The sequence below is a fragment of the Rhodococcus koreensis genome (genome assembly GCF_900105905.1).
GTDB lineage: Bacteria > Actinomycetota > Actinomycetes > Mycobacteriales > Mycobacteriaceae > Rhodococcus_F > Rhodococcus_F koreensis.
In genome coordinates this window covers 7,835,172-8,064,419 of record NZ_FNSV01000005.1, presented here as the reverse complement: position 1 = coordinate 8,064,419, position 229,248 = coordinate 7,835,172, and the positions used below count along the sequence as shown (strand labels likewise).

Genomic DNA, 229,248 nt, shown 5'->3' with positions numbered 1-229,248 from the left:
CGGGCGGAGGCGAGGTCGTCCGCCTCGAGGTGCGCGGCCATTCTCGACCCGGTCCGTCCCAGGGACGTTCCGCCGAGCACCGCCCACGCTGCGACGGCGGTCGCGGCTGCCTCGCCGGCCCAGCCCCCGCGCCGCGCCACCCGCGCCGCGGCGACCCCCAGACCCGCCGCTCCACCGACCAGGACGGCAACGTGCACGATTCCGGCCGGCCGGGAGTCGCGGTACGTCGCCTTCTCCAATGCCATTGCGGTGCGGCCGAATCCGGCCACGGGATGCCATCGGGCGGGGTCGGCGAACGCGCGGTCGGCGGCGAAGCCGAGGAGCAGGCCTGCGGCGCGCGCGGTGGCGGGACGGGAGGTTCGATGCACGCCGCTATTTGTATCAACTAACGTTGCAGGCGATGTAAAGGAGCGTCCCATGAGTGCCGCGATCGACGAGTACCTGGCAGGCAAGGACCCGGACGCCACCGAGCGCCTGCTGCAGTTCCGTGACCTCGTTCTGGCCTGCGGCGAGGTGGACGAGCGCGTCCACCGGACCGAGGTCGCGTGGGCTCGGGCCCGCGTCTTCGCTGCCGCGTTCATCTATTCGTCGCGGCTCGAGATCGCCCTCGACCTGCGCCGCCGCGTCCATCACCCGCAGTTGCGGGAGGCGTTTCCCACCACGAAGACGGTGATCACGCACCGGTTGACGATCACCTCCGACGATCAGCTCGACGACACCCTGGCCGAGCTCCTCGCGGAGGCCTACGACACGGTGGGTCCGGGCACGCGCACCCGGTAGAGGCCGTCCGGGCCGGACGGACACGTTCCGGTCGGAATGTCTGATTCCTGAAACTCTCCTGAGGAACTCGCCAAGCGCCCTTTCGTGCGCCTACCATGGTATTTGCCGCCTCGTTCCCCCCATTCAGGGGCGGCGCACGGCCCCGCCCCGCTCACATCTTCGGTGCTGACTCAACACACCCACGTGGCCCGGCGGGGTTCTGCGCGTCCGGTGGGGAATTTCAGTGAGCCATTGGAATCGGCGACTGGGCCTGAGACGATCGAAGGGTGTCCAGCGACGTGACGAAGCTCGGCGACGACGAACTGCTCGCGCTTCTCGCCGAGCAGCGAGCGCTGCTCGGCGAGTCGATCGCGAATGATTACGGCTGCGGAACGGTGCGCACCGTCACCAGCCGGATCGCCGAATTCGAGGCCGAACTCGATCGCCGCGGATCGACGGCCTCGCGAGACGGCACCTGACCGACTACCGGGAGGGGCGGCTCGTGGCCGGCGCAGCCCAGACGCCGGCCACTCCCCCGCCGTCCTCGTAACGGTCGATCTTCACGATGCCGGCCCCGGGCTCGGTGGGCCGGTGCGTCTCGTTGACAGCCTGGAAGTCTGATTCGAAGGTTCTGTCGCTCGACGTGCCGTTGCGCAGCGTCACCTTGTACCTGGACATATCAGGAATATGCCACTGCAGGCGAAGCTCCGGGCGATGAACAGGTTAACTCCACGAAACCAGTCGGAGCACCGCAGCCGAACTGAAATGACACAAATCTGTGTTATTTCAGTCAGGACTGCTACCTTCGGTGCTGTGCCGTCCGACACACAGCTGATCTTCGCCGACCACGTCGGCCGCTTCTACGCCCGCCAGTACGGCTTCCCTCCGATGGCAGGACGTCTGCTGGGGTACCTGTTCGTATGCGACCCGCCGCAGCAGACGATCGACGAGCTGGGCGAAGCCCTCCTGGCGAGCCGGAGCGCCGTCACCGGCGCGGTCAAACTGCTCGAGGGCTATCGGATGGCGCGGCGCACCCGCGTGGCCGGTGAACGGGTGGACCGGGTGAGCCTGGACCCGGCGAGTCAGCAACCGCAGAACTTCGATTCCGCCCTCCACCGCGAGCACGCGGCACTGTTCCGGGAGGGGCTGGCGTTGCTGGCCGACGCCCCACCCGAACGCCGCGCTCCGCTCGAGGAGATGATCGCGCTGGCCGAGTTCCTCAGCGAGCGACTGCCTGAGTTGCGGGACGAATGGCACACACGCCGCGATGAGCTCCGAGCCCGGCGAACCAGCACAGTCGATCGAGAAGGGGACGTGCATCATGACTGAATCCGACCTGTCCGCTCTGCGCGAGCGAGCCGCGAACGGCGACGCGACGGCGGTCGACATCCTGATCGAACTCGCCGGCGAGCGGGGTGACATGGCCGAACTCCGGCGCCTCGCCGAGGGCGGCAGCTCCGACGCGGCCGACCAGCTCATCGAAGTCGCCACCGAACTGGGCGACCTGGACGAACTCCGGCGACTCGCCGACAGCGGAAACATCACCGCCGCCGAGCAGCTCGCGGAACTCACCGACGACTGACACCGGCGAAACGAGAAAGCCCCGACCGCGCACGAGCGCAGATCGGGGCCTTGCCTGACGGTGGGCGCGGAGGGTTTCGAACCCCCGACCGCTGGTGTGTAAAACCAGAGCTCTACCACTGAGCTACACGCCCGAACATCCGGCGAGAACCTCGCCGGATGCGCATCAGGACTCTAGCGTGGCGAGCGCTTTCTCCCAAGCTCCCTGGTCACGGGCCTCTCCGGGCCCGTTCATCTCGGCGAACCGGATGATGCCTTCCTTGTCGATGACGAAGGTGCCGCGGTTCGCGAAGCCCAGCTTGTCGTTGAAGACGCCGTACTGCTGCGCGACCGCGCCGTGCGGCCAGAAGTCGGCGAGCAGCGGGAAGGTGTATCCCTGTTCGGCGGACCAGATCTTGTGGGTCGGCGACGCACCGACGGAGAGGGCGAGGATCGCCGTCTCGTCGTTCTCGAACTTCGGCAGTTCGTCGCGAACCTTGCAGAGCTCACCCTGGCACGTTCCGGTGAACGCGAGCGGGTAGAACACGAGCAGGACGTTCTTCTTTCCGCGGTAATCGGAAAGCGTCACCTCCTGGTTGTTCTGGTCCTTGAGGGTGAAATCGGGGGCGGTGGTGCCCACCTCGAGCGGCATGACGTGATTCCTTCGGTGAGTGAACGGGAAACGTGAGACTGTTCAGCGCTTGTTCGCGGGACGCGACTTCGGCTGAACCAGACGGCTTCCCGACCAGTCTCCGAGATTTGCCGCCGACGTCTGGGTGAGACCGGCTGTGGGCGCGGACTCGGCGATCTCGCTGGGCTCCACGTGACCGGGCTGACCGGTCTTGGGGGTGAGGACCCACACGAATCCATCGTCGGCCAGGGGCCCGATGGCATCCATGAGGGCGTCGACGAGGTCTCCGTCTTCGTCGCGCCACCACAGCAGCACGACGTCGATGACCTCGTCGGAATCCTCGTCCAGCAGTTCTCCACCGATGGTGTCCTCGACCGCGGCACGCAGGTCGTCGTCGGTGTCCTCGTCCCAGCCCAGTTCCTGTACCGCCATGTCGGCAGTGATCCCGAGTTTCTGAGCGTAGTTTTGGGCGTCCGCCGCGGCGACCACGGTGGGGTCCTCCTTTTGTTGACGGTGCTCGGATACCCGAACACCTGCCGGATGAAGATCAATTAGGTGAAAGCGAACATGCTCGAACGCTTTCGCGCAAGCCGACCACGCGAATTTTTCTGAGAATGTAGTGATGCGTGGTCATCGACCGAGCCTACGGTGCGGGAGTCACGATGTGGGGCAGGCTGCCCGAATCGAGTCGCTGAGCTCGTCTCCGCGGCTCGCGAGAGTGTTCAGAATGTCTCCGCGTTGCCCGCTGTCGACGGCCGCAGCGAGTTCGCGATAGTTGTTCGCGTAATCGGTGAGGAGTCCGGTCAAGTCGGGGGGAAGTGCGGGCGTGGCGGCGTTCGCACCGTCCGCGGCCGACCGGAGTGCCGCCGCCGCGGCACTCGCTTTCGCGCCGGTGTCCGCGGCTTCGGCGTTGGCGGCATCGATGAACGTGTTGTAGGTATCGATCGTGTCGCCGGCCCGGGTCACGAACATCGTGCACTGCTCCACGAGCGCCTCCCGCTCGGCCGCGGCCTCCTGCGAGGACGACGCGGCCACCGACGAGGACGTCGCTTCGGCGGCGTACTCGGCGGCCTGGGAATCGTTCTGCTGCGCGGTTCCCTCGATATCGCCCCCACATCCGGCGATGACGCCGGCGCCGACGATCGCCGCGGCGGCAGCACTCAGCAGCCCCCAGCGGCGCGACGACGTGCGCATTCGTCTCCCCCACGTTTTCGACGACATCGATAAATTCAACATTCGCCCCCGGATCTGCGCAAACGCTACCGAAGAGTAACCCGAGCACGGTGTGCCGACCGCGCCGCAATGGGGAAAGATGAGGGTGCGCCATATTCATAAAGGAGATGGATCGGGCCTAACAAGGCCGCGATCGCATGGAGAGGACGCCACACCGCGCGTCCCACCACAATGAGGAGCAACGTTGTCAGACCTGATCCAGGGACCCGCGTCTCAACCGGATTCCGCCACACCCGGCGCCGGAGCGGCCCAACCTTCCAACCCCAGTGCGACCCCGGGCTCCGACGGACGCGTGCGCGTCATCCGTGAGGGTGTTGCGTCGTATCTGCCGGATATCGATCCGGATGAGACCACGGAGTGGTTGGAATCGTTCGATGGTTTGTTGGACCGGTCCGGTCCGACTCGTGCCCGGTATCTGATGTTGCGGATGCTCGAGCGGGCCGGGGAGAAGCACGTCGCTCTGCCGGCGTTGACGTCGACCGATTATGTGAACACCATCCCGACGGAGAACGAGCCGTGGTTCCCCGGCGACGAGGAGGTCGAGCGCCGGTACCGGGCGTTCATCCGGTGGAACGCGGCGGTGATGGTGACCCGCGCGCAGCGCCCCGGGGTGGGTGTCGGTGGCCACATCTCCACCTACGCCTCCTCCGCCGCGCTGTACGAGGTGGGGTTCAACCACTTCTTCCGCGGCAAGGACCATCCCGGCGGTGGCGATCAGATCTTCATCCAGGGCCACGCCTCCCCCGGCATCTACGCGCGCGCGTTTTTGGAGGGGCGGATCCCGGCGGAGCGGATGGACGGGTTCCGGCAGGAACACTCGCACACCGACTCCGGCGGCGGGTTGCCGTCGTACCCGCACCCGCGGTTGCTGCCCGATTTCTGGGAGTTCCCGACGGTGTCGATGGGGTTGGGCCCGATGAACGCCATCTACCAGGCGAGGTTCAACCATTACCTGCACGACCGCGGCATCAAGGACACCGCCGACCAGCACGTGTGGGCGTTCCTGGGTGACGGGGAGATGGACGAACCCGAATCCCGCGGCCTCGCGCACGTCGCGGCCACCGAGGGCCTCGACAATTTGACGTTCGTGGTGAACTGCAACCTGCAGCGCCTCGACGGCCCGGTCCGCGGCAACGGCAAGATCATCCAGGAGTTGGAGTCGTTCTTCCGCGGCGCCGGCTGGAACGTGATCAAGGTGGTCTGGGGCCGCGAGTGGGACGCGCTGCTGCACGCGGACCGGGACGGCGCCCTGGTCAATTTGATGAACGTCACCCCGGACGGCGACTACCAGACGTACAAGGCGAACGACGGCGGGTATGTGCGGGAGCACTTCTTCGGCCGGGACCCGCGGACGAAGGAGCTGGTCGCGAACCTCTCCGATCAGGACATCTGGAACCTCAAACGCGGCGGCCACGACTACCGCAAGATCTACGCCGCGTACGCGGCGGCGATGGCGCACAAGGGTCAGCCGACGGTGATCCTGGCGCACACCATCAAGGGCTACACGTTGGGTAAGCATTTCGAGGGCCGCAACGCCACCCACCAGATGAAGAAGCTGACCCTCGACGATCTGAAGAATTTCCGGGACCTGCAGCGGATCCCGATCTCCGACGCCGAGTTGGAGAAGAACCCGAAGATGCCGCCGTACTACCACCCCGGCCCCGATGCCCCGGAGATCCAGTACATGCTGGACCGCCGCAAGGCGCTGGGCGGGTTCCTGCCGCAGCGGCGGACCACGGCGGCGCCGTTGCCGCAGCCGGCGGACTCCACCTACGACGTGGTCCGCAAGGGTTCCGGTAAGCAGCAGGTCGCGACCACCATGGCGTTGGTGCGGATCATGAAGGAGCTGTTGCGGGACAAGGAGATCGGGAAGCGGATCGTGCCGATCATCCCGGACGAGGCCCGCACCTTCGGGATGGACTCCTGGTTCCCGTCGCTCAAGATCTACAACCGTAACGGGCAGCTGTACACGGCGGTGGATGCGGAGCTGATGCTGGCGTACAAGGAGTCCGAGATCGGGCAGATCCTGCACGAGGGCATCAACGAGGCCGGCTCGACGGCCTCGTTCACCGCGGTCGGCACCTCCTACGCCACGCACGGTGAGCCGATGATCCCGCTGTACATCTTCTACTCGATGTTCGGGTTCCAGCGCACCGGCGACGGCCTGTGGGCGGCCGCCGATCAGATGGCCCGCGGGTTCGTGCTCGGTGCCACCGCCGGCCGCACCACCCTGACCGGGGAAGGGTTGCAGCACGCCGACGGGCACTCGCTGCTGCTGGCCTCGACCAACCCGGCGGCGGTGGCCTACGATCCGGCGTTCTCCTACGAGATCGCGCACATCGTCAAGGACGGGCTGCGCCGGATGTACGGCGGCACCGACGGGGTGGACGGGTTCGGTGGCGAGGACATCTTCTACTACATCACCCTCTACAACGAGCCCTACACCCAGCCCGCCGAACCCGCCGACCTGAACGTCGACGGCCTGCTCAAGGGCCTGTACCTGTTCAAGAAGTCCGAGGCCTCGGGCCCGAAGGCGCAGATCCTGGTCTCCGGTGTCACCATGCCCGAGGGGCTGCGGGCCCAACAGCTGCTCGCCGACGAGTGGGGTGTGGCCGCCGACGTGTGGTCGGTCACCTCCTGGGGTGAACTGCGCCGCGACGGCATCGAATCCGAACGCCAGGCCCTGCGGGACCCGGGCACCGACGCCCCGCTGCCCTACGTCACCCAGGCGCTGTCGGATGCTGCCGGCCCGTTCGTGGCGGCCTCGGACTGGATGCGCGCCGTCGCCGACCAGATCCGCCAGTGGGTCCCCGGCTCGTACACCACCCTCGGCACCGACGGGTTCGGGTTCTCCGACACCCGCCCCGCCGCCCGCCGGTACTTCAACGTCGACGCCGAATCCATCGTCGTCGCCGTCCTGTCCGCCCTCGCCGGCGAAGGCACCCTCGACCGCTCCAAGGCCGTCGAAGCCGCCACGAAGTACCGCATCGACGACGTCCGCGCCGCCGCCGTCTCCTACACGGATACCGGAAGCGCGTAACGCCGCCATCCTCACCCACCGCCGCCCGTGTGTCCGTCGGACAACACGGGCGGCGGTGCGCGTAGGTTCTTGACTATGGTCGAGCAGAGTCCGTTGGTCTCCCGCAGACGACAAACCCGGGATCCGTTGCCCGACGCACTGTTGCGTCGCGTCAAACAGTTCTCCGGGCGCCTCTCGACCGAGGCCGTCACGACGATGCAGGATCAACTGCCGTTCTTCGACGACCTCGACGCCGCTCAGCGTTCCAACGTGCAGTTGCTGGTCCAGACCGCGGTGGTCAACTTCCTCGAATGGCTGAAGAACCCGGACAGTGACATCCGGTTCAGTCTGGACGCGTTCCAGGTGATTCCGCAGGATCTGGCACGCAGGCTCACTCTCAGCCAGACGGTGGACATGGTGCGGGTGGCGATGGAGTTCTTCGAGCAGTGGCTCCCGGCGCTCGCCCGTAACGACCAGCAGCTGATCGCGCTCACCGAGGCCGTGCTGCGGTACGGCCGCGAACTGGGTTTCGCAGCTGCCTCCGTGTATGCGAGTGCTGCGGAGTCCCGCGGCGCCTGGGACACGCGGCTCGAGGCCCTCGTGGTCGACGCCGTGGTCCGCGGCGACACCGGGTCCGACATGTTGTCGCGGGCGGCGACCCTCAACTGGGATGCCACCGCTCCCGCCACCGTCATCGTCGGCACACCCCCCGAGGACGAACGGGTCTCCGTCGTCGGCACGGTCCACACCATCGCGCAGAGGCACGGCCGCGCCGCGCTCGCGGTCGTGCAGGGTTCGCGGCTGGTGATGGTCGTAAGCGGCGAGCTGCAGGAGGGGTCGGGGCACTCGAGTTTCATGACCGACCTGCTCGGCAAGTTCTCGGACGAGCCCGTGATCATCGGACCGACCACGCCGACACTCGGCGCGGCTCACTTCAGTGCCGTCGAGGCGCTTGCCGCGATGCAGGCGGTCGCCGGGTGGCGGGGCGCCCCCCGGCCCGTCCACGCGGCCGAGTTGCTACCGGAGCGCGCACTGCTCGGAGACAACGCCGCAGTCACCGCTCTCAACGACCATCTGGTCGCTCCGCTGGCGGCCGCCGGAGGTGTTCTCACCGACACTCTGGACGCGTATCTCGACTGTGGAGGTGCGGTTGAGACTTGCGCCCGGCAGCTGTTTGTTCATCCAAATACTGTGCGGTATCGACTCAAGAGAATCGCCGAAGTCACCGGGCGCGATCCGACGAATCCACGGGATGCGTATGTGCTCAGAGTGGCCGCTACCGTGGGTCGATTGACACATTCCCATAACGAACCCATATCACGTTTAACACCAGTCACACCCTTCCCATTCGGAGAAGCAGGGCTGTAACGAACGTCTGTCCAGATTCGATGCGAGGACCCCACGTGCAATTTTGTGGGAACCCAACAAATCCGCCGACAAAGGTTCATCCGCAACGACATCTCGCGGTACGCCGTTGACGGTGTTCTCTTGAAGAGTGATTTCGTTGCTCGCCCCGGGTCAGGGCTCTCAGACTCCCGGCATGCTCATCCCTTGGTTGGAGCTGCCGGGTTCTCATGACCGTGTCGCACTGTGGTCGAAGGCTGCCGGCCTCGACCTCGTCCGCCTCGGTACCACCGCGACCGCGGAGGAGATCACCGACACGTCGGTGACTCAGCCTCTCGTCGTGGCCGCCGCGATCCTCGCCTTCGAGGAACTCGACGCGCGTGGCCTGATTCCCGCAGACACCATCGCGGCCGGGCACTCCGTCGGTGAACTCGCCGCAGCGGCAGTCGCCGGAGTCCTCTCCGCCGACGACGCCGTCGCCCTCGCCGCCGTCCGCGGCGCGGAGATGGCCAAGGCCTGCGCACTCGAACCGACCGGGATGTCCGCGCTCCTCGGGGGCGACGAGGCCGAGGTGCTCGCCCGACTCGACGAACTGGGCCTCGAACCGGCCAACCGCAACGCCGCGGGCCAGATCGTCGCGGCAGGCCTGCTGTCGGCGCTCGAGGAACTCGCAGCCAACCCGCCGGAGAAGGCTCGGGTGCGTGCACTGCCCGTCGCGGGCGCGTTCCACACCCGGTTCATGGCTCCCGCGCAGGAGGCCGTCACCGAGGCTGCGTCCAAGATCACACCGGGTGAACCCACCCGCACTCTGCTCTCCAACGCCGACGGCGCACCGGTCGCATCCGGAGCCGACGCACTGACTAAGCTGGCCGCGCAGGTAACCCGACCTGTGCGTTGGGACCTGTGTACCGCAAGCCTGCGGACCGCTCAGGTCTCGGCGATTGCGGAACTTCCACCAGCCGGAACCCTGGTCGGTATCGCCAAGCGTGAAATGCGCGGCACGCCGACTCTGGCACTCAAGACCCCGGGGGATATCTCCGCGCTAGCCGAACTGACAGAACTCGGCTAGTTTGCTGCGCGCACCTCGGTGCGTGCAGGGCCCGCAGGCGCGGCCGATGGGGACGTGCCTGCACAACTCCAGATACATCTACACCGAATCAGAAGGGAGCCACTCAGTGGCCGCCACCCAGGAAGACATCATCGCCGGACTCGCGGAGATCATCGAGGAGGTCACCGGTATTGAGCCGTCCGAGGTGACCATCGAAAAGTCTTTCGTCGACGACCTCGACATCGACTCCCTCTCCATGGTTGAGATCGCCGTCCAGACCGAGGACAAGTACGGCGTGAAGATCCCCGACGAGGATCTCGCCGGACTGCGCACCGTCGGTGACGCCGTGTCGTACATCCAGAAGCTCGAAGCAGAAGGTGGCGCCGACGCGGAGGCCGTGAAGGCCAAGCTCGAAGCTGCCAAGAACGACGAGGAGTGAGCTCAGCCGTGACTTCCGCCTCGACCAACGGGAGACAGTTCCCCAACATCGTCGTCACCAGCCTCGCGGCTACGACGTCGATCGCTGGTGACGTGGATGCCACGTGGAAAGGCCTGTTGGCCGGCGAGAGCGGCATCGACACCATCCAGGAAGCGTTCGTCACGGAGAACGACCTTCCGGTGACGATCGGCGGCAAGCTGAAGGTGTCGCCCGACGAGTCCTTGTCCCGGGTCGAGATCCGCCGGATGAGTTTCGTCGAGCGGCTGGCGCTCGTCCTGGGCCGTCAGGTCTGGGAGAACGCCGGCAGCCCGGAGGTCGACAAGGATCGCCTCGGCGTCGTGATCGGCACCGGACTCGGCGGCGGCGAAGCTCTGATCGACGCCGTCGAGAAGATGAAGGCCGGTGGCTACCGCAAGGTGTCGCCGTTCGCCGTCCAGATGGTGATGCCCAACGGTCCGTCGGCCACCGTCGGACTCGAACTGGGGGCTCGCGCCGGAGTGATCACTCCCGTGTCGGCCTGCTCCTCGGGTTCCGAGGCCATCGCCCATGCGTACCGCATGCTGGTGATGGGCGACGCCGACATCATCGTCGCCGGTGGTGTGGAGGGTTACCTCGACGCCGTGCCGATCGCGAGCTTCGCGATGATGCGTGCGCTGAGCACCCGCAACGACGATCCGAAGGCGGCTTCACGGCCGTTCGACAAGGATCGCGACGGCTTCGTGTTCGGTGAGGCCGGAGCGATGATGGTCCTCGAGACCGAGGAGCACGCCAAGGCTCGCGGTGCCACCATCCACGCCCGCCTGTTGGGCGCGGGGATCACCTCCGACGGGTTCCACATCGTCGCTCCCGATCCCTCGGGTTCGGGCGCTGCGCGGGCCATGACGAGGGCGATCGAGACTGCTGGATTGACGAAGAAGGACATCCAGCACATCAACGCGCACGCCACGGCTACGCCGATCGGTGACACCGCCGAGGCGAACGCCATCAAGGCTGCCGTCGGCAACCATGCTGCGGTGTACGCACCGAAGTCCGCGTTGGGGCACTCGATCGGCGCCGTCGGTGCGCTCGAGGCGGTGCTCACGGTCCTGAGTCTGCGTGACGGAGTCATTCCGCCCACGCTGAATCTCGAGAATCAGGATCCAGAGATCGACCTGGATGTCGTCAAGGGCGAAGCCCGTTACGGCGAGATCGATTTCGCGATCAACAACTCGTTTGGTTTCGGTGGGCACAACGTCGCGCTCGCCTTCGGCCGGGCCTGACAGCCGGTCCTGCTAGATCGCGGGTGGAGACCCCTTCGCTGAAGGGGTCTCCACCCATCGACAGCCCACGAGGGGCCCGCTACAGAGGAGGACGCGATGACAATCCTGGCACCCGCGACGAAGTCCGATGCGTCGATCGATCCGCGCGATCCCCTTGCGCGCCTGGAGAAGCTGTTCGACGCCGGGACGGTCGTCCCGCTCCATCCGCGTGACAAGTCCGGTGTGCTGGCCGCGTCCGGCAACATCGACGGTGTCCGCACCATCGCCTACTGCTCCGATGCCACCGTCATGGGCGGCGCCATGGGTGTCGAGGGCTGCAAGCACATCGTGACGGCGATCGATACCGCCCTCGCCGAAGATGCCCCCATCGTCGGGCTCTGGCACTCGGGTGGCGCGCGTCTCGCCGAGGGCGTCGAGGCCCTGCACGCCGTCGGACTGGTCTTCGAGGCCATGGTCCGCGCGTCCGGCCGCGTCCCACAGATTTCCGTCGTCCTCGGCTTCGCGGCCGGTGGTGCGGCATACGGTCCCGCGTTGACCGACGTCGTCATCATGGCGCCCGAGGCCCGCGTGTTCGTCACCGGACCCGACGTGGTCCGCAGCGTCACCGGCGAGCAGGTCGACATGGTGTCGCTCGGCGGCCCCGACACGCACACGAAGAAGTCGGGTGTGGCGCACATCGCCGCCCACGACGAGGGTGACGCTCTGCACCGGGCACGCCGCCTGGTGTCCATGTTCTGCGAGCAGGGCGAGTTCGATCAGGCCGCGGCCGCGCACGGCGACACCGATCTGCGCGCGCTCATGCCGGAGTCGGCGAAGCGCGCCTACGACGTCCGCCCGATCGTTCACGAACTTCTCGACAACGTCGAGGGTGAGTCGAGTTTCGAGGAACTGCAGGGCAATTACGCCCGCAGCATCGTCACCGGGCTCGGACGCCTCGGTGGCCGCACCGTCGGTGTCATCGCCAACAACCCGCTCCGCCTGGGTGGGTGCCTGAACTCGGAGAGCGCCGAGAAGTCGGCTCGCTTCGTCCGGCTGTGCAACGCGTTCGGCATCCCGCTGGTCGTGGTCGTGGACGTTCCGGGATACCTCCCCGGTGTGAGCATGGAATGGGAAGGCGTCGTGCGCCGCGGAGCCAAGCTGCTCCACGCGTTCGCCGAAGCCACCGTGCCCCGGGTGACGGTCGTGACCCGCAAGATCTACGGCGGCGCCTACATCGCCATGAACTCCCGCGCTCTCGGCGCCACCGCCGTCTACGCGTGGCCCGACGCCGAGGTCGCAGTCATGGGCGCGAAGGCGGCCGTGGGCATCCTGCACAAGCGGGCCCTGGCCGCGGCGCCGGAAGAAGAGCGGGAGGCCCTGCACGAGCGACTGGCCGTCGAGCACGAGAGCATCGCCGGCGGCGTCGACCGTGCCGTCGCGATCGGTGTGGTGGACGAGGAGATCGACCCGGCCAAGACGCGCAGTGTCGTCACCGCGGCCCTCGCCGCCGCCCCCTCCACCCGCGGCGACCACAAGAACATCCCGCTGTGATCTGAGCATTGATCGAGAGAAGGCCCCCACCGGCGGTGGGGGCCTTTTCGCGTCCGTGTGCGGGTGTCAGCCGACGTCGCGGCGCAGCCAGGTGACCTCGGCGCCTTCGCCGCCGCTGCGGAACGGCTCGAGCGCCTCGTCCCAGGCGGTTCCGAGGGCGTAGTCCAGTTCGGTGGCGATGTCACCGCCGGCCTCCATCAGTGCCCGCAGACGCATCTCCCCCACGACGACATCGCCGTTCGCGCTGGTGGATCCGTGCCACAGACCCATGCCGGGCACGTGGCTGAACCGTTCGCCGTCCACGCCCTCGCTGGCGTCCTCGGTGACCTCGAAGCGCAGCATCGGCCAGGCGCGGAGCGCATTGACCAACCGCGAGGCGGTGCCGACGGGCCCCACCCAATTGGTGGTCGCGCGCAGGACGCCGTTGGAGGCCGGCTGCGAGGTCCATTTCAGGTTCGCTCGGCAGTCGAGGGTCGCGGTCAGCGCCCATTCGATATGGGGGCACAACGCGGCGGGCGACGAGTGGATGTAGACAACACCAGCCGTCACGTCCGCGAACTGATTCAATGCGCGCACTCGAGCCTCCTGCTTCGACGAGGGACGTCTTCCCCAACGGCCTCAGTCGGTGTGTGCAGCACGCTCGGTTGACCAGTGTGCCCTGTGATGCCTGTGTTGCGCCAGTGATTCGAGCAATCGGTGTGTCATCGCCTTTCGCGTTCCGAGAGAATACCGTCGCTCAGCTCGGTCCACACGGGCTTGGCCCAGTCGCCGAAGTCCCGGTCCGTCAACGCGACGCACGCCAGCCCCGCGGCCGGGTCGACCCAGAGGAACGTGCCGGACTGCCCGAAGTGGCCGAACGTCCGCGGCGAGTTGCCCGTTCCGGTCCAGTGCGGGCTCTTGGCCGACCGGATCTCGAATCCCAGACCCCAGTCGTTGGGGCGCTGAGAGCCGTATCCGGGCAGGATTCCGTCCAGTCCGGGGAATTGCACCGAAGTGGCATCTGCGAACGTCTGAGGCGAAATGAGCGCCGGGCGGAACAGTTCGGCGGTGAAGCGGCCGAGATCTCCCGCCGACGCCTGCGCTCCGTGGCCGGCGGGCCCGACCAGAGCGGACGCGTCCATCGACAGCGGAGCGAACACGGATTCCGCCACGTAGTCGGCGAAGTCGATCGACGTCTCGGCGGTGAGGAAGTCGGCGAGCACCTCGTAGCCTGCACTCGAGTAGATCCGCTTGCGCCCCGGCGTCGTCTGCACCCGGTTCGCGTCGAAGGCGAGACCCGACGCGTGCGCCAGGAGATGACGCACCGTCGAGCCCTCGGGGCCTGCGGACTGGTCGAGTTCGACGGCCCCCTCCTCGGTGGCCACCAGGACTGCGTACGCGCACAGCAGTTTGGTCACCGAGGCCAGCGGGAAGACGCGCTGCTGGTCGCCGTACTCGCCGATCACCCCTTCGTCTCGCGACAGGACCACCGCCGCAGCGTTGTCCACGGGCCATCGGGCGATCTGATCGAGACTCTGCACCCGGTCAGACTACGAGAGCCGCCACCGGTCGGCTGCAGCGAGCCGCACCCGCCTGCAGCGGCGAGCCGTCACCAGTCGGCTTCGGTGTACCGGATGACGCCGCGAATGTTCTTGCCGTCGAGCATGTCCTGGTACCCGTCGTTGACCCCTTCGAGGCTGTAGGTGCGGGTGATCATGTCGTCGAGGTTCAACTGCCCCGACTTGTACATGGCCAGTAGGTTCGGGATCTCGACCCGGGCGTTGCCGCCGCCGAAGATGGTGCCCTTCAGGTCCTTCTGCAGCATCGAGAAGAGGAACAGGTTCAACTTGACGTCCATGTCGGTCATCGCGCCCATCGCGGTGACGACGCACGTGCCGAATTTGCTGGTGAGCAGCAGGGCTTCCTCGACGTATTCGCCGTGCATCTCCCCGACCGTGATGATCGTCTTCTGCGCCATCAGCCCGTTGGTGAGTGCGATGATCGGTTCGATCGCGGCGGCGGCGCTCTCGAACGCGTGGGTGGCCCCGAACTTCAGCGCCTGTTCCCGCTTCCACGGCACCGGGTCGATGGCGAAGATCTGACGCGCCCCGGACGCCACCGCGCCCTGCAGCGCGCTCATGCCGACGCCGCCGACACCCATGATGACGACGGATTCGCCCGGCTTCACCTCCGCCATCCGCGTCGCCGAACCCCACCCGGTGGGCACGCCGCAGCCGACGAGAGCGGCGACGTCGAAGGGAATGTCCTTGTCGATCTTCACGACCGACGTCTCGTGCACGACCATGTAGGGCGAGAACGTCCCGAGCAGGCACATGGGGATGACGTTCTCGCCGCGCGCGTGGATGCGGAACGTGCCGTCGCTGATCGCGAGCCCGCTCAGGAGCCCCATGCCGAGGTCGCAGAGATTCTGATGTCCCGCCGAGCACGCCGGACAGCGTCCACAGGCGGGAACGAAGGAGAGCACCACGTGGTCGCCGACTTCGAGATCCTTCACCTCCGGCCCCAGCTTGGTGATGACGCCGGACCCTTCGTGGCCGCCCATCACCGGGAAGGACGCCATGGGCATCGAACCGGTGACGATGTGGTGGTCGGAGTGGCACATTCCGGCGGCTTCCATGCGAATCTGCACCTCGCCCGCAACCGGATCGCCGATCTCGATCTCCTCGACCGACCACGGCTCGTTCAGGCCCCACAGGATCGCACCCTTGGTCTTCATGTGACTCCCAACCCTTCGTTCATGTCTGCGCATCTGCTGATGTGACGATAGACACAAACCGGCCGAATTGGAACACGTTCTACCGAATCGGGTCCGGGAATCCGAAACTGTTACCCCGACACGTCGTGGAGGTGATGGATCGGGTCGTGGACGAAATACCTGGCGAGCGTCTCCACCGTGAAGGAGGCGCCGTCGCTCCGCCGCCCGGTCCGCGACCGGAGTTGCGGGTCGACGGCCTCGAAGCCGTCCGCCACCGCGACGCCTGCCGCACGCAGTTCGGCGTCCACGACGGCCGGATCCTGCTCGTTGTATCGCTCGGCGATCGCGGTCTCGTCCTGGTCCCAGTTCGGGAACAGGGGGTCCGTCTGCTCGAGGATGAGCCGGAGCCGGACGTCGAAGATCCGGAACACGTCGCGAACGTGCGCCGCGTATTCGAGGGCCGACCACGTCTGCTCGTCCGGCCGGACCGTCACGTCGGTACGGGTGAGGACCGGCGACCAGGCGTCCGCGTTGGCCCGGACCAGAGCGGGAATGTCCTCGTACCGGGTTGCCGCCGAGTCGAACCCGCAGTCGGGGCACGCCCGGTCGAGGACCCAGGTCCAGTTCTTCGTGTCGGGAGTGATCGCCATGCCGGTCATCGTAGAGCGCCGGGCGAATGCCGCTCGCTCAGAGTTTGTACCCGATCGTCCGCAGCAACGCCTTGCGGTCGGCGATGTCGGCGCTGGTCTCCACACCGGCAGGAGGCTGCCCGTCGATCACACCGGCGATGCCCCGGCCGAGTTCCGTCTCGGCCACGATGATTTCGACGGGGTTGGCGGTGGCGCAGAAGATGCCGCACACCTCCGGCACCTGCTTCAGCGTGTTCAGCACGTTCACCGGATAGCCGTCCTCCAGAAACACGAAGAACGAGTGGCCCGCGCCGACGGCGACGGCGTTGCGCGTGGCCAACTCGACGAGACGGTCGTCGTTGCCGGAGCAGCGCACGAGGCGAGGCCCCGACGCCTCGCAGAACGCGACACCGAACCGGAGGTGCGGACTCACCCCCACCAGCGCCTCGTGCACATCCTCGACGGTCTTGATGAAGTGGGACTGCCCGACGATCACGTTCATGTCGTCGGGCTTGTCGATTGCCACGATCTGCAGGTCCACGATGGCCTCCTCGGGTGACTTTCAGTCTGCTCCGCGCCGGCACCGAGAACAACGACGCGGCACGTGCTGCGCCCTCGGTCAGGCGCCGATGTGGGCGGCGAATTTCGACCGGCCGGGGCCGGTGAGGTCGCCGAGTACGTCACGGCGCCCGGCCATCGCCATCAGCAGCGCTTCTCCGCTTCCACTCACCTGCGGTCCCCGGCCGTAGGACCAGTCGAGATCTGTCGCCACCAGCTTCACCCCGCGGGCTCGCCAGGCGCCGCGGATCAGCGGAGCGAACCGCGCGAAGTCCAGCGCCACTCGCAGCCGCCGCGGGGGGATGGTCCGGGGAATCGCAAGGGGCCGCCGGATGTCCTGTTGATGGATCATGCCGTCGACGAGGGCGATCCTCCCACCGAAACCGGCTGGCAGACCGCTGGGTTCGGCGTGAATGCGCATCAACTCGAGCAGCTGCCCGGGGGTGCGGTCCACGAGGTCGTCGACCCCGAGCTCGTTGACCCGGTCCTGCAGGAACCAGCCCTTCGCGAACCGTACGGCCAGACTGCGAAAGTCGAGCTCGTCGTAGCTGATCACGTGCGCGACCACGTCCCGGACCCGCCACCGCTCGCACAGGCTCGGCGACTCCCACTGCTGCGGGGACAGCCCGGCGAGCAGTTCGGCAAATTCTTCCCGTTCCTCGCGCGCCAACTCCATGGTCTTCACACTGCCCGCATCCGGGCCGACTCGAGAAGGCCGGACCGACCGGGGAAGAGGGTGGGGCGGGCGGGGCTCGAACCCGCGACCAATGGATTATGAGTCCACGGCTCTAACCGACTGAGCTACCGCCCCATCACCGCACTACTCGCTGTCGCGGCCTGCCGATGTTACCGTGCGCCCGCCGCGGGCGCGTAGCCGGGACGAGCCCGTCCCGACAGCGCTTTTCGTGGTCGACGCCTACTCGTCCTGGGCATCGCGGCGTTCTTCGTCGCTCGCGGGTTCGCGTTGTTCGACCGAGGTGACCGTCGCCGGGTCGTCGGCGACGAGTTCGTATCGTCGCCCGTACGTTTCGACGAGGGCCTGGATCGCCGCGACCACCGGGACCGACACCAGCGCGCCGACCGGGCCGAACAGCGAGGCGCCCACGATCACCGATCCGAACGCGACCGCGGGGTGGATCGAGACCGTCGCGGACGTGATGCGCGGGTGCAGCACGTAGTTCTCGATCTGCTGGTAGACGGTGCCGAAGACGATCACCCACACGCCGTCCATGGGCTGGGACGCCGCGGCGATGATCGCGGGGAGGGCGATCGCGAGGTAGGTGCCCAGGGTGGGGACGAACTGCGAGACGATGCCGGTCCACAGTGCCAGCGGCAGCCAGTAGGGCACGCCGATCACCACGAGGAAGATGCCGGTGGCGACCGAGCTGATGGCGGCGAGGATGAGCCGCGACACGACGTAGCCGCCGGCCTTCTCGACCGAGATCTCCCAGACCACCGAGATGACCCGCTGTTGCCGCGCCGGAAACCAGCTGGAGATGGTCCGGCGAAGAGCCGGTCCCTGGGCGGACATGTAGAACACGAACAGCAGCAGCGTCAGCATCTGGAAGACGACGCCGAGCAACGAGGACAACACGCCCAGCACTCCGGGCGTGAATCGCTCGGCGAGGTCCCGGACGGTCTCGGGGGTGAGACGGATCAGGTCCTCACCGGTCGCGAAGTCGGTATCGAACACACGATTGGACCAGTCGGTGACGGAGGACAGCGCGCCCGGCAGCGCTTTGAGAAGCTGGGCGAGCTGCTGGGCGAGCAGTGTCCCGAAGACCGCCAGGAATGCGATGGCGAAGACCAACAGTGCCAGCAGCACCAGCCCGGTGGCGAGGCCGCGCCGCAGTCCCCGGCGCTCGAGCCAGTCGACGACCGGTTCGAGGGTGATGCTGAACAGCCACGCGAGAAACAACAGTCCCAGGAATCCGCGCAGGTTGACGAACAGCCACCCCGACAACTGGTAGGCGGCGACGGCCAGCAGGACGTACAGGATCGAGGGCAGCAACCACCGTGGGGCATCGCTCGTGCCGAAACGCCCGCCCGGCCCCGTCGGTGCTGTCTCGCCGCCGTCCTCGCCCTCGCTCATCGCACACCCCGCGGTCGCTTGCTGCCGATACAGCGGGAATGTACTCGCCCGGGACGCGCACCGATCCGAATTGGCCGGGCGCAGCAGAAAACCCCGCCCGGATGAACCGGACGGGGTTTCGATGCTCCCCCGGCTGGACTCGAACCAGCAACCGTCCGATTAACAGTCGGAAGCTCTGCCAATTGAGCTACAGGGGATTATTCTGCTGTGCTTCGCCGTTCCCGGCGATGCGAGAGAAACTGTAGCGCATAGCCCCACCCCAGTACCAAATCGCCTGCCTGTCGATGCATCAGGCAGGATGGGGAAGGTCGTTGTGCGTCGGGAGGAAGCGGGAATGATGCGGTTGTTGATCGGTATCGCTGCTGGGTACGTGCTGGGTACGCGAGCAGGACGTGCGCGCTACGAACAGATCAGCCGGGCCACCAAGGCCGTGGCCACCAGTCCGGCCACGAAGAAGGTGTTGCAGATGTCACGCCAGAAGCTGTCCGACTCGCTGAACACCCAGCCGAAGCTCGAGCCCATGAAGCCGCTCGACGAGGACACGACCATCCTGGTCCCGCAGGACCAGCTCAAGAAGAAGTAGCCGACGACGGCCGGTTCAGCCGGCCATGCCGTCCCGGTTGGTGTCGCCGATCGCCTGATCGAGCAGGCTCCGGCGGTACTGCTCCAGGGCGACGAGGTCGCCGAGCAGCGAGTGGAACTCGTCCGACGCCGTCGCCGGTGAGATGCGCTGCAGCTTGGACTTCAGTTCCGCCACCTGCTCCCCCACCCACACCTCCTGCAGGCGTGCAATGACGCCGGAGATGTATCGCGGGACGGTGTCGTCCTCGGCGGGCAGCGGTTCGACGGCGAGTTCCGACACCAGGGACGCCGCGGTGACGTCCTCGACTCCCCGGCTGACCGCGTCGACCCACTCGCCGCCGCCGAGGCCCGCGCTGGCGCCGCCTGCCGCGATCATCGACTCGCGGATCACGACGTACGTCGCATGCGTGAACGTCTCCACCGGCAGCGAGTCGAACACGGTCCCCGCGATGGCCGGGTACTGCAACGCACCCTTCAGCGCCTCGCGCTGCGCCCACAGCGTCGGATCGTTCGGGCGGGGCCGGGACAGGCCGACCGGCAACTGAGGGGCGTCCTGGTTCTCGTCCCGGGTCGCCTTCTTCTTGGGGGGCGCGGACACCGACCCGCGGGTGGACGCCCGCTTGCGTGCCTCGTCCCGCACCCGTTGCCGGACCGCGGCGATGTCGTCCCAGCCCACCCAGCCGGACAACTGGACGGCGTAGCTGTCACGCAGCGTCGCTTCCTTGATCTGGGCGACCACCGGCACCGTGCGCCGCAGCGCCTCGACCCGGCCCTCCGCGGTCTCGAGGTCGTGCTCGGTGAGGATCGACTTGACCACGAACTCGAACATCGGGGTGCGACGCGCCACCAGGTCGCGGACGGCGGCGTCGCCGGACTTCTGCCGCAGTTCGCACGGGTCCATGCCCTCGGGCGCCACGGCGACGAACGTCTGCCCGGCCATCTTCTGGTCACCCTCGAACGCCTTCATCGCCGCGGCCTGGCCTGCGGCGTCCCCGTCGAACGTGTAGATGATCTCGCCGCGAAAGTAGCTGTCGTCCATCAGCAGTCGCCGCAGCATCGAGAGGTGGTCCTCACCGAACGCGGTGCCGCAGGCGGCGACGGCGGTCTTGACCCCGGCCAGGTGCATCGCCATGACGTCGGTGTATCCCTCGACCACCACCGCCTGATGCCCCTTGGCGATGTCCCGCTTGGCGAGGTCGAGCCCGAACAGCACCTGAGACTTTTTGTACAGCACGGTTTCCGGAGTGTTGACGTATTTGCCGGGCATGGTGTCGTCGTCGAACAACTTGCGGGCGCCGAACCCGATGACGTCGCCGGACAGGTTCCGGATGGGCCAGAGCAGGCGGCGGTGGAAGCGGTCGATGTGACCACGCCGCCCGGCCTTCGACAGGCCCGCGGCCTCGAGTTCCTTGACGTCGAAACCCTTGCCCAGCAGATGCTTCGTGAGGATGTCCCAGCCGTCGGGTGCATACCCGCACCCGAACTGCTGCGCGGCCTGCGCGTCGAAGTTCCGTTCCGTCAGGTAGTCGCGGGCCGCCTGCGCGTCGGGTTCCTGCAGGCGCGCCGAGTAGAACTCCTGCGCGGCCGCGTTGGCCGCGACCAGCCGGGAGCGGGTGCCGCGGTCGCGCTGCACCGACGTGCCGCCGCCCTCGTACGAGATGGTGTAGCTCAGCCGGTCGGCGAGTTGCTCGACGGCCTCGACGAAACTGATGTGGTCGATCTTCTGGAGGAAGGAGTAGACGTCGCCGCCCTCGCCGCACCCGAAGCAGTGATAGTGCCCGTGGTTGGGGCGGACGTGGAACGACGGCGACTTCTCGTCGTGGAACGGGCACAGCCCCTTCATGGAGTCGCCGCCCGCGCGCTTGAGGGAGACGTACTCCCCCACGATGTCCTCGATCCGTGTGCGCTCGCGAATGGCCGCAACGTCACGATCAGGGATTCTGCCAGCCACGCCCGACAGTCTAGGCGCTCCGCCGCGGCCCGAACTTCCGCCTCGGGGTCAGCAGTTCGACGGGGCGGGAATCCCGGCGAATCGGTCGCCGAGGTAGCCGAACGCGGGGCCGGCACCGAGCATGGTGGCGGTGCCGTGGTCGGCGCCCGGGATCACGTCGAACTGCACGCGCGCGCCCTGTGAGCAGTACCGGGCGACGGTGTTCTGCACCGGCCCGATGGCGACGAGGGGGTCCGCGCTGCCGTGCCAGACGAACATCGGCGTCCTCGGGACTCCCGGATACAGTTCGACGCTGTTCTCGTCCATCACCGCGCGACCGGACGGGTCGGCGAGGATGCCGGGACCGTTGGTCAGGTCGGGCAGCGACTTCCCCGCACCGGCGCCGAGGATCGAATCGGTGCACATGTTGCTCATCTGCGCCCGCAGGGCGAGTCCGTCGCCGTTGAGGCCGTCCCCGAGCGGTGACCGCGTCGGGTATTCACGCTCGAGCCCGATGGCGGCCGCGAAACCCAGGCCGAACGCCTGCGAGCGCGTGCTGCCCAGACGGTCGGCCAGTTCGCCGATGTTGACAGGGGTGCCGCCCTCGGCGGCGCCCACGATGTTCAGTTCCGGCGCGTAGGTGGGTGCGAGCGCAGCGGCCCAGTTGGTCGCCATGGCGCCACCCGAGTAGCCGGCCAGCCCGACCGGACTGCCACCGAGTCCCGCTTCCGGGAGCCGCTGCGCGGCGCGGACGCCGTCGAGGACGAGCCGGCCGCCGAGTTTCGCGGCCCCGTATGCGCTGGTCGGTCCGAGATGGTCGGGGACGGCGACCGCCCAGCCCCGCGCGAGCAGGGCGTTGAGGGCCGGGGCCTCCTGGAGTCCGCCGGTGAACAGCTGATGCGACGGGGCACACTCGAGCCCGAGCGCGTTGACGAACGGCTGATACGACACCAGCGGCCGGTTCGCGGGAGTGCCGCGGGGCACCAGCACCGTGGTGACGGCGGCGATGGGCGCGCCTGCGGAGTTGGTCGACTTGTACTTGACCTGCCAGGCGTCGGCGGTGGGGAAACCGGTGGCGGCGACCTTGCGGCTCGCCAGCACGTCACCGTCGGCGCGTGCCCCGACGTCGGCGGGTGCACCGTAGAACGGGTCGGGGTCCGCGAACGGGTACACGGGTGCGGCCTGTGCCGCGGGTGGGGCCAGCAGGGCGGCGCCGACCGCCACCGCCAGCGCTGCGGACGTCGAACCGATGATCTTGCGCACTGCAGACTTCATCCGGTCTCCCTGACCATTGGGTGCAAGCTGTCTGTAGTCCTATTCGGAGCACCGCGGCGGGCGGATTGGTCCGACTTCGACGCTCGTCAGCCCCAGCTCGCCTGGGCCCCGAGACTGGACTTGTCGACGCGTTCGAGCCTGCTCTCGGTGTAGGAGGCGATCTGGTCGACGACGACCCGGACCCGTGCCGGGTCGTCGGCCGCGGCGTTCCAGGCCGGAACCAGGATCGGGTCGAGCCCGTCGGGTGCGGTCGCGAGCAGCCATTCGGCGACGCGGTGCACGCGGTCCCGCTGCCGTTCCTGCCGCGCCCGGTGGCCGGCATCGGACATCACGAAGTTCAGTGCGAACGTCTTGAGCAGCGCCACCTCGGACGCGACCACCGGCGGGACCACCAGATCGGCGTCGTACCGGGCGACCGGCTTGTCGCCGTGGACGTCGCGGGTCCCGATGATCGCGGCGGTCGCGAACCGGCCCACCAGTTCGCTGGTGAGGTTCTTCAAGGCGACCGAACTGGTGAGCGTGCCGTCGTAGCTGCCCACCCCGACGACGACCGGCAGAAGGCTCAGCCGTTTCGCGGCCTCGACGAGTTCCTCGACGTCGAGTCCCGCGAACTCCGCGGCGCCGAACTCGGCGAGCGCCCGCTGGTCCACCGGATCGGCCAGCGCACGCAGGTCGATGCGCCCGTCGATCACCCCGTCCTCGACGTCGTGCACGGAGTAGGCGACGTCGTCGGCCCAGTCCATGACCTGCGCCTCGAGACACTGGTGACCGTCCGGGGCACCCTCGCGGATCCACGCGAGCACCTCGGCGTCGTCGTCGTAGGCCCCGAACTTCGCGCCCGGGCGCGGCCGGATCCACGGGTACTTGATCGCCGCGTCCAGCGACGCCCGGGTCAGGTTGAGCCCGGCGCTACGTCCGTCGGGGTAGAGCACCTTCGGTTCGAGGTTTGTCAGGATGCGCAGATTCTGGGCGTTGCCCTCGAACCCGCCGCAGCTTTCCGCGACCTCGTCGAGGGCCTTCTCGCCGTTGTGACCGTACGGCGGGTGACCGATGTCGTGTGCGAGGCCGGCGAGGTCGACCAGATCGGGATCGCAGCCGAGACCGTCGGCGATCCCGCGGCCGATCTGTGCCACCTCGATCGAGTGCGTCAACCGCGTTCGCGGGGTGTCCCCGTCCCGGGGGCCCACCACCTGGGTCTTGTCGGCGAGCCTGCGCAGCGCCGCCGAATGCTGGACGCGCGCGCGGTCACGGGAGAAGACGGACCGGTGCTGGGCGGCCGCGATCTGGCTCCCCGGGATCCCGGCCCGTTTCGGTGCCTCGCGGACCCGCCGGGCGACGTCGTGCGCGGAGTACACCTCGCCGAGGGGTGTCGTGTGTGGAGTCATCGAAACGCCTACTGTCCCGCCGTGTAGGGGAAGTCCGCCGAGAAGTGGGTGAGCTGATACCAGATCAACGCCCCTGTCTCCCGGGCGATTCCGTGCAACTGCGATTCGCGGGTGAACACCGCGGGCCCCTGCCGGGTGGGCGCCGTCCACGCCTCGAGGCCGGCGTCGCGGGCCATCGTCCGGGTCCGCAGCGAATGCCACGGGTCGCTGACGAGGACCGCCGAATCGATGCCCTGCGCACCCATCGCCTCACTCACCGCCTCGATGCTGAGCAGGGTGTCGGACCCCTCCTCGACGGCGGTGATGCTGTCGGCGGGGACACCGCGCGAGACCAGGTAGTTCTTCCCGGACGCCGCCTCGGTGTACTCGTCGCCCTCCTGCTTGCCGCCCACCGTGATGACCTCCGGGGCCACCCCGCGCTCGTACAGCTTGTACGCCTGCTCGAGCCTGGCCTCGAACACGGACGACGGCGTTCCCGAGTACTGGGCGGCGCCGAGCACCACGATCGCGTCGGCCGTCGACGTGTCGTCGATCCGCGCGACCTGCCACACCCGGACCGCGGTGCCGAACACCAGGGCCGCCGCGAGGAGAACGACGCCGGCGATGATCCGGCGGGTCCACCGGGCCAGCGTGCCTGCGAACCCCAGACGCGCAGGACGGCGCGGGAGGTCGTGACGTTCACGGCTCGGTGCAGAATTCACTCCCTGATTCTGCCAGCTGTCGCCGAACTGTCCCGATGACGACTCGCCACACCCGATAGATTTGCTGCCATGCCACTCGCACCGCGCCTCGAGCAGACGCCGTCGTCCCACCCCAGACTCCCCTTCCCCGGCACCCGGCGGTTCGCCGCCCTCGGCGCCGTCTCCGCACTCCTGACGCTCGTGGCGATCCTGTTCTCCCCCGCGATCGCGTCGGCGGACGCACCGTTCCGTCTGCCCGGCCAGATCACGGACACCGTCGGGGTGCTCGACGCGGACCAGCAGAGCGACGTCCAGGCCGCGATCGATCAGCTCTACGACGATCACAAGGTGCGGTTGTGGGTGGTCTACGTTCCCGACTTCAACGGTCTCGGCGCCGGACCGTGGGCGGATCAGACGGCGCAGGCGTCGTCCCTCGGCGATCGTGACGCACTGCTCGCGGTCGCGACGGTCGACCGTGAGTACGCCCTCATCGCACCGGACGGTCTGTCCGAGATCACCAGCGACGAAGCCGAGTCGATCCGGGTGGACGCGGTGGAACCCGCCCTGCGCGAGGAGGACTGGGCCGGCGCCGCGATTGCCGCGGCGGGCGGGCTCGGCGACGCGATGAGTCCGGGCGGCGGTATGTCGGTGCGCACACTGCTGATCGGCGGCGGCGTGGTCGTCGTGGGCGCGGGCGGGGTCGTGCTGTATTCGCGGAAGAAGAAGCACGACCGGTCCCGGGCCGGCGTCGAGGCGGCGCGCAGCATCAGCCCCGAGGACACGGCCGCCCTGACGGCGCTGCCGTTGCCGACCCTCGACGAGCGCGCCAAGGAGGTGCTCGTCGAGACGGACGACGCGCTGCGCACGAGCCAGGAGGAACTCGAACTGGCCCGCGGCGAATTCGGCGAGCAGGCCACCGCCGCGTTCACGGCGGCGTTCGACACGGCGAAGTCCACCCTCGCGGCGGCGTTCACCGTGCGTCAGCGGCTCGACGACGCGATCCCCGAGACCCCGCAGCAGCAGCGGGAGATGCTCATCGACATCATCACCTCGTGCGGGCGCGCGGACCGCGAACTCAACGAGAAGGTCCAGGAGTTCGACGGTTTGCGGGACCTGCTGATCAACGCCCCCGACCGGCTCGACGCGCTCACCCGCGACATGGTTGCGCTGACCGTGCGCATCCCCGACTCCACCCGGACCCTCGCCACCCTGCAGACCGAATTCCCGGCCGCCGCACTCGCTTCCGTCGCCCACAACGTGACGATGGCGGAGGAACGGCTCGCGTACGCCGAGAAGGCCGTAACGGAGGGCCGGGACGCCGTCGCCCTGCCACCGGGCAAGCAGGGACCGGCGGTGTCGGCGATCCGCGGCGCCGAGGGCGCCCTCGAACAGGCCCGGATCCTGCTCGACGCCGTCGATCACGCCGCGGAGGACATCCGGCACGCCATCGCCACGCTGCCTGCCGCGATCACCGACGTGGAGGCGGGGATCGCGGCCGCGGCCCAGTTCACCGAGCAGGGTGGGGACCGGCTCGCGGCGGCGCGCACCGCGGCCGAGGCCGCGCTGGCGGCGGCCCGGACCGCCGCGGACACCGACCCGCTCGGCAGCTTCACCCAGATCGTGAAGGCCGACGCGGAACTCGACGCGGTCCTCGCCGAGGCGCAGGAATCACGGCAGCAGGCCGAGCGTGCACAGCAGCGTCTCGAGCAGGACCTCGTGGCCGCGCAGTCGCAGGTCACGGCAGCATCGGACTTCATCGGCACCCGCCGCGGCGCGGTGGGAGCGGAGGCCAGGACCCGCCTGACGGAGGCACAGCGGCACCTGGCGGAGGCCCAGCAGTTGCGCACCACCGACGCCTCCCGCGCGCTGCAGCACGCCCAGGCCGCCGCGAGCCTGGCCGCCGACGCGCTGCGGCTGGCGCAGAACGACGTGAGCCGCTGGGAGTCCCGTCAGCGCCCCGGGCCCGGTGCCGGCGGCGGGAATGCCACCGGCGCGATCCTCGGGGGCATCCTGATCGACAGCATCCTGCGCGGCGGATTCAGCGGCGGCGGCAACTGGGGTAGCCGCGGCTCCGGCGGCGGCCGCGGCAGCGGTCCCCGTTCGTTCGGCGGGCCGAGCAGTTCGGGCCGGATCAGCGGGGGCGGCCGATTCTGACGTCCTCCCGAGCATTCGTCGCACTCGCCTGCGTCGCGGCCACCTGCTGCGGCGTCCTGCCGGGCTGCGCGGGCGGGCGAGACGCCGGGGACGAGCCGGCGATCCCGCTGTCGGCGGAGGCGTACCGCAGCCGCGAGGACGACGCGGCGGGCGGCCGGATCCACGTGCGGATCGCGAATACCGGCGGCGCGCCCGTCACCGTGACATCCGTGGCGCTGGACAGCCCGGGCTTCGAGGCGGCGCCCGAAACCGGGCGGGTCGTCGAACTCGGCCCCGGCAACCGGATCGACGTCGAGGCCGAGTACGGCACCGTCCGCTGCGACACCCGACCGGAACCGGCGTACGCCGTGATCGGGGTCACCGGTCAGGGCGCGTCGCCCGTGCGGGTGCCGCTCGCCACCCCGTACGACGTCCTCGGCCGCATCCACGACGGAGATTGCGCCGCAGAGGAACTGGCGCGGGCCGTCCCGGTGACACTGATCCCGGCGGCGACGCCGCCGGAGCCGGCAGCGCCCCTCCCCGCTCAGCTCCTCGTGAGCCGGGGAACAGCGTCGGGTGACGTCCGGGTCGACGAAATCGGCGGCAGCGTCCTGTACGCCCTGCGCGGGGCGCTGCCCGCCACCATGCGGGCGGACGAGGACCGGCTGAGCATCGACATCACGATCGACGCGGCACGCTGCGACCCGCACGCACTCGCGGAATCGAAGAAGCCCTTCGTCTTTCCGCTGTGGATCGCGGTCGGCTCCTCGGCACCGGAATACTCGCGTATCCCGGTGTCCGAGGAAAACCGGCGAATCCTGACGAACTATCTGACCACCACCTGCGACGCGCGCAGGTGACCGCGGATCAGGAACCGATGAGGCGCTGCGCCAGGTAGCCCTCTACCTGGTCGAGCGCGACCCGCTCCTGGGCCATGGAGTCGCGTTCACGCACGGTCACGGCGTGATCCTCGAGGGTGTCGAAGTCCACGGTGATGCAGAACGGCGTGCCGATCTCGTCCTGACGGCGGTAGCGGCGGCCGATCGCGCCTGCGTCGTCGAACTCGACGTTCCAGTGCTGGCGGAGCGTCGCGGCGAGATCCTTCGCCTTCGGCGTCAGGTCCGCGTTACGCGACAGCGGCAGCACCGCGGCCTTCACCGGGGCGAGACGACGGTCCAGACGCAGCACGGTGCGCTTGTCGACGCCGCCCTTCGCGTTCGGCGCCTCGTCCTCGGTGTACGCGTCGACGAGGAACGCCATCAGCGAACGCGTGAGACCGGCTGCCGGCTCGATGACGTACGGCGTGTACCGCTCGCCGGAGGCCTGGTCGTAGTAGTTGAGATCGGTGCCCGAGTGCGTCGAGTGCGTCGACAGGTCGAAGTCGGTGCGGTTGGCCACACCCTCGAGCTCGCCCCATTCGCTGCCCTGGAAGTGGAAGCGGTACTCGATGTCGACGGTGCGCTTGGAGTAGTGCGACAGCTTGTCCTGCGCGTGCTCGTACAGCCGCAGGTTGTCCTTGTTGATACCCAGACCGGTGTACCAGTCCATGCGGTAGTCGATCCAGTACTGGTGCCACTCTTCGTCCTCGCCGGGCTTGACGAAGAATTCCATCTCCATCTGCTCGAACTCGCGGGTGCGGAAGATGAAGTTGCCGGGGGTGATCTCGTTGCGGAAGCTCTTGCCGATCTGGCCGATGCCGAACGGCGGCTTCTTGCGCGACGTGGTGAGCACGTTCGCGAAGTTCACGAAGATGCCCTGCGCGGTCTCCGGGCGGAGGTAGTGCATGCCCTCTTCGCTCTCGACCGGGCCGAGGTACGTCTTGAGCATCATGTTGAAGTCGCGGGGTTCGGTCCACTGGCCGACCGTGCCGCAGTCGGGGCAGCCCACGACGTCCATCTGGACGTCGTCCGGGTTGTCGAGGCCCTTCTTCTCCGCATACGCCTCCTGCAGGTGGTCCTGACGGTGACGCTTGTGACAGTTCAGGCACTCGACGAGGGGGTCGTTGAACACGCCGACGTGGCCGGACGCCACCCACACCTCGCGCGGCAGGATGACCGAGGAGTCGAGGCCGACGACGTCCTCGCGGCTGGTGACCATGTTGCGCCACCACTGCTTCTTGATGTTCTCCTTGAGCTCGACACCCAAGGGGCCGTAGTCCCAGGCCGACTTCGTGCCTCCGTAGATCTCACCGCACGGGTAGACCAGGCCACGACGCTTGGCGAGATTGACGACGGTTTCGACTTTGGACTTCGGTGCCACTCGGGTGCTCTCCATCTGGGTAATAGATGCATGGTTCACGTGCGCTTTTCGGATCCCAGCCTATCTGTCCGATCACGGTCGGTTCACCCCGCCGGTTGACATGCGTATTCGTGCATATCAAAATGGAATCGATTTGCAATAAGATGGGGTGTTCCTCCCGGGGCCGACGGCCACGCGGCCACGGTCCCGTCCACTGTCCGGCACACCGAAGGAGATCACTGGTGAGCGTCGTCGATCCCGGGGATCTGCATCCGTTCGAGGCGGCCCCGCATCCGTTCGAGGCCGCTCCCCCGGCTCCCGTGCCGTCGAAGGAGACGCTGACGGCGGCCGGGGACATCCTGCGTGCCCTCGCCGCCCCCGTCCGCATCGCGATCGTCCTCCAACTCCGCGAATCGGAACGGTGCGTGCACGAACTCGTCGGAGCGCTCGGCGTCACACAACCACTGATCAGCCAGCATCTTCGCGTGCTCAAGGCCGCGGGCGTCGTGCGCGGCGAACGCACCGGACGTGAGGTCCTCTACCGCCTGGTGGACGACCACCTCGCCCACATCGTCGTGGACGCCGTCGCGCACGCCGAGGAAGGATGAACGCCTTGACCCAGAACACCGGCCAGCGCAAGCCCGTCGTCGTGGGAGTCCGCGCCACCAAGCAGCGCAGCGCCATCTCCGCACTCCTCGACGACATCGAGGAGTTCCGGTCGGCGCAGGAACTGCACGACGAACTCCGCAAGCGCGGCGAGGGCATCGGGCTGACAACCGTCTACCGCACCCTGCAGACGCTCGCCGACGCCGGCACCGTCGACGTCCTGCGCACCGACACCGGCGAATCGGTGTACCGGCGCTGCTCGTCCGGACACCACCACCACCTGGTCTGCCGCGCGTGCGGCTACACCGTCGAGGTCGAAGGGCCGACCGTCGAGCAGTGGTCGCAGTCGATCGCCGACGCCCACGGTTTCTCCGACGTCAGCCACACCATCGAGATCTTCGGTCTCTGCAAGGACTGCAACGCGCCGCGGTGAACGTCAGGGGATCAGCCCCTGCCGGGCGGTGTCCGCGCCGCTCAGCACGAGGAGCAGCATCGTGGTCAGCGCCTCGTCCACGAGTCCGGCGGCGGGGAACGTGTAACGCAGGATGACGTCCGCGAGCCTGCCGTGACCGAACACCGCGATCGAACCGAACTGCAATGCGCCGTTGCGCTCCGCGACCTTCTTGTGCAGCGCGGCGCTGACCGGACGATCCCAGGCCAGGACGCACGTCATCGACAGCACGTCGAGGCCGTCGGTGAGAGTCATCGCACTGATCGAGCACAGCGCCCCGGCGTATTCGAAGCTCAGCGAGCCGTCCTCGGCCCGGGCGACGGTGGCGAAATGCTCCAGTGCGTCCGCTGCCCGCCCGAGCAGTGCGGGCGCCCCGTCGACGGTCATTTGACGCCACCGAACCGGCGGTCACGCGACGCGTATTCGACGCACGCCGCCCACAGGTCGCGGCGGTCGAAATCGGGAAACAGCTTCTCCTGATACACCATCTCGGCGTAGGCCGACTGCCAGATCAGGAAGTTGGACGTGCGCTGCTCGCCGGACGGCCGGAGGAACAGGTCGACGTCCGGCATGTCCGGCTCGTCGAGATAGCGGGCGACGGTCGCCTCGGTGATCTTCTCCGGGTCGAGCTGACCCGCCGCGACCCGCCTGCCGATCTCCTTCGCCGCGTCGGCGATCTCCGCGCGACCGCCGTAGTTGACGCACATGGTCAGGTTCATGACCGTGTTGTGCTTCGTCAACTCCTCGGCGATCTCGAGTTCCTTGATGACGCTGCGCCACAGCTTGGGCCTGCGACCCGCCCACCGCACCCGCACCCCCATCTCGTGCATCTCGTCACGGCGACGACGGATCACGTCGCGGTTGAAGCCCATCAGGAAGCGCACCTCCTCGGGGCTGCGTTTCCAGTTCTCGGTGGAGAACGCGTACGCCGACAACCACTCGACGCCCATCTCGATGCACCCGCAGACGGCGTCCATCAACACGGCCTCGCCGCGTTCGTGGCCCGCGGTCCGAGGCAGTCCCCGCTCCTGCGCCCAACGGCCGTTGCCGTCCATCACCAGCGCGATGTGCCGGGGCACGAGTTCGGGTTGCAGGCCCGGCGGGCGGGCGCCCGAGGGATGCGGGTCCGGCGGCCGGATCTGGCGCTCGGCCCCGGAATTATGCGGAGCTCGGGGTTCGCGTCGTCGAATCACGGTCCCCATCCTGCCTGACCGAATCCTCCGCCCCTACCGCCGCATGCGGTCGTGCGCGTTCGATCAGCGGGAGAGTGCGGAGTTGCCGTTCGAGGTGCCACTGCAGATGCGCCGCGACCAGACCGCTGGCCTGCCCCCACAACGACTCGGGCACCTGCTCGGTGCTCGCCCAGTCGCCGCGGAACAGGGCGTCCATCAGGTCGAGGACACCCGGGGACGGGGTGGCGGCGCCCGGCGGCCGGCACTGGACGCACACCGCTCCCCCGGCGGCCACGTGGAATGCCCGGTGCGGGCCGGGTGCGCTGCACCGCGCGCAGTCGTCGAGGGCCGGCGCCCACCCCGCAAAACCCATGGCCCGCAACAGGAAGGCGTCGAGGATGAGCTCGCACGGCCGGTGGTGTTCCGCGACGGCCCGAAGCGCCCCGACCGTCAGGCGGTGCAGCTGCAGCGCCGGGGCCCGTTCCTCGCCGGCGAGCCGCTCGGCGGTCTCGAGGATCGCGCACGCCGTGGTGTACCGGGAGTAGTCGTCGACGATGTCGGTCGCGAACGCGTCGACCGTCTGGACCTGGGTGACGATGTCGAGGTTGCGGCCCGGGTAGAGCTGCACGTCGATGTGCGCGAACGGCTCGAGGCGGGCGCCGAACTTGGACTTCGTGCGGCGCACCCCCTTGGCGACCGCGCGCACCAGACCGTGCTGCCGGGTGAGGAGTGTAACGATACGGTCGGCCTCGCCCAGCTTGTGCTGGCGCAGGACCACCGCATTGTCTCGATACAACCTCACCGGTCCAGTCTCCCACGCCCGGGCGGCCACATTCCGCAGGCCGAGCCGCATGCGACGGTCAGGGCTCGCTGCGCCCGTCGCGCACGGCGTCGACGACGTCGCGGACCCCGTCGACGACGAGTTGCGGCTGCTCGATGTTGATGTTGTGGCCGCTGTTCGTGTTCGTGACATGTTCGGCACCCGGTACGAGCTGGGCCAGATCCTCCTGCGCCTTCGGCTGCACGGCGTCGAGGGCCGGGCCGTAGCCGGGATCGATGTCGGCGGGGAGGCTTCCGTTCGCGACGCCCTCCGCGATCTGCGGCGCCACCGAGCGGTCGGCGGAGAGTACGACGAGCGGCTGGGGCCGGATCGGTTCGGCGGCGCGGATCTCGTCGAAGCTGCGGACGAAGTCGACGCGCTCGAGATCCGGGTACTCGTCGAGACTGTCCTGCGGCGGTTCGTTGAGGCGCAGGAACTCCTGGAACTGCTCCGGGGGCAGGAGTGTCTGCAACTCCTCCGACTGCGCGTCGATCAGCACCAGGCCCGCCACCTCGTCGGGATGGGTACCGGCGAAGAGTCTCGCGATCTGACCGCCGTAGGAGTGGGCGGCCAGAACATAGGGACCGGGCCCGGCTGCATCCGTGGCGCCCAGCAGCGACTGGAGGTCGGCGACCGCGTCGCTGGTGGTGATCGGCTGCCGGACCGGGTCGCTGCGGCTCACTGCATCCCCGCCCAGCACGACTCCCGGCCGATCGTACGAGCAGACTCGCGTGAACTCGGCGACTCCGTCGAAGGCCGAGGTGCTCGCCGGATCAGCCGTCATCGTCCACTGATCGGCACCGAACCGGAGACCGGACACGAACACGACGGTCGGCGTGCCCGTGCCCGCACACTCGAGATAGATGTTCCGGCCCCCGCCGATGTCGACGGTGCCGGCGAATTCCTCGCTCGTGTTGCCGTCGTCGCCCGTTCCGCACGCGGCGACGAGCACCACGACCCCCAGCGTGGGGAGCCATCCCGACAACCGCGGCCACCTCGGCACGAAACACCTCGAAACCCGTCCGGAAACGCGGACCGCTTCCGGATGATCCGTACCCCGTGCTCCCCGGATCAAACCCGGGCAGCCCACATCAGCTGAAACGCTGCTCGAGGTGCACCGTCACCTCGACGCCGGCCGCGTCCTTGCCGATGAGCTTGCACAGTGCGATCTTCAGGGGAAGCCAGTGCGGACCCTCGCCCGAGGGCATCAGGGTGGCATTGAACGGGTGGCCGTCGATCGTCCCGCCGACCTTCACCGGCCGCCTCGTTCCGAGGAGTTCGGCGGAGTCCGGCACGGTCACGTACGTCGCGAATGCCCCGTCCTTCTGGATCGGCGCCGTAAAGGTGTGCGCGAGCGGTTGCGGGGTCTTCGGTGCGGGCATTCGTGGCTCCTCCGGTCGAGTGTGATGCTGCGGTCGAAGGTAAGACTCCCGGACCGGGCCCGAATCATCGGTCGTGAGCGGGATCACGGTCACACCTGGAACCGGTACCCCATTCCGGCCTCGGTGATGAGGTGACGCGGGTGCGACGGGTCGTCCTCGAGTTTGCGCCGCAACTGCGCCAGATACACCCGCAGGTAATGGGTCTCGGTGGCGTACGCCGGACCCCACACCTCCCGCAGCAGTTCCTTCTGGCCCACCAGCTTGCCCTTGTTGCGCACGAGCATCTCGAGCATCCCCCACTCCGTCGGCGTCAGGTGCACCTCGGCGCCCGCCCGCCGCACCGTCTTCGCAGCCAGGTCGACCGTGAACGAATCCGTCTCCACCACAGGCTCGCTCGTGTCGACGGCCGTCGTCGCCCGGCGGGCCGCGGCCCGCACCCGGGCCAGGAACTCGTCCATCCCGAACGGCTTGGTGACGTAGTCGTCGGCGCCCGCGTCGAGGGCTTCCACCTTGTCCGCGGAATCGGTGCGCGCCGACAGCACGATCACCGGCGCCGGGCACCACCCGCGCAGGCCCGCGAGCACCTCCGTGCCGTCCATGTCGGGCAACCCGAGGTCGAGCACGATCACGTCGGGCGGTCGCTCGGCCGCGGCGCGCAGTGCTGCAGCCCCGGATGCGGCGGTCACCACGTCGTATCCGCGCACACTGAGATTGATTCGCAGGGCGCGGAGAATCTGCGGTTCGTCGTCGACGACGAGGATTCTCGTCATGGGTGCTCCCCTCCCGCCCCGGCCAGTTCCACCACCATCGTCAGACCACCACCGGGGGTGTCGGTGGCGCTGATGGTGCCGCCCATCGCGTCGACGAATCCGCGGACGACGGAGAGCCCGAGCCCGACTCCCGTGGTCGTGTCGCGGTCCCCCAGCCGCTGGAACGGGGCGAACATCTCCTCCGCCCGGCCCCGCGGAATTCCCGGGCCCGTGTCGGCGACGGTGACGACGGCACGGTCTCCCACCGCCGCGGCACCGACCCTGATCACGGAGTCCTCACCGTAGCGGAGCGCGTTGTCGATCAGATTCGCGAGCACCCGCTCGAGCAGGCCCGAATCCGCCATCGCCGCGACCGTTCCGACGTCGACCTCGACCCGTTCGCGGGCCCGTGTCCCGGTCCGGCCGCCGATTCCCAGCCCCACCAGCGCCCGGTGCACCACCTCGTCGAGGTACACGGGCCGCAGCGTCGGGGTCACCACTCCCGCCGCGAGCCGGGACGAGTCGAGCAGGTTGCCGACGAGAGAGGTCAGGACGTCAGCCGATTCCTCGATGGTCGCCAGCAGTTCGGCGGTGTCCTCCGGGGAGAAGTCGACGTCGTCGCTGCGCAGGCTGGACGCAGCGGCCTTGACCGCGGCGAGCGGCGTCCGGAGATCGTGGCTGACGGCGGACAGCAGCGACCGCCGCAGCCGGTCGGCCTCGGCCAGCGCCTGCGCCTGCCCCGCCTCCTGCGCGAGTTCCGTCTGGCGGATCATGCCCACGGCCTGATTCGCGACGGCGAGCAGCACGCGGCGGTCCCGGGCGTGCAGTTCGCTGCCGCGGAGGGCGAGCGCGTACTCCCCTTCCCCCACCTCGCAGACCGTGTCGGCGTCGTCGACGCTCGCCGGTGGATGCGGCCCGACCGACCCGACGAGACCGCGGTCCCGGTGCAGGACGCTCACGGACTCCTGACCGTACGTCTCGCGCACCTTCTCGAGCAGCGTGCCGAGATCGGCCCCCCGCAGCACCGATCCGGCGAACAGCGCCAGCAACTCGGCCTCCTGCGACGCCCGCCTGGCCTCCCGTGAACGCTTGGCGGCCGCGTCGACCAGGACCGCGACGGCGACGGCGACCACGAGCAGCACGACCGTGGTGATGAAGTTGTCCGGCTCGGCGATGGTGAAGCTCCGCACCGGCGGCGTGAAGAAGTAGTTGAGGAACAGACCCGAGATCAGCGCGGAGAACGCTGCGGGGGCGACACCGCCGAGCAGCGAGACGAGCAGCACCACGATGAAGAACAGGGCGCCCTCGCCGACCAGCCCGAGCCAGCGGTCGACGGCGCTCATCACCACGGTCGCCACCGACGGCACGAGGACCGCGGCGATCCAGGCGATCATCGTGCGGGACCGCGATCCCACCGGCGACAACCGCCTCAGCCGGTGGGATTCGCCGTGGGTGACCATGTGCACGTCGATCGACCCCGACTGGTGCAGCACGCTCGCACCGATTCCCTCGTCGAAGATCCGCGCCCACCGTGAGCGTCTCGACGTGCCCAGCACCAGCTGGGTGGCGTTCGCGGTCCGGGCGAAGTCGAGGAGTGTGGTCGGGACGTCGTCGCCGACGACGCTGTGCAGGCTCGCCCCGATACTCGCGGCGAGCGTCCGCACCTTGCCCATCTCCGGGGCCGACACGCCGGCGAGGCCGTCGCCGCGCACCACGTGCACGACGATCAGCTCGGCGCTGGACCTCGACGCGATCCGCCCTGCCCGCCGGACGAGTGTCTCCGATTCCGGTCCGCCCGTCACCGCGACCACCACCCGTTCCCGGGCCTCCCACGTGTCGGTGATCTTGTTCTCCGCACGATATTTCGCGAGTGCGGCGTCGACCTGATCGGCGACCCACAGCAAGGCCAGTTCGCGCAGCGCGGTGAGGTTTCCTTTCCGGAAGTAGTTGCTCAGTGCGGCGTCGACCTTCTCTGCGGCGTAGATGTTGCCGTGGGACAGCCTGCGGCGCAGCGCTTCCGGGGTGATGTCCACCAGCTCCACCTGGGTGGCGGCGCGCACCACCTCGTCGGGGACCGTCTCCTGCTGCACCACCCCGGTGATCCGCTGGACCACGTCGTTGAGGCTTTCGAGATGCTGGACGTTGAGCGTCGAGAGGACGTCGATGCCCGCGCCGAGCAGAATCTCCACGTCCTGCCAGCGTTTCTCGTGGACACTGCCCGGCGTGTTCGTGTGCGCGAGTTCGTCCACGAGCACCAACGCCGGCCTGCGGGCCAGCACCGCCTCGACGTCCAGCTCGCGGCCGAGCGTGCCGCGGTAGGCGATGACCTTCGGCGGAATCAGTTCGAGGTCACCGAGTTGCGCCGCCGTGCGGTCGCGGCCGTGGGTTTCCACCACGGCCGCGACGACGTCGCACCCCCGTTCGCGGCGGCGGTGCGCCTCGCCGAGCATCGCGAACGTCTTGCCGACACCCGGTGCGGCGCCGAGATAGATGCGCAGTTCGCCGCGCCGGCGTTCGCCTACGGGTCCGGTACCACTCACCTCGCCATCATCCACCAGCTGTCGGGGCGGTGCACCGAGGAACGGTCAGGCCGAGGGCGAGATTCAGTTCGAGGACGTTCACCCGCTGCTCCCCGAGGAACCCGAGTTGCCGTCCCTCGGTGTTCTCGTCGACCAGCTGCCGGACGCGGCTCTCGCTCAGGCCGTTCACGTGTGCGACCCTCGGCACCTGCAACGCGGCGTACGCGGGGCTGATGTGCGGATCGATGCCGGAACCCGATCCGGTGACCGCGTCCGCCGGCACGGACTCGGGTTGCACCCCCTCGCGGGCGGCGATCGCGTTCCGGCGCTGGGTGACGAACGCCGCCAGGATCTCGCTGCTCGGTCCCTGGTTGGTGGGCAAGGCGGTGGCGGGGTCGCCCGGTGCGAACGGATCCTGTGCGGCGACCGACCCGGTGACCCGGTTGTGGAAGAACGGGTCCGGGTCCCCTGCCGGCACCTGCGGGTCGACACCGACCCACCGGCTCCCGACGACGCACCCGGTGGTGTCGCGGACCGGCGAACCCTCCGCCGCGCCGGCGCCGATCCGGCTCACCCCCCACACCGCGGCGGGGTAGAGCACGCCGAGAACGGCGGTGAGTGCGAGCAGGACGAGGAGTCCGGCCCAGGTCTGCCGGAGCAGTCCGATGAGAAAACGCATGCGAAGTCACCCAATTCCGGGAATGAGACGGACGACGAGGTCGATGAGCCAGATACCGGCGAACGGTGTGATCACGCCGCCGAGGCCGTAGATCAGCAGGTTGCGGCCCAGCAGTTTCGACGCCGACGACGGCCGATAGCGAACACCTTTCAGCGACAACGGGATCAGCGCCACGATCACGACGGCGTTGAAGATCACCGCCGAGAGGATGGCCGATTCCGGGGTGGCCAGACGCATGATGTTCAGCGTGTCCAGCTGCGGATAGATGACGCTGAACAGCGCGGGGAGGATGGCGAAGTACTTGGCCAGGTCGTTGGCGAGGGAGAACGTGGTCAGCGCACCTCGGGTGATGAGCAGCTGCTTGCCGATCTCCACCACCTCGATGAGCTTGGTGGGATCGGAATCGAGATCCACCATGTTCCCGGCTTCCTTCGCCGCGGACGTGCCGGTGTTCATCGCGACCCCGACGTCCGCCTGGGCCAGGGCCGGGGCGTCGTTGGTGCCGTCACCGGTCATCGCGACCAGCCGGCCGCCCTCCTGTTCCTTGCGGATCAGCGCGAGTTTGTCCTCGGGTGTCGCCTCCGCCATGAAGTCGTCGACACCGGCCTCGGCCGCGATGGCCTTGGCGGTGAGCGGATTATCGCCGGTGATCATCACCGTGCGGATTCCCATCGCCCGCAGTTCCGCGAACCGCTCGGCGATGCCCGGCTTCACCACGTCCGACAGCGCGATCACACCCAGCACCGTCGGCGCATCCGCGTGGATCGAGGCCACCACGAGGGGTGTTCCGCCGGCCTGCGCGATCTCGTTCACCGCGCCGGTGACCGCGGGCGAGGTGTGTCCGCCGAGCGAATGCACCCAGTTCAGCACCGCGTCGCCGGCGCCCTTGCGGATGCGGGTGCCGTCGATGTCGAGCCCGCTCATCCGGGTCTGCGCGGTGAACGGCACGAACTCCGCTGCCCTCTCGGCCTCGGACGGCGCGGGGTCCAACCCGAAGTCCCGGGCGCACAGGTCCACGATGCTGCGCCCCTCGGGAGTGCCGTCCGCGAGGCTGGACAGCCGTGCCGCCGTTGCCAGCTCGCTCGCGGACACTCCCGGTGCGGGATGCAGGGCGGTGGCCTGCCGGTTGCCGAACGTGATGGTGCCGGTCTTGTCCATCAGCAGGGTGTCGATATCGCCGGCGGCCTCCACCGCCCGCCCCGACATCGCCAGGACGTTCCGCTGCACCAGCCGGTCCATCCCGGCGATCCCGATGGCCGACAGCAGGGCGCCGATCGTGGTGGGGATCAGACACACCAGCAGCGCGATCAGTTTGATCGGGTCCTGTTCCTGCCCCGCGTACAGACCCATCGGGCCGATCGCGACGACGGTCAGCAGGAAGACGATCGTCAGCGACGCCAGCAGGATGTTCAGCGCGATCTCATTCGGCGTCTTCTGCCGCGCCGCCCCCTCCACGAGGGCGATCATCCGGTCCACGAACGACTGCCCGGGGGCCGCGGTGACGCGGACGACGATCCGGTCGGACAGCACGGTCGTGCCGCCGGTGACGGCGCACCGGTCACCGCCGGATTCGCGGACGACGGGCGCGGACTCGCCGGTGATCGCCGATTCGTCCACGGTGGCGATGCCCTCGACGACGTCGCCGTCGCCCGGGATCACCTCACCGTCGACGACGACCACGCGGTCGCCGACGACGAGGTCGGTGCCCGGCACCGATTCCAGAGCGCCGCTCGCCGTGATCCTGTGGGCGACCGTGTCCTGCTTCACCTTCCGCAGGCTCGCCGCCTGCGCCTTGCCCCGCCCCTCCGCGACCGACTCGGCGAGGTTCGCGAACAGCACGGTGAACCACAGCCACGCGGTGACCGCCCAGGAGAACACCGACGGGTCGGCGATGGCCATGACGGTGGTGACGACGGAACCGACGAACACCACGAACATCACCGGGTTACGGGCGAGGTGCCGGGGGTCGAGTTTGCGCAGCGCGCCCGGCAACGCCGTCACCAGCTGGGCGGGACTGAAGATCCCGGCCTTGACGGGCGCCGGGGCGTGGCCGCCCTCGGGCGGCGTCGTCGGCTCGGTCGCCGGACGACTGGTCACGTTCACACTCACTGCAGGGCCTCCGCGATCGGTCCCAGCGCGAGGGCCGGGAAGAATGTCAACGCCGCCACGAGCACGACGGTGCCGGTGAGCAGCCCGGTGAACATCGGACCCGCCGTCGGCAGGGTTCCGGCGCCCGGGGCCGTCTTCTTCTGCGACGCCAGGGATCCGGCGAGCGCGAGGACGAAGATGATCGGCAGGAACCGGCCGAACAGCATGCACACGCCGAGCGCGGTCTGGAACCAGTCGCTCGTGACCGTCAGCCCGCCGAACGCGCTGCCGTTGTTGTTCGACGCCGACGCGAACGCGTACAGCACCTCCGAGAATCCGTGGATCGATCCGGGACTGCCGGGGTCGCCGCTGTTGCCCTGGTAACCGGTGGTCGAGGACAGGATCACGGTGATGCCCGTTCCGATCAGGACCAGCGCGGGCATCACCAGCACCGACAGCGCGGCGAGGGTGATCTCCCGTTGCCGCAGTTTCTTGCCCAGGTACTCGGGTGTGCGGCCGACGAGGAGTCCACCGACGAAGACGGCGATGAGGGCGAGGACGAGAATGCCGTAGAGCCCGGTGCCCACACCGCCGGGCGCGATCTCCCCGAGCAGCATGTTCAGCAACACGGCTCCGCCACCGAGCGGCGACAGGCTGTCGTGGGCGGAATTCACCGCGCCCGTGGACGTTCCCGTGGTACTCACGGCGAACAGTGCGGTGCCCGGAATGCCGAAGCGGACTTCCTTGCCTTCCATCATCGCGCCTGCCGCGGAGGCCGCGACGCCGCGTCGTCCCGATTCGGCGGCCAGGGTGACGGCGAGCAGTGAACCCCACAGGATGCCCATCACAGCGAGCAGGGTCAGGCCCTGGCGGTGCCCGGACACCGCGCTCGCTCGGTCGTGAGGATCGCCGACCATGGTGCCGAACGTGCGGGTGAGGGACACCGGGATCAGCAGGATCGCGAGGATCTCGACGATGTTGCTGACCGGGGTGGGGTTTTCGAACGGGTGTGCCGAGTTCGCGGCGAGGATGCCGCCGCCGTTGGTGCCGAGTTCCTTGATCGCCTCCTGCGAGGCGACGGGCGCCAGGGCGTTGGTGACGGCATTGCCGTCCAGGCCGGTGGATTCGAATCCCGTGTGGAATGACTGGATCACGCCCTGGCTCAACAGAATCAACGCGATGACGAAGGAGAACGGCAGCAGAATCCGCAGACTGCCGCGGGTGAGGTCCACCCAGAAGTTTCCGATCTCACCGCCGCGGGCCACGCGGACGAACCCGCGGATCAGCGCGACCGCGACGGCCATGCCGACCGCCGCGGACACGAAGTTCTGCACGGCGAGTCCGACCGGCTGGGTCAGGTTGCTCATCGTGGTCTCGGGGGCGTAGGACTGCCAGTTGGTGTTGGTCACGAACGACACGGCCGTGTTGAACGCGACCGCGGGGCTGACCCCGGTCAGGTCGCCGGACAGCGGCAGCACACCCTGAATGCGTTGCAGAACATACAGGAAGAGCACGCCGGCCATCGAGAAGCCCAGCACGCTGCCTGCGTAGCCGTACCAGGTCTGCTCCGTGTGGGGGTTGATGCGGCACAGGCGGTACAGCACGGATTCGACCCGCAGGTGGCGGCGCGATTCGTAGACGCGGGCCATGTAGTCGCCCACCGGCACGTACAGCACCGCGAGGACCGCGATCACGAACGCGATCTGCAGGCCGGCCGCGAGGGCGGGCGTCATCAGAACCGCTCCGGGTCGATGAGCGCCACCAGCAGATACACGACGAGCGCCGCCGCGATCGCGACGAGGGCGACAGCAAGTATTCCGGCGCCGGTCATTTCACGCGTCCGGTCTGCAGGGCACGGAGAACGAGCGCGCAACAGGCGAACCCGCCGAGGACGAGCGCTACGTAGGCCACGTCGGCCATGTGAGGATCCCTCTTCGTACTGATCCTGCGGTTCAGCGCAGGCATGACACCCCACGGTTGCGGGGTGTCATGCCAGCATCGCGCCGGATCCGGGCGACAGAGGCCTCGCTGACGAAGCGCTTACGGGACGTCCAGGGCTCTTGACGCTTTCCTTACGCGGTCCGGGTCAGCCGCGACACGGACGCGGGCAGGGGTGTGCCGGTCGCCACCCACGGCGCCGGGACGGGGGCACCGGCGACCGACCGCACAGGGACGACGCCGGCCCACGCACTGCTCGCTTCGGCGGGTTCGCCCGGCGGCGCGTCCCGCACCTTGACGGTCCACTGCCCCGGGTTGATCGGGAGGGCGAGGGCCAGCGTCGCGGCGAGTTCCTTGCGACGGTGTCCCCGGACCTCGCTGCTGCGTCCGGGGATCAGCACGTCCGACAGCGCGTCGAGGGCGCCGGCGGATTCGTCCGCGTCCAGCGTCACGAGGTTGCCGCGGACCACCGCGGAACGGTAGTTGGCGGACGAGTCGAACAGCGTGTCCGCGACGACGATTCCGTCGAGCAGCGCGACGCACAGCACCGCGGGGGCGCCTGCCGCGACCTGCCGCAGCGCGCCGGCCCCGGTGGAACCGTGCAGCAGGATCCTGTCGCCGTCGCGGGCGTAGAGCATCGGCACGGCCCAGGGCAGGCTGTCGACGACGGTGGCGAGGGTGCCCATCGGCGCGGCGTCGAGGACGGCGTCGAGCTGCGCACGTTCGGTTCGGGCACGGTCCGGGTATCTCCTGATCTTGTCCACGAGACCATCCTCACCCCCCATGTGGTTCAGGCTCCAGATCCACAATTGAAAATATCGGCAGACCAGTATTGTGGGTTCATGCCCCGGATCAGCCCCGAGCTGCACCTGACGTTGCGGCTCCCCGACACCGACGCACCGCTTCGGCACCGCATCGCGGAGTCGATCCTCGACGAGATCCGAGGCGGCCGTCTGCGGCCCGGCGATCCGCTGCCCTCCACGCGGGCCCTCGCCGGCCACCTGACGGTCGCGCGGGCGTCGGTGGTCGACGCGTACGACGAACTCTGCTCGTCCGGATACGCGAACGCCCGCGCCGGTTCCGGCACCCGGATCGCACCGGGCGCCGACGTGGCGGCCCGCGCGCACGTCGCCCCGCACGCGATCACGCACACGTCGGAGCGGGCGTCGCAGGCCGCTGCCGCGACACCGGAGGCGCGGTGGGACCTCACCCCGGGCCACCCCGACCCCGGCCTGATCTCGACCACCGACTGGCGCCGGGCGTGGCGGTCGGCCGCGGCCGCCACGGTGACGTCCGACGTTCCCGGCCCCGACGGGCACCCGGAGTTGCGGCGCGCCCTCGCGGGGCATCTGCGCCGCACCCGGGGCATCGCGGCGCGGCCCGACGAACTCGTGATCGTTCCCGGAGTGGGCTCCGCGCTCCGGACTCTCGTCGCCGCGGCCCGGCTGAGCGGCCGCGACGTGGTGTTCGAGGAGCCCGGCTACAGCCGGGCCCGCCTGGTCCTCGAGGCCGCGGGCGCGCGGACACGCTGCGTGCCCGTGGACGAGGACGGCCTCGATCCCGCACTGCTGCGCGGCATGGACGCGGCGGCCTACTGCACGCCGGCCCACCAGTATCCGATGGGCGCCCGGATGCCGGTGGGCCGCAGGGCCCGGCTCGTCGCCGACGCCGCGGCGTCCGGGACGCTGATCATCGAGGACGACTACGACGGCGAGTTCCGCTACGACGTGTCGGCGTTGCCCGCCCTGCGCAGCATCGACCGCGGGTCCGACTACGTGGCCTACCTGGGCACGGCGTCGAAGATCCTCACTCCCGCGGTCCGGGTGGCGTGGGTTATCGCCCCCGCGGCGCTGCGGCCGGGGATCGTCCGGGCGCTGGACACGACCGGCGAGTCCTGCTGTGCGATCACGGCCCTCGCGCTGGCGCATTTCATCGACTCGGGTGCGTTGTCGCGGCACCTCGCCCGCGCCTCCCGCACGTACGCGGCCCGCCGGTCGGCGTTCGTCGCCGCACTGCAGCAGCAGCTGTCCGCGGTCGGCACGGACGGCGTCGCGGTCGCCGGCATCGAGGCCGGTCTCCATGTCGTCCTGACACTGCCGCGCTCGGTCGACGACGTCGCCCTCGCGGCGGAACTGCAGGACCACGGGGTGACGGTGCCGAGCCTCGCCGACTACCGCACCACGCCGAGCGGACCCCGGGGACTGGTCTGCGGGTACGCCCGACTGCCCGAGTCCGCGGCCCGCGGGGCCGCCGGGGTGATCGGGGAGGTGGTCCGCAGGCACCTCCGCTGATACTGTTCGTTCGAACGAACAGTCACGGGGAGGGGCGAGATGAGCACGGGACAACTGGGCAGCGAACAGCGGCGTGAAGAGGAAGGCGACCGGTCACCGGGACTCGTCGAACAGGTGAAAGCCCTGGCCTCCGGCGACACCACGTCGGTCGCGGCCACCCGCGCCGCCCTCGACCGCATCGATGCCAGCCAGCCGACGCTCAACGCGTTCAAGGTGGTCCGCCGGAACAAGGCCCTCGCCGAGGCCGCGGAGGCCGACCGCCGGATCGCCGCCGGTGAACGCCTCCCGCTCCTCGGAGTCCCGATCGCCGTCAAGGACGACGTCGACGTGGCCGGGGAGCCCACCGCGTTCGGCTGCCCGGGCGACTTCCCGCCCGCGGCGCGGGACTCCGAGATGGTGCGGCGACTGCGCGCGGCCGGTGCCGTCGTCGTCGGCAAGACCAACAGTCCCGAACTGGGGCAGTGGCCGCTCACCGGCGGACCCGCCTTCGGTCACACCCGCAATCCGTGGAACGGCGACCACACCCCGGGCGGGTCGTCCGGGGGCGCTGCGGCGGCCGTGTCCGCCGGCCTCGTGTCCGCCGCGATCGGTTCCGACGGCGCCGGTTCCATCCGCATCCCCGCCGCGTGGACCAACCTCGTCGGGATCAAGCCGCAACGCGGCCGCATCTCCACCTGGCCTGCCGCCGAGGCGTTCTACGGTCTCACAGTCAACGGACCGCTGGCCCGGACTGTCGCCGACGCGGCCCTGCTCCTCGATATCGCGGCGGGACCTCATGAGGGCGACATCCACACACCGCCGCCGGTCACCGTCAGCGACGCCGTCGGCCGCGACCCCGGGCCGCTGCGCGTCGCGCTGTCCCTCCGGATCCCGTTCACCGCCACCCCCACCACGCTGCACCCCGAGGTGCGCCGGGGTGTCGCGCGGATCGCCGAGGCACTGCGCAGGCTCGGGCACCGCGTCGTGGTGGACGACCCCGACTACGGGATCATGTTCGGTCTCGGCTTCCTCCCCCGGTCGATGGTCGGCATCGACGACTGGATGCGGAAGGTCCCCGACCCGTCCCTCGTCGACCCCCGCACGAAGGGCAACGCCCGGACCGGGCGGCTGTTGCGCGGGGCCCCGCTCCGGTCCGCCCGGGCGGCCGAGCCGAGAATGCGGCGACGCGTCGGTGCGATCTTCGACGAGTACGACCTCGTCCTCGCCCCCACCACCGCCACTCCCCCGCCGAGGGTCGAGGAGATCGACGGCATCGGTTCGTGGGCCACGGACAAGGTGATCACCGCGGTCTGCCCGTACGCGTGGCCGTGGAACGTGCTGGGCTGGCCGAGCGTGAGCGTCCCGGCCGGGTTCACGTCCGGAAACCTGCCGATCGGCGCCCAGCTGATGGGGCACGACAACGCGGAGCCGCTCCTGGTTTCCGTTGCGGCCCAGCTCGAGTCGGTGCTCCGGTGGGACCTGGAACGTCCCGGGAAGTGGTGGTGAGGGTGGCTTCGACGGACGTCCGTGACCGCATCCTCGCGGCGGCGCTGCACATCGTCGGCACGGAAGGCATTCCCGGCGTGACCAATCGGCGGATCGCGGCGCAGGCCGGGGTGTCGCTCGGCTCCATCACGTACCACTTCCCCACGCAGACGGACCTGCTGCGCGCCGCGCTGTCGGGGTTCGTGACGGAGGAGACGCAGCGGCTGTCGGAGCTGGCGGAGGGATACCGCGACAAGGGGCTGAGCTTCGAGGACGTCGCCGCACTGACCGAGAAGGTCGCGAAGGATCTGGCGTTCTCCGCGGAGCGGATCGCCCCGTTCGAGCTGTACATCCAGGCGGGCCGCGATCACGAACTCCGTCAGGCCGCCGCCGAATGTTTCGCCGCGTACGACGAATTGACGGTGACGATTCTCACCGCCCTCGGCGTCCCCGATGCGGAGTCCGTCGCCCCCACGGTGGTGGCGACCATCGCCGGCCTGCAACTGCGCAGACTCGCCACCGGAAGCGACGGGGAGCACGACTTCGCGGCGTCGGTGCTGCTTCTCCTGCGGGCCGCCGGCCCCGTGCGTGGTTGACGGGTCCCTGGACTCGTCAACCACGCACGGGCGGCGGAGCCGCCTAGAACCCCAGCCTGCCGAGCTGTTTCGGGTCGCGCTGCCAGTCCTTGGCGACCTTCACGTGCAGTTCGAGGAAGATCTTGGTGCCGAGCAGTTTCTCGATCTGCAGCCGCGCCTTGGTCCCCACCTCGCGGAGGCGGGCGCCGCCCTTGCCGATCACGATGCCCTTCTGCGACGGCCGCTCGACGTACAGCAGCGCGTGCACATCGAGCAGTTCGCCCTGCTTCTCGGTGCGTCCCTCGCGGGGGATGATCTCTTCGATGACCACGGCCAGGGAGTGCGGCAGTTCGTCGCCGAGGCCCTCGAGAGCGGCCTCGCGAATGAGTTCGGCCATCAGCGTCTCTTCGGGTTCGTCGGTGAGTTCGCCGTCCGGGTAGAACGCCGGGCCCTCCTCCATCTTCGACGCGAGGACGTCGACCAGCACCTCCACCTGCTCACCGGAGGCGGCGGACACCGGCACGACGTCCGTCTCCGGCCCGAGGAGCTTGGAGACGGCGAGCAACTGCTGCCCGACCATGTCCTTGCTGACCTTGTCGATCTTCGTGACGATGCCGACGAGCGTGGTCTTCGGCGCGATCTGCCGGACCTGCTGCACGATCCACCGGTCGCCGGGGCCGATCTTCTCGTCCGCCGGGATGCACAGGCAGATCACGTCGACCTCGGAGTAGGTGTCGCGCACGAGGTCGTTGAGGCGCTGGCCGAGGAGCGTCCGGGGACGGTGCAGCCCCGGGGTGTCGACGAGGATCAGCTGTGCGTGGTCGCGGTGCACGATGCCGCGGATGGTGTGCCGGGTGGTCTGCGGCCGCGAGGACGTGATCGCGATCTTGCTGCCCACCAGCGCGTTGGTCAGGGTGGACTTGCCCGTGTTGGGCCGTCCGACGAAACAGACGAATCCGGAACGGAATTCGGGTTTACTCATGTTGCTCCTCGATCACGGATCCATCGGTTCGCGCGAAGACGACGGCCGCCTGCGCACTGACTTCGTGTAGCGCGGCGATGCCCGGGTCGTCCGGGTCCCCGCCGATCACGGCTGCCGCCTCGAAACCCTCGGCACCACTCGACACCGCCGCCGCGACGGCCGCCTGCAGCGCGGTCAGCGACAGCGCCGTCAACGCGACCGCGCCGGCAGAGTAGGTGCGGCCGTCGAGATCGCGGACGGCGGCGCCCTGACCACTTCCGGTGCGGCCGAACGCTCCTCGCGCGAGCACGATCAGTTTCGCGTCCTCGGCGTCCAGTTCAGTCATCGTCGCCCTCCCGTTCACGGTCGTTGACGTCGTCGTCCTCGTCGATCGGTGCGCGTTGCACGAAGACCGTGCTGATCCGCACCCGCCCGCGCACGTCGGGCGAACCCTCACCGCGGAGGACGAGACCGTGCGAGACGACCTCCGATCCCGGGAGCGGCACCCTGCCGAGTTCGTATCCGATGAGCCCACCGACTGTTTCGACCTCGTCGTTCTCCACCTCGATGCCGAACAGGTCACCGAGATCCTCGATCGGCAGCCGCGCGGACACCCGGTACATGCCGTCGCCGAGGTCCTCGACCGGCGGGGTCTCGTCCTGGTCGTACTCGTCGGCGATCTCCCCGACGATCTCCTCGATGACGTCCTCGATGGTGACCAGGCCTGCGATGCCGCCGTATTCGTCGACCAGCACGGCCATGTGGTTGCGGTCGCGCTGCATCTCGGCGAGCAGGCTGTCGAGCGGTTTGGAATCGGGCACGAAGACGGCGGGCCGCATCACGTCGCCGACGAGGACACTGCGTCCGCCGTCGCGGGAGTGGTACGTCTGCTGCACGAGGTCCTTGAGGTAGACCACCCCGAGGACGTCGTCGACGTTCTCCCCGATCACGGGAATCCGCGAATGTCCGCTGCGGACGGCCAGCGACGTCGCCTGCCCGGCGCTCTTGTCGCTTTCGATCCACACCATCTCGGTGCGCGGCACCATCACCTCGCGGGCGGAGGTGTCGCCGAGTTCGAAGACGGACTGGATCATCCGGCGTTCCTCGTCGGCCACCACGCCCCGTTCCTGCGCCATGTCGACGAGTTCGCGCAGTTCGATCTCGGAGGCGAAGGGGCCGTTGCGGAATCCCTTGCCCGGGGTGATCGCGTTGCCGATCAGGATGAGCAGGCGGCTGATCGGACCGAGCAGGGTTCCGATGACCTGCAGCGGGAACGACGTGATCAACGCGATCGTGTAGGCGTGCTGGCGGCCGAGCGTCCGCGGGCCGACCCCGATCACCACGTAGTCGACGAGCACCATGATGACGGCGGTAAACGTCAGCGCCCACACGGGTTCGAGGAGATCGGACAGGCCTCCGACGAGCACCACCGTCGCCGTGATCTCACACAGGATGCGCAGCAGCACCATGAGATTCACGTACCGGGGACGATCCGACAGGATGCGGAGCACCCGGGTGGCGCCGGGGCGATCCTCCTTCGCCATCTCCTCGATGCGCGCGGACGAGATCGTGTTGAGTGCGGAATCGACGGCGGCGAAGACACCACCGAGAGGGACGAGGACGATCGCGAGGACGATCAGCGCGATGGCGCTACTCACAGAAGACCCTTCACGTGGCGGTTACTGATCCGGGGCGTCGAAGAACCCGGCCTTGCCGAGCAGCTTCTGGTCCCGGGCAGCGAGCGCGGCGTCGCGTTCGGCCCTGCGCAGATCCTCGTACCAGTCGTCGAGCAACTGGTTCTGCAGGCCGAACATCTCCTTCTCCTCCTCCGGTTCGGCGTGGTCGTAGCCGAGGAGGTGCAGCACACCGTGCACGGTGAGCAGAGCGAGTTCGTGGGCCAGCGGATGACCGGCCTTGTCGGCCTGGTCCGCGGCGAAGGACGGGCACAGCACGATGTCGCCGAGCATCGACGGTCCCGGCTCGGGTGAATCCGGGCGGCCGCCTGGCTCGAGCTCGTCCATCGGGAACGACATCACGTCGGTGGGACCGGGCAGGTCCATCCACCGCATGTGGAGGTCGGCCATGGTGGCCGAGTCCACGAGGACCATCGACAACTCGGCCGCGGGGTGCACGTCCATCCTCGCGATCACGAAGCGGGCAACGCTGATCAGCTCCTCTTCGGAGACGTCCATGCCCGATTCGTTCGAGACTTCGATGCTCATGTGTGTCGCTTCCTCCTGGTTCCGGCGACACTCACCCTACCGTCGTGGAGAACGCGAGTGCGCCGCTCTCCGCTGTGCGCGGTTCCCGAGCTCGACCTTGCCGTCCCGGTCCGCCTCGAAACGCTCGTACGCGTCGACGATGTCGGACACCAGCCGGTGCCGGACCACGTCGCTGCTGTTGAGTTCGGCGAAATAGATGTCGTCGATGTCACCGAGGATCTCGGTGGCTGCGCGGAGCCCGGACCGGGCGCCGCCCGGAAGGTCCACCTGGGTGACGTCGCCGGTGACGACGACCTTGGAACCGAAGCCCAGCCGGGTGAGGAACATCTTCATCTGCTCGGCGGTGGTGTTCTGCGCCTCGTCGAGGATGATGAACGCGTCGTTGAGCGTGCGGCCGCGCATGTACGCGAGCGGCGCCACCTCGATGACACCCGACTGCATCAGCTTCGGGATGGCCTCGGGGTCCATCATGTCGTGCAGGGCGTCGTGCAACGGCCGCAGGTACGGATCGATCTTCTCGTGCAGCGTGCCGGGCAGGAACCCGAGCCGCTCCCCCGCCTCGACCGCGGGGCGGGTGAGGATGATCCGCGACACCTGCTTGGTCTGCAGGGCCTGCACCGCCTTCGCCATGGCGAGGTAGGTCTTGCCGGTGCCCGCGGGCCCGATACCGAACACGATGGTGTTGGCGTCGATCGCGTCGACGTACCGCTTCTGGTTCAGCGTCTTCGGCCGGATCGTCTTGCCGCGACGCGACAGGATGTCGAGGGTGAGGACCTCGGCGGGCGATTCGCTCAGGCCCTGCGTGAGCATGCCGACCGTGCGGCGCACCGCGTCGGGGGTCAGCGGCTGCCCGCGACCGACGATGGCGCCCAGTTCGGCGATGACCCGCTCGGCGAGCGCGACGTCGCCGGGCCGTCCCGTCAACGTGACGGCGTTGCCGCGTACATGGATATCTGCGTCCAGGACCCGTTCGAGAGCGCGCAGATTCTCGTCGGAAGAACCGAGGAGAGGCGGGACCGTTTCGGGTGGGAGATCGATACTCGAACGCACGGTGCGTTCCGCCGGACGCGTGGCGCCGAACGTCTCGCCGTTCTGGTCTTGTTCGCTCACGTGAGGGATATGGCCTTCTTCCCGGTTCCTGGTCGGTCACGACGGTCGTCGCGATGAGGGAAGTCTATCGCTCGCAGGTCACAGCGCCCACCCGATTACGCGACGCCGTCACCGATCCAGGACGGCCGGATTCTCGCGCAGCCACCGCCGCGCCTCGTCCACGACGCGGGTCCCCTCGGCAGGCGTCAACCCCAGCACCGCGAGGTACGCGACGGCGAACGACTCGCCCGAATCCTGCACCTCGCCGGAATTCGCCTGGTCCAGCAGGGTGATCGTCATCGCTTCCGCGAGGTCGGGACGCTCCGGTTGCCGCGCCTCGTCCCCCATGGCGGCGACGAGGGCGGCGGACGCCTCGTCGGCGATGCCCTCGACGAGCGCCTCGCGGCTGGGGAAATGCGCGTAGACGGTGCGGCGCACGACTCCGGCGGTGCGCACGACGTCGTCTCCCAGGCCGGTCTGATCGGTGGACTCGCACCGGGCATCGGCGCGCTGGTCGTGGCACTCGTCCTGCCCGGTCGCACGGTCACACCCGAATCCGGGGACCGCAGTTCAGAACTCGCCGTCACCGGACAGTAGGGCGTCCCGCGAGATCTTCCAGCATTCGGTCTCGGGATTCAGGAACGCGTAGTGGTCTTCTCCCTCGACGATGTGCAGCGCGACCGGATCGCCTGCCGCCCGCGCCGCCTCGCCGTACCGGACGCTCACCTTCGCCGGGACCTGTGCGTCCTCCGTGCCGTGGATGCACACCACCGGCACCCCGGTGGGGATGCGGTGCAGCGGGGATGCGGCGCGGTACCGATCCGGGTCCTCGTCGAACGGCACCCCGAGGAGATCCTCGATGTATCCGATCCGCCTGCCGCGTTCCCCCGCGGAGGCGAGGTCGAGGGCGCCGGCCTGCGACACGACCTTCTCCGGCCGGACCACCGTCTGCCGCTGACCGGCCAGCCACACCGCGAGTTGCCCGCCCGCCGAGTGACCGACAACCCGGACCTTCGACAGGTCGAACGGGACCGCCGACCACTCGGCGACCGGACCGGCGATCGCGTCGAGCGCGGCGAGAACGTCTGCGGACATCTCGTCCCACCGGCCGCCCGCGCCAAGCCTGCGGTATTCGATGTTCCAGACCGCGACACCGTGGCGCGCCAGGTCGACCGCGAAACTCGTGCCCAGGTTCAGGTGGTATTTCCCGCTCCAGAAACCGCCGTGGACGACCATCACCACCGGCACCGGGGTCGACACCGGTTCCTCGGGCGGATAGAAGTGCCCGAACTGCTGCGGTTCGGTTCCGTAGGCGATGCGAATGCGGTCCACGGACAGTCAGGCTAGCGGGGCCGCGCCCCAGCGGTCGGTGAGGACGCCGATGGCGCCCAGCGCGACGGCCGCGGCGGTCGAGGTCCGCAGGACGTGCGGACCGAGCAGCACGGCCACGGCGCCCGCCTCGGTCAGCGCGGTGATCTCCTCCTCGGAGATACCGCCCTCGGGACCGACGACGAGCACGATCTCGGCGGCCGCGCGCAGCGGAAGCTCGGCGAGGCCCTGCGCCGCCGCCTCGTGCAGCACGGCGACGACTCCGCCCCGGCCGACCACTTCGCGGACGACGGCGAGCATTCCCGCGGTGCGGTGCAGTTCCGACACCTCGGGCACGATCGCCCGCCGGGACTGTTTGGCGGCGGCGAGAGCGGCGCTACGCCAGCGAGCGACACCCTTCGCGACCTTCGGGCCCTCCCACCGCGCCACGCACCGCGACGACTGCCACGGCACGATCGCGTCGACCCCCGCCTCGGTGGCCAGCTCGACCGCCAGCTCGGACCGCTCCGCCTTCGGAAGCGCCTGCACCACGGTCACACTCGGCGACGGCGCCGTCACCTGACGCCGTTCGTGGACGGTGAGTTCGAGCCGGTCCTTCCCGGCCGCCGTCACCTCGGTGTCGGCGAGACCACCCCGGCCGTCGGCCAGCACGATCCGCTCCCCGACACCGATCCGGCGCACCGTCGCGGCATGCCTGCCCTCGGGGCCGTCCAGGACGGCGGTGCTCCCCACCTCGGGCAGCGGGTCGAGGAAGAAGACCGTCGCCGCCATGATCAGCGACCGCTGAACGCTTCACGCAGGCGCGAGAACAATCCGCCGCTGTGCTGGGACTGGGTGGAGACGACCTCGGCGACGTCGCGGTCGCGCAGGTCCTTGAGTTCGCGGAGAATCTTCGTCTCCTTGTGGTCGAGGCGCGACGGCACCACGACCTCGAGGTGCGCGTGCACGTCGCCGCGGATGCCGGACCGCAGCTTCGGCATGCCGTGCCCGCGCAGGACCGTCACCGACCCCGGCTGGGTGCCCGGCTCGATGGTGATCTCCTTGGGACCGTCGATGATCGTGTCGATAGTCACGGTCGTGCCGAGGGCGGCGTCGATCATCGGAACCCGGATCGTGCAGTGCAGGTCTTCGCCGTCGCGCACGAACACCTCGTGCGCCTGCTCGACCACCTCGACGTACAGGTCGCCCGCGGGTCCGCCGCCGGGGCCGACCTCGCCCTGCGCGGCGAGCCGGATCCGCATGCCGCCCGCGACGCCGGCGGGCACCTTCACCGTGATGTCGCGGCGGGCGCGCACCCGGCCGTCGCCGCCGCACTTGTGGCACGGGTCGGGAATCGTCTCGCCCGCGCCGCGGCAGGTGGGACACGGCCGGGACGTCATGACCTGACCGAGGAACGAACGCTGCACGGACTGGACCTCGCCCGCGCCGCCACACGTCTCACAGCGCACCGGCGTGGAATCGCCGTTGGTGCCCGAACCGGTGCAGCTGTCGCACAGGATCGCCGTCTCGACGGTGACGTGCTTGCTGACGCCGGTCGCGCACTCCGCCAACGTCAGCTTGGTGCGCAGCAGTGAATCGGCGCCCGGCTGGACGCGGCCGCGCGGCCCGCGGCCCGCACCGCCTCCGCCGCCGAAGAACGCTTCGAACACGTCGCCGAGGCCACCACCGAAACCGCCGCCGAAGCCGGCACCGCCTCCGCCGCCGCCCGAGGACAGGGGGTCGCCGCCGAGATCGACGATGCGGCGCTTCTCCGGGTCCGACAGCACCTCGTAGGCCGTCGAGATGTCCCGGAACCGGGCCTGCGCCGCCTCGTCGGGGTTCACGTCGGGATGCAGTTCCCTCGCAAGCTTGCGGTACGCGCGCTTGAGCTCCTGATCGGTCGCCTTCTGATCGACGCCGAGCGTTGCGTAGTAATCCCGTGCCACGTTGAGTCTCTCGTCCTTCTCTACTTCGTTATCTCGCCACTGGTCCGTGCGCGCTGTCCACGCGCGGCGCTGTCGCCGGGCCGGCCGTCACCGCTCGGCGAGCACCTGGCCGATGTATCTCGCAACGGCTGCCACCGACGCGATTGTTCCCGGATAGTCCATCCGGGTAGGTCCGAGCACGCCCATTCCGCCGAGCACGGTGCCCGCCGCACCGTAGCCGGTCGAGATGACGGAGGTGCCGCGCATCTGCTCCACCTGGGTTTCCTCGCCGATCCGCACCGTCACCGTGCCCGCGTCCTGGGTGGCGGCCAGCAGCTTGAGCACCACCACCTGCTCCTCGAGCGCCTCGAGGACCGCGCGCAGCGAACCGGGGAATCCGCTGATTCCCGTGAAATCGGCCGCGTTGCGGGTCAGGTTCGCGGTGCCGCCGAGGACCAGCCGCTCCTCGGGATGCTCGACGAGCGTTTCCACCAGCACGGTGGCCGACCGGATCACGGCGTCGCGCAGATCTTCGGGGGCCTCGTCGGCCAGCTCCGACACGGCGATGGACGCCGCCGCGAGCCGTTTGCCGTCGAGGGCGCCGCCGAGCAGTCCGCGCAGCCGCGCCAGGTCCTCGTCGTCGAGGACGTCGCCGAGTTCGACGATCCGCTGATCCACTCGGCCCGAGTCGGTGATGAGCACCAGCAGCAGCCGCGCGGGGGTCAGCGCGACCACCTCGAGGTGGCGGACGGACGACGCCGAGAGTGTGGGATATTGCACAACCGCGACCTGGCGTGTGAGTTGCGCGAGCAGGCGCACACCGCGCCGGAGGACGTCGTCCAGGTCGACCCCGGACTCGAGGAAATCGAGGATCGCGCGGCGTTCCGCCGTCGACAGCGGCTTCACGTCGGCGATGCGGTCGACGAACTGCCGGTAACCCTTGTCGGTGGGGACACGGCCCGAACTCGTGTGCGGCTGGGCGATGTAGCCCTCGCTCTCGAGGAACGCCATGTCGTTGCGCACCGTCGCACTGGAAACACCCAGATTGTGCCGCTCGACCAGCGCCTTCGATCCCACCGGCTCCTGGGTCGAGACGTAGTCGGCGACGATGGCGCGGAGAACCTCGAACCGTCTGTCGTCCGTACTCGACATCGCCGTCCACCTCCAGTTCTCGATCGTCACGAGCAGCGACGTCACCGAACCTTCGTTCGGGTCGGCCGTCACATCCCCTGAGCTACGCGCAGATGCACGTGCGTCTCGGCTCGGTCCAGTCTAATCGTCGCGTCGCCGATACCGGTTCAGGCCTTACTGTGGTGGGCGGAGACGAGCAGAGGCAACCACCACGGGCGGATGACGAGGCGATGATTTTCAAAGGTGTCATGGACGGCAAGCCGTACCCGGACCACGGGTTGTCGCTGCGCGACTGGTCCAAGATCCCGCCGCGGCAGGTGCGGCTCGACGAGATCGTCACCACGACCAAGGTTCTCGAACTCGACCGGCTGCTGTCGGAGGACTCGACGTTCTACGGCGACCTGTTCCCGCACGCGGTGCAGTGGCACGGGGTGCTCTACCTCGAGGACGGATTGCACCGGGCGGTGCGCTCGGCGCTGCGGAACCGCGTCGTGCTCCACGCCCGCGTGTTCGACTACGACGAGATGCCCGGCATCGTCACGGCCTGAGACGGCCGCGCAGTCGGCCGCTGCACGTCAGCGCAGGACCGTCCGGACCACGGCGTCGGCGAGGAGCCGTCCGCGGTCGGTCAGCACCAGGTGCTCCCCCGCACGCACCAGCAGTCCGTCGGCGACCACCCTCTCGGCCGCGCGCCGCTCGGCGTCGTCCAGTTCCGCCACGGGAAGTCCCGTGCGCAGCCGCGCCGTCAGCATCACCCGCTCGACGTGGACGTCCTCGTCCGTCAACTGCTCGCTGCCCCCGACCGGCAGGCTTCCCGCCGCCAGCTGGTCCGCGTAGCGCGCCGGGTGCTTGACGTTCCACCAGCGCACACCGCCGACGTGGCTGTGCGCGCCCGGCCCGGCGCCCCACCAGTCGCCGCCGTCCCAATAGCCCAGGTTGTGCTGGCAGGCCGCGTCCTCGCGCGCCCAGTTCGACACCTCGTACCAGGTCAGGCCCGCCTCGGCGAGCCGGGCGTCGATCCGCTCGTACCGCGACGCGAGCACGTCGTCGTCGGGCGCGGGCAGTTCCCCGCGGCGCACCTTCCGCGCCAGGGCGGTGCCGTCCTCGACGATCAGCGCGTACGCGGACACGTGGTCCACGCCCGCGGACAGCACCGCGTCCAGCGACAGGTCGAGGTCCTCGTCGCGCTCCCCCGGCGTCCCGTAGATGAGGTCGAGATTGACGTGCCCGAACCCGGCGGCCCGCGCCTCCAGCGCCGCCGCCACCGCCCGCCCCGGCGTGTGGGTGCGGTCGAGGACCTTCAGCACGTGCTGCGCCGCCGACTGCATGCCCAGCGAGATCCGCGTGAATCCGCCCGCGAGCAACCGTTCGAAGAACTCCGGCGACGTGGACTCCGGATTCGACTCGGTGGTCACCTCGGCGCCGTCCGCGAGCCCGAAACTCGAGCGGACCGCACCGAGGACGTCCGCCAGGCCGTCACCGCCGAGCAGGGACGGCGTGCCGCCGCCGACGAAGACCGTGTCGACGGCCGGGGCGCCCGTCATCTGCGCCGCCAGGTCGAGTTCGCGGCGCAACCCCTCCATCCACGACTGCGGCGACGCCGACGTCCCCAGCTCACCGGCCGTGTACGTGTTGAAATCGCAGTATCCGCAGCGTGTGGCACAGAAAGGCACGTGCACGTAGATCCCGAACGGGCGCCTCCCCACACCGATGAGGGCACTCTCGGGCAACGCGAATGCCGCCGCCTCGCCGCGACCGACCGTGGAAGTACTCAATCCGCTCACCCCACCAGTGTCCATGGTCGGCTCGCCTCCGGTATCGATGGTCGGCTCGCCTCCGGTATCGATGGTCGGCTCGCCTCCGTGACCACCCGACCGTCGCGCGCCCCTCGTCGTGATATTTCCCGCAAAAATGGTGGAAATCGGTGCCCGGCTCTGCGTGAGCGATCTGACGTGGCACAATGGTCGACATGACCGGACCCGGAGTGCGACTTGTGGCGCGTCGTCACGTCGATCTCAAGCGTGTCTGCAGCTGTTGTTGTCTGCCCTGTCTCGCGCAGTAATTCAGCCTGTCAGCCCGTTCATCTTTCTTCTCGACTTCCGGCCGGATTCGAATGCCCCGAGCGAGGATCAGCCCTCCTCCTCGGCCTCAGCCGGTGCATCGTGAGATTCAGGAGTGCTCCATGACGTCGACCACCGACGCCTCCCCCGCTGCCGCCCAGGCAGCACCCGCGCGCACGCGCACGGCGAAGCCGGCCCGGCGACGTGCCGAAGGCCAGTGGGCCCTCGGCTACCGCGAGCCCCTCAATGCCAACGAGCAGGCCAAGAAGGACGACAACCCGCTCAACGTCCGGGCCCGCATCGAGAACATCTACTCGAAGCAGGGCTTCGACAGCATCGACAAGGGCGACCTGCGGGGCCGCATGCGCTGGTGGGGTCTCTACACCCAGCGCGAGCAGGGTTACGACGGCACCTTCACCGGTGACGAGAACATCGACCTGCTCGAAGCCAGGTACTTCATGATGCGGGTCCGCTGCGACGCCGGCGCCCTGAACGTCGAGCAGTTGCGCACCATCGCCGGGATCTCCACCGAGTTCGCCCGCGACACCGCCGACCTCTCGGACCGCGAGAACGTCCAGTACCACTGGATCGAGGTCGAGAACGTCCCGGAGATCTGGAAGCGTCTCGAGGGCGTCGGTCTCAAGACCACGGAAGCGTGCGGCGACTGCCCCCGCGTCGTCCTCGGTTCACCGCTGGCAGGCGAATCGCTGTCCGAGGTCCTCGATCCGACGCCCGCGATCGACGAGATCGTGCGCCGCTACATCGGCAAGCCCGAGTACTCCAACCTGCCGCGCAAGTTCAAGACCGCGATCTCCGGCCAGCAGGACGTGGTGCACGAGATCAACGACGTCGCGTTCGTCGGCGTCAACCATCCCGAGCACGGTCCCGGCCTCGACCTGTGGGTCGGCGGCGGCCTGTCCACCAACCCGATGCTCGCGCAGCGCGTCGGCGTCTGGGTGCCGCTCGACGAGGTTCCCGACGTGTGGGAAGCCGTCGTGTCGATCTTCCGCGACTACGGCTACCGCCGGCTGCGGAACAAGGCGCGCCTGAAGTTCCTGGTGAAGGACTGGGGCATCGAGCGGTTCCGCGAGGTCCTCGAGACCGAGTACCTGAAGCGCAAGCTCATCGACGGCCCCGCACCGGAGAAGCCCACCCGGCCGATCGACCACGTCGGTGTGCAGAAGACCCGCAACGGCCTCAACGCCGTCGGTGTCGCCCCCATCGCCGGTCGTGTGTCGGGCACGATCCTGGCCAAGGTCGCGGACGCCGCCGAGCGTGCGGGCAGCGACAAGATCCGTTTCACGCCGTACCAGAAGCTGATCATCCTCGACGTCGCCGACGACAAGCTCGAGCAGCTGATCGCCGACCTGGACGAGGTGGGTCTGCCCGCACGTCCGTCGCACTGGCGCAAGAACCTGATGGCGTGCTCGGGCATCGAGTTCTGCAAGCTGTCGTTCGCGGAGACGCGGAAGCGCTCGCAGGTGCTCGTTCCCGAGCTCGAGCAGCGGCTGGCCGACATCAACGCGCAGCTCGACGTGCCGATCACGATCAACATCAACGGCTGCCCCAACTCCTGCGCCCGCTCGCAGGTCGCGGACATCGGGTTCAAGGGAATGCTCGTCGACGACGGCGACGGCAACCAGGTGGAGGGCTTCCAGGTCCACCTCGGCGGCAGCCTCGGATTCGATTCGGCTTTCGGCCGGAAGCTTCGCCAGCACAAGGTCACCAGCGCCGAACTCGGTGACTACATCGATCGCGTCGTCCGCCACTTCGTGAAGCACCGCAACGAGGGTGAACGCTTCGCGGAATGGGTCGTGCGCGCAGACGAAGGAGACTTGCGTTGAATCTCGCGACAGCCACACAGGACGACCTTCGGCTCCTTGCCGCGCAGGGGGCGGCAAGTCTCGAAGGCGCCTCCGCGCGGGAGTTGCTGCAGTGGACCGAGGAGACGTTCGGAAGCGACTACATCGTCGCCTCGAACATGCAGGACGGCGTCCTGGTCCACCTCGCCGCCCAGGTTCATCCCGGCGTGGACGTGCTGTTCCTCGACACCGGTTATCACTTCGCGGAGACCATCGGCACCCGTGACGCCGTCGAGCAGGTGTACGGCGTCAACATCATCAACGCGCGCGCCGAGGCGAGCGTCGCCGAACAGGACGCGGCGGAGGGCAAGGACCTGTTCGCCCGCGAACCCAACCGGTGCTGCGCACTGCGGAAGGTCGCCCCGCTGAAGAAGACGCTCGCCGGCTACAAGGCGTGGGTCACCGGCATCCGCCGGGTCGAGGCCCCCACCCGCGCCAACGCCCCCCTGATCTCGTTCGACGACGCGTTCGGTCTGGTGAAGATCAATCCGATCGCCGCGTGGTCCGACGAAGACATGCAGTCCTACATCGGCGAGCACTCGATTCTGGTGAATCCTCTCGTCGACGAGGGCTATCCGTCCATCGGGTGCGCTCCGTGCACCAGCAAGCCAGCCCCCGGCAGCGATCCGCGCAGCGGTCGCTGGGCCGGTCAGGCCAAGACAGAATGCGGGTTGCACGCCTCATGACCATCGACATCTCCACTTCCCTCGCAGAAGCCGCCGCCCGGCCGCAGTTGGACGGGACGCAGTTCGACACGCTCGATGCGCTGGAGTCGGAAGCGATCCACATCTTCCGTGAGGTCGCGGGCGAGTTCGAACGCCCCGTGATCCTGTTCTCCGGCGGCAAGGACTCCACGGTGCTGCTGCACCTGGCGATCAAGGCGTTCTGGCCGGCGCCGCTGCCGTTCGCGCTGCTGCACGTCGACACGGGTCACAACCTGCAGGAAGTCCTCGACTTCCGCGATCACGTCGTCGCCAAGTACAACCTGCGCCTGCACGTGGCGAAGGTCGAGGACTACCTGGCCGACGGCCGGCTCACCGAGCGTCCCGACGGGATCCGGAACCCGCTGCAGACGGTTCCCCTGCTCGACGCGATCTCCGAGAACCGTTTCGACGCGGTCTTCGGTGGCGCTCGCCGCGACGAGGAGCGGGCCCGGGCCAAGGAACGCATCTTCTCGCTGCGCAACAGTTTCGGCCAGTGGGATCCGAAGAAGCAGCGCCCCGAACTGTGGAACCTGTACAACGGCAAGCACTCCCCCGGTGAGCAGGTCCGCGTCTTCCCGCTCAGCAACTTCACCGAACTCGACATCTGGCGGTACATCGCCCGCGACAACGTCGAACTGGCCAGCATCTACTACGCGCATCAGCGCCAGGTGTACCAGCGCGACGGCATGTGGATGACGCCCGGCGTGTGGGGCGGACCGTCCGAGGGTGAAGACCTGCAGACGCTGTCGGTGCGGTACCGCACCGTCGGCGACGGGTCCACCACCGGCGCAGTTCTTTCCGAGGCAGGCGACAACGAGGCGATCCTCGCCGAGGTCGCAGCGTCCCGGCTGACCGAGCGCGGCGCAACCCGCGGCGACGACCGAGTTTCCGAAGCGGCCATGGAAGACCGCAAGCGAGAGGGCTATTTCTGATCATGAGCGACCTTCTGAGGCTTGCCACCGCCGGCAGTGTGGACGACGGCAAGTCGACCCTCGTCGGCCGTCTGCTGTACGACACGAAATCGGTTCTCGCCGACCAGATCGACGCCGTCACCCGGGCGTCGGTGGACAAGGGACTGTCCACCCCCGACCTGTCGCTGCTGGTCGACGGCCTGCGCGCGGAGCGTGAGCAGGGCATCACGATCGACGTGGCGTACCGGTACTTCGCGACGCCCCGCCGCTCGTTCGTCCTCGCCGACACTCCCGGGCACGTGCAGTACACCCGGAACACGGTGTCGGGTGCGTCCACCGCGCAGCTGGTGATCCTGCTGGTCGACGCGCGCAAGGGTGTCATCTCGCAGACGCGCAAGCACGCTGCGGTTCTGGCGCTGCTCGGCGTCCCCAAGCTGGTGCTGGCCGTCAACAAGATCGACCTCGTCGAGGACCCGGCCACCGTGTTCGCGACCATCTCGGCGGAGTTCAACTCGCTGACCAGTTCCCTCGGCTGGGCGTCCGAGGACGTCGTCGAGATCCCGGTGTCGGCCCTGCGCGGCGACAATGTCGCGGTGCGTTCGGAGAACACCCCGTACTACGACGGCCCCACCCTCATCGAGCACCTCGAGTCGGTGCCGGTCGACGCCGAACCCCACCGGGTCGGTCTCCGGTTCCCCGTCCAGTACGTGATCCGTCCGCGGACCGCCGAGTTCCCCGACTACCGCGGGTACGCCGGACAGGTCGCCGCGGGTGAGGTGACCCCGGGCGACGAGGTCGTGATCCTGCCGTCGGGTGTCCGCACCACGGTCACGCGCATCGACACGGCTGACGGCGAACTCGACAGCGCGCACGCCGGCCGCAGCGTCACTCTCGTGCTCGCCGACGACGTCGACGTCTCCCGCGGCGACGTCATCGCCTCTCCCGCCGACGCCCCGGAGCCGCTCGGCGAGTTCGACGCGACCGTCTGCTGGCTGGCCGAGAAGCCGCTGCGTCCCGGTGCCCGCCTGCTGCTCAAGCACGGCACCCGCACCACGCAGGCCATCGTGGGCACGCTCGTCGAGCGTTTCAACGAGCAGGAGCTCACGTCGGAGGCCGCCCCGGAGTCGCTGGAGCTCAACGAGATCGGCAAGATCTCGGTGCGTGTCGCCGAGCCGATCGTCGCCGACGACTACACCGTGAACCGCCACACCGGCAGCTTCCTGCTGATCGATCCCGCCGGCGGCAACACGCTCGCGGCCGGCCTCGTCGGGGATGCCATCGCGGCGGTGGAGCTCGGCGAGCGCGTCTAGTGCGATGACTCCGCTGATCGCTGTCGCCCACGGCAGTCGCGACCCCCGCAGTGCGCGGGTGGTGGCGGCTGCCGTGTCGGCGCTCCGGGAGCGGCGCCCGGACCTCGACGTCCGGTTGTGCTTCCTCGACCTCAACGCGCCGTCCGTGGACCAGGTGATCGACGCGGTCGCCGCCGAGGGTCATTCCTCCGCCGTCGTGGTGCCGATGCTGCTGGGCAGCGCGTTCCACGCCCGCGTCGACCTTCCCGCTCTGCTGGATGCCGCCCGCCTCCGTCATCCCCACCTGCACGTCCGGCAGGCCGACGTTCTCGGGCACGATGCCCGGCTGGTCGAGGCCGTCCGGGGCCGGATCGGCGAAGCCGTCGGTGCGACCGGCGAGTCCGGACTCGGGATCGTCCTCGCCGCGGTCGGTTCTTCCGACCCGGCTGCCAACGACCGCACGCGCGCACTGGCGGGGGCGGTCGCCGCGGGCACCCGATGGTCGGGCGCGGTCACGTGCTTCGCCACCGCGGCGGAACCGACGGTGCAGCAGGCGATTTCGACGCTGCGGCGGAACGGCGCGGAACGCATCGTGATCGCACCGTGGTTCCTTGCGCCGGGACTGCTCACGGACCGGTTGAGCCGCGCCGCGGAGTCCTGCGGGCCCGGCATCACCTACGCGGCCACCATCGGACCACACACCCGACTGCTCGACGTCATGCTCGACCGCTACTCGCAGTCGCACGCGGAACTGCGGCGCTACCGAGCACTGTCGGCCTGAGCGCGGCGACCACCGCACGCCCGGCGTCCGGGTTCCCGACCGCAATCCGCACGTCACCGTTGGGATACGTGCGCGCGTGGATGCCGGCACGGGCGAGTGCGTCGCCGACTCCCGATCCGGGGACGTACAGGAAGTTGGCGTGACTGCGCGGGACCGGGATTCCCGCCGCCCGCAACGTGCGCCACAGTTCCTCACGTTCGGCGACGATGGCGGACACCCGGGTGCGGAGTTCGTGTTCGGCGGCGTACGACGCCGTGACCGCGGGAACGGCGGCGCTGACCATCCCGAACGGCAGTTGCAGCGTTCGAATCCGCCGGGCCAGAGCCGCATTCGCAAAGCCGAATCCGATCCGCAACCCGGCCAGACCGTAGGCCTTGGAGAACGTGCGCAGGAACACGACGTTCGGATGTTCGGCGACGATGCGGTGCGCGTCCAGGACCAGTCGGTGGTCGACGAATTCCACGTACGCCTCGTCGAGAACGACGACCACCCGCTCCGGCACCCGGCGGAGGAAGTCGGCCAGTTCGGCGGTGCCGACGAGGGTTCCGGTGGGGTTGTGCGGGCGGCACACGACGACGAGCCGGGTGCGGTCGTCGATCGCGGCCGCCATCGCCGCCAGATCCTGCCCGCCGTCCGCTCGGATCGGTACCGGCACCGCGTCGAGGGCCGCGATCCGCGCGAGGATCGGGTACCCGTCGAATGTCGGGGCGGTGAACACGATCCGCTCTCCCGGCCCGGCGACGGAGCGCATGATCTGCAGGGCGACGCCGGTGGCACCCTCGCCCACCACCATCTGATCGGCGTCGAGCCCTTCGTGATCCGCGATGACCCCGACCAGCCGGTCGGGCAGGAACTCCGGATACCGATGCGCCTGACGCATGACACCGTCGAGCGCGGCGAGCACGGAGGGCAGTGGGGCGAAGGGGTTCTCGCTCAGCGCGAGATCGAATCTCACGCCGGGGCCGGCAAGGGTCGGAGCGGTCATCTCACACCCCCACCGGGGCGGCGCCCCATCGGATGGCCCCGGCGCCGGCGAAGTCGCCCGCGTGCGCGAAGGCGGACATCATCACCAGGGAGCCGTTGGGGATCCGGCCCGCCCGGTTCTCGAGGTCGAGGGTGACGGGAATCGCGGCGCCGAACAGGTTCCCACATTCGTCGAACGTGTCGGGGTGTCGTTCCGCCGGAAGCTCGAGTGCGTCCCGCCAGTTGCGGAGGAACAGCCGGTTGGGCTGGTTGGTGACCAGGGTGTCGATCTCGTCCGGGGTGATGCCGATCTGCTTGCACACCGCAAGCGCCACCTCGGGGACCAGCCGGTTCCCGCGGGCGAAGACCTTCGCGATCTTCGTTTCGGTGAACCCGATGTGCAATTGGCCGGTTCCCGCCTCCCAGTACTTGCGCGGCGGATCGACGGCGGCCGTCATGTCCCCGGCGAACTCGGGGTAGGTCCGGCATTCGAGTCCGAGCACCGGCCCGGCCTGCGATTTCACCAGCAGGCACGCTCCCGCGCCGTCACCCGGCACCGCCGACTGCGCCAGCACGCGCACGTCCGACTGCGTGAAGATCTGACCGGCACTGTTCTGCACCGACACGATCAGGGCGGTCGAGGCGTCACCGGTCTGCATGATCTGCCGCGCCAGCTTGATCATGTACACGAACGACGCGCAGCCCCCGTTGTGCAGGTCCACCACCCAGTCCGGGGTGATCCCCAGCCGGCGCGCGAGTTCTCCGCCGGTGCCCAGGACCGGGACGTCCGGCAGCTGGGTGTGGGTGATGAGGATGTCCACGTTGGAGACGAGTTCGGAGCCGTTCCGTTCGATCAGCGGGGCGACCGCGCGTTCGGCCATGTCGACGGCGTTCTCGTCGCTCGCGATGTGGTGACGGAATTTCGGCGCCCGGAACATGATGTTCTCGGCGAGTCGGTCGGAGGCGGCGAATTGGGCGAAATAGTCTGCTCCCACCCGGTTCTCGGGCAGGTAGCCGGCGATGTCGATCAGGCTGACGGTGTCCATGTCTCACTCACTCATCCAGGTCGGGGTCACGGGCAGGTCGTTCGCCCATCGGTATTCGCAGATCGCCTTGAGATTGCTCATCTCGAGCTGGTGTCCGGCGGCGAACATCTCCCAGAAGTCGCCCACCCACGGAACCCGGTCCGCGGGAGCGGTCTCGGGGTAGGGATTCTCGTCGTAGAACGGGTGGCGGCAGTTGGTCCACAGCACGACGGATCCGTCGACGTCGAGGACCGTGCGCGCGTCCACCACCCGCATGAGGTACACCATCCACAGGTGTTTCCCCTGGTCCCAGGCGCAGTGATAGTCGACGGTCATCGCGGCGGGGTGTGCCACGGTGCGCGTGTAGATCTCGGTCGTGTCGCCCAGCCGGTCGTACGCGAGCCACAGCCCGGGTTCTCCTGCGGGGGTGAATCCCCGCAGGCTGTACGTCCATTCCTCGAGGCTCCGGGTGTGCGAGAGGTAGCGGAACACCTCGTCCGGCGGGCAGTCGATGTATTCCTGTACGGTGCAGTACTTTCCGAACACCTGGTCGTGCGGGTACACCGACCTCAACATGTCCATGATGATCGGTGTCGTCGCGTGACGGTCCGAGGTCTCGATGCGGACGAGGCCCGGCAGGTCGGCGGGAAGGTCGGGCAGCGGTGCGATCTCGTGGGCGGTCATCGGCGTGCTCCTTCTCGGGGTTCGATTCTCTCGGCTGTGCCGCGTGCGGTCAGGAACGGCAGGAACGGCGGTAGTTCGTCGGGGTCGCAGACGACCTCGATGACAGCGGGTCCCGTCGACTCCGTCGTGGACCGCAGCGCGTCGGCCAGGGCGGCGTGGGTGTCGACCGTGTGGCACGGCAGTCCGGGGAGCAGTGCGCCGACTCCGGCCGCGATGCGAGCGGGACGAAACCGGCTGTAGGTGTAGGCGCCCTCGTAATACACCTGTTCGCGCGTGAGGCACATCGCGTGGGCGTTATTGTTGAATACGACGAACGTGACCGGCACGTCGTACTCGACGGCCGTGTGGATCTCGAGTCCGTGCGCGTAGAACGCGCCGTCGCCGGCGATCACGAACGTGCGGCGGCCCCGCGAGAACGCGGAACCGATCGCGGCGCCGAAGGTGTAGCCCATCCCGCCCATTCCGAGCGCCACCACGAACCGGCCTGCACTCGCGACCGGAAGGTGATGCACCACAGCGGCGCCCGTGTTCCCGGCGTCCGCGAACACGTCGGCGCCGTCGGGCAGCGCCGCGGCGAGCGCTGTCACCGCATCCGTGTAGCGCAGGCCCGACGTGCCCGATCGAGGTACGTCGATCGGAGTCGGATCGCAATGCGCGACGGGTACCGGTGAGGCTGCCGGTCCGATGTCGGCGACGAGTCCGCGCAGCGTCGCCCGTAGATCCCGGGTCGGGACGTGCTGGGCCTGCACATACGGCGTCGCCGACCCGACGCTGTACACCAGCGTCTTCTCCAGTACGGTGTCGAGCCCTCCCCGTGCCATCACCGGCAGTCGGGTGCCGACGAGCAGACAGAGGTCGCAATCCTGCAGTGCCTCGATCACATCCGGGTTCCCCATCGCGCCGGTGATCCCGAGTCGTCCCGGCGCCGCCGGGTCGAGCACGTCCTTCGCGTCGGGTGTGACGGCCACTCGCGCCCCGAGCACGTGCGCGAGTTCCGCGAGTTCCCCTCGCGCGCCTGCCCGCGCGACCTCGTCGCCTGCGATGACGGTGATACGGCCGTAGTCGTCGCGCAGGGCCTCGGCGAGCCGCGTGACGTCCGTGGTGGCAGCGCACGGTGCGGCCGGAACCGTTCGGTGCGGTTCCGGGAACTCGCCGATCGCCTGCTGAATGTCCTTCGGCAGCAGCAGTACTGCCGGTCCGCCGCGACGCGCCGCCGCGAGCGCCTCGGAGAGTTGGCGGTCGAGGTCGAGCGGTGATTCGACGCGCGCACAGTACAGCGACACCTCGCCGAACAACCGGTACGCATCGATCGACCCCGCCAGCCCACTCGTGTCCTGGAACGCGCCCGACCCTTCGAGCGACGTCGGCGGTTGCCCGATCAGTGCCAGCAGGCGCACCCGGGACGCGAACGCCTCACCGAGTCCGGCGATCACATTGAGCGCGCCGCCGCCCGACGTCGCGGCGACCACACCTGTCCGGTTCGCGGTTCTGGCGTATCCGTCGGCCATGGTCGTCGCCGAGAACTCGTGTTTGGCGACGACACCCTCGACGTCCGGGGAGCGGTGCAGCGCGTCGTACAGGTCCTCGATGTTCGCGCCTCCGACACCGAAGACGTGCTCGACCCCCTCCGCGGCCAGTACCGCGACGATGTGGTCGGCGACGCGCATGCTCCGACCGGTTTTACGTGGCTCGTGATGCGTGAGATTCATCGGCAGACCCCCGTGTCGTGGATCGGATGGGGCGAACTGTGATCACCCACTGGATATACACACGAACCACGTGCCGGCCGGGTTCACCGGTGGCAGAACATTTTTGCGGAAACGGTCGTGACGAGCGAGACACGGCGGTCGAGCCTGCAGAGAGTACGGAAACCGGGCCGGCTCCCTGCGGCCCGCTCACAACGCCGTGGTCAGCAATACCTGATGGTCGTCGTCGGATCGCACGTCGATGCTCGCGATCGCGTCGACGGGCAGGCTGGTGGTGGCCGTGGGCCGCACCGTCTGCCCCGCTTCCCCGGTCCAGGTGGCCACGGTGGTGACCACTCCGGAGCGATCGGTCACGGTCAGCGCGTACCCCTCGGTGTCGGCGCCGTAGCGTCCGTCACCGGGCCACGTGTCCTCGTAGGAGCACTCCACGAAGATCACCGTGCCCCAGGACGTCGACACGACGGACGCGCTCGCGGTGATCGTCGTCGGAACCACCGGTGCGAACACAGCCTCGGTGGTGTTCCCCCGGTCCGGGACGGGCAGCGCCGTGACGGGGGCGTCCGGTGTCCGGTCCTGGGTCGCCAGCACCCCGACGGGGACGGCCACGGCGATCACGGCGGCCGCGGCTGCGAGGGCCGTCGCCGCTCGCCGGTGGCGTCGGCGCCGCCGCACCGTGCCCACCAGCCCGGTCAGCACCCGCGGTGCGGGCATCTCCTCGTCCTCCGGCGCGCCGTCGGACAGCGTGCCGAACGCTTCTTCCGGTGTGATCAGGGCGAGCAGACCGGGCATGCCCGCCAATTCGGACACGGCCTGCGAGCACTGTGCGCAGTGGGCGAGGTGGGCCTCGTACTCGCGCCGTTCCGCGCCGGACATGGCACCGAGCACATAGGCGGCGTCCCAGCGGACGTAGGGATCGTCGTGCGACTCGAAGTCGTCGAGCGTCATCGGGTCACCCCCATTTCCTGCAGAGCCAATCGAAGCGCCCGCAATCCGTAATGCATGCGGGATTTCACCGTTCCCTCCGGTATACCGAGTTCGCCGGCGATCTGGTGGGTCGACATCCCCCGGTAGTAGCCGAGCACGAGGACCGCACGATGGTCGGCACTGAGCCGGGCCAGCGCATCCCCCATCATCCACGCGTCGAGTGCGCCCTCCGAACCGTCCGGGGCCGCCCGTTCGGGTGTCGAACTCATCCCGACCTCACGCTGGGAGCGGGCACTGCGGTGCTCGTCGAACACGAGGTTCCTGGCGACCGTGAACAACCACGCCCGAGCCGAGGACTCCGACTGGTCGAGCACGTTCGGATGCTTCCAGGCGCGCAGCAGTACCTCCTGCACGATGTCCTCGGCGCGGGCGCGGTCGCCGGTCAGCCGGAGGGCATACCGCCACACTGCCGGGGCATGTTCCTCGTACAGCGCGTGCATGAGCTCCGTCTGGGCATCCGGCATCGGTCACCACCTCCCAGCAGTACACACGGTTCACCCGCGCCTCCGGTTCACCGCACCACCGAAACGGAGGGAAACCCCAGGTGAACCGGTGCCTCGGCGAGCGAAACCCCTTGCCCCATACCCCAGGAGGTGTCCCTTGCCCCATACCTCAGGAGGTGTTCAGCGCCACGGCGGCGTGAACGAGCGCCTGGAACGCCTTCTCGTCGACCGTGTCGCCCTCGTGGAAGTCGATGGCGCGCCGGGTGTTGCCCTCGAGGCTGGAGTTGAACAGACCGGCCGGGTCGTCCAGCGACGCGCCCTTCGCGAACGTCACCTTCACGGCGTTCTTGTACGTCTCACCGGTGCAGACCATTCCGTCGTGCGACCACACCGGGACCCCTCGCCACTTCCACTCCTCGACCACGTCGGGGTCGGCCTGCGTGACGAGAGCCCGGATCCGGGCGAGCACCTCGCCCCGCCAGTCACCCAGCTCCTCGATGCGCGCATCTATCAGCTGCGAGGGAGAGTCTCCTCGTCCCCCGTTCGAGCCGCTCGTCCGCTTCGCCATGTGGTCCGTCGCCCCTTCGGTTCGTCTTCGCTCGCCGGTCACCCGAGTATCCCCGCGGACCACGTCGATCGCACCGGGATCGGCCGCCTGCCGATTTACCTCTGGCGCGTCGCCGCCGTCCTGGATCAAACTGGAATGGAGGTGAGGAGCACCCCCCATGAGCACAGCACGGATTCGACGCGGCATCGTGGCAGGCATCGACGGATCGGACGGCGCACTGGAGGCGGCGGCGTGGGCTGCCTCCGCCGCGCGGCGCTTCGAGGAGCCGCTGCGCCTCGTCCACGTGTTACCCAAGCATCCGAATTCCGGGAGCGGCGACGGTCACCCTGAAGGCGATGAGTTCCTCGACGCCGCCGAGCGCATCGTCCTGAACGGGCAGCATGACCTGGAAGTGGAGCGCAGTACCCATCCCGGCCCACCCGCCCACGCGTTGGTGGAACTGTCCAAGACGGCCCGGATGCTGGTTCTCGGGCCCGCGGCCACGAGTGAGATGAAATCCGTGGTCGCCGGTTCCGACGTGGTCCGGGTGTCGAATCGAGCCGAATGCCCCGTGGTCGTCTGGCGCGGCATCCAGGGCCACGAGGTCAGCGAGACGCGTCCCGTCGTGGTCGGTGTGGACGGAAGCGAACTCAGCGACATGGCGGTGGCCCATGCGTTCGAGTTCGCGGCGTTCTTCGGCGCTCCCCTCGTCGCGGTGCACACGTGGGCCGAGCATTCCACCCTCGGTGCGTGGTATTCGGAGGAACGCCGCTTCACCGACTGGTCCGATCTGGTGCAGCACGAGGAGGCGTGGCTCGCCGAGAGCCTCGCCGGGTGGCGCGAGAAGTATCCCGATGTCGAGGTCACCCGCTGCCTCGAGCGCGGCGGGCCGATGAAGGTGCTCCTCGAGTACTCCTTCGGCGCGCAATTGATCGCCGTCGGCAGCCACGGGCGAAATCCGTTCACCGCGTCGATCGTCGGTTCGACGAGCCAGAGCCTCATCCACCACGCCCGGTGTCCGGTCCTCATCTGCCGGAAAGGCTGACCACGGCAGAGTCCATTTCGGTCGTTAAAATCAGCCTGATTCATATTCGCCTGTCGCTACGCCATTCTTCCGGCGACGAGCGAACCGGATCGGCGTTCCCGAAAACTGCCCTGAGCTGCTCGATCAACGCACCGCCATGACGCCGGATCCGACAAATCGACCGCCGCGGATAAATCAAGTGTTTCCATCACGCAAATTCGATTTCGTCCCGATTGCGGCACCGAATTTCGCCCTTATAGTTTCCGGCATGTCGGAGCCACGCTCATATCTCGTCTGCGCGTCGCAGCGCAGCGGCAGCACGCTGCTCGTCGAATCCCTTCGTGCCACGACCGTGGCCGGCAACCCGGAGGAGTTCTTCCAGTACCTGCCGTCCACCAGCCGGTCACCGCAGCCACGGCAGTGGTTCGAGTCGGTCACCGACGAGACGGTGCTCTCCCTGCTCGCCCCGCTCGAACCGGGAACCGCCGACACCCGCACCGCGGAGCAGTGGCGCGATCAACTGCTCAGCGTCGGGCGCACCCCCAACGGCGTGTGGGGCGGCAAGCTGATGTGGAACCAGGTGCCGCTCGTCCTCGACCGCGCCGCCGGACTTCCGGACCGGTCCGGCGACGACCTGCGGTCCGCCCTCGGCGACATCCTGGACCGCGACCTCGCCTTCATCCACGTCTACCGGCGTGACGTCGTCGCGCAGGCGGTATCGATGTGGCGGGCGGTGCAGACCCAGGTGTGGCGCGACGACGCCACCCCACCCGCTCCGCACGACGGCGCCGAGTACCACGCGGACGGCATCGCCCACCTCGCCCGCATCCTCCGCGATCAGGATGTGCAGTGGCGCAACTGGTTCGAGACGGAGGGCCTCGACCACATCGACATCAGTTTCGACGATCTCGTCGCGGCCCCGCAGGCGACGGCGGCGAAGGTGCTTGTCGAACTCGGCCTCGACGCCGATCTCGCGCCCCCGCCGCCGCTGAAACGGCAGAGCGACGGCCGCTCCAAGGAGTGGGTCGAGCGATACCGGTCCGAGGCCGCCGCGAACGGACTTCCGCTGTGACCGCCGCACCGTCCACCGACACGGACGCACACGTCGACGAACTCCGCGCGCTGGAGGCGGAGGCCGTGCACATCATCCGCGAGGTGGTCGCGGAACTCGAGCGACCGGTGCTGCTGTTCTCGGCAGGCAAGGATTCGATCGTGTTGCTGAGGCTGGCGGAGAAGGCGTTCCGGCCGTCCCCGTTGCCGTTTCCCGTCCTGCACGTCGACACCGGGCACAACTTCCCCGAGGTGATCGAATTCCGCGATCGCAGGCTCGCCGAGGACGGTCACCGGCTGATCGTCGCGTCGGTGCAGGAGTCGATCGACAAGGGCCGCGTCACCGAAACGGGCGGTCCCGGCACGTCCCGGAACCGGTTGCAGACCCGGACCCTGCTCGACGCCCTGGAGGAGCACCGCTTCGACGCCGCCTTCGGTGGCGCGCGCCGCGACGAGGAACGCGCCCGCGCAAAGGAGCGGGTACTCAGCTTCCGCGACGAGTTCGGGCAGTGGGATCCGCGTTCGCAGCGCCCCGAGCCGTGGTCGCTGTACAACGGGCGGATTCGCCGCGGCGAGCAGGTCCGGGTGTTCCCGCTCAGCAACTGGACCGAACTCGACATCTGGCGCTACATCGAACTCGAGAAGCTCGCACTGCCGTCGATTTACTTCGCCCACGAACGGCAGGTGTTCGAGCGCGACGGCATCCTGCTCGGGCTGTCCGAGTACACGCTGCCCACCGAAAGCGAACTGGTGCAACGGCTCCGGGTGCGGTATCGCACCGTCGGGGACCTCACCATCACCGGCGCGGTGCGTTCGGATGCCGGCGACGTCGCCGGCGTGATCGAGGAGATCGCCGCGGCCACGGTCTCCGAACGCGGGGAAACCCGGGCCGACGACAGGACTTCCGTTGCCGCGATGGAAGACCGCAAGCGCGAGGGGTACTTCTGATGACCACCACCGGCCGGCCTCGCCAATTGCTGCGACTCGCCACCGCGGGCAGCGTCGACGACGGGAAGAGCACCCTCATCGGCCGCCTCCTCCACGACACCGGAAGCCTGCCCACCGACCATCTCGAGGCGGTGACGAACGCCGACGGTGAGGCGGACCTGGCCGCGCTCTCGGACGGTCTGCGGGCCGAACGCGAGCAGGGCATCACCATCGACGTCGCCTATCGCTTCTTCTCGACGCCGACTCGGAGTTTCGTCCTCGCCGACACACCGGGGCACGAACGGTACACCCGCAACATGTTCACCGGGGCGTCGAACACCCACGTGGCCGTGCTGCTGGTGGACGCGCGCACCGGGGTGCTCCGGCAGACCCGGCGCCACGCCCGGATCGCCGACCTCCTCGGCGTTCCGCACCTGGTCGCGGTGGTCAACAAGATCGACCTCGTCGACTTCGACGAGACCCGGTTCAAGGAAGTCGAATCCGAACTCGGCCTGCTCGCGCAGCGCCTCGGCGGCCGCGACGTCACGGTGATCCCGGTGTCCGCCACCCGGGGAGACAACGTGGTCACGCGGTCGGATTCGACGCCCTGGTACAACGGGCCCACGCTCCTCGAGTATCTCGAAGGCGTGGAACTCGCCGCGCCGTCGGCCGTCGCGTCCGAACTGCGCCTGCCCATCCAGTGGGTCGCGCGTCCCACGGACCATCAGCGGCGCCGCTACACCGGCCGGCTGTCGGCGGGCACCCTGTCCGTCGGGGACGAGGTGGTGGTGCTGCCTGCCGGTTCCCGCAGCACGGTCACCGCCCTCGACACCCTCGATCCGCACCGGGCCGTCGCGGTCGCGCCGCTGTCGGTGTCGTTCGAACTCGCCGACGACGTCGACGTCGCCCGCGGCGACCTCGTCGTCAGTGCGGCGACCGATGCCACCGCACCCGTCCCGGCCCGCGAGATCGACGCGACCGTGTGCTGGCTCAGCGAGACGCCGCTGCGGGCGGGCGACCGGGTGGCCCTCAAGCACACCAGCCGCACCGTGCGCGCCACGGTGCAGGAGCTGCACACCCGGCTCGACCCGGAAACCCTCGAAGAACACGACTCCCCCAGCGAACTCGCCCTCAACGACATCGGCCGAATCACGCTCCGGACGAGCACGGTGGTGCTCGCCGACCCGTACGCCACCAATCGCGACGCGGGTGCGTTCATCCTCATCGACGAGCAGAGCAACGACACCGTCGGCGCCGGAACCGTCAGCGACACCCGCGAAGTGGTTCCTGGCGAGCAGACCCGGCACGACATCAAGTGGCATCCGTCGTCGCTGAAACGGGATCGACGCTGGTCCGCGACCGGGCAGCGGGGCGCCACCATCTGGCTCACCGGGCTGCCCGCGTCCGGAAAGTCGACCGTCGCGGTCGCGCTCGAACGGACGCTCGTCGACGCCGGCCGGACCGCGTACCTTCTCGACGGCGACAACGTCCGGCACGGCATCTCGGACGACCTGGGTTTCTCACCCGGTGACCGGGCCGAGAACATCCGCCGCGTCGGCCACCTCACCCGGTTGTTCGCGGACGCCGGGGTGGTCGCCATCGCGTCGATGGTCTCGCCGCTCCGATCGGACCGGGCGATTGCCCGGGCGCTCAACGAGGCCGCGGGCCTGCCGTTTCTCGAGATCCACGTGAGCACCCCGGTCGACGAATGCGAACGGCGCGATCCCAAGGGGCTCTACGCCCGGGCGCGGGCAGGCGAACTCCGAGGCCTCACCGGGATCGACGCACCGTACGAGGCCCCTGAGACCCCGGATCTCGCGTTCGACACCACCGGCGCCGATCTCGACGACCTCGTCGCCCGGATTCTCGCCGAACTCGCCCGGCACGAGACACTGTCGGCCTAGCGTACGACGAGCCGGCGGAGTGCCGCCTCCAGCCGTCCGGGCACGGTGTCGAGGGTCTCGATCCCGGCGACCGCCGCGTCGAGATCCACGCCGCGAGCCGCGAGGGCGGCGATCGCCGCGAGTGCGTTGTCCACCTGATGCACTCCGAGTAGCCGGAGCCGCACCGGTTTCCGCGCCCCGGCGCCGCGGAGCGTGAACGACGTGCCGCCCTCATCCGCGTGCACGGCGGAGGCGTAGAAGTCGGCCGCCGGCGTCCTCGACGAGAACGTCACGCGGGGCACGGTGACGGTGGCAGCGAGGCGGCGCCCGAACTCGTCGTCGACGCCGATCGCTGCCGCGGCGCAGTGCCCCGGTTCGAACAATCGGGCCTTCGCCGCGAAATACGCGTCCATGTCGGGGTGGAAGTCCAGATGGTCGCGGGCGAGATTGGTGAACACCCCCACCCGGAAAGACGTCCCGTCGATCCGGTGCAGAGCGAGACCGTGGCTCGACACCTCCATCGCGACCGCCCCGATCCGCTGTTCGGCGAACGCGGCGAGCGTCTGCTGGAGTTCGCACGCCTCGGGTGTCGTCCGGGTCGCGGCCCGTGAACCGCCGGGTCCCCGGACCGCGATTCCCGTCATCATTCCGGCGGCGGCCCCGGCCGCGCGCAGTCCCGCGTCCAGGAGGTACACGGTGCTGGTCTTCCCGTTCGTCCCGGTCACCCCGTAGACGTCGAGCGCCTCGGACGGATCGCCGTACACCCACGACGCCAGCGGACCGAGAACCCGGCGCGGATCGTCCACCACGATCGTCGGCAGGACGTCCGACTTCCGGTCGCTGAGCATCGCGACCGCACCGCGCGACGCGGCATCGGCCACGAACTCGATCCCGTGACGGTGGCGGCCCGGCAGCGCCGCGTACACGTCCCCGGCCCGGACGAGACGCGAATCCTGGTTGATCCCCGTCACCGCGGCGTCGCCCGGCCCGCAGAGGGTCGCCGACCGGCCGAGGCGGCGCAGCACGTCGGTCAGCGGCCTCGGTGGGGTGAACCGCGGGTAGTCGACGCTCACCCTCCCAGTCCATCACTGGTGTGCAGGCCGCGAAGACGGAACCGCGATCATCCGTCCGCGGCGCCCTACCTCGCCGCTACGTCTCCACGCCGCTCCGGGGTTCGTCCAGGATTCCGCGTTCCTCGCTGTAGGCCGACCGCACGTCCGGCACCCGGCCGAGCGTGGCGAGGTACTCCTCCATCGCCTTCCGGGCGTAGGCCGTTCCCTCCTCCTCGCTCGGGATCGAGTCGCCCGTCGCCCGTCGCCACGTGGCGAGTTCGAGCGCCAACTCGGCCTGCGTCCCGGCGAAGTCGTCGGTGTCGGCGAGATTGTCGCGCTCGCCGGGATCGGCGAGCAGGTCGTAGAGTTCCCGGCTCGGACGCGGCAGGAGATGCTCGGTGCCCAGCACCGCACCGGACAGGCTGTTCTCGATGTCGAGGGGCAGGTCGAGCCTGGGCCGCGGCGCGTAGTTCTCGATATAGCTGAACCGCTTGCTGCGTACCGCGCGGATGGGGTCGAAGCTGTCGTGGAACGTCTTCTCCGTGAACAGGACGTCGCGCGCCGCCTCCTCCGACCGGCCCAGCAACTGCTCGGCGTGGGAGACGCCCTCCACGGCCGCGGGGACCGGGACACCCAGCAGTTCGAGGAGGGTGGGAACCAGATCCACCCCGCTGAACAGGTCGTCGTAGACGCGGGGGGCCACCCGCAGCCTCCGCGGTGGGCGGATGATCGTGGCGATACCGGTGCCCGGCGCATACAGCGTCGATTTCGCACCGGGGAACGCCTCGCCGTGGTCGGTGAGGAACACGACCCACGTGCTGTCGTCCAGCCCCTCGTCCTCCAGGGTCTGCAGCAGCCTGCCGACCGCGGCGTCGGCCACCTCGATCGACCCGTGGAATCCGGCCAGGTCCTCACGGACCTCCGGACGGTCGGGCAGGTACGGGGGCACGTCGAAACCCTCGGGATCGGCGGGTGCGTACCTGTCGACCGGGTACGGGCGGTGTGTCTCGAAGAAGCCTGCGGTCAGCAGGAACGGGTGCGGAGGGAACCGCGCCAGCCACCGCGACGCCCGATCGGTGACGTACTCGCAGTACGAGTTCGACACGTCGTACTCGTGGAAGCCGAGACGCTTGGGGTACGCGGTCTCGTGCTGCATCCCGAACAGGGCCGTGTACCAGCCCGCTTCTGCCAGCAGGGACGGCAGCGTGCGGACGTCGTCGTGGTACTGCCAGCCGTGGTGCGCGAGTCCGATCAGTCCGTTGCTGTGCGGGTACCGGCCCGAGAACAGGGCGCCGCGCGAGGGCGAGCACAGGGGCGCCGCCGCATGCGCGTCGGTCAGCAGCACACCCTCCGCGGCCAGCCGGTCGAGGTTCGGGCTGCGCACCCCGGACGCGCCGTAACACCCGAGGTGACGGCCCAGATCGTGCCAGTGCACGATCAGAACGTTGTCACGGACGGGATTCACCGGGGTCGCCACAGTCGCCTCCTACATCGGCGGGGAGTTACAGGGAGACCGGAACTTCGGCCTCCGGGAGTTCGGGTGCCCGCGTCGCCCGCGCGTAGACGGTCTCGCCCTCGCGCAGGCCGAGTGCCGCACTGTCGCCGCGGGTGACCTGGGCGGAGAAGGGTTCGCCGGTGGCCTCGTTGCGCAGATCCACCCGCACCTCGAATCCGAGGTGCACCACGCGCTCCACCGTGGCCCGCGTGACCCCGAGCGATTCGGCCGTCCCCGCCTGCTGCGCGAGGGCCAGGTCGGGGTCGCGGCCGAGGCGGATGTCGTGCGGCCGGACCAACTGCCCGTTGAGTTTGGCCACGGACCCGAGGAACGACATCACGAAGTCGTTGCGGGGGCGGTCGTAGAGGTCCGCCGGCTCCCCGATCTGCTCGATCCGGCCCTTGTTGAGGACCGCGATCCGGTCGGCGACGTCGAGCGCCTCCTCCTGGTCATGGGTGACCAGCACCGTCGTCACGTGCACCTCGTCGTGCAGCCGGCGCAGCCAGGTGCGCAGGTCCGTGCGGACCTTCGCGTCGAGCGCACCGAACGGCTCGTCGAGGAGCAGCACCTTCGGGTCCACCGCCAGTGCCCGCGCGAGCGCCATCCGCTGACGCTGACCGCCGGACAGCTGCGCCGGGTAGCGGTGCTGGAAGCCGTCGAGGCCGACGATCTCGAGAAGCTCGTTGACCTTCTTGTCGATCTCCGGCTTCGGCCGTTTGCGGATCTTCAGACCGAACGCGACGTTGTCGCGCACCGTCATGTGCTTGAACGCCGCGTAGTGCTGGAACACGAAGCCGATGTCCCGCTTCTGGGGGAGATGTCGGTGACGTCGTTCCCGCCGATCACGACGGTGCCGGAGTCGAGGGCCTCGAGCCCGGCGATGGAGCGGAGCAGCGTCGACTTGCCCGACCCGCTGGGCCCGAGAAGCGCCGTCAGCGAACCCGAGGGGATGTCGATGGAGACATCGTCGAGAGCAGCAAAGGACCCGTAGTTCTTCCGGGCGCCGGTCACGGTAATCATGTGGTGCTCCTCTTGCGGTCGAGCAGAGTCATCAGAAGCAGGGTGATCAGCGCGATGCCCATCAGCAGGGTGGCTGCGGAGTACGCACCGAACGTGTTGTGGTCGTCGATGTAGCGCGAATGCACGAGCAGGGTCAGGGTCTGGGACACCCCGGGGAAGCCCGAGGACACCATGATCACGGCGCCGAACTCACCCAGCGAACGGGCAACGGTCAGGACCACGCCGTAGGTCAGACCCCACCGGATGGCGGGCAGGGTGATCAGCCAGAACGTCTGCCAGCGGCTCGCGCCGAGCGTCGCGGCGGCCTGTTCCTGTTCCTCGCCGATCTCGTGCAGGACGGGCTCCACCTCCCGCACGACGAACGGCAACGTCACGAACAGGGTGGCGATGACCATCCCGGGGAGCCCGAAGATCACCTTGAACCCCAGCGATTCGAGCCCGCCGAACCAGCCGTTGGCGCCCCACAGCAGGATCAGCGACACACCGACCACGATGGGCGAGACGGCGAACGGGAGGTCGACCACCGCCTGTACCAGACCGCGGCCCGGGAACCGGCCCCGCACCAGCGCGAGGGCCGTGACGATTCCGAACACCACGTTCACCGGGACGACGATAGCCACGATCAGCAGGGACAGATTGAGCGCGGAGATCGCGGCGGGTGTGCTGATCGAATCGATGAAGGCGCCGATCCCGTTCTCGAACGTGCGGAACAGGATGATGACGATGGGCACCACCAGCAGGCCGAACAGGTAGAGCAGCGCGACCGTGCGCAGGGTGATCCGGGTGGACCCAGAGAGCTTCATTCCGCCTGCTCCTCACGACGCTGCCCCCGGCTGGCGAAGACCCGGAGGGCGAACAGCGTCACGAATGCGATGGCCAGGAGAGCCACCGACACGGCCGCCGCCGCGGCCGGCCTGTCGATTTCGATCTGCTGTTGAATGTACTGGGAAGCGACCTGAGTCTCTCGGGGAATGTTTCCGCCGATCAGGACGACGGAACCGTACTCGCCGATCGCGCGGGCGAACGCGAGCCCCGCACCGCTGATGATCGCCGGAGTCAGGGTCGGCACCACCACCTTGCGGAAGATCGTCACGTTGTCGGCGCCGAGGGAAGCCGCGGCCTCCTCGACTTCCTTGTCGACCTCGATCAGCACCGGCTGCACCGAGCGGACGACGAACGGCAACGTCACGAACGCCAGCGCCACGATCAGGCCGGGCTGCGTGGCGTTGAGGTGGACGCCGATCGGGCTCTCCGGGCCGTACAGCGACAACAGCACGATGCTGGCCACGATGGTCGGCAACGCGAACGGCAGGTCGATCAGCGCGTTCACGACCCGCTTGCCGGGGAATTCGTCGCGCACGAGAACCCACGCGATGAGCGTGCCCATGATCACGTTGATCACGGCCACCACCACGGACACCACGACCGTGACCCGCAGGGACGCCACCGCCACCGGCGAGGTGATCGCGTCGACGAAGCCGGCGATCCCGTCGCCGAACGAGGCCACGGTGAGCGCCGCGAGGGGCAGGACCACGATGACGCTCAGCCACAGGGTCGCGATGCCGATGCCGAGCGGTCCCACGGCACCGGTGACCCGGGCGACCTTCTTACGCGCAGGCGGAACGGGCGGAGGCGGCACCGTGATGCCGCGTCCGCCCGTCGTCGTCGATGTGTCGCTCACGTCGGTCTTACTTGGTTGCGTTGTCGTAGATCACTGCGATGGACCCGGTGTCCTTGGCGAACACCTCGGAGTCGACCTTGGCCCAGCCGCCGAGATCGGCGATGGTCCACAGCTTGGCCGGCGCCGGGAACTTGTCGGTGAACTCCGTGGCGACCGCGGGATCGACCGGACGGAATCCGGCCTCGGCCCACAGCTTCTGGCCCTCGGTGGTGTAGAGGAAGTCCTTGAACGCGTTGGCCTTCTCCAGGTTCTTGCTGTTCGACAGCACCGCGACCGGGTTCTCGATCTTGAATGTGGTCGGCGGGGTCACGTGCTCGACGGGGTCACCGTTGCCCTCGATGAACAGCGCCTCGTTCTCGTAGCTGAGCAGCACGTCGCCGGTGCCCTGCAGGAATGCCTCCGACGCCTCACGGCCCGACTTCGGCTGAATCTTCACGTGGTCGTTCACCAGTGCGGTGATGTAGTCGAGACCGGCCGCCGGGTCCTGGCCGCCGTTGCTCTTCGCGGCGTACGGCGCGAGCAGGTTCCACTTCGCGGATCCGGAGCTGAACGGGTTGGGGGTCACGACCTCGACGTCGGGACGCAGCAGGTCGTCCCAGTCGTGGATGTTCTTCGGGTTGCCCTCGCGCACGACGATGGTGACGACCGAACCGAACGGAATTCCGTTGTAGGCGTCCTGGTTCCAGCTCTTGTCCACCAGGCCGGCGTCGACGAGGCGGGTGATGTCGGGTTCGACGGAGAAGTTGACGAAGTCGGCCTCGGCGCCGTCCTTGACCTTGCGGGACTGGTCACCGGAGGCACCGTAGGACGGCTGGAACGCCACGCCCTTGCCCTCGTCGGTGGCGTTGAACGCGGGGATCAGCTTGTCGAAGCCCGGCTTCGGCACGGCGTACGCGTACAGGTTGATGGTGCCCGCGCTGCCGTCGGCACCGGCCGAGTCGCCGCCGGCGGTGTCGCTGGCGCCGCCGCTGCACGCGGTCAGCGCCACAGCTCCGAGCGTCACGAGGGCCGTGAGAAGACTACGAGAACGGCGTTTCATGGGAGAAACCTTCCTGGGGATCTGTCACAGAGGGGTGTTGCGTAAAACGTGGGAGGTGGTGCGAGAGGAGTAACGCAAAGACCGCCCGAACGGAATCAGGAATGCGAACGAAAATCAGCAGCGCGAAACCGGTCGAGCGTGCGCGGTGTCATCCGCGCGCATTTCTGTGTGCGAGGAGAAATCAACAACAGTCGATGTCGGCGACTGCGAGCATGCCGACAGCGATCAACGCCAATTCATGGCGGACCTGGTGTACAGCGGCTTCAGACACGCCGTGAAATGTAGCAGAGCCTGAACCAACGTCCCACATCGAACAGGATTTACCGGGTGAGCAGCCAGGCGACGACGACGAGGACGATCAGCGCGAGCAGCGCGAGTGTGACGCGTGAGCGCGGCATCAGGGTTCCTCCACCTTCGAGACGTCCCGCCTGAGCAGGACGAAGACTGCGGCCAGCCCACGATCGAGCAGCCACGCCAGTCCCCGGCACACCGGCACCATCACCAGCAGCACGAGGGCGACCTGCGGAACGAACGGGAGTCCGGCGATCCACAGCTCGAAGCCGTCCCACCAACTCGCCATCCGGTCCACCGGGCCAGCCTATCGTCGACCGGCTCGTGACCGGCAGACAGGTGGACGGCAGACAGGTGGACGACGGGGGCGGCGGCGGTCGATGATGATCACATGGTGTCCAGCGACGCGCACTCCCACGGCCGGCTGCATGCGGCCCCGCACCATCACCACCATTCGTTCCCGCCGATCGACGACTACGCGTTCCTGTCGGACTGCGAGTCCACCTGCCTGATCGCCCGCAACGGCTCGGTCGAGTGGATGTGCATTCCCCGGCCCGACTCCCCCAGCGTCTTCGGCGCCGTCCTCGACCGCAGCGCGGGCCACTTCCGCATCGGGCCGTACGGGCAGAACGTACCCGCCGCCCGCCGCTATCTGCCGGGGGGACTGATCGTCGAGACGACGTGGCAGACCGAGACGGGCTGGCTCATCGTGCGCGACGCCCTCGTGCTCGGCCCGTGGCACAACGTCGAGCAGCGCTCGCGCTCGCACCGCCGCACCCCCACCGACTGGGACGCCGAACACATCCTGCTGCGGACGGTGAAATGCGTCAACGGGACCGTCGAACTGGAGATGAGCTGCGAGCCCGCGTTCGACTACCACCGCGGCGCGGCGCACTGGGAGTACACGGGCAAGGTCTACGAAGAGGCCACCGCCACGTGTAAGTCGAGCCGCCCGGGCGACCACCCGACGTTGCGGCTGACGACGAACATGAAGATCGGACTCGAAGGGCGGGAGGCCCGGGCCCGGACCCGGATGGTCGAGGGCGACAACGTGTTCGTCGCCCTGTCGTGGGCTCACATGCCCGCACCGCAGACATTCGACGAGGCGGCCGACAAGATGTGGCAGACGGCGAAGTGCTGGCGCGAGTGGATCACCATCGGCCGCTTTCCCGACCACAAGTGGCGGGGCTACCTGCAGCGCAGCGCTCTCGCACTGAAGGGGTTGACGTACGCCCCCACCGGCGCCCTGCTCGCGGCGTCGACCACATCGCTCCCGGAAACCCCGGGCGGCGAACGGAACTGGGACTACCGCTACGCATGGGTGCGGGATTCGACGTTCGCGCTGTGGGGCCTGTACAGCCTCGGACTCGACCGCGAGGCCAACGACTTCTTCTCGTTCATCTACGACGTGTCGAGCGCCGAGGACGGCAACCATCATCCGCTGCAGGTGATGTACGGCGTGGGCGGGGAGCAGACGCTGGAGGAGTCGGAGTTGCACCACCTCTCCGGTTACGACGGTGCGCGACCGGTGCGGATCGGAAACGGCGCCTACGACCAGGTCCAGCACGACATCTGGGGAACGATCCTCGATTCGGTGTACCTGCACGTGAAATCCCGTGAGAGGGTCCCGGAAACCCTGTGGCCGATGCTCAAACGCCAGGTCGAGGAGGCGGTCAAGCATTGGCGTCTCCCCGACCGCGGGATCTGGGAGGTCCGCGGCGAGCCCCAGCACTTCACGTCGTCGAAGATCATGTGCTGGGTGGCCCTCGACCGTGGCGCGAAGCTCGCCGATCAGCAGGGTGAGACGAGTTATGCGCAGCAATGGTCCGAGCTGGCCGACGAGATCAAGGACGACATCCTCGAGCACGGCGTCGATGCGCGCGGCGTCCTGACGCAGCGGTACGGCAGCGACAGCCTCGACGCGTCGCTGCTGCTCGCGCCGCTGCTCCGGTTCCTGCCCGCGGACGATCCGCGTATCCGCGCGACCGTGCTCGCCATCGCGGACGAGCTGACCGAGGGCGGGCTGGTGCTCCGCTATCGGGTGGAGACCACGGACGACGGACTGAGCGGCAAGGAGGGCACGTTCACGATCTGCTCGTTCTGGCTCGTGTCGGCGCTCGTAGAGATCGGTGAACTGGACCGCGCGAAACGCCTGTGCGATCGGCTGCTCGGATTCGCGAGCCCCCTCAAGCTGTACGCGGAGGAGATCGACCCCGACTCGGGGCGGCACCTCGGCAACTTCCCGCAGGCGTTCACCCATCTGGCGCTGATCAACGCGGTGGTCCACGTCATTCGCGCGGAGGAGGCCGCGGCGGGCGGATTCCAGCCCGCCCACAACATGGTCTGATCAGGCGCCGACCGCCTCCAGTTGCGGTGTGATCCGGCCGAGCGAGTACTGCAGGGAAAGACTGGACGGGGTGTTGAAACCGACCACCGTCGCATCATCCTCGACGGCGAGACCACCCTGCTGCACGGACGGCAACCGGTCGAACCCCGGCAGCGCCATCAGGTCGTCGCGGGTGCCGCCGTTGGGCAGCATCACGACGAGATCCGCGTTCAGGGCGTCCACCCGCTCGGGGCTGAGGGCGAGACGGCCCCCGGTCGCCCCCGCCTCGTCCACGAGCGCCTGCGGCAGCGTCAGCCCCAACCTGCGGAACACCGCACTCGCGCCGTCGTCGGGGTCGGCGCCGACGACGAGTTGCCCGGTGGCGAACATGAATTGGGACAGCACCGCCGTTTTGCCCGCCAGCGCGGGCAGCCGGTCGGCGAGGCCGTCGACGCTGCCGTTGGCGGTCGCGATGATCTCCGCATCTGGGTCAGGCTTCCGCGGTCGAGTTCCACCGCCGAGCCGTCGACCCCGGATTCCCAGGGGTACAACCCGCGCTCGTCACCCATCGGTCCTGCCGCCGCATACTCGGCGGCTCGGGCCCTACGGGTTACTCCGCGTAACGGTGCAGCAATCGCTCCGCGTCGGCCGCGATCTGCCGCACCACGGCCCCTGCCGGCCGCTCCGCCGTGACGAGACCCGCCGCTTCCCCGGCGTACACGACACCGAGGTCCGGGTTCGCGGGATCGTAGGCGGCGGCGAGTTCGGCGTCGGGCGCCTCCGCGCCGTGCCAGCGTGACGTGAAGTCGTTGCTCAGGGCCCGCCCACCCCACCGGGCCGGCCACGGCTGGCTGCGGGCCTGGTCGAACACCGACGTGTACACGGTGTCGGCGCTGCCCGCCGCGATCAGCTTGCCGCGGGCGTACTCCGGCCCGATCGTCTCGGGGCTGGCCAGCAGCGCGGTTCCGATCATCGCGCCCTCCGCGCCCGACGCAAGCACGGCCGCGAGACCACGGCCGGTCGCGATACCGCCTGCGGCGAGCACCGGCAGCGTCGTGGCCTCCAGGACCTCTTGCAGCAGCGGCAGCGTCCCGATCCTGCCGGTGTGGCCGCCCGCCTCGCCGCCCTGGGCGATCACGAAGTCGACGCCCGCCGCCTCCACGACCCGCAGGTCGTCGATCGTGTTCACCTGGGACGCCACCAGTGCCCCGGTGGCGTGGATCCGCTCCACGTACGGGGCGGGGTCACCGAACGACAGCGACACGACCCGCGGGTTCTCCGCCAGAGCGGCGCCGAGGAGAGCGTCGTCGTCGTCGAGCGCCCAGGTCATCAACCCGATTCCGAACGCGTCGCCGCCGATGCCCCGCGCGACCGCCGTCTCCTTCGCGACCCACTCAGGGGTTGCGTAGCGGGCCGCGCCGAGCAGGCCGAGCCCGCCCGCCTTCGACACCTCGCCGACGAGGGTCCCGCCGGCCCGTCCGCCCATCGGGGCGCCGAAGATCGGCACCTCGATTCCCAGTGTCCGGGTCAGCCAGGTTTCGAGGGCCACGTGCCGCACCTACTTTCGATCAGACGTCGACGGACAACAGGATCGGGCGTCTACTTCTTCGGCTTGTCCCCGACGGACTCGGACGACAACGCCGCCACGAAGGCCTCCTGCGGAACCTCGACCCGGCCGATGGTCTTCATCCGCTTCTTGCCTTCCTTCTGCTTCTCGAGCAGCTTGCGCTTACGGCTGATGTCGCCGCCGTAGCACTTGGCGAGCACGTCCTTGCGGATCGCGCGGATGTTCTCACGCGAAATGATCTTCGAGCCGATCGCCGCCTGGATCGGCACCTCGAACTGCTGGCGCGGAATCAGCTCACGCAGCTTCGACGTCATCCGCCCGCCGTACGCGCCGGCCGCGGAGCGGTGCACGATCGACGAGAACGCGTCGACGGCCTCACCCTGCAGCAGGATGTCCACCTTCACCAGATCGGCCTGCTGCTCGCCCGACTCCTCGTAGTCGAGGCTGGCGTACCCCTTGGTCCGCGACTTCAGGGCGTCGAAGAAGTCGAACATGATCTCGCCCATGGGCATCTCGTAGCGCAACTCGACACGGGTCTCGGACAGGTAGTCCATGCCGCCGAGTTCACCGCGCCGGTTCTGGCAGAGCTCCATGATCGCGCCGATGAACTCGCTCGGGGCGATGACGGTGCACTTCACCATCGGCTCGTAGACCTCGCGGATCTTGCCCTCCGGCCAGTACGACGGGTTGGTGACGACGTGCTCGGCGCCGTCCTCCATCACCACCCGGTACACCACGTTCGGCGAGGTCGAGATCAGCTCGAGCCCGAACTCGCGCTCGAGGCGGTCGCGGGTGATCTCCATGTGCAGCAGTCCGAGGAATCCGCAGCGGAACCCGAACCCGAGCGCCACCGACGTCTCCGGCTCGTACGCCAGGGCGGCGTCGTTGAGACGCAACTTGTCCAGGGCGTCGCGCAGCACCGGGTAGTCCGAGCCGTCGAGCGGGTAGAGGCCGGAGTAGACCATCGGTTTAGGGTCGCGGTATCCCACGAGGGGTTCCGTCGCACCGCCGCGCGCGGCGGTGACCGTGTCGCCGACACGCGACTGCCGGACGTCCTTCACACCGGTGATGAGGTAACCCACCTCGCCGACGCCGAGGCCGATGCTCGCCTTCGGTTCGGGCGAGATGATGCCGACCTCGATCAGATCGTGAGTGGTGCCCGTCGACATCATGGTGATCTTCTCGCGCGGCGAGATCCGGCCGTCGACGACACGGACGTACGTGACGACTCCGCGGTACGCGTCGTACACCGAGTCGAAGATCATGGCGCGCGCCGGACCGTCGGGGTCGCCGACGGGAGCGGGGACCTGCTTCACGACCTCGTCGAGCAGTTCCTTCACGCCCATGCCCGTCTTGCCGGACACGCGCAGCACGTCACCCGGTTCGCATCCGGTGATGTGCGCGATCTCCTCGGCGTACCAGTCGGGGTCGGCGGCAGGTAGGTCGATCTTGTTGAGCACCGGGATGATGGTGAGGTCCTTCTCCATCGCCAGGTACAGGTTGGCGAGAGTCTGCGCCTCGATGCCCTGCGCGGCATCCACCAGCAGGACCGCACCCTCGCACGCCTCGAGTGCGCGGGAGACCTCGTAGGTGAAGTCCACGTGACCCGGAGTGTCGATGAGGTGGATGACGTACTCGTCGTCGCCCACCTTCCACGGGAGCCGGACGTTCTGCGCCTTGATCGTGATGCCCCGCTCACGCTCGATGTCCATGCGGTCGAGGTACTGGGCACGCATCTGCCGCTCCTCGACCACACCGGTGAGCTGGAGCATGCGGTCGGCCAGCGTCGACTTGCCGTGATCGATGTGCGCGATGATGCAGAAATTCCGGATCCGGGCAGGATCCGTGAACGTCTTGTCGGCGAAGCTGCTGATGGGGGACCCCTTACCTGGACCGGCACCGGCCCGGTTCCGGGCCACTGTCACCTGTCAGGATATCCAAGCCACCGCGTTGCGGCTGCTGCGGCATACACGCACTAAGCTCGGCGGCCATGGCGAGCACGTGGAGCAGCATCGGGAAGACGTTGGGCCGACTTGCACGGGACAAGGGACCGCAGCTTCTGGCGCAGCTGCAGAAGTCCGGCGCGCTGGACCGCGCGGCCGGTGTCCTGACCGGGTCGACGGCCGCCGCGCCGAAGCCGGCGCCGGGCCGTCCGGTCACCGCCGACTCCGCCCCGACCGCCCACCGGGCACGGAAGGTGGAGTACTCCCCCGACCTGGACGGTCGCGCGGATCCGGGCGAGATCGTCTGGACGTGGGTGGCGTACGAGGAGGACGCGAGTCAGGGCAAGGACCGGCCCGTGCTCGTCGTCGGGCGGGACGGCGACACCCTGCTGGGGTTGATGCTGTCCTCGCAGAGCAAGCACGACGGCGACCGGGACTGGATCGCGGTCGGCTCGGGGTCGTGGGACGCGGAGGGCCGTCCGAGCTGGATCCGGCTGGATCGGGTGCTGGACGTGCCGGAGGCGGGGATCCGCCGCGAGGGCGCCGTCATGGACCGGGCCAAGTTCGAGATCGTCGCGCAGCGTCTGCGTGTGGACTTCAGCTGGCAGTGACGCGGTCACCGACCCAGGTCTTCGGCGACCATCTCGGCGATCGCGGTCATCGCGAGTCCGTTGGGATGTACCGGTTCGGCGGGTGACTGCGGCGCGAGGCCCTCGAACCACCGCTGCCCCGTCGGCGCGCACGCGTCGTGCCCGCCGTCCACCGCGGCCTTCGCGATGTCGATGTAGTGCACTCCGTACCGGGCGGCGGCGTCGACGTAGATCTGGTTGAACCGTTCGAAGTACCGGTCGAGCCAGACCGCGTCCGCGTCGGACACGGGCAGGTTCGGCCAGCAGCCGCGTCGGCCGACGGAACCGCCGTGCCCGATCAGGTAGACCTCGGCGTGCGGTGCCTTCGCCACGATCGCGGCCACCACGGCATCGACCTGCGGCGCCATCTTCGCGATCCCCTCGACCGTGAGCTGCTCCGCCCGCGGGTCGTCGCGGCAGTCGGCGTCGGCGCCGGGAACGAGGGCGCCGCAGCGCACCGACACGGGCAGGTGGTTGGATCCGCCGCCCCCGATGCTGAGCGTCACGACGTCGGTGTCCGCCCGCAGCGCATCGATCTGCGGCGGGGCGAAGCGCGTCCCCACGAATTGCGCGGTGCTGATCACGTGGGCGGGTGTGGCGGCGGAGCACGTGACGTCGGTGAGAGTGGCGGCGCCGATCAGCCGCGCCAGCTTCGCCGGGTAGTTCAGGTCCGGCGATCGCAGGCACAGGTCGCGGTGCTCCGAGAATTCGATGAGCGGTCCGGACGCGCGGGAGTCGCCGAGGGCGACATACGACGGTCCCGGCCGTAGCGCGTCCTCGGCGGTCGCGGTCGCGGGGACCGTTCCGATGAGCGCGACGACCGCGCACGTGAGAATTCCGGCCCGCAGGCCCCGGGCACCCGGCCCGGGTCGGTCGGAGCTCAGCTCTGCAATCGGTCGTACCGGCCGAACAGCGAACGGTAGACCAGCGCGCCCACCGCGCCGCCGATCAACGGGAACACGATGAACAACCACACCTGCGCGAGCGCGCCGTTCTGGTAGGGCGCCACAGCGAGGCTGCGAGCCGGGTTGACGGACGTGTTGTCGATCGGGATCGACACGAGGTGGATCACGGCGAGTGTGAATCCGATCGACACGCCCGCGAGGGGGACGTCGGAGATCTGGTCGGTGGACGCGAGGACCACGAACACGAGCAGCGCGGTGAGGAGGATTTCGACGATCATCGCGGCGCCGATGCCGTAACCGTTCTCGATGACCCCGCCGAGCGGTCCCTTGATGGCGGACGGGCTGTGCGCGCCCCAGCCGTTGGCGCCGAGACCGTCGTCCGCCCTGTTGTACGACGGCAGGCTCTGCGCGATCGTGTAAACCACCACACCGGCGACGAGACCACCGATGACCTGGGCGACGACGTACAGCCCCGCCTTCGCGACGGACAACCGGCCGAGCGCGAGGTGCCCCACGGTGACGGCAGGGTTGACGTGGCAGCCCGAGATGGGCCCGATGGCGTAGACGAGGAAGAGCAGGGTCAGTCCGAATGCCAGTGCCACACCGAGGTTCCCGACCTTGGCCCCGGCGAAGACCGCCGTACCCACCGCCGCGAAGACCAGTAGGAAAGTACCGACCGCCTCAGCTACGTATTTCTTGAGATCCGAGATCGGTTCGACTTCTACGTATTCCTGTGCGGTTGGAGACATTGAACCCACCTTCGTCGAAATGGATCGTTAGTCCTGCTTTCCACAGATAGATCTGGGTGGCACTTTACGCCAGGCGTGTGATCTCCACGACGACTTCGAGATCTGTTGCCCGGCCACCGGAGAAGATGCCCTTGAGCGGCGGAACGTCCGCGTAGTCCCGTCCGATGCCCACCGACACGTGCTGTTCGTTCACCGCTACGGCGTTGGTCGGGTCGTATCCCCACCACGCCCCGGTCCATGCCTCCACCCATGCGTGACTCTCCCCCGCCACCGTCTCGTCGACCGCCGCATCGGGTTTCGGGTGCAGATAGCCGGACACGTAGCGACTCGGAATTCCCATGCTGCGCAACAGAACCAGAGTCAGGTGCGCGTAGTCCTGGCACACGCCCTGCCGTTCGGCCCAGGCGTCGACCGCGGAGGTGTGGACGCCCGTCGTCCCCGGGACGTAATCCATCTCCCGGTGCACCCAGTCCGCCGCCGCGACAACGGCTTCGTCGGGGGTCCGCCCCTTGCGCAGGTCCCGCGCGATGGTGTCGAGCTTGCGGCTGCGCGGCACGAATGTGGTGTTGCTCAGCTGCTCGTTGAACCGGTCGGTGAGCGGCGGGCTCGCCAGTTCGTCCCAGTCCGCCTTCTCCTCCGGCTCCCAGAACGGTTCGGTCTCGACGACGGACAGTCCGGTGACCTCGAGTTCCTTGTGCGGCGCATGCAGATCGAACGCGGTGACGGCGGTGCCCCAGTAGTCGGTGTAGCGGTACGACCGCGTCGCCGGCGTCGTCTCCACCCGGTTCAGGATCACCGTCTGCCTGCTGTCACCGCGCGGGGTGAGCCGCGCCTCGTTGTACGAGGACGTAACCGGTGCGTCGTAGGCATACCCGGTGGTGTGCACGACTCTCATTCGCCAGCTCACAGCTCTCCCTCCACGACGGATTCGCCGCCGACGGCCCGTGCATCGGTCCACGCCACCCACGGCGCGGCGTGAAAATATTGCAGCGCGATGGCTTCTCCCAGCTCGCGGCAGGTTTCCTGCAATCCCGCGAGCCGATCCTGGAGATCCTCGAGGAGCACGCCGGGCGGCAGGAACTCGAGTTCGCTCCGCGCCCTGCCGAGGAGGCGCTGCGCCTCGGCCCGGGGCCCGACGCGACTGTCCGGCTGGTGGTCGAGTTCGGCGAGGCACAGCTCCGCCTGCCGGATGGCGTGGAACACCGACCGCGGGAACAGCCGGTCCAGCAGGATGAACTCGACCACCCGGTTGGCGTCCAGCGCGCCGCGGTACGTGCGCAGGTAGGTGTCGTGAGCCCCCGCGGAGCGCAGCACCGTCACCCACGCGGGCGAGGACGGGCGGTCGCCGGCACGGGACAGCAGCATCCGCGCGAGCATGTCGACGCGTTCGATCGAGCGGCCGAGCAGCAGGAAGCGGTACCCGTCGTCGCGGCTCATCGTCGAGTCGGCCAGACCCGCGAACATCGCCGCTCGTTCCTCCACGTACCGGAAGAACTCGTGCGGGCCGAGACGCTTGGACGCCCGCTCCCGTTCGGCGAGGCCGTTGTACGTGGTGTTGAGGCACTCCCACATCTCGCTGGACGTGACCTCGCGGGCGCCGCGCGCGTTCTCGCGGGCGCTCGCGAGGGAGTCGATGATCGAGCCCACCTGGTTGCGGCTGAACGCCACCAGTTCGGTCACCGACCGGACGTCGAGTTCGGTGTCGGGTGCCTCGATGCCGAGCACCCGCAGCAGCAACCGGGACGTGCGGTCCGGGTCCACCGACGCGTCGTCGAGCAGTTGGTGCACGGCGACGTCGAGAATGCGGGCCATGTCGTCGGCCCGCTCGACGTACCGGCCGATCCAGTACAGCGATTCCGCGTTTCTCGCCAGCATCAGCGATCACCTCCCGGGCCCTGTTGCTGTTGCTGTTGCTGTTGCTGCAGCTGCGTGGTGCTGAGTTCGGGTCCCTGCTCGGCCTCGGCCGATTGCGCCGGTTCGGCCACGATCTCCTCACCTGCGAGTTCCCGCTCCTCGTCGGAGCTCCTGCTCGCGAGCACCCACGTGTCCTTGCTGCCGCCGCCCTGGCTGGAGTTCACGACGAGGGATCCCTCGGGCAGGGCCACGCGGGTGAGCCCGCCCGGCAGCACCCACACGTCGTCGCCGTCGTTGACCGCGAAGGGCCGCAGGTCCACGTGCCGGGGAACCAGTTCGTCCCCGATCTTGGTCGGCACCGTGGACAGCTGGACGACGGGCTGGGCGATCCACCCGCGCGGGTCCGCCTTGATCTTCCGTGTAATCGTGTTCAGTTCCTTCGGTGACGCGTCGGGGCCGAAGACGATGCCGTAGCCGCCGGACCCCTCCACCGGTTTGATCACCAGTTCGTCGACCCGGTCCAGCACCTCCTCGCATTCCTCGTCGAGCCAGCAGCGGAACGTGTCGACGTTCGCGAGCAGCGGCTTCTCCCCGAGGTAGTAGTCGATGATCTGCGGCACGTAGGTGTAGACGAGTTTGTCGTCGCCGACGCCGTTCCCGACGGCACTCGAGATGACGACGTTGCCCGCGCGGGCCGCGTTCAGCACACCGGCCACCCCGAGCACCGAGTCCGGCCGGAAGTGCATGGGGTCGAGGTAGTCGTCGTCGATGCGGCGATAGATGACGTCGACCTGGCGTTCACCCTCGGTCGTGCGCATGTAGACCATGTTGTCGCGGCAGAAGAGGTCGCGGCCCTCGACGAGTTCGACACCCATCTGGCGCGCGAGCAGCGAATGCTCGAAGTACGCGGAGTTCGCGACACCCGGTGTCAGGACGACGACGGTCGGGTCGGCCTCGTTGAGGGCGGCGGACGCGCGCAGCGCCCGCAGCAGGTGCGAGGCGTAGTCCCCGACGGACCGCACGCGGTGCGACATGAACAGGTCGGGGAACACGCGCGCCATCGTGCGGCGGTTCTCCATGACGTAGGACACTCCCGACGGCGAACGCAGGTTGTCCTCGAGGACGCGGAACACCCCGTTCTCGTCGCGGACGAGGTCGATTCCGGCGACGTGGATCCGCACCCCGTTCGGCGGGACGATCCCCGAGGCCTCCCGGTGGAAGTGCTCGCAGGAGGTGACCAACCGTTTCGGCAGCACGTGGTCACGCAGGATGCGCTGTTCCCCGTACACGTCGTCGAGGAACATCTCGAGCGCCTGCACCCGCTGCTTGATGCCCTTCTCGAGCCGCGTCCACTCCGCTGCCGCGATGACGCGGGGCACCAGGTCGAGGGGGAAGGGCCGTTCCTGACCGGACAGCGAGAACGTCACGCCCTGGTCGATGAACGCCCTGCCCAGCGCGTCGGATCGGGCGGCGAGGTCGGCCCGGTCCGCGGGCTCGAGCGCCTTGAACACGCCCTTGTAGGGCGGGCGTACGGTGCCGTCGCGGTCGAACATCTCGTCGAACGCCAGCCCGTAGCGGCCGATGTCGGTGTACCCGTCGAAGACGTGGGCGGGTTCCGCGGGCTTGCGCGGCCGGGCGGTCACCCGCGTCCGCGGCGGGGTTCCCGCAGCCTTCGCACCCGCCTGTGTGCTGCCCCCCGATTTTCGGCCGGGGGCTTTCGAGGTTGCCGACGACTTCGTTATTGTTGACGACTTCGATGCTGGGGGCGTCATCCCAGACATGCTGCTACATGTACCCCCGTTCAGCAGCACAGCCGCAGGATTTGTCGGCGCGTCCGGCGCCGGTTTGAGATCGGACACCGATCACTGGTAATCTCGCCTGTCGGTGCATATGTGTGCGCCCAGAGCTTTCTCGACCGTAACCAGCTTAAGACGACAGGATTTTACGCGTGGCCAACATCAAGTCCCAGGTGAAGCGGATCCGTACCAACGAGGCGGCCCGACTCCGTAACCAGTCGGTGAAGTCCTCGCTGCGCACGGCGATCCGCTCGTTCCGCGAGGCTGCGGCGGCCGGTGACAAGGACAAGGCCAACGAGCTCCTCGTCGCCACCAGCCGCAAGCTCGACAAGGCAGCCAGCAAGGGCGTCATTCACGCCAACCAGGCTGCCAACAAGAAGTCTGCTCTCGCGCAGGCTGTCAACAAGATCTGACGGTTTTTCCGTCGTAGGCTCTCCAACAGCCGCTCGGTCCTCGGACCGAGCGGCTGTTGTCGTGTCTGCGTTGTCGTCGTCAGATCTGGCGTAGCCGGGAGACGCGTCCCACGGCACTCTCGACGGCGTAGTCCGCGTCGGCCGCCGCGCCCTTGACGTCGGCGTTCAGAGCGGCGACGATGCGCAGCGCCTCCCCGACCGACGTCGGTGTCCATCCCTTCGCGAGGGCCTGCGCCTTCTTGATCTTCCAGGGCGGCATACCCAGTTCCGACGCCATCCGGAACGGGTCGCCCCGCCCGGCCGGGGCGACCCGGGCGATCGAGTGCACCGCGTCTGCCAGTGCGTCCGCGAGCAGCACATGGGGCACGCCCCGCAGCATCGCCCAGCGCAGCGCCTCGATCGCGCCCGCGGTGTCGCCGGCGACGGCCTTGTCGGCGACGTCGAATCCGCTCACCTCGGCCTTGCCCGAGTAGTACCGCTGCACGGCGGCGACATCGATCTTTCCGCCGGTGTCCGCCGTGAGCTGCGAGCACGCGGCGGCCAGTTCGCGCAGATTCGAGCCGACTCCCTCGAACACGCTCTGCACCACGTCCGGCGACACCCGGACCCCGAGGGTGCGGAACTCGCCGCGGATGAACCCGATGAGTTCGCCGGACTTCAGTTTCGCGCACGGGTGCACCACGGCCCCGAGCTTCTCCAGTGCCCCGGTCATCGCTTTCGCACGCCCACCGCCCGAGTGCAGGATCACCAGGACGACGCCCGGAGGCGGGTCGCCCGCAGCGTCGAGGACCAGCGCCACCGCGTCCTTGCCCGCCTCTGCGGCGGCCTCGAGAACCACCACGCGGTCTTCGGCGAACAGGGACGGGCTGAGCAGTTCGGCGAGTTCGGCCGCCCCGGCGTCGCCCGCCCGCAGCCGGTTGACGGGGAGCTCGGCGCCGGCGGCCACCTTCGCGCTCGCGCGGACCTGGCTGACGACCTGCGCCACCGCGCGGTCGACGAGGAACTCCTCGTCGCCGAGGACCAGATGGAGCTGTTCGAGCTGAGTTGGAGTGCTCACGCGAAGATCGTGCCACGTGGGGCGGACACGTTCGCCGACACCCCGGAACCGGGCCGAGCACGGCGAACACCGGCGATCACCACGCAACGATGGCGTCCGCGGTGGACACTCGTGATATGACCGCGGAATCCGAGGTGGACGGCGTCACGCGCGAGGGCTTCGCGCACACGATCGACCTCGACGACGACCGCGCGGCAGGGCAACGGTACGAACTGAGTTTCCGGTACACCTGCCGCGACGGGCTGCTTCTGCGGTGGTCGGTGCAACTGGTGGCCCGCTGCTCGGTCTCCGGGCACGCCGAGGCCGTGTTCGCCGGTGGTCGATCCGCCCTCGAGCCGGTACTCGGAGTGGGCACCGCGAACGGCGCCGACGACGACTTCGACGCCGCGTGCGGCGTGTACGAGCACCAGTGGCGGTCGCTGCTCGACCCGGCGGGCGGCAGCCCGCGAGGCGAGGACGAGAGGCGTCACCTGTCCGACGCGCTCGCCCTGTACGGACGCACGTGGCGCAACGTCTCCGGCCGTGCGGTCGCCGACCGGCTCGCGTCGTTCGCGAATGTCACCGTGCTCGCACTGGGCACCGATCCGGCATTCCAGGTGATGCGCCGCACCGCCGCCCACTATCCCGAACCGGTCGTCCTCGCCGTGTATCACCCCGAGGGGCAGCGCATCGACCTCAGCCTCGCCGACACCGCGACGGTGGAGGCGCTGATCGACGATCCCGGTCCGCTGCGCACCGGACCGGATTCCAGCGCGGGCACCCTGCTCGCGGGGCCCGGATCCACCGGGCTGCTGCACCCCGGCTACCTCGGCTCCACCACCGCAGCCGGTCTCACCGAGCTGACTCCGCCACCACCGCTCAGCTGACCACTTCGCGGGTCAGCAGGTCGACCACCGCCGCGAGGGTGCCGACGCGCCCGAACTCGGCACGCTGTCGCTCGGCGCCGGTGCCGTCCCGCAGCACGGTGTCGAGTCCCGATTCGAGGAAGGCTCGGTCGCTCGCGCCCAGCCCCGGGGCCACACACTCGTTCAGCAATTCCAGGTGCCGGCGGATCGGCAGGGAAAGATCGGTCGCCGGGCTGGTGCATTCCCCGTCGAGTCCGTCCCGGGCCGCACGCCACAACTGCGCCCGCAGCAACTCGACGCGCAACCACGGCACGGCGACGCCGTCCCTGATCGAGCGCAGCGCCCACCCGACGAGGCCCTTCACCACCACCGCGTAGAGCGCCGCGTGCGCCGCGGTCATGGCGACGTCCGCGATCCGGACCTCGATGGTCGGCTGTCTGTCGGAGAGCCGGACGTGCCAGTAGATCATTCCCCGGTCCATGGCGGCACCGGTCCCGATCATGGCGCCGACCGAAGACTCGTACTCGTCCGCGGAATCGAAGTGCGGCGGCGGTCCCGCCGACGGCCACCGCGACCACATGATGTGCCGCCAGCTGTGATAGCCGGTGTCGTGCCCGCTGTGGAACGGCGAGTTCGCGGCGAGCGCGAGCAGCACCGGGAGCCAGCTGCGCACCTGGTTGCTCACCAGCACACCCACGTCGCGGCTCGGGATCCCCACGTGCACGTGACAGCCGCACGTGGTCACCGTGTCCACGATCGACCCGAAGTGGCGGGCCATCTCCTCGTACCGCGGGCTCGGGGTGATCGCCGGGGGCAGCCCCTCGGCGATCAGGGAGGTACCACTGGGCACCAGCAACAGGTCGCGGCCCGCGGCCGCCTTCGCCAGCCGGCGTCGGAGGCTCCGCAACTCCTCGTGCAGTTCCTCCCCGGTATGGCACACGCCCGTCGCCGTCTCGATCTGGCACCGGGCCAGCTCGCGCTGGAGCCCGTGAATGTCGTGGCCGGCCTCCGCGACCACGTCGGGTCCGGAGGAGGAGAGGTGACCGGACTTGTCGGCGAGGAAGAACTCCTCCTCCACGCCCACACTGAGGTCGCGATCCGATTCCGTTGCTGCAGGACTCATTCAGCAGGTATCCCCGACTTCCGCGGAGACGAAACCGGGCGCCGCCGGTCAGGTGAACCCGATGACTTCCTCACCCCACGCCCGGCGCAGTTCCCGGTCCGGATCGTCGACGACCGCGTCGGATCGGCCGATCAGCAGGGTCGTGCGGTCCGCCTCGTCGTACCGCGGCCAGCCGATCTCCGCTCGGGTTCCGTCCGGGGTTCCCTCGGTGGCGAAGGACAGCCACCGGTGCTGGATCCGCTCCGACACGTGACCGGCGGTCCGGTGCCCACCGAGCTTGAACGTGGGGTCGTGCGGGACGACGCCGAAGTTGCCGAAGACGTAGGGCACCTCGGTGCCGTGGGTGGCGCCGATCCGTGCGGCGCGCAGGAACGGCGTGGCGTAGTCGAACCGGTACAGCCAGGTGGGCGCGACACGGCTGTGCGCCTCCGCGATCCACAACGTCGGCATCCGGAACGCGGCGTCCCGCGAGATCTCCATGGCCGAGCGTTTCATCGGGTAGTCGGGATACGCGGCGGCCACCTCCTGTTCCTCGTCGGCGGGGAGGTCGGGGTGGTCGGCGGCGATCGCCACGAACATCTGGTGGACGGCGTCCGGGGTGATCGGCATCAGGGGCGATTTCATCAGCCGGAACATCGAGGCCTCGTCCTTGTTCGTCCCGATCAGCAGCGGAATCCGATGCGCGAGGCCTTTGCGGAACGCCGCGACCGGATAGTGCGGGACCACGTCCCCGTCGACGGTCGGGGCCACGGCCAGCGTCCCGGGGACCCGCGCGGGCACCTGCTGGACGAGTTCGATGCACGCCTTCGTCAGTACGTCGACGGGCAGGTCGCGCAGACGGCCCGCGTCGGCGGGCGCGATGTCGAGCAGTTCGAGGAACGACTCGGCGATGCTCTCGGCCCGCGCACTGCCGTACACGGACGTCGCCGGCGAACTCTCGGCGATCGCGCGATGGAACAGCCCCTCCGCCTGCGGCGACGTCATCAGCGTGGTGACCGAGCCGCCACCGGCGGACTCCCCGAACAGGGTGACGTCGCCCGGGTCGCCGCCGAACGCCGCGATGTTGTCGCGGACCCATATCAGGGCCGCGATCTGATCGCGCAGGCCGAGGTTCGTGTCGAACGGGTGCTCCTCGGTCGAGAACGCGGAGAAGTCCAGGAACCCCAGCGCACCGAGTCGGTAGTTGAACGTCACCACCACGACGTCGCCGCGTTCGACCAGCCGAGCCGGATCGAACATGCGCTGCCCGGACGAGCCGAGGTAGTACGCCCCGCCGTGGATCCACACCATCACCGGCCGTGGTCGCCCGGCATCCGCCGCCGGCGCGAAGACGTTCAGGGTGAGGCAGTCCTCGTCGATGGTCAGTCCGGGATCGATGGGCAGCGGCCCGTGCTCGTTCTGCGGCGCGATCGGACCGAACCGGGAGCAGTCGCGCACCCCGTCGAAAGATTCGGGCGCGCGCGGCGCGCGGAGCCGCCACTCACCGATCGGCGGCGCCGCGTAGGGAATGCCCTTCCACGACAGAACGCCGCCCTCGTGGACGCCTCGCAGCAGGCCCTGGTCGACGGCCACGAGCGGGTTCTCGGTGTGCGAAACCATGACGTCATCTTGGCCCGGGCCGCCCGCCCCCGGAGTCCGTTCGCGAATTCCTCCGGCTCGGAGCGGCGCCGACCGCCCACTCTGGCAGACTGAATCAGTGAGCCGGGCACATGCCCGCACGCTGGAGGAACCGATGCGAGACACCGTGCCCGATACGACACGCTCGCAGGCTGTCGGCAAGTCTGCGGTGACGTTCGCGACCCTCGCCGATCTCCTCTACGCGGGCCAGGATTTCGGGCAGGTCCACCACGCCATCTGCGACGCCGCACCGCTACTCGTCGAGGGCTGTCAGCACGCGAGCCTGATGCTCCGGCAGGGGTCCCGCTACGTGACGGTCGCGGCCAGCGACGACATCGCCGCCCGCGTCGACGAGCTCGAGCGCGTCGAGAACGAGGGGCCGTGCGTCGACGCCATCGTCAGCGACACCCCCCAATTCGAAACGGACCTGTCCACGTCGTCGCAATGGCCGCGGCTCTCGCGGCGGGTGCTGGCCGAAACGCCGGTGCGCGGGGCGGCCGGATTCCGTCTCGTCATCCTGGGACGCAAGGTCGGCGCCCTCGATCTGTTCTCCGACACACCGGGGGCCCTGAACACCACCTCGGTCGAGCAGGGCATCATGCTCGCCTCGTTCGCTGCGGTGGCACTGGCGGCGGTGCACGAGCACCTCGAGGCCGAGACGCTGCGAGCCGGCCTCGCGAGCAACCGTGAGATCGGGAAGGCGGTGGGTCTGCTGATGGCGTTCCACAACATTTCCGAGACCCAGGCGATGGAAATTCTCCGTACGACCTCGCAGGACATGAACATCAAACTGGCGACTGTGGCGCAGGAGATCGTGGCGCACCATCACCGGAAGATCACCTGACCGGGGTCAGTCCGACTCCGGCGAATCTGGGTTACCCGCGATGCCGAGCATGGACAGCAGCATGCGGCAGTCTTCGGCGTCGAGTGACTGAGCAGCGACGACCCGCTGCGCTCTCCACACCTGTCCGGCGTCGAGTTCGTCGTCCACGTCGAGATCCGTCCGCTCCGATTCCGACATCTCGCCCTCCAACGCGGGTGTGTTCCAAGACCGTTCGCCCTCGACATCTGCCACCGGATGGTAGTCGGTGTTCGGGGGTCTCATACCCACATCGGGAATCGAATTCGAAACGATACAGAAATCGCCCCACCCCCGGAATTTCAGCGTGCCGCCGGCCACCCTCCGCGCCCACTCCCCACAGGAGCAATGCGGTACAAACCATTGCAGCACAACTGGATTCACGTTTCCATTCGGGCGCATTCACACGAGGCGACCCATCCACGGCGGCCAGATCGGCGCCCACAGCACCAGCACCCCGACCACGATTCCCGTGAGCACCAGCCGGGTTCCCCGGCTGCGCAGCGCCGCGCCGATCGCCAGTACGGCACCGAGGACGAGGACCGCACCGGCGGGCCCCGAGGGCACCGGAACGGAGGCCCCGGGGATCCGCGCGCCCCGCTCGGCCACGGTCACCAGCCACCACAGCGGCCACTGAGTCAGGCGCACCACCACTTCCGCGACGGGCACACTGACGCCCGCGATCAGCGCGGTGATCGCGCCCGTCACGGTGATCACGCCGATCACGGGGGCCACCAGGATGTTCGCGCAGATCGACACCAGACTCACGGTGCCTGCCATCGCGGCCACGATCGGCGCGGTCACGGCGAAGGCGGCGGCGGACACCGCCAGCGTCTCCGCCGCCGCCCGCGGCCACCCGCGACCCACCAGCGCGTCGACCCACACGGGCGCGATCACGATCAGCCCGGCGGTGGCCGTCGCCGACAGAACGAACCCGAAGTTCACCGCCAGTTCCGGCGCCCACACCAGCAGGGCAATCACGCCCGCCGCCAGCGCGGGCATCGCCTGTTTCCTCCGCCCCGTGACGAGCGCCAGCAGGGCGACCGAGCCCATCGCGGCGGCGCGCAGCACGCTGGGTGACGGTCGCGCGACCACCACGAACGCGATCAGTGCGGCGGCGGCCAGCGCCGCGCCGGCCCGCGGACCGAGCCCCACCCCGCGGACCACGAGCAGCACCGCCCCGAGCAGGATGCTGACATTCGCCCCCGACACCGCCGTGAGGTGCGTCAGTCCGGTCGCGGTGAAGTCGTCCTTCACCTCCCGGGGCAGTGCCGAGGTGTCGCCCACCACCAGCCCCGGCAGCAGTCCCGCCTCGCCGGCGGGCAGGACGGCGGCGGCCGCGGCGAACCGGGTTCGCAGGGCGCCGGCCCACCGCTGGTGCGCAGGCGCGGGACCGACCTCCGCCGGTGGTCCGGACACCCGGACCGTCGCCAGGCTCAGGTCCCGGCGCTGCGGCGGGCTCAGCTGCCCGCGCAGCACCACGTCCTGTCCCGGCAGCAGCCCGAGCCAGCCGTCCGCCGGGGCGAGGAGGACCACCGCGCCGCCCGCGTGGATCGTCTCGCCTGCCCGGCGGATCTCGACGACGTTCGCGTTCACCAGGACGTGCCGTCCGAAGCCGGCGATCTCCCGGGGGTCGTCGACCGGGGTGACGACGAGCGTGACCCACGTCTCGTTCCGGGCGAGTTCGGTCAGCGGGTGCCGTTCCACTGCCTGAACCCGCCAGGCCACCCCTGCCGCGCAGCACGACCCGAAGAGCAGTAGCGCGAGCGTCCCCGCCGTCCATCGCCGCGGTGACCGTAGGGCACAACCGGCGAGGAGGGCGGCCGTCCCCGACAGGGTCGCCAGAAGCATCCACGCCGCACGGGAGCCGCCGAGGATGCCGATCAGCGTTGCCGCCCAGCAGATCCCGGCGAACGGGAGCAGCCGCAGGTCGAGGAGCCGCGTCTCGCTCCCGGGCATCAGAGGGTGACCTGGGCGCGCAGCTTCTCCAGCCGCACCGGCCCGATCCCGTCCACCTCCCCCAGTTGTGAGATGTCGGTGAACCTGCCGTTCGTCGTACGCCAGGCAACGATCGCCGCCGCCGTGACGGGTCCGACACCGGGAAGGGCGTCGAGTTCCGTCTCCGTCGCGGTGTTGAGGTTCACCAGTCCACCGGCCGCGGGGGTCGCCGTACCCGCGGTTCCCGGCGATCCCGAGGAGGTGCCGCCCACCGCACTCGGCGGCGCCTGGGTGGTCGCGGCACCCACGAGCACCTGATCGCCGTCCGAAAGCCGTTGCGCCAGATTCAATCCGAGGGTGTCACCGCCGGCGCGCACTCCCCCGGCCGCGGCGAGCGCGTCCGCGACCCGGGCGCCCGGTGGCAGCCGGACGAGGCCCGCCGACACCACAAGGCCCACCACGCTGACGACGATCTCCTCCTCCGGTGCGGCTGCAGGCGCCGTTGCGGCGGCGGGAGCCGTCGGTTCCGGCGCCGGACTCAGGGAATGCACTCCCGCGGCGGGCAGCGACGGAACCGCCTGCGTCGCCGGCCGATCGCTGCGCACCGCCAGCACAGTTACCGTGGCGACGACGATTCCCACCACGATCAGCGCGATCGCCCCGGACCGCCCGGGGTCGAATCGTGCGTCCCGCCACCGGTCGGGCAGCGAGAAGCCGACTCGGCGGCGCGCAGCGGACCACGTCTCGTCGCCGTCGAGGCCGGCCTCACCCGGCTCGGCCAGCCACTCCGGCGCCGCCGGAGTGTCGGGCGGCAGCACTTCGCGTTCCCCCGAGGTCAGGAACGCGAGCCGGGTTCGCCCTCTCGAACGTTCTTCCCTGATGCCCATGGACGCGACGCTAGAGTGCGGCGCCCTCAGAATCGCGGCGCCGACCCGGCATTCGAATCGGCCTGTGGATCAGTGCGAAGTTGTGGATGAATCGTGGTTTTCGTCCTGCAATGCGGGTTCCGGGCACAGCACGATGCCGATGGCGCCCGCCCCGACGTGCGCACCGAGAACCGAACTGAAATCGGTGACGACCAGATCGCTGACCTGCGGAATCCGGTCTTTCAGTTGCTGCGCCACCGCTTCGGCGCGCCGCTGGGCGTGCATGTGATGCACAGCGACGGCCGTCCTGTCCAGGCCTGCCTGCTCCACCGCGGCGTCGACCATCCTGGCCATGGCCTTGGTCGAGGTCCGCGTCTTCTCTTTCAGCACCAGCCGGCCGTCCACGAGATGCAGCACCGGCTTCATCGCCAGTGCGGTGCCGAGCAGTGCGGCGGCGGTGCCGATCCGCCCGCCGCGACGCAACTGGTCGAGCCGGTCGACGACGATCAGGCAATGCCCACGGCTCGCGACGTCGACCGCCCGCCGGTATGCCGTCTCGAGGTTCGCGCCGGCCTGCGCGGCCCGCGCCGCCTCGAGCACCGGGTACCCCAATCCCATTCCGGCGGACTGGGAGTCGACGATCCGCACGCGGCCGTCGAACTCCTGCGCCGCTTGGCGGCCCGCCTCCCAGGTGCCGGACAGCTGCCGCGAGATGTGGACCGCGAGAACGCCTGCGCCCTCACTCAGTTCCAGCGCTTCGGCGTAGGCCTCGGACAGCTCGCTGGGCGAGGCGCCCGACGTGGTGACGCCGGCGAGGTCCTCGGGGACCTCGTCGATTCCCTCCCGGAAGTCCCGGCCGCCACTGAGGACGTGGAGAGGGACCACCCGGATCCCGTACTGCTCGACGTGTTCGGGCAGGATCGATGCCGAAGAATCGGTGACGACGACGACGGGCATCGGACTACTCGGCTCCGCTCGACACCGGGTCGGCCGGAACCGCGCCCTCGGCGGAGTCCGGCACGACAGCCGCCGCGCGGATCGCGGTCAGCATCGCCGCGGCCACCTCGGTGTGTCCGTCCCAGCCCCAGTGGATGCCGTCCGGGTTGCCCTGATTGCTGAAGACGTTGGCGCGCACCGCCTCCGCGAGGTCGACGAGCGGCACGTTCTTCTCCTCCGACCACGTGGTGATGGCGGCGACGGCACCGGGACGTCCCGCGTGGACCTTGCCGTAGGCCTCACTGCGGTGCACGGATGGCAGTGTTCCGATGACGGGCAATTCGGGGCGCATGTACTCGAGCGCCGCCCGTGAGCTCTCCAGGTATTCGACACTCAGCCGCGGCGGCAACGCCACCGGCCACCCCAGCGGGGCGAGGCGGGGCTGGAGCCACTGGTAGCCGCTCCGCACGACGCGCCGCAGCGCGGGCGGGCGGACGTAGCGCAATTGTTCCCGCAACGCCGTCGGGAGCGGGGACGGCAGCGAATCCATGCCGCCGACGGCGAACACCACGGCGCCGGCGCGGGGAACCGCGGACCAGACCCGCGGGTCCTGGGTCAGCGCCCACCACACGTCGCGGCTGGTCCAGCCGATCCGCGCCACCAACTCGACATCCCAGCCGAGTTGACGGGCAACGATATTGGGCCAGATGCCGGGGTGGTCGGACGGGAGCCCGCCCTTGGGTCCGTAATACGACAGCGAATCGGCGAGCACGAGCAGGACGGGGCGTTCCCCGGAACCGGCACCCACCTCAGAGGACGTCACTGGCCACACTCGCGGAAGCGTTCCACACGTCGAGGCGCCAGCTGAGCGAATCGGGGTTCCCGTACGCGCTCAGCTGCACCCAGCTGGTGTTCCCCAGCCCGCCCAGCACCGGCCAGCGGTCGACGGGCAGATCCAGCAGGGCGGCGGTCAGCGCGGCGATCAATCCGCCGTGAGCGACCAGGACCACCGGCTTGTCGGCCCAGTCCTCGTGCTTCTCGACGAGTTCCGCGACCACCGGCTTGCTCCGGCGGGCGACGTCGATGCGGCTCTCACCGCCGGGCGGTGCCCACGTCGCGTCGCCGCGCCATGCGGCGCGGGCGCCGGGTGCGCGCGCGTCGACGTCGAGGTGCGTGAGCCCCTGCCAGTCGCCGAGATGCGTCTCACGGAGGCGTTCGTCGATCTGCACCGGCAGTCCGGCGTTGTCGCCGACCTCCACGGCGGTGTCGTAGGCCCGCCGCAGATCGGAGGACACGATGGAGATCGGTCTGCGACCGACGAGCGCGGTGGCGGCGGCGCGGGCCTGCGACCGCCCCAGCTCCGACAGTTCGGTGTCGAGCTGGCCCTGCATGCGGTTGTCGGCGTTGTACTCGGTCTGTCCGTGGCGGAGCAATATCAGTCGCCGCGGGGCACGGGGAGCATCCGTCACAGCTCGGACTCCTCGGTCTCGGGGGCGCCCGCACCGTTCGCATCGGCCGGGCCGTGCTGGCCGATGCCCTCGACCGGCACGGCCGGGCAGTCCTTCCACAGCCGGTCTAGGGCGTAGAAGTTGCGTTCCTCGTTGTGCTGGACGTGGATGACGACGTCCACGAAATCGAGCAGTGCCCAACGGCCTTCGCGGGTGCCCTCGCGCCGCACCGGCTTGTGACCTGCCTCACGCAGCCGATCCTCGATGTTCTCGACGATCGCGTTCACCTGACGCTCGTTGGGGGCGGAGGCGATGACGAAGCAGTCGGTGATGACCAGCTGCTCGGAGACATCGAGCACCACCACATCGGAGGCCAGCTTCTCGTCGGCAGCCACTGCCGCGATGCGTGCCATCTCGATGGCTTCGGTCGTTGCGCTCACGCGATGTTCTCCCAGTTCGTTCGGAAAGTGCTGTCTAACTCTTGGTCTTGTCCGGGGCCGGTTCGGACATCGTCGTCGCGCCGTCGAGGCGCTCGGAGTCCGGTGGCCGGTACAGGTTCCGCTTGGAGATGTACTGGACCACACCGTCCGGCACGAGGTACCACACAGGACGATGGCGACTGGCGCGCCGCCGACATTCCGTCGAGGAGATCGCCAGAGCCGGGATCTCGATCAGCGTGACCGCGTCCTCCGGCAACGCATCCAGGTGCCCGGCCAGATGTTCGGTGTTGAGATCGAATCCCGGACGCGACACCCCGACGAACTTCGCCAGCGAGAACAGTTCCTCCCAGTCCTGCCAGGACAGGATACTCGCCAGGGCGTCCGCACCGGTAATGAAGTACAGCTCGGCGTCCGGGTGGTAGCTGCGCAGATCCCGCAGGGTGTCGACGGTGTACGTCACCTTCTCGCGGTCGACGTCCACCCGGCTGACCGAGAACCGCGGGTTCGACGCGGTGGCGATGACCGTCATCAAGTACCGGTCCTCGGCCGGGCTGACGCCCTTGCCCTGCTTCTGCCACGGCCTGCCGGTGGGTACGAAGACGACCTCGTCGAGGCTGAATCGGTCGGCCACCTCGCTGGCGGCCACCAGGTGACCGTGATGAATGGGGTCGAAGGTGCCGCCCATGACTCCCAGGCGGCGCCGACGCGCGCCCGTTGCTCCCTGTTCCACGAGTGTCGAGCTTACGTGTTCACACCGGCAGCAATCCGGCGACCACCGACGCCAGCTGCTGAGCGGATCGGCATTCGTGCATGCTGATGACCTCGTTGTACACCTTGGCCGCCGAGTCGCCCGATCCCCACTGACCGCGGGGCTCCGGGTTGAGCCAGTGCGCGTGTTTCGCCACCGACACGAGTCCGGCCAGTGCCTCCAGGTTCGGGTCGCGGTAGTTGTTGCGGCCGTCGCCGAGTACCAGCAGGGACGTGCGGGACGTGATGCTCTGGGTGAACCGCTCGGCGAACACCCCGAACGCGTTGCCGTAGTCGGAGTGCCCGTCGTAGCCGACCAGGTCGGCTTCCCGGATCATCCGCGACATGGCGCTGCCGAGGTCGGCCCCCGCGTCGAAGAATCGGGTGACCTCGTCGGTGGTGTCGATGAACGCGAACACCCGCACCCGGGAGAACTGTTCGCGCAGCGCGTGGACGAGCAGCAGGGTGAAGTGGCTGAAGCCGGCCACCGAACCCGACACGTCGCACATCACGACGAGTTCGGGACGCGCCCGCCGGGGTTTGCGCTGGACGAGGTCGATGGGCACGCCGCCGGTGGACATCGACTTGCGCAGGGTCCGGCGCAGGTCGATCGAACCGGCACTCGCCCGGCTGCGCCGCACGGCCAGTCGGCTGGCGAGCAGCCGTGCCAGCGGGGTGACGTTGCGTTTCAGCGCGGTCAGCTCGGCGTCCGAGGCGCGCAGGAAGTCGACTTCCTCGGCCAGCCGGGGGACGCCGTACGACGCCACCCGTTCCTTGCCGAGGTTCTCGGCCGACCGGCGCCGCGTCTCCTTCTCGATCATCTTGCGGAAGTCGGCGATCCGCTGGGCGGCGGTGCGCTTGGCCACCTCGGATTCGTAGCTTTCCGTCGTCCGGGCCCCGGTGTCCTGCTGATTGCCCAGCAGTCCGTCGAGGATCTTCTTCAGCAGGGTTTCCGGTGCGACGTCCCGCAGCGCCTGGTAGGCGGAGAACGACGGGCCGTTCGCCGACTGGTACTGCCCCAGTTCCTCGACCATCTGCGCGGTCAGCAACTCGGTGAGCTCGAGCGCCTCCGGCGACCCGTCGGTGAGGAGGTCGACGATCAGCTCGCGCAGCGCCTCGTAGTCGATGTCACCCTTCGCGTTGCGCGGCAGGCTCGTGTCGATCGCCCCGGCCGCCCGGTTCCCGACCGCCGCCGGGAACCAGAGTTCGAACAACGCGTCGAAGGTGGGCCGATGGGTGGGCCGCCGCAGCAACGCACACGCCAGACCCTCCCGCAGGGATTCGCGGTCCAGCAGGTCGAGGACCGACATCACCTGTCCGGCGTCGACCGTCTCGGACGGTCCGACCGTGATCCCGCGCCGCCGCAGCGCCTCGACGAAGTCGACGAGATGCCCCGGCAGCCCGTGTGGCGCCGCGGGACCGCCCGGCTTCGACGGGGACGCGAGGGGACCACCAACAGCCATGGGGAGTCCTTCAGTTCAGTCGCAGCTCGGCAGCGGCCCGCAGCTGGTCGGATTGGTGCTTGAGAACGACACCCAGCGTCGCGCGCACGGCGTCGTCGTCGAGGGTGTCGAGCCCGAGCGCCAGGAGGGTGCGACCCCAGTCGATGGTCTCGGCCACCGACGGCAGCTTCTTCAGCTGCATGCCGCGCAGCACACGGATCGTCTTGACCAGCTGCTCGGCCACCGCCTCGGGCAGTTCCGGCACCCGGCTCGCGAGGATCCTCCGCTCGAGTTCGGCGTCGGGGAAGTCGAGGTGCAGGAACAGGCACCGACGTTTGAGCGCCTCCGACAGTTCGCGGGTGGCGTTCGAGGTGAGGACGACGAACGGCTTGCGCGTGGCGGTGATGGTGCCCAGTTCGGGGACGGTGACCGCGAAATCGCTGAGCACCTCGAGAAGCAGGCCCTCGATCTCGACGTCGGCCTTGTCGGTCTCGTCGATCAGCAGCACCGTCGGGTCCTCGCGCCGGATGGCGGTCAGCAACGGCCGCGACAGCAGGAACTCCTCGGAGAAGACGTCCGCCTTGGTGGCGTCCCAGCTGTGGTCGCTGCCCGCCTGGATGCGCAGGATCTGCTTCGCGTGATTCCACTCGTACAGGGCGCGGGCCTCGTCGACGCCCTCGTAGCACTGCAACCGCACCAGTTCGGCGCCGGTGGTCTCGGCCACGGCGCGGGCCAGCTCGGTCTTGCCGACTCCGGCGGGACCCTCGATGAGCAGGGGCTTTCCGAGCCGGTCGGCGAGGAACACCGCGGTCGCGGTGCCCTTGTCGGACAGGTAACCGGTTTCGGCGAGCCGAGCGATGACGTCGTCGACGCTGGCGAAGAACGGCTTCGTGGTGGGCAGTGCGCGGTCCACGCTCGCTCCTTTCAGAAGGGGTGACGGGCAGAGGGGGCTTGACGGAAGGGACGGCCGGCGGGGTCTAGACCGGGCGGGTGTGCCCGTCTCCCCACACGATCCACTTGGTGGACGTCAGTTCGGGCAGGCCCATCGGTCCGCGGGCGTGCAGTTTCTGCGTGGAGATCCCGATCTCGGCACCGAATCCGAACTGCTCGCCGTCGGTGAAGGCGGTGGAGGCGTTGACCATGACGGCGGCCGCGTCGACCCGGGCGGTGAACTCGCGGGCGGCCGCGAGGTCGGACGTCACGATGGCCTCGGTGTGGCCGGTGCCGTACCGGTCGATGTGCTCGACCGCGGCGTTCAGGTCGTCGACCACCTTGAGTGCCACGTCGAGGGTGAGGTACTCCTCGGACCAGTCCGACTCCGTCGCGGGCACCAGCCCGGGCAGGTCCCCGTGCACGGTCACACTGTGCATCTGCAGGGCCTGCAGGAGCTTCGGCACCGCCGTCTCGGCGATCGCGGCGTCGACCAGCACGGTCTCCGCGGTGTTGCAGACACTCGGCCGCCGCGTCTTGGAATTGAGCAGGACCCGTTCCGCCATCTCCAGATCGGCCGCCGCGTGAACGTAGACGTGGCAGTTGCCGACGCCCGTCTCGATCGTCGGGACGGTCGCGTCGCGCACCACGGCGCTGATCAGACCGGCCCCGCCGCGGGGAATCACGACGTCCACCAGCCCGCGGGCCTGGATCAGGTGCGTCACGCTGGAGCGGTCCTCGCTCGGCAGCAACTGCACGGCGTCCTCCGGCAGCTGCTGCGCCGCCAGCGCCGCCCGCAGCGCCACGACCAGCGCTGCATTCGACTTCGCCGCGGACGAGGAGCCGCGCAGCAGGGCCGCATTACCCGACTTCAGGGCCAGCCCGAACGCGTCGACGGTGACGTTGGGCCTGGCCTCGTACACCATGCCCACCACGCCGAGCGGAACCCGCAGCTGACGCAGTTCGAGACCGTTCGGGAGTGTGGAGCCGCGCACCACCTCACCGACCGGGTCGGGCAGCCCTGCAACCTGACGCAGACCGGACGCGATCCCCTCGATCCGTTCCGCGGTCAGCCGCAGCCGGTCGAGCAGGGAGTCCTCGGTGCCCGACGCCCTGGCCGCCTCGATGTCGGCGGCGTTGGCGGCGAGGATGTCGGTGGACGCGGCGAGCACGGCGTCGGCCGCCGCGTGGAGCGCCGCATCCTTCTGCGCGGTGGTGAGCAGCGCGAGGACCCGCGACGCGGTGCGGGCGCGACGGGCAGCTGCGTGGACGGCTTCACGGGTATCCACCGTGGCACCGGCCGACGAGGTGGAAGTCACTGCAGTCATGAACACAGCCTATATACAGGGCTGGACACCCCGCGGAGCGGGAAGGGCGGGAATGATTTCATCCCCCGGACGGGTTGCGACTGGTCGAGACCATCAGAGGTAGGAGTGCTGCAGTGAGCGTGTTGTTCGAACCCATCACCTTCCGTGGAGTCACCGTCCCCAATCGAGTGTGGATGGCGCCGATGTGCCAGTACTCGGCCGACGTGAGCGGCAGCGACGTGGGGGTGCCGGGCGACTGGCACCGGACGCACCTCGTGACGCGGGCCATCGGCGGTGCGGGCCTGATCCTCACCGAGGCGACGGCCGTCAGCCCGGAGGGCCGCATCAGCCCGGCCGACCTCGGCATCTGGAACGACACCCAGACCGAAGCCTTCGCGCAGATCAACGCGCAGCTCGAGTACTTCGGCGCGGTTCCCGGCATCCAGCTCGGTCACGCCGGGCGCAAGGGGTCCGCGCACGTCCCGTGGCGCGGCGGGGGGAGCCTCGACGACGACGATCCGTTGTCGTGGCGGACGGTGGCGCCGAGCGCGATCGGTTTCGGCGGCCACACCCCGCCCGCGGCGGCGACGGACGAGGACATCCGGAAGGTGGTCGCGGACTTCGCCGCCGCCGCCGAGCGGGCGTCGCGCGCAGGCTTCAAGGTGGTGGAAGTCCATGCGGCACACGGCTATCTGCTGCACCAGTTCCTCTCGCCGGTCAGTAATCACCGCACCGACGAGTACGGCGGCAGCTTCGCGGGCCGCATCCGTCTCCTGCTGGAGGTCGTCGACGCGGTGCGCAGCGTGTGGCCGGCCGAACTGCCGGTCTTCGTCCGGGTGTCGGCCACCGACTGGTTGTCCGAGGAGCCGGGGCTGGACGCGGACAGCTGGACCCCGGATCAGACCGTCGCCCTCGTGCAGGCGCTCGCCGATCTGGGCGTCGACCTCGTCGACGTCTCCAGCGGCGGCGTCGCGTCCGCGCGGATCCCGGTCGGCCCCGGATATCAGGTTCCGTTCGCCCGCCGCATCCAGAACGAGACCACGGTCCCGGCCGCCGCGGTGGGGCTCATCACCGAGCCGGAGCAGGCCGAGCGGATCGTGGAGTCGGGAGAGGCCGTCGCGGTGTTCCTCGGGCGTGAACTGCTGCGCGACCCGTACTGGCCACGAAAAGCCGCACTGGTATTGAATGCCCAGGTGACGCCGCAGATTCCGGCGCAGTACGCACGGGCGTACTGACGCTCGGGCCGACAAGCCCCCACATCCTTTGCTACGGTAATCGCTCTTACAGCTGGTAGTCCCGCACCCCGGACGGTGGAGCGGGACCGACCGACGAGCCAGAGCCGATCGGCGGGGGCCGCATCGCGCCGAAGGGCCGTGGGTTGCCGAACCCGACCAGCAATCGCCGTGCGGGCGACGAAAAGATGCGTGCATCAGGTACGTGCCCCGTGCGGGTGATAACTGCGCTGGGGAGCGCAAGACATGAATGCACCAGATCACTCGATCACGTCGGCCGAGGTGGCCGAATCACCTGATGTCACGGTCACCGACGAAGCCTCCGTCAAACGCGCCGTCAAGGCCACCATGCTCGGTAACGCCATGGAGTGGTTCGACTTCGGCGTGTACGCCTACCTGGCGACCACGATCGGCAAGGTCTTCTTTCCCGAGGCCAGCGGCACCGCACAGCTGCTGTCGACGTTCGCGATCTTCGCCGCCGCCTTCGTCGTCCGCCCGCTCGGTGGACTGTTCTTCGGTCCGCTCGGCGACCGGATAGGCCGCAAGAAGGTGCTCGCCACCACGATCATCCTGATGGCGGGCAGCACGTTCGCCATCGGCCTGATCCCGAGTTACGGATCCATCGGGCTCGTGGCACCGATCCTGCTGGTGCTGTTCCGGCTCGTGCAGGGCTTCTCCACGGGCGGCGAGTACGGCGGCGCCAGCACGTTCGTCGCCGAATACGCACCGGACAAGCGCCGCGGGTTCTTCGCGAGCTTCCTCGAATTCGGCACCCTCGCCGGGTATGTCGCGGCCGCGGGACTGGTCACCATCATCAGCACCGTGGTGAGCGCCGACGCCCTGGTCGACTGGGCCTGGCGGATTCCGTTCCTGCTCGCCGGTCCGCTGGGTCTGATCGGTCTCTACCTGCGGTTGCGGCTCGAGGAGACGCCCGCGTTCCAGCAGATGGAGCAGGCCGAAGAGCGTTCGCTCGCAGACGAATCCACGGGACGCAAACTGCGCGAGACGCTGGTGGAGAACTGGCGTCCACTGGTGCTGTGCGTGATCCTGGTCGCCACCTACAACATCGCCCACTACGGCCTGCTCAGCTACATGCCGACGTACCTGTCGAACACGCTCGGCTACGACGAATCGCACGGTCTCGTCCTCATGATCATCGTCATGCTCATCATGATGGTAGCGATCAGCTTCGTCGGAAAGCTGTCCGACCGGGTCGGTCGTAAACCGTTGCTGCTGGCCGGTTTCGTCGGATTCTTCGCGTTGTCGCTGCCGGCGTACCTGCTGATCGGGGTCGGCCACTACTTCACCGTCTTCCTCGGACTGGCGATGCTCGGCGGCCTCCTGCTGCTGTTCGTCGGAGTCTTCCCGTCGGTCCTTCCCGCACTGTTCCCGACCGGAATCCGCTACGGCGGGCTGGCGATCGGATACAACCTCGCGGTGTCGATCTTCGGTGGCACCACTCCCCTCGTCCTCACGGCGTTGCAGGACGCCACGGGCAGCGACCTCGTCGCACCGATGTACATGATGGCCGCGGCGGTCGTCGGCGGGATCGCGGTGCTCCTCATCTCGGAGACCGCCCGCAAGCCCCTCGAGGGTTCGCCGCCCGCCGTGGCCACGGACGCCGAGGCCCGCCGCATCCTGAAGCGTCTCCGCCGCACCAAGGGCGAGGCATCCGCCGCGCCCGCACAGGAGACGGCGGCCGCCGACGCGGGCTAGTCTCGGAATATGTCCGCTCCCAGGGTCGCCGTGGTCGGCAGCGTCAACATGGATCTGCTGACGGCGACCGAACGGTTACCCGGGCCCGGGGAGACGATCCTGGGCAGCGCCTTCGCCGCCACCCCCGGCGGCAAGGGCGCCAACCAGGCGATCGCCGCGGCGCGGGCGGGTGGGGCCGTGACATTCATCGGGGCGGTCGGCTCCGACGTATTCGCCCTCGACCTGCGGCAGGCCCTCGTCGACGCCGAGGTCGACACCCGGTACCTGCGGGAGGTCGACGGGCCGAGCGGGATCGCGGCGATCACCGTCGACGCCGCAGGCGAGAACAGCATCGTCGTGGTCCCGGGCGCCAACAGCACCGTGGTGGACCTGACACCCGCCGAACTCGCCGCGGTCGCGGACGCCGACGTCCTGCTCTGCCAACTCGAGATACCTCTCGGCACCGTGGTGGCCGCGGCGGCGCACGCCGCGGCCCACGGCACCGTCGTGATGGTGAATCCGTCACCGGCGCAGCCACTTCCGACCGAACTCGTGGAGCTGATCGACGTGCTGCTGGTGAACCAGACCGAGGCCGCGCAACTCGGCGCCGAGGTCATCGGCGCCGTCTCCCACGTCGTCACCACGCTGGGGTCGTCGGGCGCGGACTACGCGGGCAGTGACGGCACCACGCTCCACGCCGGCTCCCCGGCGGTCGAGGTGGTCGACACGACCGGCGCGGGCGACGCCTTCGCGGGCGCCCTCAGCGTGTCGTGGCGCGGCGGCCCCGGGACCGCTGTCCCTTTCGCGTGCACGGCGGGCGCACTCGCGACCACCCGCCGCGGCGCCTCCACGTCGTCGCCCACCCGCACCGAGATCGAGGCGGCCATTCCCGGCTGAGCGCCCCCTGCACTCGCCTGGATCGTCCGCGTCACCCCGGTCGTGCACCATGGGGGCATGACGACCGCCACCGAACCCGCACTCCGTGACGAGGCCGAACGGCTGCTCCGCGAGCTGGCAGGCGAGCACGCCACCCTCCGCGACGACCAGTGGACGGCGATCGAGGCGCTCGTGGTGGGCCGCAGACGGGCGCTCGTCGTCCAGCGGACGGGCTGGGGCAAGTCGGCGGTCTACTTCATCGCGGCGAAGCTCCTGCGTGCACACGGGCACGGTCCCACCGTCATCGTGTCGCCGCTCCTGGCGCTGATGCGGAACCAGGTGGCCTCGGCCGAGCGCGCCGGTGTGCGCGCCGCCACCATCAACTCCGGAAACGTCACCGAGTGGGACGACATCCACACACGGGTCGCGGACAACGAACTCGACGTGCTGCTGGTCAGCCCCGAGCGGCTCAACAACCCCGACTTCCGCGACCAGGTCCTGCCCTCCCTCGCCGCCGACGCCGGCCTCGTCGTGGTCGACGAGGCGCACTGCGTGTCGGACTGGGGTCACGACTTCCGTCCCGACTACCGGCGGATCCGCACGCTGATCGCCGAGCTGGGCGAGGGTATCCCCGTGCTGGCCACCACGGCCACGGCGAACGACCGCGTCGTCTCCGACGTCTCCACGCAGCTCGGGGTGGGCGGCGCGGAGACCCTCGTCCTGCGCGGCGGCCTCGAACGCGAGTCGCTGCACCTGTCGGTCGTGCAGATTCCGGAGGCCACCGCCCGGGCCGCGTGGCTCGCCCAGAAGCTCGACAGTCTGCCCGGCTCGGGCATCATCTACGCGCTCACCGTGTCGGCGGCCCGGGATCTGGCGAGCCTGCTGTCCGAGCAGGGGCACACGGTCGCCGCATACACCGGGCAGACCGACGCCGCCGAGCGCGAGACCCTCGAGCAGGACCTGCTCGGCAACCGCGTCAAGGCGCTGGTGGCCACGTCCGCGCTCGGGATGGGGTTCGACAAGCCCGACCTGGGGTTCGTGGTACACCTCGGTGCGCCGTCGTCGCCCATCTCCTATTACCAGCAGGTCGGGCGCGCAGGCCGGTCCACCGACCGCGCCGAGGTGATCCTGCTGCCCGGATCCGAGGACAAGCAGATCTGGAGCTATTTCGCGTCCGTCGCGTTCCCCCGCGAGCACGTGGTGCGCCGGGTGATCGAGGTCCTCGATACCGATCGGCCGCAGTCCACGCAGGCGCTCGAACCACTCGTGGAGCTCGGCCGCACCCGGCTGGAGATGGTGCTGAAGGTTTTGGACGTGGACGGCGCCGTGCGCCGGGTGCGGGGCGGCTGGGTGGGCACCGGGGAGCCGTGGGCGTACGACGCCGACCGGTACGAGCGCCTCGAGCGGGCCCGCGAATCCGAGCAGCAGGCGATGATCGAGTACCAGCGGATCACCACGTGCCGGATGGCGTTCCTGCGCGAGCAGCTCGACGACCCGGGTCTGGCGGCGGGCACGTCGGACTGCGGGCGGTGCGACAACTGCACCGGAGAGCGCCACGACGCGACCGTCGACGCCGAGGCGGTGCAACAGACCAGAGCGCGCCTCGAGCGCCCAGGCGTGGATCTGGCGCCCCGCAAACAGTGGCCCACGGGCCTCGCGAAGCTCGGCGTGAAGCTGTCCGGGAAGATCTCCGACGGTCCCGAACCGGGTCGCGTGCTGGGCCGGCTGTCCGATCTGGGCTGGGGTCAGCGCCTGCGCTCCCTGCTCGACGAACCGGACGGACCGGCGCCCGACGCCGTCCTGAAGGCCTGCATCCAGGTGCTGGCGTCCTGGGACTGGGCCGAGCGTCCCACGGCGGTGATGGCGGTCGAATCGGCCACCCACCCGCTTCTGTCGGCGTCGATCGCGGGGCAGCTGGCCACGGTGGGCCGGCTCACCGACCTGGGGGTTCTGCGGCTGCGCCCCGAGCATCCGCCGGTGTCCGCGGCCAACTCCGCCTACCGGGTGGCGGGGCTCGTCGACGCCTGGGAGACCCCCGGCGTTCCCGAAGGCACCGGACCGGTGCTGCTCGTCGACACCCTCACCGACACCGGGTGGACCCTCACGATGGCCGCCCGGACGGTCCGCGCGGCGGGTGCCGCGGCGGTTCTCCCCTTCGCGCTCGCGAGTCTCAAATAGGCGAAGTGTGTCGCTTGCGGTTCACCCAAAAGTTACATAATGTGATCAGCATCACTTTGCACGTCTCACCTGCAAAGCTCTGCCGCCTGAACTGTCCAATTTCGCGAGGCACGTGAAATCGAAGGGGATGGTTGTTAGGTTCGAATTTCCAATGACGCCTGTTCAGAAGAGTGCCATCCCGACCACCGCGCCGGACGCGGTGTTGTTCAGAAGTCCAGAGATCACTGACGGAGTCCGGCTCTGGGAGATCGCCAGGAACACGGAAGTGCTCGATCTCAATTCGAGCTACGCATACCTGTTGTGGTGTAGAGATTTCAGCCGATCGTCGGTCGTCGCAGTCGTCGACGAACGCGTCGCGGGGTTCGTATCGGGCTTCATCCGCCCAGAATCCCCTGCGACGCTGTTCGTCTGGCAGGTTGCCGTAGACGCCGACCAGCGCGGCAAGGGAATTGCAGGTCGTATGTTGAGCGCGCTGCTCGATCGCCTTGCACCCGAAGGGATTACCCATCTCGAAACGACGATCAGCCCCGACAACGAGGCTTCGATCGCACTGTTCACAGCATTGGCGCGTCGCCGAGATACGGCGATCAACAAGCAGGAACTGTTCTCCCCTAACGATTTTCCCGATGGACACGAAGCCGAAGATCTGTACACGATCGGCTAAGAGCATGCCCCGGAGGAATGCAGCAACATGACTAACATCGATACGAACATTTTCGAGAGCCTCGAGTCCGAGGTTCGCAGCTACAGCCGCGGCTGGCCCGCCGTCTTCGAGTCGGCGTCCGGATCGTGGATCCGCGACGAGAACGGCCGCGACTACCTCGACTTCTTCGCCGGCGCCGGTTCGCTGAACTACGGCCACAACAACCCGGTCCTGAAGTCGGCGCTCGTCGACTACATCGTCGGCGACGGCATCACGCACGGCCTCGACATGTCGACCGTGGCCAAACGTGACCTGCTCGAGACCTTCCAGGACAAGATCCTGAAACCGCGAGGTCTCGACTACAAGGTCCAGTTTCCCGGACCCACCGGCACCAACACGGTCGAGGCCGCACTGAAACTGGCGCGCAAGGTGACGGGTCGTTCGTCGATCATCAACTTCACCAACGCTTTCCACGGCATGACGCTCGGCGCCCTGTCGGTCACCGGTAACTCGATGAAACGCGCCGGCGCCGGAATCCCGCTGGTGCACGCCACCCCGATGCCGTTCGACAACTACTTCGACGGAGTCACCGAGGACTTCCACTGGTTCTCCCGCGTGCTCGACGACTCGGGCAGTGGCCTGAACCGTCCGGCCGCCGTGATCGTCGAGACGGTGCAGGGTGAGGGCGGCGTCAACGTCGCTCGCCCCGAGTGGCTGCGCGCCCTCGCGGACCTGTGTGCCGAACGCGACATCCTGCTGATCGTCGACGACGTCCAGATGGGCTGCGGACGCACCGGGCCGTTCTTCTCGTTCGAAATCGCCGGCATCACCCCGGACATCGTCTGCCTGTCGAAGTCCATCGGCGGATACGGCCTCCCGATGGCGCTGACCCTGTTCAAGCGTGAGCTCGACGTGTGGGGCCCGGGCGAGCACAACGGCACGTTCCGTGGCAACAACCCGTCGTTCGTCACGTCGAAGGTCGCCCTGGACCACTACTGGTCCGACGACACCCTGCACAAGTCGACGCTGGCCAAGGGCGAGAAGATCCACCAGGCGTTCACCGAGCTGGCGAACCAGTTCGAGGGTTCCGTCTCCACCCGCGGTCGCGGCCTCGTCCAGGGCCTCGTCTTCGACGAGCCGGAGCGCGCGGGCAAGGTCTGCGCACTCGCCTTCGACGAGGGACTGCTCGCGGAGACGTCCGGACCGTCCGACGAGGTGGTCAAGCTCCTGCCGGCGCTCACCATCACCGACGAGGAACTGGACCACGGCCTGGCCATTCTCGCCGACGCCACCGGCAAGGTCTGCAGCTAGAGAGAGGACTGACACCCATGATCGTTCGCACCACCGCAGAAATCACCGACACCGAGCGCGACATCACCAGCGAGGACGGGAACTGGCGCAGCAAGCGCATCATCCTCGGCGGCGACAAAGTGGGTTTCTCGTTCCACGAGACCACGATCAAAGCCGGTTCGGTCAACGAGTTCCACTACGCCAACCACGTCGAGGCCGTCTGGCTCGTCGAGGGAACCGGCAAATTGACCGACCTCGACAACGACAAGGTCTACGAACTCGGCCCCGGTTCGATGTACCTGCTCAACGGTCACGAACGTCACCGCGTCGAGCCGGAGACCGAAATGCGGATGCTGTGCGTGTTCAACCCGCCCGTCACCGGCCGTGAGGTCCACGACGAAAACGGTGTCTACCCCTTGATCGAGGTTCCCGCGTAAGTTCGACCCATGGCCGACGACGCTGCTGTTCCAGCTATAGCCATCGGACCCGCCCCGGACCCGCTCCTCGAGGATGCGGTGCGCCGGGGCGGTGCCCGTGTGGCACCCCTCGAGTCCGCGGACGCGCTGGTCTGGACCACGGGTCCGATCGGGTTCCCGGATCCGCTTCCCGAGAAGATCCGCTGGGTGCAGTTGAACTCCGCGGGTGTCGAGGAGTGGTTCGCCGCGAAGGTGATCAGACCCGACTCCACCGTGCTGTGGACGTCGGCGGCGGGCGCGTTCGCCGCCACCGTCGCCGAGCACGCGCTGACCCTGCTGCTTGCCGGGGTGCGGGCGCTGCCCGAGCACCTCGAGGCGAAGACCTGGCGCCAGCAGGAGTTCTTCTCGAAGGTCGGCACCCTGCGGGGCACCACGGTCGCGATCGTGGGCGCCGGCGGTATCGGCCGGGCGCTGATCCCGATGCTCGCGGGCGTCGGTGCCGACGTGATCGCGGTGAATCGTTCCGGCAGCCCGGTGCCGGGCGCGATCGAGACGCTCCCCACCACCCGGCTGGGCGAGGTGTGGGCCCGGGCGGATCACTTCGTGCTCGGCGCTCCCGCCACCGACGCCACCCACCATCTGGTCGGGGCGGCGGAGTTCGCGCAGATGAAGCCGACCGCGTGGGTCATCAACGTCGCGCGCGGCTCACTCGTCCACACCAATGCACTGGTGAAAGCGCTGCGGGACAACACGATCGGCGGAGCGGGACTCGATGTCACCGACCCCGAGCCGCTACCCGACGGTCACCCGTTGTGGAATCTGCCGAACGTGATCATCACCCCGCACGATTCCAACCCGCCTGCGGTGCGTCCCCCGGCGTTCGCCGAGCACGTAGCGCTGAACGTCACCCGCTTCGTCGCAGGTGAGAATCTCACCGCTCTGATCGATCCCGTCGTCGGGTACTGAACCGGCGCTATTCTGGAGTGCGTGTTCGCCCCACTGATCGACGTACTCGGGGGCCGGCGCCTGTGTGTGATCACCGGCGCCGGCATCTCGACGGACTCCGGGATCCCCGATTACCGCGGTCCGGATTCACCCCCGCGCAACCCCATGACGTATCAGCAGTTCACCGGTGACCCCGAATTCCGCCGCCACTACTGGGCACGGAACCACCTCGGGTGGCGGCACATGGACGCCGCCCGGCCCAACTCCGGCCACCGCGCCCTCGCCGGGCTCGAACGGGCCGGGGTCGCGAGCGCGGTCGTCACCCAGAACGTCGACCTGCTGCACACGAAGGCCGGAAGTCGCCGGGTGATCGACCTGCACGGCACGTACGCCCAGGTCCGGTGCCTGACGTGCAACGCACTGATCTCGCGGGCGACGCTCGCCGACCGGCTCGAGCGCGCGAACCCGGGATTCGCCGAAACCGTCGCCGCCGCACAGGGAGTGGAGATCGCACCGGACGCCGACGCGGTCGTCACCAGCACCGAGCATTTCCGGATGGTCGACTGCGAGGCGTGCGGAGGCATGCTCAAACCCGACATCGTGTACTTCGGCGAGTCCGTCCCGAAACCGCGGGTCGCGGCCGCCTACGACGTGGTCGACGAGGCCGAGGCACTGCTGGTGGCCGGGTCTTCGCTCACCGTCATGTCGGGACTGCGCTTCGTCCGGCGCGCCGCCAAACGCGGAATCCCCATCGCGATCGTCAACCGGGGAGCGACGCGCGGCGACGAGTTCGCGACACTCACCGTGCACGCCGGCTGCTCGGAAGCCCTCACCGCGCTGCTCGACGCGTCGTCCGCGCTGCCCGCCTGACCTCTAGAGCGGCACCAGGTCGTCGGCGTGGACCACGGGGCGCTGCATTTCGGCAGGCAGTTCCTGGGTCGACTTGCCGAGGATGTCGCTGATCTCGGCCGAGTCGTAGGCCACCACTCCCCTGGCCACGGGACGTTCCTCGGGGCCGAGGAGTGACACGACGTCGCCGCCGTAGAACCGTCCCGACACCGCCGTGATGCCCGCGGGCAGCAGCGACCGGCGCCGGGTGACGACGGCCCGGACGGCGCCCTCGTCGATGTGCAGGATCCCCTGCTCGTCCGCGGCGTGCCGCACCCAGAACTTGCGCGCCGACAACCGGGACGGCCGGGCCGCGAACGCGGTCCCCACACTGGCGTCCCGCAGCGCCGCCCCGGCGTCCGAGGCGGCGGCGAGCAGCACCGGAACACCGGCATCGGCCGCGAGGCGCGCCGCGGACAGCTTGGACGCCATCCCGCCGGTGCCGAGGGCGCCGCCCGAGCCGGCGACCACCCCGTCCAGATCCTCGGGGCTGTTCACCTCGGGAATCAGCGTCGCATTGCCCTTGCGGGGGTCGCCGTCGTACAGCCCGTCGACATCCGACAGCAACACGAGTGCGTCCGCGCCGACCAGGTGCGCGACGAGTGCCGCGAGCCGGTCGTTGTCGCCGAATCGCAGCTCCGCGGTGGCGACGGTGTCGTTCTCGTTGACGATCGCGACCGCGTGCAGGGCGCGCAGGCGGTCGAGGGTGCGCTGCGCGTTGCGGTGCTGTGCGCGGCGGGCGATGTCGTCCGCCGTCAGCAGCACCTGTCCCACCGTGCGCCCGTACCGGGCGAACGAGGTACCCCAGGCGTGGGCCAGAGCCAGTTGGCCGACGCTCGCGGCGGCCTGCTTCGTCGCCAGGTCCCGCGGCCGCTTGGTCAGCCCCAACGGGGCCAGACCCGCGCCCACCGCCCCGGACGACACGACGACCACGTCGGAACCGGCACGCATCCGTGCCTCGATCGCGTCGGCCAGCGCGTCGAGCCGACCGACGTCGAGCCCGCCGACCAGACTGGTCAGCGCCGACGAGCCGATCTTCACGACGATGCTGCCCGCCGACGCGACCGTGCGCCGGGTGGCGCTCACTGGTCTTCGGGGTCGAGGCCTTCGAGACCGCGACGGACCCTGGATGCGTGCTTACGCTCGGTCGCGCCGATGCGCTCCACCTGATCCAGACGTGGGTCGGTGCCGCGCCCGGTCCGGGTGAGGTCGACGCCGGCGGGTGTCTGGGGCTCCCAGTCGAAGCTCACGTTGCCGATCGTCACGGACGCACCGGGCTCCGCCCCCTGCTTGACGAGTTCGGTTTCCACACCGAGCCGCGCGAGGCGGTCGGCGAGGTAGCCCACGGCCTCGTCGTTGTCGAACTGTGTCTGCCGCACCCAGCGTTCCGGCCGCGTGCCGCGGACGATGAACCCACCGGGGATCTCGGGATCGGCGATGACGCTGAAGCTGTTCTCGTTCGCGATCACCGGGCGGATCACCTGACGCTTCGGCTCGGCCTTCGGGTTCGCCTCACGGTAGTCCGCAACCAGCTTCGCCAGCGCGAACGTCAACGGGCGCAAGCCTTCTCGACTGACGGCCGAGATCGTGAAGATCGGCCATCCGCGGGCCTCGAGATCGGGGGTGACCATCTCGGCCAGTTCGGCCGCCTCCGGCACGTCCGCCTTGTTCAGGATCACGATGCGGGGGCGGTCCGCGAGGTCACCGAGCCCGGTGTCCCCGGACAGCGCGCCCTTGTACGCCGCGAGTTCGGCCTCGAGCGCATCGATGTCGGAGATCGGGTCGCGGCCGGGGTCGAGCGTCGCGCAGTCGACGACGTGGGCCAGCACGGCGCACCGCTCGAGGTGGCGCAGGAAGTCCAGCCCGAGTCCGCGGCCGTCGCTCGCGCCGGGGATCAGCCCGGGCACGTCGGCCACCGTGAACGTGGTGTCGCCGCTCGACACCACGCCGAGGTTCGGCACGAGGGTCGTGAACGGGTAGTCGGCGATCTTCGGCTTCGCCGCCGACAGCACGGACACGAGCGAGGACTTGCCCGCCGACGGGAACCCGACCAGCCCGACATCGGCCACGGACTTCAGTTCGAGGACCAGTTCCCGCTCGACACCGTCCTCACCGAGGAGTGCGAAGCCCGGCGCCTTGCGTGCCTTGGACGAGAGGGCCGCGTTGCCCAGTCCGCCGCGGCCGCCCTGGGCGGCCTCGAAGCGGGTGCCGACACCGATGAGGTCGGCGACGATCCGGCCGTCCTTGTCGAGGACGACGGTGCCGTCGGGGACCTTCAGGATCAGGTCGTCGCCCTGGGCGCCGTCGCGGTTGCTTCCCATCCCCTGCTTGCCGTTGGTGGCCTTCGCGTGGGGGTGGAAATGGAAGTCGAGAAGGGTGTGGACGTTGCCGTCCACCTCGAGCACGACGTCACCGCCACGCCCGCCGTTGCCGCCGTCCGGGCCACCGAGCGGTTTGAACTTCTCCCGGTGTACGGAGGCGCAGCCATTGCCGCCTTTTCCGGCGCTGACGTGCAGCACGACGCGGTCAATGAATCGGGACATGACTGCCGGATCCTTCCTCAGTCAATTGTGTTGATCTCTGAAACTGTGTTGATCTCTGAAACGAACAATAGGGGCGGACCGGGTATCTCGACCCAGGTCCGCCCCTATTGGGAGCTTGAAACGTCCCTCACGGGACGATGCATACTCGCGGCAGGACTAGACCTCTGCCGCCGCCGGAACGATGTTCACGGTCTTGCGTCCACGCTTGGTGCCGAACTCGACGGCACCGGCGGAGAGAGCGAACAGCGTGTCGTCGCCGCCACGACCGACGTTGACGCCGGGGTGGAAGTGGGTTCCGCGCTGACGCACCAGGATCTCGCCGGCGCTGACGGACTGGCCGCCGAAACGCTTCACGCCGAGTCGCTGAGCATTTGAATCGCGACCGTTACGGGAGCTGGATGCACCCTTCTTATGTGCCATGTTCTTGACCCTCCTCGGGTGAAATCAGCTCTGAAGCTCTAGTTACTTGATGCCGGTGACCTTGAGGACCGTCAGCTTCTGCCTGTGGCCCTGACGCTTGTGGTAGCCGGTCTTGTTCTTGAACTTGTGGATCCGGATCTTCGGGCCCTTGGTGTGCTCGACGACCTCACCCGTGACCGAGATCTTGGCCAGCTTGTCGGCGTCGGTCGTCAGATCGGATCCGTCGACGACGAGAACGGGAGCAAGCGAGACAGCAGTGCCGGGCTCACCCTCGATCTTCTCGACCTTGACGAGGTCACCAACAGCGACCTTGTACTGCTTTCCGCCGGTCTTGACGATCGCGTACGTTGCCATCGGAGGGCTACCCCTTGCTTCTTCGAACTTGCTCGCGCCACAGTGTGCGCGACTGGTCTGGTGTGACGGCTAGCTCGGTCGAGATCGCGCAGCCTTCACAGGTGAGGGCACAGCTGACCTTCATCGCCGAGTAGCGACTGGTCAAGGTTACAGGAAGGCAACCGTTCCGTACAAACCGGCGTCGATTGCCTTCCCGCGTTCCCTCGTCAGTGGTCGGCGTCGACCGGCGGGCCTGCCGGACGTGCCGCGGCCCGTCGACGCCGCGGCTTGCGCGGCGCTGCCTGCGGATCCGCGCCGTCCGACGAGGACGCCGCCGGTCCGCTCACGGTCGAAGCCGACATGGCCGGCTCCGGTTCCGGTGCGTGCTCCGCGCCGGGCTCCGGCGTCGGAATCACGAACACGGTCCCGGCACTCGGGGTTTCGGACACCGGCGCTGCCGCTGCCCTCGACACCCGGCGACTCCTGCGCCGCGTCGGGGCCACCGGCTCCGGTGCGGGCTCGGGTTCCGGTGCGGGTTCGAGTGCGCGCTCCACGACGGGTTCCGGGGTCTCGGCGACCGGAGCCGCTTCGGCCGGTGCCGCTTCGACAACGGGCGCCTCGGCCGCAGCTTCCACGGCTTCCTCGACGACAGCCTCTTCGACGACGGCTACCTCGGCCTCGGGTGCCACGACGGCTTCCGCAGCCACCGCTGCGGGCGCCTCGGCCACGGCCTCCTCGATCCCGGGCAGCTCCGCCTTGTCCGCGGCCGCAGCCTCCGCCTTGTGCGCGGCCTCCTCCTCGTGATGGTGGTGTGCCATCGCGAGAGCGACCGGGTGGGCCCGCTTCACGGTGGCGTCCACCGTCGGGGTCTCCTCGTGCACGGGAGTCTGCGGAGTGTCCCCGCCCGACGACTTGTCGCGCCCCCGCTTCTTGCGGGAACCGCCGGCGTCACCGCCGCGGGAAGACCCGCGTGCACCGGTGTCCTCGGACGTCTTCACCTCGATCGGCTCGGCATGGACGATGATGCCGCGGCCGTGGCAGTGCTCACACGTCGTGGAGAACGCCTCGACCAGGCCGGTGCCCAGCTTCTTCCGGGTCATCTGCACGAGCCCGAGCGACGTCACCTCGGACACCTGGTGGCGCGTGCGATCGCGGCCCAGGGCCTCGGTCAGACGTCGCAGCACCAGGTCGCGGTTCGACTCGAGCACCATGTCGATGAAGTCGACGACGATCATGCCGCCGATGTCCCGCAGGCGCATCTGCCGGACGATCTCCTCGGCAGCCTCGAGGTTGTTCCGGGTGACGGTCTCCTCGAGGTTTCCGCCGGCACCGGTGAACTTGCCGGTATTGACATCGACCACGGTCATGGCCTCGGTGCGGTCGATCACGAGCGTGCCACCGGACGGCAACCAGACCTTGCGGTCGAGCGCCTTCGCCAGCTGCTCGTCGATGCGGTGCGCCTCGAAGACGTCGACGCCGTTGTCCGACGTGTGCTGCGCGAGCCTCGGCATGAGGTCGGGCGCGACGGACTTGATGTACGACTCGACCGTTGACCAGGCCTTCTCGCCCTCGATCACGAGCTTCGAGAAGTCCTCGTTGAACAGGTCGCGGATGACCTTCACGAGGAGATCGGGCTCCTCGTAGAGGGCCTGCGGGTTGCCGGACTTGCCGGATTCCGCCTTCGCGGCCTGAGCCTCGATCCCGGCCCACTGCTCCTGCAGGCGCGTCACGTCGCGGGCCAGTTCCTCCTCGCTCACACCCTCCGACGCGGTCCGGATGATGACTCCGGCGTCCGAGGGCACGATGTCGCGCAGGATGTCCTTGAGGCGCTTGCGTTCCGTGTCGGGCAGCTTGCGGCTGATCCCGGTGGACGTGCCGCCGGGCACGTAGACGAGGAACCGGCCCGCGAGGCTGATCTGCGTGGTCAACCGCGCACCCTTGTGCCCGACCGGGTCCTTGCTGACCTGGACCAGCACCTGGTCGCCGGGCTTGAGCGCCTGCTCGATCTTGCGGGAGTTGCCACCGAGCCCGGCGGCCTCCCAGTTGACCTCACCGGCGTACAGCACGCCGTTGCGGCCGCGGCCGATGTCGATGAACGCCGCTTCCATGCTGGGCAGCACGTTCTGGACGCGCCCGAGGTACACGTTGCCGACCATCGAGGCCGACGCCGACGTGGTCACGAAGTGTTCGACGAGGACACCGTCTTCGAGCACGGCGACCTGCGTCGTCGCGTGCGGTTGCCCGGTGGCGACGCGGTCGCGCACGACCATGACACGGTCGACGGCCTCGCGGCGTGCCAGGAACTCCGATTCCGTGAGGATCGGCGGACGGCGGCGGCCGGCATCGCGGCCGTCGCGGCGACGCTGACGCTTCGCTTCGAGCCGCGTCGAACCGGTGATGCCCTGGACCTCGTCCTTCGAGCGGCTCTTGTTGCGAGGCTCACGCTCGTGCACGACGGTGTTCGGCGGATCGTCCTCGGACGTGGCGTCTCCCGACCCCTCGCCACCGGACTTGCGACGGCGACGACGGCGGCGGCGACGGCTCGAACCGTCGGAGTCACCCTCACCGGTCTCTTCGTCCCCGGACTCCGCTTCCGCCTGCTCGACGTCCGCGGGCTTCTCCTCGGACTCCTTCTTCGGCTTCTCCTCGGGCACCCGGCTCGGTGTCTCCGCGCCCTTCTCCGTGCCCGTGTCTTCGCGGCCCTTGTCCTCGCCCGCGGACTCCTCGGCCTCGGCACCCTCGGTGTCGGTATCGGTGTCCTGTTCGTTCGGCTGCTCGCCCCGGCCGCGGCCGCGGCCGCGACGGCCACGTCGACGACGACGCGGCTGATCGCCGTCGACGTCGGACTCGTCCGATTCGGTGTCGGCGGTTCCGGTGTCCGTGGTTTTCGCGGGCTCGGCGACTTCCTCGCGCGACTCGGCGACGGGCTGCTGCTCGGTGGTGGGTTCGGGCGTCCCGGCGTCCCGGCGACTGCGCCGGCGACGCGGCGGCGTCTCGACCGCCGCGAGGTCGGGCTGCAGGAAGAGCGGGACCTGAGAAACGGCGGGAGTCTCGGCGGGCTCCTCGGCAGCGGGCGCCTCGGCCTGGTAGGCGGCGGTGGTGAACAGGTCGTGCCCGAGGTCGGGTTCGGAAACCGCGGCCTCCTCGGCGACGGGTTCCGGGCTTTCCTGGGCCGGGGCTTCCTCGGCGGGAGCCTCCGGTGCCTCCGGCTGCTCGGCCTCGGCAGCCTTCTCGGCCTCGGCAGCCTTCTCGGCGACCGCTTCCTCGACGTCCGCAACCGGTTCCGGAGTCACCTCGACGACGGCCTCCGCAGCCGGGGCCGCCGCTTCCGGTGCAACCTCGGCGGGCGCCTCGGCAGGAGTGGTCTCCGCAGCGGTGAATCCGGCGTATACCCGCTCGGCGATGTCGCGTTGCAGGCTCGACTGCGCACTGCGCAGTTCCAATCCGAGGGCCGCGGCCTCGGCGAGAACCTGCTTGCTCGTCACGCCCAGCAACTTCGCGAGGGCGTGAACGCGAATCTTCTCCGGAAGAGCGGGAACCGCGCTCCCGGCGGTGGCCGTATCGTTCGGCTCTGAATTTGTGGGCGGCGCTTGATCGGCCACGTAGTCTCCTCAGCCCCCGGGCGCGTCCACTCCCCTGTCTGGGAATGTCACGCGGCCACGCGAGGGCGCAGTATGTGTACTCGCGCCCCAGATGTGAGCGCGAGATTGTCTGGTCTCGCTCCACACAGCGCGTGCAGTGTCCGTTTTCACTGCACACCCATGTAGTGCCTTGCGGATGGCCGTGGTCCGCGGTGCGAGCGCCTGATCATCCAGCGTGCCGATACGCCCAGGTATTTCCTGTTGACGTAGGGGCAGCGATGAAGGGCATCGAGCCGTGGTGTCATCCGGTCGAAGCCACGTGGTGCACAAATTGCGGTCCGACCACCCTCAGTATCCCACACGTGTGCCGCGGTCCGTGCCAGCGGCGCACGTATCGTTCTGGAACATGTTCCGTTCGCGATGGCGCCGCCGGCCCGGAGGGCAGGTCGGTGGATCGAGGGGTGGGTGGAGAGGGTGGGTCAGTTGGCGGCGAACTGGGGGAACCAGAGGGCGATCTCGCGCTCGGCGGACTCGACCGAGTCGGAGCCGTGGACGAGGTTCTCCTGGGCTTCGAGCCCGAAATCACCGCGAATCGTGCCCGGAACAGCCTTCTCGACCGGGTCGGTGCCGCCGGCGAGCTGCCGGAACGCCGCGATCGCCCGGGGACCTTCGAGGACTGCCGCGACGAGCGGGCCGCCCGTGATGAATTCCAGCAGGCCGGGGTAGAACGGGCGGCCTTCGTGCTCGGCGTAGTGGGCGGCGGCGATGTCGCCGGGAGCGGTGCGCAGCTCGAGCGCGGAGATCGTCAGACCCTTCCGCTCGATACGACCGAGGATTTCTCCTACATATCCGCGGGCAACGGCATCGGGCTTGATCAGTACAAGGGTGCGCTCAGTCACGGCGCACAGCCTAAATGGTCAGCCGCGCTGCCCCGGCAGCAGGCCCCGCTCCATTCGCTGACGCACATTCCGGCGGAAGTAGAGGAGGTAGCCCCACAGGATGGCGAAGACCACCCCGACCGAACCGATCGACACGTGGACGAAGAAACCGAGCAGGAGCCCCACCTGCAACAACAGGTTGTACTTCATCGCCCAGGGGCGGCCCTGCAGGCCGGCCCCGAGGATCATGAGCACCGCGAGCCCCACCAGGTACGTCCCGGACCACCAGGTGAGTCCGCCGCCGACCGTCGCGACGACCGGCAGGGCGAGAAGCACCACGATCGCTTCCAGGATCAGCGATCCCGCGACCACGCCGCGGAAGCCCTTCCACGGGTCCTTGGTCGGCGGGCCGAACTCCGGTTCCGAAGCACGGGGGTCCTGCTCGCTCACGCTGGGTCCTTTCCGAAGAGGGTGCGGGCCGCACCGGCGGTCACCACGGATCCGGTGACCACGACGCCCGCCCCCGATACTGCCTCACCGGGCTCGGCGACCTCCTCGGCCAGTCCGATGGCCGTTTCCAGCGCGTCCGCGAGGGTCGGCGCCACCACGACCCGTTCGTCGCCGAACTTTGCGACCGCGAGATTGGCGAGATCCTCGACGTCCATCGCCCGCGCCGAACCGTTGTGGGTCACCACGAGCTCGTCGAACACCGGTTCCAGCGCCGACAGAATGCCGTCGACGTCCTTGTCCCCCATCACGCTGACGACGCCGACGAGCTTGCGGAAGTCGAATTCGGCTGTCAGCGCGGCGGCGAGCGCACGGGCGCCGTCCGGATTGTGCGCGGCGTCGAGGAAGACGGTCGGTGCGCTGCGCACGCGTTCGAGCCTGCCGGGATTGACGACCGAGGCGAACCCCTCCCGGATCGCGTCCTGGTCGAGCTGCCGTTCCGGGCCTGCACCGAAGAACGCCTCGACCGCCGCGAGCGCGAGGGACGCGTTACGCGCCTGGTGCTCCCCGTGCAGGGGCAGGAAGATGTCGGTGTAGACCCCGCCGAGGCCCTGCAGTTCGAGCTGCTGGCCGCCGACGGCGATCTGCCGGGCGAGCACCGTGAATTCGGAGCCCTCCCGCGCGACCGCGGCATCCACCTCGACGGCACGGCGGAGCAGCACGTCCATCACTTCCGGCGTCTGTTCGGCGAGGATGGCGACCGTGTCGCGGGGCACGAGCGCGTCCTCGCGACCCTTCTTGATGATGCCGGCCTTCTCCTGCGCGATCCCGGCGAGGTCGTCGCCGAGATACTCCGCGTGGTCGAGGCTGATCGGGGTGATCACCGCGATCTGCCCGTCGATGACATTGGTTGCGTCCCAACGCCCGCCGAGGCCCACCTCGACGACGGCGACGTCGACGGGCGCCTCCGCGAACGCGGCGTACGCCATCGCGGTGAGCACCTCGAACTTGCTCATCGCCGGGCCGCCCGCCGCCTGCGACTGCTGGTCGATCATCTGCACGTACGGTTCGATCTCCCGGTACGTGTCGACGTAGCGGCGCGGCGACACCGGGCGCCCGTCGATGCTGATCCGCTCGGTGGCGAGCTGCAGGTGCGGGCTGGTGGTGCGGCCCGTGCGCCGGTTCAACGCGGTGAGCAGTGCGTCGACCATCCGCGTCACCGACGTCTTGCCGTTGGTGCCGGTGACGTGGATCGCCGGGTACCCGTGCTGCGGTGACCCGAGGATGTCCATCAGGGCCGCGATTCGGCTCAGCGACGGCTCGATCTTCGTCTCGGGCCACCGCTTGTCGAGTTCCGCCTCGACCAGCGTCAACTCCGCGAGGTCGACGGGGCTGACTTCCTCCGGCGTGAAGTCGGGCGAGGTCACGCGCCTTCCAGCTCCTTCAATCGCTTGGTGATGCGTTCGATTTCTTCTGTCGCGATCTGCTGACGCGTCCGGATCTTGTCCTTGACGGCGTCGGGAGCCTTGGCCAGGAACGCCTCGTTGGAGAGCTTCGCGGTGGTTCCGGCGAGTTCCTTCTGCGAGGCCGCGAGGTCCTTCTCCAGCCGCGCCTTCTCGGCGCCGAGGTCGACGTTGCCGGACGTGTCGAGGTCCACCGTGACGGTCGCCTTGCTCAGGCGCACCTCCACCGAGGCCGACGCGGCGAACCCGTCCTCCGGGTCCGTCAGCCGGGCCAGCGACGTAACCGCGGCGAGTTGCGTGTTCAGATCGGCCTCGGCGATCCCGCTGATCCGGGCGGGCACCCGCTGCGACGGCTTGAGACCCTGATCGCTGCGGAACCGGCGCACCTCGGTCACCAGGCGCTGCATGTCCTCGACACGCTGCGCCGCAACCACATCCGCGGCGTCCTCCGCTGCCTGCGGCCACTGCGCCACGACGACGGACTCGCTACCGGTGAGCGCCTTCCACAGGGTCTCCGTGACGAACGGGATGACCGGGTGGAGCAGGCGCAGCAGCGCGTCGAGGACGTTGCCGAGCACTGCCCTCGTGTTCGCCGCGACCGTGTCGTTCTCGGCGAACTGCACCTTGGCCAGCTCGAGGTACCAGTCGCAGACCTCGTCCCACGCGAAGTGGAACAGCGCCTCGCACGCCTTGCTGAACTCGTACCGGTCGAACGCGGTGTCGACGTCGCCGCGCACCTGGTCGAGGCGGTCGAGGATCCACCGGTCCGCGTCGGTCAGTTCGCCGCGGGCGGGCAGCGACGCGGGTGCGGCCCCGTTCATGAGGGCGAATTTGGTCGCGTTGAACAGCTTGGTCGCGAAGTTCCGGGACGACTGCGCGTGATCCTCGCCGACGGACAGGTCGCTGCCGGGGTTGGCGCCGCGGGCCAGCGTGAAGCGGAGCGCATCGGCGCCGAAGCGGTCGACCCAGTCGAGAGGGTCGATGCCGTTGCCCCGCGACTTCGACATCTTCTTGCCGAACTGGTCGCGAACGAGGCCGTGCAGGAACACGTCCTGGAACGGCATCTGCGGTCCGGACTTGCCTTCGCTGAACACCCCGTCGCTTCGCTCGCCCCGCCCGGCAATCGCGTCGTCCTCCGACACGTACGTGCCGAACATCATCATCCGCGCCACCCAGAAGAACAGGATGTCGTAACCGGTGACGAGAACACTTGTGGGATAGAACTTCTCGAGCTCGGGCGTCTTCTCGGGCCAGCCCATGGTCGAGAACGGCCACAGCCCGGAGGAGAACCAGGTGTCGAGGACGTCGGGGTCCTGCACCCAGCCCTCGGGCGCGGTCTCGTCCGGTCCGAAGCACGCGACCTCGCCGTCGGGGCCGTACCAGATCGGGATCCGGTGACCCCACCACAGCTGCCGCGAGATGCACCAGTCGTGCATGTCGTCGACCCAGGCGAACCATCGCGGTTCCTGACTCGCCGGGTGAATGACGGTGTCACCGTTGCGGACCGCGTCACCCGCCGCCTTCGCGAGGGACTCGACCTTCACCCACCACTGCAGCGACAGGCGCGGCTCGATGGACTCGCCGGTGCGCTCGGAATGCCCGACGCTGTGCAGGTAGGGCCGCTTCTCGGCGACCACGCGGCCCTGCTCGGCGAGCGCCTCCCGCACCTTGACCCGCGCCTCGAAGCGGTCGAGACCGTCGAATTGCGTTCCCGTGTCGGCGATCGTGCCGGTCTTGTCCATGATGGTCGGCATCGGCAGGTTGTGTCTCAGGCCCATCTCGAAGTCGTTGGGGTCGTGCGCCGGAGTGATCTTGACGGCGCCGGTGCCGAATTCGGGGTCGACGTACTCGTCCGCGATGATCGGGATGTCGCGGCCGGTGAAGGGGTGCTCGAGCGCCGTCCCGATCAGGTGCTTGTAGCGCTCGTCATCGGGGTGGACGGCGACGGCGGTGTCGCCGAGCATCGTCTCGACACGGGTGGTGGCGACCACGACGTGCGGTTCGTCGTCGTTCAGGGAGCCGTACCGCAGGGAGACCAGCTCACCCTCGACGTCCTCGAACTTCACCTCGATGTCGGAGATCGCGGTCTGCAGCACGGGCGACCAGTTGACGAGTCGCTCGGCCCGGTAGATCAGACCGTCGTCGTACATGCGCTTGAAGATGGTCTGGACGGCGCGGGAGAGCCCGTCGTCCATGGTGAACCGGTCGCGGCTCCAGTCGACACTGTCACCGATGCGGCGCATCTGGCCGCCGATGGTGCCACCGGACTCCCGCTTCCAGTCCCACACCTTGTCGATGAACAGTTCGCGGCCGAAGTCTTCCTTCGTCTTGCCGTCGACGGCGAGCTGCTTCTCGACCACGGTCTGCGTCGCGATGCCCGCGTGGTCCATGCCCGGCAGCCACAGCACCTCGTAGCCCTGCATCCGCTTGCGTCGGCTCAGCGCGTCCATCAACGTGTGGTCGAGAGCGTGACCCATGTGCAGGCTGCCGGTCACGTTGGGCGGCGGCAGAACGATGGAGTACCCCGGCTTCTCGCTGTGGGGGTCCGCGCGGAAGTAACCGGCGTCTACCCAGCCCTGATACAGATCGTCCTCGACGGAACTGGGGTCCCAGCTCTTCGGGAGGGCATCGGCACGGTTCTGGGGATTTTCTGGAGCTGCACTGGTCACCCGTCGAGTCTAATGAACGCGCGGACAACCCACGACGGGGCTACCGTGCGGCCCCGCTACTGGTCGCTGAACAGCGCGCGGTGCACTTCGGTGGCGGTGCGGTGTTCCGGGTCGACGGGACGCAGCGCCTCGCCGGCGTCTTCTCCGCCTGCCTGGGATCCTGCGGTGCTGTGCAGCTCGGAGAAGAGCTGCACGTGGTGGTCGTTCAAGGGATTCCTCCGGTTCGTCTGCCGCATCCGATGCGGCAACCACTCGAGAATGTCGAGTATGCATCGAAACCCCCGCCGATCGGCGGCGACACGGCGATGGCGCGCCGGTGGTAACGAAATGCGCTGACCCGACGACTATCCGGGCGCGCCTGCCGGAACCGGCGGCACACCGACCTCGCTGACCGCAACCCCCGACTGCGGTCAGCGAGGTCGACACATCAGCCACCGCACTATTCGCCCCGGCCGCTTTCGGCGTCCTGCTTGGCGAACACGAGCTGAATCTCCCAGCCTTCGACATTGCCCTCGATAGCGGACGCGCGACGCTCGGCGCGCGGGTACAGGGCGGCGAATCCGGACTCGACGACGCGCAGCAGGGTGCCACCGTCCCGCTCGGACAGGAAGAATTCGACCAGGGTGGACGTGCCCTCCACGAGGGGCCGTGCGGGATCGTCTCCGCCGCGGAACGAGACGTAGTGGGGAGCGTCGGACTTCACGGGAAGAATCGGGAAGCGTCCGTACGGGGGGAACTCCACGACGAAGACGTCGCCTTCGCGTGTGGTGGTGGTCTTGCCGGGATCTCCGTCGCCGATGAACCAGCCGGGTTCACTCACCAGCCGGAACACCCGCTCCATGGGGGCGTCGATCTGGATCTCGCGCTCGATCCTGTCCTGGGACGTATCCGCAACGCTCGTGATCATCCTCACCTCTCGACAATGTGCTACCCCACGGTTGCACATCGACGGTTCCTTGCGCAACCCTCAGGTTGCACTAGCGGGGCAGAGGGCAGGAAAGACGCGTCCGGGCGCCCGCCCGTCGCCGGAAGGCGATGGGGCGGGCACCCGGGGAACGTGTCAGCTGAAGTGCGCCAGCAGGGCGTCGCGCTGACGGTCACCGAGGCCACGGAGGCGGCGCGTCGGGGCGATCTCCAGGTTGGCCATGATCTCCTGGGCCTTCACCTTGCCGATCTTCGGCAGGGCTTCCAGAATGGCGCTGACCTTGGTCTTTCCGATGATGTCGTCGACATCGGCCTTGGAAAGGACCTGCTTGAGGGTGATGTCACCGGACTTGAGCTTGTCCTTGAGCTCTGCGCGTGCCTTACGAGCGGCGGCGGCCTTCTCGAGAGCTGCTGCCCGCTGTTCGTCAGTGAGCTGTGGAAGTGCCACGGTGTCTCCTTCATTCGGGGTACGTATCGAACACCGTAGCGAGAGAACCGCTACTTCACCGCATCCATCGGACGTGTCGCGCGTCCTGTCCGATTCGACACGCCCCGGCTCACAGGTCCGACGGCGCGAAAATTGCCAGGACGCGGGCGGTGCGCTGTGTCATGCTCGACGTGTTCCGATCGGTTCACACGTCGACTCGAGGAAGGAAGTAGCGATGCGCGCACTGCCCACAGCAAGCGCAGCCCGGTTGCAGCCGTCACGCACGGGCGCCGCATCCTTCCCCGCCGGCAGGCAAGGCGAACGCGGGATCATGCCCGCCGCGAAGACCCAGCGCTCCGCCTGACACGCCGGAATCGACGACCGTCGCCCGGCGTGCCTCCACCGCCGCGAACCGACGACAGAACCGAGAACACCCGTGAGGTACGTATCCCGTAACCCGCCCTCGACCACCCTCGACGCCCGCACCTGGTCACGCGCGGCCGTGCTGGTCCTCAACGTCACATACGAGGCGCTCTGTGAGATTCCCGCGGAACGCGCAGTAGTGCTGATCAGTGTCGGCGCGGCCGAGACGGTCACCGATCGGGAGCCGCCGTTTTCGATCCGGTCGCAGCACGTCGAGATCAGCCTGCCGCAGACCATCCGTCTGCTGCGGTACGTCTACGTCCAGCACTCCGTGCTGGTGACCGACAGCAGTCGCGCGACGTTCGCGGGCGTGTTCCGTCGCGACCGCAATCGTTGCGGCTACTGCGCCGAACCGGTCGCGACGACGATCGATCACGTGCTGCCGAGGAGCCGCGGCGGCCCGAACACGTGGGCCAACCTCGTGGCGTGCTGCGCCCCCTGTAACCAGAGGAAGGCCGATCGCACACCGGAGGAGGCAGGGATGCCGCTCCTGTGGGAGCCGAAGGCGCCGCGGCACATCGAAAAGGCGCAACGGCAGATCTGGCGGGATCTCGCGGCGGTGTAGCCGCGAGATCCCCGGGTATTCCGCCTCCACCGACCGAGTTCTCCCGGAAAGGGGAGATTTCCCGATGACCGACGTCCTGGACACCACCCTGTCCACACTGCTGCCCGTCTCCGACGATCCCGCCGGATGGGTCGACGCCGCGTGCCGCAACGACCCCGAGCCGGACCGGTGGTTCCCTTTCCCGACAGAGGATTTCGCGTACGCGCGTGACGTGTGCCGGCACTGCGCGCTGCGGATCCGCTGTGAGCTCTTCGCCAGGGCGACCGCTCAGTCCGGGGTGTGGGGCGGCAAGGAGTTCGACCGGGGCCGCGAGAGGCGGGCGTGACTCCGCCCGGCGCGGCCCCTGCCCCCGCCCTACCTGCTGACGCCTACTTGCCCAGGATCTCGGGCAGCGCGACGTCCTCGCCCCGCACGTGCTCCGAGAGGAACGACAGCACCACCTGGTACCAGACCTTCGCGTTCTGCGGGGTGAGGATCCAGTGGTTCTCGTCGGGGAAGTAGAGGAAGCGGTGGTCGGTGACCCCGTCGTCGTCCGCGGGCAACCCCGACTCGGACAGCAGCTCGAACCACAGCCGCAACCCGTCACCGATCGGGACGCGAAAGTCCTTGTCGCCGTGGATGACCAGCATCGGTGTCACGATGTCCGCGACGTACAGGTGTGGTGAGTTCTCCACCGCCATCTCGGGCGTCATCTCCCGCTGCCAGTACCAGGCGGCGTCGGTGGTGGGGCCGAACTGGTCCAGCGCCCACAGGCTCGCGTGGGTGACGATCGCCTTGAACCGGTCGGTGTGCCCGGCGATCCAGTTGGCCATGTATCCGCCGAATGATCCGCCCATCGCCGCGGTGCGCTTCTCGTCGATCTCGGGCAGCGCCACCGCGGCGTCGGTGATCGACATGAGGTCGGTGTACGGCGCCTTGCCCCACTTCCCCCAGCCGCGTTCGACGAACGCCTGCCCGTAGCCGGTGGACAGGGCCGGATCCGGCAGCAGCACGGCGTATCCCCGCGCCACCAGAAGCCACGGGTTCCACCGCCACGACCAGGTGTTCCACGAACCCAGGGGGCCGCCGTGCACCCACAGCGCGAGCGGCACCGGCGCGTGGGCAGAGGCGCCGGTCGGCACCGCGAGCCACGCGCGCACCGCCGCGCCGTCCGCGGCGACCGTCTCGACCTCCGTCAGCGTGCCCGGGAGTTCGGGGAGGTCCGCGGGCGCCTTCAGCAGCGACACGGCGCCGGTGGTGATGTCGATGCGCACCGGGTGCGGCGGCGCCGCGTACGACGCCCGCAGCGCGAACACCGTCGACCCGTCCGGAGCGACCTGCAGGTCGGTGTAGGCGGAGTCGTCGGTCGTGACCGGCGTGGGGTCCGCGCCGTCGCGGAGGAGGAAGATCGGTGCGCGCCCGCGGTCGTCGGCGGTCACGAGGAGACCCGAGCCATCGGACAACCAGGCCACGGACGTGGCCCACCGGTCCCATCCGGGCGCCACGTCCGTGACGGTGCCGGTGTCGAAGCTGTACCGGTGCAGCGTGAATCGCGGCGCGGAGTCGGGTGTCGCATGCGATTCCCGCGTGAACACGACGTGCCGTCCGTCCGGGGAGATCACCGGGTCCGACAGGTCGGCGTCGCCGTCGTCGACGAGGACGGTGCGCGCCCCCGTCTCGGTGTCGACGCGCACCAGGATGTTCCGGATCGACGCCAGCGGGCCGGGAACCGTCCACGACGTCACGACGAACGCGCCGTCGTCGCTCAGCGCGTAGTCCGCCTCCCGCAGCGCCGGACCCGGCATCGGTGTGAGGTCGGTGAGCTGCGGCTCCTGCCCGTTCTCCGCGAGCGCGTCCAGCGGGGCGGACAGCAGGTGGGGCACGTCGGGACCGAGATCGTGGTCCCAGTAGCGGATCGGGTAGCCCGTGTGCAGGATCGCCGAGACCTTCTTCTCCTTGCGCTCGGCGCGCACCCGCTCGTCGTCGGCGGACTCGCCGGATCTCCCCAGAACGCCCGTGGTGACGACGAAACGCGGCGCGCACCGGGCCGCACGCACACCGGTGATGCCGCCGCCGCGTCGCGCGACGATCACGGCCTCGCCGCCCCGCGCGGGCAGGCGCCACAGGTCGTCGGGAAGGTCGTCCTCGTCCTGCGTCGGCCGGGAAGACGTGAAGAGCAGGTCGCCGTCACTGGTGAACGTCGCGTTGGACTCCCCGGTGCGGCCGCGGGTGAGCCTGCGCGCCGCGAACTCGCCGGTGGGATCGATCTCCCACAGCGCGGTGACGTACTTCGTCGACTTCTCGTCGAGCGTCGACTGCGCGACGACGAGCCTTCGCCCGTCCGCCGACAGCGCGAGGCCGCCGACGCGACCGAGCGCGAGATAGTCGTCGAGGTCGTCGAAAGGAGTTCCGGCGTGGAGTTCAGGAATGGCGGTCACGAGTCGTTGGTATCACGAACCGGGCTCACCGTCACACATCCGCGTCTCAGGCGAGCAGGGGCGCGACCCGCGGCGGGATCTCGTTCAGTGCGTACGGCAGGCTCAGTACGGTGCTCCACGCCATCGCCTCGGCGGCGTCGTCCTCGAGCGTGATCGTGCGGCCGGCCTTCACCACGTCGAGTTCCTGATAGATCGGCGTCTTGTCGAGTTCCGCGCGCAGCTTGTCGCCGTAGCCGCCGCCCGCGTACCAGACGAGGAGGTCGACGTTCGCCAGCGACAGCTGTTCCGTGCTGATTTCCGCGAAGTTGCCGGTGATCTGTTCCGTCACAGGGGGGTTCACGAAACCGAGTTCGGTGAAGAAGCGGACCTTCGGGTCCTCCGGGCCGTACACACCGAACTGTCCCGGTCCCTTGAGCGCACCGACGAGGACGGTCTTTCCCGCGAACGCCGGGTTGGCGGCCCGGACGTCGGCGAACTGCGTCTCGACGCCGGACACGAGTTCGGCGGCCTTGTCCTTCTTGCCGAGTGCGTCGCCGAGAATCCGCGTCTGGTCCTGCCACGGGACGCCGTAGTCGGCGAACTCCTTGGGCTGCGCGATCGTCGGCGCGATGGCGCTGAGCTTGTCGTACTGGGCCTGGGTGAGGCCGGAGTAGGTGCCGACCACCAGGTCCGGTGCGACCGCGGCGACCTTCTCGAAGTCGATGTTGGTGGACGCCGTGCCGACGATCTCCGGCTTCGCGTCGCCGAGGAGGTCCTGCGCCCACGGCCACACGCCGTAGGGGTAGTCGCCGTACCAGTCGAACGTGCCTGCCAGCGGGCCACCGAGCGCGAGGATCGTGTCCTGGTCGTTGTAGCCGACGCTGACGATGCGCTGCGGGTCCGTCGGCACCTGGGTTTCGCCGTACTTGTGGGCGACGATGGGGCCCGTGGGCTCGTTGCCGCCGCCTTCGCCGTCCGAGCTGCTGCAGGCCGCGGCGAACGCGAGCAGCGCTCCCCCGGTACCCAGGAGGAATCCGCGTCGGCTGACGCCGATCCTCTGTTGTCCCACGTTCATGCGGCGACCCTCTCGTCTACCAGGTTTCCGATCCACTTAGGTAAGGCTTGCCGAGCTTAGCCTAAGGGTTCACGCGGACGGGTTCCCGCCACATCGCCCACAGTGTCGGCCCGCCGTCCGGGATCCGGATCTCACCGGTGACGTCGAAGCCGAACCGCTGGTAGTACGAAATGTTGTCCTTCTTGCTCGACTCCAGGTACGCCGGGATGCCGTCGGCATCACACCGGTCGAGCCGCGACCGCAACAACGCCGTCCCGTAGCCGCCACCCCGCCCCGTGCTCGACGTCCCGATCGTCGCCAGGTACCAGTGCTCGGGGTCCACCGGGTGCGCGTCTTCGACGGTTCCGCTCACCGCGGCCCCGACGCCCAGCCGGGTGCCGAACGCGCGGACCAGCCCCGGCAGACTGAGGAGCGACGACAAAGTCGACTCCTTCCAGCCGCCCGGCGGATCCCACATGGCGGCCCCGCGGATCACACCGTCGCCGTCCTCGGCCAGTTCGGCCCCGCCCCCGGCGAGGTGGTGATGGCGGATCTCCACCGAGAACAGCCTCGGCAGACCACGCCGCCTGCGCTTCGGATCCGGCCACATCCACACCATCACGGGGTCGTCGAAGAACGCGTCGGCGAGGACCCGCGCCAGTTCGGGGATGTCGGATTTGGTCGCGGCCCGCACGCTCACACCCATGCCCAGAGGGTACGGGCCTGCCATCGCTGTGGGCGGGAACGACCGGCCGCCACCCGCGGTTCGTGTCGGGCGGCGGCCGGTCGGACCTTCTAGGTCGGACCTTCTAGACGGTGGCGTCGACCAGGAGTTTCGCGCCGGTGGCCGCCTGGACGTCCTCGACACTGTGGCCGGGTGCGGTCTCGACGAGCCGCAGGCCGTCGGGGGTGACGTCGATGACGGCGAGATCGGTGACGATCTTCTGGACGCAGCGCTTGCCGGTGTACGGCAGCGTGCACTCCTCGAGGATCTTGTGCTCACCCTTCTTGGTGACGTGGTCCATCATCACGATGACCTTGCCTGCGCCGTGGACGAGGTCCATCGCGCCGCCCATGCCCTTGACCATGGCGCCGGGGACCATCCAGTTGGACAGGTCGCCGTGGCTGCTGACCTGCATGGCGCCGAGCACGGCCACGTCGACGCTGCCGCCGCGGATCATCGAGAAGGAGTCGGAGGAGGAGAAGAACGCGCCGCCGGCGACCACGGTGATGGTCTCCTTGCCCGCGTTGATCAGCTCGGGGTCGACCTCGTCCTCGGTCGGGTACGGCCCGACGCCGAGGATGCCGTTCTCCGAGTGCAGGATGACGTCCTTGCCGGCCGGGATGTGGCCGGGGATCAGGGTCGGCATGCCGATGCCGAGGTTGACGTACTGCCCGTCCTCGAGTTCGGCTGCGACCCGGGCCGCCATCTCGTCACGCGTCCAGCTCATGCCCGCACCGTCCTGTTCTCGATTCCCGTTTCCTGCTTGCCGACCTCGACCACACGCTGGACGAAGATGCCGGGGGTGTGCACCTCGGCGGGGTCGATCTCGCCGGGCTCGACGAGGTGTTCGACCTGCGCGATGGTGATGCGACCGGCGCCCGCGGCGTCGGGGTTGAAGTTGCGGGCCGTCTCCCGGTACACGAGGTTGCCGAGCCGGTCGCCCTTCCACGCGTGGACCAGCGCGAAGTCGGTGCGGATGGCGCGTTCGAGAACGAAGGCCTCCCCGTCGAACTCGCGGGTCTCCTTGGGCTTGCTGGCGACCGCGATGCCGCCCTTGCCGTCGTAGCGGATCGGCAGACTGCCGTCGGCGACCTGCGTTCCGACACCGGCGGGGGTGTAGAAGGCGGGGATGCCCGCTCCCCCGGCGCGCATGCGTTCGGCCAGCGTGCCCTGCGGGGTGAGCTCGACCTCCAGCTCTCCGCTGAGGTACTGCCGCGCGAATTCCTTGTTGGCGCCGACGTACGAGCTGATCGTGCGCCGGATCCGGTGCTGCTCGAGGAGCAGACCCAGACCGAAACCGTCGGTGCCGCAGTTGTTGCTGACCGTCTCGAGGTCGGTCGCACCCTGTGCGAGGAGGGCGTCGATGAGGACCGAGGGGATACCGACGAGGCCGAAGCCACCCACTGCGAGGGACGCTCCGTCGGGGACGTCGGCAACGGCCTCGGCCGCCGTTGCGAAGACTTTGTTGACCATGTGACCCAGGCTACCGCAAAATGTTCGAGTAGTGAACACCCATCCACATTGCGAACATATTGCGCCCCGCCTATTGGCCCCATCACAGAACGCGACTACTATGTGCGAATAGCGGCCGACTGTTCACATCGAGAACGTGAGGATCTTCTTCCATGCTGCATCTGCCAGCCCACTACCAAGCCGGGCACGAAGCCAATGCCCCGCTGCTGTTCCCCGAGTACAAGACGACTCGGCTGCGCAGCCCCAAGAACGACCTGATCCTGATCCCGCAGCGACTCGGCGAGATCACCGGTCCGGTCTTCGGCGACGCCGACGTCACCAAGGGTGAGAACGACATGACCCGCGCCAACGGCGGCGAGGCCCAGGGTCAGCGGATCATCGTCCACGGCCGGGTCCTCGACAGCGCCGGGAAGCCCATCCCCGACACCCTCCTCGAGGTGTGGCAGGCCAACGCCGGCGGCCGCTACCGCCACAAGAACGACTCCTGGCCCGCGCCGCTCGACCCCCACTTCAACGGTGTCGCGCGCTGCCTGACCGACAAGCAGGGCCACTACGAGTTCACGACGATCAAGCCCGGCGCGTACCCGTGGGGCAACCACCACAACGCGTGGCGGCCCGCACACATCCACTTCTCCCTCTTCGGTCAGGCGTTCACCCAGCGCCTGGTCACGCAGATGTACTTCCCGGACGATCCGTTCTTCTTCCAGGACCCGATCTACAACTCGGTGCCCGAAGCGGCGCGCGAGCGGATGATCAGCACGTTCGACTACGACCAGACCCGCGAGAACTGGGCCGTCGGATTCAAGTTCGACATCGTCCTGCGCGGCCAGGACGCCACCCCGTTCGAGGACACGCCGTTCAACAAGACGGAGGGCCACTGATGATCGACACCCAGAACCCGGACGCCCCGCGCTACCCGGTCTTCGCCAAGAGCCAGGACGAGGTGCCGTTCGGCGTCACCCCGTCCCAGACCGTCGGCCCGTACGTCCACATCGGCCTGTTCCCCACGTGGGAGAATAGCGGCGACGCCGTCCCCGAGGATGCTCCCGGACGAATCGACGTGTCCTTCAACGTCATCGACGGCGCCGGTCAGCCCATCGGCGACGCGATGATCGAAACCTGGCAGGCAGATGCCGCGGGGCGGTTCGACAGTCCTGCCGATCCCCGCGGTGCCGCCGAGGCGACTCCCGCCGGATTCCGCAGCCTGGCACGCGTGTTCGCCGACGAGAGCGGCACGATCGTGGTGCACACCGTCAAGCCGGGCACTCTCCCCGCCGAGGACGGCGCAGTCGAGGCCCCGCACATCAACGTCGGGCTCTTCGCCCGCGGCATGCTCGAGCGCCTGTACACGCGCCTCTACTTCCCGGAGGATACGGACGCCCACGCATCGGACCCCGTGCTCGCCGCCGTCCCGGAAGCCGACCGCCCCAAGCTGATCGCGGAGAAGACCGATCGCGGATACCACCTGACGATTCACGTGCAGGACACGGACGGACGGGAAACCCCGTTCTTCGCCCTGTAATCGGCCGCAAACCCAGAAAGGTGTCGCGTGTGAACTCTCCGGAGACCTCCCGGGGTGCCCTGTTCGATCCGACGTTCGGTGCCGGCGAGTTGTCGGCGCTGCTCTCCGACCGGGCGTGGGTCACCGCGATGGTCGAGGTCGAGGGGGCACTGGCCCGGGCGGAGGCGAAGTGCGGCGTCATCCCCGCCGCGTCCGCCGACGCGATCTCCTCCGTGTTCGCGCGAATCGTCGCCGACGGCTCCGTGGACGTCGGGGCCCTCGGCGACGCGGCGGCCGCGGGTGGCAATCCGGTGATCCCGCTGGTGAAACTGCTCCGCAGCGAGGTCGCGGCCACCGAGGCCGGGGTGCCCGGAGGCCACGTGCACAAGGGCGCCACGAGTCAGGACATTCTCGACACGGCCCTGATGCTGCTGTGCCGCCGGTCGGGCGCGCACGTACTGGCGTCCCTCGACGAGGCGGTGCTGTGCGCCGAGGCCCTCTCGCGGGCCCAGCGCGGCACCCCGATCGCCGGCCGCACCCTGGGCCAGCAGGCCTTGCCCACCACGTTCGGCGTCCTCGCCGCCGGGTGGATGACCGCACTGCACAGGGCTTCTCGCGCACTGTTCGACGCACTCGACGGCCTTCCCGTGCAATTGGGCGGCGCGGCCGGCACGTCCGCCGCGCTCTACCCGCACGGCCTCGACGTCGCCGACATCCTCGCCGACGAACTCGGACTCGCACGCCAGGACGTGCCCTGGCACACCGACCGCACCCGCATCGCACTGCTCGCGTCGGCGCTCGGAACGGCCGCGGGCGCGGTGTCGAAGATCGCCACCGACCTCGTGTTCCTGTCGTCCACCGAGGTCGCCGAGGTCAGCGAAGGGTCGCCCGGCGGTTCTTCGGCCATGCCGCACAAACGCAATCCGGTGGCCGCGATCGCCGCCCGCGCCGCGGCCCGCCGCACCCCGGGACTCGTCGCGACGATCCTCGGCTCGATGGATCACGAGCAGCAGCGCGCCGCCGGCCCCTGGCATGCCGAGTGGGAAACGCTCACGGACCTGCTGCGCCTCACCGGTGGCGCCGTCGCGCGGATCGCCGACTCGCTCGGCGGACTGAACGTCCACCCCGACGCGATGGCCCGCAACCTCGACATCACCGGCGGCCTGCTCCTCGCGGAACGGGTCACCGGAGCCCTGTCCGCCCACACCGACAACGCGCGGGACCTCGTCACCGCCGCCTGCCGGAGCGGGCACCGACTCGACGAGGATCCGGGGCTCCTCGAATACCTGCCTGCGGACGAGATCCGCGCCCTGCTCGACCCTGCCGGGTACCTCGGCCACGCCCACGACATCGTCGACCGCGCACTGGACACAGTGGCCCGCGGCCGGGAAGGAACGCGATGACAGTCGCACTTGCACACGAAATCTCCGGACCCCGCAGCGGCGCGGCCGACGCCCCCGTCGTCGTCCTGCTCGGATCGCTCGGCTCCAACCGGTCCATGTGGGACCCGCAGATCGCGGCGCTGTCCGACGAATGCCGGGTCGTCGCCGTCGATCAGCGGGGCCACGGCGAGTCGCCCGCACCGGACGGGCCGTACTCCGTCCGCGAACTGTCCGAGGATGTTCTCGCACTGCTCGACTCCCTCGGAGTCGACGCCGCCCACTTCGTCGGACTGTCCATGGGCGGCGCGATCGCCCAGTGGCTCGGCGCGCACACCCCGCGGCGGGTGCTGTCGCTGTCGCTGCTGTGCACCGCCGCGAAGTTCGGCGAACCGCAGGGATGGATCGAACGGGCCGCCGCGTCGCGCGCCGAGGGCCCCGAATCGCTCGCCGATGCCGTCGTCGCACGCTGGTTCAGTGAGGGCCTGGCCAAGCGGGACCCCGAATTCGTCCGGCACTACCGCGACATGATCGCGTCGACGTCGCCCGAGGGATACGCCGCGTGCTGCGACGCCCTCGCCGACTGGGACTTCACCGCCGACCTCGCCCGGATCAGCGCACCGACACTGGTGATCGCGGGCGAGGAGGATCCGTCCACCCCGCCGTCGGTCATGCAGGTCCTCGCGGACGGCATCACCGGCGCCCGGTTCGAGGTGCTCTCCCCCGCCGCCCACGTCGCGAACCTCGAGCAGGCGGGCGCCGTCACGGCGCTGCTGCGCGAACACATCGCCGGCGGCGGATACGCGCGCGGACGACGCGCCGCGCACGCACAGGGCATGACCGTGCGCCGCTCGGTGCTCGGCGACGCCCACGTGGACCGCTCCGTCGCGGGGACCACCGACTTCACGGCACCGTTCCAGGACTTCATCACCCGCACCGCGTGGGGCGACATCTGGTCGCGCCCCGGGCTGGACCACGAACTGCGCCGGCTGCTCACGATCGCCGTCCTCACCGCGGTCGGCAACGAGCACGAACTCGACATGCACATCCGGGCCGCCCTCCGCGCGGGCGTCGACGCCGACACCATCGGCGAAGTGCTCCTCCACACCGCCGTCTACGCGGGAGTGCCCAACAGCAATCTCGGGTTCGCCCTCGGCAAGCAGGCCCTCGCCGACCTGGCCGCCGAGCCGACAGTGGAGGATTCGCAGACATGACAGCCACCGAACCGACGGAGAAGATCCTCCCGTCCCCCGACTACGTGCAATCGCTGGCCCGGGGCCTGGCCGTGATCCGCTGCTTCGATCACCAGAATCAGCGGCGCACGCTCAGCGACGTCGCCCGCGCCACCGACCTGACCCGCGCCACCGCGCGCCGGTTCCTGCTCACCCTCGTCGAACTCGGCTACGTGGCCACGGACGGTTCCGCATTCTGGCTCACCCCGCGGGTCCTCGAACTCGGGTACAGCTACCTGTCGAGTCTGTCGCTGCCGGAGGTCGCGCAGCCGCACCTCGAGAAGTTGAGCCACAAGGTCCACGAGTCGTCGTCGGTGTCGATCCTCGACGGCGCCGACATCGTGTACGTCGCCCGTGTGCCCGTCAGCCGGATCATGACGGTGGGTATCACCATCGGCACCCGGCTCCCGGCGTACGCCACCTCGATGGGACGGGTCCTGCTGGCGGGACTGCCCGACGACGAACTCGACGCGTACCTCGAGAAGCTCGACATCCAGCGGCTCACCGAGCGCACGATCACGGCCCGCGACGAGCTGAAGGCCGCGATTCTCGCGGTCCGCGCGGACGGCATCTGTGTTCTCGACCAGGAACTCGAGGCGGGCCTGCGGTCGATGGCCGCACCGATCCGCAACGCCTCCGGGCTCACCGTCGCCGCGGTGAACATCTCCACGCCGGCCGCGCGGTACAGCCTCGAGGATCTGCATTCCGATCTCATCCCGTCGCTGCGGGTCACCGCAACCGACATCGAACAGGACCTCGCCACCGTCAACCGTTGACGGTGGCGAGGAATCTTCACGAAAGGCCTTTCCATGCGTGACGTCGTCATCTGCGAGCCCCTCCGGACGCCGGTCGGGCGGTTCGGCGGAGTGTTCAAGGACATCACTCCCCAGAGCCTCGCCGCCACCGTCATCACGGCGCTCGTCGAACGCACCGGCATCGACGGCAGCCAGATCGACGACGTCATCCTCGGTCAGGCGTCCCCGGGCGGAGAGGCCCCGGCCCTCGGCCGGATCGCCGCCCTCGACGCCGGACTCGGCATCGACGTCCCCGGCATGCAGGTGGATCGCCGCTGCGGATCCGGTCTGCAGGCCGTCATCACCGCCGTGCTGCAGGTGGCGTCCGGCGGCAACGACCTCGTGCTCGCCGGCGGCGCCGAATCCATGAGCCAGGCCGAGTTCTACACCAACCCCAACATCCGCTGGGGCGTCAAGGGCGAAGGGGTGCAACTCGCCGACCGGCTCGCCCGCGCCCGCGTCACCGCCGGCGGCGCGAACTTCCCCGTGCCCGGCGGCATGATCGAGACCGCCGAAAACCTGCGCGCCGAGTTCGACATCAGCCGTGAGGACCAGGACGCGCTCGCCGTGCAGTCGCACCAGCGGGCCGTCGCCGCGCAGGAATCGGGGCGCTTCGCCGAGGAGATCGTCGGAGTGACGGTACCGCAACGCAAGTCGGACCCGCTCGTCGTCGACAAGGACGAGCACCCGCGCGCCGACACCACGGTGGAGTCGCTGTCCAAGCTTCGCGCCATCCGCTCCAAGATCGACTCCGCCTCCACCGTCACCGCCGGCAACGCCAGCGGACAGAACGACGGCGCCGCCGTGTGCATCGTGACGACCGCCGAGAAGGCGAAGGAACTGGGACTGAAGCCCCTCGCCCGGATGGCGTCGTGGGCCGTGGCCGGGGTCCCGCCGCGCACCATGGGCATCGGCCCGGTGCCCGCCACGGAGAAGGCGCTCGGTCAGCTCGGACTGTCACTGTCCGACCTGGGTGTCATCGAACTGAACGAGGCCTTCGCCGCGCAGACCCTCGCCGTCCTCCGCAGCTGGGACCTCGACCCCACCGACGAACGCCTCAACCCCAACGGGTCCGGCATCTCGCTCGGGCACCCCGTCGGAGCCACCGGCGGTCGCATCCTCGCCACCCTCCTGCGGGAGATGGACCGTCGCGAATCCCGCTACGGGCTCGAGACGATGTGCATCGGCGGCGGTCAGGGACTGGCCGCGGTGTTCGAGCGGGTCTGATCCAGCGGCTTTCAGCGCACGCACATCGGCGAGCAGGCTCCGGGCCTGCTCGCCGATGTGCGTCCGGGGCCGGTCACAACCGGTGCAACTCCACGTCGCCGAGTTCCCCGTCGCGCACGGTGGCGGTCAGGTACGTGCAGTGCGGCTGACGCCGCCGATCGGTCGGCGATCCCGGGTTCAGCAGTCGCAGACCGGTTTCCGTGGTGGTGTCCCAGGGAATGTGGCTGTGCCCGAAGACCAGGACGTCGGTGTCCGGGAAGGCGGCCGACATCCGTTTCTCCCTGCCAGCGGCGGCCCCGGTCTCGTGCACGACGGTGATGCGCACACCGTCCAGGGTCACGTCGGCTCGCTCCGGCATCAGGGCCCGCAGGTCGTCGCCGTCGTTGTTGCCCCAGCACGCCACGAGTCGCGCCGAGCGTGAGCGCAGCGCCTCGAACGTGGGGAGATCGACCCAGTCGCCGGCGTGGATCACCACGTCGGCGCGGTCGACCTCGTCCCACACCCGGGCGGGCAGGTCTCGCGCCCGTTTCGGGACATGAGTGTCGGCGAGCAGCAATAACCTCACCGTGACAGTCTGCGCCGCCGTGTGGCAGACGCGGGCCTTACGCGCCCGCGAGCGCGGCGGCGTCCTCCGCTTCCAACAGCAGACCCATGTACTCACGCATCCGCTGGGCGTCCGGTTCGAGGCCGGTGAAGATCCGGAAGGAGTCGACGGCCTGACCGATGGTCATGCCGATTCCGCTCAGCGTCCGGGCGCCGATTTCACGGGCGCGGCGGAGGAGTTCGGTCTCGGCCGGACGGTAGACGACATCCGCGACCCACAGGTCGGGGCGCAGCAGTGCGGCGTCGAGTGCCATGCCGGGGTGTGCCGCCATGCCGATCGGCGTCGCGTGGATGAGACCCTGGGCCGCACCGACCGCGGCGGGAACGGCGGCGAGGTCGCCTGCCTGGATCTCCCGGTCCGGGAACAGTTCGGCGAGCGAGTCGCGCAGAGCCGTCGAGCGCGTGGCGTCGGCGTCGATGATCGTGAAGTGTCCGACGCCCCGGGTGAGGGCTGCATAGGCGACGGCCGCTCCGGCCCCGCCCGCCCCGAGTTGCACGACGCGGTTCATCGGCGCGCCTTCGAGGCCCTCGTCCATGTTGCGCGCAAATCCGGACCAGTCGGTGTTGTGGCCGATCAGGCGCCCGCCGTCGATGTGGACCGTGTTGACCGCGCCGAGTTTGCGGGCGTCGTCGGACAGGTCGTCGAGCAGCGGAATGATCGCCTGCTTGCAGGGATGCGTGATGTTGAGCCCGTTGAATCCGAGGAGCTTGGCGGCGCCGAGGAGCCGCGGCAGTCCCTCGACACCCATGCCCAGCGTGTCGAGGTCGAGGATCCGGTAGACGTACCCGAGACCCTGCGCGCGACCCTCTGCCTCGTGCAGCGGCGGGGTCAGCGATTTCGAGATCCCGGTGCCGATCAGACCGCACAGGTAGGACGGGCGGGCGGTGGGGGCATCGAGGTCACGAGAGGTCATGGGGATCACTTCCGGGAGAGGGCGAGAACTAATTAACTATCTAGTGAGTTATGTCACGGTAGCATACCTCCATACCGCGCGGAAGACAGCACAGGCAGGAGTTCCAGGAATGACACGAAGCGAGACCACGGGCGCCATCCCCGAGAAGCAGGCGGCCAAGCGCACGCGCAATCCCGAGAAGACCCGGGAGAACATCCTGCGGGTGGCGATGACGGAGTTCGCCGACAAGGGCCTGACCGGGGCCCGCATCGACGAGATCGCGGCGAAGACCGCCACCACGAAACGGATGCTCTACTACTACTTCGGCGACAAGGACGGCCTGTACCGGGCGGTCCTGCAGCGCGCCTACGAGGAGATTCGCTACGAGGAGTCCCAACTCGACGTCGACCACCTCGAGCCGGCCGAGGCGATCCGGGCACTCGCCGAGCTGACGTTCGACCATCACGAGGCGCACCCCGATTTCATCCGCCTCGTCGCGATCGAGAACACCAATCGCGGCGTCAACCTCGTCCAGGCCGAGGGCCTCCCCGAGACGCAGGCGCCGGCGATCCGCACGCTCGATCGGATCCTCCAGCGGGGGCAGGACGCGGGCATCTTCCGCACCGACACGACGGCGCTCGACATCCACATGCTCATCAGCTCGTACTGCGTCTTCCGGGTGGCGAATCGGTACACGTTCAAGGCGCTGTTCGACTGGGATCTCACCGGCGCGGAGAACCGCCCCCACCTGCGCGCAATGATCGGCGACGTCGTCCTGGCCTACCTGCAGCAGCCGGGAAAAGTATGAACTAACTATTTCGACCATTATTGACTCGAGGCTGTGACCTGGGTTACCTTGCTTATACGACCTACGAACACCTGCTCGTTCGAGCCGCCAGTGTTCACATTCCTCGCTCCCCAGGAGTATCGATGACCATCGACTACGGCACCGGCGTCTCCGGTCGAAATGGTGACGGCAAAGGCCGCTCCTCCGTCGACCCCAACGCTGATCCCACCAACGCGAAGAAGGCCGCGAAGGCCGCCTTCTTCGGCAGCCTGCTCGAGTACTACGACTTCTACATCTTCGCCTCGGCTGCCGCGCTGGTGTTCCCGCACGTGTTCTTCGAGGGATCGAAGAACCCGCTGCTGCTGTCGCTGGCCACGTTCGGCATCTCCTACGTCGCACGCCCCATCGGTGCCGTGTTCGTCGGACACTTCGGCGACCGGGCCGGGCGCAAGAAGGTGATGATGTTCTGCCTGGTGCTCATGGGCGTCGTCACGTTCCTGATCGGCTGCCTCCCGTCGTCCGAGCAGGCCGGGATGGTCGGCCCGGTGCTGCTGGTGCTCCTGCGCATCTGCCAGGGCGTCTCCGCGGCCGGCGAACAGTCGGGTGCGGGCTCACTCACCCTCGAGCACTCCCCCGCTCACCGTCGCGGCTTCTTCTGCAGCTGGACGCTCACCGGCACCCAGGCCGGCTTCATCGTCGCGAGTCTCGCGTTCATCCCCGTCGCCGCACTGCCCGACGAGACCCTCTACAGCTGGGGCTGGCGCGTCCCGTTCTGGTGCAGCCTGCTCGTCCTCGTCGTCGCCTACATCGTGCGTCGCAAGCTCGAAGAGCCCGAGATCTTCATCGCCAACAAGGAGGCGCTGGACGAGGCGCCCGCCCCGCTGCCCGTCGTCGACCTCTTCCGCACGCACTGGCGCGACGTTCTGCGCGTCGTCTTCTGCGCCTTCATCGCCGTCGTCAGCACCGTGTTCTCCGTGTTCGGCCTCGCATACGCCACCACCCCGGAGGTCGGGATGAGCCGCACCACCATGCTGTGGGTCGCGATCGCCGCCAACACGGTGGCCCTCGTCTCGCAGCCGCTGTTCGGCATCCTGTCCGACCGCATCGGCCGCAAGCCTGTGTTCATCGGCGGCGCAATCGGTTCGGCCGCCGGAATCTTCCTGTACTTCGCCGCGATCGGCACCGGCAACGTCACGATGATCTTCCTGGCGGGCATCCTGCTGATGGGTGGCGTCTACGCCGGGACCAACGCCATCTGGCCCGCGTTCTACGCCGAGATGTTCTCCTCACGGGTTCGCTACTCCGGCATGGCGATCGGCACTCAGCTCGGTTTCGCTCTGGCCGGTTTCGCACCGACCATCGCCCAGGCCCTCCGCGGCGGCGACCCCAAGAACTGGGTGCCGGTGGCGATCTTCACCGCCGTCTGCGCACTCATCGCCGCGGCGTCCGCCTCCACCGCCAAGGAGAACTCCCGCACCCCGCTGCTCGACCTCGACAAGGAGGACGTCGCGCTCACGAAGACGAAAGCGAACGCGAAGGTCTGATCCACTCGGAAACGAACGATGCGCCCGGCACGTGTGCCGGGCGCATCGTCGTGTCGGTTCCTAGCGCCGGAGTTCGTGGGTGAGTGCTTCGAGTTCGTCGCCGCCGGCCATCTGCTGGGTGAGTTCTTCGAGGCTGATCTCGTCGAAGGTGCAGTCCAGTTTCTGCCGGCCGCGGTTGAGGAGCACGAAGTGGTCGCCGACCATGTAGGCGTGGTGCGGGTTGTGGGTGATGAACACGACCCCGAAGCCCTGTTCCTTGGCGGCGGAGATGTAGCGCAGCACCATCCCGGACTGTTTGACACCGAGGGCGGCGGTGGGCTCGTCGAGGATCAGGACGCGGGCGCCGAAGAAGATCGCCCGGGCGATCGCCACGCACTGGCGCTGACCGCCGGAGAGCGAGCCGATGGGGGCGTCGACGTCGGGCAGCTCGATGCCCATCTTCGACAACTCGGACATCGTGGTGGCGCGCATACCGTTCGCGTCGAGGGTCTTGAGCGGTCCCTTCCGCAGTTCCTGGCCGAGGAAGAAGTTGCGCCACACCGGCATCAGCGATACCACCGCCAGGTCCTGGTACACGGTGGCGATGCCCTTGGACAGGGCCTCCTTCGGGGAGCCGAACGTGAGGGCTTCACCGTCGACGAGCAGCTCGCCCTCGCTCTGCTGGTGCAGCCCGGCCATGATCTTGATCAGGGTGGACTTGCCGGCCCCGTTGTCGCCGAGCACACCGGTGACCTCCCCGGCCTTCACGCGCAGGTTGATGTCCTGCAGGGCGATGATGTTGCCGTACTGCTTGCCGACGTGTTTCAGTTCGATCAGCGGGATCTTGTCGCCACCACCGGGTTCGGTATCGACGGGCATCTGTTCGATGGTACTCATACGGGTCACCTCTTGGCGGCGTAGTTGCGGAAGGCGTTGTTGGCGATGACCGCGAACAGCAGCATCGCGCCGAGGAAGAACTTGAACCAGTCCGGGTTCCAGCCGGCGTAGACGATGCCCTGGTTCGTCATGCCGAAGATGAACGCGCCGATCGCGGCGCCGATCGCGGTGCCGTACCCGCCGGTGAGCAGGCAGCCACCGATCACCGCGGCGATGATGTAGAGGAACTCGTTGCCGATGCCCTGCCCGGATTGGACGGTGTTGAACGAGAACAGCAGGTGCATGCCGACGAACCAGGCGGCGAACCCGACGGTCATGAACAACCCGATCTTGACCCTGGTGACCGGGACGCCGATGGCGCGGGCGGAGTCCTGGTTGCCGCCGACGGCGAAGATCCAGTTCCCGATCCGGGTCTTGAACAGCACCCAGGTGGCGATCGCGGTGAACAGCAGCCACCACAGCACGGTGATCCGCACCGACACCCCGCCGACGACGAACGAGGACGCGAACACCTTCTTCGCCGAGTCGAAACCGGCCATGTCCGAGACGCTGGGGGTGGCGACCTGCCCGGTGACGAGTTTGGTGACCGCCAGGTTGATGCCGGTGAGCATCAGGAACGAGCTCAGCGTGATCAGGAAGCTGGGGATCTTCGTCTTCATCACCAGGTAGCCGTTGAAGAACCCGACCGCGAGCGAGACAACCAGGGCGAGGGCGGCGCCGGCCCACAGGTTCAGGTGCAGGTTGTAGGCGATCATCGACGCCGCCAGCGAGCTGGTGGTGACCGCGACGCCGGCGGAGAGGTCGAACTCCCCGCCGATCATCAGCAGCGCGACCGCGCAGGCCATGATCCCGATCGTGGAGGAGGCGTAGAGCACCGTGGCCAGCGCCTCGGGGCTGCGGAACGGGGGTGCGACGACCATGAAGAAGACGAAGATCGCGATCGCACCGAACAGGGACCCGATCTCGGGGCGGACCAGCAGCCGTTGCAGGCGTTTTTGTTCCTTCACCCGTTCGTCGTGGACGACCTTGTGACTGGCAAGGTCCAGATCTTGCTGTGTGGACATGATTTCCTCTCCGCGCCGGTGGATCTCAGCGTTGTGCGGTGCCGGCCGGTCCTGCGACCGGGTCGATGGTGACGGTGATTGTGTGTGCGAGAGATGGACCCACCGGGGTCCGGATCGTGTGTCCTGTCATGTGAATCGACCGCCGGTCAGCGGGTGCCGGCCTTGGCGTACTCGGCGACCTTGTCGATGTTGGTCTTGTCGATGAACGACGGCCCGGTCAGTGTCGGCCCGCCGCCGCCGATGACGTTGCCGTTGTTCAGGTAGAGCCACAGCGAATCGATCGCCAGGTAGCCCTGCAGGTACGGCTGCTGGTCGATGGCCCACTGCACGCTGCCGTCGGAGATGGCGTCGACGAGCGCGGCGTTGGTGTCGAACGTGAAGACCTTGGCGGGGCTGCCCGCGTTACCGACGGACTGGACGGCGGTGAGGGCGATCGGCGCGCCGAGCGCGAGCACGCCGTCGATGGACGGGTCCTGCTGGAGCTTGGCGGCGATCGTCGAGTTCACCGACGGCATGTCCTCGCCGTTGACGTTGAGCGTCTCGAACGTGCCGCGGAACGTCTGCTTGGCACCGGCGCAACGGGATTCGAGCTGAATCTGGCCCTGCTGCTGAATGACGCAGACGACGTGCTTGGCGCCGTCGTCGTTCAGCCGGTTGCCCGCAGCCTGGCCGGCGATGGTCTCGTCCTGCCCGAAGTACTGCGTGACGCCCATGTCCTTCCAAGCGCCGTATCCGGCGTTGAACGCGGAAATCGGGATACCCGCGTCCTGCGCGCTCTTGACGGCGGGCGCCATCGCTTCGGGGGTGGCGAGGGTGAGTGCGAGGCCGTCGACCTTGGAGTCGATCGCCGTCTGCACGAGGTTGGCCTGGTTGGGGGCCTGAGGATCGGAGGAGTACTTCAGTTCGACGTTGTCCTTGTCGGCGGCATCCTGCGCACCGGTGCGGATCAGGTCCCAGAACGTGTCACCCGGCGCCGCGTGGGTGACCATCGCGATCGTGATGCGCGGGGTGTCGGCGCTGCCCGCGCCGATCCCGGAGCCGCTGCTGTCCGGCTTGCCGCCGGTGCTCGAGCACGCCGCGAGGCTCGTCACCAGGGCACTCGCGCAGGCCAGCACTGCCACGCGACGCCGATTGGGGAAGTTCATCTGTTTTTCCTCTCGGGGGGACGAACGGCTCGTTGACGTCTTGGCCGTGTGCCTTAGATGTAATACGCGTCACACCCGAAAGTCAATAGTTTGTCTGGACATTAGGACCACATATCAAATGCGCGGGCGCACGTGTCACCGCTGTGGGCCCGGAAATCGAGCGGAAATGCCGAAATAAGGGACGCGCTCAGCGCGTGACCGATGCACCGGCGTCGCGCGGCAGACGCAGCGTGTCGACTACCGTGCCGAGCATCAGCACGCCCAAAAGGACGAAGGTCCAAGAATATTCGGAACCGAACCCGTGCTCGGACGACGTCGCCAGCGGCGTGAACGCGGTGAGCGCGAGAGCCCCGAGTGCGATCCCGAGGCCGGCTGCCAGTTCCTGCACCGCGGCATTCAGAGTGTTCGCGTGCGTGAGGTCGGCGCGATCGACGTCGGAGAACGCGAGACTGTTGTACGCGGTGAATCCGACCGAACGCAGGGCTCCGCTCACGAAGAGGACCGCCGCGATGACGGGCATCGGGGTCGACGAACTCAGTGCGGCGAGCAACCCGAAGCAGCCCACCGACAGCAGCGCGTTCACCAGCAGGATCGGCCTGATACCGAAGCGCCGCATCAGCGGCGTCGTGAAGGGTTTGATCGCGATGTTGCCTGCGAACAGCGCGGCGACGAGTAAACCCGCGAGAAACGGCGTCCAGCCGAAGCCGAGTTGGAACTGCAGTGGCAGCAGGAAGGGCACGGCCGTCACGATCAGGCGGTAGAGCGAACCTCCGGTGACGGTGGCGCGCAGCGTCCGGACGCGCAGCACGCGGACGTCGACGAGTGGGTGCGGTGTGCGGACGAGATGGACCGCGGACGCGACCAGCAGGACGACCGCGACCACTCCCCCGAGCGCGACCCGGCGCCAGTCCGTGCCCGTCACGCGGATACTTTCCAGGGCGATCAGCGCCGCCGCGATCCCCGTTCCGACCCCGAGCAGGCCCCGCCAGTCCAGCCTCCTCGCCGACCGCGAGCCGGCCCCGTGAACCAGCCTCAGCGACAGCAGGATTCCGAGGACCCCGATGGGAATGTTGATGACGAAGATCCACCGCCACGAGCCCACCGTGGCGATCGCGCCGCCGAGCAGGGGCGCGATGACGGGCGCGGCGAGCGCGGGCCACGTCAGCAGGGCTATCGCGCGGACGAGATCGCCCTTCGTGCTCGACCGCAGCACCGCGAGCCGTCCGACCGGCACCATCATGGCGCCGCCGACTCCCTGCAGCACCCGCATCGCGACGAGCATCGGCAACGACACACTCGCGGCGCACCCGATGGACGCCAGGGTGAACACGGCGATGGCGGCCACGAACACCCGGCGGGTCCCGAACCGGTCGGCCACCCACCCGCTCGCCGGGATGAGGACCGCGACCGTGACGAGGTAGGCGGAGATCGCGATGTTGACGTCGACGGGGTCGACGCCGAAGGAGTCGGCGATCAGCGGGACGGCGGGGGCGATGATGGTGGCGTCGAGAATCTCCATGAAGAGGGCGCCCGCCACCAGCAGGGCCATTCCCCGGGGGAACGACGTCGCGCGCCCCGTCCTAACGATCGACAACGGTGGTGTCGAAGTAGTACCGCGACGCCCGGTAGCAGTGGCTGCCGAACTCGACGGCGCTTCCCGAGTCGTCGAACGCGGTCCGGTTCATCGTGAGCAGCGGCGCCCCGGTCTTCTCGTCGAGGAGTGACGCCTCCGCCTTGCTCGCCGCTTTCGCGCCGATGCGTTGCCGTGCGAGGCGAATGTGCACGCCGCGGGCGCGGAGTGCGTGGTAGAGGCCGTGCGCCTCGAGTTCGTCGGGGTCCGGCGCGAGATCCACCGGGATGTGGTTGGTCATCAGCGCGAGTGGTTCGCCGTTGGTGCTGCGGAGGCGCCGGATGGACGCGACCTCGCTGCCGGGTTGCAGGTTGAGTTCGGCGGCCACGTCCTCGGCAGGCACGGCGACCTGGTAGTCGAGGAGCTTGGTGGTCGGGCTCTGCCCTGCGCGGGCGAGGTCGTCGAAGAGACTGGTGAGCTCGACCGGCCGGTGCACGGCGCTCTGCACGACTTGCGTGCCGACACCGCGTTTGCGGACGAGCAATCCCTTGTCGACGAGTTCCTGGATGGCGCGGCGCGTGGTCGGGCGCGACAGGTTCAGTCGTTTGGCGAGCGCCAGTTCGTTCTCGAAGCGGTCGCCGGGCGCGAGTTCCCCGCCGATGATCGCGTTCTCGATCGTCTGCGCGAGCTGGAAATACAGCGGAACCGGGCTCGATCTGTCGAGCTCGACTGCGAGTGGTGCACCCACGGACAACTCCGATCCTCGTGCGCGTGGCGACGTCCGCCGCCGCCGATCTTTCCGGCAGTGTATGCGAACACTAACACCAGATTGACTTCAAGTAATAATGTCAGGACAAAGTCTTGACAGGAGCCGGTGATGTGGAGCACAGTTTCAACCAGACCTCGGCGCCCTGCGCAGACCACCCACAACGACCTATTCGGGAGTCAGCCTTGACCACCAACCAGACGCAACCCAACCGGAACGGATTGGACGTCCTCGCCATCGGGCGCTGCGGTGTGGACATCTACCCATTGCAGACCGGCGTCGGACTCGAGCACGTCGAGACGTTCGGCAAGTTCCTCGGCGGAAGCGCCGCCAACGTCGCCGTCGCCGCCGCCCGCCTCGGCTGCCGCAGCGCTCTCATCTCGGGCGTCGGCAACGATCCGTTCGGACGCTACGTCCGCACCGCACTCACCGATCTCGGCGTCGACAACCGGTACGTCGGCATCGACACCGACCACCCGACCCCCGTCACGTTCTGCGAGATCTTCCCGCCGGACGACTTCCCGCTGTACTTCTACCGCAAGCCGGTCGCCCCGGACCTGCAGGTGAAGCCCGCAGACCTCGACCTCGACGCGGTCCGCGACGCGAAGCTGTACTGGTCGACCGTCACCGGACTGTCCGAAGAGCCCAGCCGCAGCGCACATTTCGCCGCATGGGAAGCTCGCGGACGTCGCAGCCACACCGTTCTCGACCTCGACTACCGCCCGATGTTCTGGTCCTCCCCCGCCGACGCCACCGCGCAGGTGCAGCGTGCCCTCCAGCACGTCACCGTCGCGGTCGGCAACCGCGAGGAGTGCGAGATCGCGGTCGGCGAGACCAACGCCCACAAGGCCGCCGATGCGCTGCTCGACCTCGGCGTCGAACTGGCCATCGTCAAGCAGGGCCCCAAGGGTGTGCTCGGCAAGACCCGCACGCAGTCCATCACGGTGCCGCCCAACGAGGTCGACGTCGTCAACGGCCTGGGCGCCGGCGACAGCTTCGGCGGGTCGCTGTGCCACGGCCTGCTCGCCGGGTGGCCGCTCGAGAAGATCCTGCGCTACGCCAACGCCGCGGGGGCGATCGTCGCTTCCCGGCTCGAATGCTCCACCGCGATGCCGACGGCCGACGAGGTCCGTGAGCTCGCCGAATCCACCGCTTCGGAGGCTGTCAATGTCTGAAACTCTCGCTCACCGCGCAGTCTGCGCGTCCTACGCCGACGTCACCGAGGTACGCGCCAGTGATCCGGCCGCCATCGACCGTGCCTGGGCGACCCGCATCGCCCGGCCCACGGTGCGCGGCAACGGCCGACTCATGATCGTCGCCGCCGACCACCCCGCCCGCGGCGCGCTGTCGGTCGGCGACCGCCCGACCGCGATGAACAGTCGCACCGATCTCCTCGACCGCCTCCGCACCGCGCTGCGCAATCCCGGCGTGGACGGCGTGCTCGCCACCGCCGACATCCTCGACGATCTGGTGCTGCTCGGCGCGCTGGACGACAAGGTGGTCATCTCGTCGATGAACCGCGGCGGCCTGGCAGGCGCCAGCTTCGAACTCGACGACCGGATGACCGGCTACAGCGCGGCGGGCACCGCGAAGGCCGGCATGAACGGCGGAAAGATGCTGTGCCGCATCGACCTCGACGATCCGGGCACCCTCTCCACCCTCACCGCCTGCGCGGAGGCCGTCGATTCGCTGGCCGCGGCCGGGCTGATGGCGATGGTGGAACCCTTCCTGTCGCGGCGTGTCGACGGCAAGGTCAAGAACGACCTCAGCGCCGACGCCGTGATCAAGTCCATCCACATCAGCCAGGGACTGGGCTCCACGTCCGCCTACACCTGGATGAAGCTTCCGGTGGTCGACGAGATGGAACGCGTCATGGACGCGACGACGCTCCCCACGCTGCTGCTCGGCGGAGACCCGCAGACGGCCCCCGAGGAGACGTTCGCGAGCTGGGCGAAGGCCCTCGCACTGCCATCGGTCCGCGGCCTGATCGTCGGACGCACCCTGCTGTACCCGCGGGACGAGGACGTCGCCGCCGCGGTCGACACCGCCGTATCCCTCGTTCACTGACGCACGCCGGAGAGGCCCACGATGAACAGCAAGTACTACGTTCCGGTCGGTTCCGCGGCCACCGGGCCGTTCGACCTCGAGGTCACCCCCGAGTCGGCGGGCTGGACGGAATCGAGCCTCCGGGTGCTCACCCTGGCACCCGGCGGGTCGGCCGAACTCACCACCGGCGACGACGAGATCATCGTCGTGCCGCTGGCCGGGTCGGCGTCGGTGTCGAGTGAGGGGACCAAGTTCGCGCTCACCGGGCGCCGGTCCGTGTTCGACGGGCCGAGCGACTTCGCCTACGTGGGACGGGCCTCCGCCTACACGGTGGCGAGCGCGACCGGTGGCCGTTTCGCACTGTGCGGCGCCCGCGCCCGGCAGAAGTTCCCGTTCCGGTACGTTCCGGCCGCGGACGTGTCCGTCGAACTGCGCGGCGCGGGCAACTGCAGCCGGCAGGTGCACAACTTCGGCACCGCCGACCGATTCGAGGCCGACTCGATCATCGCGTGCGAGGTCATCACGCCCGGCGGCAACTGGTCGTCGTACCCGAGCCACAAGCACGACGAAAACAGCGACGTCGAATCCCAGCTCGAGGAGATCTACTACTTCGAGATCGCCGAAGCCGGCGACACCGCAGTGGATTTCGGCGGCACCGGATTCGGCTACCATCGTGTGTACGGCACTCCCGAGCGGCCCATCGAGGTGCTCGAGGAAGTGCGATCCGGCGACGTGGTCCTCGTCCCGCACGGCTACCACGGACCGTCGATCGCCGCCCCCGGACATCACATGTACTACCTGAACGTGATGGCCGGGCCGGGCGAAGAACGTTCCTGGAACATCTGCGACGACCCGGCACACACCTGGCTGCGCGGCAGCTGGGAACACCAGACCGTCGATCCCCGCCTCCCCCTCCACGCACCGTCCGAAGGAGCATGACCGTGGTGTCCACCGCGCCGATGTCGGCGAGCAAGAACCCCAACGCCGAGGGCACCGTCCACCTCACGGTGGCTCAGGCGACCATCCGATTCCTCGCCGGCCAATACGTCGAGCGGGACGGCGAACGCACCAAGTTCTTCGCAGGCTGCTTCGGCATCTTCGGTCACGGCAACGTCGCCGGTCTCGGTCAGGCGCTGCTGCAGGCCGAGATCGACGCCGTCGAGGCCGGCACCGAACCGGAACTGCCGTACGTCCTCGGCCGTAACGAGCAGGCGATGGTGCACAGCGCGGTCGCGTACGCACGCCAGAAGGATCGCCTGCAGACCTGGGCCGTGTCGGCCAGCGTCGGCCCCGGCTCGACCAACATGCTGACCGGTGCGGCGCTCGCCACCATCAACCGGCTGCCCGTCCTGCTGCTGCCCGCCGACACGTTCGCCACCCGCGCGAGCGCACCGGTGCTGCAGGAACTCGAACTGCCGTCGAGTGGGGACGTCACCGTCAACGACGCGTTCAAGCCGCTGTCGCGCTACTTCGACCGCGTCTGGCGGCCCGAGCAGTTGCCGTCGGCGCTGCTCGGCGCGATGCGCGTGCTGACCGACCCTGTCGAGACGGGCGCGGCCACCGTCGCCATCCCGCAGGACGTGCAGGCGGAGGCGTTCGACTGGCCCGAGTCGATGTTCGCCGAGCGCACGTGGCACGTCGCCCGGCCGCTCCCCGAGAAGTCGGCGATCGCGCGGGCCGCGGACGTCATCCGGTCGGCGAAGAAGCCGCTGATCGTCGCGGGCGGTGGCCTCATCTACTCCGGCGCCACCGAGGCGCTGGCCTCGTTCGTCGAGTCGACCGGCATTCCGGTCGGCCAGAGTCAGGCCGGCAAGGGTTCGCTGCCGTACGACCACCCGCAGTCGGTCGGGGCGATCGGCTCGACGGGCACGACCGCGGCCAACGCTCTCGCCACCGAGGCCGACGTGATCATCGGCATCGGCACGCGCTACAGCGACTTCACCACGGCGTCGCGCACCGCGTTCAACAACCCCGACGTGCGGTTCGTCAACATCAACGTGGCGTCGATCGACTCGGTGAAGCAGGGTGGCGTCAGCGTCGTCGCGGATGCCCGCGAGGCACTCGAGGCGCTCACCGCGGCCCTCGGCGACTACCGGGTTTCCGACGAGTATCGTCTGCGCACAGCCGAACTCGCAGAACACTGGGAGTCCACGGTCGACGCGGTCTACAAGATCGACGACGACTCGCTCGGCCTCAACCAGAACCAGGTCATCGGCCTCGCCAACACGCTGTCCGATCCTCGCGACGTCGTCGTGTGCGCCGCCGGCTCCATGCCCGGCGACCTGCACAAGCTGTGGCGCACCCGCGACTCGAAGGGTTACCACGTCGAGTACGGATTCTCCTGCATGGGCTACGAGGTCGCCGGTGGTATCGGCGCCAAGATGGCATGCCCCGACCGCGACGTGTTCATCATGGTCGGCGACGGCTCCTACCTGATGATGGCCACCGAACTCGTCACGGCCGTGCAGGAGAACGTCAAGGTCATCGTGGTCCTCGTGCAGAATCACGGCTTCGCGTCCATCGGATCGCTGTCGGAATCACTGGGCTCCCAGCGTTTCGGCACCGACTACCGCTACCGGGGTGACAACGGCCGGCTCGACGGCGACATCCTGCCCGTCGATCTGGCGGCCAACGCGGCGAGCCTCGGCGCCGACGTGATCCGCGCGAACACGGCCGCCGCGTTCGCCGACGCCGTCAAGGTAGCGAAGGCGAGCGACAAGACCACCGTCATCCACGTCGAGACGGACCCCCGGATCGCCGCCCCGGACAGCGAATCCTGGTGGGACGTCCCGGTCAGCTCGACCAGCACCCTCGAGTCCACGCAGAACGCGTACGAGACGTACGCGCAGTGGAAGAAGATCCAGCGTCCGTTCCTCCGCCCGTCCGGCAACTGACCCGCCCCCAGCAGAACTTTCGAAAGGATTTCCCGATGAGCGTCATTCGCGTCGGATCGGCCCCCGACTCCTGGGGCGTGTGGTTCCCGGAAGACCCGCAGCAGACCCCCTACGGCCGGTTCCTCGACGAGGTGTCCGCATCCGGTTACGAGTGGATCGAGCTGGGGCCGTACGGCTACCTGCCCACCGACCCGCAGCAACTCCGCGACGAACTGGCCGCCCACAATCTGAAGCTGTCGGCGGGCACCGTCTTCGAGCACCTGCACCAGGACGACTCCTGGGATGCCGTGTGGACCCAGATCGAGGACGTCGCGAAGCTGACCGCCGCCGTCGGCGGCAAGCACGTGGTCGTGATCCCGGAGATGTGGCGCGACCCGGGCACCGGCGAGGTGCTCGAGGACCGCAACCTCACCGCGGAACAGTGGAAGAAGAAGACCGGCGGCATGAACGAGCTGGGCAAGAAGATGTTCGAGCAGTACGGCGTCAAGGCGCAGTACCACCCGCACGCCGACAGCCACGTCGACACCGAGGAGAACGTGTACCGCTTCCTCGACGGCACGGACAGCGAATTCGTCAACCTCTGCCTCGACACCGGCCACATCAGCTACTGCGGCGGCGACAACCTCGCGATCATCGAGCGGGCCCCCGAACGGATCGGATACCTGCACCTCAAGCAGGTCGATCCCGAGGTTCGCGCCAAGGTCGAGGCCGAGGACCTGCCGTTCGGCGAAGCCGTCAAACTCGGCGCGATGATCGAGCCCCCGCTCGGCATCCCCGACCTGCCGCCGCTGCTCGCCGCGATCGAGAAGCTCGACATCGACGTGTTCGCGATCGTCGAGCAGGATCTCTACCCCTGCGCCGTGGACGTGCCGCTCCCGATCGCCCAGCGCACCCGCAAGTACCTGGGGTCCTGCGGGATCCCGTCCGTCAAGTTCGTCTAACCGACCACGTCAGGAGCTAGTCAGCTATGTCCGAGAGCAACGACCTGCGCATCGCCGTCCTGGGTGTCGGAATGATGGGCGCCGACCACGTCGCGCGGATCACCGACCGCATCAAGGGTGCGACCGTCGCCGTCGTCAACGACTACTTCACCGAGAAGGCCGAGGAGATCGCGGCCGGAATCCCCGGTTGCCGCGTGGTCAACGACCCGCTCGACGCGATCGCCGACCCCGGTGTCGACGCGGTCGTCCTGGCCACCCCCGGCCCGACACACGAGAAGCAGCTCCTGGCCTGCCTCGAGCACAGCAAGCCGGTGATGTGTGAGAAGCCGCTGACCACCGATGTCGCCACGTCCCTCGAGATCGTCAAGGCGGAAGCCGAGCTCGGCAAGAAGCTGATCCAGGTCGGCTTCATGCGGCGCTTCGATCACGAGTACGAGCAGCTGAAGTCCCTCATCGACGACGGCGTGTTCGGGCGGGTGCTCCTCGCCCACTGCGTGCACCGCAACCCGGTGGTGCCGCCGAGCTTCGACAGCTCGATGATCGTCAAGGATTCGCTGGTCCACGAGGTGGACGTCACCCGCTTCCTGTTCGACGAGGAGATCACGTCGGTCCACGTCCTCAAGCCCGCCGCGAACCCCGGTGCGCCCGAGGGACTTCAGGACCCGCAGATCGCGTTCTTCAGCACCGAGTCCGGTCGTCACGTCGACGTCGAACTGTTCGTGACCACCGGTGTCGCCTACGAGGTGCGCACCGAGATCGTCGCCGAGAAGGGTTCGGCGTTCATCGGCCTCGACGTCGGACTGGTCCGCAAGTACGGTACCGGCGCGGGAACCGGCCGCTCGGGTGCAGGCATGTACGGCGGAGAGATCACCCCGTCGTTCAAGGAACGCTTCGGCCAGGCGTACGACGTCGAGATCCAGCGGTGGGTGAACGCCGTCCGCACGGGCGCGGAGACGGGTAACTACGTCGACGGCCCCGGCGCGTGGGACGGCTACGCCGCCGCCGCCGTGTGCGCGGCCGGCGTGCAGTCACTGGAGACGGGCGAGCGCGTCACCGTCGAGATGGTCGACCGTTCCTCCATTCCGGGAGCGGAGCCTGCGGAGCGACCCATCGGACCGGGAGCCTGATCACGATGAAGATCGCACTCGATCCCACCCCGTTCCACCACGACTACTCGCTGCTCGAATTGCCGGCTGTCGTCGCGGAACTCGGCTTCGAGCACCTGCAGCTCACGCCGCACCGCGACATGATCCCGTTCTTCAACCACCCGAAGGCCGACGACGAACTGGTCCGTCAGTTCCGCAAGGCCTGCAGCGACGCCGGCGTCGGCATCGCCTCGGTGTTGCCGGTCCTGCGGTGGTCCGGCCCGGACGAGGACGCCCGCGAGGCGGCGGTGCGGTACTGGAAGCGCGCCATCCAGATCACCGTCGACCTCGGCGTGAACGTGATGAACACCGAGTTCAGCGGCCGGCCGGAGAAGGCCGAGGAGTCGGAGCGCGCCTTCTACCGGTCGATGGAGGAACTCGTCCCCATCATCGAGCGTGAAGGCATCGACGTTCGCATCGACCCGCACCCCGACGACTTCGTGGAGAACGGCCTGGACGCCATCCGGATGATCCGTGGCATCAATTCCAAAAACTTCGGCCTCGTGTTCGTCGCGTGCCACAGCTATCACATGGGCGCCGGAATGCTCGAGATCATGCGCACGGCGGGCGACATGCTCCGGCTCGTTCACGTCGCGGACACGATGGATCACCATCGCTCGCACGGACTCCGGTACATCACCAATCCGCCCGGCAACCCGGTTCGTGTGCACCAGCACCTCAAGATCGGTGACGGCGACCTCGACTGGGACGAGTTCTTCGGCGGTCTCGGCGAACTCGGCTTCTACGACAAGCCCGACGCGGTGATGGTGTCCAGCGTTTTCGCCGAGGACGAGAACGCACACGACGTCTCCCGCTACCAACTGAAGACCATGAAGGATTACATCGCGCGCACGCGGTGAAAGGACAACACATGAGCACCAACATCACTCGCGAGATCGCACACTGGTCCGACGGCAAGACCTTCGCCGGCACCAGCGGCAACACCGCCCCCGTCACCAACCCGGCCACCGGCGCCGTCACCGGACAGGTCGCCCTCGCCAGCGTCGAGGACGCCCGCGCCGTCATCGACGCCGCAGCCGCCGCCTTCCCCGCCTGGCGCGACACCTCCCTCGCCAAGCGCACCCAGATCATCTTCAAGTTCCGGGAACTGCTCAACGAGCGCAAGGGCGAACTCGCCGAAATCATCACCTCCGAACACGGCAAGGTCGTCTCCGACGCCCTCGGCGAAGTCTCCCGCGGCCAGGAAGTCGTCGAATTCGCCTGCGGCATCGCCCACCTGCTCAAAGGCGACATGACCGAAAACGCCTCCACCAACGTCGACGTCTCCTCCCTCCGCCAACCCGTCGGCCCCGTCGGCATCATCTCCCCCTTCAACTTCCCCGCCATGGTCCCGATGTGGTTCTTCCCCATCGCCATCGCCGCCGGCAACACGGTGGTGTTGAAGCCGTCCGAGAAGGACCCCACCGCCGCCATCTGGATGGCCGAACTCTGGGCCGAAGCCGGCCTCCCGGCCGGGGTGTTCAACGTCCTGCAGGGCGACAAGACCTCCGTCGACGAACTCCTCACCAACCCCGCAATCAAGGCCATCAGCTTCGTCGGGTCCACCCCCATCGCCCAGTACGTCTACGCCACCGGCACCGCCCACGGCAAACGCGTCCAAGCATTGGGTGGGGCGAAGAACCACGCCATCGTCCTCCCGGACGCCGACCTCGACCTCGCGGCCGACGCCATGGTCAACGCCGGCTTCGGATCCGCCGGCGAACGCTGCATGGCGATCTCCGCCCTCGTCGCCGTCGGCGACATCGCCGACGAACTGGTCGCGAAGATCAAAGACCGCACCGACACGTTGAAGATCGGTGACGGCACCCGCGATTCCGACATGGGTCCGCTGGTGACGAAGGTGCACCGCGACAAGGTCGCCTCCTACATCGACGCCGGCGAAAACGACGGGGCCACCATCGTCGTCGACGGCCGGCAGGTGCAGGCCGACGGCGGCAAGGACGGATTCTGGCTCGGCCCCACCCTGATCGACCACGTCACCACCGACATGTCCGTGTACACCGACGAGATCTTCGGACCCGTCCTCTCCGTGATCCGCGTCGACTCCTACGACGAAGCCCTCGAACTGGTGAACTCCAGCCAGTTCGGCAACGGCACCGCCATCTTCACCAACGACGGCGGCGCCGCCCGCCGATTCCAGAACGAGGTCGAGGTCGGCATGGTCGGCATCAACGTCCCCATCCCCGTCCCGATGGCCTACTACTCCTTCGGGGGCTGGAAGAACTCCCTGTTCGGCGACACCCACGCCCACGGCGCCGAAGGCGTGCACTTCTTCACCCGCGGCAAGGTCGTCACCACCCGCTGGCTCGACCCCAGCCACGGCGGCCTCAACCTCGGATTCCCCCAGAACGCATAAGTACTGGTTCTCCGCGCCGGACCGTCCGCGGTCCGGCGCGGCGTCCGTTCGATCGAAAGGAACTTCATGAGCGACACCTCTCTCGCCCGCCGTCATCGGGTCGTGGTCATCGGATCGGGATTCGGCGGCCTCTTCGCCACCAAGGCCCTGAAACGGACGGACGTCGATGTCACTCTGATCGATCGCACGACGCATCACCTGTTCCAGCCGCTGCTGTACCAGGTGGCGACGGGAATCCTGTCCGAGGGCGAGATCGCGCCCGCGACCCGGCTCGTCCTCGAGGACCAGCAGAACGCGTCCGTCCTCATCGGCGGAGTCGAGAAGATCGACGTCGCCGACCGGACCGTCACGTCCACCCACCGGGGCCGCACGACCGTCACCGAGTACGACAGTCTCGTCGTGTCGGCGGGCGCCCGCCAATCCTATTTCGGCAACGACCATTTCGCCGAGCACGCACCTGGAATGAAGACGATCGACGACGCCCTCGAGCTGCGCGGCCGCATCCTCGGGGCCTTCGAAAGCGCCGAGGTGAGCACCGATCCGGCCGAGCGGGCGCGCCTGCTGACGTTCGTCGTAGTCGGCGCCGGACCCACCGGAGTCGAGATGGCGGGCGAGATCGCCCAGCTCGCGCATCGCACTCTCGCCGGCGCGTACCGCACCATCGATCCCCGTGACGCGCGCATCATCCTGCTCGACGCGGCGCCGACGGTGCTCCCGCCGTTCGACGACAAGCTGCGCCGGGCGGCCGCGGACACTTTGGGGAATCTCGGGGTCGAGATCCAGTTGGGCGCGATGGTGACCGACGTCGACGACGACGGACTCACCGTCCGCGACCAGGACGGAGCCGAGCGGCGGATCGAGGCCACCTGCAAGATCTGGTCTGCGGGCGTCGCAGCCAGCCCGCTGGGCAGGCAACTCGCCGAACAGACCGGCGCCGGCACCGACCGCGCGGGCCGGGTCCTCGTCGAACCCGACCTCACCCTGCCCGGCCACAGCAACGTCTTCGTCGTCGGGGACATGATGAACCGGGACGGTCTTCCCGGCGTCGCGCAGGTCGCGATCCAGGGTGGCCGCTACGCCGCGCAGCTGATCGCCGCCGAGGTGCGGGCCCACCGGAAGGGTCGCGACAAGCCCGAACGCGCCCCGTTCCGCTACACGGACAAGGGCAGCATGGCGATGATCTCCCGCTTCAATGCGGTCGCGAAGGTCGGCCGCCTCCAACTGACCGGGTTGCTCGCCTGGCTGCTGTGGCTCCTGATCCACCTGGTCTACATCGTCGGATTCAAGAGCCGGCTCGCGACCGCCATGTCCTGGACGTGGTCGTTCCTGGGCCGGACCCGGGGACACCTCGCCGTCACGGAACAACAGGTGGTCGCCCGGACCGCGATCAGCCGGCTCGATGCCTGGGAGGATTCCCGGGCGGTACCCGAGGCGGCGACGGCCTCGGCACGGTGAGTACCGTCGCCTCCGTGCCTGTCTCCGCTCTCACCGTCGGCATCGACGTCGGTGGTACCAGTATCCGGGCCTGCGTGGTCGACGACACCGGCGAGGTGCTCGATTCCGTGCAGGCGCCCACACCGCAATCGGCCAAGGCCCTCGAGGACGCGCTCGACCGTGCCGTTCGCGAACTCGCGGGCCGCCATCCCGTGTCCGCCGTCGGGCTTGCGGTGGCCGGCTTCATCACCCCCGACCTCACCACCGTGCGGTTCGCGCCGCACCTGCCGTGGAAGAACGTGCCGGTCGCCAACGACCTCAGCGAGCGGCTCGGGCTGCCGGTGGTCCTCGAACACGACGCGAACGCGGCCGCGTGGGCGGAGCACCGGTTCGGGGCCGCCGCCGGCGGTCGCAACGTGGTGATGGTCGCGATCGGCACCGGCATCGGTGCGGCCCTGCTCATCGACGGGACGCTGTACCGCGGGAGCCACGGAGTCGCTCCCGAACTCGGCCACCTGCAGGTGGTTCCGGGCGGCAGACCCTGCGCCTGCGGCAAGCGCGGGTGCTGGGAACGGTATTGCAGCGGAACAGCACTCGTGGACACGGCCATCGAGCTTCTCGCCGCCGACCCCACGAGTTCGACGATCCTCGCACGCGAGGTGGCGAGCGATCCGGGATCGCTCACCGGCCGCCGGATCGCGAGCGCCGCGCGGGACGGCGACCCGCTGGCCATCCGCACGATGGAGGAGTTCGCACGGTGGCTGGGCGTCGGACTCGCCATGGTCGGCGACGTCTACGACCCCGACCTCGTTGTCATCGCCGGCGGTGTCAGCGGCTCGGCTCCGCTGTTCCTCGACCATGCGCGGGACGTCTATGCCTCTCTCGCAACCGGTTCCGGACACCGCCCTCTCGCCCGCATCCGCGAAACCCAACTCGGCGAATCGGCACAGCGCATCGGGGCCGCCACCCTCGCGAGGCTCTCCGCGCCCGTGCGTGGTTGACGAGTCTCTGGACTCGTCAACCACGCACGAGCGCGGTCTCAGGTGCGGCCGTGACCGATGAAGAAGCATCGAACCACGTGGGCGCGTCGACGAGGAAGAGATTCCGGTCCTGGCCGCCAGCTGGAACGAGGGATGCAGGCGACGCACAACTCCATCACCGATGACGCGTCGCCCACCACGAGCAATGCGTCGTGGCAGCCCGCTCTCGACCACACAGGCAGCAGTTGACGCGTCGCCGCCGGATTCTCCGGCCCCGAGACCGGGAAGATGGAAAGGCTGTTCGTCGACGACATGCACCGGGGCCGCGGCGTGGGTTCGCCGCTGTTGTGCGATGCAGACGGCAGCCCCTTCCCACTACTCCACCTCGCGCACTTCACACCTTCGCGTCAGCCGTCCGGTAGCGTCGCGAGACTCGGGGCCAAATCTCATCTGGGATGGCCACTCGGTGTCCGGTTGGCCACTTGGGTGAGATTGCATTCGACGTGGCGGCATGGCGGGTCTCGAATCCGGTGGCGGAATCTCACGGCGAGTGACGGGCCGGTGGCGGATCCGTCATCGTGGAGAGGCTCGCCCACCTTCGGCGTGATCCAGATCGTTCGGGGTGTCCCGCTTGACGCCCCGAAAGGACAACATCATCGGACGGGGCTACGGAACGGCGCTGGTCAGCGAGTTCCGGTCAACGGCCGGCTTGCGGGACGTGCCGATGCGGGTTCCGCTTACGGCGAAGATTCCGCAACGAAACATCGAGGACTCGTTCGGTTGCAATTGCGACAGGATCGCCCAGGGTCGAAAAGGGTCGTCGGGACGTTCTGAACCGCCGACGCGTTCCCGCAATACGGTCCGTGCGCTGACACTTCTGCTGCGTGAGGGTCGTTCCCCGCGGAGCCTAAGGGGCGGCGGGGAGTGTAGCCTCGTGGATGTCGAGGGTCATTCGAATATGCGCGGTCGCGCCATGTCGTCCTCGGCGCCCAAACCGGCCCGAAGTCAAGGGCCGAGAACTGGAGCGCCGCCATGGCGTCGAACCCGACCGATGTGTCGAACTCTCTAGCGGCTTCCGAGTCACCTAGCCCTGCCCGGGCAATGGAATCGACGTTGTCCTGCACGGCATGTCCGCACAGCCCGGATTCCCACGATGCGCTCGGTATTCGGTTTTGCGCCGTGACCTCGGACCGAAACCTCGACCGAAAGTGCATCTGCGCTGGCGAACAGGCGACTGGACAGCACTACTCCCGGTACTGAACGAGAAGTTCACCCAAACGGGAGCTTCGCTGGCGGTACCGGGAGCACGGCATGTTTGGTGGATTTGAGGATCTCGAATTCGCCAGTTTCTCCGAACCCACGCCGCTCCAGATCGGACTGAGCTGGCAACCGGCCCTGTGTCAGATCGGGACAACGACGGCGATGAGCGCGAGCAGTGTCGCGACGTTGGCCATGGGACTGTGCGGCCCACCGCATGGGGCAGGCCGAGCGCGTCGATCGCGATTGAACACCGGGGCGCTTTCTGCCATCCGGTGGTGCCCCGGTCGTCCGGTGGTCTCCTGCATCGCGCAGGTCGTCATTCGATGAGCGTTAGTCGATCCCTCAGCGACTCACGGACCTGAGTCTTGCCCCACCGGCCGATGTGCTGACAGAGCTCGCCAATGGCGGCAACGGTGTCGTCGGTATGGGTATCGATCCAAACCGGACCATCGTCGCGCTTCCGCGGCAGCAGCATGTGTTGTCCCTGTGAGGGCCACTGCACGAAGTCGTAGCCAGCAAGATCTGACTGAACGGTATCGGCCACCCAGACCGCGGCCTCATCGAACGGAGCATCCATCGACAAGCCGTCGCAGCGGGCGAACCCACTGATGCCGCGTACGCCCTGCCAGCCAATGGTGACGGCGTAGTCGCCGTTAACGGCAAGCTCCCACCCCGATCCGTCCAACCGCACGTCGCGCCCGTACCGCAGGCACCGCAGATCGCGGGCGACAGCTTCGAGAGCACGCACCCATACCTGCGGCGCCTCAACGTCGTGATCAGACCCGATCGCCGGACCACCGTCGAGCAAGCCGAAGTGCCACACCAAACTGTCCTGATTCCACAAGTCCTGGATCGGCATAACGCTATCTTCGCGCGTCCGAGCTGCCCGCCGGTGCGATTAAGTGACTGCACACCAGGCCCCGTCTCGACGCTGTTACCTCGGAGACGGAAGCGGCGTGTCGTGCGCAACACGGTGCTCCAGCTCTGCGAGTACCGCCCGCTGGTCGGATAGGGATCGATACCGGCATCCGATCGATGATGGAGATGCAACCAGGGGTTGGTGTGGCACGGGCTTGTCACGTTGCGTCGACTTGGGGCGATACCTGGATCATGAGGGTGAGGAAAGCCGCGATAGGTGCCAGCGCTCTTGTCGCGATCGCAACCGTCGCCGGCGCCTGCTCGCCCGAGGGCACCGAATCGCGCGATCCGACCGCCGTCGTCCAATCCACACAGTTCGCACCGCCGCCGGCGCCGATCACCGATCCCGTGCCCACCGCCGAGCAACTGACCGCCCTGTACAACGCCACCACCAACGACTCGATACGCGAGGAGGACCGGGCGCGGCTCCTGGATGGTCCCACCGACCAGACCCTGCCGATCGCGCGGGCTTGGGGTGCGCAACCCTCACCCCAATACCTCCAGTTCACCGCCGTAGAACCCGTCGGCCCAGAGATGGTCAACGCGACTGGGCAGGGCCACATCGAAGGCATGGAACCGTACCCAGTGGGACCAATTCCCTTCGTGCGTGTCAACAACGAGTGGAAGCTATCCCGCGCCTTCATCTGTGGCGGATTGTTTCTCTCCGCACCACAGGTCTGCGGCTGAGGCTTTGCCCGGCACGCGCAACCGGTCTATTCAGATCGGTGACCGTTGCCGATCGCTATTCGGCGCAAAGTTGCACCTGCTTCTGGGCTCGGTCCGTATCGTTCGAAACGGGAGTCGTCGATGAATATTCGTAGTCTCGTCCTGGAAATCTCGCGCGTAGTCATACTGGCGCGTGATGACGGACGTCATGTGTTGCGACCCCTGAACGGCTTCGCGAAGTTGCCTACTGGCCGACGACGGTTGGTTCCATGTGGAGGCCACCACTCCTTGACAACGCGGAGAGTCTGATCGAAGAGCACACGCCGGGGGACGTCCCCGGCGCCTCATGGTGGGTCCTCCACGGTAACGCCGAGCCCGAGGTCCAGATCGATCTCACTCTCGAGGACGGCAGCTCACCGACGGTTCACCGGCTCGGCAACTTCTGGGCCATCGAGTGGGTCAGCATCCCGCAAAAAGCCTTTCTCTACAGATCTGACAGGCCAGAAGACAGCCAGCCCCACAAGATTCGAATGATCCGTCCAAGCTACCTACCGCCCGCGTGGGTTTCAGGGCGTGCTGATCGCCCGTCGCGACAGGGCATCGGCACGGCCCGCTTCCCGATCGCTCAATAAATGCCAGCGAATTGAGACAGATTGCGGTAGTCATGCCGTGAGACAGGCGACAAGTCCGCAGGTCGCAGTGTCTCAGAATGCCACCGGCAGCGAGCCCCTACACGCCCGAAAAATTCTCTGATACTTGTCGGCGACCCCCGGTAGGATCGAAGATACGTTCGATACCGTGGGTTGAAGACCATGGGGGACAACAGTTCCAGCGCGGCCGCACTCGACGCGACGCCGCCGGGGATCGTGGCTGTCGAGGGGCTCCGAAGAGGCGAATCGGTGCTGGCGCAGGCTCAATACCGGCAGGTTGTCGCGGTGACCGAATTCTACGATCTCTGCTGCGACGAGGACGAACGCCGTGGCATCAACCCTGCTCACTCCGGTTCCCACGCGGCCGTGGAGGTGTCGGTCGCACTCGGCATCAACGAACCGGTGGTGACCGCCTGGATCGACCTCGGACTCGAACTGCGCTACCGCCTGCACGGCACCCGAGATGCATTCGCGGCCGGGCGAATCGACCTCGATCAGGCACGGGTCGTCGCCGCGATGCTCACCGGCGTCAGCGACAGCAAGTTGGAGCAACTCGAAGCCGCGATCCTCGACGGACGCTCCCTACCGCCGTCGAAACTGCGCGCCCGAGCTCGACGGCTCATCGCCCGCCACGACCCCGACAGCGTCGCCCACCGCAACAAACTCGCCATCGCCGATCGCGACGTGTGGATCCGGCCCGCGGAGAACGGCATGGCCTACCTCGATGGCCACCTCCCCGCCGCCGACGCCCACACCCTCGCAACGCGGCTGCGGGAAATGTCGATCCCCGACGTCTGCGCCCACGACCCACGCACCCTCCCTCAACGCCGAGCCGACGCACTCACCGCGCTGGTCCCCCAAGCACTTCGTGCAGGGAGGTACCCCCAGACGGCACCGGACGCCTATTCTGCCTGTGCGGTCGGGAACAGTGCCCAGCCCGCGTCGCCACTGCGGGCACGCGGCGGGCACCGCTCGTCCAGATCGTGGTCAACGCCTCGACGTTCCTCGGACTCGACGACCTTCCCGCCCACCTCGAGGGATACGGGCCGATCTGTGCGGACTCCGCGCGTACATTGGCCGCCGACAGTGTCTTCCAGCGTATCCACACGCTGGCCACCGAAGGCAACCCAGGTGGGCACGTCCTCGGGGCCGGCCCCGTTCAGAAGACTCATGGCATACCCGTGACCTACATCCGGAACGCAGCAACCAGACCCGAACTCACCTACGCACCGGGGACGGCTCTTGGCCGCCGGATCAGGGCCCGCGACGGCAACTGCCGCTTCCCCAACTGCCAGGTGTCAGCACGGCTCTGCGACATCGACCACACGACCCCGTTCGACCGCAACCGCCCCGAGAACGGCGGTCTGACGGTCGAGTCGAACCTCGCCTGCCTCTGCCGGCGTCACCACCGGCTGAAAACCGACGGCTCCTGGACCGTTCGGCAGACCGGAGCGGGGAAACTCGAATGGACCACGCCACGCGGCGAAATCATTCGAACCGAACCGGAAGGGGCGGCAATCGAACTGACCCACAACCACATCCGAGAGATGCAGCACTCCCGTGCCCTCCGGTTGCTCACCGAACTCTCCCACGACCAGCGGGACGCCGAGTACCTGAACCAACTCCACGGGCGGCGCCGCACACACCGCAACGCACCGGTACCACCACCCGCAGGCGGTGGTACCGGTGCGTGAGAACCGTCGATCAGTGAGTCGCGACGGCGGCGGCGTTTCCTGCTGCCGATGTGGCGGGGTTACCTGCGCCGAGCCGGTCCTCCAACTCTTCGAGGCTGCGGCCCTTGGTTTCCGGGACGAAGCGGTAGACGAAGTACACCGACATCAGGTTCACGAGCACGAACAGGCCGAACGTTCCGGTGGATCCGAGAACCGAGTTGAGGATCGGGAAGACGAACGAGATGAACGCGTTGGTCGTCCAGAGCACGAATACCGCGATACCCATCGCGAACCCGCGGATGGCCATCGGGAAGATCTCCGACAGCAGCAACCACACGCAGGTGCCGACGAAGCACTGGACGAAGGCGACGAACACCATCATCGCGGCAAGGATGATGTAGCTGCGGCCGGTGGACGAGGGCAGCAGGAACACCAGCGACAGCGCGGCCTGCGAGGAGGCCACACCGATGAAACCGGTGAGCAGCATCTTGCGGCGATTTACGAAGCCCAGCAGAACGATTCCGAGGATCGTCATGACTACCGATGTGACACCGACCGCGATGGTGGCCACCAGGGACGCGCTGACACCCAGCCCGCTCTGCTCGAGGATCGTCGGCGCGTAATAGTTGACCGTGTTGATGCCCGTCGCCTGCTGCACGATGGCCAGACCACAGCCGATCCAGAGGATCCGGCGCATCCAGGGGTAGTCACGCAGGTAGTGGACGGCGCCGCTGGTCTTCGACTTCCGGTCGCGGGCGGCGTGGAAGCTGATGCTGGCGTACTCGTCGGCGGCCTCGGACTCGCTGCGGCTCATTTCGAGGGTCCTGCGGGTTTCGGCGAGGCGGCCCTTCGACGCGTACCAGCGCGGTGAATCCGGGAGCACGAGCATGCCGAGCAGCAGGAGAACCGCGGGCACCGACGCGATGGCCAGCATGTACCGCCACACCGTCGGATCCTCGATGAGGTGATCGAGCAGGGCGTTGATCGAGAAGGCGAGCATCTGACCGGTGACGATCATCAGTTCGTTGATGGTGACCATCCGGCCGCGCCGCTCCACGGGGGCCATCTCGGCCAGGTACAGCGGGCAGGTGACGGCGGCGGCGCCCACACCGAGACCGAGGACGATCCTGGCCAGCACCATGATCTCCACGTTGGGAGCCATCGCACACCCGAGGGCACCGACGAGGAACAGGCCCGCGCAGACGAGCAGCGTGCGCTTACGTCCGAGGGCATCGGACAACCGGCCGCCCAGCAGCGCGCCGACGGCCGCACCGGGGAAGAGCAGTGAACTCACGACGGTGGCTTCGCCGACCGCACTGAGGTTCAACTCGTCCTTCATATAGAGCAGCGCACCGGAGATCACGCCGGTGTCGTAGCCGAACAGCAGGCCTCCGAGCGTGGAGATGACGGTGAGCTTGGTCAGGAAGCGTTTGTGACTGCGCTCGTTATTCGCAGCGCCGCCTCTTCCGCGTGCACTGTCAGCCTTGGTGGTCAACATCAGGTGTGGCCTTTCTGGGAATGCTCACGCATCACGACACGGAAGATCGGTTCACGTGTGTCGATATCGCCCGGGACGCGCTCGGCTCGATGCAGCCGAGAGGCGTACTTTCCTGGACTGAAGCGCTTCACTAACGCGCTTCAGTTGTCTACTATGAGGTGAATCACAGAAGGTGTCAAGGGCTGGGGTCGCGATCCGTGAGAACGTCCCTGACGACGCAACCGAGGGAGATCGACATGCTCGACGACCGAGCCACCGCGCACGCGGATGCGGAGCGGGCACCGGCGGGCCTGCACCGACGCCCCACGATGGCCGATGTCGCGACGCGGGCCGGGGTGTCACGCACCCTCGTGTCACTGATCTTCAGCAACAAACCGGGCGCGTCCGACGAGACCCGGGACCGCGTCCTGCAGGCCGCGGACGAACTCGGCTACCGCCTCGACCGGGCCGCCCGCATGCTCGCCCGCGGCCGCAGCCGCACCCTCGGGGTGCTCATGGACGTCCACCAGACCTTCCAGGCCGACCTGATCGGAACGATTTACGCGGAGGCCGAAGCCGCCGGATACGAGGTCCTGCTGTCCGCGAGCGCACCCACCCGCGACGAGCACAAGGCGATCGAAGCGCTCCTCAGCCACCGGTGTGAGGGCCTGATCCTGCTCGGCCCCCTCTCCGAGGCGGACTATCTGCGCACGCTCGCGGACCGGGCCGTGGTCACCGTGGTCGGCCGCGCACTCCCCCACACCGCTGTCGACACCGTGCGGACCGCCGACGCCAAAGGCATCCGGCAGTCCGTGGACCACCTGGTCGAACTCGGACATCGCGAGATCGCGCACGTCGACGGCGGCGCGGACCCGGGCTCACCCGAGCGGCGTCGCGCATATCTCGCGGCGATGCGCAGGCACGACCTCTCCGACCACATTCGCGTCATTCCCGGTCAGCACACCGAGGAGGCAGGCGTCGCCGCCGCGAACACCCTGCTGGCCGAGGACCGCCTGCCCACCGCCGTGCTCGCCGGCAACGACCGCTGCGCCATCGGCCTCATGGACGTGTTCACCCGTGCCCACGTCGACGTGCCGGGCGACATCTCGATCGTCGGGTACGACGACAGCCACCTGTCGCAGTTGTCGCGGATCGACCTCACCACCGTGCGGCAGGACACGGAGGGCCTGGCGCGGCACGCCGTGCAGTTCGCCGTCGGCCGACTCGAGGACGAGGACCTCGACCCGCAGGATTTCGTGATCGACCCCCACCTGATGGTGCGCGGCACGACCGGGCCTGCCCGGTCGTAGCCGCGCCCGTCGGCACAAGGCCCTACTTCGCGATGCTTTTCAGGTATTCGACGCTTCGGACGACGTCGCGCACGGGACCTTCGCCCTCGGGTTCCGCCGCGAGAATGGTGTCCTGTTCGAGGACGTACCAGCCGTCGTAGGCCTGATTCTGCAGCCGCTCGACCACACCGGCGATGTCCACGTCGCCGGTACCGAGCGGCGTGTACATGCCCTGGACGACGGCCTCGGTGTAGGTGAGTTCACCCGCCCGGACCCGGCCGAGGAGTGTCGCATCGACATCCTTCAGGTGTGCGTGGGCGATCCGCTCGGGGGCCGTGGAGACCAGGTCGAGCGGGTCGGTGCCGCCGATCAGGAGATGTCCGGTGTCCAGGCACAGCGGGATCGACGAGCCGTCCAGGATGCGGTCCACCTCGGCGCGGTTCTCGATCATCGTCCCCACGTGCGGGTGGATCACCGCCCGCAGGCCCCGGTCGGCAGCAGCGGACGACAGACGGTCGAGATTGCGCAGCAACGTCTTCCATCCAGAGTCGTCGAGTTCGGGGCGCGAATCGTAGCCGACCGCCCCCGTCACCGCCGCCAGGACGATGACCTCCGACCGCGACGCGACGAGCGAATCGAGCGCCCCGCCGATCGCAGCGACCGTGTCGTGATCCGGGTCGTGCAGGAGCACCGGCACGAATCCTCCGACCGCCGTCAGGTCGTACCGGGCGAGGGTGTCCGTCAGCTCGCATGGATCCGAAGGGAGGAATCCGTCCGGACCGAGTTCGGTGGCCGCGAGGCCCGCGTCGCGCATCTCGGTGAGCACCCGGTCGGGATCGAGCTGGTGACCCCAGCCCTCCACCTCACACACTCCCCACGAAATGGGCGCGCCTGCAAGTCGAATCGTCATCGTCGTGTCTCGTCCAATCGCACCGGACGGTGCTGTCGTAGTGAATCCGCGTGTCCGTCGATCACGCCTCGGAGCCCGTTCACGGTTGCCGCCGCGCGGTCTGCGCGGCCAGACGCTCCGCGAGCACCGCCGGACCGACGCTGTCCCGCAACGCTTCCCACACCGTGTCCACCTGGGTGGCCGGCGCGAGACTGTGCACCGGCTGATCGTGGTCGAGGTTGGTCGGGAACGGGTAGCACTCGGCGGTCGCGACGACGGCATTGCGGAGAGTCCGCTCGCTCGCCCCCACACTCTGCCGGGCCAGCAACGTCGGATACACGGCGTTCGCCATGGCCTCACGGTCCAGCACTTCCATCGCCCGGCCGAACGGCGACGAGATCTGCAGCAGATTGGCCATCCGCCGGATCGACTCCGAACGGTTGTGGCCCGCACCGTGGTAGAGCGCCGGGTTGAAGAACACCGCGTCGCCCTTGCGGAGCGGCAACTGGACGTGACGGTCGCGGAAGAACTCGACGAACTCCGGCCGCGAGAATGCCACATAGCCCGCCTCGAACAGCTGCGAGTACGGCAGATACAGGGTGGGTCCGCTCTCGACGGGCATGTCGCAGTGCGCCACCGCGCCCTGCAGCGTCAGCGCCGCCGACATCCGGTGCAGATGCGCCGGATACTCGGGCAGCTCGTGCGAAGGCACGATGCCGAGGTGGTAGTCCCGATGCGGAACCTGCGCGGCCCCACCGGGATTGACCACGTTGACCTGCGACGTCACCTGGTACAGCGGCCCCAGCCAACTCTGGCAGATCAGCGCGAGGATGTCGTTGGCGTAATAGTCGGCGAACACGTCCGGTGCGCCGAGAGCCAGCTTCTGCGCGGCGTTCCAAATGCGGTCGTTGGCGCCCGCCTTGCCGAAGTGGTCACCCACCACACCACCCGACGCATGCTGCTGCGCAATGAGGAGGTCGAACTGTTCGGTGGCACGATCCACCACGGCGGGGTCGCCGAAGGCGTTCTGGAATACCACGATTCCGGGACCGTCGGTGAGCGCGCGCACGAGTTCGGTCTGCACGGCACGGCGGGACTGCGCCTCGTCGAGGTGCGGAATCAGCGATTCGCTGCGGTACACCGGAACGTTCTGCTCCATCGAGTGGGCGAACGGATAGTCGGTCAGATTCGTCGAGCGGTCCACGGAGGCGCGGAACGCGTCGAGGTCGCAGTCCGAGTCGTGGATCCACTCACGCCGGCCGGTCGGCGGAGGAGAAATGAGGGTCATGGAGACAGTCTTGCGGTGATGCAACCAGCAGACAACACCAGAAACCCATCATTTTCACCTCAGCAGGCAGTGAGGTGCCCCTAGCTGCCCTGCCCTCCGGGCACGGGGACGCCGCGCGAATTGAGCCAGCCCGCCGGATCGATCTTGGTTCCGTTCGCCGTCCACACCTCGTAGTGCAGATGCGGTCCGGTCGACTGCCCCCGGTTGCCCATGGTGGCGATCTGGTCGCCGGCCCGGACCGGCTGCCCGACCGAGACCAACGAGGTGTCGATATGGCCGTACACGCCGATGGTGCCGTCGTCCTGCTGCAGGCGGATCCACAGCCCGAAGCCCGACGCCGGACCGCTCTCGATCACGGTGCCGTTGGTGACGGCCTTGATCGGAGTGCCGATGGAGTTCGCGATGTCGATGCCGTTGTGGTTGGTACCCCAGCGCTGGCCGAAGCCGGACGTGAACGTGCCGTCGGCCGGGAACAGGACCGCGGGTCGGCGAGCCGCCTCCTCGGCCGCAGCCTGACGTGCGGCCTGTTCGGCCGCCTCCCGGGCCAGGCGCTCGGTCTCGGCCTTCTGGGCCACCAGCCTCTCGACCTCACGCTGGGCGGCGCGCTGGATCTGCTCGGTGTGGTCGGTGAGTTCCGGGCGTTCGACCTGCAGGAACTGCGGCGGCGGAGTGAGCGACACACCCGCCTCGGTGGATGCGTGCGCCACCTCCCCGGTGGCGGCGGAGGCGATGGCGCCGGACACGAGCAGCGCAGTAGCCGCCAGCGAGGTCGCCACCACGTGCCGGCGGGCGGACTTCGCAGAACGGGTGCGCCGGGCATGCCGGGCCTGCGGGACGGTGTTCGCGTGTAGAGCCAAGACCACATTCCTCCGTCGAGTTCGTGACTGATAACGAAAAGGTCACGGTTTCGACACAGGTTAGTACGTATTGGCCAAAAACCCACGTGTCGCATTGACGCCTGTGCTGTCGGTCGCCGACTCCGGTCGGATTTTTCGACCCCATCAGTCACATGCACCCCGGGAGCGCGCATCGACGACAGTGGTCACGCTCCAGACGTGTCGGACGTCACTGTCACCGCGCTCAACGGAAAGACGACGGCGCCCGTGGTCGTGACCACGGGCGCCGTTATCTGTCGGGTCGGCCGCTCAGCCGACCGCCCGCAATTGGGCAGCCAGACGCATCGCGGAGTTCGCGTCCCCGTACCCCTCGTAACCGCCGACGCGTTGCACGACCTCGAAGAACAGGTCGGCGCCCACCGTCTGGGTGAACAGGTGGAAGAACTCGCCGTGGGCGTCAGCGTCGTACATGATGCCGGAACCGCTCATGCGGTCGAGGAGTTCGCGGGAGAGTCCGAAGCGGGCCTCGAGGTCGTCGTAGTAGTTCGGCGAGATGACGAGCGGCTCGAAGCCGTTCGACTGCATGGTCGCCGCGGCGGTGAAGATGTCCGTGCACGCGAACGCGACGTGGCTGATCCCACCGCGCCGGGCCGCGGCGATGTGGGAGTTTCCCGACACCGCACCCGGAACCATGTTGAGCGAGATGCGCAGCGGACGGTCGACGCCGTCGGCGCCCGTCTGATCCATCGTCAGCGCCTGACTACGCATCATCCCGACCGCGTCCGTGACGTCGAGGCCCTCGTGCGGCGCCATCGCGAACACCGAGCGGAGCAGCAGCATGATGCCGTCCCAGTTGTCCGACGGGACGGCGAGCGCCACGTGATCGACCCCGGTAAACACCGGCACCTCGTCCTGCCAGCGCGACTCCGTCGGATACAGGTCGAACGCCGACTGCCACGACGCGGCGCTACCCGGACCGCGCAGATCCAGCGACGTCGCATCGGTGATCTTGAGACGCACCACATCGGACTCGGGAGCGGTGTCCACACCGGGCAGCAGGACCTCGTGCACCGGGACTTCGAGCGCCGCGGCGCGCTCCCCCCACGCGTCGGGGTCGCTCGACCGGATGCCGATCTGGGTGAGCACCGGAAGGTGCGCCGGCAGACCCGGCGCCGTCCACACCGTGCCCGCGGTGGCGTCGACCACAATGGTCATCCGGCCGTGCCGCCACAACTGGAGGTCGTGGCTGCGATGCCGGCCCACCAGACGGAATCCGATGTGCTGCAACGCTTGCCGGAGGTCGGAATCCTTACCGGGACCGGCGGCGAGCCGGAGCGACACGATGCCTTCGAGCGGTGCGCGCGGCGGCGGCTCGAACAGCGCCAGACCCCGACCGGTGTCCTCACCGTGCTCGGCCTGCACCCGGGCGACCTCCTCCTGGAGGTACAGCAGCGAGCGGTGCGCGTCGGCGGCCGTGCGACCCGTCGACGACTGCCGGAACGTGTCGTTGAAGATCTCCAGCGACCACGGCCCGGTGTATCCGGCCGCCTGGACGTGGGCACCGAACGTGGCGAGATCGAAGTTGCCCTGCCCCGGGAAGTTCCGGTGGTGCCGGCTCCACTGCAGGATGTCCATCGACATCCGGGGCGCATCGGCGAGCTGCAGGAAGAAGATCTTCTCCCCCGGGATGTCACGGATGCCGGACGGGTCGTCGCCGCGGGAGAGGATGTGGAAGCTGTCGAGGCAGGTACCGAGGGCGGGATGGTCGGCGTCCTGCACGATCTTCCACGCGTGCCGGTACCTGTTGACGTGCGTGCCCCAGGCCAGCGCCTCGTAGGCGATGCGGAGCCCCCGGCCGTGTGCGTGCTCGGCGAGGGTGTGGAGTTGCTCGGTCAGGCGGGCGTCGTCGCGCACCGCCTCGGGCAGTGGCGACGAGCAGACCAGCAGGGTGTCGCAGCCGAGCTGCTCCATGATGTCGAACTTGCGCTCGGCCCGGATCAGGTTGCGCGCGAACGTCGCGTCGTCGGCCGAATCCAGATCGCGGAACGGCTGATACAGATCGAGGGTGAGCCCGAGATCCGCTGCGCGGGATGCCAATTCACGCGGCGACCACGGCGAGCTCACGAAATCGGGTTCGAACACCTCGAATCCGTCGAACCCGGCTGCCGCGATCGCGGTGACCTTCTCCTCCAGCGATCCACTCAGGGACACCGTGGCAACGCTCGTACGAACCTGTCGTCCCATGGCGCCGTCAGCCCTTGTTGCAGATGAAGTCGACGGCCAGCGAATAGCCGAGGATGCCGAGTCCGGCGATCACTCCCGTGGCGACCCCGGACACGTACGAGTGGTGCCGGAACTCCTCGCGGGCGTGCACGTTGCTGATGTGCACCTCGACGAGGGGCACCTCGAGCGTCACCAGGGCGTCGCGCAACGCCACCGACGTGTGCGTGAAACCACCCGGGTTGATCACGACGCCCGACGCCGTGGTGCGGGCCTCGTGCACCCAGTCGATCAGGTGGCCCTCGTGGTTGGACTGCCGCGCGACGATCTCACGTCCCGCCTTCGCGGCGGCGGTGCGGCACAACTCCACGACGTCGTCGAGCGTCTCCCGCCCGTACACCTCGGGCTGCCGTTGCCCCAGCAGGTTCAGGTTGGGGCCGTTGAGAACAAAGATCGGTCCGGGAGCGGTCATCGCGCGCATTACCTCCATTTGTACGAACTAGTGAGTTAGTTCGCACCCAGGATACAGCGCGCCCCGCCTAGGCGGACTTGTCCCGGCGTTCTCCCCGCTCCGGCTTGCGCGGGACGATGGTCGGGAGCACGTTGTCATTGACCGTCTCCGCGCTGACCACGACCTTTTCGACGTCGTCCCGGCTCGGGATGTCGTACATGACCGGAAGCAGGACCTCCTCCATGATCGCGCGCAGACCACGAGCACCGGTGCCGCGGAGGATCGCCTGATCGGCGATGGCCTCGAGCGCGTCCGTGGTGAACTCCAACTCCACGCCGTCCATGTCGAACAACCGGTTGTACTGCTTGACCAGTGCGTTCTTCGGCTCCGACAGGATCTGGACGAGCGATTCCTTGTCGAGGTTGGTCACCGACGCCACGACAGGGAGACGGCCGATGAACTCGGGGATGAGCCCGAACTTGATCAAGTCTTCCGGCATGACCTCCGCGAAGTGGTCCTGCGTGTCGATCTCCGCCTTGGACCGCACCTCGGCACCGAAACCGATGCCCCGCTTGCCGACGCGATCGGAGACGATCCGCTCGAGGCCGGCGAACGCGCCCGCCACGATGAACAGGACGTTCGTCGTGTCGATCTGGATGAACTCCTGATGCGGGTGCTTGCGACCTCCCTGCGGCGGCACGCTGGCCTGCGTGCCCTCGAGAATCTTCAGCAGAGCCTGCTGCACACCCTCACCGGACACGTCCCGTGTGATCGACGGGTTCTCGCTCTTGCGGGCGATCTTGTCGACCTCGTCGATGTAGATGATGCCGGTCTCGGCGCGCTTGACGTCGTAGTCGGCGGCCTGGATCAGCTTGAGGAGAATGTTCTCGACGTCCTCACCCACGTAGCCGGCCTCGGTGAGCGCCGTCGCATCGGCGATCGCGAACGGGACGTTGAGCATCTTCGCCAGCGTCTGAGCCAGATATGTCTTGCCGCAGCCCGTGGGACCGAGCATGAGGATGTTCGACTTCGCCAGCTCGACCGTCTCGCCGCGCGCATCACGACCCTTGTCGCCGGCCTGGATGCGCTTGTAGTGGTTGTAGACCGCGACGGCGAGAGTCCGCTTGGCGGCATCCTGGCCGATCACGTAGTTCTCGAGGAAATCCCGGATCTCGGCCGGCTTCGGCAGCTCGTCGAGCTTCACCTCGCTGGACTCGGCCAGCTCCTCTTCGATGATCTCGTTGCACAGGTCGATGCACTCGTCGCAGATGTACACCCCAGGCCCAGCAATGAGCTTCTTGACCTGCTTCTGGCTCTTACCGCAGAAAGAGCACTTGAGCAGATCCCCGCCGTCACCGATGCGTGCCATCTCGTCAGGTCCCTACTTCCTTCGTCTACGTGCAACCATCGAACCGATCCCACGCCGTGCGCGCACCGACCGAAAACGAAAGCCCGTTATGTGACCGTACCCGCAGATCGCGAGCGAGGTCGACTGGTTGTCGGTGATTCGCGCACCGATCTTCCGGGAAAGCCAGCCTTGCCGATCCCGCACCCGGCTCGCGGCAACCGCGCCGTCACGGCGTGTCGCCCGAGCCGGGGCGGCAGGAAATCACTTCTGGGCGCTGAGTTTGCGGTACTCGAGCACGTCGTCGATGATTCCGTAATCCTTGGCCTCGGCGGCCGTGAGGATCTTGTCGCGATCGGTGTCCTTGCGGATCACGGCGGCGTCCTTGCCAGTGTGCTTCGCGAGAGTGGTCTCCATCAGGCGACGCATCCGCTCGATCTCGGCAGCCTGGATCTCGAGGTCGGAGACCTGACCCTGGATGCCGCCGGTCGCGGGCTGGTGGATGAGGACACGAGCGTTCGGCAGGGCCAGACGCTTGCCGGGGCTACCGGCCGCCAGCAGCACCGCGGCAGCGGATGCGGCCTGGCCGAGGCACACCGTCGTGATGTCGGCGCGCACGTACTGCATGGTGTCGTAGATCGCCATCAGCGACGTGAACGAACCACCCGGCGAGTTGATGTACATGGTGATGTCGCGGTCGGGGTCCAGCGACTCGAGAACGAGCAGCTGAGCCATCACGTCGTTGGCCGACGCGTCGTCCACCTGCACGCCGAGGAAGATGATGCGCTCCTCGAACAGCTTGTTGTACGGGTTGGACTCCTTCACGCCGTAGCTCGAGTGCTCGATGAACGACGGCAGGATGTAGCGCGACTGGGGGCCTGTAGGCGCCTGGCCTCCCAGGCTGCGGGGATCGAACAGGTTGGTCATCAGTTCTCCAAAGGATGTGTGGGAGCGGTCAGTGAGGAAGCCGGGCTGCTACTGCCCGGTCCCGCCCGCCTGCGCCGCGCGGGAGACGACGTGGTCGACGAAACCGTATTCGAGAGCCTGCTGTGCGGTGAACCAGCGGTCGCGATCCGAATCGGCGGTGATCTGCTCGACCGTCTGACCGGTGTGCTCGGCGATCAGCTCGGCCATTTCGCGCTTGGTGTGCGCGAACTGCTCGGCCATGATCGCGATGTCACTCGCGGTACCACCGATTCCGGCGGACGGCTGGTGCATCATGATCCGCGCGTGCGGGAGGGCGTACCGCTTGCCCTTGGCCCCGGCGGAGAGCAGGAACTGGCCCATCGACGCGGCCAAACCCATTCCGAACGTCGCGACGTCGCACTCGGCGAACTGCATCGTGTCGAAGATAGCCATGCCGGCGCTGACCGATCCGCCGGGCGAGTTGATGTAGAGGGAGATGTCCCGGCTGGGATCTTCTGCCGACAGCAGCAGGATCTGGGCGCACAGCTTGTTCGCGATGTCGTCGTCGACCTGGGTACCGAGGAAGATGATGCGCTCGCGCAGCAGGCGCTCGTACACCGAGTCGCTGAGGTTCAACCCAGCGGTGGCTGAAGTCATGGCGGGACTCTGCAAAGTCTCCAGGTGATTGGAAGTCACGGTACCTGCCTTCTCCGTAAATCGTTGATTGCTGACACAGACACTAACGAAGGAGGGCGGCACCGGAGTCCCGGTGCCGCCCTACTTCGCTCAAAGCGGAAAACATCTCACAGCCGAACGCGAGGGAAACACCCCGCGACCAGCATTACTTCTGGTCTTCGCCCTCGGCGGAATCCGACGCGACCTCGTCCGTGGACGCGGTCTCTTCGGCTTCGGCCTCACCGTTGCCGAACAGTTCGGCGGTGTCGACAGCGGCACCCGAGGTGTCGGTGACGGTGGCCTGCTCGACGACACCGGCGAGAGCCTTGCCGCGACGCACGTCGGCGAACACGGCGCCGAGCTGACCGGCCTGCTGGATCTGCTGGATGAACTGCTCCGGCGCCATGCCGTAGCGCTGCGCCTGGAACAGGATGCGCTCGGTGAGCTCGTCCTGACCGACGGTGACGTCGGAGGCGTCGGCGATGGCGTCCAGCAGGAGCTGGGTCTTCACCGAGCGCTCGGCGCTGTCCTTGGCGTCCTTGTCGAACTCTTCGCGGCTCGTGCCCTGCTCCTCGAGGAGCTTGTTCAGCGCTTCCTCGTCGTGGTCGAGTCCGTGCACGGCGTCGTGCAGCGCAGCGTCGACCTCGGCCTTGACGACGGCCTCGGGAAGCGGGACCTCGACGGTCTCGAGCAGGGTCTCCAGGACCTTGTCGCGGATCTGACCGGCCTGCTCGACCTTGCGGACGCGTCCGACGCGCTCACGCAGGTCGGCCTTCAGCTCGTCGAGGGTGTCGAACTCACTTGCCAGCTGAGCGAACTCGTCGTCCTCGGCAGGCAGCTCGCGCTCCTTGACGGTGCCGACGGTGACGGTGACGACAGCTTCCTTGCCCGCGTGGTCACCGGCGACGAGCGTCGAGGTGAACTCCTTGGACTCGCCGGCCTTGACGCCGACGACGGCCTCGTCGAGGCCCTCGATGAGCTGACCCGAACCGACCTCGTGCGACAGACCGCTCGCGGTGGCCTCGGGAACGGCCTCACCGTCGACAGTGGCCGACAGGTCGATGGAGATGAAGTCTCCGTCCTCGACCGCACGCTCGACACCGGTGAGGGTGCCGAAACGCTGACGCAGCGACAGCAGCTGCTCCTCGACGGCCTCGTCGGTGATCTCGATCGGATCGACGGTGACGCTCAGCTCGCTGTAGTCGGGCAGCGTGATCTCGGGACGGACATCGACCTCTGCGGTGAACTCCAGGAGTTCCCCGTCTTCGATCTTCGTGATCTCGATCTCGGGCTGACCGATCGCCTTCACCGAGGCGCTGGTGACGGCCTCGGAGTAGCGGGACGGGAGTGCGTCGTTGACGACCTGCTCCAGGACGGCGCCACGACCGACACGGGCTTCGAGCAACTTGGCCGGTGCCTTACCCGGACGGAAGCCGGGGAGACGGATCTGTTGCGCGAGGGCCTTGTAGGCCTTGTCGAAATCAGGCTTGAGCTCCTCGAAGGGCACCTCAACGTTGATACGGACTCGCGTCGGGCTGAGCTGCTCGACGGTGCTCTTCACGGACTGGCTCCTTCGTGTGGTCGTGCTTTTTCTGTGCGGCAGTTACCTGCCCTGTGGTTCTGGTCGGGGTGACAGGATTTGAACCTGCGACCCTCCGCTCCCAAAGCGGATGCGCTACCAAGCTGCGCTACACCCCGGTCGAAGCCGGCTCTCGCCAACCTCGCGAGGACCCGAGGAAGAATCCTACGGCCCCCCGATTATGAAATCCAAAGCGAGGTTGGGTACAGTCACTCATCGCAGACGACATGCATGGCGATCCCAGGTTGTCGTATGCACGGGGATGTAGCTCAATGGTAGAGCCTCAGTCTTCCAAACTGATTACGCGGGTTCGATTCCCGTCATCCCCTCCGCACAGGAGCGTTCCCACCCCAGGGAACGCTCCTTTTTTTCTTGCACATGGGCGGTCGCGCACATCTGATTCGCTATGACATGCGTCACAGTCGATCGAGCGACCCCCGGCCTTACCCCTCGCCCCCGTTCGCCGAGCGCGTAACCCCGATATCGATCAGTACTCTGGGAGATGTCCGATTTGTCCCCTACTCGTGGATGTTGCAGCCCCCGCAGCCGGCGGTCCGCGAGAACTCCGGAGGCCCACCGTGGAACTGCTACTCATTCTCGTGATCGTGGCGGCGGTCGCCTTCCTGGTGGTGAGGAGCCGCAACAACCGCGCCGGGCAGACCGCGAACCAGCTCGAGGACGCCAAGGCGGACGCACGCCAGGCCATCGAACGACTCGGCGGACAGGTGTACAGCCTCACCGGCTCCGACACCGCCTCACAGCAGGCACTGGCCGACGCGTCCGAGCGCTACACGGCGGCGGGCTCCCAGATCGATCAGGCCGCCACCCCCGTCCAGGCACGCCTCGCCAAGCAGACGGCACTCGAAGGCCTCTACTACATCCGTGCCGCCCGGACGGCCATGGGGATGGACCCCGGCCCCGAGATCCCGTCGATCGACGGGCAGAAGTCCGCGGGCGCGGTCACCGAGGACCGTGAGGTCGAGTTCGAGGGCAGGCAGGTCGCGGCGTCACCGAACCCGTCGTCGAAGACACCGAACTACTACCCGGGCGGTCGCGTCGCGGGACGCCCGGTTCCCGCAGGCTGGTACTCGGAGCCGTGGTGGAAGCCCGCCCTCGTCGCGGGCGCGTGGGGCCTCGGTTCGATGTTCCTGTTCTCGGCGATGTTCTCCGGGATGGCCGGCGTGGGGTACGACGCGCAGGCCTTCGAGAGCGGCGCGGGCGACGCCTCGCAGGACGGCGGCGGTGACGCGGGCGCAGATGCCGGCGGCGACGGCGGCGACTCCGGTGGGGATGCCGGCGGCGATTCCGGTGGCGACATGGGCGGGGACGCCGGCGGCGACGGCGGCGGCGGCGGATTCGACTTCGGCGGCGGGGACGGCGGTGGAGGCTTCGACTTCGGTGGCGGCTTCGACTTCTGACGCGGCCGTCAGGACGGCTGGCAGCTCGGGCACCAGAAGAGGTTGCGGCCCTTCATGACCGAGTGGGCCACCGGTGTGCCGCAGATGCGGCACGGCGATCCCGCCCGCCGGTAGACGTACGTCCGGGGGCGGTCCTTCGCGTACGCCGGATCGCCGTGATCGTCCTCGGGGCGGACGACGTGCATCTTGCCGCGGCGGACACCGACCTTCATGAGGGCGACGAGGTCGGCCCACAGCGCGTCCCACTCGTCGCGGGACAGTCCGCGGCCCGGCCTGTCCGGGTCGATCCCGTGCCGGAACAGGACCTCCGCCCGGTACACGTTGCCGACGCCCGCGATCACGGCCTGATCCATGAGCAGCGCCCCGATCGGGGTCTTCGACGCCGAGATGCGTTTCCACGCCTTGTCGGGGTCGGCGTCCTTGCGCAGTGGGTCCGGTCCGAGTCGCGCCTCGATGGCGGCGACCTGCGGCGGGTGGAGAACCTCACACGCCGTCGGGCCGCGCAGGTCGGTGCCGAATTCGGCGCCGACCATCCGCATCCGGACCTGCCCGACCGGCGGTTCCATGGGAACGGCCGCTTCGGTGAACGCTCCGTACAGGCCCAGGTGGACGTGCACGACCAGCCCGGACTCGTAGTGATGCCACAGGTGTTTACCCCAGGCCTCGGACTTGACGAGGACGCGGCCGTCGACGAGGGCCGCGTCCTCGGAGAATCGGCCCTGCGGGCTCAGCACCCGCACCGGCGAACCGGCGAACCGGCGTTGGTGCAGCCGGGCCAGCCGGTGCAGGGTGTGACCTTCGGGCAAGGACGATCAGGCCTCGGGCAGGGCCGGCGCGACACCGGTCTTCTCGAACTCGGACAGGATGTCGATACGGCGCTGGTGGCGCTCCTCGTTCGACCACTCGGCGGCGAGGAACGCGTCCACGATCGCGAGGGACTCCTCGAGGGAGTGCATGCGCCCGCCGAGTCCGATCAGCTGAGCGTTGTTGTGTTGTCGGGCCAGCTGCGCGGTCTCGACGCTCCATGCCAGGGCGCAGCGCGCACCCTTCACCTTGTTCGCCGCGATCTGCTCGCCGTTGCCGCTGCCGCCCAGCACGATGCCGAGGCTGCCCTCGTCCGCGACGACACGACGTGCCGTCTCGATGCAGAAGGCGGGGTAGTCGTCGAGGGCGTCGTAGACGTGAGCACCGCAGTCGACGGTCTCGTGGCCTGCGGCTTTCAGATGTTCGATGATCTCGTTCTTACGTTCGAATCCGGCATGGTCGGCACCCAGGTATACGCGCATGACTGGTGATTCTGTCAGGCGTCCTCGCGAATCGTGCCGGGGCCCCGGGACGCTTATCGTGATCAGCATGTATCCCGACAACGGACAGAACTGGGGACAGGCGTATCCGGGACATCGGCAGGCCCCCGCGCAGCAGCAGTGGGGCGGCGGGACGGGATGGAATCCCCCGGCCCCGTTGCCGGGCCTCATGCCGAACGACAGGCCCGCCCGGCACTCGTGGGAGATCCCGCTGCTCGTGGCCGCGGTCGTGCTCACCGTCGTCGCCTACGTGGCGGCTATCGCGGCGCTGTTCCTCGGGGTGGTGTCCACCTGGGTGCTCATCGTGCTGGTCGCGCCGATCCTCATCGCCGTCGGCCGCGGCCAGCTGTACGGCTCGCAGCAGGTGAACGGGATCAAGATGACGCCCACCCAGTTCTCCGACGGCTACCGGATGGTGGCGGAAGCGGCCGCACGGTTCGGGATGGCCGAGCCGCCCGACGCGTACGTCGTCCTCGGGAACGGCCGGATCAACGCATTCGCGTCCGGGCACGGCTTCCGCCGCTTCGTCGTCGTGTACAGCGATCTGTTCGAGATCGGCGGCGAGGCCCGCGAGCCCGACGCCCTCGCCTTCATCATCGGCCACGAGGTCGGGCACATCGCCGCCGGCCATGCCTCGTACTGGCGGCAACTGGGACAGTTCGCCGCCAACTACATTCCCGTCGTCGGGTCCGCCCTGTTCCGGTCGATGGAATACACCGCCGACAATCACGGCTTCTGCGTGCGGCCCCAGGGCGCCCGCGGCGCGATGGGTGTGCTCGGCGCGGGCAAGTATCTGGTGAGCGTCGTCGGATTCGACGAACTCGCCGACCGGGCCACCACCGAACGCGGGTTCTTCCCGTGGTTCGTGAACCTGCTGTCGGGACATCCGGTGCTGACCTGGCGCGCCGCCGCTCTGCGGAACCGGACCCGGCACGGCCACCTGTTCGTCAAACCCGGCCAGATCTACCGCGATCCGCTGCAACTGCAGTACGCGGGCGATCCGGCCGGGCCCGTCACTCGGTGACCGGGACGCGACTCAGTCGAACTGAGGGTCCTCGTTGCGGGTGCGCTTGAGCTCGAAGAAGTGCGGGTAGCCGGCGAGCGCCACCGCGCCGTCCCACACCTTGCCCGCGTCCTCCCCCCGCGGAATCCGCGACAGCACCGGGCCGAAGAAGGCGACACCGTTGACGTGGATGGTCGGGGTTCCGACGTCCGGTCCGACGGCGTCCATGCCCGCGGCGTGGCTCTCCCGCAGCGCGGCGTCGTACTCGTCGGATTCGGCGGCGTCGGCCAGTTCGGCCGGCAGCCCCACGTCGGCGAGCGACTTGACGATCACGTCGCCCAGGTCCTTGTTGCCCTCGTTGTGGATGAGCGTGCCCATCGCGGTGTACAGGGGCAGCAGGATCTCGTCGCCGTGCTTCTGTGCTGCCGCGATCAGCACCCGCACCGGCCCCCAGGCCTTGGTCATCAGCTCGCGGTATTCGTCCGGCAGATCCCGGCCCTCGTTGAGCACGGCCAGGCTCATCACGTGGAAGTTCGCCTCCAGGTCCCGCACCTGTGTGGCCTCGAGGATCCATCGCGACGTGATCCAGCACCACGGGCAGAGGGGGTCGAACCAGAAATCAGCGACGTCCTTGATGGTCCCGGTGTTCGTCCCAGCACTCACGTGATGCTCCTTCTCGGTGATGTACACATTCCCGTCCAGTCAACACCTCGCTGCCGGGAATCCTTCCCGGAGACCCCGCCGACGGCAGTAGGGTCGGAAGTGGTCGACCGGAAGGGAGCATCCTCACATGTCCTCCACTCGCACGTTCGTCGTCGTCGGCGGTGGCCTCGCCGGAGCGAAAACGGCAGAAGCTTTGCGTGACAAGGATTTCGACGGATCGATCATTCTTCTCTCAGAGGAGGAACACCTCCCCTACGAGCGGCCCCCGCTCTCGAAGGAACACTTCGCCGGAAAGAAGGCTCTCGGCGACTTCACCGTCCACCACGGCGACTGGTACCGCGACCATCACGTGGACCTGCGGTACGGCACCACCGCCACCGCCCTCGACCTCGGCGCCCACACGGTGACGCTGCCGGACGGTTCCACGCTCGGGTACGACAAGCTCGCGCTGGCCACGGGTTCGCGCTCACGCCGCCCACCGATCACCGGTTCCGACGCCGAAGGCGTCCACTACCTGCGCACTGTCGACGAATCGGACCGGTTGATCGCCGCGGTCGGCGACGGCAGGCGGCTCGTGGTGATCGGCGCCGGCTGGATCGGTCTCGAAGTGGGAGCCTCCGCCCGGGAGAAGGGCGCCGACGTGACGGTCGTGGAAGCCGCCGAACTCCCGCTCCTCGGCTCGCTCGGCCCCGAGATGGGCACCGTGTTCGCGGAACTGCACCGCGAGCACGGTGTTCAGCTGCATCTCGGCGCCACGGTCGATCAGATCGTCGTCGAGGACGGCAAGGCCACCGGCGTACGACTCGGCGACGGGACGGTCCTGCCCGCCGACGCGGTCCTCGTCGCCGTCGGCGCCGCGCCCAACGTCGAGATCGCGGAACGGGCCGGGCTCGACGTCGACGGCGGAGTTCTCGTCGACGCCGGATTGCAGACCAGTGACCCCGACGTCGTCGCGGTCGGCGACATCGCGGCGCAACTGCATCCGCAACTCGGCACCCGGATCCGGGTCGAGCACTGGGCGAACGCCCTCAACCAGCCGGCGGTCGCCGCCGCGACCATGCTCGGCCAGGAGGCCGAATACACCCGGCTGCCCTACTTCTTCACCGACCAGTTCGACCTGGGCATGGAGTACACCGGGTACGCGCCGTCCGACGGGTACGAGCGGGTCGTGGTGCGCGGCAACCTTCCCGGACGGGAGTTCCTCGCGTTCTGGCTCGACGCGGACAACCACGTCCTCGCCGGCATGAACGTCAACATCTGGGACGCCACCGATCAGATCAAGCAACTGGTGTCCTCGGCCGCCCCGGTCGATCCCGACCGGCTGGCCGACCCCGCGGTGCCGTTGACCGACCTGTCCGGTTAACGCCCCGGGCCCACTCGTGATGGGATGGCAGCATCGAGTACGAGCACCGCCGCCGATCACGAGGAGACCTCTGTGGCCCCACCGAACCTGACCCGCGAACAGGCAGCCGAACGAGCCGGACTGCTGACCGTCGACAACTACCTGATCGAACTCGACCTCACCGACGGGACAGGTCAGCCCGGAGTCGGGACGACAATTCAGCCCGGAGTCGAGACGACAATTCAGCCCGGAGTGGAGACGTTCTCCTCGCGGACCACCGTCACGTTCGGGGCCACCCCCGGCGCGTCCACGTTCGTCGACATCGTCGCTGCGCGTGTGCATTCGGCAACGCTGAACGGCTCCCCCGTCGACGTGTCGGATTACGACGAGTCCACCGGCATCACGCTCACCGGTCTCGCGGAACGCAACGAACTGGTGGTCGAGGCGGACTGCGCGTACTCGCACACCGGCGAAGGTCTGCACCGCTTCGTGGACCCGACCGACGACGCCGTCTACCTGTACTCGCAGTTCGAGACGGCCGACGCCAAGCGCATGTTCGCCTGCTTCGACCAGCCCGACCTGAAGGCGACATTCGACGTGCACGTCACGTCCCCCGCCGACTGGAAGGTGATCTCCAACTCCGCGACCGTCGAGACGGTGGCGGCCGAACCCGGCAGGCACATCTTCCGCACCACACCGAAGATGAGCACCTACCTCGTCGCGCTGATCGCGGGCCCGTACGCGGAGTGGACCGACAACTACTCCGACGAGCACGGCGACATCCCCCTCGCGATCTACTGCCGCGCCTCCCTCGGGCAGCACATGGACGCCGAGCGCCTGTTCACGGAAACCAAGCAGGGCTTCGACTTCTACCACCGCAACTTCGGCACCCCCTACGCGTTCGGGAAGTACGACCAGCTGTTCGTCCCCGAATTCAACGCGGGCGCAATGGAGAACGCCGGCGCCGTGACGTTCCTCGAGGACTACGTCTTCCGGTCCAAGGTGACGCGGGCGTCGTACGAGCGGCGCGCCGAGACCGTGCTGCACGAGATGGCGCACATGTGGTTCGGCGACCTCGTCACCATGCGCTGGTGGGACGACCTGTGGCTCAACGAGTCGTTCGCGACATTCGCCTCCGTGCTGTGCCAGAGCGAGGCCACCGAATACACCAACGCCTGGACCACGTTCGCCAACGTCGAGAAGTCCTGGGCGTACCGGCAGGATCAGCTGCCGTCCACCCACCCCATCGCCGCCGACATCCCGGACCTCGCCGCGGTCGAGGTGAACTTCGACGGCATCACGTACGCGAAGGGCGCCTCCGTCCTCAAGCAGCTCGTCGCGTACGTCGGGCTCGACCCCTTCCTGTCCGGTCTGCGGGACTACTTCCGCGACCACGCCTTCGACAACGCCACGTTCGACGACCTCCTCGGTGCACTCGAGAAGTCCTCGGGCCGCGACCTGTCCGACTGGGGCACCCAGTGGCTCAAGACGACCGGGCTCAACATCCTGCGTCCCGAGTTCGACGTCGACGCGGACGGGAAGTTCACCCGGTTCACCGTTCTGCAGTCCGGCGCCGCACCGGGTGCCGGTGAGCACCGGGTGCACCGCATCGCGGTCGGCGTGTACGACGACCGGGACGGCAAGCTCGTCCGCACGAAGCGGGTGGAACTCGACGTCGACGCCACCGAACGCACCGACGTCACCGAACTCGTCGGTGTCGAACGCGGTCAGCTGATCCTCGTCAACGACGACGACCTCACGTACTGCTCGCTGCGGCTCGACCCCGACTCGCTGGCCGCCGCCATCGAGCGGATCGGCGACATCGAGGAGCCGCTCCCCCGCACCCTGGTGTGGTCGGCGGCGTGGGAGATGACACGGCAGGCCGAACTCAAGGCGCGGGACTTCGTTGCCCTCGTGCAGCGCGGCATCGGCGCCGAAACCGAGGTCGGCGTGGTCCAGCGACTGCTGATGCAGGCCCAGACCGCGCTGCACAGCTACGCCGAACCCGGGTGGTCCAAGGAACACGGCTGGCCCGACTTCGCGAACCGCTTGCTCGAACTGGCGCGGGAAGCCGAGGCCGGGTCGGACCATCAGCTGGCGTTCGTCAACGCGCTGGCGGGCGCGCAGCTGTCGCCGTGGCACACCGAGGTCCTGCAGGAACTGCTGGACGCCGCACCGGAAACGGTCGGGCTGCCGGGGCTCGTCGTCGACACGGATCTGCGCTGGCGTCTCGTCACCGCCCTCGCCGGGGCCGGTGAGATCGACGCCGACGGCATCGAGACGCCGTTCATCGACGCCGAAGCCGAACGCGACCCGACCGCGGCAGGGGCCCGCAACGCCGCCGCCGCGGCCACCGTCCGCCCGCAGGCCGCGGTGAAGGAACAGGCCTGGAACCGGGTAGTCGGCGACGACTCCGTGCCGAACATCACCGCCCGCTCGATCATCGGCGCGTTCGCCGGTCACGGTCAGTCCGACATCCTCGAACCGTACGTCGCCCGCTACTTCGCGGACATTCCCGCGGTGTGGGAGCGGCGTTCGAGCGAGGTCGCACAGACCGTGGTGGTGGGCCTGTACCCGTCGTGGTCGATCAGCGAGGAGTCCGTGGCGGCGGCCGACGAGTTCCTGGCCGGCGACCGTCCGCCGGCCCTGCGCCGCCTGGTGGTCGAGGGCCGCGCGGGAATCGTCCGTTCGCTCGCGGCCCGGAAGTTCGACGCGAGCTGATCGGTGGCCGATCCTGCCGGCCTAGTCCGGCAGGATCGGCACGCTCACCCCCTGATCCCGGCCCAACAGGACCGCGCGGGTTACCGCCGAGGAGCCGAACCGGTCGCGGAGGCTGTCGAGCGTGGTGTCGAGCGTGCTGCGCGTGTAGGGATCGAACGGCAGCGCCAGTTGCTGCGGGCAGTCGTCCTCGAGGTTGGCCACCGCGACGCCGACGAGGGTGATGCCCTTGCTCTCGATCATCGGCATCGCGTTGCCGAGCAGGCCCCGGGCCGTGGTGAGGATCGTTTGCGTCTGCGCCGACGGCTGCGCCAGGGTGTGCGACCGGGTGGCACGGGTGAAGTCGTCGAACCGCAGCCGCAGCACCACCGTGCGCCCCACCCGCCTGCCGCGGCGCAGCCGGCCCGTCACCCGGTCGACCAGCGTCACCAGGGCGGCGTCCACGTCCTCCCTCGACGTGGGTCTGCGCCCCAGGGCGTGCTGGGCGCCGACGGATCTCCGTCTGCGTCCCACCTGCACGGGACGGGGATCCCGCGCCCAGGCGAGCGCGTGGAGGTGGTGGCCCGCAGCCGGTCCGACGATGGACACGAGCAACTCTTCCGGATAGTGGGCCAGCCGGCCGACGGTGGCAATCCCGGCGTCGCGGAGCTTGCGCGACGTCACCGCCCCGACTCCCCACAGCCGTTCGACCGGCAGCGGGTGGAGGAATTCGATCTCGCCGTCCGGCGGCACGTGCAGCAGTCCGTCGGGCTTACCCACCGCGCTTGCGACCTTGGCGAGGAACTTCGTTCTCGCGACGCCGACGGTGATCGGCAGACCCACCTGCTCGCGCACGTCGCGGCGCAGTCGCGCCGCGATGTCGACCGGTGTGCCCGCGATCTTGCGCAGACCTGCGACGTCGAGGAACGCCTCGTCGATCGACAGACCCTCGACCAGCGGTGTCGTGTGCCCGAAGACCTCGAACACGGCCTTGCTCGCGGCCGCGTACGCCGACATCCGCGGGCGCACCACGACGGCGTGCGGACACAGGCGCAACGCCTGCGCACCGCTACTGGCCGTGCGCACCCCGTACGCCTTCGCCTCGTAGCTCGCAGCCAGCACGACACCACCGCCGACGATCACCGGACGACCCCGCAGTGCGGGGTCGTCCCGTTGCTCCACCGAGGCGTAGAACGCGTCGAGGTCGGCGTGCAGGATGGTCGCCTCGGCGCCACTCGAGATGCGCGGGCGCGGCGAATCGGACACGAACATATGTTCGCATCGACCACCGACAGAAGTCGAGGACGGTTCAGCCCCCTCGGCCGCCGACACACCGACGGCCCGTCACAGTTCAGCGGGACTGAACGGTGACGGGCCGTGCGGAAGCCGATCTGTGCGGATCTACGGCGAGGCGATCGCCGCGCTCATCACGCGAATGGCGCTGACGAGACCGTCGATGAGGTCTCCGTCGCCGAACGACGACACCGCTGCCGTCGCCCCGAGCTGGGCGACCCGGTCGGTGACCCGGTCGGCCACGGCCCGGCCGCTGCGGATCTCGACCGTCCGCTGGTTGGGCGAGACCGCGATGAGGACGGACCGTTCCGCCTCGGGAGTCGTCGGGAAGAGCGCATCGGCGCCGGCCGCGGTGTTCTCGCCGAGGTCGCCGACGTACGCGTTGAAGCGCACCTTCGTCTTGCGGGTGCCTTCGGTGAGGGCATCGTCGAGGCGGACGAGTTCGTCCGTCGTGAACGGCAGGTCGTCGGTGAAGGGCTCACCGACGCGGTGCACGCCCGAGATGCGACCGCTGGCGGTCACGACGCTGCCGACGGGCAGATTGTCCGCGGATACGGTCGCGGGGATCAGGTCACCACTTGCCACTTGCCGAGCCTCCAATCAGGTCTTCCGAACCGGCGTGCGCGCCGTGGTGCCCGCCGTGATGACCGTGCGTGGTCACCTCGTCGACGGCGCTCCACAGCACCGGCGCATGCGTCCATTCCTCGCCGAGGTGGAACGCGGGCGGCACGGGGCCCGGCGTCTTCTTGCCGACGAACGACATCGCCGCGAAGAAGGCGGTGATCAACGCCGGAATTCCTACGAATATCAGCACTGTCTCGAGAATGCTCACAACGCAAACGGTAGCCCAGAACCGTGCGAAGGGAAGCGTCAGGGCCGAACTTCGCGGAGCGGTCGCGCGGAACGCTCAGGCGGCGCCTTCACCGAGGTAGGGCATCCACGACGGGTGCAGGTCCTTCGTCGACGCCAGCAGTCGCCAATGCGGGCCCGACGGCGGTACCAGAGAGGCCCGGAGCGTCCAGCCGAGTTCGCTCAGCAACTTGTCCGCCTTGCGATGGTTGCAGGGCGCGCAGCAGGCCACGCAGTTCTCCCACGAATGCTCGCCGCCACGACTGCGGGGAACCACGTGATCGACCGTCTCGGCCTTGGACCCGCAGTAGGCGCAGCGGAACCGGTCGCGGTGCATGAGGGCCGCGCGGGTCATCGGAACGCGCGCGCGATACGGGACGCGGACGTAGTTCCGGAGGCGGATCACGGACGGCACCTGAACGGACCACTGCTCGGAGTGGACTACCGGGGCCTGGGGATCCTCGTGGACGGTGTCGGCCTTACCGCAGGTCATCAACACCACGGCACGGCGGGCAGGAAGGGCGGTGAGCGGCTCGTAGGTGACGTTCAGGAGAAGCACCCGGCGCTTGATCCAGAGCGGAACCGCATTCTCGCCCGGGAAAGAAGGCTCGGCGCTGTGCGCGGAGCCTTCGGTGATCACTTGTAAAGCAAACGCCCCTGAAACCCCGGCACTCCGGGCATCAGTGGGCACGAGTTGTCGGTGCGCGCGGGCGCTGTGTCGATTCTTCATGCGACCTCCGGGAGATTGCCACCAAGTGCACCATGAATTGCCTGCGTGCGCACGCCCATTTCCGACAAGAATGCAGGACATTCGGTGAACAGACGGTGACGAAGACGGTTCCCGCCCGCACGTGCACAATGGAAGACGCCATGACTGACGTGCAGCAGACCTTCTATGAGGCGGTGGGCGGAGCGGAGACGTTCCGCAAGCTCACCGCGCGCTTCTACGAGGAAGTCGCCAAGGACGACATCGTCCGGCCCCTCTACCCCGAGGAAGATCTGGGTCCGGCCGAGCGCCGGATGCGGATGTTCCTCGAGCAGTACTGGGGCGGACCGCACACCTATTCGGACGAGCGCGGCCACCCGCGACTGCGGATGCGTCACCACCCGTTCAAGATCGGCCCGATCGAGCGCGACGCGTGGCTGCGGTGCATGCACACGGCGATCGCGTCGATCGATTCCGGGACCCTCGACGACGCGCATCGCAAGGCTCTCCGGGAGTACATGGACATGGCCGCGGCGTCGATGGTGAACTCCGCCTTCTGAAGCCGACGCGCGCCGATTACGCCGGTCGAGTCGTGGCGGGGACGATCGTTTGGCACGATGGGCGATTGTGAGCACTCCCGCCGAAACATCCGCCGACGACACACAGCCGGCACCCTGGTGGTCCGACGCCGTCTTCTACCAGGTCTATCCCCGCTCGTTCGCCGACGCGAACGGTGACGGCGTCGGCGATCTCCAGGGAGTGCGGGACAAACTCGGCTACCTCGAACTGCTCGGCGTCGATGCCCTCTGGCTGAGCCCGGTCATGCGTTCCCCGATGGCCGATCACGGCTACGACGTGTCCGATCCCCGCGACATCGACCCGTTGTTCGGCGACCTCGAGGTCATGGACGACCTGATCGAGGCGGCGCACGCGCGCCAGATCAAGGTGACGATGGACCTGGTGCCCAATCACACCAGCGTCGAGCACGACTGGTTCCGCGCCGCCGTGGCGTCGCCGCCGGGCAGTCCGGAACGCAACCGGTACATCTTCCGCGACGGCCGCGGCGAGGACGGCGCGGAGCCGCCGAACAACTGGCCGAGCATCTTCGGCGGTCCGGCGTGGACCCGGATCACCGAGGCCGACGGCACGCCCGGCCAGTGGTACCTGCACATCTTCGCAGCGGAGCAACCCGACCTGAACTGGGACAACCCGGAGGTCGTCGAGGATCTCACGAAGACGCTCCGGTTCTGGCTCGACCGGGGTATCGACGGATTCCGCATCGACGTCGCGCACGGCATGGCGAAGCCGGAAGGTCTGCCGGATCACGACTGGTCCGCCAACGAACTGCTGCACAACTCGGACGACGACCCGCGGTTCGACAACCCCGCAGTCCACGACATCCACCGCGGCATCCGCAAGATCCTCGACGAGTACCCGGGCACGGTGGCCGTCGGGGAGATCTGGGTCCGCGACAACGAACGCTTCGGCGAGTACATCCGGCCCGACGAACTGCACCTCGGGTTCAACTTCCGGCTGGCGGAGGCCGAGTTCTCGGCGGAGACTGTCCGGGAGGCGATCGAGAACTCCCTGACCGCCGTCGACCAGGTCGGCGGAACCCCCACCTGGACCCTGTCGAACCACGACGTCGAACGGGAGGTCACCCGGTACGGCGGCGGCGAGATCGGCACCGCACGCGCCCGGGCCATGATCCTCGTCGAACTGGCGCTGCCGGGTGCGGCGTTCCTGTACAACGGCGCCGAACTCGGCCTGCCGAACGTCGTCCTGCCCGATTCGGCGTTGCAGGACCCGGTGTGGGAACGGTCCGGTCACACCGAACGGGGCCGCGACGGATGCCGGGTGCCCGTTCCGTGGGAGGGCACCGAACCGCCGTTCGGGTTCAGCAGCGGCGAGCCCTGGCTGCCGATGCCTGCCGAGTGGGCAGGCCTGACCGTCGAAGCGCAACTCGAGGACGTCACGTCGACGCTCTCGCTGTACCGGGCGGCACTCGAACTGCGCTCGTTCCGTCCGGAGTTCTCCGGTCCCGGAGTCGACTGGTACGGCAGTCCCGAGGGCTGCTTCGCCTTCCGCAGGCGCGGTGGTCTGATCTGTGCCCTGAACGCCACCGAGGCGCCGATCTCGCTGCCCCCCGGCGAGGTGCTACTCAGCAGCGCGCCGCTCGTCGAGGGACAGCTTCCGCCGAACGCGGCTGCGTGGCTCATCTGACCCGGACCCACCCAGTTGCGGTGTGCGCCCGGCCTACCGGGCCACCGACAGCGGAATCCCCCCACCGCGGTGCCGGTAGATCGACCCGAACCGGGCGTCCACCCGCAGCCACGAGGCGGTGGCCCGCACCCGGACCAGTTCCGAGGCGTCGATACGGTCGAGGTCGATGTCGGCGGTCAACCGATCCGAGCCGGCGTGCGGGACGAACCCCATCGCGGTGAGCGCGAACACCACCCGCATCGGGATGCCGACCGTCTGCCCCGCGCCCTCCACCCGCAGGACCTCCTGGTCGAGCAGTGACGCGGGCGGGCCGTGGCTGCTGCCGTGCTCCTGCGCCAGCGCCGCACCGCGCTGTGCGAGGTCGACCAGGACGCGCGCCGGAACGTCGTCGACGTGGACGAAACCCTCCGTCGGAGGCAGGGCGCCCCGCCACGCCGAATCCATCGAGAACCCCGGATCGATGTCGGCTGCGGTCGCCGATTCGAGCGCGGCGAGCAGTTGGTCACCGGCAGCCGACGTGTCGTCCGGGGTGATCGTCCCCGCGATCGTGCGCACCGCCAGCGCGTCGAAACCGGTTGCCGCCCAGGCCGTCAGACGGCCGGGTCCGCGTTGGCGGAGACGCACCACCGTCGCCTCGTCCAACCGGACCACCCGGGTGAGGAAGGTGGCGAGATCGCCGCGCTCCGTCGCGTCCGGGATCGACAGGACGCGCTCATGCACGCTGCCAGCTCTCCAGGTAACCGCGCTCGACGTCCGTGATCCTGCGGAGCCGCTGAGTGTCGATGTCGAACGCCGCGATCTGCGTCGACGCGATGATGGACGGCGCGACCGAGACGTCGACGCCCTTCGGGCGGACCTCGTAGTTGATCGTGAAATCGACGGCGCGAACCTTCTCGACCCACATCAGCACGTCCAGCGGTGAATCGCTGTGCCGGAGCTGCCCGCGGTAGCGCACGTGCAGGTCGGCGATGACCGCGCCGTCACGCAACGTGACCGTGGGCCGGTCGTCCTCGAACAGCCAGGGAATCCGCGCCTCCTCCAGCAGCGTCACCATCCGAGCGTGGTTGATGTGCTGGAAGACGTCCATGTCCGACCATCGAACTTCGACCTCCGCGTGAAAGCCCTCGCTCAACGTCATACCTCCGATCGGGTGCCCATACCGCGCACCATGCTGCGTACCTGACGCGCCGCCACCGAGAGCGTCGCGAGGTCAAGGGTCCCAGACTCGAAAATCTCGGTGAGAGCGGACCTCGCCCTGGCCAGCCGGGACGCGTTCGTCGACTCCCAGTCGTCGATCTTCTCCTGCGGGGTCTCGTGAGGTTCGCCACCGAGGAGCACTTCCATCGTGAGCTGGCGCAGCGAACTGTAGAGGTCGTCGCGCAACGCGAGACGGGCCAGCGAATGCCAGCGGTCACCGCGCGCGAGGGTGGACACCGCGCTGAGCAGCCAGTCGATGCCGAGGTGCGCGTCGAGTTCGTAGTACAGCTCGGCAACCTCGTCGATATCGCGCTCGGCGATGTCGGCGATGTCGATGATGTCGAGCAGACAGAACTTGTCCAGAAGCCGGAACACCTCGAAGGCCAGGTCTTCGGGCGCTCCGCGGACGACCAGCGGCCGCGCCCGCAGCTCCACGTCGGTGAGCTGATGCCCCCGCACCAGCTGCGGGACCTTCGGCGAGAGGGCCCGGAAGTCGGCCGAGTAGCGGGCGATCTCGGCGCCCACCGCGAGAGGCTGGGGCCGATTGGTCAGTAACCAGCGCGACGCCCGGTCGAGAACCCGGCCCGACTCGAGGATCAGGTCGTCCTCGATGTCCGCGGCGATGTTCGCCGACCGGATCCTCGACCACAGGTCGGGCAGGGCGAAGATCTCGGTGACCGCCGCATACGCGCGGATGGCGTCGGTGCTGCTCGCTCCCGCCTCGTCCGCCAGTCGGTACGCGAAGGTGATGCCGCCGTTGTCGATGGTCTCGTTCGCGAGCATCGTGGCCACGATCTGCCTGCGCAGGGGATGCGCCTTGATCGCCGTCCGGAACCGCTTGCGCAGCACCGTCGGGAAGTACCGCGGCAGGCGCGGCGCGAACGTCTCGCTGTCGGGCAGGTCCGTCGCGAGGAGGTCGTCCTTGAGCGCCAGCTTCACGTGCGCGGTGAGGGTCGCGAGTTCCGGGGACGTCAGCCCCTGCCCGGCCTGCCTGCGACGGGCGATCTCCTCCTCGGTGGGCAGGGCCTCGAGTTTCCGGTCGAGGCCGCGGCGGGACGCGAGGTGCTCGATCTGGCGGCGGTGCACGCTCAGCATCGGGACCGCGCTCGTCCGGGAGACACCGAGGAGGTTGTTCTGGGCGATGTTGTTCGCGAGAACAAGGTGGGCCACCTCGTCGGTCATCGACGCCAGCAGCGGATTGCGGTCCTCCCGCGGCAGACCGCCGCTGCTCACCAGCGAGTCCAGCAGGATCTTGATGTTCACCTCGTGATCGGAGCAGTCCACGCCCGCGGAGTTGTCGATCGCGTCGGTGTTGATCCGGCCGCCGTTCTGGCTGTACTCGATGCGGCCGAGCGCCGTCACCCCCAGGTTGCCGCCCTCACCGACCACCCTGGCCCGCACCTCGTTGCCGTCGACGCGCACCGAGTCGTTGCTCTTGTCGCCCACCATCGCGTTGGTCTCGGTGGACGCCTTGACGTACGTGCCGATGCCGCCGTTCCACAGCAGATCCACCGGGGCACACAGGATCGCCCGGACCAGTTCCGGTGGGGAGAGTTCGGTGACGGTGTCGTCGAGTCCGAGGGCGGCGCGCGCGGCGGCGCTGATCGGGACCGATTTGCGGGTCCGGTCCCACACTCCCCCGCCCTCGCTGATGAGGCTGGTGTCGTAGTCGGCCCACGACGACCGGGGCAGCGCGAACATCCGGGACCGTTCCTCGAACGACGTCGCGGCGTCGGGATCGGGGTCGAGGAAGACGTGCCGGTGGTCGAACGCCGCCACCAGCCGGATGTGCCTGCTCAAGAGCATGCCGTTCCCGAACACGTCGCCGCTCATGTCGCCGACACCGACCGTCGTGAAGTCCTCCGTCTGGGTGTCGACCCCCATCTCCCGGAAGTGCCGTTTCACGCTCTCCCAGGCGCCGCGGGCGGTGATGCCCATCCCCTTGTGGTCGTAGCCGGCAGACCCACCGGACGCGAACGCGTCGCCGAGCCAGAAGTTGTACTGCTCGGCAACCGAATTGGCGAGGTCGGAGAATTTCGCGGTGCCCTTGTCCGCGGCCACGACGAGGTACCGGTCGTCGCCGTCCCGCCGCACCACCCGGGTAGGAGGCACGATCTCGCCCGACACCTGATCGACGTTGTCGGTGAGATCCAGGAGCCCGGAGATGAACGTGCGGTAGCAGTCCTGGCCCGCCTCGAGCGCGGCGGCGCGGTCGGCCGCCGCGTCCCCCGACGGCGTCGGGGGATTCTTGACGACGAAGCCGCCCTTCGCCCCGACCGGGACGATCACCGCGTTCTTCACGGCCTGCGCCTTCGCCAATCCCAGGATCTCGGTGCGGAAGTCCTCACGCCGGTCGGACCAGCGCAATCCGCCACGGGCGACGGACCCGAACCGCAGGTGCACACCCTCGACGTCGGGTGAGTACACGAAGATCTCGTACTTCGGCCGGGGCTTCGGCAGTTCCTGGATCGAGGTCGGATCGAGCTTGATCGACAGATGCGCCGGCGGCTCCCCTGTCTCGCCGGTGACGAAGTAGTTGGTGCGCAGCGTCGACTTGATCAGCCCGAACAGACCGCGCAGGATGCGGTCCGCGTCGAGGCTGACCACGGAGTCGATGTACTCCCGCAGACGGGTGTCGAGTTCGGCCACCAGGTCGGGTGAGGGCGTTTCCGGGTCGAACATCGCCTCGAACAACTCGACGAGCGTGTACGCCGACCGGGGATTGGCCAGCGCAACCCCCTCGATGTGGAACTGGCTGTAGGGAAAACCCGCCTGGCGCAGATACTTTGCGTACGCACGCAGGATCACGGCCTGCCGCCACGACACTCCCGCCCGCAGGATCAGTTCGTTGAACCGGTCGGCCTCCGCCCGCCCGAACCAGACCGCGGTGAACGCGTCCGTGAACCGTTCCTGAAGCTTCGGTTCGGCCGCGGATGCCTCCTCGGCGGCGAGTTCGGCATCCAGGTCGTCCTCCACCGAGGAGCGCAGCAACTCCGCCGGCACCGACAACCCGAAATCGTAGATCCAGCACGTCAACCCGTCGGGCCGCGGAATCTGGTAGGGCCGTTCGTCCAGGACCTCCACGCCCAGGCTCTGCAGCACCGGGAGCACCTGGCTCAGCGAAATACCGTCGCCGCCCACGTACAGGGTGAACCGCCAGTGCCCGACCTCCGCCCCGCGGTCGCGGTACAGCAGCAGGTCGATGGAGCCGCCTTCGAGCGCCTCGAGCCTCGCGAGATCCGACAACGCGCGGGTGGCGTCGAAATCCTCCTTGTACCCCTCGGGCAGCACGTCCGCATACCGCTGCGCCAGAATGGGATCCACACCGGCGGTGACCGGCAGGAGGTCCCCGAGGTGGTCGTCCCAGCTGCGGCTCGCCTCGGCCAGCATCGCCTGGACCCGTTCGCGGTCGGCGTCCGACAGGTCGAGCCGCGACCCCATCTGTTCGGTGTTCTTGCGAATCGTCACGTGCAGCAACGCCAGATCGGACTCCGTGACGCGTGCAGTGTATTCCAAAGTGCCGCCGCCGAATTCCCGCAGCAGGATGTCCTGCATAGCGAGCCGGACCCGGGTGGTGTACCGATCCCGGGGCAGGTAGATCAGGCAGGAGACGAACCGTCCGAGAAAGTCCTCGCGCACGAACAGGCGCACCTGGCGCCTGAGCCCGATGCTGTGCACGGCCGTCACCGTGTCGAACAGGGTGTCCGCGTCGCTGGAGAACAGTTCGGTGCGCGGGAACGACTGGATTACCTCCAGCATCGCCTGCCCCGAATACGAGTTCAACTGGAACCCGGCCCGGTCGATCACCTTGCGCACCCGGCGGGCGATCACGGGAATGTCGAGGACGTTCTCGTGCAGGGCCGTGACGGTGAAGACGCCGAGGAAGCGGTGCTCACCGGTGATGTTGCCGTTCGCGTCGAGGATGCTCACACCGACGAAGAACGGGTAGACCGAGCGGTGCACGGTCGCGGGGAACGAGCCCTGCGTGAGCACGAGCAGCGGGCGGTCGGGGATCTCGGCGGCCGGCGGCAGACTCAGCGGGCCTTCGGTGACCGTGTCGGAGCGCAGCAGCCCGAGACCGCTGCCCGGCACCACCTGCAGGCTCCGGGTGCCGGAATCGTCCGGCTCCCCCAGTTCGAATCGCCGGTACCCGAGCGCCGCGTAATTGCCCTGCGACATCCACCGCAGCAGGTCGGCGCAGTCCTCCAGGTCGTTCTTCGACACACCTGGACAGGTTGCGGAGGCCTCCAGTTCGTCGGCCAGCGTCCGCTCGAGCTTGCGCATGATGTCGGTGTCCCGGACCACCTGGCGCACGTCGGCGAGGACGGTGCCGACCTCCTTCTCGAGCGTGTCGAGAACCGCGGAGTCGGCACGCGGATCGAGTTGGACGTGGATCCACGACTCGGACACACCGTCCTCGCCGGCATCCTTGGCCTTGTCGCCCATGAGGATTCCGCGCAGTGCGCCGATCGGATCACGCCGCACCGAGACGATCGGGTGCACGAATTCGCTGATCCCGATGCCGAGACGGTTCAGCAGCGCGGTGATCGATTCGACGAGCAGCGGCATATCGTCCGTGACGATCTGCAGCGACGCACCGAGTTCGCGCCCGTCGCCCGGCCGGTAGACCCGGGTGATCGCGCGCTCCGGAGGCCGATGCAGCGCCAGTGTCAGGTGCGCGCCGAGCACTGCGTCGGAGGCGCCGTTGACGGCGCTCTCGCTGTCACCGCGATCGACGTGCCGGAAGTACACGGCTGCGAGAGTCGGCACCTGAGACCGGAGACCTTCGGGCAGATTCCGCGCCCACTCCGCATCTTTCAGTGCTGCCGATTCCGTCATCGGGGCTCACTTCCTCTTCGTTCCGATCGCCGCGGGCAACTCTCTCGAGACTAGCCCGCGGCGATGGGAACAGAGGGTGAACTTCGGGCACCCCGCGTGCCGGATCCGTCAGCCGGTGGTCACCGGCGCGAGGTACTTCTCGAGCCCGTCGCGTTCCGCCTCGGACAGCGGACGCGACCGTTCGGTCTTCACGTCGAACGCCACCAGCAGGGCGTCGCCCGTCGCGCAGTGGACGCCGTCGCGGCTCGTAACGACGTGCCGGATCGTGTACGACGAATTGCCGACATGGAGCACCGACACGTCGATCGTCAGCGGACCGGAGGCGTCGGTGACCGGACGCAGGAATTCGACGTCCATCTTGCGCACCACCATCGCACCGGGCTGCGCGCCGGCGGCGCGCAACTCGGTGGTCAGGAACGCGATCCGCGCTTCCTGCATGTACTCCATGAAGCGGGTGTTGTTGACGTGACCCAAGCGGTCGGAGTCACCCCACCGGACCTGGATCTCGTACGTGAAGGCCTGCTGCCCCACCAGGTCAGTCCCTCGTCAGCTTGCGGTGCGTCACGCGGTGCGGACGGGCAGCATCAGGTCCGAGCCGCTCGACCTTGTTGGCCTCGTAGCCCTCGAAGTTGCCCTCGTACCAGTACCAGGCCGCCTCGTTGTCGCCGAAGCCCCCCTCCCACGCGAGGATGTGCGTGCAGGTCCGGTCGAGGAACCAGCGGTCGTGGGAGATCACGACGGCGCAGCCGGGGAACTGTTCGAGCGCGTTCTCCAGCGAACCGAGGGTTTCGACGTCGAGGTCGTTGGTCGGTTCGTCGAGCAGGATCAGGTTTCCGCCCTGCTTGAGCGTCATCGCGAGGTTCAGGCGGTTGCGCTCACCACCGGACAGGACGCCCGCCGGCTTCTGCTGATCGTGGCCCTTGAACCCGAACGAGCTGATGTAGGCGCGCGACGGCATCTCCGTCTGGCCGACCACGATGTGATCGAGACCGTCGGAGACGACCTCCCACACCGTCTTGTCGGGATCGATGCCCGTGCGGTTCTGGTCGACGTAGCTGAGCTTGACGGTCTGACCGATCTTCACCTCGCCCGCGTCCGGCTCCTCGAGCCCGACGACGGTCTTGAACAGCGTCGTCTTACCGACACCGTTGGGTCCGATCACGCCGACGATGCCGTTACGCGGCAGGGTGAACGACAGGTCCTTGATCAGGACCCGTCCGTCGAAGCCCTTGTCGAGGTTCGACACCTCCACCACGACGTCGCCGAGGCGCGGCGGCGCGGGAATCTGGATCTCGTCGAAGTCGAGCTTGCGGGTCTTCTCGGCCTCGTTGGCCATTTCCTCGTAGCGGTCGAGGCGGGCCTTGTTCTTCGCCTGTCGGGCCTTCGCTCCCGAACGGACCCAGGCCAGCTCCTCCTTGAGACGCTTCTGCAGCTTCTGGTCCTTCTTGCCCTGGACCTCGAGCCGGGCGGCCTTCTGCTCCAGGTAGGTGGAGTAGTTGCCTTCGTACGGGTACAGGCGGCCGCGGTCGACCTCACAGATCCACTGGGCGACGTGGTCGAGGAAGTACCGGTCGTGGGTGACGGCCAGGATCGCACCCGGGTAGGCGGCGAGGTGCTGCTCCAGCCACAGGACGCTCTCCGCGTCGAGGTGGTTGGTCGGCTCGTCGAGCAGCAGCAGGTCGGGCTTGCTGAGCAGCAGCTTGCAGAGGGCGACGCGGCGCTTCTCACCACCGGAGAGGTGAGTGACCATGTCCTCCGGCGGCGGACAGCGCAGAGCGTCCATCGCCTGCTCGAGCTGGGAATCGATCTCCCACGCGTCGGCATGGTCGAGCTTCTCCTGGAGCTCGCCCATCTCCTCCATCAGCTCGTCGGAGTAGTCGGTGGCCATCAGCTCGGCGATCTCGTTGTACCGCTTGAGCTGGACCATGGTTTCACCCATGCCCTCTTCGACGTTCTCGCGAACGGTCTTCGTCTCGTCCAGGTGCGGTTCCTGCATGAGGATCCCGACGGTGGCACCCGGAGCGATGAACGCTTCACCGTTGCCCGGCTGATCCAGCCCCGCCATGATCTTGAGGATGCTGGACTTACCCGCGCCGTTCGGGCCGACCACACCGATCTTGGCGCCGGGGTAGAAGCTCATCGTGACGTCATCGAGGATGACCTTGTCACCGTGCGCCTTGCGCACCTTCTTCATCGTGTAAATGAACTCAGCCATGGGGCCAGCCTAATGGTGACGCGCGATGAACCCACATCGCGGAGGGTCGGGGACGTGATCGGGGGCTTCCCGGGAAGATGCCGTGGGTATCGGCGCCGGGAACGCGAGGTCGGCGCCGATACCCGCAGGTGCGCTACGCGACGAGGGACCGGATGGCCACCTCTTCGGTCGCCGGGTTCCCCGCACCGCCGTCGGTCGTTCTCGGCGCACGCTCCAGCACGACCGTGCACCGGGCCAGATCCGGTCCGATCGCGGTGGCGCTCAACTCCAGGTCGGAGCGGGCGATGCCGTCCCGGGTGGTGTATTCGGTGGTGCGCAACTCGCCCGTCACGAGAACGGGATCGCCCTTCGTGATCGAGGCGACGACGCCGGCCATCAGCCGTCGCCTGCAGGTCACCGTGAGGTAGAGCGTGCTCCCGTCACGCCACTCCCCCGTCGCGTGGTCGCGGCGCCGGACCGTGCTCGCCATCCGGAAACTGAGGAACTCGTCACCGGCGGCGTTCGACCGGGTGACCGGGCTGGTGATGACCGTTCCGACGACGGTGCCGTGTGTTTCGTACATGACGTCTACCCCCTGTGAGTGCGGCAAGGTGCCTTCACTCACAGCGTGCCGTCCGGCGGCGCCGTTTTCGGCCTGCAGCGGACATCTGTGGAGAAATCGAGCGGTTGTGGATGGAACCGCGAAAACGGCCCCGGGAGCCCCGAACGTGTCGGGGCGGCGTGCTAACGGTCAGCGCCCGGCCTCGCGGTCCCGTCGCGCCAACTCCGCGAACATCGCGTTGTGCGCTGCCAGATCCGCGTCGTCGTCCCGGTCCGCGGCCCGGTCGACCCGCCGCGCCGTGCGGCCGTCGCTGCGGGACCACTGGATGAGCAGCGCCATCATCACCAGCACCAGCGGGATCTCACCGGTGGCCCAGGCAATGCTGCCGCCCAGTTGCTGGTCACCCACCAGGTCGGCGTTCCAGCCGAGTCCGAGCGATCGGTAGTACCACTCGCCCATCACGGCGCCCATGCTCATCAGCGCGACGCCGAAGAAGGCGTGGAACGGCAGGGAGCCGAACACCATCGCGAGCTTCGTCACCGGTTGCAGCTTGCGCGGCGACGGGTCGATGCCGATCGCGACCCAGTAGAAGAGGTAGCCGCTCAGCAGGAAGTGCAGGTTCATCAGGACGTGCGCGGAGTGGGAGTCGACGGCGGCCTCGAAGATCCCGCCGAGGTACAGGGCGTAGAAACCGCCCACGAACAGCACCGCCGCGACGACGGGGTGCGTGATGAACCGGGAGAACGGGCTGTGCAGCGCGGTCAGGATCCATTCGCGCAGTCCCGGCACACCGTTCTTGCCCGCGGGATCGAGGGCGCGCAGGGCGAGCGTGATCGGGGCACCGAGCACCAGGAGAACCGGCGCCAGCATGGACAGCGCCATGTGAGCGCCCATGTGCACGCTGAACACGGCCGGCGAGTAGCGACCGACACCCGACGACGTGGCGATCAGCAGCACCACGCACCCGCACATCCAGGCGACGGTCCGGCCGACGGGCCAGCGGTCGCCGCGCCGCCGCATTTTGCGCAGTCCGAGCGCGTACACGACGGCCAGCACGATCGCGGCGGTGCCGTAGAGGAGGTCGAATCGCCAGTCCAGCATCAAGCGGGCGAACGTGGGCGGCCCCGCCAGGTTGTAGCCGAGTTCCACCTCCGTGAGGGTGGGCGCCGCGGTCGGGGGCGGCGGGGGCGTGCGGCCGAGTCCCACGGCGAGACCGATCGTCGCGGCGAAGACCATGACCTCCGCACCGGCGAAGCGGATCAGGTTGCCGCGTTTCGTCGGATCCTTCTGCAGTGCGGGCAGCGCCCGGCGACGCTGCGCCCACCCGAACACACCGAGTACGACGAGGGCCACGATCTTCGCGACCACCAGGCGTCCGTACGTGGTGTCGACGAGGTCGCCGATCTGGACGCGGACGAGAGCGTTCACGACACCGCTGACCGCCATGACGACGAAGCAGACGGTCGCGACCGCGGAGAACCTGCGCGCCGCGACGTCGGTGTAGGCGCCGCGCCGACGCGCGTGGGCGAGGAGAGCGAACAGACCGCCCGCCCACAGCGAGGCCGCCACGAGGTGCAGGATCAGGCTGTTCGTCGCCATGTCGTGCGAACCGCCCGAGGACGAGTGCCCGGTCAACGCGAGCGGCATCAGTCCGAGGATGCCGACGACCAGCAGGATCGGCGTCCACCACCAGCGCAGCACGAGCCGGGAGGCGATCGCGAGGACGATGGCGATGATCGCGGTCCAGCGCCAGGCGCCGGCGAGTTCGACCTGATCGATCGAATTGAAGATGTTGGCCGGCTTGACCGCTTCGGCGAAGGGTTGCCCGGACGTGTCCGACAGCGTCAACGGGACGAGGACGAGGGCGGTCGCCGCCCACACGATCGCGGCGTACGACGCGGTGCGGACGGCGCGGTAGCCGTCCACGTCGAGGACGCCGGACTTCTGCGGTGGCACGAAGAACGCGGCGAGCAGCAACGATCCGATCGTGATGACGGCAGCGATCTCCGACACGGCCCGCATGGCGGGCAATCCGTAGGTGGTGATCGGTCCGGGATCCGGAATTCCCAGCAGCACGAGCGCCTGAGCAGCGGAGAGTCCGACGACGATTGCCGCTACCAGGCCGGCGATGAGACCGCCGACGACGAACAGGGCGGTCGAATCGGCACGATTCGGGGGTTTCGAAGCCGGGTCGGACGCCGCGAGCTGGGGTGTAGCCATACATCAAGGGTAGGACCTACGACAGGCCGTCGGAGACGCGAGGGTCCGTCTCGGTTCCGGCTACCGTCGACAGGGACGTGTCGCAGGGAAACGAGAGGCTGAGATGGCGGAGTTTCTGATCATCGTGGTGGCACTGTTCTTCGCGGGCATGGGCGTCTACGGGCTCGCCCTGCCCGCCCGCCTGGTCGCACCGTTCGGTCTGACCGCGGATTCGGCGACGGCCCGCGCCGAGGTGCGCGCGGTCTACGGCGGCTTCGGTGTCGCGGTGGCGGGCCTGCTCTTTTTCGCGGCCTTCGACGCCCACGGCATCCGATCCGTCGCCGCGGTGACGGTGGCCGTCGCCCTGCTGGGGATGGCATTCGGCCGGATCGTGGCCGCCCTCACCGACCGGCCGACCCGGTTCTACCCCGTGTGGTTCTATTTCGTCGTCGAGATCGTTCTGGCGGGACTCCTGCTCTGCGCGGCGGTCCTGGGCTCGTGACGCACACCCCCCAGCCCCGGTCGGAGCACTCGGGGCGGCAGGTAATATTTGCTGCGCGCCTCCGTAGCTCAGGGGATAGAGCAAGAGCCTTCTAATCTCTTGGTCGCAGGTTCGAATCCTGCCGGGGGCACTCGTTCGACGGAGCGTCAGACGGCGAAAACCCCCGATCACCTGCACAGTCAGGGATCGGGGGTGCCCGTCCGCCCGAGCCCGGCCCTCACGAACCGGGGCAACTCGTTGCCGGGGCGATCACGGAGCAGATCTGCTCGACCACGAGGGCGGGATTCTCGTTCTCGATGAAGTGACCGCTGCCGGTCTGCGTGATGTGGGTGGCATCGAGGGCAGTCGAGAGGAGCGCGGCGGCGTCGAGCCACTGCGGCCAGTACGTGTCGGCGTCGCCGATCCCGAGATAGTCGAACGGCTCGTCCGAAGTCAGGACGGCGGCGGGCATCGCAGGCAGCGGGGGCATGGTCTCGAGCGCCGCGAGCGTGGCGGGATAGTCGGGTGTCTCCGCACCGGGATGGTTCCGGCCGTTCGTCTCGATGTCCCGCATCCACTGGTCCCACACGGCAGGCGGCAATGTCGATTGCAGATACTGCGATCCCGGATCGACGAGGACGAGACCGGACACGTCGTCCGGATAGGTCCTGGCGTACGCCGACGCGATCATTCCGCCCCAGGAGTGTCCGACCAGCACATGGGGTCCCTCCAACTCGGCGACCGTCAGCAAGGCACGAAGATCTGCCGCGTCGCCCTGCGCAGTGGTCGGTTGCGTCACGCCGGTCGATCGGCTCGCGGTGCCGTCCATCTGCTCCGTGCCGGGACGGTCGTAGGCACATACTCTGGTGAACTTCGCGATGTCGGGGTGTACGGCGAGCTCGGTGCGGACGGGCGGGGTCGTCTGATCTGTGGGGTCGCCCGTGTAACTCCAATTGTCGGCGGCGACCCCGGCCCCGGAGACGAGCACGACCGTGGGCGAACCGGAACCGCGGCACTCGAGATAGATGCCGCGGCCCCCACCGATATCGACCAACCCGGAACGGTCACCGGCACCGGGAACGAATCTGCCCGCAGTCGCCGTCGGAGTCGTCGTGGGCGCGGGGCCGTCCGCCGCGGTGCCACAACCGGACACCACGACGCACCCGAGCGCCGCGATGCATCCGGTACGGCGAGCGAGGCGGGACACGCGTCTCACGACGATCGGAACACCGGCGTCAGCCCTTCAGGAAGGCCAGCAGGTCGGCGTTGATCGTCTCCGCCTGCGTGGTGGGCATGCCGTGGGGGAAGTCCTTGTACGTCTTCAACGTCCCGTTGGCGAGAAGTTTCGCGGACAGGGGTCCGGCGTCGGCGTAGGGAACGATCTGGTCGTCCTCGCTGTGCATCACGAGCACCGGCACCGTGATCTTCTTCAGGTCTTCGGTGAAATCGGTCTGCGAGAAGGCGACGATGCCGTCGTAGTGGGCCTTGGCCCCGCCCATCATCCCTTGCCGCCACCAGTTCTCGATGATCGCCTCCGAGGACTCCACGCCCGGCCGGTTGAATCCGTAGAACGGCCCCGACGGCAGGTCGCGGTAGAAGACGGAACGGTTGGCCGCGAGTTGCGCCTGCAGATCGTCGAACACGGCCTTGGGCAGGCCGCCCGGGTTCGCCTCCGTCTTCACCATCAGCGGCGGCACCGCGCTGATCAGTGCGGCCTTCGACACTCGGCTCTCGCCGTGTCGCGCGAGGTAGTGCGCGACCTCGCCGCCGCCGGTCGAGTGGCCGATGTGGATGGCGTCGTGGAGGTCCAGGTGTGCGGTCAACTCCGCGAGGTCGTCGGCGTAGTGGTCCATGTCGTGGCCGTCGCCGGTCTGCGTGGAGCGTCCGTGCCCGCGCCGGTCGTGGGCGATGACTCGATAGCCGTGCTGGAGGAAGAACAGCATCTGGGCGTCCCAGTCGTCGGCCGACAGCGGCCAGCCGTGGCTGAACACGATGGGTTGACCGGTTCCCCAGTCCTTGTAGAAGATCTCCGTGCCGTCCTGCGTGGTGATCGTGCCCATGGGTGTGCCTTCCTTGACCGCTCCGGGAATGACGCTGATGAGGACGGGATTCAGTACATCAAACTTCGGTATGCCGTAGGGCTGCTTCGACCGGCGGCGGTGTCCCGTACTCGCGCGTAGCAAACCGACTGATTAGTCTTGTTCACGCATCGCCCCAACCCGACGGGGCAACGGTGCATCGGGACCCGCCACTCCCCTCCGCGGGTGGCGGGTTTCCCGACCGTCCTGCGTCAGCCCTGTGGTGGAACCTCGAACACCAGCAGCGTGCTGGTGGCGGTGGCCACCAGGCGGCCCTGCGAGTCGGTGACCTCCCCTTCCGCGAAGGCGATGCGGCGGCCCGCCTTCTTCACGACACCGGTGGCGGTGAGCGCCCCGGAGTCGCGGGTCGCCCCGCGGATGTAGTTGACCTTGATCTCGACCGAGGTGTACCCCCACCCGGCGGGCAACGTGGTGTGCACGGCGCAGCCGGCGACCGAATCGAGCAGCGTGCACACGGCGCCGCCGTGGATGGCGCCGATCGGGTTGTACTGTGACTCGTCGGGATCGAGCGCGAAGACCACCCTCCCGGGTTCGGCCTCGAGAAACCGCAGATTCATCAGGCTGGCGATGGGCGGCGCCGGAACGCTGCCGTCGAGGATTGCCCGCAGGTAGGTGAGGCCGTCGAGTTCCCGGGCCGTGCGCGCCGGACCTGCCGGGTCGTGCCATTCGACGATCTTCGACCGGGTCTCGCCCCACTCGCCGGCGTCCGGCAGGCTCTCGACCGTCGACACCTCACCGTTTCCGTACGGCCTCACTATGCGGCTCCCCGCTGCGCCGGCTGCGGATAGAGGACGTCGAGGTCGCCGGACAGCGCCGCCTTGACGGTGCGGGTGGTGTCGTCGGCGAGCACCTCGTGGGCGCCGGACTCGATGCCGTCGAAGGCCAGTCGTGCGACCTCGGCCGCGGAGATCTTCTGCACGTCCAGACCACTCGTCATGTCAGTGTCCATGTAGCCGAGATGCAGCCCGACCACCTGGATGTTCTGCGCCGCGAGTTCGGCGCGCATGGCGTTGGTGGCGCTCCACAGGGCGGCCTTCGAGACGCTGTAGGAGCCGCCGATCGCCAGCCACGACAGCACGGAATGCACGTTGAGGATCGCGCCACCGCCGTTGGCGGCGATGATCGGTGCGAGCGCGCGTGTCACGTTGAGCGGGCCGTAGAGGTTGGTTTCGAGTTCACGGCGCATCCCGTCGAGATCGCCCGTGAGCGGCGACTCGCCGACGAGGATCCCGGCGTTGTTGATCAGCACGCCGAGATCCCCGACGAGTTCCGCTGCGGCATAGACCGATTCGGGGTTCGTGACATCCAGTTGGACCGGCACGACCCGCGGGTGCCCGTCGATCGTGGACGTGTCGCGCGCCGACGCGTAGACCGTGCGCGCTCCTCGTGCGAGCGCCTCGGCGACGAAGGCCCGGCCGAGCCCGCGACTGGCCCCGGTGACCAGCACCGTTCGATCTTGAATCGTGGTCATGACGACCCCTTCGAGTGAGTAAGTCTGCTTTTCCAACTAACTATGTCGACGACAGTAACCCCTATCAGTTGGAAAACGCAACCCTCTATGATGGAAAGCATGAGCAACGGCGACACCAAGCCAGCAACACCCGAGATCGTCATGGACCGCATGCCCCTGACGCCGAGGCCCTGCGCCATCGCCGCCACCATGGAGTTGATCGGCGACCGCTGGTCGATGCTGGTGATCCGGGAACTGTCCTACGGGGTGCACCGCTTCGACCGGATCGCAGGCTACATCGGCGTCTCGCGCGACATCCTCACCGCACGGCTGCGCAAGCTGGAGGAGGTCGGCGTCATCGAACGCAGGCAGTACTCCGAGCATCCACCGCGCTTCGAGTACCACCTCACCCCCGCGGGCGAGGACCTGCGGCCACTGCTGCTCTCCCTGTTCCAGTGGGGCAGCAAATGGGCCGTCGACGAGGCTCCGTCGGTGCTCGTGCACGAGTGCGGGCACTCGCTGGAACTGGAACACCGCTGCGCGCACTGCGGCGAAGCGGTCGAGAACACCGCTGTCGCAATGCATTCCCGCGCACCGCGACGAGAATCCTGAGCTGCCGGCACGGCCCGATACAGGACGTCCTGACACCGGTCTATAGTTTCCGATGTAAACGTCAGGTAAAGAAGTCCTCACACGTAAGGCAGGGGTGGTCTGTGTCAACGCGCGACCGGGTAGCAGAGATCTACGAGCAGGTCCGTCTGCGGAACGCCGGAGAACCCGAGTTCCACCAGGCCGCCGCGGAGGTCTTCGAATCGCTCCAGGTCGTGCTCGAGCACCGTCCGCACTACGCCGATTCCGGACTGATCGAGCGGCTGTGCGAGCCCGAACGTCAGATCATCTTCCGGGTGCCGTGGGTCGACGATTCCGGCAACGTGCACGTGAACCGCGGTTTCCGCGTGCAGTACAACAGCGTGCTCGGCCCCTACAAGGGTGGGCTGCGGTTTCACCCCAGCGTGAACCTGGGAATCGTGAAGTTCCTCGGGTTCGAGCAGATCTTCAAGAACGCCCTCACCGGGCTTCCGATCGGCGGCGGCAAAGGCGGCTCCGACTTCGACCCCAAGGGCCGTTCCGAAGCCGAGGTCATGCGCTTCTGCCAGTCGTTCATGACCGAACTGCATCGCCACATCGGGGAATACACCGACGTCCCCGCAGGTGACATCGGGGTCGGCGGTCGCGAGATCGGCTACCTGTTCGGCCAGTACAAACGCCTCACCAACTCGTACGAGTCGGGCGTTCTCACCGGCAAGGGACTCACCTGGGGCGGCTCGCAGGTGCGTCGGGAGGCCACGGGGTACGGCGTCGCCTACTTCGTCGCCGAGATGCTGAAGACCGCGAACAGTTCACTCGACGGCAAGACCGTCGTCGTCTCCGGTTCCGGGAACGTCGCGATCTACGCGATCGAGAAGGTGCACCAACTCGGCGGAATCGCGATCGCAGCCTCCGATTCCGCGGGATACGTCGTCGACGAGAAGGGCATCGACCTCGACCTCCTGAAAGAGATCAAGGAGGTGCGGCGGGGACGGATCAGCGAATACGCGGACACCGTGCCGCACGCCCGGTTCGTGCCGAACGGTTCCATCTGGGATGTGCCGTGCGACGTCGCGCTCCCCTGCGCCACCCAGAACGAACTCGACGAATCAGCAGCCAAGACCCTGGTCACGAATGGTGTGCAGGCGGTGGCGGAGGGCGCGAACATGCCCACCACCCCGCAGGGCGTCCAGGTGTTCCGCGATGCCGCCGTGGCATTCGCGCCGGGCAAGGCGGCCAACGCGGGCGGGGTCGCGACGTCGGCACTCGAGATGCAGCAGAACGCATCCCGCGACTCGTGGGGCTTCGAGTACACCGACGAGCGGTTGGCCGGGATCATGCGCGGCATCCACGAACGGACTGTCGCCACGGCCGCCGAGTACGGCATGCCGGGCGACTACGTGCACGGCGCGAACATCGCCGGTTTCGTGAAGGTCGCCGACGCCATGATCTCGCTGGGCGTCATCTAGAAGCAACGTAGGGTCAGGGCCTGGCCGTCGACGCCACGCCCCACGCTCCGACAGCACGGGCGCGTCAGCTCACCTGACACTGTGTCTGACCCCATTCGACCCAGCACATCTGCTTGACGTCGGGCCTGGGGTTCTTGTTGGGCAGGGGCTGGGAACAGCCGGTCTCGCAGATCGGCTTGGCCGAGGCCATACCTGCGGCACCGGTCAGCGAAATGGCAAGGGCCGCAAATCCGGCGACGGCGATGCGCGCCGTGGTGGAGATCGTGGTGGGAGACATGGGTTCCTTTCGGGGGGCGGTTTTCGTGCTGCAACCAGCATCGGCCTCAGCCCCGCCCGCAGAAAGGCCGCCGAGGGTGCCATGAACGCACCCCCGGCGGCCCGATCTCTACCCTGGGTCGATACGCGCCGGCCGGTTACTCAGTCGACCGTCTCGCCCTCGCCCTCGTCTTCGCGGGCCTTCTTCGCGGCCTCGCGCATTTCGATTCCGTCGGATACCCAGTCGCCGATCTCCCGGGTGACGTCCCGGACGGCGCCCGCGATGATCGTCGCGATCTTGCCCACGTGCGTGGCCGCGGACTCCGTCAGTTCCTGCACGGTGTCCTTGCGCCGCTCGAACTTCCCCACCATGTGTTTTCGCCTCTCAGGCTGCAGTCTTCTGCCGCTCGACGATAACACCGGGAGGGGTGTCGGACGAGACGAGACCGGGCGGCAGTGCGAACGTGAAGATCTTCCCCCACACGGAGCCGATCTGCTTGAAGAAGCCACCGGTGTTGTACGGCAACCCGTGCTTCTCGCACAGCGCCTTCACGACGGGTGCCATCTCCGGATACCGGTGGGCAGGCAGGTCCGGGAACAGATGGTGCTCGATCTGGTGCGACAGGTTGCCCGACATGATGTGGAACAGCGGGCTCCCTTCGATGTTCGCGCTGCCGAGCATCTGCCGGACGTACCACTCGCCGCGGGTTTCCTCCGCGGTCTCGTCCTCGGTGAAACTCTGCACGCCGGTGGGGAAATGGCCGCAGAAGATGATCGAGTAGGCCCACACGTTGCGGATCAGGTTGGCGGTCACGTTGCCGAGCAGTGTCGGGACGAACAGCGGCCCGGTGAGCGCGGGAAAGATCACGTAGTCCTTGAGCACCTGCCGGCCGGCCTTGCGCCACCAGCCCCTCAGCAGCGGCTTGACGTCGTGCCACTTGCGCTTGCCCTGGATCACGTTCTCCGCTTCCAGGTCGTGCATCATGACGCCCCACTCGAAAAGCATCATCAGGAAGAAGGCGTAGACCGGGTTCCCCAGGTAGTAGGGGTTCCATTTCTGCGCCTCGTCGATCCGCAGGATGCCGTAGCCGATGTCCCGGTCCCGGCCGAGGATGTTGGTGTACGTGTGGTGCATGTAGTTGTGGGAATGCTTCCACTGATCGGCAGGGCAGACGGTGTCCCATTCGAACACCCGGGAGTTCAGGCCCGGTTCACGCATCCAGTCGTACTGACCGTGCATGACGTTGTGGCCGATCTCCATGTTGTCGAGAATCTTCGACACGCCGAGGGCGCCGACGCCGGCGATCCAGGCCGGCGGGAAGAAGCCGAGATACATCAGACCGCGGCCTGCGACCTCGAATCCCCGCTGCGCCTTGATGATCTTGTAGATGTATTCGCGGTCCTCGGCGCCGAGGTCCGCAACCGTCCGGTCGCGGAGGGCGTCCAGTTCCCTGCCGATCTCTTCGACCTGGTCGTGGCTGAGCACCACCGGGGCGGCGTTACGGGAACCGTCGGTGCCGCCGACGAACGGGAGGAACGAGAGTGAGAGTCCAAACATGTCGGTCTCCAAACGTTGATGTCGTGAAAGTCAGATGTCGAGGGCGACGTCGCCCACCGGAACCGAGACGCACAGTTGGATCGCCTTGTCCGGGTCGGTGTCGGTATCGCCGGTGCGGACGTTCCTGGTGCACCCCGATGTCTTCACCGTGGTGCAGGAGAAGCAGATGCCCATCCGGCAGCCGTACTCCGGATGGAGTCCGGCGGCTTCCGCCTGTTCGAGCAGTGTCGCACCGGAGTTGTCCGCGGTGACGCCGCTGGCGGTGAAGGACACCGCGCCGCCGGCCTCCCCCTCCACCGGGGCTGCGGCGGGAGCGAACTCCTCGGTGCGCAGACGGTCCTCGATGCCGAGTTCGCGGTACACCTCCCGGACGCCACGCATCAGTCCGGGCGGGCCGCACAGGAACGTTTCGGCGTCGGCGTACCAGGGCGCCACCGCGTCGAGGTGCTCCTGACCGAAGAACCCGTGCAGGTGCCCGCCGGCCTCCTGATCGGTGTACGCCAGTACGAGGGAGACGTTGGCGTTCGCGTCCGCGAGTGCGCGCAACTCGTCTAGGTACGCGACATCGTTTTCGGTGTACGCGTAGTGCAGAAAAGTGATGCTTCCGACGTGCTCCTCGTCGACGAGGGTGCGCAGCATCGACAGAACCGGGGTGATTCCGCTGCCTCCGCTCACCAGCAGCAGCCGGCGCGGACGAGGAGACGGAAGGGTGAATTCGCCCGCGGCCTGAGACAGGTCGAGCACGAGTCCGGGGCGCGCCTGCGCGTGCAGGTACTGCGAGACGAGCCCGTCGGGATGCGCCTTGATCGTCAACTCGACGTGTCCGTCGGTGGACGACTGCGCATTGGCAGGCGAGTAGCAGCGGGTGTGCCGAACCCCGTCGATCACGACCCCCACCTGCACGAACTGCCCCGCGCGGAATCCACGCCACTGGCGGGTGGGGCGCAGCGTGAGAGTGACGGTGTCGGCCGTGGACCGCCGGACCTCGACGACTTCGGCGCGAAGGTCGCGCACGGTGACCATCGGCGTGACGAGTTCGAGGTAGCGGTCGAGCTGGTGCGGAGTGGCCATCGCCTCGAACAACGACAGCAGCGAGAACCTGCGTCCCTCCGCCGGACCACTGGTGTGGGCAACTGACACGTCAGCCTCCTCCATTTGAGTGCACGGTTGTACACTGACAATAGTGTGACAGAGGGAGACAGGAACTTGTCAATCGCAATGTGACCGCACGCACACTCGAGGCGGGGATCGGATGCGCATGCCGGACGACGAACGCGAACACCCGGAGGTGGTGGCGGTGCTCTCCCCCGCGAATACACTCACTGCCGTGAGTCAGTCGACCGGCGCCGAACCCGAGAGCAGGGCAGCGCGGAAGGAGCGCACGAGGAAGGCCCTCCTCGACGGCACGCTCGAACTGATGTCGGACCGCAGTTTCGCCGGCGTGAGCCTGCGCGAGATCGCCCGCACCGCGGGAATCGTGCCCACCGCGTTCTACCGCCATTTCGCGTCCATCGAGGAACTCGGCGTGGTGCTCGTCGAGGAGGGCATGCGGATTCTGCGGCAGATGCTGCGCGACGCCCGCCGCACCCCGAGCACAAAGAGTGCAGGCGCGTCGCTCGACATCCTCGTGCGGCAGGTCCGCACCCACGAGGCGCAGTTCCGGTTCCTCAGCCGCGAACGCTACGGCGGTGTCCCGGAAATTCGCCGTGCGATCGCGACCGAGATGAAGCTGTTCGTCAGCGAACTCACGGTCGATCTGTCCCGCATCGACGGCCTGCAGACCTGGGACCACGACGACCTGGAGATGGCGGCCGACCTCATCGTGTCCACCATGTTCGCCGTCGTCGTCGATCTCCTCGAGGCCGATCGTCCCGGAAGCCGAAGCGAGGCCGAGGTCGTCGCGCGCGCCGAGCGTCAACTGCGCCTGATCATGCTCGGCATGAGCGGGTGGAATCCCGGAAAGAAGTAGGTCGCCCGCCGTACGGTGGGGGCATGTCGACTCTCCTCGAGCACACCCACGTCCCGGTAGGGCCGCTCACCTTCGACGTCACGGTCGGTGGCCCGACCGACGGCGACGCCGTCCTGTTGCTGCACGGATACCCGGAGAGCGCGGCGTCGTGGTCACGGGTCGCGACCCTCCTGAACGACGCGGGCCTGCGGACCTACGCGCCGAATCAGCGCGGCTATTCGCGCGGTGCGCGCCCCGACGGTGTCGAGTCCTACCGGATCGACCACCTCGTCGCCGACGTCGTAGGGCTGCTCGACGCCCTCGACATCGACACCGTGCATCTCGTCGGCCACGACTGGGGATCCATCGTGGCTTGGTGCGTGGCGGCCCGCCACCCGGGTCGCGTCAGGTCGCTGACAACGGCGTCGGTTCCCCATCCCGCGGCCTTCGGCTGGGCGCTACGCGAGGACGCCGACCAGCAACAGCGATCGTCGTACATCCAGTTCCTGCGGACGGAGGGCAAGGCCGAGCACGTCCTACTCCGCGACGACGCCCAGCGACTGCGCGCGGTGTTCGGGGACGTCGTGAGCTCCGAACTCGTAAACGAGCACGTGGGACTTCTGAGTGAACCGGGCACACTGACGGCCGCGCTGAACTGGTACCGGGCGATGACGAAGGACTTCGAGGCCACCCCAGCCGTCACGGTCCCCACGACGTATGTCTGGAGCACCGGCGACCTCGAGCTCGGGCGTGCGGGTGCGGAGAAGTGTGGCGAGTTCGTCGATGCGCCCTACGAGTTCGTCGTCCTGGACGGCGCCACGCACTGGATCCCCGAGGAGTGCCCGGAGGCACTCGCGAAGGCGATCCTCGATCGCGCTCGGGCGGCTGGATAATCGGCAGTTCCCCTCCCCCGGCGGCGACACGTCTGGTGTGATGGCACTACTCGTCTCGTGCACCCTGGGAGGGCACCATGAGTGGCATCGCAATCCTTCTGGTCGGCGCGGTTCTGTGCTTCGCCGGTGTCGGTTCACTGCACGTCGCCGTTCTCGCCTCCGGATTCGGCCTCGGCTGGCTCGTGTCCGACCTGCTGTCGCTGTCGCTCGGAACGACGTTCCTGGTCGCGGCGATCGGTGCGGTCGTGGTGTGGGCGGCCACCACTCTGGTCTTCAAGTTCGCCGCATTCTTCATCGGAATCATCGCGGGCGCGGTGATCGGAGCGAAGCTCAGTCGCGTTCTGCAACCGGATGACGCCAGCTGGATCCTGAGCGGAAGCGTGATCGTCGCGCTCGCCGTCGCCTGCGGGTTCGTCGCCGACCGGTACCGGGCGCGGGCGCTGCTGTGGCTCACCGCACTCGGCGGCGCCAGCTTGGTGCTGACCGGACTCGGCCTCGCCGTCCCCCCGCTGGGTTTCTTGGAGGATCCGAACGAGGGCACCCAGCAGTTCTTCGCCACACTGATCTGGATCGTCGTGGCGGCAGCGGGCTGGCTGACGCAGCGGCGGCTATTTCCGGAGAAGCTCCGGATCGACGACAATCGCGCGCGGCGCTAGTCGCGCTCGGGCGCCTTCACCACCGTCAGCGCGGCGAGCCCGATCCCGAGCACGATCACCAGGCCGATGATTCCGGCCCGATCCGCCGCGAACCACCAGGCGAACAACCCGAACAGGGTGGGCGAGAGGAACGACACCGCGCGACCGGTGGTCGCGTAGAGACCGAACATCTGGCCCTCCCGGCCGGGCGGTGTGATCCGGGCCAGGAATGTGCGCGCCGACGACTGTGCGGGACCGACGAACAGGCACAGCAGCAGTCCGAAGATCCAGAACATGACCGGTCCCGACACCGCCGTGAGGACGACACCGACGACGATCATCGCGATCAGGGACGCCATGATCACGGTCTTCGGGCCGATCCGGTCGTCGAACCGGCCTGCGGTGAGCGCGCCGAGCGCGGAGACGACATTGGCCGCGACGCCGAACAGCAGCACGTCACCCGTGCTGATGCCGTAGACGTTGACGGCGAGGACTGCGCCGAAGGTGAAGACACCGGCCAGTCCGTCGCGGAACAGCGCGCTCGCCACCAGGAAGTACACGGTGCGCCGGTCGGCGGCCCAGAGGTCGCGCAGATCACGCCACAGCACCCGGTACGACTCGAGGAAGCCGGCCTTGTCCGCGCCCGGGTCTGCGTGCGGACGGGCCAGCTCGGGGACCTTCAGCAGGACGGGAATAGCGAAGACCGCGAACCAGACGGCGGCCAGCAGCGCGACCATCCGGATGTTCAGGCCGCCGTCGGTGGTGAGTCCGAGGAATCCGCGAGTGTCACCGTCACCGGCGATGAATCCGAAGTAGCACAGCAGCAGGAGCACGATCCCACCGAAATAGCCCATCGCCCAGCCGAACCCGGACACCCGGCCGATGTTCGCCGGCGTGGACACCTGCCTGAGCATCGCGTTGTACGGGACGCCGGCCAGTTCGAAGATCACCGAACCTGCAGCGAGCAGCACCAGCCCGAGCCACAGGTACTGATAGGAGTCGCGGACGAGGAACATCGCCGCCATGCACCCGACCGTCGCGAAGGTGAGGACGCCGAGCGCCCATTTGCGTCGTCCCGCGGCGTCGAATCGCTGACCGGTGACGGGGGCGAGCACGGCGATGAGGAAGCCCGCGATGCCGAGCGACCATCCCAGCCACGTGCTCGCGGAGATCGACCCCGGCAGGTCCTCACCCACGGCGTCCGTCAGGTACACGGAGAAGACGAACGTGAGGATCACGGCGTTGAAGGCCGCCGAACCCCAGTCCCACAGCCCCCACGCGACAACCTGCCTGCGCGTCGCGGCCTCGCCGATCCCGGCCGGCGGACGAACGTCGGTGCTCATGCCCGCGAGCCTATGCGAGTGAACGGAGAGTTCGTGCGGTCTGACGCGACGAGCGTCCCGTTCGGACGGAAGAACTTAGTGTGCACTCAGTTGCATACGCACCTCGTTGCATACATACTTCGGTTCGTGGCACTCGAACATGCGCTTCTCGTCTCCCTGACCGAGCACTCCGGCTCGGGTTACGAATTGGCGCGCCGGTTCGACAAGTCCATCGGCTTCTTCCAGAGCGCCACCCACCAGCAGATCTACCGCGTCCTCAAACGCATGGACGAGGCGGGATGGGTCGACGCCGAGGTGGTGGCGCAGGACGGCCGACCCGACAAGAAGGTGTACCGGGTCAGTGCGGCCGGAAGCGCGGAACTCGCGCGATGGATCGCCGAACCCACCGAGCCCAACCACCTGCGCAACGAGCTGGCAGTGAAGATCCGCGCCGCTCGACACGGTGACGTCGCCGCACTCACGGCCGAGGTCGCCCGCCACCGCGACGGCCACGCCGCCCGGCTCGAGGTCTACCGCATGATCGAAAAACGCGACTTTCCCGCACCGGACCAGCTCTCCGGCGCAGCCCTGCACCAGTACCTCGTCCTGCGCGGCGGAATCCGCGTCGAGGAGGGGTTCGCCGACTGGTGTCAAGAAGTACTCGACGCGCTCTCACGATAAGGACACGCCGCCAATGACACAGTTTCCCCAGCTGCTCGCCCCTCTCGACCTCGGCTTCACGACGCTGAAGAACCGGGTGATCATGGGCTCCATCCACACCGGACTCGAGGACCGCGCCAAGGACGTCCCCCGGCTGGCGGAGTACTTCGCCGAGCGCGCCCGCGGAGGGGTCGCGCTGATCGTCACCGGCGGTTACGCGCCCAACCGGACGGGCTGGCTGTTGCCGTTCGGCGCGAAGCTCACCAACCGTGTCGAGGCCCGCAGGCACCGCGCGATCACGACGGCGGTGCACGACGAAGGCGGCAAAATCGCCCTGCAGATCCTGCACGCCGGCCGGTACAGCTACCAGCCGTTCAGTGTCTCCGCCTCGTCGATCAAGGCCCCGATCAACCCGTTCCGGCCCCGCAAACTCACGGGCCGGGGCGTCCGCTGGCAGATCCGCAACTTCGTTCGCTGCGCACGGCTCGCGCAGCAGGCGAATTACGACGGCGTCGAGATCATGGGCGGTGAAGGCTACTTCGTCAACCAGTTCCTGTGCGAGCGCACCAACAAGCGCACCGACGAGTGGGGTGGGACTCCCGAGAACCGCCGCCGGATGGCCGTCGAGATCGTCCGCCGCACGCGCAAGGCGGTCGGCCCGGACTTCATCATCATCTTCCGCCTGTCGATGGCCGACCTCGTGGAAGGCGGTCAGACCTGGGACGAGATCGTCGCGCTGGCACAGGAAGTGGAGGCGGCGGGCGCAACCATCATCAACACCGACATCGGCTGGCACGAATCGCGTGTCCCCACGATCGTGACGTCGGTACCGCGGGCCGCGTTCGCCGACATCACCGGCAAACTCGAGAAGCACGTGACGATCCCCGTGGCCGCGTCGAACCGGATCAACATGCCCGAGGTCGCCGAGGAGATCCTGACCCGCGGTGACGCACAGCTGATCTCGATGGCACGCCCGATGCTCGCCGACCCCGACTGGGTGCGGAAGGCGGAGGCGGGCACCCCCGACGAGATCAACACGTGCATCGCGTGCAACCAGGCGTGCCTCGACCACGCCTTCGTCCGCAAGCACGTGTCGTGCCTGCTGAATCCGCGGGCAGGCAGGGAGACGGAACTGACACTCTCCCCCACCCGGACCGCGAAGCGGGTCGCCGTCGTCGGCGCAGGCCCCGCGGGACTGTCCGCGGCGCTCGGGCTGGCCCAGCGCGGCCACTCGGTGACCCTGTTCGAGGCGGATTCGGAGATCGGCGGCCAGTTCGGCATCGCCCGCAAGATTCCCGGCAAGGAGGAGTTCGCGGAGACCATTCGGTACTACACCCGCCAGCTGCCGCTCGCCGATGTCGACGTCCGGCTCGACACCCGCGTCACCGCGGCCGAGCTGGTCGGCACGTACGACGAGGTGATCGTCGCGACCGGTGTGACGCCCCGCGTCCCGTCGATTCCGGGGATCGACCATCCGAAGGTGCTCACGTATCCGGAGGTCGTCCGGGGCGGCAAGCCCGTCGGACGGTCGGTCGCGGTGATCGGGGCCGGCGGGATCGGCGTCGACGTCAGTGAGTTCCTCACCCACGAGTACTCCCCGACTCTCGATCTGAAGGAATGGAAGCAGGAGTGGGGTGTCACCGAACCCGAGGCCGCGGCGGGCGCGCTCACCACACCCATTCCCGAACCGTCGCCGCGTGAGGTGTACCTGCTGCAACGCAAGAGCGGCCGGATCGGCGCAGGACTCGCGAAGACCACCGGCTGGGTCCACCGTGCGGCGCTGAAGAGCAAGGGCGTCCAGGAACTGTCCGGGGTCAACTACGAGCGCATCGACGACGACGGCCTGCACATCACGTTCGGCGCCAAGCGGGAGAAGCCCCGCACCCTCGCCGTCGACAACGTCGTGATCTGCGCGGGCCAGGAATCGGTGCGTGACCTCGTCGACGACCTGACCGTCGCCGGCGTCACCACCCACGTCATCGGGGGCGCGGACGTCGCCGCCGAACTCGACGCCAAGCGCGCCATCGAGCAGGGCACCCGGCTCGCGGCCCGCATCTGACGCACTACGCTGCTGACCGTGAGCTTGCCGAACCCCACCCCCAGTGCCCGCGCCGTCGTGACCGGCGCCTCGTCCGGAATCGGCGAGGCGCTGGCCGCCGATCTGGCCTCCCGGGGCCACTCCCTGATCCTCGTCGCGCGACGCGGCGAGGTGATGGAGTCACTCGCCGGGACCCTTCGCGACCAGTACGGCGTCGAGGTCGACGTGCGCGCGTGCGACCTGTCCGATCGGGACGCGCGGGCCGCACTCGTCACCGAACTGGCGGGCCGTGAGGTCAGCGTCCTGTGCAACAACGCGGGTATCTCCACGTTCGGGCCCGTCGCCGGACTCGACCCCGCGTACGAGCGGGCCCAGGTGGAACTCAACGCCGTTGCGGTGCACGACCTCACCCTCGCGGTGCTGCCCGGGATGATCGAACGCGGGTCCGGGGCGATCCTCATGGTCGGCTCGGCGGCGGGCAACATGCCCATCCCGCACAACGCCACCTACGCCGCCAGCAAGGCGTTCGTCAACACGTTCTCCGAATCGCTGCGCGGCGAACTCAAGGGGACGGGAGTGAACGTCACCCTGCTGGCCCCCGGCCCGGTGCGCACCGAGGAGCCCGATCCGGCGGATGCGTCGATCGTGGACAGGCTGGTTCCCGACTTCCTGTGGATCTCCAGCGAATACACCGCCAAGGTGTCGCTCGACGGCCTGGCCGACAACAAGATGCGCGTCGTGCCCGGCATCATCAGCAAGGCGATGTCCGTTGCCGGGCAGTACAGCCCGCGCGCGGTGGTCGCACCGATCGTCGGGACGTTCTACAAGAAGCTGGGCAGTTGACCGTCGGGTGAATGTACCGTTCACCGCTGCCGAGGCGCTGAAAGGTACATTCGCCCAGCGTTTCTAGCGCTTGCGTCGTCGCCCCGTGCCGAAGATGCTGCGGGAGATCTCGCGGCCTGCGGCCGACGCGGCCGAGCGGAGGAAGCTCTTCACCGCGGAGTTCCCGAGGATCTGCTCGGCCATGTTCGGCTCCTCCGGCTGTGTGGGCGCCGGCGGCGGCAAGTCGGGCAGCGGGGGCAGGTCGAGGCCCGGGCCCGCGGCCGGCGCCCCGGCGACCTTGGCCGTCAGCTTCTCGTACGCCGACTCCCGGTCGACAGTCTGCCCGTACTTCGCATACAGCGGGCTCGACGACGCCGCAGCCGTGATCGCGTCGTTGCCGATGGTGTCCATCAGCGAACGGGGAGGCCGAATCCTCGTCCATGCCACCGGTGTCGGCGCGCCCCGTTCCGACAGGACCGTCACGATCGCCTCGCCGATGCCCAATGACGTGAGGGCCTTCTCGAGGTCGTAGTTTCCGGTGGTCGGGTACGTCCGTACCGTTTTGGTCAGCGCCTTCTGGTCGTCGGGCGTGAATGCGCGCAGCGCGTGCTGGATTCGGGCACCGAGTTGCGACAGCACCGCGTTCGGGACGTCCGTCGGCAACTGTGTGCAGAAGAACACCCCCACGCCCTTGGAGCGGATGAGCTTCACGGTCTGTTCCACCTGCTGCAGGAACGCTTTCGACGCGTCCGCGAACAGCAGGTGTGCCTCGTCGAAGATGAAGACGAGCTTGGGTTTGTCGAGATCGCCTTCCTCGGGCAGGGTCTGGAACAGATCCGCCAGCACCCACATCAGGAAGGTGGAGAACAGTGCCGGGCGCGCGGCCTGGGCACCCAACTCGAACAACGTGATCACACCCGTGCCGTCGATCACCCGGAGCAGATCCTCGGTCTCGAGTTCGGGTTCCCCGAAGAACGTGTCGCCGCCGTCGGCTTCGAGATTGACGAGGGCCCTGAGGATCACACCGGCCGTGGCCGGGGATACGCCGCCGATGCCCTTCAGATCGGCCTTGCCCTCGTCGCTGGTGAGGTGCGCGATGACCGATCGCAGATCCTTCAGATCGAGCAGCGCGAGCCCCTGGACGTCGGCCCAGTGGAAGATCAGCCCCAGCGTGGACTCCTGAGTCTCGTTGAGCCCGAGCACCTTGGCGAGCAGGATCGGCCCGAACGCGGTGATGGTCGCGCGGACGGGGATACCCAGGCCTTCCGTTCCCAGCGAGAGGAATTCGACGGGGGATCCCGCGGGCCGCCACTGGTCGTCGCCGGTCTCGGCCGCCCGGGCGGTGATCTTGCCGGTGGCCTTGCCCGGCTGTGACAGACCCGACAGGTCGCCCTTCACGTCGGCCATCACCACGGGAACCCCTGCAGCCGACAACTGCTCGGCAATACCCTGCAGCGTCTTCGTCTTTCCCGTCCCGGTGGCGCCGGCGACGAGTCCGTGCCGGTTGATCGTCGCGAGAGGGATACGCACCCGGGCCGTCCGATCCACGGCGCCGCCCAGAACCACGGTCCCCAGCTCCAGAGCCGCACCCTCCGACGCGTATCCGGCCGCGATGTCCGCGGCGGCACCGGAGGGGGCCGCGGCACCTGCAGGAGCGCGATTCTCCTCAGCCTCCGCGTCCCGGGCTTCCTTCTCCGCCGCCTCCGCAGCGGCTGCGGCCTCCGCCGCGACCCTGGCCGCTTCGGCGGCTGCCGCCCGCGCCGCCGCTGCCCTTTCCGCCGGAGTCGAGGTCGCGCCGCCGTCCTGCGATTGCTGGGTCATCGAAGCCCTCCTCGGATCACGCACGTCGGGAGAAAGTGTCCACCGCAAACCATATCCCGTCACCCACTTGACTACTGTGTTCCTGGTGCAGGACAAACTTGTGTGGATCGATTGTGAAATGACCGGGCTCCGCCTCGGCACCGACAAGCTGATCGAGATCGCAGCTCTGGTCACGGACAGCGAGCTGAACGTGCTCGGTGAGGGTGTCGACATCGTCATCCACGCCGACGACGACGCGCTCGCGGCCATGCCCGACGTGGTGACCAAGATGCACGAGAACTCGGGACTGACCGACGAGGTCCGGAAGTCCACGGTCACACTCGCCGAGGCCGAGCAGCAGGTGCTCGCCTACATTCGCGAGCACGTGCCGGTCGCCGGGACGGCGCCGCTCGCCGGCAACTCGATCGCCACCGACCGTGGGTTCATCGCCCGCGACATGCCGGACCTCGACACCTACCTGCACTACCGCATGATCGACGTCAGCTCCATCAAGGAACTGTGCCGCCGGTGGTACCCGCGGATCTACTTCGGTCAGCCCGAAAAAGGTCTCGCCCACCGCGCCCTGGCCGACATCAAGGAGTCGATCCGGGAGTTGAAGTACTACCGGAAGACGGCGTTCGCGGCCGAACCAGGGCCGTCTACCAGCGACATCGCCGCAGTCGTCGAGGAACTCGGACCCGCCTGAGATACCGATTGGCGTTTTGCGCATCGAACGCGCTAATATCTTCCTCGCCGAAGTTACTGCCCCCGGGCGGTGACAGAAGCGCAATGGTGGGTGTAGTTCAGCTGGTAGAGCACCAGGTTGTGATCCTGGGTGTCGCGGGTTCGAGTCCCGTCACTCACCCCACACGGAAAGCCCCCGGCCTCGGCCGGGGGCTTTCCTCTTTGCGATTGGTCTGACGCCCGCTCAGGCGTTGGCGTTGCCGGCCTTCCAGACATCCCACGGGATGTTCCAGTCCCCGAGGCCGTCCGTGCCCGACAGGGTGCCGCCCAGCGTGTTCTTGACGACGACGATGTCGCCGCGCTTCGTGTTGTCGTACACCCACTTCGCGTTGGACGGGCTGAGGTTCAGGCAGCCGTGGCTCGCGTTCGAGTAGCCCTGCTGCCCCACCGACCACGGCGCCGAGTGGAAGAAGATGCCGCTGTACGACATTCGTGTGGCCCAGTCGACGGGAGTCTTGTATCCCTGCGGGGAGTTGACGGGCACACCGTACGTGGACGAGTCCATGACAAGGTTCGCGAACCGGTCGCCGATGATGTAGACGCCGTTGTCGGTGGGTGTGTCGTCCTTACCCATCGACGTGGGCATCGTCATGATCACTTCGCCGTTGCGCTCGAACGTCACCTGTTTGGTGTTGTCGTCCGCCGTCGCGATCACGGCGTCGCCGATGGTGAAGGCCGTGTGGACGTCCTCCTGGCCGAACAGTCCGTCACCGAGATCACGTCCGTACACGGCGACCTTGACGTCCACGGCGGTGCCGGGTGCCCAGTAGTTCTGCGGACGCCACCGCACCTCGCGGTTGTTCACCCAGTAGAACGCGCCCTCGACGGGCGGATTGGTCGTGACCGTGATCGCCGACTCCGCCGACTTGCGGTCGGGGATGTTCTCGTCGAACTGGACGGCGATCGGCTGACCGATGCCCACCACGTCGCCCTCGGACGGCATGACGTACGGCTTGGTGACGTTTCCGGGCGCGCTGGTGGTGAATTCGGACGTCGAGACGGTGCCGCCACCGAGCCCGTTCGCCTTCACCTCGAGCCGGTACTCCTTGTCGTAGCCCAGCGGCTCCGTGTTGACCCAGGACAACCCGTCGGGGGCGATGGCGCCGTCGACCGGTTCACCCTCCGGGTTGAGCATGGTGACCTTCGCCAGCGTGCCGTCGGCCACTGTCACCGTCACCGGCTGTCCCGGCGAGAATCCCACTGCACCATCGACGGCCGACGCCGTCAGCTTCGGCTTGATGAGTTCGGTGACCGGATTGGAATCGATCGGCGCCTCACCTTCCGTGACGCTGTCGGCACCGGAGACGGTGCACCCTGCGATCGACAATGCGAATACGAGTGATGCCGCCACAATCGTCGCCGTCTTCGAGACGGATCCCACCGATTGCGCCCGCATGCGCCCGCCACGCCCCACACCCATGGATAACCCCACTTCACGTCCTCGCTCCGAATTCACGTTCAAGCCGGCACGTCCCTCGCCTTCGCAAGACGAATCGGCACGTCGAGACCGTGTGGTCTCCAATGATGCCAGCCACTGGAGACCGGTTCCAACCAAGCGCCGGGCCGCTCAATAACGTTCGAATATCAATCGTGACCAGCGGCGCTCTTGTTACGCACCCCCTGCGGATGGGGTCGTCACGAGGAGTCGCGACCAGGCGATTTGCATTCCCGAGAAGCGACCCGCTAATGTTCTGTCTCGCAAGAGCGAGCGCCTATAGCTCAGTTGGTAGAGCAAGTGACTCTTAATCACTGGGTCCGGGGTTCGAGTCCCTGTGGGCGCACTTGCACGAAGGCCCCCATCCTCTCACGAGGATGGGGGCCTTTTTCGTTGTCACCATCTCACCGGACCGTGCGGGCGGTCAGATGACGAACGGGCCGCCGGAACGTGAAGTCACTGCGAACTTCACCTCCGACGGCCCGTTGTCACGGGGGGTCGTTCAGCGCAACGCTTTGCGGAGCACCAGGAGCCCTGCCACCGCACCCACGGCGATCAGTCCGTACTTGACCGCCGGCTCGTTCAGCTTCGCGATCAGCGTCCGCTTCGTGTTCTCCACGAGCCGCTTCGGGTTGGTGCGGACCGTCAATTCGTCGAGAGTGCTCGCGAGCTGATTACGCGCGTTCTCGATCTCACGCTCGATGCTCTCGGTGTCCCTGGGCACGTGTCCTCCAACTTGTTCGACTGGTTCGATCAGCGAGAGCGACGCTACCGCGGCGTTCCCACACTTGTGTCAACCGTAGACGAGAACTCCCGGCCTGCGACCCCGTCTTCCCAGTCGCCGTCTCCCCCAATCGCCCTTCGGCCCACTGTCGCCCCTGCCCGGTAGCCTGACTTCTCGTGACCGACAACAGCAGACTCGCCCCTGGAGACACCGCCCCCGCCTTCACGCTGCCCGACGCCGACGGCAATGACGTGTCGCTCGCCGACTTCCGCGGCCGCAAGGTCGTCGTGTACTTCTACCCGGCGGCGAGCACGCCGGGCTGCACCAAACAGGCCTGCGACTTCCGCGACAATCTCGCCGACCTCAACGGCGCAGGACTGGACGTGATCGGCATCTCCCCCGACAAGCCGGCCAAGCTCGCCAAGTTCCGCGAAAACGAGGAACTGACGTTCCCGCTCCTGTCCGACCCCGAGAAGACCACCCTCGAA

Annotated in this window: 224 protein-coding genes, 8 tRNA genes and 2 pseudogenes (2 of these 234 running past the window's edge); 91 read left to right on the top strand and 143 right to left on the bottom strand. The window is 68.3% G+C overall.

Features of this window, described 5'->3' with window-relative positions:
- Positions 1-368 carry the 5' portion of a cobalamin biosynthesis protein gene (locus BLV94_RS41330; protein WP_083395826.1) on the bottom strand. The gene continues 616 nt to the left of window position 1, outside the view, so 368 of the gene's 984 nt are visible here — the first part of the coding sequence; its start codon is at positions 366-368; the stop codon falls past the left edge of the window.
- A gap of 49 nt (positions 369-417) precedes the next feature.
- Here BLV94_RS41330 and BLV94_RS41325 point away from each other — a divergent pair, with 49 nt between their 5' ends.
- Both BLV94_RS41325 and BLV94_RS41320 read left to right on the top strand, forming a co-directional pair.
- The gene (locus BLV94_RS41325; protein WP_072945545.1) at positions 418-780 is read left to right on the top strand and encodes a DUF5655 domain-containing protein; all 363 of its coding nucleotides are present in this window, start codon (positions 418-420) and stop codon (positions 778-780) included.
- Between the two features lie 266 nt (positions 781-1,046).
- A complete protein-coding gene (locus BLV94_RS41320) occupies positions 1,047-1,238 on the top strand; it encodes a hypothetical protein (RefSeq protein ID WP_072945547.1) in 192 nt (63 codons plus the stop codon).
- 4 nt (positions 1,239-1,242) lie between these two features.
- Here the strand turns inward: BLV94_RS41320 and BLV94_RS41315 are convergent, their stop codons facing one another.
- Complete coding sequence (locus BLV94_RS41315; RefSeq protein WP_072945549.1) at positions 1,243-1,437, bottom strand: hypothetical protein; 195 nt, start codon at positions 1,435-1,437, stop codon at positions 1,243-1,245.
- A gap of 135 nt (positions 1,438-1,572) precedes the next feature.
- Between BLV94_RS41315 and BLV94_RS41310 the strand changes: the two genes are divergently transcribed.
- Entirely contained in the window at positions 1,573-2,088 is a 516-nt protein-coding gene (locus tag BLV94_RS41310) for a GbsR/MarR family transcriptional regulator (RefSeq protein ID WP_072945551.1), read from the top strand.
- On the top strand, positions 2,081-2,341 hold the full coding sequence (locus BLV94_RS41305; protein ID WP_072945553.1) for a hypothetical protein: 261 nt from the start codon (positions 2,081-2,083) through the stop codon (positions 2,339-2,341). Before BLV94_RS41310 ends, BLV94_RS41305 begins: the two co-directional genes overlap by 8 nt.
- 61 nt (positions 2,342-2,402) lie before the next feature.
- Here the strand turns inward: BLV94_RS41305 and BLV94_RS41300 are convergent.
- The 4 genes from BLV94_RS41300 to BLV94_RS41285 form a co-directional block, all read right to left on the bottom strand.
- Positions 2,403-2,474: transfer RNA gene (locus BLV94_RS41300), tRNA-Val, on the bottom strand.
- Positions 2,475-2,506: 32 nt separating this feature from the next.
- The gene (locus BLV94_RS41295; RefSeq protein ID WP_072945554.1) at positions 2,507-2,971 is read right to left on the bottom strand and encodes a peroxiredoxin; all 465 of its coding nucleotides are present in this window, start codon (positions 2,969-2,971) and stop codon (positions 2,507-2,509) included.
- Between the two features lie 42 nt (positions 2,972-3,013).
- Entirely contained in the window at positions 3,014-3,439 is a 426-nt protein-coding gene (locus BLV94_RS41290) for a DUF3052 domain-containing protein (protein WP_012688155.1), read from the bottom strand.
- Positions 3,440-3,607: 168 nt separating this feature from the next.
- Positions 3,608-4,144 carry a hypothetical protein gene (locus BLV94_RS41285; RefSeq protein ID WP_072945555.1) on the bottom strand — a complete coding sequence of 179 codons (537 nt, stop codon included), beginning with the start codon at positions 4,142-4,144 and terminating at the stop codon, positions 3,608-3,610.
- A gap of 223 nt (positions 4,145-4,367) precedes the next feature.
- Between BLV94_RS41285 and aceE the strand changes: the two genes are divergently transcribed.
- The 6 genes from aceE to BLV94_RS41255 all read left to right on the top strand — a co-directional run bounded on the left by aceE (position 4,368) and on the right by BLV94_RS41255 (position 12,822).
- A complete protein-coding gene (aceE, locus tag BLV94_RS41280; protein ID WP_074933924.1) occupies positions 4,368-7,223 on the top strand; it encodes a pyruvate dehydrogenase (acetyl-transferring), homodimeric type in 2,856 nt (951 codons plus the stop codon).
- A 75-nt stretch (positions 7,224-7,298) separates the two neighbouring features.
- The gene (locus tag BLV94_RS41275) at positions 7,299-8,570 is read left to right on the top strand and encodes a PucR family transcriptional regulator (RefSeq protein WP_012688158.1); all 1,272 of its coding nucleotides are present in this window, start codon (positions 7,299-7,301) and stop codon (positions 8,568-8,570) included.
- A 127-nt stretch (positions 8,571-8,697) separates the two neighbouring features.
- Positions 8,698-9,615, top strand: coding sequence for an ACP S-malonyltransferase (locus BLV94_RS41270; protein WP_072946665.1), 918 nt, complete (start codon positions 8,698-8,700; stop codon positions 9,613-9,615).
- A gap of 106 nt (positions 9,616-9,721) precedes the next feature.
- Positions 9,722-10,033, top strand: coding sequence for a meromycolate extension acyl carrier protein AcpM (gene acpM / locus BLV94_RS41265; RefSeq protein WP_005247839.1), 312 nt, complete (start codon positions 9,722-9,724; stop codon positions 10,031-10,033).
- Between the two features lie 8 nt (positions 10,034-10,041).
- Positions 10,042-11,292: a KasA/KasB family beta-ketoacyl-ACP synthase gene (locus BLV94_RS41260; protein WP_072946664.1), complete on the top strand. Its 1,251-nt coding sequence runs from the start codon at positions 10,042-10,044 to the stop codon at positions 11,290-11,292.
- A gap of 96 nt (positions 11,293-11,388) precedes the next feature.
- Entirely contained in the window at positions 11,389-12,822 is a 1,434-nt protein-coding gene (locus BLV94_RS41255; RefSeq protein ID WP_072946663.1) for an acyl-CoA carboxylase subunit beta, read from the top strand.
- Between the two features lie 66 nt (positions 12,823-12,888).
- Here BLV94_RS41255 and BLV94_RS41250 read toward each other — a convergent pair whose 3' ends face one another.
- From BLV94_RS41250 to BLV94_RS41210, 9 genes are all read right to left on the bottom strand, one after another.
- Entirely contained in the window at positions 12,889-13,398 is a 510-nt protein-coding gene (locus tag BLV94_RS41250) for a DUF3145 domain-containing protein (RefSeq protein ID WP_072946662.1), read from the bottom strand.
- A gap of 125 nt (positions 13,399-13,523) precedes the next feature.
- Entirely contained in the window at positions 13,524-14,342 is an 819-nt protein-coding gene (locus BLV94_RS41245; RefSeq protein WP_072946661.1) for a serine hydrolase domain-containing protein, read from the bottom strand.
- 68 nt (positions 14,343-14,410) lie between these two features.
- Positions 14,411-15,538 (bottom strand): NDMA-dependent alcohol dehydrogenase, encoded by a 1,128-nt coding sequence (locus tag BLV94_RS41240; RefSeq protein WP_072946660.1) that lies wholly within the window; start codon positions 15,536-15,538, stop codon positions 14,411-14,413.
- Between the two features lie 110 nt (positions 15,539-15,648).
- A complete protein-coding gene (locus BLV94_RS41235; RefSeq protein ID WP_072946659.1) occupies positions 15,649-16,167 on the bottom strand; it encodes a DinB family protein in 519 nt (172 codons plus the stop codon).
- A 37-nt stretch (positions 16,168-16,204) separates the two neighbouring features.
- Positions 16,205-16,687, bottom strand: coding sequence for an adenosine-specific kinase (locus BLV94_RS41230; RefSeq protein WP_072946658.1), 483 nt, complete (start codon positions 16,685-16,687; stop codon positions 16,205-16,207).
- Between the two features lie 78 nt (positions 16,688-16,765).
- The gene (locus BLV94_RS41225; protein ID WP_072946671.1) at positions 16,766-17,380 is read right to left on the bottom strand and encodes a maleylpyruvate isomerase family mycothiol-dependent enzyme; all 615 of its coding nucleotides are present in this window, start codon (positions 17,378-17,380) and stop codon (positions 16,766-16,768) included.
- Positions 17,381-17,441: 61 nt separating this feature from the next.
- Positions 17,442-17,515: transfer RNA gene (locus BLV94_RS41220), tRNA-Ile, on the bottom strand.
- Between the two features lie 105 nt (positions 17,516-17,620).
- The gene (locus BLV94_RS41215) at positions 17,621-18,796 is read right to left on the bottom strand and encodes an AI-2E family transporter (protein ID WP_072946657.1); all 1,176 of its coding nucleotides are present in this window, start codon (positions 18,794-18,796) and stop codon (positions 17,621-17,623) included.
- Between the two features lie 124 nt (positions 18,797-18,920).
- Positions 18,921-18,993, bottom strand: a tRNA-Asn gene (locus BLV94_RS41210).
- Between the two features lie 137 nt (positions 18,994-19,130).
- On the opposite strand from BLV94_RS41210, the gene BLV94_RS41205 reads away from it, so the two are divergent.
- Entirely contained in the window at positions 19,131-19,379 is a 249-nt protein-coding gene (locus BLV94_RS41205) for a hypothetical protein (RefSeq protein ID WP_037226505.1), read from the top strand.
- A gap of 15 nt (positions 19,380-19,394) precedes the next feature.
- On the opposite strand, the gene dnaG is transcribed toward BLV94_RS41205, so the two are convergent.
- The 4 genes from dnaG to BLV94_RS41185 form a co-directional block, all read right to left on the bottom strand.
- The gene (gene dnaG, locus BLV94_RS41200) at positions 19,395-21,329 is read right to left on the bottom strand and encodes a DNA primase (protein ID WP_072946656.1); all 1,935 of its coding nucleotides are present in this window, start codon (positions 21,327-21,329) and stop codon (positions 19,395-19,397) included.
- A gap of 48 nt (positions 21,330-21,377) precedes the next feature.
- Positions 21,378-22,583 carry a lipase family protein gene (locus BLV94_RS41195; RefSeq protein WP_072946655.1) on the bottom strand — a complete coding sequence of 402 codons (1,206 nt, stop codon included), beginning with the start codon at positions 22,581-22,583 and terminating at the stop codon, positions 21,378-21,380.
- Positions 22,584-22,669: 86 nt separating this feature from the next.
- Complete coding sequence (locus BLV94_RS41190) at positions 22,670-23,968, bottom strand: deoxyguanosinetriphosphate triphosphohydrolase (RefSeq protein WP_072946654.1); 1,299 nt, start codon at positions 23,966-23,968, stop codon at positions 22,670-22,672.
- A gap of 8 nt (positions 23,969-23,976) precedes the next feature.
- A complete protein-coding gene (locus BLV94_RS41185) occupies positions 23,977-24,669 on the bottom strand; it encodes a YdcF family protein (RefSeq protein ID WP_072946653.1) in 693 nt (230 codons plus the stop codon).
- A gap of 69 nt (positions 24,670-24,738) precedes the next feature.
- Between BLV94_RS41185 and BLV94_RS41180 the strand changes: the two genes are divergently transcribed.
- Positions 24,739-26,802 (top strand): TPM domain-containing protein, encoded by a 2,064-nt coding sequence (locus BLV94_RS41180; protein WP_072946652.1) that lies wholly within the window; start codon positions 24,739-24,741, stop codon positions 26,800-26,802.
- Here the strand turns inward: BLV94_RS41180 and BLV94_RS49735 are convergent.
- On the bottom strand, positions 26,780-27,001 hold the full coding sequence (locus BLV94_RS49735) for a hypothetical protein (protein ID WP_072946651.1): 222 nt from the start codon (positions 26,999-27,001) through the stop codon (positions 26,780-26,782). The genes BLV94_RS41180 and BLV94_RS49735 overlap by 23 nt on opposite strands.
- Positions 27,002-27,011: 10 nt before the next feature.
- Between BLV94_RS49735 and BLV94_RS41170 the strand changes: the two genes are divergently transcribed.
- Entirely contained in the window at positions 27,012-27,641 is a 630-nt protein-coding gene (locus tag BLV94_RS41170) for a hypothetical protein (protein WP_244163769.1), read from the top strand.
- 7 nt (positions 27,642-27,648) lie between these two features.
- On the opposite strand, the gene BLV94_RS41165 is transcribed toward BLV94_RS41170, so the two are convergent.
- On the bottom strand, positions 27,649-29,040 hold the full coding sequence (locus BLV94_RS41165) for a glycine--tRNA ligase (RefSeq protein ID WP_072946649.1): 1,392 nt from the start codon (positions 29,038-29,040) through the stop codon (positions 27,649-27,651).
- Between the two features lie 221 nt (positions 29,041-29,261).
- Between BLV94_RS41165 and BLV94_RS41160 the strand changes: the two genes are divergently transcribed.
- Both BLV94_RS41160 and BLV94_RS41155 read left to right on the top strand, forming a co-directional pair.
- Positions 29,262-29,627 (top strand): ArsR/SmtB family transcription factor, encoded by a 366-nt coding sequence (locus BLV94_RS41160; RefSeq protein WP_072946648.1) that lies wholly within the window; start codon positions 29,262-29,264, stop codon positions 29,625-29,627.
- A gap of 5 nt (positions 29,628-29,632) precedes the next feature.
- On the top strand, positions 29,633-30,058 hold the full coding sequence (locus tag BLV94_RS41155; protein WP_072946670.1) for a Fur family transcriptional regulator: 426 nt from the start codon (positions 29,633-29,635) through the stop codon (positions 30,056-30,058).
- A 3-nt stretch (positions 30,059-30,061) separates the two neighbouring features.
- On the opposite strand, the gene BLV94_RS41150 is transcribed toward BLV94_RS41155, so the two are convergent.
- From BLV94_RS41150 to BLV94_RS41095, 12 genes are all read right to left on the bottom strand, one after another.
- A complete protein-coding gene (locus BLV94_RS41150; RefSeq protein ID WP_072946647.1) occupies positions 30,062-30,463 on the bottom strand; it encodes a hypothetical protein in 402 nt (133 codons plus the stop codon).
- On the bottom strand, positions 30,460-31,269 hold the full coding sequence (locus BLV94_RS41145; RefSeq protein WP_061045323.1) for an isoprenyl transferase: 810 nt from the start codon (positions 31,267-31,269) through the stop codon (positions 30,460-30,462). The genes BLV94_RS41150 and BLV94_RS41145 overlap by 4 nt, the downstream gene beginning before the upstream one ends.
- Complete coding sequence (gene recO / locus BLV94_RS41140) at positions 31,235-32,050, bottom strand: DNA repair protein RecO (protein WP_072946669.1); 816 nt, start codon at positions 32,048-32,050, stop codon at positions 31,235-31,237. Before recO ends, BLV94_RS41145 begins: the two co-directional genes overlap by 35 nt.
- 58 nt (positions 32,051-32,108) lie before the next feature.
- Positions 32,109-33,071, bottom strand: coding sequence for an alpha/beta fold hydrolase (locus tag BLV94_RS41135; RefSeq protein ID WP_072946646.1), 963 nt, complete (start codon positions 33,069-33,071; stop codon positions 32,109-32,111).
- 88 nt (positions 33,072-33,159) lie between these two features.
- The gene (locus tag BLV94_RS41130) at positions 33,160-33,450 is read right to left on the bottom strand and encodes a DUF1905 domain-containing protein (protein ID WP_072946645.1); all 291 of its coding nucleotides are present in this window, start codon (positions 33,448-33,450) and stop codon (positions 33,160-33,162) included.
- 89 nt (positions 33,451-33,539) lie between these two features.
- Positions 33,540-34,220, bottom strand: a complete 681-nt coding sequence (locus BLV94_RS41125) for a response regulator (RefSeq protein ID WP_072946644.1) — start codon at positions 34,218-34,220, stop codon at positions 33,540-33,542.
- Positions 34,217-36,739 carry a sensor histidine kinase gene (locus BLV94_RS41120; RefSeq protein WP_072946643.1) on the bottom strand — a complete coding sequence of 841 codons (2,523 nt, stop codon included), beginning with the start codon at positions 36,737-36,739 and terminating at the stop codon, positions 34,217-34,219. The genes BLV94_RS41125 and BLV94_RS41120 overlap by 4 nt, the downstream gene beginning before the upstream one ends.
- A gap of 7 nt (positions 36,740-36,746) precedes the next feature.
- Positions 36,747-37,397, bottom strand: a complete 651-nt coding sequence (locus BLV94_RS41115; protein ID WP_072946642.1) for a potassium-transporting ATPase subunit C — start codon at positions 37,395-37,397, stop codon at positions 36,747-36,749.
- Positions 37,398-37,403: 6 nt separating this feature from the next.
- Positions 37,404-39,506, bottom strand: a complete 2,103-nt coding sequence (gene kdpB / locus BLV94_RS41110; protein ID WP_072946641.1) for a potassium-transporting ATPase subunit KdpB — start codon at positions 39,504-39,506, stop codon at positions 37,404-37,406.
- Complete coding sequence (gene kdpA / locus BLV94_RS41105; RefSeq protein WP_072946640.1) at positions 39,503-41,218, bottom strand: potassium-transporting ATPase subunit KdpA; 1,716 nt, start codon at positions 41,216-41,218, stop codon at positions 39,503-39,505. Before kdpA ends, kdpB begins: the two co-directional genes overlap by 4 nt.
- Positions 41,218-41,316: a K(+)-transporting ATPase subunit F gene (gene kdpF, locus BLV94_RS41100; protein ID WP_072946639.1), complete on the bottom strand. Its 99-nt coding sequence runs from the start codon at positions 41,314-41,316 to the stop codon at positions 41,218-41,220. Before kdpF ends, kdpA begins: the two co-directional genes overlap by 1 nt.
- 241 nt (positions 41,317-41,557) lie before the next feature.
- The gene (locus BLV94_RS41095) at positions 41,558-42,187 is read right to left on the bottom strand and encodes a pyridoxamine 5'-phosphate oxidase family protein (protein WP_072946668.1); all 630 of its coding nucleotides are present in this window, start codon (positions 42,185-42,187) and stop codon (positions 41,558-41,560) included.
- A gap of 78 nt (positions 42,188-42,265) precedes the next feature.
- On the opposite strand from BLV94_RS41095, the gene pdxR reads away from it, so the two are divergent.
- From pdxR to BLV94_RS41080, 3 genes are read left to right on the top strand one after another with little or no spacing between them, the layout of a single operon-like run.
- Positions 42,266-43,714 (top strand): MocR-like pyridoxine biosynthesis transcription factor PdxR, encoded by a 1,449-nt coding sequence (gene pdxR / locus BLV94_RS41090; RefSeq protein ID WP_072946638.1) that lies wholly within the window; start codon positions 42,266-42,268, stop codon positions 43,712-43,714.
- 39 nt (positions 43,715-43,753) lie between these two features.
- Positions 43,754-45,199, top strand: coding sequence for an amidase (locus BLV94_RS41085; protein ID WP_072946637.1), 1,446 nt, complete (start codon positions 43,754-43,756; stop codon positions 45,197-45,199).
- 2 nt (positions 45,200-45,201) lie between these two features.
- On the top strand, positions 45,202-45,774 hold the full coding sequence (locus BLV94_RS41080; protein WP_072946636.1) for a TetR/AcrR family transcriptional regulator: 573 nt from the start codon (positions 45,202-45,204) through the stop codon (positions 45,772-45,774).
- 43 nt (positions 45,775-45,817) lie between these two features.
- On the opposite strand, the gene era is transcribed toward BLV94_RS41080, so the two are convergent.
- From era to BLV94_RS41050, 6 genes are all read right to left on the bottom strand, one after another.
- The gene (gene era / locus BLV94_RS41075) at positions 45,818-46,735 is read right to left on the bottom strand and encodes a GTPase Era (RefSeq protein WP_072946635.1); all 918 of its coding nucleotides are present in this window, start codon (positions 46,733-46,735) and stop codon (positions 45,818-45,820) included.
- Positions 46,728-47,060, bottom strand: a complete 333-nt coding sequence (locus tag BLV94_RS41070; RefSeq protein WP_072946634.1) for a cytidine deaminase — start codon at positions 47,058-47,060, stop codon at positions 46,728-46,730. The genes era and BLV94_RS41070 overlap by 8 nt, the downstream gene beginning before the upstream one ends.
- A complete protein-coding gene (locus BLV94_RS41065; protein WP_072946633.1) occupies positions 47,053-48,372 on the bottom strand; it encodes a hemolysin family protein in 1,320 nt (439 codons plus the stop codon). Before BLV94_RS41065 ends, BLV94_RS41070 begins: the two co-directional genes overlap by 8 nt.
- Before the next feature lie 21 nt (positions 48,373-48,393).
- Positions 48,394-48,936 carry an rRNA maturation RNase YbeY gene (gene ybeY / locus BLV94_RS41060; protein WP_072946632.1) on the bottom strand — a complete coding sequence of 181 codons (543 nt, stop codon included), beginning with the start codon at positions 48,934-48,936 and terminating at the stop codon, positions 48,394-48,396.
- Between the two features lie 36 nt (positions 48,937-48,972).
- Positions 48,973-50,046 carry a PhoH family protein gene (locus BLV94_RS41055; RefSeq protein ID WP_012688199.1) on the bottom strand — a complete coding sequence of 358 codons (1,074 nt, stop codon included), beginning with the start codon at positions 50,044-50,046 and terminating at the stop codon, positions 48,973-48,975.
- Between the two features lie 108 nt (positions 50,047-50,154).
- Positions 50,155-50,463, bottom strand: coding sequence for a hypothetical protein (locus BLV94_RS41050; protein ID WP_371851580.1), 309 nt, complete (start codon positions 50,461-50,463; stop codon positions 50,155-50,157).
- Here BLV94_RS41050 and BLV94_RS48955 point away from each other — a divergent pair.
- A complete protein-coding gene (locus BLV94_RS48955) occupies positions 50,440-50,622 on the top strand; it encodes a hypothetical protein (RefSeq protein WP_143051461.1) in 183 nt (60 codons plus the stop codon). The genes BLV94_RS41050 and BLV94_RS48955 overlap by 24 nt on opposite strands.
- On the opposite strand, the gene BLV94_RS41045 is transcribed toward BLV94_RS48955, so the two are convergent.
- The 4 genes from BLV94_RS41045 to hrcA all read right to left on the bottom strand — a co-directional run bounded on the left by BLV94_RS41045 (position 50,596) and on the right by hrcA (position 54,410).
- Positions 50,596-51,357 carry an alpha/beta hydrolase family protein gene (locus BLV94_RS41045; RefSeq protein ID WP_072946630.1) on the bottom strand — a complete coding sequence of 254 codons (762 nt, stop codon included), beginning with the start codon at positions 51,355-51,357 and terminating at the stop codon, positions 50,596-50,598. The two genes, BLV94_RS48955 and BLV94_RS41045, sit on opposite strands and share 27 nt — an antisense overlap.
- A 6-nt stretch (positions 51,358-51,363) precedes the next feature.
- Positions 51,364-52,125 (bottom strand): 16S rRNA (uracil(1498)-N(3))-methyltransferase, encoded by a 762-nt coding sequence (locus tag BLV94_RS41040; protein WP_072946629.1) that lies wholly within the window; start codon positions 52,123-52,125, stop codon positions 51,364-51,366.
- 2 nt (positions 52,126-52,127) lie between these two features.
- Complete coding sequence (gene dnaJ / locus BLV94_RS41035; RefSeq protein WP_072946628.1) at positions 52,128-53,279, bottom strand: molecular chaperone DnaJ; 1,152 nt, start codon at positions 53,277-53,279, stop codon at positions 52,128-52,130.
- Between the two features lie 87 nt (positions 53,280-53,366).
- The gene (gene hrcA / locus BLV94_RS41030; RefSeq protein ID WP_072946667.1) at positions 53,367-54,410 is read right to left on the bottom strand and encodes a heat-inducible transcriptional repressor HrcA; all 1,044 of its coding nucleotides are present in this window, start codon (positions 54,408-54,410) and stop codon (positions 53,367-53,369) included.
- Positions 54,411-54,619: 209 nt separating this feature from the next.
- On the opposite strand from hrcA, the gene BLV94_RS41025 reads away from it, so the two are divergent.
- Complete coding sequence (locus BLV94_RS41025; protein WP_005261240.1) at positions 54,620-54,937, top strand: type II toxin-antitoxin system VapB family antitoxin; 318 nt, start codon at positions 54,620-54,622, stop codon at positions 54,935-54,937.
- A gap of 27 nt (positions 54,938-54,964) precedes the next feature.
- Here BLV94_RS41025 and hemW read toward each other — a convergent pair whose 3' ends face one another.
- Entirely contained in the window at positions 54,965-56,188 is a 1,224-nt protein-coding gene (gene hemW / locus BLV94_RS41020; protein WP_371851579.1) for a radical SAM family heme chaperone HemW, read from the bottom strand.
- Between the two features lie 161 nt (positions 56,189-56,349).
- On the opposite strand from hemW, the gene BLV94_RS52245 reads away from it, so the two are divergent.
- The 6 genes from BLV94_RS52245 to BLV94_RS40990 all read left to right on the top strand — a co-directional run bounded on the left by BLV94_RS52245 (position 56,350) and on the right by BLV94_RS40990 (position 61,996).
- On the top strand, positions 56,350-56,451 hold the full coding sequence (locus BLV94_RS52245) for an Ms4527A family Cys-rich leader peptide (RefSeq protein ID WP_371851578.1): 102 nt from the start codon (positions 56,350-56,352) through the stop codon (positions 56,449-56,451).
- Positions 56,452-56,571: 120 nt separating this feature from the next.
- On the top strand, positions 56,572-58,293 hold the full coding sequence (locus tag BLV94_RS41010) for a nitrite/sulfite reductase (RefSeq protein WP_072946623.1): 1,722 nt from the start codon (positions 56,572-56,574) through the stop codon (positions 58,291-58,293).
- Positions 58,257-58,997, top strand: a complete 741-nt coding sequence (locus BLV94_RS41005) for a phosphoadenylyl-sulfate reductase (protein WP_072946622.1) — start codon at positions 58,257-58,259, stop codon at positions 58,995-58,997. Before BLV94_RS41010 ends, BLV94_RS41005 begins: the two co-directional genes overlap by 37 nt.
- Entirely contained in the window at positions 58,994-59,947 is a 954-nt protein-coding gene (cysD, locus tag BLV94_RS41000) for a sulfate adenylyltransferase subunit CysD (RefSeq protein ID WP_072946621.1), read from the top strand. The genes BLV94_RS41005 and cysD (BLV94_RS41000) overlap by 4 nt, the downstream gene beginning before the upstream one ends.
- A gap of 2 nt (positions 59,948-59,949) precedes the next feature.
- Positions 59,950-61,236: a sulfate adenylyltransferase subunit 1 gene (locus tag BLV94_RS40995; protein WP_072946620.1), complete on the top strand. Its 1,287-nt coding sequence runs from the start codon at positions 59,950-59,952 to the stop codon at positions 61,234-61,236.
- A 4-nt stretch (positions 61,237-61,240) separates the two neighbouring features.
- Entirely contained in the window at positions 61,241-61,996 is a 756-nt protein-coding gene (locus tag BLV94_RS40990) for a sirohydrochlorin chelatase (protein ID WP_072946619.1), read from the top strand.
- Here the strand turns inward: BLV94_RS40990 and BLV94_RS40985 are convergent.
- The 7 genes from BLV94_RS40985 to BLV94_RS40955 all read right to left on the bottom strand — a co-directional run bounded on the left by BLV94_RS40985 (position 61,932) and on the right by BLV94_RS40955 (position 68,369).
- Positions 61,932-62,981, bottom strand: coding sequence for an aminotransferase class I/II-fold pyridoxal phosphate-dependent enzyme (locus tag BLV94_RS40985; protein WP_072946618.1), 1,050 nt, complete (start codon positions 62,979-62,981; stop codon positions 61,932-61,934). The genes BLV94_RS40990 and BLV94_RS40985 overlap by 65 nt on opposite strands.
- Position 62,982: 1 nt before the next feature.
- Positions 62,983-64,005, bottom strand: a complete 1,023-nt coding sequence (locus BLV94_RS40980) for a 3-oxoacyl-ACP synthase III family protein (protein WP_072946617.1) — start codon at positions 64,003-64,005, stop codon at positions 62,983-62,985.
- 3 nt (positions 64,006-64,008) lie between these two features.
- Positions 64,009-64,668, bottom strand: a complete 660-nt coding sequence (locus tag BLV94_RS40975; RefSeq protein WP_072946616.1) for an SRPBCC family protein — start codon at positions 64,666-64,668, stop codon at positions 64,009-64,011.
- The gene (locus BLV94_RS40970) at positions 64,665-66,377 is read right to left on the bottom strand and encodes a thiamine pyrophosphate-binding protein (RefSeq protein ID WP_072946615.1); all 1,713 of its coding nucleotides are present in this window, start codon (positions 66,375-66,377) and stop codon (positions 64,665-64,667) included. Before BLV94_RS40970 ends, BLV94_RS40975 begins: the two co-directional genes overlap by 4 nt.
- Positions 66,378-66,563: 186 nt before the next feature.
- Positions 66,564-67,319 (bottom strand): zf-HC2 domain-containing protein, encoded by a 756-nt coding sequence (locus BLV94_RS40965; RefSeq protein ID WP_072946614.1) that lies wholly within the window; start codon positions 67,317-67,319, stop codon positions 66,564-66,566.
- A complete protein-coding gene (locus BLV94_RS40960) occupies positions 67,316-67,822 on the bottom strand; it encodes a sigma-70 family RNA polymerase sigma factor (RefSeq protein WP_072946613.1) in 507 nt (168 codons plus the stop codon). The genes BLV94_RS40965 and BLV94_RS40960 overlap by 4 nt, the downstream gene beginning before the upstream one ends.
- Before the next feature lie 148 nt (positions 67,823-67,970).
- Positions 67,971-68,369 carry a DUF1801 domain-containing protein gene (locus BLV94_RS40955; protein WP_072946612.1) on the bottom strand — a complete coding sequence of 133 codons (399 nt, stop codon included), beginning with the start codon at positions 68,367-68,369 and terminating at the stop codon, positions 67,971-67,973.
- A 157-nt stretch (positions 68,370-68,526) separates the two neighbouring features.
- Here BLV94_RS40955 and BLV94_RS40950 point away from each other — a divergent pair, with 157 nt between their 5' ends.
- The 4 genes from BLV94_RS40950 (at position 68,527) to cysC (ending at position 73,253) form a co-directional block, all read left to right on the top strand.
- Positions 68,527-69,393, top strand: coding sequence for a universal stress protein (locus BLV94_RS40950; protein ID WP_072946611.1), 867 nt, complete (start codon positions 68,527-68,529; stop codon positions 69,391-69,393).
- Positions 69,394-69,640: 247 nt separating this feature from the next.
- The gene (gene stf0, locus BLV94_RS40945; protein ID WP_072946610.1) at positions 69,641-70,444 is read left to right on the top strand and encodes a trehalose 2-sulfotransferase; all 804 of its coding nucleotides are present in this window, start codon (positions 69,641-69,643) and stop codon (positions 70,442-70,444) included.
- Complete coding sequence (cysD, locus tag BLV94_RS40940) at positions 70,441-71,370, top strand: sulfate adenylyltransferase subunit CysD (protein WP_072946609.1); 930 nt, start codon at positions 70,441-70,443, stop codon at positions 71,368-71,370. The genes stf0 and cysD (BLV94_RS40940) overlap by 4 nt, the downstream gene beginning before the upstream one ends.
- A complete protein-coding gene (gene cysC, locus BLV94_RS40935) occupies positions 71,370-73,253 on the top strand; it encodes an adenylyl-sulfate kinase (protein WP_072946608.1) in 1,884 nt (627 codons plus the stop codon). The genes cysD (BLV94_RS40940) and cysC overlap by 1 nt, the downstream gene beginning before the upstream one ends.
- 23 nt (positions 73,254-73,276) lie before the next feature.
- On the opposite strand, the pseudogene BLV94_RS40930 reads toward cysC, so the two are convergent.
- The 8 genes and pseudogenes from BLV94_RS40930 to BLV94_RS40895 all read right to left on the bottom strand — a co-directional run.
- Positions 73,277-74,305: pseudogene (locus BLV94_RS40930) on the bottom strand (Mur ligase family protein); the annotation flags it as partial.
- A gap of 76 nt (positions 74,306-74,381) precedes the next feature.
- Positions 74,382-75,761: a sulfatase family protein gene (locus BLV94_RS40925; protein ID WP_072946607.1), complete on the bottom strand. Its 1,380-nt coding sequence runs from the start codon at positions 75,759-75,761 to the stop codon at positions 74,382-74,384.
- A gap of 25 nt (positions 75,762-75,786) precedes the next feature.
- Positions 75,787-76,799 (bottom strand): annotated as a pseudogene (locus tag BLV94_RS40920) (sulfate/molybdate ABC transporter ATP-binding protein).
- Positions 76,796-77,602, bottom strand: coding sequence for a sulfate ABC transporter permease subunit CysW (cysW, locus tag BLV94_RS40915; protein ID WP_072946605.1), 807 nt, complete (start codon positions 77,600-77,602; stop codon positions 76,796-76,798). Before cysW ends, BLV94_RS40920 begins: the two are co-directional and overlap by 4 nt.
- A complete protein-coding gene (cysT, locus tag BLV94_RS40910) occupies positions 77,599-78,480 on the bottom strand; it encodes a sulfate ABC transporter permease subunit CysT (RefSeq protein ID WP_072946604.1) in 882 nt (293 codons plus the stop codon). The genes cysW and cysT overlap by 4 nt, the downstream gene beginning before the upstream one ends.
- A 7-nt stretch (positions 78,481-78,487) precedes the next feature.
- Positions 78,488-79,519, bottom strand: a complete 1,032-nt coding sequence (locus BLV94_RS40905; protein ID WP_072946603.1) for a sulfate ABC transporter substrate-binding protein — start codon at positions 79,517-79,519, stop codon at positions 78,488-78,490.
- 181 nt (positions 79,520-79,700) lie between these two features.
- Positions 79,701-79,829: an Ms4533A family Cys-rich leader peptide gene (locus BLV94_RS52240; RefSeq protein ID WP_369426194.1), complete on the bottom strand. Its 129-nt coding sequence runs from the start codon at positions 79,827-79,829 to the stop codon at positions 79,701-79,703.
- A gap of 87 nt (positions 79,830-79,916) precedes the next feature.
- The gene (locus BLV94_RS40895) at positions 79,917-80,108 is read right to left on the bottom strand and encodes a hypothetical protein (RefSeq protein ID WP_005261263.1); all 192 of its coding nucleotides are present in this window, start codon (positions 80,106-80,108) and stop codon (positions 79,917-79,919) included.
- A 93-nt stretch (positions 80,109-80,201) separates the two neighbouring features.
- Between BLV94_RS40895 and BLV94_RS40890 the strand changes: the two genes are divergently transcribed.
- Entirely contained in the window at positions 80,202-82,157 is a 1,956-nt protein-coding gene (locus BLV94_RS40890) for a glycoside hydrolase family 15 protein (RefSeq protein ID WP_072946602.1), read from the top strand.
- Here BLV94_RS40890 and BLV94_RS40885 read toward each other — a convergent pair whose 3' ends face one another.
- The 3 genes from BLV94_RS40885 to lepA form a co-directional block, all read right to left on the bottom strand.
- Positions 82,158-82,541, bottom strand: coding sequence for a substrate-binding domain-containing protein (locus tag BLV94_RS40885; protein ID WP_072946601.1), 384 nt, complete (start codon positions 82,539-82,541; stop codon positions 82,158-82,160).
- A 205-nt stretch (positions 82,542-82,746) separates the two neighbouring features.
- Positions 82,747-83,685 (bottom strand): NAD(P)H-dependent flavin oxidoreductase, encoded by a 939-nt coding sequence (locus BLV94_RS40880; protein WP_072946600.1) that lies wholly within the window; start codon positions 83,683-83,685, stop codon positions 82,747-82,749.
- A gap of 50 nt (positions 83,686-83,735) precedes the next feature.
- On the bottom strand, positions 83,736-85,628 hold the full coding sequence (gene lepA, locus BLV94_RS40875; protein WP_072946599.1) for a translation elongation factor 4: 1,893 nt from the start codon (positions 85,626-85,628) through the stop codon (positions 83,736-83,738).
- 65 nt (positions 85,629-85,693) lie between these two features.
- Here lepA and BLV94_RS40870 point away from each other — a divergent pair, with 65 nt between their 5' ends.
- Positions 85,694-86,257, top strand: a complete 564-nt coding sequence (locus BLV94_RS40870; protein WP_072946598.1) for a type II toxin-antitoxin system PemK/MazF family toxin — start codon at positions 85,694-85,696, stop codon at positions 86,255-86,257.
- A 5-nt stretch (positions 86,258-86,262) separates the two neighbouring features.
- Here the strand turns inward: BLV94_RS40870 and BLV94_RS40865 are convergent, their stop codons facing one another.
- From BLV94_RS40865 to BLV94_RS40845, 5 genes are all read right to left on the bottom strand, one after another.
- Positions 86,263-87,084 carry an SGNH/GDSL hydrolase family protein gene (locus BLV94_RS40865; protein WP_072946627.1) on the bottom strand — a complete coding sequence of 274 codons (822 nt, stop codon included), beginning with the start codon at positions 87,082-87,084 and terminating at the stop codon, positions 86,263-86,265.
- A 71-nt stretch (positions 87,085-87,155) separates the two neighbouring features.
- Complete coding sequence (locus tag BLV94_RS40860) at positions 87,156-87,929, bottom strand: aquaporin (RefSeq protein ID WP_072946597.1); 774 nt, start codon at positions 87,927-87,929, stop codon at positions 87,156-87,158.
- Between the two features lie 64 nt (positions 87,930-87,993).
- Positions 87,994-88,824, bottom strand: a complete 831-nt coding sequence (locus tag BLV94_RS40855) for a transglutaminase family protein (protein ID WP_072946596.1) — start codon at positions 88,822-88,824, stop codon at positions 87,994-87,996.
- Positions 88,825-88,832: 8 nt separating this feature from the next.
- Entirely contained in the window at positions 88,833-89,804 is a 972-nt protein-coding gene (locus BLV94_RS40850; protein ID WP_072946595.1) for an alpha-E domain-containing protein, read from the bottom strand.
- Positions 89,804-91,426, bottom strand: coding sequence for a circularly permuted type 2 ATP-grasp protein (locus BLV94_RS40845; RefSeq protein ID WP_072946594.1), 1,623 nt, complete (start codon positions 91,424-91,426; stop codon positions 89,804-89,806). The genes BLV94_RS40850 and BLV94_RS40845 overlap by 1 nt, the downstream gene beginning before the upstream one ends.
- Before the next feature lie 305 nt (positions 91,427-91,731).
- Between BLV94_RS40845 and rpsT the strand changes: the two genes are divergently transcribed.
- Positions 91,732-91,992 carry a 30S ribosomal protein S20 gene (gene rpsT / locus BLV94_RS40835; RefSeq protein WP_012688238.1) on the top strand — a complete coding sequence of 87 codons (261 nt, stop codon included), beginning with the start codon at positions 91,732-91,734 and terminating at the stop codon, positions 91,990-91,992.
- A gap of 79 nt (positions 91,993-92,071) precedes the next feature.
- On the opposite strand, the gene holA is transcribed toward rpsT, so the two are convergent.
- On the bottom strand, positions 92,072-93,049 hold the full coding sequence (gene holA / locus BLV94_RS40830) for a DNA polymerase III subunit delta (protein WP_072946592.1): 978 nt from the start codon (positions 93,047-93,049) through the stop codon (positions 92,072-92,074).
- Between the two features lie 116 nt (positions 93,050-93,165).
- Here holA and BLV94_RS40825 point away from each other — a divergent pair, with 116 nt between their 5' ends.
- Positions 93,166-93,915: a hypothetical protein gene (locus BLV94_RS40825; protein WP_072946591.1), complete on the top strand. Its 750-nt coding sequence runs from the start codon at positions 93,166-93,168 to the stop codon at positions 93,913-93,915.
- Here the strand turns inward: BLV94_RS40825 and BLV94_RS40820 are convergent.
- Both BLV94_RS40820 and BLV94_RS40815 read right to left on the bottom strand, forming a co-directional pair.
- On the bottom strand, positions 93,908-95,017 hold the full coding sequence (locus tag BLV94_RS40820) for a carboxylate-amine ligase (RefSeq protein WP_072946590.1): 1,110 nt from the start codon (positions 95,015-95,017) through the stop codon (positions 93,908-93,910). The genes BLV94_RS40825 and BLV94_RS40820 overlap by 8 nt on opposite strands.
- A gap of 48 nt (positions 95,018-95,065) precedes the next feature.
- Positions 95,066-96,616, bottom strand: a complete 1,551-nt coding sequence (locus BLV94_RS40815) for a carboxylesterase/lipase family protein (protein ID WP_072946589.1) — start codon at positions 96,614-96,616, stop codon at positions 95,066-95,068.
- Between the two features lie 133 nt (positions 96,617-96,749).
- On the opposite strand from BLV94_RS40815, the gene BLV94_RS40810 reads away from it, so the two are divergent.
- On the top strand, positions 96,750-97,478 hold the full coding sequence (locus tag BLV94_RS40810; RefSeq protein WP_072946588.1) for an ANTAR domain-containing protein: 729 nt from the start codon (positions 96,750-96,752) through the stop codon (positions 97,476-97,478).
- Between the two features lie 6 nt (positions 97,479-97,484).
- Here the strand turns inward: BLV94_RS40810 and BLV94_RS40805 are convergent, their stop codons facing one another.
- The 11 genes from BLV94_RS40805 to BLV94_RS40755 all read right to left on the bottom strand — a co-directional run bounded on the left by BLV94_RS40805 (position 97,485) and on the right by BLV94_RS40755 (position 107,568).
- Positions 97,485-97,739 (bottom strand): hypothetical protein, encoded by a 255-nt coding sequence (locus BLV94_RS40805; RefSeq protein ID WP_072946587.1) that lies wholly within the window; start codon positions 97,737-97,739, stop codon positions 97,485-97,487.
- A 156-nt stretch (positions 97,740-97,895) separates the two neighbouring features.
- The gene (locus BLV94_RS40800) at positions 97,896-99,452 is read right to left on the bottom strand and encodes a ComEC/Rec2 family competence protein (protein ID WP_072946586.1); all 1,557 of its coding nucleotides are present in this window, start codon (positions 99,450-99,452) and stop codon (positions 97,896-97,898) included.
- On the bottom strand, positions 99,452-100,318 hold the full coding sequence (locus BLV94_RS40795) for a ComEA family DNA-binding protein (RefSeq protein WP_072946585.1): 867 nt from the start codon (positions 100,316-100,318) through the stop codon (positions 99,452-99,454). The genes BLV94_RS40800 and BLV94_RS40795 overlap by 1 nt, the downstream gene beginning before the upstream one ends.
- 69 nt (positions 100,319-100,387) lie before the next feature.
- On the bottom strand, positions 100,388-101,254 hold the full coding sequence (locus tag BLV94_RS40790; protein ID WP_072946584.1) for a DegV family protein: 867 nt from the start codon (positions 101,252-101,254) through the stop codon (positions 100,388-100,390).
- Positions 101,255-101,258: 4 nt separating this feature from the next.
- Complete coding sequence (gene octT, locus BLV94_RS40785) at positions 101,259-102,056, bottom strand: diglucosylglycerate octanoyltransferase (protein ID WP_072946583.1); 798 nt, start codon at positions 102,054-102,056, stop codon at positions 101,259-101,261.
- Positions 102,043-102,702 carry a histidine phosphatase family protein gene (locus tag BLV94_RS40780; protein WP_072946582.1) on the bottom strand — a complete coding sequence of 220 codons (660 nt, stop codon included), beginning with the start codon at positions 102,700-102,702 and terminating at the stop codon, positions 102,043-102,045. The genes octT and BLV94_RS40780 overlap by 14 nt, the downstream gene beginning before the upstream one ends.
- Positions 102,699-103,121 carry a ribosome silencing factor gene (gene rsfS, locus BLV94_RS40775; RefSeq protein ID WP_072946581.1) on the bottom strand — a complete coding sequence of 141 codons (423 nt, stop codon included), beginning with the start codon at positions 103,119-103,121 and terminating at the stop codon, positions 102,699-102,701. Before rsfS ends, BLV94_RS40780 begins: the two co-directional genes overlap by 4 nt.
- 34 nt (positions 103,122-103,155) lie before the next feature.
- On the bottom strand, positions 103,156-103,851 hold the full coding sequence (gene nadD / locus BLV94_RS40770) for a nicotinate-nucleotide adenylyltransferase (RefSeq protein ID WP_072946580.1): 696 nt from the start codon (positions 103,849-103,851) through the stop codon (positions 103,156-103,158).
- A 19-nt stretch (positions 103,852-103,870) separates the two neighbouring features.
- Positions 103,871-105,331, bottom strand: coding sequence for a vWA domain-containing protein (locus BLV94_RS40765; RefSeq protein WP_072946579.1), 1,461 nt, complete (start codon positions 105,329-105,331; stop codon positions 103,871-103,873).
- A gap of 10 nt (positions 105,332-105,341) precedes the next feature.
- Positions 105,342-106,223 (bottom strand): AAA family ATPase, encoded by an 882-nt coding sequence (locus BLV94_RS40760; RefSeq protein WP_072946578.1) that lies wholly within the window; start codon positions 106,221-106,223, stop codon positions 105,342-105,344.
- A gap of 64 nt (positions 106,224-106,287) precedes the next feature.
- Positions 106,288-107,568, bottom strand: a complete 1,281-nt coding sequence (locus BLV94_RS40755; protein WP_072946626.1) for a glutamate-5-semialdehyde dehydrogenase — start codon at positions 107,566-107,568, stop codon at positions 106,288-106,290.
- A gap of 113 nt (positions 107,569-107,681) precedes the next feature.
- Here BLV94_RS40755 and BLV94_RS40750 point away from each other — a divergent pair, with 113 nt between their 5' ends.
- The 9 genes from BLV94_RS40750 to BLV94_RS40715 all read left to right on the top strand — a co-directional run bounded on the left by BLV94_RS40750 (position 107,682) and on the right by BLV94_RS40715 (position 117,692).
- A complete protein-coding gene (locus BLV94_RS40750; RefSeq protein ID WP_072946577.1) occupies positions 107,682-108,782 on the top strand; it encodes an NADH:flavin oxidoreductase/NADH oxidase in 1,101 nt (366 codons plus the stop codon).
- 243 nt (positions 108,783-109,025) lie between these two features.
- Complete coding sequence (locus BLV94_RS40745; protein WP_072946576.1) at positions 109,026-110,495, top strand: MFS transporter; 1,470 nt, start codon at positions 109,026-109,028, stop codon at positions 110,493-110,495.
- 9 nt (positions 110,496-110,504) lie between these two features.
- Complete coding sequence (locus BLV94_RS40740; RefSeq protein WP_072946575.1) at positions 110,505-111,371, top strand: ribokinase; 867 nt, start codon at positions 110,505-110,507, stop codon at positions 111,369-111,371.
- A gap of 57 nt (positions 111,372-111,428) precedes the next feature.
- Positions 111,429-113,528, top strand: a complete 2,100-nt coding sequence (locus BLV94_RS40735) for a RecQ family ATP-dependent DNA helicase (protein ID WP_072946574.1) — start codon at positions 111,429-111,431, stop codon at positions 113,526-113,528.
- A gap of 151 nt (positions 113,529-113,679) precedes the next feature.
- Positions 113,680-114,192 (top strand): diaminobutyrate acetyltransferase, encoded by a 513-nt coding sequence (gene ectA, locus BLV94_RS48950; RefSeq protein ID WP_143051460.1) that lies wholly within the window; start codon positions 113,680-113,682, stop codon positions 114,190-114,192.
- 27 nt (positions 114,193-114,219) lie between these two features.
- Complete coding sequence (gene ectB / locus BLV94_RS40730) at positions 114,220-115,482, top strand: diaminobutyrate--2-oxoglutarate transaminase (RefSeq protein WP_095865163.1); 1,263 nt, start codon at positions 114,220-114,222, stop codon at positions 115,480-115,482.
- 17 nt (positions 115,483-115,499) lie between these two features.
- The gene (locus BLV94_RS40725) at positions 115,500-115,898 is read left to right on the top strand and encodes an ectoine synthase (RefSeq protein ID WP_072946573.1); all 399 of its coding nucleotides are present in this window, start codon (positions 115,500-115,502) and stop codon (positions 115,896-115,898) included.
- Positions 115,899-115,907: 9 nt separating this feature from the next.
- Positions 115,908-116,843: a D-isomer specific 2-hydroxyacid dehydrogenase family protein gene (locus BLV94_RS40720; RefSeq protein ID WP_072946572.1), complete on the top strand. Its 936-nt coding sequence runs from the start codon at positions 115,908-115,910 to the stop codon at positions 116,841-116,843.
- A 21-nt stretch (positions 116,844-116,864) separates the two neighbouring features.
- Positions 116,865-117,692, top strand: a complete 828-nt coding sequence (locus BLV94_RS40715; protein WP_072946571.1) for an NAD-dependent protein deacetylase — start codon at positions 116,865-116,867, stop codon at positions 117,690-117,692.
- Positions 117,693-117,695: 3 nt separating this feature from the next.
- Here the strand turns inward: BLV94_RS40715 and proB are convergent, their stop codons facing one another.
- The 12 genes from proB to mihF all read right to left on the bottom strand — a co-directional run bounded on the left by proB (position 117,696) and on the right by mihF (position 131,416).
- Complete coding sequence (gene proB / locus BLV94_RS40710) at positions 117,696-118,796, bottom strand: glutamate 5-kinase (RefSeq protein ID WP_012688265.1); 1,101 nt, start codon at positions 118,794-118,796, stop codon at positions 117,696-117,698.
- Complete coding sequence (obgE, locus tag BLV94_RS40705; protein ID WP_072946570.1) at positions 118,793-120,253, bottom strand: GTPase ObgE; 1,461 nt, start codon at positions 120,251-120,253, stop codon at positions 118,793-118,795. Before obgE ends, proB begins: the two co-directional genes overlap by 4 nt.
- 156 nt (positions 120,254-120,409) lie before the next feature.
- Positions 120,410-120,673, bottom strand: a complete 264-nt coding sequence (gene rpmA, locus BLV94_RS40700) for a 50S ribosomal protein L27 (protein WP_012688267.1) — start codon at positions 120,671-120,673, stop codon at positions 120,410-120,412.
- Positions 120,674-120,715: 42 nt separating this feature from the next.
- The gene (gene rplU, locus BLV94_RS40695; RefSeq protein WP_005248081.1) at positions 120,716-121,027 is read right to left on the bottom strand and encodes a 50S ribosomal protein L21; all 312 of its coding nucleotides are present in this window, start codon (positions 121,025-121,027) and stop codon (positions 120,716-120,718) included.
- 206 nt (positions 121,028-121,233) lie between these two features.
- Positions 121,234-124,608, bottom strand: a complete 3,375-nt coding sequence (locus BLV94_RS40690; protein ID WP_072946569.1) for a translation initiation factor IF-2 N-terminal domain-containing protein — start codon at positions 124,606-124,608, stop codon at positions 121,234-121,236.
- A gap of 458 nt (positions 124,609-125,066) precedes the next feature.
- Entirely contained in the window at positions 125,067-125,486 is a 420-nt protein-coding gene (gene ndk, locus BLV94_RS40685; protein ID WP_012688269.1) for a nucleoside-diphosphate kinase, read from the bottom strand.
- An 18-nt stretch (positions 125,487-125,504) separates the two neighbouring features.
- The gene (locus BLV94_RS40680) at positions 125,505-125,915 is read right to left on the bottom strand and encodes a DUF4233 domain-containing protein (protein WP_012688270.1); all 411 of its coding nucleotides are present in this window, start codon (positions 125,913-125,915) and stop codon (positions 125,505-125,507) included.
- Positions 125,912-127,339: a bifunctional tetrahydrofolate synthase/dihydrofolate synthase gene (gene folC / locus BLV94_RS40675; RefSeq protein WP_072946568.1), complete on the bottom strand. Its 1,428-nt coding sequence runs from the start codon at positions 127,337-127,339 to the stop codon at positions 125,912-125,914. Before folC ends, BLV94_RS40680 begins: the two co-directional genes overlap by 4 nt.
- The gene (locus tag BLV94_RS40670; protein WP_072946567.1) at positions 127,336-130,044 is read right to left on the bottom strand and encodes a valine--tRNA ligase; all 2,709 of its coding nucleotides are present in this window, start codon (positions 130,042-130,044) and stop codon (positions 127,336-127,338) included. Before BLV94_RS40670 ends, folC begins: the two co-directional genes overlap by 4 nt.
- Before the next feature lie 56 nt (positions 130,045-130,100).
- Complete coding sequence (locus BLV94_RS51170; RefSeq protein WP_009474026.1) at positions 130,101-130,253, bottom strand: hypothetical protein; 153 nt, start codon at positions 130,251-130,253, stop codon at positions 130,101-130,103.
- A 230-nt stretch (positions 130,254-130,483) separates the two neighbouring features.
- A complete protein-coding gene (locus BLV94_RS40660; protein ID WP_072946565.1) occupies positions 130,484-130,951 on the bottom strand; it encodes an SRPBCC family protein in 468 nt (155 codons plus the stop codon).
- A 153-nt stretch (positions 130,952-131,104) separates the two neighbouring features.
- Positions 131,105-131,416 (bottom strand): integration host factor, actinobacterial type, encoded by a 312-nt coding sequence (mihF, locus tag BLV94_RS40655; protein WP_005248100.1) that lies wholly within the window; start codon positions 131,414-131,416, stop codon positions 131,105-131,107.
- Positions 131,417-131,630: 214 nt separating this feature from the next.
- Here mihF and BLV94_RS51645 point away from each other — a divergent pair, with 214 nt between their 5' ends.
- The 3 genes from BLV94_RS51645 to BLV94_RS40645 all read left to right on the top strand — a co-directional run bounded on the left by BLV94_RS51645 (position 131,631) and on the right by BLV94_RS40645 (position 132,708).
- Positions 131,631-131,759, top strand: coding sequence for a hypothetical protein (locus BLV94_RS51645; RefSeq protein WP_255315012.1), 129 nt, complete (start codon positions 131,631-131,633; stop codon positions 131,757-131,759).
- 72 nt (positions 131,760-131,831) lie between these two features.
- On the top strand, positions 131,832-132,383 hold the full coding sequence (locus tag BLV94_RS40650) for an HNH endonuclease (protein WP_072946564.1): 552 nt from the start codon (positions 131,832-131,834) through the stop codon (positions 132,381-132,383).
- Between the two features lie 64 nt (positions 132,384-132,447).
- On the top strand, positions 132,448-132,708 hold the full coding sequence (locus BLV94_RS40645) for a WhiB family transcriptional regulator (RefSeq protein ID WP_072946563.1): 261 nt from the start codon (positions 132,448-132,450) through the stop codon (positions 132,706-132,708).
- Positions 132,709-132,751: 43 nt separating this feature from the next.
- Here the strand turns inward: BLV94_RS40645 and BLV94_RS40640 are convergent, their stop codons facing one another.
- The 5 genes from BLV94_RS40640 to BLV94_RS40620 form a co-directional block, all read right to left on the bottom strand.
- Complete coding sequence (locus BLV94_RS40640; protein ID WP_072946562.1) at positions 132,752-134,800, bottom strand: S9 family peptidase; 2,049 nt, start codon at positions 134,798-134,800, stop codon at positions 132,752-132,754.
- A gap of 46 nt (positions 134,801-134,846) precedes the next feature.
- Complete coding sequence (locus BLV94_RS40635) at positions 134,847-135,854, bottom strand: iron-siderophore ABC transporter substrate-binding protein (RefSeq protein WP_072946561.1); 1,008 nt, start codon at positions 135,852-135,854, stop codon at positions 134,847-134,849.
- 61 nt (positions 135,855-135,915) lie between these two features.
- Complete coding sequence (locus BLV94_RS40630; RefSeq protein ID WP_072946560.1) at positions 135,916-136,539, bottom strand: GNAT family N-acetyltransferase; 624 nt, start codon at positions 136,537-136,539, stop codon at positions 135,916-135,918.
- Between the two features lie 103 nt (positions 136,540-136,642).
- On the bottom strand, positions 136,643-137,284 hold the full coding sequence (locus BLV94_RS40625; RefSeq protein WP_072946559.1) for a 3-oxoacid CoA-transferase subunit B: 642 nt from the start codon (positions 137,282-137,284) through the stop codon (positions 136,643-136,645).
- Positions 137,281-138,030: a CoA transferase subunit A gene (locus tag BLV94_RS40620; RefSeq protein WP_072946558.1), complete on the bottom strand. Its 750-nt coding sequence runs from the start codon at positions 138,028-138,030 to the stop codon at positions 137,281-137,283. Before BLV94_RS40620 ends, BLV94_RS40625 begins: the two co-directional genes overlap by 4 nt.
- Before the next feature lie 152 nt (positions 138,031-138,182).
- Here BLV94_RS40620 and pcaH point away from each other — a divergent pair, with 152 nt between their 5' ends.
- From pcaH to BLV94_RS40590, 6 genes are read left to right on the top strand one after another with little or no spacing between them, the layout of a single operon-like run.
- Complete coding sequence (pcaH, locus tag BLV94_RS40615) at positions 138,183-138,911, top strand: protocatechuate 3,4-dioxygenase subunit beta (protein WP_072946557.1); 729 nt, start codon at positions 138,183-138,185, stop codon at positions 138,909-138,911.
- Complete coding sequence (gene pcaG / locus BLV94_RS40610; protein ID WP_072946556.1) at positions 138,911-139,552, top strand: protocatechuate 3,4-dioxygenase subunit alpha; 642 nt, start codon at positions 138,911-138,913, stop codon at positions 139,550-139,552. Before pcaH ends, pcaG begins: the two co-directional genes overlap by 1 nt.
- A 29-nt stretch (positions 139,553-139,581) precedes the next feature.
- Positions 139,582-140,934, top strand: coding sequence for a 3-carboxy-cis,cis-muconate cycloisomerase (pcaB, locus tag BLV94_RS40605; protein WP_072946555.1), 1,353 nt, complete (start codon positions 139,582-139,584; stop codon positions 140,932-140,934).
- Entirely contained in the window at positions 140,931-142,124 is a 1,194-nt protein-coding gene (pcaDC, locus tag BLV94_RS40600) for a bifunctional 3-oxoadipate enol-lactonase/4-carboxymuconolactone decarboxylase PcaDC (protein WP_072946554.1), read from the top strand. The genes pcaB and pcaDC overlap by 4 nt, the downstream gene beginning before the upstream one ends.
- Positions 142,121-142,918 carry an IclR family transcriptional regulator gene (locus BLV94_RS40595; protein WP_072946553.1) on the top strand — a complete coding sequence of 266 codons (798 nt, stop codon included), beginning with the start codon at positions 142,121-142,123 and terminating at the stop codon, positions 142,916-142,918. Before pcaDC ends, BLV94_RS40595 begins: the two co-directional genes overlap by 4 nt.
- Positions 142,919-142,951: 33 nt before the next feature.
- Positions 142,952-144,163 carry an acetyl-CoA C-acetyltransferase gene (locus BLV94_RS40590; protein WP_072946552.1) on the top strand — a complete coding sequence of 404 codons (1,212 nt, stop codon included), beginning with the start codon at positions 142,952-142,954 and terminating at the stop codon, positions 144,161-144,163.
- 73 nt (positions 144,164-144,236) lie between these two features.
- Here BLV94_RS40590 and BLV94_RS40585 read toward each other — a convergent pair whose 3' ends face one another.
- Complete coding sequence (locus BLV94_RS40585) at positions 144,237-144,728, bottom strand: metallophosphoesterase family protein (RefSeq protein WP_072946551.1); 492 nt, start codon at positions 144,726-144,728, stop codon at positions 144,237-144,239.
- Positions 144,729-144,765: 37 nt separating this feature from the next.
- Complete coding sequence (locus BLV94_RS40580; RefSeq protein WP_072946550.1) at positions 144,766-145,680, bottom strand: shikimate dehydrogenase; 915 nt, start codon at positions 145,678-145,680, stop codon at positions 144,766-144,768.
- Positions 145,681-145,789: 109 nt separating this feature from the next.
- On the opposite strand from BLV94_RS40580, the gene BLV94_RS40575 reads away from it, so the two are divergent.
- A complete protein-coding gene (locus tag BLV94_RS40575) occupies positions 145,790-146,467 on the top strand; it encodes a TetR/AcrR family transcriptional regulator (protein WP_072946549.1) in 678 nt (225 codons plus the stop codon).
- 122 nt (positions 146,468-146,589) lie between these two features.
- Positions 146,590-147,990 (top strand): MFS transporter, encoded by a 1,401-nt coding sequence (locus tag BLV94_RS40570; RefSeq protein ID WP_072946548.1) that lies wholly within the window; start codon positions 146,590-146,592, stop codon positions 147,988-147,990.
- 60 nt (positions 147,991-148,050) lie between these two features.
- Here BLV94_RS40570 and BLV94_RS40565 read toward each other — a convergent pair whose 3' ends face one another.
- From BLV94_RS40565 to BLV94_RS40545, 5 genes are all read right to left on the bottom strand, one after another.
- Positions 148,051-148,866, bottom strand: a complete 816-nt coding sequence (locus BLV94_RS40565) for an ATP-binding cassette domain-containing protein (RefSeq protein WP_072951781.1) — start codon at positions 148,864-148,866, stop codon at positions 148,051-148,053.
- 5 nt (positions 148,867-148,871) lie between these two features.
- Entirely contained in the window at positions 148,872-149,930 is a 1,059-nt protein-coding gene (locus BLV94_RS40560; protein ID WP_072951783.1) for an ABC transporter permease, read from the bottom strand.
- 146 nt (positions 149,931-150,076) lie between these two features.
- Positions 150,077-151,075: a substrate-binding domain-containing protein gene (locus tag BLV94_RS40555; RefSeq protein WP_072947099.1), complete on the bottom strand. Its 999-nt coding sequence runs from the start codon at positions 151,073-151,075 to the stop codon at positions 150,077-150,079.
- A gap of 187 nt (positions 151,076-151,262) precedes the next feature.
- A complete protein-coding gene (locus tag BLV94_RS40550; RefSeq protein ID WP_072947098.1) occupies positions 151,263-152,624 on the bottom strand; it encodes an MFS transporter in 1,362 nt (453 codons plus the stop codon).
- Between the two features lie 31 nt (positions 152,625-152,655).
- Entirely contained in the window at positions 152,656-153,393 is a 738-nt protein-coding gene (locus BLV94_RS40545) for a GntR family transcriptional regulator (protein ID WP_072947097.1), read from the bottom strand.
- Between the two features lie 203 nt (positions 153,394-153,596).
- On the opposite strand from BLV94_RS40545, the gene iolC reads away from it, so the two are divergent.
- The 11 genes from iolC to BLV94_RS51165 all read left to right on the top strand — a co-directional run bounded on the left by iolC (position 153,597) and on the right by BLV94_RS51165 (position 166,488).
- Complete coding sequence (iolC, locus tag BLV94_RS40540; protein WP_072947096.1) at positions 153,597-154,586, top strand: 5-dehydro-2-deoxygluconokinase; 990 nt, start codon at positions 153,597-153,599, stop codon at positions 154,584-154,586.
- Positions 154,579-155,478, top strand: a complete 900-nt coding sequence (locus BLV94_RS40535) for a Cgl0159 family (beta/alpha)8-fold protein (protein WP_072947095.1) — start codon at positions 154,579-154,581, stop codon at positions 155,476-155,478. The genes iolC and BLV94_RS40535 overlap by 8 nt, the downstream gene beginning before the upstream one ends.
- A gap of 21 nt (positions 155,479-155,499) precedes the next feature.
- Positions 155,500-156,396 (top strand): 5-deoxy-glucuronate isomerase, encoded by an 897-nt coding sequence (gene iolB / locus BLV94_RS40530; protein WP_072947094.1) that lies wholly within the window; start codon positions 155,500-155,502, stop codon positions 156,394-156,396.
- Entirely contained in the window at positions 156,393-158,351 is a 1,959-nt protein-coding gene (iolD, locus tag BLV94_RS40525) for a 3D-(3,5/4)-trihydroxycyclohexane-1,2-dione acylhydrolase (decyclizing) (RefSeq protein WP_174705550.1), read from the top strand. Before iolB ends, iolD begins: the two co-directional genes overlap by 4 nt.
- 35 nt (positions 158,352-158,386) lie before the next feature.
- Positions 158,387-159,292, top strand: coding sequence for a sugar phosphate isomerase/epimerase family protein (locus BLV94_RS40520; RefSeq protein WP_072947093.1), 906 nt, complete (start codon positions 158,387-158,389; stop codon positions 159,290-159,292).
- Between the two features lie 26 nt (positions 159,293-159,318).
- Positions 159,319-160,419 (top strand): Gfo/Idh/MocA family protein, encoded by a 1,101-nt coding sequence (locus BLV94_RS40515; protein ID WP_072947092.1) that lies wholly within the window; start codon positions 159,319-159,321, stop codon positions 160,417-160,419.
- Positions 160,420-160,424: 5 nt separating this feature from the next.
- Complete coding sequence (locus tag BLV94_RS40510; protein WP_072947091.1) at positions 160,425-161,297, top strand: sugar phosphate isomerase/epimerase family protein; 873 nt, start codon at positions 160,425-160,427, stop codon at positions 161,295-161,297.
- An 11-nt stretch (positions 161,298-161,308) separates the two neighbouring features.
- A complete protein-coding gene (locus BLV94_RS40505; RefSeq protein ID WP_072947090.1) occupies positions 161,309-162,814 on the top strand; it encodes a CoA-acylating methylmalonate-semialdehyde dehydrogenase in 1,506 nt (501 codons plus the stop codon).
- A 66-nt stretch (positions 162,815-162,880) separates the two neighbouring features.
- Positions 162,881-164,269 carry an NAD(P)/FAD-dependent oxidoreductase gene (locus tag BLV94_RS40500; RefSeq protein WP_072947089.1) on the top strand — a complete coding sequence of 463 codons (1,389 nt, stop codon included), beginning with the start codon at positions 162,881-162,883 and terminating at the stop codon, positions 164,267-164,269.
- Positions 164,266-165,249: an ROK family protein gene (locus tag BLV94_RS40495; RefSeq protein ID WP_072947088.1), complete on the top strand. Its 984-nt coding sequence runs from the start codon at positions 164,266-164,268 to the stop codon at positions 165,247-165,249. The genes BLV94_RS40500 and BLV94_RS40495 overlap by 4 nt, the downstream gene beginning before the upstream one ends.
- A 1,011-nt stretch (positions 165,250-166,260) precedes the next feature.
- Positions 166,261-166,488: an RGCVC family protein gene (locus tag BLV94_RS51165; protein WP_306454271.1), complete on the top strand. Its 228-nt coding sequence runs from the start codon at positions 166,261-166,263 to the stop codon at positions 166,486-166,488.
- Between the two features lie 316 nt (positions 166,489-166,804).
- Here BLV94_RS51165 and BLV94_RS40485 read toward each other — a convergent pair whose 3' ends face one another.
- Complete coding sequence (locus BLV94_RS40485) at positions 166,805-167,347, bottom strand: hypothetical protein (RefSeq protein WP_072947087.1); 543 nt, start codon at positions 167,345-167,347, stop codon at positions 166,805-166,807.
- A gap of 176 nt (positions 167,348-167,523) precedes the next feature.
- Between BLV94_RS40485 and BLV94_RS40480 the strand changes: the two genes are divergently transcribed.
- The 3 genes from BLV94_RS40480 (at position 167,524) to BLV94_RS40465 (ending at position 170,416) form a co-directional block, all read left to right on the top strand.
- On the top strand, positions 167,524-168,093 hold the full coding sequence (locus BLV94_RS40480) for an MTB12 C-terminal domain-containing protein (RefSeq protein WP_244163767.1): 570 nt from the start codon (positions 167,524-167,526) through the stop codon (positions 168,091-168,093).
- 791 nt (positions 168,094-168,884) lie between these two features.
- Positions 168,885-169,907, top strand: coding sequence for a DUF222 domain-containing protein (locus tag BLV94_RS40470; protein ID WP_072947084.1), 1,023 nt, complete (start codon positions 168,885-168,887; stop codon positions 169,905-169,907).
- Positions 169,904-170,416 carry an HNH endonuclease signature motif containing protein gene (locus BLV94_RS40465; protein WP_072947083.1) on the top strand — a complete coding sequence of 171 codons (513 nt, stop codon included), beginning with the start codon at positions 169,904-169,906 and terminating at the stop codon, positions 170,414-170,416. The genes BLV94_RS40470 and BLV94_RS40465 overlap by 4 nt, the downstream gene beginning before the upstream one ends.
- Before the next feature lie 10 nt (positions 170,417-170,426).
- Here the strand turns inward: BLV94_RS40465 and BLV94_RS40460 are convergent, their stop codons facing one another.
- The gene (locus BLV94_RS40460) at positions 170,427-171,893 is read right to left on the bottom strand and encodes a sugar porter family MFS transporter (RefSeq protein ID WP_072947082.1); all 1,467 of its coding nucleotides are present in this window, start codon (positions 171,891-171,893) and stop codon (positions 170,427-170,429) included.
- 236 nt (positions 171,894-172,129) lie between these two features.
- Between BLV94_RS40460 and BLV94_RS40455 the strand changes: the two genes are divergently transcribed.
- A complete protein-coding gene (locus BLV94_RS40455) occupies positions 172,130-173,182 on the top strand; it encodes a LacI family DNA-binding transcriptional regulator (RefSeq protein WP_083395824.1) in 1,053 nt (350 codons plus the stop codon).
- 22 nt (positions 173,183-173,204) lie between these two features.
- Here BLV94_RS40455 and BLV94_RS40450 read toward each other — a convergent pair whose 3' ends face one another.
- From BLV94_RS40450 to BLV94_RS40400, 10 genes are all read right to left on the bottom strand, one after another.
- Complete coding sequence (locus BLV94_RS40450; protein ID WP_072947081.1) at positions 173,205-174,071, bottom strand: sugar phosphate isomerase/epimerase family protein; 867 nt, start codon at positions 174,069-174,071, stop codon at positions 173,205-173,207.
- A gap of 79 nt (positions 174,072-174,150) precedes the next feature.
- Positions 174,151-175,338: a phytanoyl-CoA dioxygenase family protein gene (locus BLV94_RS40445; protein WP_083395823.1), complete on the bottom strand. Its 1,188-nt coding sequence runs from the start codon at positions 175,336-175,338 to the stop codon at positions 174,151-174,153.
- Positions 175,339-175,418: 80 nt separating this feature from the next.
- Positions 175,419-176,195 carry a M23 family metallopeptidase gene (locus tag BLV94_RS40440; RefSeq protein ID WP_083395963.1) on the bottom strand — a complete coding sequence of 259 codons (777 nt, stop codon included), beginning with the start codon at positions 176,193-176,195 and terminating at the stop codon, positions 175,419-175,421.
- Between the two features lie 288 nt (positions 176,196-176,483).
- On the bottom strand, positions 176,484-178,418 hold the full coding sequence (locus BLV94_RS40435; RefSeq protein WP_072947080.1) for a bifunctional sugar phosphate isomerase/epimerase/4-hydroxyphenylpyruvate dioxygenase family protein: 1,935 nt from the start codon (positions 178,416-178,418) through the stop codon (positions 176,484-176,486).
- A gap of 7 nt (positions 178,419-178,425) precedes the next feature.
- Positions 178,426-178,866, bottom strand: a complete 441-nt coding sequence (gene aroQ / locus BLV94_RS40430) for a type II 3-dehydroquinate dehydratase (RefSeq protein ID WP_072947109.1) — start codon at positions 178,864-178,866, stop codon at positions 178,426-178,428.
- Positions 178,867-178,933: 67 nt separating this feature from the next.
- Positions 178,934-180,214, bottom strand: a complete 1,281-nt coding sequence (gene clpX, locus BLV94_RS40425) for an ATP-dependent Clp protease ATP-binding subunit ClpX (protein WP_005248181.1) — start codon at positions 180,212-180,214, stop codon at positions 178,934-178,936.
- 240 nt (positions 180,215-180,454) lie between these two features.
- Positions 180,455-181,117, bottom strand: coding sequence for an ATP-dependent Clp protease proteolytic subunit (locus BLV94_RS40415; RefSeq protein WP_072947079.1), 663 nt, complete (start codon positions 181,115-181,117; stop codon positions 180,455-180,457).
- A 48-nt stretch (positions 181,118-181,165) separates the two neighbouring features.
- Positions 181,166-181,753, bottom strand: coding sequence for an ATP-dependent Clp protease proteolytic subunit (locus tag BLV94_RS40410; protein WP_011594411.1), 588 nt, complete (start codon positions 181,751-181,753; stop codon positions 181,166-181,168).
- A gap of 184 nt (positions 181,754-181,937) precedes the next feature.
- Positions 181,938-183,332, bottom strand: a complete 1,395-nt coding sequence (gene tig / locus BLV94_RS40405) for a trigger factor (RefSeq protein WP_072947078.1) — start codon at positions 183,330-183,332, stop codon at positions 181,938-181,940.
- Between the two features lie 60 nt (positions 183,333-183,392).
- Positions 183,393-183,469: transfer RNA gene (locus BLV94_RS40400), tRNA-Pro, on the bottom strand.
- 139 nt (positions 183,470-183,608) lie between these two features.
- Here BLV94_RS40400 and BLV94_RS40395 point away from each other — a divergent pair.
- Positions 183,609-183,679, top strand: a tRNA-Gly gene (locus BLV94_RS40395).
- Positions 183,680-183,928: 249 nt separating this feature from the next.
- Positions 183,929-184,768 carry a hypothetical protein gene (locus BLV94_RS40390; protein ID WP_072947077.1) on the top strand — a complete coding sequence of 280 codons (840 nt, stop codon included), beginning with the start codon at positions 183,929-183,931 and terminating at the stop codon, positions 184,766-184,768.
- Between the two features lie 8 nt (positions 184,769-184,776).
- Here BLV94_RS40390 and BLV94_RS40385 read toward each other — a convergent pair whose 3' ends face one another.
- Complete coding sequence (locus BLV94_RS40385) at positions 184,777-185,574, bottom strand: Fpg/Nei family DNA glycosylase (RefSeq protein WP_072947076.1); 798 nt, start codon at positions 185,572-185,574, stop codon at positions 184,777-184,779.
- A gap of 6 nt (positions 185,575-185,580) precedes the next feature.
- Complete coding sequence (locus BLV94_RS40380) at positions 185,581-186,054, bottom strand: ribose-5-phosphate isomerase (protein ID WP_005248193.1); 474 nt, start codon at positions 186,052-186,054, stop codon at positions 185,581-185,583.
- A 67-nt stretch (positions 186,055-186,121) separates the two neighbouring features.
- Between BLV94_RS40380 and BLV94_RS40375 the strand changes: the two genes are divergently transcribed.
- Complete coding sequence (locus BLV94_RS40375) at positions 186,122-187,096, top strand: M48 family metallopeptidase (RefSeq protein WP_072947075.1); 975 nt, start codon at positions 186,122-186,124, stop codon at positions 187,094-187,096.
- A gap of 12 nt (positions 187,097-187,108) precedes the next feature.
- Here the strand turns inward: BLV94_RS40375 and BLV94_RS40370 are convergent, their stop codons facing one another.
- On the bottom strand, positions 187,109-187,738 hold the full coding sequence (locus BLV94_RS40370; protein ID WP_072947108.1) for a DsbA family oxidoreductase: 630 nt from the start codon (positions 187,736-187,738) through the stop codon (positions 187,109-187,111).
- A 127-nt stretch (positions 187,739-187,865) separates the two neighbouring features.
- Here BLV94_RS40370 and BLV94_RS40365 point away from each other — a divergent pair, with 127 nt between their 5' ends.
- Both BLV94_RS40365 and pepN read left to right on the top strand, forming a co-directional pair.
- A complete protein-coding gene (locus tag BLV94_RS40365) occupies positions 187,866-189,101 on the top strand; it encodes an NAD(P)/FAD-dependent oxidoreductase (protein WP_072947074.1) in 1,236 nt (411 codons plus the stop codon).
- Between the two features lie 72 nt (positions 189,102-189,173).
- Complete coding sequence (gene pepN / locus BLV94_RS40360; protein WP_072947073.1) at positions 189,174-191,801, top strand: aminopeptidase N; 2,628 nt, start codon at positions 189,174-189,176, stop codon at positions 191,799-191,801.
- Positions 191,802-191,822: 21 nt separating this feature from the next.
- Here the strand turns inward: pepN and dinB are convergent, their stop codons facing one another.
- The 4 genes from dinB to BLV94_RS40340 form a co-directional block, all read right to left on the bottom strand.
- Entirely contained in the window at positions 191,823-193,049 is a 1,227-nt protein-coding gene (dinB, locus tag BLV94_RS40355; RefSeq protein WP_072947072.1) for a DNA polymerase IV, read from the bottom strand.
- Positions 193,050-193,178: 129 nt separating this feature from the next.
- On the bottom strand, positions 193,179-193,655 hold the full coding sequence (locus BLV94_RS40350) for a DUF5130 domain-containing protein (protein ID WP_072947071.1): 477 nt from the start codon (positions 193,653-193,655) through the stop codon (positions 193,179-193,181).
- Positions 193,642-193,902: an aa3-type cytochrome oxidase subunit CtaJ gene (gene ctaJ, locus BLV94_RS40345; RefSeq protein WP_012688329.1), complete on the bottom strand. Its 261-nt coding sequence runs from the start codon at positions 193,900-193,902 to the stop codon at positions 193,642-193,644. The genes BLV94_RS40350 and ctaJ overlap by 14 nt, the downstream gene beginning before the upstream one ends.
- A gap of 75 nt (positions 193,903-193,977) precedes the next feature.
- Positions 193,978-194,649 (bottom strand): HNH endonuclease, encoded by a 672-nt coding sequence (locus BLV94_RS40340; RefSeq protein WP_167372212.1) that lies wholly within the window; start codon positions 194,647-194,649, stop codon positions 193,978-193,980.
- A 140-nt stretch (positions 194,650-194,789) separates the two neighbouring features.
- Between BLV94_RS40340 and BLV94_RS40335 the strand changes: the two genes are divergently transcribed.
- Positions 194,790-195,185 (top strand): globin, encoded by a 396-nt coding sequence (locus BLV94_RS40335; protein WP_043824253.1) that lies wholly within the window; start codon positions 194,790-194,792, stop codon positions 195,183-195,185.
- 67 nt (positions 195,186-195,252) lie between these two features.
- The gene (locus BLV94_RS40330; protein WP_072947069.1) at positions 195,253-196,848 is read left to right on the top strand and encodes a glycoside hydrolase family 13 protein; all 1,596 of its coding nucleotides are present in this window, start codon (positions 195,253-195,255) and stop codon (positions 196,846-196,848) included.
- A gap of 33 nt (positions 196,849-196,881) precedes the next feature.
- On the opposite strand, the gene BLV94_RS40325 is transcribed toward BLV94_RS40330, so the two are convergent.
- The 7 genes from BLV94_RS40325 to BLV94_RS40295 form a co-directional block, all read right to left on the bottom strand.
- Positions 196,882-197,568, bottom strand: coding sequence for a DUF8010 domain-containing protein (locus BLV94_RS40325; protein WP_072947068.1), 687 nt, complete (start codon positions 197,566-197,568; stop codon positions 196,882-196,884).
- Positions 197,561-197,986 (bottom strand): acyl-CoA thioesterase, encoded by a 426-nt coding sequence (locus BLV94_RS40320; protein ID WP_012688334.1) that lies wholly within the window; start codon positions 197,984-197,986, stop codon positions 197,561-197,563. The genes BLV94_RS40325 and BLV94_RS40320 overlap by 8 nt, the downstream gene beginning before the upstream one ends.
- Positions 197,983-202,884 carry an NAD-glutamate dehydrogenase gene (locus BLV94_RS40315; protein WP_072947067.1) on the bottom strand — a complete coding sequence of 1,634 codons (4,902 nt, stop codon included), beginning with the start codon at positions 202,882-202,884 and terminating at the stop codon, positions 197,983-197,985. The genes BLV94_RS40320 and BLV94_RS40315 overlap by 4 nt, the downstream gene beginning before the upstream one ends.
- A 108-nt stretch (positions 202,885-202,992) precedes the next feature.
- A complete protein-coding gene (locus BLV94_RS40310) occupies positions 202,993-203,415 on the bottom strand; it encodes an acyl-CoA thioesterase (RefSeq protein WP_072947066.1) in 423 nt (140 codons plus the stop codon).
- Positions 203,416-203,419: 4 nt separating this feature from the next.
- A complete protein-coding gene (gene ettA / locus BLV94_RS40305; protein ID WP_072947065.1) occupies positions 203,420-205,099 on the bottom strand; it encodes an energy-dependent translational throttle protein EttA in 1,680 nt (559 codons plus the stop codon).
- A gap of 133 nt (positions 205,100-205,232) precedes the next feature.
- Complete coding sequence (locus BLV94_RS40300) at positions 205,233-205,661, bottom strand: single-stranded DNA-binding protein (protein WP_072947064.1); 429 nt, start codon at positions 205,659-205,661, stop codon at positions 205,233-205,235.
- A 168-nt stretch (positions 205,662-205,829) separates the two neighbouring features.
- On the bottom strand, positions 205,830-207,860 hold the full coding sequence (locus tag BLV94_RS40295) for a bifunctional copper resistance protein CopD/cytochrome c oxidase assembly protein (RefSeq protein ID WP_072947063.1): 2,031 nt from the start codon (positions 207,858-207,860) through the stop codon (positions 205,830-205,832).
- A gap of 103 nt (positions 207,861-207,963) precedes the next feature.
- On the opposite strand from BLV94_RS40295, the gene BLV94_RS40290 reads away from it, so the two are divergent.
- Positions 207,964-208,341 carry a DUF4345 family protein gene (locus BLV94_RS40290; protein ID WP_072947062.1) on the top strand — a complete coding sequence of 126 codons (378 nt, stop codon included), beginning with the start codon at positions 207,964-207,966 and terminating at the stop codon, positions 208,339-208,341.
- A 57-nt stretch (positions 208,342-208,398) separates the two neighbouring features.
- Positions 208,399-208,471, top strand: a tRNA-Arg gene (locus tag BLV94_RS40285).
- Positions 208,472-208,558: 87 nt separating this feature from the next.
- On the opposite strand, the gene BLV94_RS40280 is transcribed toward BLV94_RS40285, so the two are convergent.
- From BLV94_RS40280 to BLV94_RS40265, 4 genes are all read right to left on the bottom strand, one after another.
- Positions 208,559-209,527, bottom strand: a complete 969-nt coding sequence (locus BLV94_RS40280) for an alpha/beta fold hydrolase (protein ID WP_072947061.1) — start codon at positions 209,525-209,527, stop codon at positions 208,559-208,561.
- A 28-nt stretch (positions 209,528-209,555) separates the two neighbouring features.
- Positions 209,556-210,380, bottom strand: coding sequence for an alpha/beta fold hydrolase (locus BLV94_RS40275; protein WP_072947060.1), 825 nt, complete (start codon positions 210,378-210,380; stop codon positions 209,556-209,558).
- Positions 210,381-210,610: 230 nt separating this feature from the next.
- Positions 210,611-211,174, bottom strand: a complete 564-nt coding sequence (locus BLV94_RS40270; protein WP_072947059.1) for a PaaI family thioesterase — start codon at positions 211,172-211,174, stop codon at positions 210,611-210,613.
- The gene (locus BLV94_RS40265; protein WP_072947058.1) at positions 211,174-211,890 is read right to left on the bottom strand and encodes an SDR family oxidoreductase; all 717 of its coding nucleotides are present in this window, start codon (positions 211,888-211,890) and stop codon (positions 211,174-211,176) included. The genes BLV94_RS40270 and BLV94_RS40265 overlap by 1 nt, the downstream gene beginning before the upstream one ends.
- Positions 211,891-211,977: 87 nt before the next feature.
- Here BLV94_RS40265 and BLV94_RS40260 point away from each other — a divergent pair, with 87 nt between their 5' ends.
- Positions 211,978-212,481, top strand: a complete 504-nt coding sequence (locus BLV94_RS40260; RefSeq protein ID WP_072947057.1) for a winged helix-turn-helix transcriptional regulator — start codon at positions 211,978-211,980, stop codon at positions 212,479-212,481.
- Positions 212,482-212,582: 101 nt separating this feature from the next.
- On the top strand, positions 212,583-213,926 hold the full coding sequence (gene gdhA, locus BLV94_RS40255) for an NADP-specific glutamate dehydrogenase (RefSeq protein ID WP_072947056.1): 1,344 nt from the start codon (positions 212,583-212,585) through the stop codon (positions 213,924-213,926).
- A gap of 64 nt (positions 213,927-213,990) precedes the next feature.
- Here gdhA and BLV94_RS40250 read toward each other — a convergent pair whose 3' ends face one another.
- The 4 genes from BLV94_RS40250 to BLV94_RS40235 all read right to left on the bottom strand — a co-directional run bounded on the left by BLV94_RS40250 (position 213,991) and on the right by BLV94_RS40235 (position 216,879).
- A complete protein-coding gene (locus BLV94_RS40250) occupies positions 213,991-214,203 on the bottom strand; it encodes a hypothetical protein (protein WP_072947055.1) in 213 nt (70 codons plus the stop codon).
- A gap of 140 nt (positions 214,204-214,343) precedes the next feature.
- Positions 214,344-214,553 carry a hypothetical protein gene (locus BLV94_RS40245; protein WP_072947054.1) on the bottom strand — a complete coding sequence of 70 codons (210 nt, stop codon included), beginning with the start codon at positions 214,551-214,553 and terminating at the stop codon, positions 214,344-214,346.
- Positions 214,554-214,566: 13 nt separating this feature from the next.
- On the bottom strand, positions 214,567-215,739 hold the full coding sequence (locus BLV94_RS40240; RefSeq protein ID WP_072947053.1) for a fatty acid desaturase family protein: 1,173 nt from the start codon (positions 215,737-215,739) through the stop codon (positions 214,567-214,569).
- Between the two features lie 30 nt (positions 215,740-215,769).
- Entirely contained in the window at positions 215,770-216,879 is a 1,110-nt protein-coding gene (locus BLV94_RS40235; RefSeq protein ID WP_083395962.1) for a ferredoxin reductase, read from the bottom strand.
- 118 nt (positions 216,880-216,997) lie between these two features.
- Between BLV94_RS40235 and BLV94_RS40230 the strand changes: the two genes are divergently transcribed.
- The 3 genes from BLV94_RS40230 (at position 216,998) to BLV94_RS40220 (ending at position 219,236) form a co-directional block, all read left to right on the top strand.
- Entirely contained in the window at positions 216,998-217,708 is a 711-nt protein-coding gene (locus BLV94_RS40230) for a TetR family transcriptional regulator (protein WP_072947107.1), read from the top strand.
- Between the two features lie 23 nt (positions 217,709-217,731).
- Positions 217,732-218,580 (top strand): alpha/beta fold hydrolase, encoded by an 849-nt coding sequence (locus BLV94_RS40225; RefSeq protein ID WP_072947051.1) that lies wholly within the window; start codon positions 217,732-217,734, stop codon positions 218,578-218,580.
- Positions 218,581-218,657: 77 nt separating this feature from the next.
- Positions 218,658-219,236 carry a DUF4203 domain-containing protein gene (locus BLV94_RS40220; RefSeq protein ID WP_072947049.1) on the top strand — a complete coding sequence of 193 codons (579 nt, stop codon included), beginning with the start codon at positions 218,658-218,660 and terminating at the stop codon, positions 219,234-219,236.
- Here the strand turns inward: BLV94_RS40220 and BLV94_RS40215 are convergent.
- Entirely contained in the window at positions 219,233-220,558 is a 1,326-nt protein-coding gene (locus BLV94_RS40215; RefSeq protein ID WP_072947047.1) for an MFS transporter, read from the bottom strand. The two genes, BLV94_RS40220 and BLV94_RS40215, sit on opposite strands and share 4 nt — an antisense overlap.
- Positions 220,559-220,684: 126 nt before the next feature.
- Here BLV94_RS40215 and BLV94_RS40210 point away from each other — a divergent pair, with 126 nt between their 5' ends.
- From BLV94_RS40210 to cmrA, 3 genes are read left to right on the top strand one after another with little or no spacing between them, the layout of a single operon-like run.
- The gene (locus tag BLV94_RS40210; protein ID WP_072947106.1) at positions 220,685-221,218 is read left to right on the top strand and encodes a PadR family transcriptional regulator; all 534 of its coding nucleotides are present in this window, start codon (positions 220,685-220,687) and stop codon (positions 221,216-221,218) included.
- Positions 221,219-221,231: 13 nt separating this feature from the next.
- Positions 221,232-223,256 carry an NADPH-dependent 2,4-dienoyl-CoA reductase gene (locus BLV94_RS40205; RefSeq protein WP_072947045.1) on the top strand — a complete coding sequence of 675 codons (2,025 nt, stop codon included), beginning with the start codon at positions 221,232-221,234 and terminating at the stop codon, positions 223,254-223,256.
- Positions 223,257-223,274: 18 nt separating this feature from the next.
- The gene (gene cmrA, locus BLV94_RS40200) at positions 223,275-224,078 is read left to right on the top strand and encodes a mycolate reductase (RefSeq protein ID WP_072947043.1); all 804 of its coding nucleotides are present in this window, start codon (positions 223,275-223,277) and stop codon (positions 224,076-224,078) included.
- Between the two features lie 63 nt (positions 224,079-224,141).
- On the opposite strand, the gene BLV94_RS40195 is transcribed toward cmrA, so the two are convergent.
- Positions 224,142-225,878 (bottom strand): helicase HerA-like domain-containing protein, encoded by a 1,737-nt coding sequence (locus BLV94_RS40195; protein WP_072947041.1) that lies wholly within the window; start codon positions 225,876-225,878, stop codon positions 224,142-224,144.
- An 85-nt stretch (positions 225,879-225,963) separates the two neighbouring features.
- Between BLV94_RS40195 and orn the strand changes: the two genes are divergently transcribed.
- Both orn and BLV94_RS40185 read left to right on the top strand, forming a co-directional pair.
- Positions 225,964-226,563 (top strand): oligoribonuclease, encoded by a 600-nt coding sequence (orn, locus tag BLV94_RS40190; protein ID WP_072947105.1) that lies wholly within the window; start codon positions 225,964-225,966, stop codon positions 226,561-226,563.
- A gap of 86 nt (positions 226,564-226,649) precedes the next feature.
- Positions 226,650-226,725 (top strand) — tRNA-His (locus BLV94_RS40185).
- Positions 226,726-226,785: 60 nt separating this feature from the next.
- Here BLV94_RS40185 and BLV94_RS40180 read toward each other — a convergent pair.
- The gene (locus BLV94_RS40180; RefSeq protein WP_083395821.1) at positions 226,786-228,021 is read right to left on the bottom strand and encodes a L,D-transpeptidase; all 1,236 of its coding nucleotides are present in this window, start codon (positions 228,019-228,021) and stop codon (positions 226,786-226,788) included.
- 288 nt (positions 228,022-228,309) lie between these two features.
- Between BLV94_RS40180 and BLV94_RS40175 the strand changes: the two genes are divergently transcribed.
- A tRNA-Lys gene (locus BLV94_RS40175) sits at positions 228,310-228,382 on the top strand.
- Positions 228,383-228,538: 156 nt separating this feature from the next.
- On the opposite strand, the gene BLV94_RS40170 is transcribed toward BLV94_RS40175, so the two are convergent.
- A complete protein-coding gene (locus tag BLV94_RS40170; protein WP_037236402.1) occupies positions 228,539-228,760 on the bottom strand; it encodes a DUF3618 domain-containing protein in 222 nt (73 codons plus the stop codon).
- 176 nt (positions 228,761-228,936) lie between these two features.
- Between BLV94_RS40170 and bcp the strand changes: the two genes are divergently transcribed.
- On the top strand, positions 228,937-229,248 hold the 5' portion of the coding sequence (bcp, locus tag BLV94_RS40165) for a thioredoxin-dependent thiol peroxidase (RefSeq protein WP_072947038.1). 162 nt of this gene lie beyond the right edge of the window; 312 of the gene's 474 nt are visible here — the first part of the coding sequence; it begins with the start codon at positions 228,937-228,939; the stop codon falls past the right edge of the window.

Excerpts from the sequence above, each read along its gene's own strand:
- BLV94_RS40850 (WP_072946595.1), bottom strand. The coding sequence starts at position 89,804 with ATGCTGGCGAGAAACGCGGAATCGCTGTACTGGATCGGCCGGTACGTC.
- BLV94_RS41125 (WP_072946644.1), bottom strand. The coding sequence starts at position 34,220 with ATGACGAGAATCCTCGTCGTCGACGACGAACCGCAGATTCTCCGCGCC.
- ectA (WP_143051460.1), top strand. The coding sequence starts at position 113,680 with ATGACGCCTGTTCAGAAGAGTGCCATCCCGACCACCGCGCCGGACGCG.
- BLV94_RS40510 (WP_072947091.1), top strand. The coding sequence starts at position 160,425 with ATGAAGATCGCACTCGATCCCACCCCGTTCCACCACGACTACTCGCTG.
- BLV94_RS40745 (WP_072946576.1), top strand. The coding sequence starts at position 109,026 with ATGAATGCACCAGATCACTCGATCACGTCGGCCGAGGTGGCCGAATCA.
- rpmA (WP_012688267.1), bottom strand. The coding sequence starts at position 120,673 with ATGGCACATAAGAAGGGTGCATCCAGCTCCCGTAACGGTCGCGATTCA.
- kdpA (WP_072946640.1), bottom strand. The coding sequence starts at position 41,218 with ATGACGCCCGCCCTCGCGGCCGGCCTGCAGATCGCGTTCGTGATCGCG.
- cysC (WP_072946608.1), top strand. The coding sequence starts at position 71,370 with ATGACCACCACCGGCCGGCCTCGCCAATTGCTGCGACTCGCCACCGCG.
- BLV94_RS52245 (WP_371851578.1), top strand. The coding sequence starts at position 56,350 with ATGGTCGACATGACCGGACCCGGAGTGCGACTTGTGGCGCGTCGTCAC.
- BLV94_RS40535 (WP_072947095.1), top strand. The coding sequence starts at position 154,579 with ATGTCTGAAACTCTCGCTCACCGCGCAGTCTGCGCGTCCTACGCCGAC.
- BLV94_RS40950 (WP_072946611.1), top strand. The coding sequence starts at position 68,527 with ATGAGCACAGCACGGATTCGACGCGGCATCGTGGCAGGCATCGACGGA.
- era (WP_072946635.1), bottom strand. The coding sequence starts at position 46,735 with ATGAGTAAACCCGAATTCCGTTCCGGATTCGTCTGTTTCGTCGGACGG.
- BLV94_RS40225 (WP_072947051.1), top strand. The coding sequence starts at position 217,732 with ATGTCGACTCTCCTCGAGCACACCCACGTCCCGGTAGGGCCGCTCACC.
- BLV94_RS40890 (WP_072946602.1), top strand. The coding sequence starts at position 80,202 with ATGGTGTCCAGCGACGCGCACTCCCACGGCCGGCTGCATGCGGCCCCG.
- BLV94_RS41195 (WP_072946655.1), bottom strand. The coding sequence starts at position 22,583 with ATGAAGTCTGCAGTGCGCAAGATCATCGGTTCGACGTCCGCAGCGCTG.
- BLV94_RS40965 (WP_072946614.1), bottom strand. The coding sequence starts at position 67,319 with ATGACGCTCGACGACTTCGAGTCGCACGACGATCCCTACGTCCGCTGG.
- BLV94_RS40975 (WP_072946616.1), bottom strand. The coding sequence starts at position 64,668 with ATGACCGCCCACGAGATCGCACCGCTGCCCGACCTTCCCGCCGACCTG.
- BLV94_RS40990 (WP_072946619.1), top strand. The coding sequence starts at position 61,241 with ATGACTCCGCTGATCGCTGTCGCCCACGGCAGTCGCGACCCCCGCAGT.
- BLV94_RS40955 (WP_072946612.1), bottom strand. The coding sequence starts at position 68,369 with ATGGCGAAGCGGACGAGCGGCTCGAACGGGGGACGAGGAGACTCTCCC.
- BLV94_RS40620 (WP_072946558.1), bottom strand. The coding sequence starts at position 138,030 with ATGGTCAACAAAGTCTTCGCAACGGCGGCCGAGGCCGTTGCCGACGTC.
- BLV94_RS40455 (WP_083395824.1), top strand. The coding sequence starts at position 172,130 with ATGCTCGACGACCGAGCCACCGCGCACGCGGATGCGGAGCGGGCACCG.
- BLV94_RS41205 (WP_037226505.1), top strand. The coding sequence starts at position 19,131 with ATGATGCGGTTGTTGATCGGTATCGCTGCTGGGTACGTGCTGGGTACG.
- BLV94_RS40795 (WP_072946585.1), bottom strand. The coding sequence starts at position 100,318 with ATGGGCATCAGGGAAGAACGTTCGAGAGGGCGAACCCGGCTCGCGTTC.
- BLV94_RS40800 (WP_072946586.1), bottom strand. The coding sequence starts at position 99,452 with ATGCCCGGGAGCGAGACGCGGCTCCTCGACCTGCGGCTGCTCCCGTTC.
- BLV94_RS40320 (WP_012688334.1), bottom strand. The coding sequence starts at position 197,986 with ATGACGTTGAGCGAGGGCTTTCACGCGGAGGTCGAAGTTCGATGGTCG.
- BLV94_RS41130 (WP_072946645.1), bottom strand. The coding sequence starts at position 33,450 with ATGCCCGCACCGAAGACCCCGCAACCGCTCGCGCACACCTTTACGGCG.
- BLV94_RS52240 (WP_369426194.1), bottom strand. The coding sequence starts at position 79,829 with ATGTGGGACGTTGGTTCAGGCTCTGCTACATTTCACGGCGTGTCTGAA.
- BLV94_RS40290 (WP_072947062.1), top strand. The coding sequence starts at position 207,964 with ATGGCGGAGTTTCTGATCATCGTGGTGGCACTGTTCTTCGCGGGCATG.
- BLV94_RS41115 (WP_072946642.1), bottom strand. The coding sequence starts at position 37,397 with ATGCGTTTTCTCATCGGACTGCTCCGGCAGACCTGGGCCGGACTCCTC.
- BLV94_RS41150 (WP_072946647.1), bottom strand. The coding sequence starts at position 30,463 with ATGACCGTCGACGGGGCGCCCGCACTGCTCGGGCGGGCAGCGGACGCA.
- BLV94_RS40645 (WP_072946563.1), top strand. The coding sequence starts at position 132,448 with ATGACCGACGTCCTGGACACCACCCTGTCCACACTGCTGCCCGTCTCC.
- BLV94_RS40480 (WP_244163767.1), top strand. The coding sequence starts at position 167,524 with ATGATGGAGATGCAACCAGGGGTTGGTGTGGCACGGGCTTGTCACGTT.
- dinB (WP_072947072.1), bottom strand. The coding sequence starts at position 193,049 with ATGTTCGTGTCCGATTCGCCGCGCCCGCGCATCTCGAGTGGCGCCGAG.
- BLV94_RS40275 (WP_072947060.1), bottom strand. The coding sequence starts at position 210,380 with ATGGGCACGATCACCACGCAGGACGGCACGGAGATCTTCTACAAGGAC.
- BLV94_RS40855 (WP_072946596.1), bottom strand. The coding sequence starts at position 88,824 with ATGAGAGTCGTGCACACCACCGGGTATGCCTACGACGCACCGGTTACG.
- aroQ (WP_072947109.1), bottom strand. The coding sequence starts at position 178,866 with ATGACCGCTCCCGGACCGATCTTTGTTCTCAACGGCCCCAACCTGAAC.
- BLV94_RS40295 (WP_072947063.1), bottom strand. The coding sequence starts at position 207,860 with ATGGCTACACCCCAGCTCGCGGCGTCCGACCCGGCTTCGAAACCCCCG.
- BLV94_RS40555 (WP_072947099.1), bottom strand. The coding sequence starts at position 151,075 with ATGAACTTCCCCAATCGGCGTCGCGTGGCAGTGCTGGCCTGCGCGAGT.
- BLV94_RS40340 (WP_167372212.1), bottom strand. The coding sequence starts at position 194,649 with ATGAAGAATCGACACAGCGCCCGCGCGCACCGACAACTCGTGCCCACT.
- BLV94_RS40180 (WP_083395821.1), bottom strand. The coding sequence starts at position 228,021 with ATGGGTGTGGGGCGTGGCGGGCGCATGCGGGCGCAATCGGTGGGATCC.
- hrcA (WP_072946667.1), bottom strand. The coding sequence starts at position 54,410 with ATGTCGAGTACGGACGACAGACGGTTCGAGGTTCTCCGCGCCATCGTC.
- BLV94_RS40365 (WP_072947074.1), top strand. The coding sequence starts at position 187,866 with ATGTCCTCCACTCGCACGTTCGTCGTCGTCGGCGGTGGCCTCGCCGGA.
- BLV94_RS40515 (WP_072947092.1), top strand. The coding sequence starts at position 159,319 with ATGTCCGAGAGCAACGACCTGCGCATCGCCGTCCTGGGTGTCGGAATG.
- kdpF (WP_072946639.1), bottom strand. The coding sequence starts at position 41,316 with ATGACCGGCGCCGGAATACTTGCTGTCGCCCTCGTCGCGATCGCGGCG.
- BLV94_RS40765 (WP_072946579.1), bottom strand. The coding sequence starts at position 105,331 with ATGGCTGTTGGTGGTCCCCTCGCGTCCCCGTCGAAGCCGGGCGGTCCC.
- BLV94_RS41225 (WP_072946671.1), bottom strand. The coding sequence starts at position 17,380 with ATGGAGTTGGCGCGCGAGGAACGGGAAGAATTTGCCGAACTGCTCGCC.
- BLV94_RS40265 (WP_072947058.1), bottom strand. The coding sequence starts at position 211,890 with ATGACCACGATTCAAGATCGAACGGTGCTGGTCACCGGGGCCAGTCGC.
- BLV94_RS41325 (WP_072945545.1), top strand. The coding sequence starts at position 418 with ATGAGTGCCGCGATCGACGAGTACCTGGCAGGCAAGGACCCGGACGCC.
- BLV94_RS41025 (WP_005261240.1), top strand. The coding sequence starts at position 54,620 with ATGATTTTCAAAGGTGTCATGGACGGCAAGCCGTACCCGGACCACGGG.
- BLV94_RS51645 (WP_255315012.1), top strand. The coding sequence starts at position 131,631 with ATGCGCGCACTGCCCACAGCAAGCGCAGCCCGGTTGCAGCCGTCACGC.
- BLV94_RS40260 (WP_072947057.1), top strand. The coding sequence starts at position 211,978 with ATGATGGAAAGCATGAGCAACGGCGACACCAAGCCAGCAACACCCGAG.
- BLV94_RS40570 (WP_072946548.1), top strand. The coding sequence starts at position 146,590 with ATGACCATCGACTACGGCACCGGCGTCTCCGGTCGAAATGGTGACGGC.
- BLV94_RS40960 (WP_072946613.1), bottom strand. The coding sequence starts at position 67,822 with ATGCCGGATGCCCAGACGGAGCTCATGCACGCGCTGTACGAGGAACAT.
- BLV94_RS40720 (WP_072946572.1), top strand. The coding sequence starts at position 115,908 with ATGGCCGACGACGCTGCTGTTCCAGCTATAGCCATCGGACCCGCCCCG.
- pcaDC (WP_072946554.1), top strand. The coding sequence starts at position 140,931 with ATGACAGTCGCACTTGCACACGAAATCTCCGGACCCCGCAGCGGCGCG.
- BLV94_RS40450 (WP_072947081.1), bottom strand. The coding sequence starts at position 174,071 with ATGACGATTCGACTTGCAGGCGCGCCCATTTCGTGGGGAGTGTGTGAG.
- BLV94_RS40245 (WP_072947054.1), bottom strand. The coding sequence starts at position 214,553 with ATGGTGGGGAAGTTCGAGCGGCGCAAGGACACCGTGCAGGAACTGACG.
- BLV94_RS41180 (WP_072946652.1), top strand. The coding sequence starts at position 24,739 with ATGCCACTCGCACCGCGCCTCGAGCAGACGCCGTCGTCCCACCCCAGA.
- BLV94_RS40485 (WP_072947087.1), bottom strand. The coding sequence starts at position 167,347 with ATGCCGATCCAGGACTTGTGGAATCAGGACAGTTTGGTGTGGCACTTC.
- BLV94_RS40445 (WP_083395823.1), bottom strand. The coding sequence starts at position 175,338 with ATGACCCTCATTTCTCCTCCGCCGACCGGCCGGCGTGAGTGGATCCAC.
- BLV94_RS40240 (WP_072947053.1), bottom strand. The coding sequence starts at position 215,739 with ATGTTTGGACTCTCACTCTCGTTCCTCCCGTTCGTCGGCGGCACCGAC.
- BLV94_RS41215 (WP_072946657.1), bottom strand. The coding sequence starts at position 18,796 with ATGAGCGAGGGCGAGGACGGCGGCGAGACAGCACCGACGGGGCCGGGC.
- BLV94_RS40970 (WP_072946615.1), bottom strand. The coding sequence starts at position 66,377 with ATGAATCTCACGCATCACGAGCCACGTAAAACCGGTCGGAGCATGCGC.
- BLV94_RS40735 (WP_072946574.1), top strand. The coding sequence starts at position 111,429 with ATGACGACCGCCACCGAACCCGCACTCCGTGACGAGGCCGAACGGCTG.
- BLV94_RS41070 (WP_072946634.1), bottom strand. The coding sequence starts at position 47,060 with ATGACTGAACTGGACGCCGAGGACGCGAAACTGATCGTGCTCGCGCGA.
- BLV94_RS41275 (WP_012688158.1), top strand. The coding sequence starts at position 7,299 with ATGGTCGAGCAGAGTCCGTTGGTCTCCCGCAGACGACAAACCCGGGAT.
- rplU (WP_005248081.1), bottom strand. The coding sequence starts at position 121,027 with ATGGCAACGTACGCGATCGTCAAGACCGGCGGAAAGCAGTACAAGGTC.
- BLV94_RS41305 (WP_072945553.1), top strand. The coding sequence starts at position 2,081 with ATGACTGAATCCGACCTGTCCGCTCTGCGCGAGCGAGCCGCGAACGGC.
- ectB (WP_095865163.1), top strand. The coding sequence starts at position 114,220 with ATGACTAACATCGATACGAACATTTTCGAGAGCCTCGAGTCCGAGGTT.
- ettA (WP_072947065.1), bottom strand. The coding sequence starts at position 205,099 with ATGGCTGAGTTCATTTACACGATGAAGAAGGTGCGCAAGGCGCACGGT.
- BLV94_RS40300 (WP_072947064.1), bottom strand. The coding sequence starts at position 205,661 with ATGTACGAAACACACGGCACCGTCGTCGGAACGGTCATCACCAGCCCG.
- BLV94_RS41010 (WP_072946623.1), top strand. The coding sequence starts at position 56,572 with ATGACGTCGACCACCGACGCCTCCCCCGCTGCCGCCCAGGCAGCACCC.
- obgE (WP_072946570.1), bottom strand. The coding sequence starts at position 120,253 with ATGTCCCGATTCATTGACCGCGTCGTGCTGCACGTCAGCGCCGGAAAA.
- BLV94_RS40220 (WP_072947049.1), top strand. The coding sequence starts at position 218,658 with ATGAGTGGCATCGCAATCCTTCTGGTCGGCGCGGTTCTGTGCTTCGCC.
- BLV94_RS40195 (WP_072947041.1), bottom strand. The coding sequence starts at position 225,878 with ATGACCCAGCAATCGCAGGACGGCGGCGCGACCTCGACTCCGGCGGAA.
- BLV94_RS40580 (WP_072946550.1), bottom strand. The coding sequence starts at position 145,680 with ATGACCTCTCGTGACCTCGATGCCCCCACCGCCCGCCCGTCCTACCTG.
- BLV94_RS40995 (WP_072946620.1), top strand. The coding sequence starts at position 59,950 with ATGAGCGACCTTCTGAGGCTTGCCACCGCCGGCAGTGTGGACGACGGC.
- BLV94_RS40625 (WP_072946559.1), bottom strand. The coding sequence starts at position 137,284 with ATGAGCTGGACGCGTGACGAGATGGCGGCCCGGGTCGCAGCCGAACTC.
- BLV94_RS40375 (WP_072947075.1), top strand. The coding sequence starts at position 186,122 with ATGTATCCCGACAACGGACAGAACTGGGGACAGGCGTATCCGGGACAT.
- BLV94_RS40595 (WP_072946553.1), top strand. The coding sequence starts at position 142,121 with ATGACAGCCACCGAACCGACGGAGAAGATCCTCCCGTCCCCCGACTAC.
- BLV94_RS41235 (WP_072946659.1), bottom strand. The coding sequence starts at position 16,167 with ATGGCGATCACTCCCGACACGAAGAACTGGACCTGGGTCCTCGACCGG.
- BLV94_RS40315 (WP_072947067.1), bottom strand. The coding sequence starts at position 202,884 with ATGACGGAATCGGCAGCACTGAAAGATGCGGAGTGGGCGCGGAATCTG.
- BLV94_RS40335 (WP_043824253.1), top strand. The coding sequence starts at position 194,790 with ATGACTGACGTGCAGCAGACCTTCTATGAGGCGGTGGGCGGAGCGGAG.
- BLV94_RS40860 (WP_072946597.1), bottom strand. The coding sequence starts at position 87,929 with ATGTCTCCAACCGCACAGGAATACGTAGAAGTCGAACCGATCTCGGAT.
- BLV94_RS40660 (WP_072946565.1), bottom strand. The coding sequence starts at position 130,951 with ATGATCACGAGCGTTGCGGATACGTCCCAGGACAGGATCGAGCGCGAG.
- ybeY (WP_072946632.1), bottom strand. The coding sequence starts at position 48,936 with ATGAGCATCGAAGTCTCGAACGAATCGGGCATGGACGTCTCCGAAGAG.
- BLV94_RS41040 (WP_072946629.1), bottom strand. The coding sequence starts at position 52,125 with ATGGCGGCGACGGTCTTCTTCCTCGACCCGCTGCCCGAGGTGGGGAGC.
- BLV94_RS41295 (WP_072945554.1), bottom strand. The coding sequence starts at position 2,971 with ATGCCGCTCGAGGTGGGCACCACCGCCCCCGATTTCACCCTCAAGGAC.
- BLV94_RS40635 (WP_072946561.1), bottom strand. The coding sequence starts at position 135,854 with ATGAACGTGGGACAACAGAGGATCGGCGTCAGCCGACGCGGATTCCTC.
- BLV94_RS51165 (WP_306454271.1), top strand. The coding sequence starts at position 166,261 with ATGGCGTCGAACCCGACCGATGTGTCGAACTCTCTAGCGGCTTCCGAG.
- BLV94_RS40435 (WP_072947080.1), bottom strand. The coding sequence starts at position 178,418 with ATGGGACGACAGGTTCGTACGAGCGTTGCCACGGTGTCCCTGAGTGGA.
- BLV94_RS40250 (WP_072947055.1), bottom strand. The coding sequence starts at position 214,203 with ATGTCTCCCACCACGATCTCCACCACGGCGCGCATCGCCGTCGCCGGA.
- BLV94_RS40380 (WP_005248193.1), bottom strand. The coding sequence starts at position 186,054 with ATGCGCGTATACCTGGGTGCCGACCATGCCGGATTCGAACGTAAGAAC.
- BLV94_RS40905 (WP_072946603.1), bottom strand. The coding sequence starts at position 79,519 with ATGAAACGCCGTTCTCGTAGTCTTCTCACGGCCCTCGTGACGCTCGGA.
- BLV94_RS41255 (WP_072946663.1), top strand. The coding sequence starts at position 11,389 with ATGACAATCCTGGCACCCGCGACGAAGTCCGATGCGTCGATCGATCCG.
- BLV94_RS41240 (WP_072946660.1), bottom strand. The coding sequence starts at position 15,538 with ATGAAGACCAAGGGTGCGATCCTGTGGGGCCTGAACGAGCCGTGGTCG.
- BLV94_RS40470 (WP_072947084.1), top strand. The coding sequence starts at position 168,885 with ATGGGGGACAACAGTTCCAGCGCGGCCGCACTCGACGCGACGCCGCCG.
- BLV94_RS40590 (WP_072946552.1), top strand. The coding sequence starts at position 142,952 with ATGCGTGACGTCGTCATCTGCGAGCCCCTCCGGACGCCGGTCGGGCGG.
- hemW (WP_371851579.1), bottom strand. The coding sequence starts at position 56,188 with ATGGACACTGGTGGGGTGAGCGGATTGAGTACTTCCACGGTCGGTCGC.
- BLV94_RS40230 (WP_072947107.1), top strand. The coding sequence starts at position 216,998 with ATGCCGGACGACGAACGCGAACACCCGGAGGTGGTGGCGGTGCTCTCC.
- BLV94_RS40740 (WP_072946575.1), top strand. The coding sequence starts at position 110,505 with ATGTCCGCTCCCAGGGTCGCCGTGGTCGGCAGCGTCAACATGGATCTG.
- BLV94_RS40215 (WP_072947047.1), bottom strand. The coding sequence starts at position 220,558 with ATGAGCACCGACGTTCGTCCGCCGGCCGGGATCGGCGAGGCCGCGACG.
- BLV94_RS40630 (WP_072946560.1), bottom strand. The coding sequence starts at position 136,539 with ATGGGTGTGAGCGTGCGGGCCGCGACCAAATCCGACATCCCCGAACTG.
- BLV94_RS40505 (WP_072947090.1), top strand. The coding sequence starts at position 161,309 with ATGAGCACCAACATCACTCGCGAGATCGCACACTGGTCCGACGGCAAG.
- BLV94_RS40755 (WP_072946626.1), bottom strand. The coding sequence starts at position 107,568 with ATGACTGCAGTGACTTCCACCTCGTCGGCCGGTGCCACGGTGGATACC.
- BLV94_RS40820 (WP_072946590.1), bottom strand. The coding sequence starts at position 95,017 with ATGAGTCCTGCAGCAACGGAATCGGATCGCGACCTCAGTGTGGGCGTG.
- BLV94_RS40815 (WP_072946589.1), bottom strand. The coding sequence starts at position 96,616 with ATGGTTTCGCACACCGAGAACCCGCTCGTGGCCGTCGACCAGGGCCTG.
- BLV94_RS40565 (WP_072951781.1), bottom strand. The coding sequence starts at position 148,866 with ATGAGTACCATCGAACAGATGCCCGTCGATACCGAACCCGGTGGTGGC.
- BLV94_RS41085 (WP_072946637.1), top strand. The coding sequence starts at position 43,754 with ATGAGCACGGGACAACTGGGCAGCGAACAGCGGCGTGAAGAGGAAGGC.
- pcaH (WP_072946557.1), top strand. The coding sequence starts at position 138,183 with ATGCTGCATCTGCCAGCCCACTACCAAGCCGGGCACGAAGCCAATGCC.
- clpX (WP_005248181.1), bottom strand. The coding sequence starts at position 180,214 with ATGGCACGCATCGGTGACGGCGGGGATCTGCTCAAGTGCTCTTTCTGC.
- BLV94_RS41315 (WP_072945549.1), bottom strand. The coding sequence starts at position 1,437 with ATGTCCAGGTACAAGGTGACGCTGCGCAACGGCACGTCGAGCGACAGA.
- BLV94_RS40825 (WP_072946591.1), top strand. The coding sequence starts at position 93,166 with ATGACCGCGGAATCCGAGGTGGACGGCGTCACGCGCGAGGGCTTCGCG.
- BLV94_RS40985 (WP_072946618.1), bottom strand. The coding sequence starts at position 62,981 with ATGACCGCTCCGACCCTTGCCGGCCCCGGCGTGAGATTCGATCTCGCG.
- iolB (WP_072947094.1), top strand. The coding sequence starts at position 155,500 with ATGAACAGCAAGTACTACGTTCCGGTCGGTTCCGCGGCCACCGGGCCG.
- BLV94_RS40810 (WP_072946588.1), top strand. The coding sequence starts at position 96,750 with ATGCGAGACACCGTGCCCGATACGACACGCTCGCAGGCTGTCGGCAAG.
- BLV94_RS40415 (WP_072947079.1), bottom strand. The coding sequence starts at position 181,117 with ATGACCAACCTGTTCGATCCCCGCAGCCTGGGAGGCCAGGCGCCTACA.
- BLV94_RS40805 (WP_072946587.1), bottom strand. The coding sequence starts at position 97,739 with ATGAGACCCCCGAACACCGACTACCATCCGGTGGCAGATGTCGAGGGC.
- BLV94_RS40500 (WP_072947089.1), top strand. The coding sequence starts at position 162,881 with ATGAGCGACACCTCTCTCGCCCGCCGTCATCGGGTCGTGGTCATCGGA.
- BLV94_RS40725 (WP_072946573.1), top strand. The coding sequence starts at position 115,500 with ATGATCGTTCGCACCACCGCAGAAATCACCGACACCGAGCGCGACATC.
- pcaG (WP_072946556.1), top strand. The coding sequence starts at position 138,911 with ATGATCGACACCCAGAACCCGGACGCCCCGCGCTACCCGGTCTTCGCC.
- pdxR (WP_072946638.1), top strand. The coding sequence starts at position 42,266 with ATGCCCCGGATCAGCCCCGAGCTGCACCTGACGTTGCGGCTCCCCGAC.
- cysW (WP_072946605.1), bottom strand. The coding sequence starts at position 77,602 with ATGAAGCTCTCTGGGTCCACCCGGATCACCCTGCGCACGGTCGCGCTG.
- BLV94_RS40520 (WP_072947093.1), top strand. The coding sequence starts at position 158,387 with ATGAGCGTCATTCGCGTCGGATCGGCCCCCGACTCCTGGGGCGTGTGG.
- cysD (WP_072946621.1), top strand. The coding sequence starts at position 58,994 with ATGACCATCGACATCTCCACTTCCCTCGCAGAAGCCGCCGCCCGGCCG.
- BLV94_RS40790 (WP_072946584.1), bottom strand. The coding sequence starts at position 101,254 with ATGCCCGTCGTCGTCGTCACCGATTCTTCGGCATCGATCCTGCCCGAA.
- BLV94_RS40550 (WP_072947098.1), bottom strand. The coding sequence starts at position 152,624 with ATGGCCCTGCTGGTGGCGGGCGCCCTCTTCATGGAGATTCTCGACGCC.
- BLV94_RS40870 (WP_072946598.1), top strand. The coding sequence starts at position 85,694 with ATGGCGAGCACGTGGAGCAGCATCGGGAAGACGTTGGGCCGACTTGCA.
- BLV94_RS48955 (WP_143051461.1), top strand. The coding sequence starts at position 50,440 with ATGCGCGTAGACGGTGCGGCGCACGACTCCGGCGGTGCGCACGACGTC.
- stf0 (WP_072946610.1), top strand. The coding sequence starts at position 69,641 with ATGTCGGAGCCACGCTCATATCTCGTCTGCGCGTCGCAGCGCAGCGGC.
- BLV94_RS40560 (WP_072951783.1), bottom strand. The coding sequence starts at position 149,930 with ATGTCCACACAGCAAGATCTGGACCTTGCCAGTCACAAGGTCGTCCAC.
- BLV94_RS40410 (WP_011594411.1), bottom strand. The coding sequence starts at position 181,753 with ATGACTTCAGCCACCGCTGGGTTGAACCTCAGCGACTCGGTGTACGAG.
- BLV94_RS40575 (WP_072946549.1), top strand. The coding sequence starts at position 145,790 with ATGACACGAAGCGAGACCACGGGCGCCATCCCCGAGAAGCAGGCGGCC.
- BLV94_RS40205 (WP_072947045.1), top strand. The coding sequence starts at position 221,232 with ATGACACAGTTTCCCCAGCTGCTCGCCCCTCTCGACCTCGGCTTCACG.
- BLV94_RS41005 (WP_072946622.1), top strand. The coding sequence starts at position 58,257 with ATGGGTCGTGCGCGCAGACGAAGGAGACTTGCGTTGAATCTCGCGACA.
- BLV94_RS41285 (WP_072945555.1), bottom strand. The coding sequence starts at position 4,144 with ATGCGCACGTCGTCGCGCCGCTGGGGGCTGCTGAGTGCTGCCGCCGCG.
- iolD (WP_174705550.1), top strand. The coding sequence starts at position 156,393 with ATGACCGTGGTGTCCACCGCGCCGATGTCGGCGAGCAAGAACCCCAAC.
- BLV94_RS40460 (WP_072947082.1), bottom strand. The coding sequence starts at position 171,893 with ATGTTGACCACCAAGGCTGACAGTGCACGCGGAAGAGGCGGCGCTGCG.
- BLV94_RS41190 (WP_072946654.1), bottom strand. The coding sequence starts at position 23,968 with ATGACTCCACACACGACACCCCTCGGCGAGGTGTACTCCGCGCACGAC.
- BLV94_RS40980 (WP_072946617.1), bottom strand. The coding sequence starts at position 64,005 with ATGGACACCGTCAGCCTGATCGACATCGCCGGCTACCTGCCCGAGAAC.